The 228,643-nt window shown below is 65.4% G+C and carries 204 protein-coding genes and 2 tRNA genes (2 of these 206 running past the window's edge); 127 read left to right on the forward strand and 79 right to left on the reverse strand.

Annotation, left to right across the window (positions count from 1 at the left end):
* The 4 genes from AC1PPK_RS21115 to AC1PPK_RS21130 all read left to right on the forward strand — a co-directional run.
* Positions 1-12 carry the 3' end of a hypothetical protein gene (locus AC1PPK_RS21115; protein ID WP_481114963.1) on the forward strand. Its footprint begins 165 nt before the window's first position, so 12 of the gene's 177 nt are visible here — the last part of the coding sequence; its start codon lies off the left edge, out of view; it ends in the stop codon at positions 10-12.
* Positions 12-1,430: a circularly permuted type 2 ATP-grasp protein gene (locus AC1PPK_RS21120; protein WP_481114964.1), complete on the forward strand. Its 1,419-nt coding sequence runs from the start codon at positions 12-14 to the stop codon at positions 1,428-1,430. The genes AC1PPK_RS21115 and AC1PPK_RS21120 overlap by 1 nt, the downstream gene beginning before the upstream one ends.
* Positions 1,431-1,432: 2 nt before the next feature.
* Complete coding sequence (locus AC1PPK_RS21125) at positions 1,433-2,383, forward strand: alpha-E domain-containing protein (protein ID WP_481114965.1); 951 nt, start codon at positions 1,433-1,435, stop codon at positions 2,381-2,383.
* 54 nt (positions 2,384-2,437) lie between these two features.
* Positions 2,438-2,514, forward strand: a tRNA-Pro gene (locus AC1PPK_RS21130).
* A gap of 80 nt (positions 2,515-2,594) precedes the next feature.
* Here AC1PPK_RS21130 and AC1PPK_RS21135 read toward each other — a convergent pair.
* Complete coding sequence (locus tag AC1PPK_RS21135; RefSeq protein WP_481114966.1) at positions 2,595-3,743, reverse strand: TIGR03088 family PEP-CTERM/XrtA system glycosyltransferase; 1,149 nt, start codon at positions 3,741-3,743, stop codon at positions 2,595-2,597.
* Between the two features lie 143 nt (positions 3,744-3,886).
* Between AC1PPK_RS21135 and AC1PPK_RS21140 the strand changes: the two genes are divergently transcribed.
* Positions 3,887-4,483, forward strand: coding sequence for a DUF938 domain-containing protein (locus tag AC1PPK_RS21140; RefSeq protein WP_481114967.1), 597 nt, complete (start codon positions 3,887-3,889; stop codon positions 4,481-4,483).
* A 3-nt stretch (positions 4,484-4,486) separates the two neighbouring features.
* On the opposite strand, the gene AC1PPK_RS21145 is transcribed toward AC1PPK_RS21140, so the two are convergent.
* From AC1PPK_RS21145 to pyrF, 3 genes are all read right to left on the reverse strand, one after another.
* Positions 4,487-5,014, reverse strand: a complete 528-nt coding sequence (locus AC1PPK_RS21145; protein ID WP_481114968.1) for a hypothetical protein — start codon at positions 5,012-5,014, stop codon at positions 4,487-4,489.
* Positions 5,015-5,056: 42 nt separating this feature from the next.
* Entirely contained in the window at positions 5,057-5,962 is a 906-nt protein-coding gene (locus tag AC1PPK_RS21150) for a transglutaminase-like domain-containing protein (RefSeq protein ID WP_481114969.1), read from the reverse strand.
* Positions 5,963-6,132: 170 nt separating this feature from the next.
* Positions 6,133-6,951: an orotidine-5'-phosphate decarboxylase gene (pyrF, locus tag AC1PPK_RS21155; protein WP_481114970.1), complete on the reverse strand. Its 819-nt coding sequence runs from the start codon at positions 6,949-6,951 to the stop codon at positions 6,133-6,135.
* 445 nt (positions 6,952-7,396) lie between these two features.
* On the opposite strand from pyrF, the gene AC1PPK_RS21160 reads away from it, so the two are divergent.
* Entirely contained in the window at positions 7,397-8,620 is a 1,224-nt protein-coding gene (locus tag AC1PPK_RS21160; protein ID WP_481114971.1) for a porin, read from the forward strand.
* Positions 8,621-8,745: 125 nt separating this feature from the next.
* Here the strand turns inward: AC1PPK_RS21160 and AC1PPK_RS21165 are convergent, their stop codons facing one another.
* Positions 8,746-9,240 (reverse strand): hypothetical protein, encoded by a 495-nt coding sequence (locus AC1PPK_RS21165; RefSeq protein ID WP_481114972.1) that lies wholly within the window; start codon positions 9,238-9,240, stop codon positions 8,746-8,748.
* A gap of 301 nt (positions 9,241-9,541) precedes the next feature.
* Here AC1PPK_RS21165 and AC1PPK_RS21170 point away from each other — a divergent pair, with 301 nt between their 5' ends.
* On the forward strand, positions 9,542-11,644 hold the full coding sequence (locus AC1PPK_RS21170) for a TonB-dependent receptor family protein (protein WP_481114973.1): 2,103 nt from the start codon (positions 9,542-9,544) through the stop codon (positions 11,642-11,644).
* A gap of 101 nt (positions 11,645-11,745) precedes the next feature.
* On the opposite strand, the gene thrC is transcribed toward AC1PPK_RS21170, so the two are convergent.
* Both thrC and AC1PPK_RS21180 read right to left on the reverse strand, forming a co-directional pair.
* Positions 11,746-13,185, reverse strand: a complete 1,440-nt coding sequence (gene thrC / locus AC1PPK_RS21175; RefSeq protein ID WP_481114974.1) for a threonine synthase — start codon at positions 13,183-13,185, stop codon at positions 11,746-11,748.
* A gap of 56 nt (positions 13,186-13,241) precedes the next feature.
* The gene (locus AC1PPK_RS21180; RefSeq protein WP_481114975.1) at positions 13,242-14,351 is read right to left on the reverse strand and encodes a hypothetical protein; all 1,110 of its coding nucleotides are present in this window, start codon (positions 14,349-14,351) and stop codon (positions 13,242-13,244) included.
* Positions 14,352-14,451: 100 nt separating this feature from the next.
* Between AC1PPK_RS21180 and AC1PPK_RS21185 the strand changes: the two genes are divergently transcribed.
* Entirely contained in the window at positions 14,452-15,636 is a 1,185-nt protein-coding gene (locus tag AC1PPK_RS21185) for an HPP family protein (RefSeq protein WP_481114976.1), read from the forward strand.
* 6 nt (positions 15,637-15,642) lie between these two features.
* Here the strand turns inward: AC1PPK_RS21185 and AC1PPK_RS21190 are convergent, their stop codons facing one another.
* The 3 genes from AC1PPK_RS21190 to AC1PPK_RS21200 all read right to left on the reverse strand — a co-directional run bounded on the left by AC1PPK_RS21190 (position 15,643) and on the right by AC1PPK_RS21200 (position 17,591).
* Positions 15,643-15,909: a DUF2249 domain-containing protein gene (locus AC1PPK_RS21190; protein ID WP_481114977.1), complete on the reverse strand. Its 267-nt coding sequence runs from the start codon at positions 15,907-15,909 to the stop codon at positions 15,643-15,645.
* Between the two features lie 232 nt (positions 15,910-16,141).
* Entirely contained in the window at positions 16,142-16,552 is a 411-nt protein-coding gene (locus AC1PPK_RS21195; RefSeq protein WP_481114978.1) for a c-type cytochrome, read from the reverse strand.
* A 139-nt stretch (positions 16,553-16,691) separates the two neighbouring features.
* Positions 16,692-17,591 (reverse strand): alpha/beta fold hydrolase, encoded by a 900-nt coding sequence (locus AC1PPK_RS21200; protein WP_481114979.1) that lies wholly within the window; start codon positions 17,589-17,591, stop codon positions 16,692-16,694.
* A gap of 119 nt (positions 17,592-17,710) precedes the next feature.
* Between AC1PPK_RS21200 and pqqA the strand changes: the two genes are divergently transcribed.
* From pqqA to AC1PPK_RS21245, 9 genes are all read left to right on the forward strand, one after another.
* Positions 17,711-17,785, forward strand: coding sequence for a pyrroloquinoline quinone precursor peptide PqqA (pqqA, locus tag AC1PPK_RS21205; RefSeq protein ID WP_139379539.1), 75 nt, complete (start codon positions 17,711-17,713; stop codon positions 17,783-17,785).
* A 120-nt stretch (positions 17,786-17,905) separates the two neighbouring features.
* On the forward strand, positions 17,906-18,823 hold the full coding sequence (gene pqqB, locus AC1PPK_RS21210; RefSeq protein ID WP_481114980.1) for a pyrroloquinoline quinone biosynthesis protein PqqB: 918 nt from the start codon (positions 17,906-17,908) through the stop codon (positions 18,821-18,823).
* Positions 18,820-19,536: a pyrroloquinoline-quinone synthase PqqC gene (gene pqqC, locus AC1PPK_RS21215; RefSeq protein WP_481114981.1), complete on the forward strand. Its 717-nt coding sequence runs from the start codon at positions 18,820-18,822 to the stop codon at positions 19,534-19,536. Before pqqB ends, pqqC begins: the two co-directional genes overlap by 4 nt.
* Positions 19,537-19,636: 100 nt before the next feature.
* Positions 19,637-19,912, forward strand: coding sequence for a pyrroloquinoline quinone biosynthesis peptide chaperone PqqD (gene pqqD, locus AC1PPK_RS21220; protein WP_481114982.1), 276 nt, complete (start codon positions 19,637-19,639; stop codon positions 19,910-19,912).
* Positions 19,909-21,039, forward strand: a complete 1,131-nt coding sequence (gene pqqE, locus AC1PPK_RS21225) for a pyrroloquinoline quinone biosynthesis protein PqqE (protein ID WP_481114983.1) — start codon at positions 19,909-19,911, stop codon at positions 21,037-21,039. The genes pqqD and pqqE overlap by 4 nt, the downstream gene beginning before the upstream one ends.
* A 147-nt stretch (positions 21,040-21,186) precedes the next feature.
* Complete coding sequence (locus AC1PPK_RS21230; protein WP_481114984.1) at positions 21,187-21,666, forward strand: hypothetical protein; 480 nt, start codon at positions 21,187-21,189, stop codon at positions 21,664-21,666.
* 64 nt (positions 21,667-21,730) lie between these two features.
* The gene (locus tag AC1PPK_RS21235) at positions 21,731-22,237 is read left to right on the forward strand and encodes a GNAT family N-acetyltransferase (protein WP_481114985.1); all 507 of its coding nucleotides are present in this window, start codon (positions 21,731-21,733) and stop codon (positions 22,235-22,237) included.
* Between the two features lie 127 nt (positions 22,238-22,364).
* Positions 22,365-27,920, forward strand: coding sequence for a CHAT domain-containing protein (locus AC1PPK_RS21240; protein ID WP_481114986.1), 5,556 nt, complete (start codon positions 22,365-22,367; stop codon positions 27,918-27,920).
* Between the two features lie 84 nt (positions 27,921-28,004).
* On the forward strand, positions 28,005-29,576 hold the full coding sequence (locus AC1PPK_RS21245) for a peptide chain release factor 3 (protein ID WP_481114987.1): 1,572 nt from the start codon (positions 28,005-28,007) through the stop codon (positions 29,574-29,576).
* A 164-nt stretch (positions 29,577-29,740) separates the two neighbouring features.
* Here AC1PPK_RS21245 and AC1PPK_RS21250 read toward each other — a convergent pair whose 3' ends face one another.
* Positions 29,741-30,253, reverse strand: coding sequence for a phage integrase N-terminal SAM-like domain-containing protein (locus AC1PPK_RS21250; protein ID WP_481114988.1), 513 nt, complete (start codon positions 30,251-30,253; stop codon positions 29,741-29,743).
* A gap of 122 nt (positions 30,254-30,375) precedes the next feature.
* On the opposite strand from AC1PPK_RS21250, the gene AC1PPK_RS21255 reads away from it, so the two are divergent.
* From AC1PPK_RS21255 to AC1PPK_RS21305, 11 genes are all read left to right on the forward strand, one after another.
* Positions 30,376-30,747, forward strand: coding sequence for a hypothetical protein (locus tag AC1PPK_RS21255; protein ID WP_481114989.1), 372 nt, complete (start codon positions 30,376-30,378; stop codon positions 30,745-30,747).
* Positions 30,748-30,843: 96 nt separating this feature from the next.
* On the forward strand, positions 30,844-31,302 hold the full coding sequence (locus AC1PPK_RS21260) for a hypothetical protein (RefSeq protein ID WP_481114990.1): 459 nt from the start codon (positions 30,844-30,846) through the stop codon (positions 31,300-31,302).
* Between the two features lie 513 nt (positions 31,303-31,815).
* Positions 31,816-32,799: an IS5 family transposase gene (locus AC1PPK_RS21265; RefSeq protein ID WP_481114283.1), complete on the forward strand. Its 984-nt coding sequence runs from the start codon at positions 31,816-31,818 to the stop codon at positions 32,797-32,799.
* Positions 32,800-32,953: 154 nt separating this feature from the next.
* A complete protein-coding gene (locus AC1PPK_RS21270) occupies positions 32,954-33,463 on the forward strand; it encodes a hypothetical protein (protein ID WP_481114991.1) in 510 nt (169 codons plus the stop codon).
* Between the two features lie 115 nt (positions 33,464-33,578).
* Complete coding sequence (locus AC1PPK_RS21275; RefSeq protein ID WP_481114992.1) at positions 33,579-34,028, forward strand: hypothetical protein; 450 nt, start codon at positions 33,579-33,581, stop codon at positions 34,026-34,028.
* Positions 34,029-34,120: 92 nt separating this feature from the next.
* Positions 34,121-34,540, forward strand: a complete 420-nt coding sequence (locus tag AC1PPK_RS21280; RefSeq protein WP_481114993.1) for a hypothetical protein — start codon at positions 34,121-34,123, stop codon at positions 34,538-34,540.
* The gene (locus AC1PPK_RS21285; protein ID WP_481114994.1) at positions 34,518-35,105 is read left to right on the forward strand and encodes a hypothetical protein; all 588 of its coding nucleotides are present in this window, start codon (positions 34,518-34,520) and stop codon (positions 35,103-35,105) included. The genes AC1PPK_RS21280 and AC1PPK_RS21285 overlap by 23 nt, the downstream gene beginning before the upstream one ends.
* Before the next feature lie 89 nt (positions 35,106-35,194).
* Positions 35,195-35,611 carry a GFA family protein gene (locus tag AC1PPK_RS21290; protein WP_481114995.1) on the forward strand — a complete coding sequence of 139 codons (417 nt, stop codon included), beginning with the start codon at positions 35,195-35,197 and terminating at the stop codon, positions 35,609-35,611.
* Positions 35,612-35,682: 71 nt separating this feature from the next.
* Entirely contained in the window at positions 35,683-36,213 is a 531-nt protein-coding gene (locus AC1PPK_RS21295; RefSeq protein ID WP_481114996.1) for a hypothetical protein, read from the forward strand.
* A 570-nt stretch (positions 36,214-36,783) separates the two neighbouring features.
* Complete coding sequence (locus AC1PPK_RS21300) at positions 36,784-37,083, forward strand: DUF7684 family protein (RefSeq protein ID WP_481114997.1); 300 nt, start codon at positions 36,784-36,786, stop codon at positions 37,081-37,083.
* A gap of 98 nt (positions 37,084-37,181) precedes the next feature.
* On the forward strand, positions 37,182-37,571 hold the full coding sequence (locus AC1PPK_RS21305) for a hypothetical protein (RefSeq protein WP_481114998.1): 390 nt from the start codon (positions 37,182-37,184) through the stop codon (positions 37,569-37,571).
* 766 nt (positions 37,572-38,337) lie between these two features.
* On the opposite strand, the gene AC1PPK_RS21310 is transcribed toward AC1PPK_RS21305, so the two are convergent.
* Complete coding sequence (locus AC1PPK_RS21310; protein WP_481114999.1) at positions 38,338-39,393, reverse strand: IS110 family RNA-guided transposase; 1,056 nt, start codon at positions 39,391-39,393, stop codon at positions 38,338-38,340.
* A 190-nt stretch (positions 39,394-39,583) separates the two neighbouring features.
* Here AC1PPK_RS21310 and AC1PPK_RS21315 point away from each other — a divergent pair, with 190 nt between their 5' ends.
* From AC1PPK_RS21315 to AC1PPK_RS21360, 10 genes are all read left to right on the forward strand, one after another.
* Entirely contained in the window at positions 39,584-39,994 is a 411-nt protein-coding gene (locus AC1PPK_RS21315; protein WP_481115000.1) for a hypothetical protein, read from the forward strand.
* 761 nt (positions 39,995-40,755) lie between these two features.
* Complete coding sequence (gene ltrA, locus AC1PPK_RS21320) at positions 40,756-42,222, forward strand: group II intron reverse transcriptase/maturase (RefSeq protein WP_481115001.1); 1,467 nt, start codon at positions 40,756-40,758, stop codon at positions 42,220-42,222.
* A 113-nt stretch (positions 42,223-42,335) separates the two neighbouring features.
* Positions 42,336-42,701, forward strand: a complete 366-nt coding sequence (locus AC1PPK_RS21325) for a hypothetical protein (protein WP_481115002.1) — start codon at positions 42,336-42,338, stop codon at positions 42,699-42,701.
* A gap of 743 nt (positions 42,702-43,444) precedes the next feature.
* Positions 43,445-43,972, forward strand: coding sequence for a DUF2059 domain-containing protein (locus AC1PPK_RS21330; protein WP_481115003.1), 528 nt, complete (start codon positions 43,445-43,447; stop codon positions 43,970-43,972).
* Between the two features lie 525 nt (positions 43,973-44,497).
* Positions 44,498-45,121, forward strand: coding sequence for a hypothetical protein (locus tag AC1PPK_RS21335; protein WP_481115004.1), 624 nt, complete (start codon positions 44,498-44,500; stop codon positions 45,119-45,121).
* A 500-nt stretch (positions 45,122-45,621) separates the two neighbouring features.
* Entirely contained in the window at positions 45,622-46,242 is a 621-nt protein-coding gene (locus AC1PPK_RS21340; RefSeq protein WP_481115005.1) for a transposase, read from the forward strand.
* Between the two features lie 301 nt (positions 46,243-46,543).
* Positions 46,544-47,038, forward strand: a complete 495-nt coding sequence (locus AC1PPK_RS21345) for a hypothetical protein (RefSeq protein WP_481115006.1) — start codon at positions 46,544-46,546, stop codon at positions 47,036-47,038.
* 407 nt (positions 47,039-47,445) lie between these two features.
* A complete protein-coding gene (locus AC1PPK_RS21350; protein ID WP_481115007.1) occupies positions 47,446-48,018 on the forward strand; it encodes a metal-dependent hydrolase in 573 nt (190 codons plus the stop codon).
* 216 nt (positions 48,019-48,234) lie between these two features.
* Entirely contained in the window at positions 48,235-48,876 is a 642-nt protein-coding gene (locus tag AC1PPK_RS21355) for a hypothetical protein (protein WP_481115008.1), read from the forward strand.
* Positions 48,877-49,567: 691 nt separating this feature from the next.
* Positions 49,568-50,584: a hypothetical protein gene (locus tag AC1PPK_RS21360; protein WP_481115009.1), complete on the forward strand. Its 1,017-nt coding sequence runs from the start codon at positions 49,568-49,570 to the stop codon at positions 50,582-50,584.
* A 245-nt stretch (positions 50,585-50,829) separates the two neighbouring features.
* On the opposite strand, the gene AC1PPK_RS21365 is transcribed toward AC1PPK_RS21360, so the two are convergent.
* A complete protein-coding gene (locus AC1PPK_RS21365; protein ID WP_481115010.1) occupies positions 50,830-51,096 on the reverse strand; it encodes a hypothetical protein in 267 nt (88 codons plus the stop codon).
* 53 nt (positions 51,097-51,149) lie between these two features.
* On the opposite strand from AC1PPK_RS21365, the gene AC1PPK_RS21370 reads away from it, so the two are divergent.
* The gene (locus tag AC1PPK_RS21370; protein WP_481115011.1) at positions 51,150-51,320 is read left to right on the forward strand and encodes a hypothetical protein; all 171 of its coding nucleotides are present in this window, start codon (positions 51,150-51,152) and stop codon (positions 51,318-51,320) included.
* A 36-nt stretch (positions 51,321-51,356) separates the two neighbouring features.
* Positions 51,357-51,884, forward strand: coding sequence for a metal-dependent hydrolase (locus tag AC1PPK_RS21375; RefSeq protein WP_481115012.1), 528 nt, complete (start codon positions 51,357-51,359; stop codon positions 51,882-51,884).
* Between the two features lie 170 nt (positions 51,885-52,054).
* Here the strand turns inward: AC1PPK_RS21375 and AC1PPK_RS21380 are convergent, their stop codons facing one another.
* Positions 52,055-52,225, reverse strand: a complete 171-nt coding sequence (locus AC1PPK_RS21380) for a hypothetical protein (RefSeq protein ID WP_481115013.1) — start codon at positions 52,223-52,225, stop codon at positions 52,055-52,057.
* Between the two features lie 867 nt (positions 52,226-53,092).
* Here AC1PPK_RS21380 and AC1PPK_RS21385 point away from each other — a divergent pair.
* Complete coding sequence (locus tag AC1PPK_RS21385; protein ID WP_481115014.1) at positions 53,093-53,692, forward strand: class I SAM-dependent methyltransferase; 600 nt, start codon at positions 53,093-53,095, stop codon at positions 53,690-53,692.
* A gap of 90 nt (positions 53,693-53,782) precedes the next feature.
* On the opposite strand, the gene AC1PPK_RS21390 is transcribed toward AC1PPK_RS21385, so the two are convergent.
* Complete coding sequence (locus AC1PPK_RS21390; protein ID WP_481115015.1) at positions 53,783-55,549, reverse strand: PQQ-dependent methanol/ethanol family dehydrogenase; 1,767 nt, start codon at positions 55,547-55,549, stop codon at positions 53,783-53,785.
* Between the two features lie 543 nt (positions 55,550-56,092).
* Here AC1PPK_RS21390 and AC1PPK_RS21395 point away from each other — a divergent pair.
* The 12 genes from AC1PPK_RS21395 (at position 56,093) to AC1PPK_RS21450 (ending at position 68,830) form a co-directional block, all read left to right on the forward strand.
* Entirely contained in the window at positions 56,093-56,878 is a 786-nt protein-coding gene (locus tag AC1PPK_RS21395) for a quinoprotein dehydrogenase-associated SoxYZ-like carrier (protein ID WP_481115016.1), read from the forward strand.
* The gene (locus AC1PPK_RS21400; protein WP_481115017.1) at positions 56,875-57,834 is read left to right on the forward strand and encodes a quinoprotein relay system zinc metallohydrolase 1; all 960 of its coding nucleotides are present in this window, start codon (positions 56,875-56,877) and stop codon (positions 57,832-57,834) included. Before AC1PPK_RS21395 ends, AC1PPK_RS21400 begins: the two co-directional genes overlap by 4 nt.
* The gene (locus tag AC1PPK_RS21405) at positions 57,831-58,643 is read left to right on the forward strand and encodes an energy transducer TonB (RefSeq protein WP_481115018.1); all 813 of its coding nucleotides are present in this window, start codon (positions 57,831-57,833) and stop codon (positions 58,641-58,643) included. The genes AC1PPK_RS21400 and AC1PPK_RS21405 overlap by 4 nt, the downstream gene beginning before the upstream one ends.
* Positions 58,640-60,097 (forward strand): HAMP domain-containing sensor histidine kinase, encoded by a 1,458-nt coding sequence (locus AC1PPK_RS21410; protein ID WP_481115019.1) that lies wholly within the window; start codon positions 58,640-58,642, stop codon positions 60,095-60,097. The genes AC1PPK_RS21405 and AC1PPK_RS21410 overlap by 4 nt, the downstream gene beginning before the upstream one ends.
* Positions 60,094-60,735, forward strand: coding sequence for a response regulator (locus tag AC1PPK_RS21415; RefSeq protein WP_481115020.1), 642 nt, complete (start codon positions 60,094-60,096; stop codon positions 60,733-60,735). The genes AC1PPK_RS21410 and AC1PPK_RS21415 overlap by 4 nt, the downstream gene beginning before the upstream one ends.
* Positions 60,736-60,787: 52 nt before the next feature.
* Positions 60,788-61,306, forward strand: a complete 519-nt coding sequence (locus tag AC1PPK_RS21420; protein WP_481115021.1) for an SRPBCC family protein — start codon at positions 60,788-60,790, stop codon at positions 61,304-61,306.
* A gap of 8 nt (positions 61,307-61,314) precedes the next feature.
* Positions 61,315-63,441: a 4Fe-4S binding protein gene (locus AC1PPK_RS21425; RefSeq protein WP_481115022.1), complete on the forward strand. Its 2,127-nt coding sequence runs from the start codon at positions 61,315-61,317 to the stop codon at positions 63,439-63,441.
* Positions 63,442-63,536: 95 nt separating this feature from the next.
* Positions 63,537-64,694 (forward strand): ABC transporter permease, encoded by a 1,158-nt coding sequence (locus AC1PPK_RS21430; protein WP_481115023.1) that lies wholly within the window; start codon positions 63,537-63,539, stop codon positions 64,692-64,694.
* The gene (locus AC1PPK_RS21435) at positions 64,691-65,413 is read left to right on the forward strand and encodes an ABC transporter ATP-binding protein (protein ID WP_481115024.1); all 723 of its coding nucleotides are present in this window, start codon (positions 64,691-64,693) and stop codon (positions 65,411-65,413) included. Before AC1PPK_RS21430 ends, AC1PPK_RS21435 begins: the two co-directional genes overlap by 4 nt.
* Positions 65,410-66,393 (forward strand): efflux RND transporter periplasmic adaptor subunit, encoded by a 984-nt coding sequence (locus tag AC1PPK_RS21440; RefSeq protein ID WP_481115025.1) that lies wholly within the window; start codon positions 65,410-65,412, stop codon positions 66,391-66,393. The genes AC1PPK_RS21435 and AC1PPK_RS21440 overlap by 4 nt, the downstream gene beginning before the upstream one ends.
* Positions 66,390-67,898 carry an efflux transporter outer membrane subunit gene (locus AC1PPK_RS21445; RefSeq protein WP_481115026.1) on the forward strand — a complete coding sequence of 503 codons (1,509 nt, stop codon included), beginning with the start codon at positions 66,390-66,392 and terminating at the stop codon, positions 67,896-67,898. The genes AC1PPK_RS21440 and AC1PPK_RS21445 overlap by 4 nt, the downstream gene beginning before the upstream one ends.
* 122 nt (positions 67,899-68,020) lie before the next feature.
* Positions 68,021-68,830: a peptidyl-prolyl cis-trans isomerase gene (locus tag AC1PPK_RS21450; RefSeq protein ID WP_481115027.1), complete on the forward strand. Its 810-nt coding sequence runs from the start codon at positions 68,021-68,023 to the stop codon at positions 68,828-68,830.
* A 136-nt stretch (positions 68,831-68,966) separates the two neighbouring features.
* Here the strand turns inward: AC1PPK_RS21450 and AC1PPK_RS21455 are convergent, their stop codons facing one another.
* Positions 68,967-69,332 (reverse strand): DMT family transporter, encoded by a 366-nt coding sequence (locus AC1PPK_RS21455; protein WP_481115028.1) that lies wholly within the window; start codon positions 69,330-69,332, stop codon positions 68,967-68,969.
* Entirely contained in the window at positions 69,329-70,771 is a 1,443-nt protein-coding gene (locus AC1PPK_RS21460; protein WP_481115029.1) for a UbiA family prenyltransferase, read from the reverse strand. Before AC1PPK_RS21460 ends, AC1PPK_RS21455 begins: the two co-directional genes overlap by 4 nt.
* A gap of 342 nt (positions 70,772-71,113) precedes the next feature.
* On the opposite strand from AC1PPK_RS21460, the gene AC1PPK_RS21465 reads away from it, so the two are divergent.
* Genes AC1PPK_RS21465 through nifM form a run of 9 tightly spaced genes read left to right on the forward strand, consistent with a single transcriptional unit; the run spans position 71,114 to position 77,879 of the window.
* On the forward strand, positions 71,114-71,437 hold the full coding sequence (locus AC1PPK_RS21465; protein WP_481115030.1) for a HesB/IscA family protein: 324 nt from the start codon (positions 71,114-71,116) through the stop codon (positions 71,435-71,437).
* Positions 71,438-71,452: 15 nt separating this feature from the next.
* Positions 71,453-72,367 carry a Fe-S cluster assembly protein NifU gene (nifU, locus tag AC1PPK_RS21470; protein ID WP_481115031.1) on the forward strand — a complete coding sequence of 305 codons (915 nt, stop codon included), beginning with the start codon at positions 71,453-71,455 and terminating at the stop codon, positions 72,365-72,367.
* A 5-nt stretch (positions 72,368-72,372) separates the two neighbouring features.
* Positions 72,373-73,590 (forward strand): cysteine desulfurase NifS, encoded by a 1,218-nt coding sequence (nifS, locus tag AC1PPK_RS21475; RefSeq protein WP_481115032.1) that lies wholly within the window; start codon positions 72,373-72,375, stop codon positions 73,588-73,590.
* Positions 73,583-74,776 carry a homocitrate synthase gene (gene nifV / locus AC1PPK_RS21480; protein WP_481115033.1) on the forward strand — a complete coding sequence of 398 codons (1,194 nt, stop codon included), beginning with the start codon at positions 73,583-73,585 and terminating at the stop codon, positions 74,774-74,776. The genes nifS and nifV overlap by 8 nt, the downstream gene beginning before the upstream one ends.
* 10 nt (positions 74,777-74,786) lie before the next feature.
* Positions 74,787-75,566 carry a serine O-acetyltransferase gene (gene cysE / locus AC1PPK_RS21485; protein ID WP_481115034.1) on the forward strand — a complete coding sequence of 260 codons (780 nt, stop codon included), beginning with the start codon at positions 74,787-74,789 and terminating at the stop codon, positions 75,564-75,566.
* A 7-nt stretch (positions 75,567-75,573) separates the two neighbouring features.
* Complete coding sequence (locus AC1PPK_RS21490) at positions 75,574-76,107, forward strand: hypothetical protein (RefSeq protein ID WP_481115035.1); 534 nt, start codon at positions 75,574-75,576, stop codon at positions 76,105-76,107.
* Between the two features lie 27 nt (positions 76,108-76,134).
* Positions 76,135-76,467 (forward strand): nitrogenase-stabilizing/protective protein NifW, encoded by a 333-nt coding sequence (gene nifW / locus AC1PPK_RS21495; protein ID WP_374480868.1) that lies wholly within the window; start codon positions 76,135-76,137, stop codon positions 76,465-76,467.
* 24 nt (positions 76,468-76,491) lie between these two features.
* A complete protein-coding gene (locus AC1PPK_RS21500; RefSeq protein WP_481115036.1) occupies positions 76,492-76,983 on the forward strand; it encodes a nitrogen fixation protein NifZ in 492 nt (163 codons plus the stop codon).
* On the forward strand, positions 76,980-77,879 hold the full coding sequence (gene nifM / locus AC1PPK_RS21505; protein WP_481115037.1) for a nitrogen fixation protein NifM: 900 nt from the start codon (positions 76,980-76,982) through the stop codon (positions 77,877-77,879). The genes AC1PPK_RS21500 and nifM overlap by 4 nt, the downstream gene beginning before the upstream one ends.
* Before the next feature lie 106 nt (positions 77,880-77,985).
* Here nifM and AC1PPK_RS21510 read toward each other — a convergent pair whose 3' ends face one another.
* Together AC1PPK_RS21510 and AC1PPK_RS21515 are read right to left on the reverse strand one after the other, a co-directional pair.
* Positions 77,986-78,669 (reverse strand): alpha/beta hydrolase, encoded by a 684-nt coding sequence (locus tag AC1PPK_RS21510; RefSeq protein ID WP_481115038.1) that lies wholly within the window; start codon positions 78,667-78,669, stop codon positions 77,986-77,988.
* A gap of 41 nt (positions 78,670-78,710) precedes the next feature.
* Positions 78,711-79,412 carry a pirin family protein gene (locus AC1PPK_RS21515; RefSeq protein WP_481115039.1) on the reverse strand — a complete coding sequence of 234 codons (702 nt, stop codon included), beginning with the start codon at positions 79,410-79,412 and terminating at the stop codon, positions 78,711-78,713.
* Positions 79,413-79,502: 90 nt separating this feature from the next.
* Between AC1PPK_RS21515 and AC1PPK_RS21520 the strand changes: the two genes are divergently transcribed.
* Positions 79,503-80,489, forward strand: a complete 987-nt coding sequence (locus AC1PPK_RS21520) for a LysR substrate-binding domain-containing protein (RefSeq protein WP_481115040.1) — start codon at positions 79,503-79,505, stop codon at positions 80,487-80,489.
* Between the two features lie 90 nt (positions 80,490-80,579).
* Here the strand turns inward: AC1PPK_RS21520 and AC1PPK_RS21525 are convergent, their stop codons facing one another.
* From AC1PPK_RS21525 to urtA, 16 genes are all read right to left on the reverse strand, one after another.
* Positions 80,580-81,026: a MaoC family dehydratase gene (locus AC1PPK_RS21525; RefSeq protein WP_481115041.1), complete on the reverse strand. Its 447-nt coding sequence runs from the start codon at positions 81,024-81,026 to the stop codon at positions 80,580-80,582.
* A gap of 155 nt (positions 81,027-81,181) precedes the next feature.
* Positions 81,182-81,796: an urease accessory protein UreG gene (ureG, locus tag AC1PPK_RS21530; protein ID WP_481115042.1), complete on the reverse strand. Its 615-nt coding sequence runs from the start codon at positions 81,794-81,796 to the stop codon at positions 81,182-81,184.
* A gap of 56 nt (positions 81,797-81,852) precedes the next feature.
* Positions 81,853-83,136 carry a patatin-like phospholipase family protein gene (locus tag AC1PPK_RS21535; RefSeq protein ID WP_481115043.1) on the reverse strand — a complete coding sequence of 428 codons (1,284 nt, stop codon included), beginning with the start codon at positions 83,134-83,136 and terminating at the stop codon, positions 81,853-81,855.
* A 12-nt stretch (positions 83,137-83,148) separates the two neighbouring features.
* Positions 83,149-83,817: an urease accessory protein UreF gene (locus tag AC1PPK_RS21540; protein WP_481118251.1), complete on the reverse strand. Its 669-nt coding sequence runs from the start codon at positions 83,815-83,817 to the stop codon at positions 83,149-83,151.
* Positions 83,818-83,860: 43 nt separating this feature from the next.
* Positions 83,861-84,229: a group I truncated hemoglobin gene (locus AC1PPK_RS21545; RefSeq protein WP_481115044.1), complete on the reverse strand. Its 369-nt coding sequence runs from the start codon at positions 84,227-84,229 to the stop codon at positions 83,861-83,863.
* A gap of 60 nt (positions 84,230-84,289) precedes the next feature.
* Positions 84,290-84,766, reverse strand: coding sequence for an urease accessory protein UreE (gene ureE, locus AC1PPK_RS21550; protein WP_481115045.1), 477 nt, complete (start codon positions 84,764-84,766; stop codon positions 84,290-84,292).
* 3 nt (positions 84,767-84,769) lie between these two features.
* Positions 84,770-86,470 (reverse strand): urease subunit alpha, encoded by a 1,701-nt coding sequence (gene ureC, locus AC1PPK_RS21555; protein ID WP_481115046.1) that lies wholly within the window; start codon positions 86,468-86,470, stop codon positions 84,770-84,772.
* Position 86,471: 1 nt separating this feature from the next.
* Positions 86,472-86,777 carry an urease subunit beta gene (locus AC1PPK_RS21560; RefSeq protein WP_481115047.1) on the reverse strand — a complete coding sequence of 102 codons (306 nt, stop codon included), beginning with the start codon at positions 86,775-86,777 and terminating at the stop codon, positions 86,472-86,474.
* A 9-nt stretch (positions 86,778-86,786) separates the two neighbouring features.
* Positions 86,787-87,089, reverse strand: a complete 303-nt coding sequence (gene ureA, locus AC1PPK_RS21565; RefSeq protein WP_079435773.1) for an urease subunit gamma — start codon at positions 87,087-87,089, stop codon at positions 86,787-86,789.
* Positions 87,090-87,186: 97 nt separating this feature from the next.
* Positions 87,187-88,071 (reverse strand): urease accessory protein UreD, encoded by an 885-nt coding sequence (locus AC1PPK_RS21570; RefSeq protein ID WP_481115048.1) that lies wholly within the window; start codon positions 88,069-88,071, stop codon positions 87,187-87,189.
* Positions 88,072-88,528: 457 nt separating this feature from the next.
* On the reverse strand, positions 88,529-89,134 hold the full coding sequence (locus tag AC1PPK_RS21575; RefSeq protein ID WP_481115049.1) for a hypothetical protein: 606 nt from the start codon (positions 89,132-89,134) through the stop codon (positions 88,529-88,531).
* Positions 89,135-89,299: 165 nt separating this feature from the next.
* Positions 89,300-89,992, reverse strand: coding sequence for an urea ABC transporter ATP-binding subunit UrtE (gene urtE, locus AC1PPK_RS21580; RefSeq protein WP_481115050.1), 693 nt, complete (start codon positions 89,990-89,992; stop codon positions 89,300-89,302).
* Positions 89,993-89,994: 2 nt separating this feature from the next.
* Complete coding sequence (gene urtD / locus AC1PPK_RS21585) at positions 89,995-90,846, reverse strand: urea ABC transporter ATP-binding protein UrtD (protein WP_481115051.1); 852 nt, start codon at positions 90,844-90,846, stop codon at positions 89,995-89,997.
* A gap of 2 nt (positions 90,847-90,848) precedes the next feature.
* Complete coding sequence (urtC, locus tag AC1PPK_RS21590; RefSeq protein WP_481115052.1) at positions 90,849-92,066, reverse strand: urea ABC transporter permease subunit UrtC; 1,218 nt, start codon at positions 92,064-92,066, stop codon at positions 90,849-90,851.
* 12 nt (positions 92,067-92,078) lie between these two features.
* Positions 92,079-93,680: an urea ABC transporter permease subunit UrtB gene (gene urtB / locus AC1PPK_RS21595; RefSeq protein ID WP_481115053.1), complete on the reverse strand. Its 1,602-nt coding sequence runs from the start codon at positions 93,678-93,680 to the stop codon at positions 92,079-92,081.
* A gap of 132 nt (positions 93,681-93,812) precedes the next feature.
* A complete protein-coding gene (urtA, locus tag AC1PPK_RS21600) occupies positions 93,813-95,072 on the reverse strand; it encodes an urea ABC transporter substrate-binding protein (protein ID WP_481115054.1) in 1,260 nt (419 codons plus the stop codon).
* A 210-nt stretch (positions 95,073-95,282) separates the two neighbouring features.
* Between urtA and AC1PPK_RS21605 the strand changes: the two genes are divergently transcribed.
* From AC1PPK_RS21605 to AC1PPK_RS21630, 6 genes are all read left to right on the forward strand, one after another.
* Positions 95,283-95,852 carry an NADPH-dependent FMN reductase gene (locus AC1PPK_RS21605; protein WP_481115055.1) on the forward strand — a complete coding sequence of 190 codons (570 nt, stop codon included), beginning with the start codon at positions 95,283-95,285 and terminating at the stop codon, positions 95,850-95,852.
* Positions 95,853-95,938: 86 nt separating this feature from the next.
* The gene (locus AC1PPK_RS21610; protein WP_481115056.1) at positions 95,939-97,438 is read left to right on the forward strand and encodes an NAD(P)H-hydrate dehydratase; all 1,500 of its coding nucleotides are present in this window, start codon (positions 95,939-95,941) and stop codon (positions 97,436-97,438) included.
* 115 nt (positions 97,439-97,553) lie between these two features.
* On the forward strand, positions 97,554-98,432 hold the full coding sequence (locus AC1PPK_RS21615) for a DMT family transporter (protein ID WP_481115057.1): 879 nt from the start codon (positions 97,554-97,556) through the stop codon (positions 98,430-98,432).
* A 167-nt stretch (positions 98,433-98,599) separates the two neighbouring features.
* Positions 98,600-98,674: transfer RNA gene (locus AC1PPK_RS21620), tRNA-Val, on the forward strand.
* 199 nt (positions 98,675-98,873) lie between these two features.
* Positions 98,874-99,080, forward strand: coding sequence for a type II toxin-antitoxin system VapB family antitoxin (locus tag AC1PPK_RS21625; RefSeq protein WP_481115058.1), 207 nt, complete (start codon positions 98,874-98,876; stop codon positions 99,078-99,080).
* Between the two features lie 255 nt (positions 99,081-99,335).
* Positions 99,336-102,908: a PAS domain S-box protein gene (locus tag AC1PPK_RS21630; protein WP_481115059.1), complete on the forward strand. Its 3,573-nt coding sequence runs from the start codon at positions 99,336-99,338 to the stop codon at positions 102,906-102,908.
* Positions 102,909-102,925: 17 nt separating this feature from the next.
* Here AC1PPK_RS21630 and recD read toward each other — a convergent pair whose 3' ends face one another.
* The 6 genes from recD to AC1PPK_RS21660 form a co-directional block, all read right to left on the reverse strand.
* The gene (recD, locus tag AC1PPK_RS21635) at positions 102,926-104,998 is read right to left on the reverse strand and encodes an exodeoxyribonuclease V subunit alpha (RefSeq protein WP_481115060.1); all 2,073 of its coding nucleotides are present in this window, start codon (positions 104,996-104,998) and stop codon (positions 102,926-102,928) included.
* Entirely contained in the window at positions 104,995-108,663 is a 3,669-nt protein-coding gene (gene recB / locus AC1PPK_RS21640; RefSeq protein WP_481115061.1) for an exodeoxyribonuclease V subunit beta, read from the reverse strand. Before recB ends, recD begins: the two co-directional genes overlap by 4 nt.
* On the reverse strand, positions 108,660-112,205 hold the full coding sequence (gene recC, locus AC1PPK_RS21645; RefSeq protein ID WP_481115062.1) for an exodeoxyribonuclease V subunit gamma: 3,546 nt from the start codon (positions 112,203-112,205) through the stop codon (positions 108,660-108,662). The genes recB and recC overlap by 4 nt, the downstream gene beginning before the upstream one ends.
* Positions 112,206-112,246: 41 nt before the next feature.
* Complete coding sequence (locus tag AC1PPK_RS21650) at positions 112,247-113,524, reverse strand: NAD(P)/FAD-dependent oxidoreductase (protein WP_481115063.1); 1,278 nt, start codon at positions 113,522-113,524, stop codon at positions 112,247-112,249.
* 10 nt (positions 113,525-113,534) lie between these two features.
* Positions 113,535-113,849 carry a c-type cytochrome gene (locus AC1PPK_RS21655; RefSeq protein ID WP_481115064.1) on the reverse strand — a complete coding sequence of 105 codons (315 nt, stop codon included), beginning with the start codon at positions 113,847-113,849 and terminating at the stop codon, positions 113,535-113,537.
* A 94-nt stretch (positions 113,850-113,943) separates the two neighbouring features.
* A complete protein-coding gene (locus AC1PPK_RS21660; RefSeq protein WP_481115065.1) occupies positions 113,944-114,957 on the reverse strand; it encodes a LysR family transcriptional regulator in 1,014 nt (337 codons plus the stop codon).
* A 156-nt stretch (positions 114,958-115,113) separates the two neighbouring features.
* Between AC1PPK_RS21660 and AC1PPK_RS21665 the strand changes: the two genes are divergently transcribed.
* From AC1PPK_RS21665 to AC1PPK_RS21695, 7 genes are all read left to right on the forward strand, one after another.
* Positions 115,114-115,986 carry an alpha/beta hydrolase fold domain-containing protein gene (locus tag AC1PPK_RS21665; protein WP_481115066.1) on the forward strand — a complete coding sequence of 291 codons (873 nt, stop codon included), beginning with the start codon at positions 115,114-115,116 and terminating at the stop codon, positions 115,984-115,986.
* Positions 115,983-117,203, forward strand: coding sequence for an efflux RND transporter periplasmic adaptor subunit (locus AC1PPK_RS21670; RefSeq protein WP_481115067.1), 1,221 nt, complete (start codon positions 115,983-115,985; stop codon positions 117,201-117,203). The genes AC1PPK_RS21665 and AC1PPK_RS21670 overlap by 4 nt, the downstream gene beginning before the upstream one ends.
* Before the next feature lie 20 nt (positions 117,204-117,223).
* Positions 117,224-120,424 (forward strand): efflux RND transporter permease subunit, encoded by a 3,201-nt coding sequence (locus tag AC1PPK_RS21675; protein ID WP_481115068.1) that lies wholly within the window; start codon positions 117,224-117,226, stop codon positions 120,422-120,424.
* Between the two features lie 4 nt (positions 120,425-120,428).
* Positions 120,429-121,889 carry an efflux transporter outer membrane subunit gene (locus AC1PPK_RS21680; protein ID WP_481115069.1) on the forward strand — a complete coding sequence of 487 codons (1,461 nt, stop codon included), beginning with the start codon at positions 120,429-120,431 and terminating at the stop codon, positions 121,887-121,889.
* 50 nt (positions 121,890-121,939) lie between these two features.
* Positions 121,940-123,034 carry an amino acid ABC transporter substrate-binding protein gene (locus tag AC1PPK_RS21685; RefSeq protein ID WP_481115070.1) on the forward strand — a complete coding sequence of 365 codons (1,095 nt, stop codon included), beginning with the start codon at positions 121,940-121,942 and terminating at the stop codon, positions 123,032-123,034.
* Positions 123,034-123,996: an ABC transporter permease subunit gene (locus AC1PPK_RS21690; RefSeq protein WP_481115071.1), complete on the forward strand. Its 963-nt coding sequence runs from the start codon at positions 123,034-123,036 to the stop codon at positions 123,994-123,996. Before AC1PPK_RS21685 ends, AC1PPK_RS21690 begins: the two co-directional genes overlap by 1 nt.
* Before the next feature lie 61 nt (positions 123,997-124,057).
* The gene (locus AC1PPK_RS21695) at positions 124,058-125,083 is read left to right on the forward strand and encodes an amino acid ABC transporter permease (RefSeq protein WP_481115072.1); all 1,026 of its coding nucleotides are present in this window, start codon (positions 124,058-124,060) and stop codon (positions 125,081-125,083) included.
* Between the two features lie 196 nt (positions 125,084-125,279).
* On the opposite strand, the gene AC1PPK_RS21700 is transcribed toward AC1PPK_RS21695, so the two are convergent.
* The 5 genes from AC1PPK_RS21700 to AC1PPK_RS21720 all read right to left on the reverse strand — a co-directional run bounded on the left by AC1PPK_RS21700 (position 125,280) and on the right by AC1PPK_RS21720 (position 131,284).
* Positions 125,280-126,593: a hypothetical protein gene (locus AC1PPK_RS21700; protein ID WP_481115073.1), complete on the reverse strand. Its 1,314-nt coding sequence runs from the start codon at positions 126,591-126,593 to the stop codon at positions 125,280-125,282.
* A 546-nt stretch (positions 126,594-127,139) separates the two neighbouring features.
* Positions 127,140-127,436: a hypothetical protein gene (locus AC1PPK_RS21705; protein ID WP_481115074.1), complete on the reverse strand. Its 297-nt coding sequence runs from the start codon at positions 127,434-127,436 to the stop codon at positions 127,140-127,142.
* A 53-nt stretch (positions 127,437-127,489) separates the two neighbouring features.
* Positions 127,490-127,753 carry a hypothetical protein gene (locus AC1PPK_RS21710; protein WP_481115075.1) on the reverse strand — a complete coding sequence of 88 codons (264 nt, stop codon included), beginning with the start codon at positions 127,751-127,753 and terminating at the stop codon, positions 127,490-127,492.
* A gap of 400 nt (positions 127,754-128,153) precedes the next feature.
* Entirely contained in the window at positions 128,154-129,980 is a 1,827-nt protein-coding gene (locus AC1PPK_RS21715) for an alpha/beta hydrolase family protein (RefSeq protein ID WP_481115076.1), read from the reverse strand.
* 383 nt (positions 129,981-130,363) lie between these two features.
* Positions 130,364-131,284 (reverse strand): LysR family transcriptional regulator, encoded by a 921-nt coding sequence (locus AC1PPK_RS21720; protein ID WP_481115077.1) that lies wholly within the window; start codon positions 131,282-131,284, stop codon positions 130,364-130,366.
* Positions 131,285-131,386: 102 nt separating this feature from the next.
* Here AC1PPK_RS21720 and AC1PPK_RS21725 point away from each other — a divergent pair, with 102 nt between their 5' ends.
* Both AC1PPK_RS21725 and AC1PPK_RS21730 read left to right on the forward strand, forming a co-directional pair.
* Positions 131,387-131,989 (forward strand): FMN-dependent NADH-azoreductase, encoded by a 603-nt coding sequence (locus tag AC1PPK_RS21725; protein ID WP_481115078.1) that lies wholly within the window; start codon positions 131,387-131,389, stop codon positions 131,987-131,989.
* Between the two features lie 86 nt (positions 131,990-132,075).
* Positions 132,076-132,933, forward strand: coding sequence for a pirin family protein (locus tag AC1PPK_RS21730; RefSeq protein WP_481115079.1), 858 nt, complete (start codon positions 132,076-132,078; stop codon positions 132,931-132,933).
* A gap of 37 nt (positions 132,934-132,970) precedes the next feature.
* On the opposite strand, the gene AC1PPK_RS21735 is transcribed toward AC1PPK_RS21730, so the two are convergent.
* Positions 132,971-134,242 carry an MFS transporter gene (locus AC1PPK_RS21735; RefSeq protein ID WP_481115080.1) on the reverse strand — a complete coding sequence of 424 codons (1,272 nt, stop codon included), beginning with the start codon at positions 134,240-134,242 and terminating at the stop codon, positions 132,971-132,973.
* A 75-nt stretch (positions 134,243-134,317) separates the two neighbouring features.
* Here AC1PPK_RS21735 and AC1PPK_RS21740 point away from each other — a divergent pair, with 75 nt between their 5' ends.
* Both AC1PPK_RS21740 and AC1PPK_RS21745 read left to right on the forward strand, forming a co-directional pair.
* Positions 134,318-135,202 carry a LysR substrate-binding domain-containing protein gene (locus AC1PPK_RS21740; protein WP_481115081.1) on the forward strand — a complete coding sequence of 295 codons (885 nt, stop codon included), beginning with the start codon at positions 134,318-134,320 and terminating at the stop codon, positions 135,200-135,202.
* 309 nt (positions 135,203-135,511) lie between these two features.
* Positions 135,512-136,741, forward strand: coding sequence for a hypothetical protein (locus AC1PPK_RS21745; protein WP_481115082.1), 1,230 nt, complete (start codon positions 135,512-135,514; stop codon positions 136,739-136,741).
* Between the two features lie 67 nt (positions 136,742-136,808).
* Here AC1PPK_RS21745 and AC1PPK_RS21750 read toward each other — a convergent pair whose 3' ends face one another.
* The 8 genes from AC1PPK_RS21750 to AC1PPK_RS21785 form a co-directional block, all read right to left on the reverse strand.
* Entirely contained in the window at positions 136,809-138,692 is a 1,884-nt protein-coding gene (locus AC1PPK_RS21750; protein WP_481115083.1) for a family 2A encapsulin nanocompartment cargo protein cysteine desulfurase, read from the reverse strand.
* Entirely contained in the window at positions 138,667-139,596 is a 930-nt protein-coding gene (locus AC1PPK_RS21755) for a family 2A encapsulin nanocompartment shell protein (protein WP_481115084.1), read from the reverse strand. Before AC1PPK_RS21755 ends, AC1PPK_RS21750 begins: the two co-directional genes overlap by 26 nt.
* A 163-nt stretch (positions 139,597-139,759) precedes the next feature.
* Positions 139,760-140,008, reverse strand: a complete 249-nt coding sequence (locus AC1PPK_RS21760) for a helix-turn-helix domain-containing protein (RefSeq protein ID WP_374480774.1) — start codon at positions 140,006-140,008, stop codon at positions 139,760-139,762.
* A gap of 118 nt (positions 140,009-140,126) precedes the next feature.
* The gene (locus AC1PPK_RS21765; RefSeq protein WP_481115085.1) at positions 140,127-140,639 is read right to left on the reverse strand and encodes a rhodanese-like domain-containing protein; all 513 of its coding nucleotides are present in this window, start codon (positions 140,637-140,639) and stop codon (positions 140,127-140,129) included.
* A 208-nt stretch (positions 140,640-140,847) separates the two neighbouring features.
* Positions 140,848-141,501 carry an energy transducer TonB gene (locus AC1PPK_RS21770; protein ID WP_481115086.1) on the reverse strand — a complete coding sequence of 218 codons (654 nt, stop codon included), beginning with the start codon at positions 141,499-141,501 and terminating at the stop codon, positions 140,848-140,850.
* Entirely contained in the window at positions 141,498-141,926 is a 429-nt protein-coding gene (locus AC1PPK_RS21775) for an ExbD/TolR family protein (RefSeq protein WP_481115087.1), read from the reverse strand. The genes AC1PPK_RS21770 and AC1PPK_RS21775 overlap by 4 nt, the downstream gene beginning before the upstream one ends.
* Before the next feature lie 14 nt (positions 141,927-141,940).
* On the reverse strand, positions 141,941-142,372 hold the full coding sequence (locus AC1PPK_RS21780; RefSeq protein ID WP_079436605.1) for an ExbD/TolR family protein: 432 nt from the start codon (positions 142,370-142,372) through the stop codon (positions 141,941-141,943).
* Between the two features lie 18 nt (positions 142,373-142,390).
* Positions 142,391-143,263 carry a MotA/TolQ/ExbB proton channel family protein gene (locus AC1PPK_RS21785; RefSeq protein WP_481115088.1) on the reverse strand — a complete coding sequence of 291 codons (873 nt, stop codon included), beginning with the start codon at positions 143,261-143,263 and terminating at the stop codon, positions 142,391-142,393.
* 373 nt (positions 143,264-143,636) lie between these two features.
* Between AC1PPK_RS21785 and AC1PPK_RS21790 the strand changes: the two genes are divergently transcribed.
* The 10 genes from AC1PPK_RS21790 to AC1PPK_RS21835 all read left to right on the forward strand — a co-directional run bounded on the left by AC1PPK_RS21790 (position 143,637) and on the right by AC1PPK_RS21835 (position 158,946).
* A complete protein-coding gene (locus AC1PPK_RS21790) occupies positions 143,637-144,692 on the forward strand; it encodes a sigma-54 interaction domain-containing protein (protein WP_481115089.1) in 1,056 nt (351 codons plus the stop codon).
* A gap of 4 nt (positions 144,693-144,696) precedes the next feature.
* Positions 144,697-145,251: a hypothetical protein gene (locus AC1PPK_RS21795; protein WP_481115090.1), complete on the forward strand. Its 555-nt coding sequence runs from the start codon at positions 144,697-144,699 to the stop codon at positions 145,249-145,251.
* A gap of 296 nt (positions 145,252-145,547) precedes the next feature.
* The gene (locus tag AC1PPK_RS21800; protein ID WP_481115091.1) at positions 145,548-146,843 is read left to right on the forward strand and encodes an MdtA/MuxA family multidrug efflux RND transporter periplasmic adaptor subunit; all 1,296 of its coding nucleotides are present in this window, start codon (positions 145,548-145,550) and stop codon (positions 146,841-146,843) included.
* The gene (locus AC1PPK_RS21805; RefSeq protein ID WP_481115092.1) at positions 146,840-149,929 is read left to right on the forward strand and encodes an MdtB/MuxB family multidrug efflux RND transporter permease subunit; all 3,090 of its coding nucleotides are present in this window, start codon (positions 146,840-146,842) and stop codon (positions 149,927-149,929) included. The genes AC1PPK_RS21800 and AC1PPK_RS21805 overlap by 4 nt, the downstream gene beginning before the upstream one ends.
* Positions 149,926-153,030 carry a multidrug efflux RND transporter permease subunit gene (locus tag AC1PPK_RS21810; protein ID WP_481115093.1) on the forward strand — a complete coding sequence of 1,035 codons (3,105 nt, stop codon included), beginning with the start codon at positions 149,926-149,928 and terminating at the stop codon, positions 153,028-153,030. Before AC1PPK_RS21805 ends, AC1PPK_RS21810 begins: the two co-directional genes overlap by 4 nt.
* Before the next feature lie 39 nt (positions 153,031-153,069).
* Complete coding sequence (locus AC1PPK_RS21815) at positions 153,070-154,464, forward strand: efflux transporter outer membrane subunit (RefSeq protein ID WP_481115094.1); 1,395 nt, start codon at positions 153,070-153,072, stop codon at positions 154,462-154,464.
* Between the two features lie 77 nt (positions 154,465-154,541).
* Positions 154,542-155,258: a cytochrome b/b6 domain-containing protein gene (locus tag AC1PPK_RS21820; protein ID WP_481115095.1), complete on the forward strand. Its 717-nt coding sequence runs from the start codon at positions 154,542-154,544 to the stop codon at positions 155,256-155,258.
* Positions 155,259-155,265: 7 nt separating this feature from the next.
* Positions 155,266-157,374, forward strand: a complete 2,109-nt coding sequence (locus AC1PPK_RS21825) for a carboxy terminal-processing peptidase (protein WP_481115096.1) — start codon at positions 155,266-155,268, stop codon at positions 157,372-157,374.
* A gap of 236 nt (positions 157,375-157,610) precedes the next feature.
* Positions 157,611-158,036 carry a membrane protein insertion efficiency factor YidD gene (gene yidD, locus AC1PPK_RS21830; RefSeq protein WP_481115097.1) on the forward strand — a complete coding sequence of 142 codons (426 nt, stop codon included), beginning with the start codon at positions 157,611-157,613 and terminating at the stop codon, positions 158,034-158,036.
* A gap of 253 nt (positions 158,037-158,289) precedes the next feature.
* A complete protein-coding gene (locus AC1PPK_RS21835) occupies positions 158,290-158,946 on the forward strand; it encodes a hypothetical protein (protein ID WP_481115098.1) in 657 nt (218 codons plus the stop codon).
* Positions 158,947-159,299: 353 nt separating this feature from the next.
* On the opposite strand, the gene AC1PPK_RS21840 is transcribed toward AC1PPK_RS21835, so the two are convergent.
* On the reverse strand, positions 159,300-159,866 hold the full coding sequence (locus tag AC1PPK_RS21840; RefSeq protein WP_481115099.1) for an N-acetyltransferase family protein: 567 nt from the start codon (positions 159,864-159,866) through the stop codon (positions 159,300-159,302).
* On the reverse strand, positions 159,847-160,332 hold the full coding sequence (locus tag AC1PPK_RS21845) for a nuclear transport factor 2 family protein (RefSeq protein ID WP_481115100.1): 486 nt from the start codon (positions 160,330-160,332) through the stop codon (positions 159,847-159,849). The genes AC1PPK_RS21840 and AC1PPK_RS21845 overlap by 20 nt, the downstream gene beginning before the upstream one ends.
* A gap of 389 nt (positions 160,333-160,721) precedes the next feature.
* On the opposite strand from AC1PPK_RS21845, the gene AC1PPK_RS21850 reads away from it, so the two are divergent.
* The 4 genes from AC1PPK_RS21850 to AC1PPK_RS21865 all read left to right on the forward strand — a co-directional run bounded on the left by AC1PPK_RS21850 (position 160,722) and on the right by AC1PPK_RS21865 (position 164,346).
* Positions 160,722-161,147: a DUF6152 family protein gene (locus tag AC1PPK_RS21850; protein WP_481115101.1), complete on the forward strand. Its 426-nt coding sequence runs from the start codon at positions 160,722-160,724 to the stop codon at positions 161,145-161,147.
* Positions 161,148-161,185: 38 nt separating this feature from the next.
* A complete protein-coding gene (locus tag AC1PPK_RS21855; RefSeq protein WP_481115102.1) occupies positions 161,186-161,437 on the forward strand; it encodes a hypothetical protein in 252 nt (83 codons plus the stop codon).
* 375 nt (positions 161,438-161,812) lie between these two features.
* The gene (locus AC1PPK_RS21860) at positions 161,813-162,289 is read left to right on the forward strand and encodes a rhodanese-like domain-containing protein (protein ID WP_481115103.1); all 477 of its coding nucleotides are present in this window, start codon (positions 161,813-161,815) and stop codon (positions 162,287-162,289) included.
* Positions 162,290-162,378: 89 nt separating this feature from the next.
* Positions 162,379-164,346, forward strand: coding sequence for a carboxy terminal-processing peptidase (locus AC1PPK_RS21865; protein ID WP_481115104.1), 1,968 nt, complete (start codon positions 162,379-162,381; stop codon positions 164,344-164,346).
* A 16-nt stretch (positions 164,347-164,362) separates the two neighbouring features.
* On the opposite strand, the gene AC1PPK_RS21870 is transcribed toward AC1PPK_RS21865, so the two are convergent.
* Positions 164,363-165,127 carry a MipA/OmpV family protein gene (locus AC1PPK_RS21870; protein ID WP_481115105.1) on the reverse strand — a complete coding sequence of 255 codons (765 nt, stop codon included), beginning with the start codon at positions 165,125-165,127 and terminating at the stop codon, positions 164,363-164,365.
* A gap of 87 nt (positions 165,128-165,214) precedes the next feature.
* On the opposite strand from AC1PPK_RS21870, the gene AC1PPK_RS21875 reads away from it, so the two are divergent.
* Entirely contained in the window at positions 165,215-166,219 is a 1,005-nt protein-coding gene (locus AC1PPK_RS21875; RefSeq protein WP_481115106.1) for an AI-2E family transporter, read from the forward strand.
* A 30-nt stretch (positions 166,220-166,249) separates the two neighbouring features.
* Here the strand turns inward: AC1PPK_RS21875 and AC1PPK_RS21880 are convergent, their stop codons facing one another.
* The 7 genes from AC1PPK_RS21880 to AC1PPK_RS21910 all read right to left on the reverse strand — a co-directional run bounded on the left by AC1PPK_RS21880 (position 166,250) and on the right by AC1PPK_RS21910 (position 178,417).
* Positions 166,250-167,461, reverse strand: a complete 1,212-nt coding sequence (locus AC1PPK_RS21880; RefSeq protein ID WP_481115107.1) for an aminotransferase class I/II-fold pyridoxal phosphate-dependent enzyme — start codon at positions 167,459-167,461, stop codon at positions 166,250-166,252.
* 77 nt (positions 167,462-167,538) lie between these two features.
* Entirely contained in the window at positions 167,539-170,886 is a 3,348-nt protein-coding gene (locus AC1PPK_RS21885) for a PAS domain S-box protein (protein WP_481115108.1), read from the reverse strand.
* Positions 170,887-171,130: 244 nt separating this feature from the next.
* Positions 171,131-171,607, reverse strand: coding sequence for a c-type cytochrome (locus AC1PPK_RS21890; protein WP_481115109.1), 477 nt, complete (start codon positions 171,605-171,607; stop codon positions 171,131-171,133).
* Between the two features lie 40 nt (positions 171,608-171,647).
* Entirely contained in the window at positions 171,648-172,538 is an 891-nt protein-coding gene (locus AC1PPK_RS21895) for a dienelactone hydrolase family protein (RefSeq protein WP_481115110.1), read from the reverse strand.
* A 30-nt stretch (positions 172,539-172,568) separates the two neighbouring features.
* Positions 172,569-173,543 (reverse strand): SMP-30/gluconolactonase/LRE family protein, encoded by a 975-nt coding sequence (locus tag AC1PPK_RS21900; protein ID WP_481115111.1) that lies wholly within the window; start codon positions 173,541-173,543, stop codon positions 172,569-172,571.
* A gap of 282 nt (positions 173,544-173,825) precedes the next feature.
* On the reverse strand, positions 173,826-176,006 hold the full coding sequence (locus AC1PPK_RS21905; protein ID WP_481115112.1) for a tetratricopeptide repeat protein: 2,181 nt from the start codon (positions 176,004-176,006) through the stop codon (positions 173,826-173,828).
* A 65-nt stretch (positions 176,007-176,071) separates the two neighbouring features.
* On the reverse strand, positions 176,072-178,417 hold the full coding sequence (locus tag AC1PPK_RS21910) for an arylsulfatase (RefSeq protein ID WP_481115113.1): 2,346 nt from the start codon (positions 178,415-178,417) through the stop codon (positions 176,072-176,074).
* A gap of 397 nt (positions 178,418-178,814) precedes the next feature.
* Here AC1PPK_RS21910 and AC1PPK_RS21915 point away from each other — a divergent pair, with 397 nt between their 5' ends.
* The 11 genes from AC1PPK_RS21915 to AC1PPK_RS21965 all read left to right on the forward strand — a co-directional run bounded on the left by AC1PPK_RS21915 (position 178,815) and on the right by AC1PPK_RS21965 (position 192,900).
* Positions 178,815-181,988, forward strand: coding sequence for an efflux RND transporter permease subunit (locus tag AC1PPK_RS21915; RefSeq protein WP_481115114.1), 3,174 nt, complete (start codon positions 178,815-178,817; stop codon positions 181,986-181,988).
* Between the two features lie 18 nt (positions 181,989-182,006).
* Positions 182,007-183,278 (forward strand): efflux RND transporter periplasmic adaptor subunit, encoded by a 1,272-nt coding sequence (locus AC1PPK_RS21920; RefSeq protein WP_481115115.1) that lies wholly within the window; start codon positions 182,007-182,009, stop codon positions 183,276-183,278.
* 18 nt (positions 183,279-183,296) lie between these two features.
* Entirely contained in the window at positions 183,297-183,659 is a 363-nt protein-coding gene (locus AC1PPK_RS21925) for a hypothetical protein (RefSeq protein WP_481115116.1), read from the forward strand.
* Between the two features lie 116 nt (positions 183,660-183,775).
* Positions 183,776-185,476, forward strand: a complete 1,701-nt coding sequence (locus AC1PPK_RS21930; RefSeq protein WP_481115117.1) for a DUF4214 domain-containing protein — start codon at positions 183,776-183,778, stop codon at positions 185,474-185,476.
* 170 nt (positions 185,477-185,646) lie between these two features.
* The gene (locus AC1PPK_RS21935) at positions 185,647-186,540 is read left to right on the forward strand and encodes a TauD/TfdA dioxygenase family protein (protein ID WP_481115118.1); all 894 of its coding nucleotides are present in this window, start codon (positions 185,647-185,649) and stop codon (positions 186,538-186,540) included.
* A 30-nt stretch (positions 186,541-186,570) separates the two neighbouring features.
* A complete protein-coding gene (locus AC1PPK_RS21940; RefSeq protein ID WP_481115119.1) occupies positions 186,571-187,581 on the forward strand; it encodes an ABC transporter substrate-binding protein in 1,011 nt (336 codons plus the stop codon).
* Between the two features lie 8 nt (positions 187,582-187,589).
* Complete coding sequence (locus tag AC1PPK_RS21945; RefSeq protein WP_481115120.1) at positions 187,590-188,444, forward strand: ABC transporter ATP-binding protein; 855 nt, start codon at positions 187,590-187,592, stop codon at positions 188,442-188,444.
* A complete protein-coding gene (locus tag AC1PPK_RS21950) occupies positions 188,441-189,310 on the forward strand; it encodes an ABC transporter permease (protein WP_481115121.1) in 870 nt (289 codons plus the stop codon). The genes AC1PPK_RS21945 and AC1PPK_RS21950 overlap by 4 nt, the downstream gene beginning before the upstream one ends.
* Before the next feature lie 26 nt (positions 189,311-189,336).
* Positions 189,337-190,485 carry an acyl-CoA dehydrogenase family protein gene (locus AC1PPK_RS21955; protein WP_481115122.1) on the forward strand — a complete coding sequence of 383 codons (1,149 nt, stop codon included), beginning with the start codon at positions 189,337-189,339 and terminating at the stop codon, positions 190,483-190,485.
* 56 nt (positions 190,486-190,541) lie between these two features.
* Positions 190,542-191,207: a signal peptidase I gene (gene lepB / locus AC1PPK_RS21960; RefSeq protein ID WP_481115123.1), complete on the forward strand. Its 666-nt coding sequence runs from the start codon at positions 190,542-190,544 to the stop codon at positions 191,205-191,207.
* 262 nt (positions 191,208-191,469) lie between these two features.
* Entirely contained in the window at positions 191,470-192,900 is a 1,431-nt protein-coding gene (locus AC1PPK_RS21965) for an MFS transporter (RefSeq protein ID WP_481115124.1), read from the forward strand.
* 534 nt (positions 192,901-193,434) lie between these two features.
* Here AC1PPK_RS21965 and AC1PPK_RS21970 read toward each other — a convergent pair.
* Complete coding sequence (locus tag AC1PPK_RS21970) at positions 193,435-193,584, reverse strand: hemerythrin domain-containing protein (protein ID WP_481115125.1); 150 nt, start codon at positions 193,582-193,584, stop codon at positions 193,435-193,437.
* A 148-nt stretch (positions 193,585-193,732) separates the two neighbouring features.
* Between AC1PPK_RS21970 and AC1PPK_RS21975 the strand changes: the two genes are divergently transcribed.
* Together AC1PPK_RS21975 and AC1PPK_RS21980 are read left to right on the forward strand one after the other, a co-directional pair.
* On the forward strand, positions 193,733-195,430 hold the full coding sequence (locus tag AC1PPK_RS21975) for an ABC1 kinase family protein (RefSeq protein WP_481115126.1): 1,698 nt from the start codon (positions 193,733-193,735) through the stop codon (positions 195,428-195,430).
* A 10-nt stretch (positions 195,431-195,440) separates the two neighbouring features.
* On the forward strand, positions 195,441-196,649 hold the full coding sequence (locus AC1PPK_RS21980) for an MFS transporter (RefSeq protein WP_481115127.1): 1,209 nt from the start codon (positions 195,441-195,443) through the stop codon (positions 196,647-196,649).
* Between the two features lie 4 nt (positions 196,650-196,653).
* Here the strand turns inward: AC1PPK_RS21980 and AC1PPK_RS21985 are convergent, their stop codons facing one another.
* Positions 196,654-197,811: an HD domain-containing phosphohydrolase gene (locus AC1PPK_RS21985; RefSeq protein ID WP_481115128.1), complete on the reverse strand. Its 1,158-nt coding sequence runs from the start codon at positions 197,809-197,811 to the stop codon at positions 196,654-196,656.
* 104 nt (positions 197,812-197,915) lie between these two features.
* On the opposite strand from AC1PPK_RS21985, the gene AC1PPK_RS21990 reads away from it, so the two are divergent.
* Complete coding sequence (locus AC1PPK_RS21990) at positions 197,916-198,446, forward strand: DNA-deoxyinosine glycosylase (RefSeq protein ID WP_481115129.1); 531 nt, start codon at positions 197,916-197,918, stop codon at positions 198,444-198,446.
* Here the strand turns inward: AC1PPK_RS21990 and AC1PPK_RS21995 are convergent.
* Positions 198,428-200,161 (reverse strand): PHA/PHB synthase family protein, encoded by a 1,734-nt coding sequence (locus tag AC1PPK_RS21995; RefSeq protein WP_481115130.1) that lies wholly within the window; start codon positions 200,159-200,161, stop codon positions 198,428-198,430. The genes AC1PPK_RS21990 and AC1PPK_RS21995 overlap by 19 nt on opposite strands.
* A gap of 181 nt (positions 200,162-200,342) precedes the next feature.
* On the opposite strand from AC1PPK_RS21995, the gene AC1PPK_RS22000 reads away from it, so the two are divergent.
* Entirely contained in the window at positions 200,343-200,786 is a 444-nt protein-coding gene (locus tag AC1PPK_RS22000) for a universal stress protein (protein ID WP_481115131.1), read from the forward strand.
* Between the two features lie 112 nt (positions 200,787-200,898).
* On the opposite strand, the gene AC1PPK_RS22005 is transcribed toward AC1PPK_RS22000, so the two are convergent.
* From AC1PPK_RS22005 to ccoN, 8 genes are all read right to left on the reverse strand, one after another.
* Positions 200,899-201,141 carry a hypothetical protein gene (locus tag AC1PPK_RS22005; protein WP_481115132.1) on the reverse strand — a complete coding sequence of 81 codons (243 nt, stop codon included), beginning with the start codon at positions 201,139-201,141 and terminating at the stop codon, positions 200,899-200,901.
* 50 nt (positions 201,142-201,191) lie between these two features.
* Positions 201,192-201,332 carry a DUF3149 domain-containing protein gene (locus AC1PPK_RS22010; protein WP_481115133.1) on the reverse strand — a complete coding sequence of 47 codons (141 nt, stop codon included), beginning with the start codon at positions 201,330-201,332 and terminating at the stop codon, positions 201,192-201,194.
* A gap of 13 nt (positions 201,333-201,345) precedes the next feature.
* Positions 201,346-201,882 (reverse strand): FixH family protein, encoded by a 537-nt coding sequence (locus tag AC1PPK_RS22015; RefSeq protein ID WP_481115134.1) that lies wholly within the window; start codon positions 201,880-201,882, stop codon positions 201,346-201,348.
* 12 nt (positions 201,883-201,894) lie between these two features.
* Positions 201,895-203,337 (reverse strand): cytochrome c oxidase accessory protein CcoG, encoded by a 1,443-nt coding sequence (gene ccoG, locus AC1PPK_RS22020; RefSeq protein WP_481115135.1) that lies wholly within the window; start codon positions 203,335-203,337, stop codon positions 201,895-201,897.
* A gap of 100 nt (positions 203,338-203,437) precedes the next feature.
* Positions 203,438-204,361 carry a cytochrome-c oxidase, cbb3-type subunit III gene (ccoP, locus tag AC1PPK_RS22025; protein WP_481115136.1) on the reverse strand — a complete coding sequence of 308 codons (924 nt, stop codon included), beginning with the start codon at positions 204,359-204,361 and terminating at the stop codon, positions 203,438-203,440.
* A complete protein-coding gene (locus AC1PPK_RS22030; RefSeq protein ID WP_481115137.1) occupies positions 204,354-204,545 on the reverse strand; it encodes a cbb3-type cytochrome oxidase subunit 3 in 192 nt (63 codons plus the stop codon). The genes ccoP and AC1PPK_RS22030 overlap by 8 nt, the downstream gene beginning before the upstream one ends.
* A gap of 28 nt (positions 204,546-204,573) precedes the next feature.
* Positions 204,574-205,272, reverse strand: coding sequence for a cytochrome-c oxidase, cbb3-type subunit II (gene ccoO / locus AC1PPK_RS22035; RefSeq protein WP_481115138.1), 699 nt, complete (start codon positions 205,270-205,272; stop codon positions 204,574-204,576).
* Positions 205,273-205,291: 19 nt separating this feature from the next.
* Positions 205,292-206,713: a cytochrome-c oxidase, cbb3-type subunit I gene (ccoN, locus tag AC1PPK_RS22040; protein WP_481115139.1), complete on the reverse strand. Its 1,422-nt coding sequence runs from the start codon at positions 206,711-206,713 to the stop codon at positions 205,292-205,294.
* A gap of 553 nt (positions 206,714-207,266) precedes the next feature.
* Here ccoN and AC1PPK_RS22045 point away from each other — a divergent pair.
* The 4 genes from AC1PPK_RS22045 to nifA all read left to right on the forward strand — a co-directional run bounded on the left by AC1PPK_RS22045 (position 207,267) and on the right by nifA (position 212,313).
* On the forward strand, positions 207,267-207,545 hold the full coding sequence (locus AC1PPK_RS22045) for an RnfH family protein (protein WP_481115140.1): 279 nt from the start codon (positions 207,267-207,269) through the stop codon (positions 207,543-207,545).
* A gap of 236 nt (positions 207,546-207,781) precedes the next feature.
* Positions 207,782-208,756 carry a hypothetical protein gene (locus AC1PPK_RS22050; protein WP_481115141.1) on the forward strand — a complete coding sequence of 325 codons (975 nt, stop codon included), beginning with the start codon at positions 207,782-207,784 and terminating at the stop codon, positions 208,754-208,756.
* A 296-nt stretch (positions 208,757-209,052) separates the two neighbouring features.
* Positions 209,053-210,714: a nitrogen fixation negative regulator NifL gene (nifL, locus tag AC1PPK_RS22055; protein WP_481115142.1), complete on the forward strand. Its 1,662-nt coding sequence runs from the start codon at positions 209,053-209,055 to the stop codon at positions 210,712-210,714.
* Between the two features lie 33 nt (positions 210,715-210,747).
* Positions 210,748-212,313 carry a nif-specific transcriptional activator NifA gene (nifA, locus tag AC1PPK_RS22060; protein ID WP_481115143.1) on the forward strand — a complete coding sequence of 522 codons (1,566 nt, stop codon included), beginning with the start codon at positions 210,748-210,750 and terminating at the stop codon, positions 212,311-212,313.
* A gap of 12 nt (positions 212,314-212,325) precedes the next feature.
* Here the strand turns inward: nifA and AC1PPK_RS22065 are convergent, their stop codons facing one another.
* Both AC1PPK_RS22065 and rpsD read right to left on the reverse strand, forming a co-directional pair.
* Positions 212,326-212,526, reverse strand: a complete 201-nt coding sequence (locus AC1PPK_RS22065) for a hypothetical protein (protein ID WP_481115144.1) — start codon at positions 212,524-212,526, stop codon at positions 212,326-212,328.
* Positions 212,527-212,621: 95 nt separating this feature from the next.
* Entirely contained in the window at positions 212,622-213,233 is a 612-nt protein-coding gene (gene rpsD / locus AC1PPK_RS22070; protein ID WP_481115145.1) for a 30S ribosomal protein S4, read from the reverse strand.
* A gap of 333 nt (positions 213,234-213,566) precedes the next feature.
* Here rpsD and AC1PPK_RS22075 point away from each other — a divergent pair, with 333 nt between their 5' ends.
* From AC1PPK_RS22075 to AC1PPK_RS22100, 6 genes are all read left to right on the forward strand, one after another.
* The gene (locus AC1PPK_RS22075) at positions 213,567-215,846 is read left to right on the forward strand and encodes a TonB-dependent hemoglobin/transferrin/lactoferrin family receptor (protein WP_481115146.1); all 2,280 of its coding nucleotides are present in this window, start codon (positions 213,567-213,569) and stop codon (positions 215,844-215,846) included.
* Positions 215,847-215,848: 2 nt separating this feature from the next.
* Entirely contained in the window at positions 215,849-219,808 is a 3,960-nt protein-coding gene (cobN, locus tag AC1PPK_RS22080; RefSeq protein ID WP_481115147.1) for a cobaltochelatase subunit CobN, read from the forward strand.
* A gap of 26 nt (positions 219,809-219,834) precedes the next feature.
* The gene (locus tag AC1PPK_RS22085; protein WP_481115148.1) at positions 219,835-220,314 is read left to right on the forward strand and encodes a MotA/TolQ/ExbB proton channel family protein; all 480 of its coding nucleotides are present in this window, start codon (positions 219,835-219,837) and stop codon (positions 220,312-220,314) included.
* 3 nt (positions 220,315-220,317) lie between these two features.
* Positions 220,318-220,656, forward strand: coding sequence for a DUF2149 domain-containing protein (locus AC1PPK_RS22090; protein ID WP_481115149.1), 339 nt, complete (start codon positions 220,318-220,320; stop codon positions 220,654-220,656).
* A 99-nt stretch (positions 220,657-220,755) separates the two neighbouring features.
* Entirely contained in the window at positions 220,756-221,619 is an 864-nt protein-coding gene (locus AC1PPK_RS22095) for a ChaN family lipoprotein (RefSeq protein ID WP_481115150.1), read from the forward strand.
* Between the two features lie 141 nt (positions 221,620-221,760).
* The gene (locus tag AC1PPK_RS22100; RefSeq protein WP_481115151.1) at positions 221,761-222,696 is read left to right on the forward strand and encodes a Tim44 domain-containing protein; all 936 of its coding nucleotides are present in this window, start codon (positions 221,761-221,763) and stop codon (positions 222,694-222,696) included.
* 80 nt (positions 222,697-222,776) lie between these two features.
* Here AC1PPK_RS22100 and nhaR read toward each other — a convergent pair whose 3' ends face one another.
* The gene (nhaR, locus tag AC1PPK_RS22105) at positions 222,777-223,706 is read right to left on the reverse strand and encodes a transcriptional activator NhaR (protein WP_481115152.1); all 930 of its coding nucleotides are present in this window, start codon (positions 223,704-223,706) and stop codon (positions 222,777-222,779) included.
* Positions 223,707-223,825: 119 nt separating this feature from the next.
* Here nhaR and AC1PPK_RS22110 point away from each other — a divergent pair, with 119 nt between their 5' ends.
* From AC1PPK_RS22110 to AC1PPK_RS22140, 7 genes are all read left to right on the forward strand, one after another.
* On the forward strand, positions 223,826-224,179 hold the full coding sequence (locus AC1PPK_RS22110; protein ID WP_481115153.1) for an HPF/RaiA family ribosome-associated protein: 354 nt from the start codon (positions 223,826-223,828) through the stop codon (positions 224,177-224,179).
* A 226-nt stretch (positions 224,180-224,405) separates the two neighbouring features.
* Positions 224,406-225,923, forward strand: coding sequence for a nitrogenase cofactor biosynthesis protein NifB (gene nifB / locus AC1PPK_RS22115; RefSeq protein ID WP_481115154.1), 1,518 nt, complete (start codon positions 224,406-224,408; stop codon positions 225,921-225,923).
* Positions 225,924-226,024: 101 nt separating this feature from the next.
* Positions 226,025-226,324, forward strand: a complete 300-nt coding sequence (locus tag AC1PPK_RS22120; protein ID WP_374484057.1) for a 4Fe-4S binding protein — start codon at positions 226,025-226,027, stop codon at positions 226,322-226,324.
* Between the two features lie 12 nt (positions 226,325-226,336).
* On the forward strand, positions 226,337-226,774 hold the full coding sequence (locus AC1PPK_RS22125; protein ID WP_481115155.1) for an ArsC/Spx/MgsR family protein: 438 nt from the start codon (positions 226,337-226,339) through the stop codon (positions 226,772-226,774).
* Positions 226,771-228,063, forward strand: a complete 1,293-nt coding sequence (locus AC1PPK_RS22130) for an FprA family A-type flavoprotein (protein WP_481115156.1) — start codon at positions 226,771-226,773, stop codon at positions 228,061-228,063. Before AC1PPK_RS22125 ends, AC1PPK_RS22130 begins: the two co-directional genes overlap by 4 nt.
* Positions 228,064-228,106: 43 nt before the next feature.
* Positions 228,107-228,394 (forward strand): 2Fe-2S iron-sulfur cluster-binding protein, encoded by a 288-nt coding sequence (locus AC1PPK_RS22135; RefSeq protein ID WP_481115157.1) that lies wholly within the window; start codon positions 228,107-228,109, stop codon positions 228,392-228,394.
* 103 nt (positions 228,395-228,497) lie between these two features.
* Positions 228,498-228,643, forward strand: the 5' end (the start) of a protein-coding gene (locus AC1PPK_RS22140) for a 2Fe-2S iron-sulfur cluster-binding protein (protein WP_481115158.1). It continues 214 nt past the right edge of the window; 146 of the gene's 360 nt are visible here — the first part of the coding sequence; its start codon is at positions 228,498-228,500; its stop codon lies off the right edge, out of view.

A 228,643-nucleotide genomic window follows, 5' to 3' on the forward strand; every position in this document is an offset into this window, starting at 1 on the left:
GGCGAGCGCTAATGGCCATCACAAAATTCTTCAATGAAATGGCTGCGGACGATGGGAGTGTCCGCAGTCATTACGCCGGCTACGCCAAGTGGCTGAACGAAACTCCGGCAGACCGCATTGAACGCAAGAGAGCGGAAGCGGACGCCCTCTTTCATCGTTACGGCATCACGTTTGCCGTGTACGGTGAGGAATCCGGTACGGAGCGCCTGATCCCGTTTGACATCATTCCTCGTATTATCCCAGCCAAGGAATGGAAAAGCCTGGAAGCAGGCCTGCGTCAACGTGTCAAAGCGCTGAACACCTTCATTCATGATATTTATCATGATCAGGAGATCCTGAAGGCCGGGCACATCCCCGCCGATCAGGTACTGAAGAATGCACAGTATCGCCCGGAGATGCAGGGTGTAAATGTCCCCTGCGACATCTATGCGCACATTGCGGGGGTCGATGTAGTCCGAGCCGGCGCAGGCGAATTTTACGTTCTCGAGGACAATCTACGTGTCCCCTCGGGTGTGTCGTACATGCTCGAAGACCGCCGCATGATGATGCGCCTCTTCCCTGAGCTCTTCGCCCGACATCGCGTAGCCCCGGTTGAGCATTATCCGGACATGCTGCTGCACACCTTGCGAAGCGTCGCGCCGGTCGGCGTTGCCGACCCGACGGTCGTCGTCATGACGCCCGGCGCATACAACAGTGCATATTTCGAACACGCCTTCCTCGCGCAGCAGATGGGCGTGGAATTGGTTGAAGGCCAGGATCTTTTCGTCGAAGACGATCAAGTCTTCATGCGTACAACGCAAGGCCCTCGCCGTGTTGACGTCATCTACCGTCGCGTCGACGACGACTTCCTCGACCCGCAGGCATTTCGCAAAGATTCGATGATTGGCGTCCCCGGGTTGCTGAAGGCCTACCGCGCCGGTCGCGTCACTCTGTCCAACGCCATCGGCACCGGCGTAGCGGACGATAAATCCATCTATCCGTACGTTCCAGAGATGATCCGCTTCTATCTCGGAGAAGAGCCCATCCTTAACAACGTACCTACATACATGTGCCGCAAGCCAGAAGACCTAGCCTACACCCTGGCCCACTTACCAGAGTTGGTAGTGAAAGAGGTTCACGGTGCGGGAGGCTACGGGATGCTCGTCGGCCCCGCATCCACCAAGGAGCAGATCGAGTCTTTCCGCAAGCATCTCGAAGCCAATCCTGACAAATACATCTCCCAGCCCACACTGGCCCTCTCGAATTGCCCAACCTTCGTGGAGAACGGCATCGCACCACGTCACCTGGACCTGCGCCCCTTCGTGCTCTCCGGCACGGAGATCCAAATGGTCCCCGGCGGCCTGACGCGGGTCGCGCTACGTGAAGGATCGCTAGTGGTGAACTCCTCGCAAGGCGGGGGCACCAAAGACACCTGGGTACTGGAGGCCTGAAAATGCTGAGCCGCACCGCTGACCACCTGTTCTGGATGGCGCGCTACATGGAGCGCGCCGAAAACACCGCCCGCATTCTGGACGTAACTTACCGGCTGTCACTGCTTCCCCAGAACGGGGAAGACGTAGAACCCATGTGGGCCGGCATGCTGAAAATCATGGAGCTTCAGGATACCTTCCTGGCCAAGCATCCGCGTCACACCACGGAGGCAGTGCTTGAATTCATGATCTTCGACAAGGACAACCCGGGCAGCATCTATCGCTGCCTGCGGGCAACCCGCGAAAATGCGCACGCAGTCCGCGGCACGCTGACCTCCGAGCTATGGGAAACATCCAACGCCACATGGCTGAAGATGCGCGACCTGACACCCACCAAGCTGTGGGAGAACGGCCCTGGCGCCTTCTTCGAATGGGTGAAGTATCGCTCCCATCTGTCACGTGGCGTCACCATTGGCACCATGCTGCAGGACGAAGCCCTACGATTCATACGTCTCGGAACCTTTCTCGAACGGGCGGACAATACTGCTCGCATCCTGGAGGTCAAGTACCTCAACCTGCTGCCCGGCACCGACGAGGACGCCACGCAGGCCAATGACTATTACCAGTGGAGCGCCCTACTCCAGTCCGTGTCGGCCTTCGAGGTGTATCGCAAGGTCTATCGCGATCAGATCACGCCGCTACGGGTTGCCGAGCTTCTGATCCTGCGCGCCGACATGCCTCGCTCTCTGGCGCGCAGCATGAAAGAGGTTTACTCGAATCTGACTCGCGTCTCGAATGCTCGCTCTGCAGAAACCGAAAGGCTGGCAGGAGAGTTGGAATCGCATCTGCGCTTTGGTCGTATCGAACGCATCTTCGAAGTAGGCTTCCGGAACTACCTTGAAGACTTCCGCGACCGTATCTTTGATCTCGGCTGCCGCATTTCCGAAGATTTTCTCATCCCTGCCCGCGCATGAAATGCAATTAGGGCTTGGCAAAGCCGGAATACATGTCTATAATGCGCAGCTTGTCGGGGCGTAGCGCAGCCTGGTAGCGCACTTGCATGGGGTGCAAGGGGTCGCGAGTTCGAATCCCGCCGCCCCGACCATTGATTCAACAAAAGGCCAATCCTTCAGGATTGGCTTTTTGCTTTCGGCGCCTTGCTCAAAGCGCCAAGCGTATCCTGGATCAAACAGACAGGCCGGGCTTCCCTTCATAAAGCGCCAAGTAGTTGCCCATCATCGCATCCATGCTGAAGTTGGCGAGGACGCGCTCCCGCCCGGCAGCCCCCATCGAACGCGCCCTCGCAGGATCATCAAAAAGCACAGCAAAAGCTGCCCCCATGGTTTGAGGATCGAGCGCAGGGACGAGTAGTCCCGTCTGCTGATTGACAACGAGTTCGGGATTGCCCCCCACTGCTGTAGCAACCACCGGCAAGCCCGACGCCATGGCCTCCAGCAAGGTGTTGGAGATCCCCTCCGCCTGGGACGGCAGCACGAACACATCGAGACCGCGCATGATTTCGGGAACGTCTGAACGCTCACCCGCCATCCATACCAGACCGTCGAGCCCCTCGCTTTGCACCAGTTCGGCAAGACTGCCGGCCAGCGGACCATCCCCGACGAGGATCAAGCGAGCACGCTTGGCCGCCTCCTCACTCATGCGCACGAACATCCCAAAGGCGCGGACCAACGTCGGCTGACCCTTCACGACCTGCTGACGCCCCACGGTTCCGAACACGACGAGATCTGGGTCATTGAAGGGCGAGCCAGAGATCTCTCGCCTCGTCGCGGCAGGCACGAAACGGTCTGCATTCACTCCATTGCAGATGCGCCTGATGCGGCCAGCCTCGATACCGACTCGCTCCACAAGGTAGGACTCGATTGTCCGCGACAAGGCGATGTAGCGGCTGACGAACGGAGAATAGAGCTTTCGCAGCAAGCGATACTTGCGATTCCGACCATCCGGATCGGAATTGTCCCAACCATGCTCCCCGTGCAGGCGTAGCGGGACACCGGCCAACCAGGCCGGCACCACCATCTCGAGGGCAGCCAGGTTACGTGTGTGGACCACAGCAGGCTTGAGCTGCCGAAGCATCCGGTAGATCTTCGGGTACAGCCGGAAGCCGTGACCTGCGCCTTTGTTGATCGACACGAATTCCACATCGCTGCGCTGGATGCGTTGGCAGAAGGATGGCGAACAATAGGCCAACGCGACAATCATGTGCCGAAAGCGCTCGACAGGCATCCGGTTGATCAGGTTTACGATACCGTTCTCAAGGCCACCTACATCGAAGCTGTAGACAATGTGAATTATCAGGGGGCGACTGTCGCTCATCTTTCCAGGCCAAGGAGACTTTCCGAATCAGTCGCGGACTATAGCAGGTCTCTCGATCGCCTATTCCGGACGGATTTCCTGAAAAGGCGCAATTTGCGCTCTTGGCTGTCGGTGGCCGCCCCCCTGACAACGACACCTCGACTATGATCAATGACAAGCCCTACGCCCCTTCATGCGACCGCAACCGCGACGCCATCCTCGACATACTTCAAGTACGCTTCGCCGGCTGCCGGCGAGTTCTGGAGGTTGGCTCGGGAACGGGGCAGCACGCGATTCACTTTGCCGCCGCGCAGCCTCAATGGATCTGGCAGACCAGCGACCGGGCCGAGAATCTGCCTGGTATCCAACAATGGCTAACAGAGGCGGATCTGCCCAACACACCGCCGCCGCTCGAGCTCGATGTGTGCGGCACATGGCCTAGCGCCAGCTTCGATGCTGTGTTCTCGGCCAACACCCTGCATATCATGAGCTGGAACAGCGTTCAGGCCTTCTTCCGAGCCCTACCCCAGGTGCTCACGCCGGATGCACGCCTAACCGTTTATGGCCCCTTCAACTACGGCGGACACTTCACCAGCATCAGCAATGCCGAATTCGACGCCAACCTGAAAGCCACACATCCCGAGCGGGGCATCCGGGACTTTGAGGCCGTCAATACCCTGGCGGCAGAAAGTGGCTTCGAACTGGTTGCCGACGAGACGATGCCCGCCAACAACCGCTGCCTGAGCTGGCAACGGCACTGAGACTCAAGTGCGATTCAGCCCCAGCAGCCCCATCGGCCCGTTCGACGTGTTCAGCACCACCGACGCGATCCCGCCGCCCTGCTGCTGCTGCACTCCGTAGATGGACAGATTTCCGGTATCAAAGGAAAACACGTCACCCGACAGCTTGACCAGCAACTTGCCCGCGCTCGGAAACCACGCGTACGCCATGTCATTCTGACTACCGGAACTCGCCGGCGAGCCCAACTCGGCAGGCCACCAGTTGGCCGACTGGGCGAAGCCCCAGTTACTGCCTGCCGGCACCGCTGCAGGCGGCGCCTCCCGATGCTGGGACAATTCACTGAGAAGAGATCCGACGCGCCACTTGAGCCCCTCATTGAACATATCGCCGATCATCATCATGCCGCCGCTCATCCACTGCCCCATTCCACCCAGTTCGGGGTGGCTGAACTGGGCCTGACTAAAGCCACCAGCCTGCAGGGCCGCATAGGCAGCACGGCCGGCATCTGCACTGAAACCGTGCCTAGCGGCAATCTCTTCGATGGTGCTCATGGAAATCTCCTTTTTGTAGAGTGTTCTGTACGTTCCTGCGACTCAGCTCAACGGCGCCAGGCGTGTACCGATCAGCACCGCGGAACCATCGTCGGTAGACAAGGCCTCAGGGCGCTTGCGTGGCAGCTCGAAGCCTCCCAGCGGGTCATGCACGGCCTCGATGGCAATCTTGGGCGACTCAGCCTGCACCGCCCCAAAGATCGTCGCAAAAGACACGTCAGCAGCATCGCGCCCGGTTCCGAAACGCATCAAGCCCATGGGGATCGCCGTGGCAGATGGGTCGAAGAGATACCAGCGGTCTCCCAGGTAGACTTCCACATAAGCATGGAAATCACTCGGCCCCAGCGCCGGATCAGCGCCGTAATCGATACCAGCCACAAAGCGTGCCGGAATATTCAGGGCCCGGCAAAGAGCGATCATCAGGTGGGCGAAATCCCGGCACACACCAACACGCTCTCCGAGCGTATCCAATGCGGACGTACTGGCATTGGTGGAGTTCGACTTGAAGGTCACATGCCGGCTGACCCATTCGCAGATCGCCCTCACCCGCCCGTAGCCCGGCGTCAGCATACCGAATTCACGCCCCGCCACATCGTACAGCCGGTCAGACTGGCAGTAGCGGCTGGGATAAAGATACGTCAGCACATCGGCAGGCAAGTGCGCCACCGGAATCTCAGGCACGTTCTCTGGCAAGGCGATGTGGTGCTGCAGGTCCACTGTAGCGCTATAGCGCAGGCGCAAACGCCCCGGTTCCGCCTTCAAACGCATGTAACGATTGCCGGTCGCTGCATCGGTATGGACCTGCGGCAGCAGGAACTGCCCAAGCTCCATCATCTCCGTCACAACCCGTTGGTAACGGGTATGAGCAGCGTGAATGTTGAAGATGAAATCACAGCTCGGCGGCGCGACCTCGTAATTCAGCTCGACAGAAAACTTGAGCCTGACCATAAGCGCCCTTGGAAACACAGCCTTGAACGCACAAACGCGGGTCATCCGGCGGGAGAAAAATGACCATCGCTGAGGGCACGACACGGCCACCAACGACAAGTCCGTATCCTACTCTGCGGCATCGCAACACGCCGGACTTTCTGCAGCACTGGAGCCGTGCCCCCAAGCACTCAGGAACGGTACAGATTCACCTCGTCCCGGGTCCCTAGTGCGATCTTACGGGCCTGTTCCTCATAATCTTCGCCACTCCCCGCGTACAGGATGGCCCGCGATGAGGAGATCATCAGTCCGGAGCCTGCAGCCGTCCGCCCAGCCTTGACGGTCGCCTCCACATCCCCCCCTTGCGCACCGATCCCCGGCACCAGCAGCGGCAGATCACCCACGATGCGCCGCACGTCAGCCAGTTCTTGCGGAAAAGTCGCCCCAACCACCAACGCGTTCTGGCCATGCAAGTTCCATTTGCCAGCCACCAGTTCGGCCACGTGCTGATAAAGTCTTGCACCACCTTCCACAGTCAGGTTCTGCAGATCCGATCCACCCGGATTCGATGTGCGGCACAGCACGATCAATCCGCGATCGGGATATTCGAGATAGGGCTCCACAGAATCGAAACCCATATACGGATTCACCGTCAGCGCATCCGCCTGATAACGCTCAAAAGCCTCCCGCGCATACTGCTGGGCCGTCGCACCGATATCGCCACGCTTCGCATCGAGCACCACCGGCACGGCCGGATGCTTCTCATGAATGTAAGCGATCAGATCCTGCAACTGATCCTCGGCACGGGCCGCGGCAAAGTACGCGATCTGCGGCTTGAACGCACAGGCCAGATCCGCCGTCGCATCGACAATCCCCTTGCAGAAGGCCAGCACAGCGTCAGAACGCCCTTGCAGATGGGCCGGAAAGCGCTTCACGTCCGGGTCGAGGCCGACACAAAGCAGGGAGTCGTGACGCTGCCAGGCGGCAGCCAGTTTGGAACGGAAATCCATGGGCGCGCGGGCTTGACAGCCCGAAAGAGTGAAATCTGAGACGCGATTTTACCAGCGCCACCCACTTTTGCCGCCAACCGCCCATATGCACCTCCGGACGCCCATGCTGCGCTACAGCATGCTCCACCCCTGTCACGAACTGCATCAGGGCTTCCGCAACGTCACAACAGTCTGTTCATTTATTGAACAGGACAGATGTCGCACTCCAAACCTGCCAGGCGTTCATTCGAAGAAAAAATACCGATAAACAACAATAACTTGAGAATTAAATCAGCTTATCTCAACCCATTGACGCCGGATCTGGCACAGCACTCGCACATGGATGGTTGCTCCGTCACGGCGTGTTTCCCCACGGAAACCCGACCTCGGGAGGAACGAAGTAGCGGCGCACCATAGCCCGCGCTTCGCTGGTGACATCAACGACAAAATTCCGGAGACAATCGTTATGAAGAAAACCCTTCTGGCCCAATCCGTCGCTCTCGCCTGCCTGGCCGCAGCCGCCGGCGGTGCCCAAGCCGTCAGCTTCACCCAGAATGACGTGACCGTCGATATCAACGGCACGATCAACGGCTTCTACGTGAATCGCGACTCGAAGACGGAAAACAAGGCCACGGGCGTCACCACCAAGAACCAGAACAGCGAGCTGACCAACGGTCTGCTGCCCGGCTGGATCAACTTCGTGGTCACCACCAAGGCCGGCGACCAGGACATCAAGGCCCACTTCAGCTTCGCCCCCGGTATCAACAACAACTCCACCGTCGTCGGCCTGCCGATCGGCAACAACGCGGGCGGCGCCGGCATCACCAATCCGTACAGCCAGATCGACACCCGGAACGTGTACTTCCAGTTCGGCAACAACGACTGGGGCACCCTCAAGTTCGGGCGTGACATTGGCCTGTTCGGCCAGAATATCATCCTGTCCGACATGACCCTGCTGGGCGTCGGCGGCACCTCCAATGCCGGTATCCCGTACAACACGACCTTCGGCATGATCGCCCACGGTTACATGTACACCGGCTTCCAGGCACAGATCACCTACAGCACGCCGAACTACAACGGCCTGCAAGCTTCTGCCGGCATCTTCCAGCCCAGCCGTTTTGCCGGCGACCAGACCAAGACCCCCGGCTTCCAGGCCAAGGTCGATTACGACTGGAAGGGCGCCGTACCGGGCAAGGTGTGGGGCGGCCTCGTCACCCAGAGCACCAGTTGCTCCAGCGGCGCCGTGTGCGACGGCGTAAGCAATCCCAAGAGCTTCACCGCCACCGGCTATGAAGCCGGTGTCAAGGCTAGCATCAACAACTTCGAAGCTGTGGCCTACGGCTTCAAGGGCAAGGGTCTCGGCCTGTCCACCATTGGCGCCCAGTTCCTTGGCGGCAGCGACGGCTTCGGCAACAAGACCGACTCCCAAGGCTACTTCCTGCAGGGCACCTATAAGCTGAACAAGACCAAGTTCGGCATCAACTGGGGCCAAAACAAGGACAAGGACGGTGCAACCACTGCCGTCTTCGGCGGTCCTGAGAACAAAAACAGCGCCTACACCCTGGGTGTCTACCACGGTCTGAACAAGTTCGTGACCCTGGTTGGCGAATTCAACCACGAGAAGATCACCAGCTCCGCCTTCGAGACCAAGAACAACACCATCTCCGCCGGCGCGATCCTGTTCTTCTAAGCCATTCCAGGCGACTCAGTTCCGGTGGGCACCGAAGAAGATGCCCACCAACCAACCTGTTGTGTTTCTCCCTCCTTCAGGCGCCCTTCGGGGCGCCATTTTTTTGCGGGAAAAACGCCGTAACCTCAGTCGTCGCGATCGCGGCCATGGCCTCGCCCATGACCGTTGCCACGCTCTCCGTCACCACGGTCCTGCCAACCACCACCGCGCTCGTCCCGCCGGTCCCAACGCTCCTCACGGTGCCCGTGGCGATCTTCATGATGTTCCCGCGGACGATACTCCGGCCCCGACCGGTAACGGGGTGCATAGACGTCGTTGTACCAACGGTCCTGCACAAAATAGACCGGATAACCACAGGCGTTGTAGCGCGCGCAGTGCTTGCTCCAGTTCTTCGCATGGCCGGGCGGCACACGCAGATACAGGGGCTCCCGCACCACGCCACGGGGGACCGGTTGGATCACCATCGGCTGCGCATACAGCAGGGCCGGACGCGGGTAGTTGCCGATGTCGAGGCGGCCATAGAAATTGGGATCGCCGATGCTGATGGATACACCCACATCGGCAGCCATCGCGCCTTGGGCCAATGCGCCCAACGCAGCTGCAACTAGAATTCGTTTCATTTGATGTCCTCCACCTCAACTTTATGGGAAACGCCGCACGCGGCCTGTAAGCGACTGTAAGCCAATACGACAAGACATCGTGCAGGAAAACCGCACGTTCGCAGCGCTTCGGCGTGTCCGACATGCATGGACGACACGGCACACACGGCAAGCCGCTGCTCCATAGGAGAACACGCTCTGCCCTCCCTGAATATCGCGACTGAATCATGATTTTCTTGAGGCGGCAGCCCCCTCAAACAGGTATCGTCGGCCAACTTCCGGCCACCTCCCGGACTCACAGAACATCGGAGACAAACAACAAATGCCCGCCCGCTTCTTCCCTCGTCCGCTTTACGCTGCCCTGATGTTAACCCTCGCCGCCGCCCATGCACCGGCCATGGCCGCCGATACCCCGGCCGTGATCCTCAACCCGGTCGTGGTCACCGGCAGCCGCGCCGAGGCCGCCAGTTTCGACCTGCCCGCCTCCATCGACGTACTGAACCGGCAGGAGATCACGTCGGGCCAGCCCCGCGTCAATGCATCCGAGGCCCTCGTCGCCGTCCCCGGCGTGGTCGCCAACAACCGCCAGAACTACGCCCAGGACCTGCAGATCTCGAGCCGTGGCTTCGGCGCCCGGGCCGCCTTCGGCGTGCGCGGCGTCAAGCTGATCGCCGACGGCATCCCCGCCAGCATGCCCGACGGACAAGGCCAGGCCGCCACCTTCAACCTGGATGTGGCCGAGCGCATGGAAGTGCTGCGCGGCCCCTTCTCGGCCATCTACGGCAACCACTCCGGCGGCGTGATCCAGCTGTTCACCATCGAGCCCCGCGACAATCCCAGCGTGGATGCCGGCTTTGCGGCCGGCAGCTACGGCACCCGGAAAGAGGACATCACCGCCCAGGGCAAGCTCGATGGCCTCGGCTACGTACTCAACACATCTCGCTTCAGCACCGACGGCTACCGTGACCACAGCGCCGCGACCCGCGAACAGGCCTTTGCAAAGATCACCGGCAAACCCGACGATGACAGCAAGCTGACCTTCACCATCAACGGCCTGTGGCAGCACAACACCCAGGATCCCCTTGGCCTCACCCTAGCCGAATACAAGAGCAATCCGCGGGGTGTCAACCCCGTCGCCACGCAGTACAACACCCGCAAGAGCATCGACCACCTGCAGGGCGGCGTTGCCTACGAACGCCGCTTCGGCACCGACCTGCTGCAGATCTCCGCCTACAGCGGCCAGCGCAGCGTAACCCAGTACCAGGCCATTCCGCCGTCCGCCCTCGCCGTCACCAAGGGCTCCGGCGGCGTGGTGGACTTCGACCGGACCTTCTACGGCTACGGTGCCCGCTGGATCGCCATCGGTCAGGCCCTTGGCGGCAAGGTCACCACCACCACCGGTTTCGAATACGACGTCAGCAAGGACATCCGGAGCGGCTTCGACAACCTCAACGGCACCAAGAGCACCCTGCGGCGCAAGGAAGCCGACAACGTCGAGAGCACCGGCGCCTACGTACAGAGCGAGTGGCAGCGCGGCCCGTGGAGCCTGACCGGCGGCCTGCGCTACAACACCGTCAAGTTCGACATCACCGACCAGTACCTGCTGAACGGCAACGACAGCGGCAGCCGCAACTACACCAAGACCACGCCGGTCCTGGGCGTGGTGTACAAGCTCAATCCGGCGATCAATCTCTACGCCAGCGCCGCCAAAGGTTTCGAAACGCCGACGCTCAACGAGATGTTCTATTCCAGCAATGGCGGCAGCTTCAATTTCGGCCTCAACCCGGCACGCAGCAATCACTATGAAGTCGGCGCCAAGGCCCTCATCGGCGAGAGCAGCCGCCTGAACGTCGCGTTGTTCCAGATCAGCACGGACGACGAACTGGTCGTCGACACCTCCACCGGGGGCCGGACCAGCTACAAGAGCGTCGGCAAGACCCTGCGCCAGGGCATCGAAGCCTCCTTCGATACCGCCTGGCGGCGTGACCTGAGCAGCCGCTTCGCGGTATCCCACATCCGGGCGATCTACGACGGCAGCTTCACCACCGGCACCGGCGCCAGTACGAAGACCATCAACGACGGCAACGCCATCCCCGGTATTCCGCGCAGCACCGTGTTCGGCGACCTGGCCTGGAAAGTCACGCCGGCCATCACCACGGCCGTCGAAGGCGTCTACCGCAGCAAGATCTACGTGGAGGACACCAACACCGCCACGCCGGCTTCCTCCTACGCCATCGCCAATCTACGGGTCACGGCAGAACAACGCCTGAACCACTGGCGCCTGAGCGAATTCGCCCGCCTGGACAACCTGTTCGACCGCAACTACGTCGGCTCGGTGATCGTCGGCGACACCAACAGCCGCTATTACGAGTCCGCCCCTGGCCGCAACTGGATGGCCGGCATCAACGCCCGCTACACTTGGTAAGGCACCTGCGGAGGCGAGTTCATCCTCCCCACGTAAATGCCAGCCCAGAATGAAAAATGGCCCCGGAATCCGGGGCCATTTTTCATGGAGCAGAACGCCTATCAGCCGGCTTCGACCGTCCGCGCGACCAGGGCCTTGATGGCCTCCGCATCCACATCCATCACCTCGACACGCTGCGGCAGCGCCTCGATGTTGTCCAGACCGGCCGGACGCGCGGGCTTGCGACCCAGGGCTTCTACGATGGTGTCCTCGAACTTGGCCGGCTGGGCGGTTTCCAGCACCAGGGTCGGCACGGACGGATCGCGCAGTTCGAGCGCGACCTTCAGGCCGTCGGCCGTGTGGGTGTCGATGACCGTACCGTAGTCCTTGTCGGCGCGGCGGATCGTCGCCAGGCGCTCGGCGTGGTTGCTGCTGCCGGAAGCGAAGGCGTACTGACCGATGGCGGCGAATTCAGGCGTACCGGACAGATCGAAGGCGCCGCCCGCATCCACCTTGCTCCACAGTTCGCGCACCGTGTCGCCGTTGCGACCGACCAGGTCGAAGACGAAGCGCTCGAAGTTGGAAGCCTTCGAGATGTCCATCGACGGGCTGGAGGTAGCGTGGGTCTCGGCGGTGCTGCGCGGGCGATAGACACCGGTGCGGAAGAACTCGTCGAGCACGTCGTTCTCGTTGGTGGCGAGGATCAGCTTGGCGACCGGCAAGCCCATCTGGCGGGCGATGTGGCCGGCACAGATGTTGCCGAAGTTGCCGGACGGCACCACGAAGGCGACCTGCTGGTCGTTGTTCTCGGTAGCCGCGAAGTAGCCCTTGAAGTAGTACACCACCTGCGCCGCGACGCGCGCCCAGTTGATCGAATTGACGGCGCCGATCTTGTACTTGGCCTTGTAGGCGTGATCGTTGGAGACCGCCTTCACCACGTCCTGGGCGTCGTCGAACATGCCGCGCACGGCGATGTTGTAGATGTTGTCGTCCTGCAGGGAATACATCTGGGCGCGCTGGAAAGCGCTCATGCGGCCGTGGGGCGACAGCATGAAGACGCGCACGCCATGCTTGCCGCGCATTGCGTATTCGGCAGCGGAGCCCGTGTCGCCGGAAGTGGCGCCGAGGATGTTGATCTGCTCGCCGCGCTTGTCGAGCACGTACTCGAACAGGTTGCCGAGCAGCTGCATGGCCATGTCCTTGAAGGCCAGGGTCGGGCCATTGGACAGTTCCAAGAGGCCCAGCTTGCCGGCCTCGAGCCAATGAACGGGAGTGATCTCGGCGGCCTTGGCGTCGTCACGCACGTAGCCATACACCTCGGCGGTATAGGTCTTGTCGCAGATCGCCTTCAGGTCGGCGGCAGGGATGTCATCGATGAAGCGCGACAGGATCGCAAAAGCCAGCTCGGCGTAGGACAGCTTGCGCCACGCATCCAGGTCGGCACGAGTCACCTGCGGGTAAGTCTCCGGCAGGTACAGGCCGCCGTCCGGCGCCAGGCCGCCAAGAAGAATGTCGCAGAAGGATTGGGGAGCAGACTGGCCGCGGGTGGAGATGTAGCGCATGGTTCTCGCCGAGTTGAAAACGAAAACCCAGGAAGATAGCACACCCACGGGTGCTTTCAGGTCCGCTGCACCAGGGCATGCACGAGGACACCTGCGAACAGCGCGATCCCCACCGCCAGCAGCACCGCCCCGGTTGCCACGCTGCCCAGCAACAGGCCACCACCGACCAGAAACAGCACGGCCCGCAAGCCGCCGAAGCGCACCAGTCGCCCCCGCATGGCCGTCCGCTTCGGGGTCAGCGGCCCAGGGTAGCGCCACACCGGCAACAGCTGGGACAGCGCCCCGGTCACCAACGGCAGCAGGAACAGCCCAAAGAAACCGACGATCGCCGGACGGGCAAGCATGCCGCCCATGCTGTGCAAGGCACCGGCACCGATGATCAGCAGCAGGCCGCAGGTCGCCCCGCTCAGCGCTACGGCTGCGCCATCACCGAGTAGCCGCGCCAGGCCATAGGTCCGCCACCATCCATACATTGTGTGGAGAAGTACGCCACCGATCACCAGCCCCCCTGCAACCGCCAGCAACGGGATGAACCCTGCGGCCGCACTGGCCGCCACACCGCCAAGCGCCCACGGCAGCTGGCGCCGCAGTCTCACCGCAGCCTGCGGGTCCGGTTGGCCGAGGGCGGTCGGCATCAGCACATGCAGGGTCCCGATGGCCGTCAGGCCGATGAAGCCCAGGGTGTTGAGGTGCAGGTGCGCCAGACGCAGCGCCGGATACGCCGCCGGCCACAGCAGGCCTACGAAGATCGCCACCAGTGCCACGGCGAGGCAACCCAGCGCCGCTTTGTACCAGGCCAGCCCCGGGTGCGGTCGCCCCAGCGCGGCCCGCCCGCGCCTCCACTGCCAGGCCATGAGGCCCAGGGCCGCCATGATGCCGATGCTCGCTGCCAGATGCAGGCTCCAGCCGGGCAACACACCGGCCAGGGCGGCCACCACCAGCGCGCCGGCCAGTTGCAGCGCCAGCGGCAGGAAATGAACGCTCTTTTCCGCAGCCCCGCTGCGCGTCAGCACGGGCACGAAATGCCCCATCGCGGCAAAGATCAGCGGCATTACCCCCAGCGCAAAGGCCGCGTGGGCGGCCGCGGCCGGAGAGGCCCCCGTCACCGCCAGCCCGATGGCCAGCCCGAACGCAACCACAACGCTCGCCCCCAGATAGATCAGCACTTTTTTCTCCAAACAATCACAGATCAAGGCCCATGCAAGAAGTCATCCCTAGGCTGCATGCCCACCGGCATGCCAGAACAAGAAAACAAGATTTACCCCCATGGAAACCATTCGTCTCGCCCTGATCCGTTTTTCCCGCCGTTATCTCTTCGCCGACGCAGCCCCTCTCTCCCGCACCGAACGCTGGCGTAGCGCTCTTGCTGCAATAGTTGGCGTTCTGATCTACGAAAGCGTGTTGTTTGTATTACCGGTGTCGGCCGATTCCAAGCGGCAGCTCGCGCCCCTCGGCGCCACATCGGTGATCCTGTTCACCTTACCCCACTCACCGCTGGCCCAGCCCTGGTCCGTAGCCGGTGGCCTGCTGCTGCCGGCACTGACCGGCCTCGCCTGCGGGCACTGGATCACCTCCCCATTTCTCGCCGGTGCGCTGGCGGTCGCGATCTCTGTATGGCTCATGGGTCAGCTGCGCTGCATCCACCCGCCCGGCGGTGCGATGGCGCTGGTAATGGTCGGCGCCGCTTCCCAGGGACTCGACGCGCTGACCAGCCTGGCTGCGGTCGGCTGGAACGTGATCGCCATGCTGCTGGCCACTACCACCGTCAATAACCTGATCCCTGGCCGGCGCTATCCGCTGTGCTCACCCGCGGTATCCACACCCAAGCAGCCGGAGCGCAGCCCCGCCGGCATCCGCCAGCCGGACCTGGCCGCGGCACTGGAAGAGATCGATGCCTACCTGGACATCAGCGAGGAAGACCTGACCCAAGTCTTCCAGCGGGCAGCCCGCCACGCATTCCACCGCCATGTATTGCTGACCTGCGGTGATGTGATGGGCCCGGCAACGCAGCGCGTGGATTTCGCCACCGAATTGAACGAGGCCTGGCGCCTGATGAGCAACCACGCCCTTTCAGTGCTGCCGGTGGTGGATCGGACCGAGCGGGTCATCGGCCTGCTGACGCTGAAGGACTTCCTGCTCCACGTGGAGCCGGACAACGGCCAGCGCATCGGTGACAACGTACGCCGCCTGCTGCGTCCGACGCCCGGCCCGCACACCGACAAGCCGGAGGTCGTCGGTCAGCTCATGCTGACGCCCCGCACCGGCCTGCGCACTGCCAGCCTTACCGACGGCATCGCCGTCGCCGCCGACATACTCGGCCAGCGTGGCCAAGGAGCGCTGCCGGTAGTGGACGCAGCGGGCAGGCTGGCCGGCCTGATCACCCCGACGACGATGACCGCCGTGCTGTTCCAGCACGAGGCCCTCGACTACGTGCGGGGCGACCAGACCTGAAGCCGCTCAACCGAGCTTGGCGAAGTCGATGACGATCGCGCCGGGCTCGCGCTGCTGGTAGGTGATGGACACCGTCTCGCCGTAGCGCTGCTGGAGCTGGCCAAGCAGCGGCAGCGGATCGTGGTCGTTGCAGAAGCGCATCGTCTCGCCCGGCACCAGCGCATCCAGTGCGCCAAAGATGGCCGCATGGCGGAAACGCTTGGCAATGCCGCGGGCGTCGAAGGGGTAGATGGCTTCGGGAGTGGTGTGGTTGCAGACGTGAATGGTTTGCATGCTGGCTCCAAGGTATCGATAAATCCGACTGAATCTGTCGGGTATCGTCAGTGTGCCGTCGCCCAAACCGGCTTTCCTTGATCTGCATCGGGTTTGCGCGCTCTGCTGCGAAGGCCGCACATTCAAGCGCCCGGGCGCCACCTCTGCAGGCAAAAAAAACCCGGCCGCAGATTGCCCGGCCGGGCTTTAGCGCGCGGGGGGTGCGCGCCGAGGTCAAAGGAGAATCGAACGCTTACTGACCCTTGCTGACGATGTAGTCGACAGCTGCCTTCATCTCTTCGTCGGACAGGGACGGATTGCCGCCCTTCGCCGGCATTGCACCCTTGTTTCCATTGAAGCCCTCGATGGCATGCTTGTACAGGACGTCTTTACCCTGCGCGATGCGCGGGCCCCAGTCAGCCTTGTCGCCCAGCTTGGGGGCACCGGCCACGCCGGTCTGGTGGCACATCACACAGGTCTTCTTGAACACATCGAGGCCCTTGCCGCCGTCGGCAGCCGCATCGGCAACCGGTGCCGGCGCGGCTGCCGGAGCAGTCGCGGCAGGCGCCTCAGCCTTCGGCGCCTCGGACTTGGGGGCTTCGGACTTGCCACAGGCTGCCAGCAGGGCAACGAGAAGCAGGGGGAGGAGTTTTGTTGTACGCATGACAGATCTCGGTAATCGGATGGGGATTGGGGGTTCCACGGAACACTCCAGGAACACGGCGCGATGCTAGCGCTCCGCCCCCGCCCGTCTCATTGACCCGCATCAATTGGCACCAGCCGATGCCAGCACCGGCTACTTTTCAGCCCTGTTCCCCCTCAAGCGCCGCTCGCCACGCCGCCGCCATGCCCGGATGAAACGGGTCGTGAGCACAAGCCTCGATCCACACCAGCCGGCTGCCGTCGATGCACGCGTGGATACGTTCAACATTGGACGGCGGACAAACCACGTCGTCACGGCCGTGGATCAGCCAGACCGGAAGGCCGGACAACCCCACGCAGGCGTCCAGGAAGTCCTCTTCATTTAGAAAGCAACCAGCCTTCAGATAATGGGCCTGAAGCCGGTACTTACCCATCAAACGGTCGAGCTCCTCCGTCGTCGGCGACGGAAGCTGCGTAGCCGGATCATTCACCGCCTGCTCATAACGAAGCCAGGCCAGCGCCGCCGCGCCGGCCGCCTCGCGGTCATCACCACCGAGACGCACCGCCAGTTCGGCCAGCAGATCCGACGCATCGCCCAGCGCCGCGGACAAGGCCCGCCAGGCCTCAAGCCGCAACGCTGCCAACCCCTCGAAGAACCAGCGCACATTGCCGTCGCCCGGCATGAAGGCGCTGCGCACCACCACGCCATCCACCACCTGCGGATGCGCCGCAGCGTAAGCCAGCGCCAGCGTCGCCCCCCAGGAGCCGCCGCTTACCCACCAGCGGGCAATGCCGAGATGGCGGCGCAGGCGCTCGATGTCGTCGATGAGATGCATCGTCGTGTTGGCGTGGATCTCGCCGAGCGGCAGCGAGCGCCCGCAGCCCCGCTGGTCGAAGAACACCGCGTGATGGCGCTGCGCATCGTAGAGCTCGCGCAGGCGCGGACTGCAGCCACTGCCCGGCCCGCCGTGGAGCACCACCACCGGCGCGCCGGCCGGGTTGCCCCAGGTCTCGTAATACAGCCGGTGGCCGTCGCCCACGTCGAGCAGTCCATTTGCCATCCCAACCTCGAAATCATGATTTTCGTGAGGCGCAAGTATGCCGCCCCCCGCAACAATGCTCTCCACGGATTCGCCTTCCGGCGGACCGTAACCATCAATCAAAAAATTGGAGACTCATCATGACCTGGACCACCCCCCAAGCTTGCGATCTGCGTTTCGGCTTCGAAATCACCATGTACATCGCCGCCAAGTGATGGCGCCCGGATAGACCCGTCAAAGGTCTGTCCTTCCATCTCGCGACAGCGAGTCGGCGTTGCGGCTCGGCCCCCCGGTTCCGCAACGCCCCACCCAGCCTCTGCGGTCACGTCCAAGCCATGAAAATCCGAGTTCTCGGCTCCGCCGCCGGCGGTGGCTTTCCCCAGTGGAACTGCAACTGTGCCAACTGCCGGGGTATACGTGCCGGCCAGGCTGGCCTGCAGCGCCGCACCCAATCGTCCATCGCAGTGAGCGCCGACGGCGCCAAGTGGACCCTCGTCAATGCCTCGCCGGACATCCTGCAGCAATTCCAGCAATTTGCCGGCACCTGGCCCAGCGAAGGCCTGCGCGGCTGCGGTATCGAATCGGTCGTCCTGGTGGACGCCCAGATCGACCACACCACCGGCCTCTACATGCTGCGCGAAAAGGGCAGCCCGTGGCCGATCTGGACCACCGACCCGGTGTTCGAGGATCTGACCCGCGGCAACCCCATCCTGCACCTGCTCGAACACTATTGCGGCGTGGACCGCCAGCCGGTTCCGCTCGACGGCCGCAGCTTCCACCCGCAGGGCTCCGCCAGCCTGGACTGGCGCGCCATGCCTCTGCTGTCTGCCGCGCCGCCCTACTCTCCGCACCGCGGCAACCCGGTGCCCGGCGACAACATCGGTCTCACCGTCATCGACCCGGCCAGCGGCAAGCGGGTGTTCTACGCGCCCGGCCTGGCCGAAGTGGACGACGCCGTCTTCGACGCGATGAGCAGCGCCGACTGCGTGATGGTGGACGGCACCTTCTGGACCGACGACGAGATGATCAGCCTGGGCCTGTCGAAAAAGCGCGCCCGCGACATCGGCCACCTGGCCCAGAGCGGCCCCGGCGGCATGATCGAACAGCTCGCCCGTCTGCCGCGCCACGTGCGCCGCGTCCTCATCCACATCAACAACACCAATCCGATCCTCGACGAAAGCTCGGCAGAACGCGCGGCCCTGACCGCCGCCGGCATCGAGGTGGCCTACGACGGCATGGAGATCGCACTGTGAGCCAAGACCCACTTCGCCCCTGGACGCCCGAAGAGTTCGAAGCGCAGCTGCGCGACAAGGGCGCCGCCTACCACATCCACCACCCCTTCAACGTCATGCTCAACACCGGCAAGGCCACGCGTGAGCAGATCCAGGGCTGGGTGGCCAACCGCTACTACTACCAGATCATCATCCCGCAGAAGGACGCCGCGGTGATGTCCAACTGTCCGGACCGGGACGTGCGCCGGGAGTGGATCCAGCGCATCCTCGACCACGACGGCCACGGCGACGACGCCGGCGGCATCGAAGCCTGGCTGCGCCTCGGCCAGGCGGTCGGCCTCAGCCGCGAGGAGATCGTGGACCAGCGCCACGTAATCCCCGCCGTGCGCTTCGCCTGCGACGCCTACCTCAACTTCTGCCGCCAGCGCCCGTGGCAGGAATCCGTGTGCTCCAGCCTCACCGAGCTGTTCGCCCCCACCATCCACAAGCAGCGCCTCGCCAACTGGCCCGAGCACTATCCGTGGATCGAATCCGACGGCCTGCAGTACTTCCGCAACCGGGTCACCCAGGCCCGCCGCGACGTGGAACAAGGCCTGGCAATCACCCTCGGCTACTTCGACACCCGCGCCGCCCAGCTCCGTGCGCTCGACATCCTCAAGTTCAAGCTCGACATCCTGTGGTCCATGAACGACGCGATGATGGTCAAGTACGGCCTGGAAGGCGGCCCCCGGTAACGCCAGACCGTGGGGTCGAATTCATTCGACCAGATCTCGTCGATGAGCCACCGCGGTCGAATGAATTCGACCCCACAGGACAGAAGAAGGCACACCTGCCATGACCACCGCTACCGCCCGCCCCGCCATCAACCGCCTGTTCCGCTTCCAGTGGGAGCCAGCCCAGCAGGCCCACGTACTGCTGTACCCGGAAGGGATGGTCAAGCTCAACCAGAGCGCCGGCGAGATCCTCAAACGCTGCGACGGCGAGCGCAGCGTGGCGGAGATCGTCGCCGACCTGGAAGCCGCGTTCAACGCCAGCAACCTGAGCGCCGACGTGGAAGCCTTCCTCAAGATGGCCGACGAACAGAACTGGATCACCTGGAAGGACGCATGATGGAACCCCTGCTCGTCCCCCGCCGCCCCGGCCCCCTGTGGCTGTTGGCCGAGGTCACCTACCGCTGCCCGCTGCACTGCGCCTTCTGCTACAACCCGGTGGACTTCGCGCAGACCGGGCCGGAGCTGGCGACGGAGGACTGGCTGAAGGTGATCCGCGAGGCGCGGGAGATGGGCGCCGCCCAGTTCGGCATCTCGGGCGGCGAACCGCTGCTCCGCGACGACATCGAGATCCTCGTCGGCGAAGCCCGCAAGCTGGGCTTCTACACCAACCTGATCACCTCCGGCGTGGGCCTCACCGAGGCGCGCCTGGCGGCCCTGAAGGAAGCCGGCCTGGACCACATCCAGCTGTCCTTCCAGGACGCCACCCGCGAAGCCAACGACCTCATCACCAACACCCGCACCTTCGAGCTGAAGCGCAAGGTGGCGGCGATGACCAAGGCCGCCGGCTACCCGACGGTGATCAACTGCGTGCTGCACCGGACCAACATCGATCACCTCGACCGCATCATCGAGATGGCTGTCGAGATCGGCGCCGAATACCTGGAACTGGCCAACACCCAGTATCACGGCTGGGCCTTCCTCAACCGGGAGGCGCTGATGCCCACCGCCGCCCAGCTGGCCGAAGCCGAGGCCGTCACCGAACGCTGGAAAGCGAAACTCGGCAAGAAGATGCGCATCCTCTTCGTGACGCCGGACTACCAGTCGAAGAAGCCCAAGAAATGCATGAACGGCTGGGGCGAAGTATTCCTGTCCGTCACCCCTGACGGCCTGGCCCTGCCCTGTCACACCGCCCGCATGCTGCCGGGCCTCGAGTTCCCCGACGTGCGCGAGCACGCGCTGGACTGGATCTGGCACGAGTCGCCGCTGTTCAACCGCTTCCGCGGCACCGCCTGGCTGCCGGAAACCTGCCAGAGCTGCGAAGACAAGGAGAAAGACCACGGCGGCTGCCGCTGCCAGGCCTTCATGCTGACTGGCAAGGCCGACGCCACCGACCCTGTGTGCCCCAAGTCACCGGACCACGCCCTCATCGACACCGTGCTGGCCAAGGCCGAGCAGGCCGCCACCGTCAAGCCGCTGATCTTCCGCGACCCGAAGAACTCCCGCACCCTCGATCGCGCGTTTTGATGCGTCCGGAAGCGGCTTTCCCGCGCGAGCACTGACAACCGTTTCCCAACGGCCCCGCCCCGGACTCATCCCGCGGGGCCGTGCCGCCGCCCCGGCCAAGCCGGGCCCCCATGTTAGAATCCCGCCGATTCCGGCCGCCGATTCATCATGCATTTCTCCCACCTTCGTCCTTCCCTGTTCGCCGTACTGGCTGCCTTCACCCTGGGCGCCTGCTCTACCCTGAAACCCGACGCACCGGCGGAAAAGAGTGCCCCGCCCAGGCACGAGGCAACGGAGGACGCCACCGGCAGCAAGCCGGCTCCGACTCCGGCACCGCGCCCGCGGCCACCGCGGAGCGACAAACCCAAGCAGGACAAGCCGGACCGGGCCGCCCCAAAGAGCGAAACCGCCGTGGAAGAAACCCCTGCACCGCCGGCCGCCGAAGCGCCCCTCAATGGCCCCCTGTGGCTGACCCTGTGCAAGCAGCGCCAGACCGAGGCCGGCATCATCCGCTGCGATGCAGACGAGCTGCTGGTTCGCCCGTCCGCTCAGGTCAAGATCTTCACGCGGGACCCGGCCGCCACCGGGCGTGGCATCCAGCTGCGCAAGGGCCTGCCCAGCAAGTACCGCTTCTTCGTCGTTCCATAGTCGTTTTCCGCCCCGGCGTCTCCCGCATCCGGCCGCAACACGCCTGCAACACGGCGCAGGTTGAATGGCGGCCACGGCGCCTCTCCGGCGCCGCCAATCGGGAGGATGCGCCACGGAACCGATCACCATCGACCTGCTGCAGCCCGACGACCATGCGGGCCGCGAAGCCACCGCCGCCGTACTGCTGGCGTCCTTCGACAATCCGCAGCGCTATGACCGGGCCCGCATCGCGGCCCAGCTGGTCTCCGCCGAAGCGCCGTTCTACCGCCACTTCTTCGTTGCCCGCCGCGGCGACGAGATCGTCGGCGCGGGCGGCATCAAAGCCGCCGACTGGGCCATCGACACCCACATCCTGTACATGTCGGCAGTAGCCGAGCACGTGCGCGGCCAGGGCATCGCCCGCGGGCTGATCGCGGCGCGCATCGCGTGGGTCATGGAGAACTTCCCCAGCGGGCGCCTGCTGGTATCCACCGCCCGCACGGGCCGCTTCAACCGGCTGGGCTTCCGCGTCGTCGGCAAACACGAATCCGACGGACGCCGCCTGATGATGATGGAGTTCAAACGCACCTGAGGTGGGTTCAAAAATGCATTTCGAATCTTGATTCCGGCCCCATGAGGGCTATTCTTCCCCGGAACAACCGCGTGCTCAGGCTCGACGGTCGCCGTCCGCAACGATAACAACCAGGGGGAGAAAAGCCATGCCAGGCACACTCAAACTGCGCGTCAACGGCAGGAGACAGGATAAGGAAGGCGAGGCGGGCCTGTGGCTGACCCGCCAGGGACGCACCGCCGATCTGTTCGCCGGCATCGAGGCCTCGGCCATCGAGATCGCCGGCAGCGCTCGTGGGGCCGGCGACGATCTCGTGCAGGAGATTCCCGACGGCGCACTGGTCGAAGTCGAACTGGAAGGCGGCCTGCGCTTCTGGACCTCCGCCGAAGACCTGCGCGCCCGCCTCGGCGATCCCCATGCCGGCGAAGCGCGCGGGCTCAATGACGACGAATCCTGGTCCCTGCCCACATCCCTCAGCCTGCCCGGCGCCCAGCGCGGCTTTGTCGGCCAGCTGGCGCTCAAGGCACTGCGCTGGCTCAACATCAAGCCCGACGATGCGCTGCGCAACACCATCGTCGACAAGGTCCAGAACCGGGCCATCCCGGTGGAAGGCGTGTTCCCGCTACGTGCCGACGGCACTCTCGGCCCGCGCCTCACCGCCCCCATCTCCGACGGCGGCCCGACCCTGCTGCTGCTGCACGGCACCGGGTCGAGCACAGCCGGCAGCTTCGGCCGCCTGTGGCAAGACCAGAAGGACCACTGGCAGGCCCTGCGCGAACACTACGGCGAGCGCATCTACGCCCTCGAACACTGGACGCTAACCCGCAGCCCCATCGAGAACGCCCTCGACGCCGCCCGCCTGCTGCCGAAGAAAGGCCGCATCAGCTTCCTGTCCCACTCCCGCGGCGGCCTGGTCGGCGAGCTGCTGTGCCTCGACCCGGACGGTTTCGATCTGGTCGAAGCCCAGCAGGCCCTCGGCCCGCGCGCTTCCGACGACGCCGATCAGCAGGCCGCGATCAAGTGCCACCGGGACGCCCTCGGCACGCTGATGGATGAACTGCGCAGCCGCCCGGAGCTCATCATCGAGCGCTTCGTGCGCGCCGCCTGCCCAGCCCGCGGCACCAGCCTGGCCGGCGACAAGCTGGACCAGTGGGGCTCGCTGATGGTGCTCGCCGCTATCGGCCTGGAGATGAAGGCCAGCGAGAGCCGGGGCTTCGGCGTGCCGGAACTGCTGCAGGCCGGTCTCGACATGGTCACCGAAACCGTCGCCTCGGTGCTGGCCAGCCGCCGCCGCGTGGATCAATTGCCCGGCCTGCAGGCCATGATGCCCGGCGCCCCGCTGCTCGGCGTCATCAACGCGGCGCCAGCCCGGGGCGAGCTCTACGTGATCGCCGGCGATGCCGCGCCGATGGAGGGCGACCGCCTCGCCGCGCTGCGCATCTGGCTTGCCGACCGCTTCTACGAGCGCGACCACGACCTAGTGGTGGACACCCGCTCGATGCTCGACGGTGCCATCCGCCCCACGCCGGCCAATGCCCCGCGCTGCCGCGTGCAGTTCCGCAGCGGCGGCGACGTCAATCACTTCCGCTATTTCCATAACGACGACAGCGCCGCCGCCGTGGTCGCCGCCCTCGTGCAGGCCCCCGATGCCGACAACCTGTTCCACGACTACCACGGGGAATGGCCGTTGCCCGACGTCACGGCCGAACAGGCCCGCGGCCTGTTCGGCCCCCGCGCGCAGCCCGACCCCGCCCAGCCCCGCGGCACCGTGGTGCTGGTGCCCGGCCTGTGCGGCAGCCAGCTGCTGGTGAACAAGAGCGAAGTGTGGGCCAGCATCCTGTCCCTGGCCGGCGGCGCCTTCCGCGACAAACTCGCCATCGACGGCGACGTGCAGCCCGGCCAACCCCTCGCCGACACCTACGTGCCCCTCGCCAACAGCCTGCGCCAGCGTGGCTACAAGGTGGACATGTACGGCTACGACTGGCGCAAGCCGCTAGCCACAGCGGTGGACGGACTGGCGCAGCGGATCGCGGACGCCATCGTGGCGACGGCGCCCGAACGCAAGCCCGTGCACATCGTCGTCCACTCCATGGGCGGCGTTCTGCTGCGCGCCACCTTCGCCGCCCATCCCGAGCTGTGGAACGCCTGGAACAACCACCCCGGCGATCCGCGGGCCCTGATGCTGGGCACGCCGAACCAAGGCTCCCATTCGATCACCCTGCTGCTCACCGGCCGCGACAGCTTCTTCCGCCAGCTGGCCTTGCTGGATTTCTGCCATTCCCAGGAGGAACTCCTCAAGACCGCCGGCCAGTTCCCCGGCGTCATGGAGTTGCTGCCCTGGGCCGCCAGCGGCGACGACCAACACATCCGTAACACCGACACCTGGAACGCCTTCAGGCAGGCCGACGCCAAAGCCAAGTGGCCGCTGCCGCCTGCCGACGTGCTGGGCCAGTCGGCGACGGTGTGGCAAACCCTCGACAAGTCCGACCCGCTGCTCTCCAGCCCGCGTCTGGTGTATGTGGCGGGCCTGGCCGACCAGACCCCCGAAAAGGCCGTCATCGACGCCGCCGGACTCTTCCAGATCCTCGCCACCCCCGAGGGCGACGGCCGCGTCCCCTGGTCCACCGGCATCCCCGACAGCTGCCGTAAGGGTGGCCGAGTGTATTACGTGCGCAGCGTGCACGGCGACATGCCGAAGGCCACGGAAGCATACGACGGCTACCTGGATCTGCTCGAAAAAGGCCGCAGCGACCGCCTGGCCACCCAGCCACCGGTCTCCCGCGGTATCGCGGCGCTGCAACCCTGGCGCACCGACGAAGCCGACGCGGTCCTCTACCCGAGCCGCGGCGAGCTGTTGGCCGCCGCCACTGGCGGCGCTATTCGCTCGGCCCGCAAGACGGCGCGGGGCGGCTACCGGACCGAAGTACGCACTCTCCACGGCGACCTGATGTACGCCGAGTCGGCCGTGCTGGTCGGCCACACCTGGGGAGCCAACGCCCTCGAATTCGCCGAAAAGCTGCTCGACCAGGCCCTCGGCGGACGCATGCAGAAGCGGCTCGACGCCGGTCTCCACGCCGGCGCCCTGGGCACCTTCTCGATCTATCGCAAACGCCCGGATGAACGCTTCGCCAAGGGTGCCATCGTCATCGGCATCGGGCGCATCGGCCAGCTGTCGGCCGGAGAACTCGCCCAATCGGTGGCCAAAGCGGTCGCCACCTACGCCACCGAAGAGCTGGAAGCCGAGGAGTTGAAGGCCCCCGCCGACAGGCAACAGCCCCTCAGCGTCGGCATCAGCGCCCTGCTGATCGGCGCCGGCATCGGTGAATTGAGCCTCGCCGACTCGGTGGCCGCCACGCTGCGCGGCCACCGGGACGCCCGCCTGCGCCTGGAACGGGCCGGCCTCGCCGGCAAACTGCGCCTGGACCGGCTGGACTTCGTCGAAGTCCTTGAAGACCGTGCCATCAACGCGCTACGCGCCGCCCAGGATTCGGTCAGCGTGGATCGCGCCCTGGCCCGCGCTTTCTTCGTGGATGCGGCAATCCTCCCCCACAAGGGCGGACTTCGGCGCGCCAGCAGCGCAGCGGACGAGGGCAGCTGGCAGCGCATTGCGATCAGCGCGGTGGGCAGCACCGACGACGGCGCGCCGCGCCTGATGTTCGACGTCTACGGCGAACTGGCCCGTGCAGAGCGCACCTACAACGCAGTGCCCTTCAAGGACATCGAACGCTTCACCCAGAGCCTGATCGGCACCACCACAGATCAGGAACAGGTCGGCCGGGCCCTGTTCGAACTCCTGATCCCGAACTGGTTGAAGGACCTGGCGCCCGACCGCCGGCGCGTCCAGCTCATCGTGGACAAGACTGCCGCCGCCTACCCGTGGGAACTGCTGCGCGACCGGGCCACCGAGCACGACAGCGACAGCGGTCAGCCCCTGTCGGTGCGCAGCGGCCTGATCCGCCAGCTGTCCACCGGCCAGTTCAGCCTCAACGTCCGGCGCAGCTGCGAGTTCAAGGCCCTGGTCGTCGGCAATCCGGAGCTCGGTGCCTGGCACCGTTTTCTGCCTTCGCTGACCGGGGCCGAGAAGGAAGCCCAGAGCGTGTGCGGCCTGTTCGACGACTCCGGCATCGAGACCAGCCTGCACATCCAGGACGAAGCCCGGCAGATCCTCCTCGACCTGTTCAGCAGCGAGTGGCGCATGCTGCACCTGTCGGGCCACGGCGTGTACCAGCAGGACATCCCCGCCACCGACGGACTCCCCGCCGTTGGCAAAGCCACCGGCATGGTGATCGGCGGCGGCGACCTGCTGACGCCCGCCCACATTGCGCAGATGCGCGCCGTTCCCGACTTCGTCTTCATCAACTGCTGCAGTCTCGGCCGCATCGAGGAGAGGGCGAGCGGCGCCCCGTCCTCCGCCCGCCCCGGCAGCCCCGGGCTGGCCGCCAACCTGGCCACCCAGCTCATCGAGATCGGCGTGCGCTGCGTCATCGCCGCCGGCTGGGAGGTACTGGACGACGCGGCCCAGCTGTTCGCCGAGACCTTCTACGAGCACTTCCTGGATGGCACCAACTTCGGCGATTCGGTGCTGGCCGCCCGCAGCGCCACCTTCGATGCCCACAGCAGCTCCAACACCTGGGGTGCCTATCAGTGCTACGGCGATCCAGGCTTCGTGCTGCCGCGCCCACAGCGCACCGCGGCCCCGAAAGCGAAGCCCGCCAACTATGACCACTACCTGGCCGCGTCCGAAGTCCTTTGCGAACTGGAGCGCCTCACACTACGCGCCAGCCACGCGCTGACCCTGGACAAGGATGCTGCAGCCTACGCCGAGCGCCATGCCAAGGCCCTGCAGGCCCTGTGCGAGCGCCAGGGCTGGATCAAGCAAGGCAAGGTCCTGGAGGCCTTCGGCGCTCTCAAAGGGGAATACAACCGCCACGACGAAGCCATCGACTTCTACCGGCGTGCCCTCGCAGCCACCGACGCCAGCACGTCGCGCAAAGCCGAGGAGCAACTCGCCAACATGCTGACCCGACGGGCGAGGGTCGTCGCCGAGGGGGGCAACACCGTCGATGCACTGGCCCTCCTCGACGAGGCGGCCGCCATCCTCGCGGTGGACAGCCGCTACCGTCCAGCCAGCGTCGAGCGCATCAACCTGCAGGGGGCTGTAGACAAACGGCGCATGGCCTGCCACCTGCAGACCGGCGATCAGAACGCGGCACTGAAGGCCCTCGGCAGCATGCTGGATGCCTACGGACGAGCCGCCATCCAGGCGCGTCAGGAAGGCGGCGACATCCGCTATCCGGCCCTCAACGCGGCCAATGCCTGCGCACTGCTCGGGCTGGCAGCCGGCTTTCCGGACGGCGAACCGACCGCCATGCGGGCTCTGCTCAAGTCGCTGCGCGATCAGGAAGCCCTGCCCACCAAGGACTTCTGGGACCGGGCTGGCCAGGCCGACCTGCAGCTGGCCGATGGCCTGCTCGAACTGGCCGCCGGCGGACGCAGCGGCGCCAAACGGCTCGGCGAGGCAAGGACACTCTATGCGGCGCTAGCCAGCAGCCATGCCACGCCGCGGGAGCGGGAGTCCGTCGCCTCCACCATCGACATCCTGCTGGAAGCACTGCAAAAACTGGATGCGGCAGCCGGACGGGAGCAGGCCAAGACCGACGCCATCACCGCGCTGGACGGCATCCGGACGGCTCTGGCCGCCTGAGGCTGAAATGGACAGGCGGCCGCCCCTGGGGTGGCCACCGGCTGCCTGTATAATCGCCGCCTTTCCGTCTTACCGCACCGCATCATGTCCGCCACCCAGGAAATCGCCCGCCGTCGCACCTTCGCGATCATTTCCCACCCCGACGCGGGTAAAACCACGCTGACCGAAAAGCTGCTCTGGTTCGGCGGCGCCATCCAGGTGGCCGGCGAAATCCGCGCCCGCAAGGCCGCGCGCCACGCCACCTCCGACTGGATGGAGCTGGAAAAGCAGCGCGGCATCTCGGTCACCTCGTCGGTAATGCAGTTCCCGTACCGCGAATGCGTCATCAACCTGCTCGACACCCCGGGCCACGAAGACTTCTCCGAAGACACCTACCGCACCCTCACCGCGGTGGACTCGGCGGTGATGGTCATCGACTCGGTGAACGGCGTCGAAGCCCAGACCATCAAGCTGCTCAACGTGTGCCGCCTGCGCGACACGCCCATCGTCACCTTCATCAACAAGCTCGACCGGGAAGGCCGCGAACCCATCGACCTGCTCGACGAGATCGAATCGGTGCTGGGCATGCAGTGCGCCCCGATGACCTGGCCGATCGGCATGGGCAAGCGCTTCCGCGGCGTGTATCACCTGTACAACGACACCATCCAGTTCTTCGACCCCAAGGCCGAAAAAGGCACCTCGGAAATCATCCAGGGCCTCGACAACCCGCGCCTCGACGAAGTGATCGGCGAGCAGGCCGACGAACTGCGCATGGACATCGAACTGGTGCGCGGCGCGTCGCACACCTTCGACCGCGAAGCCTACCTGGGCGGCAAGCAGTGCCCGGTGTTCTTCGGCTCGGCAGTGAACAACTTCGGCGTGCAGAGCCTGCTCGACGCCGTGGTGGATCTGTCCCCTGCCCCGCTGGCCCGCCCGGCCAAGACCCGCCAGGTGGCACCGGACGAGGAGAAGTTCTCCGGCTTCGTGTTCAAGATCCAGGCCAACATGGACCCGAAGCACCGCGACCGCATCGCCTTCATCCGCGTCTGCGCCGGCCGCTTCGAGCGCGGCGGCAAGCTCAAGCAGGTGTCCACCGGCAAGAGCCTGGCCATCAACAACGCCATCACCTTCATGGCGCAAGACCGCAACACCACCGACGAAGCCTGGGCCGGCGACATCATCGGCATTCCCAACCACGGCACCATCCACCTCGGCGACACCTTCACCGAAGGCGAAGACCTGCAGTTCACCGGCATCCCGAGCTTCGCGCCGGAATACTTCCGCCGCGCCCAGATCAAGAACCCGCTGAAGATGAAGCAACTGCAGAAGGGTCTCGAACAGCTCGCCCAGGAAGGCGCCACCCAGCTGTTCCGCCCGACCACCACCAACGAACTGATCCTCGGCGCCGTCGGCACCCTGCAGTTCGACGTGGTCGCCCACCGGCTGGAGTTCGAATACGGCGTGGACGTGATGTTCGAATCCTGCAGCTACGCCACCGCCCGCTGGCTGCGCGGCGCCGACGCCGACCTCAAGGCCCTCGCCGACAAATCTCCCGCCAACATGGCCCTGGACGGCAACGGCGACTACGTCTACCTCGCCCCCAACCGGGTCAACCTGCAAATGGCCCAGGAACGCTTCCCCAACATCAAGTTCCTGGAAACGCGGGAAATCTACTGATCGTCCCTCCGCCGCCGTCGGTCCAGACGGCGGCACACACCGCCAGCATCCCGTAGGGCCAGTTCATTCGCCCACACGCACATCCCACGACACACTCACAACGCCGCATCAAGCGGACTCACCACCCCGCGCCCGCCTTCTTGACCGCCCGCTGGACCCGCCGTTCATCCAGATGATGGCGGCGCACCGCCCCACTCCGGGGATCGCGCGAGAACCCCGCCACAGGAAATACGTACTGCCAGCCAGCGCCCTTGCAAAAGCCGTGCAGGAAGGATGACATCCGGGTCATCGATCGCACCAAGCAAGGCTGACGCTTCAGCGCGGGTCAACACCGACGGCAGGCGTCTGGGCTTCTTCGCACGCACCAGATCATCCAGCCAAGGCAACTCGATACCCAGCACCTCCCGATACAGAAAGAGCAAAGCCGACAACGCCTGGGTTTGCGTGGCGGCACTCACGTTGCGCTCCACGGCCAGTGCGCCCAGAAATGCCTCCACCTCTGCCTTGCCCATGTCCCGCGGGTGCCGCTTGTCATGAAAGAATATGTAGCGTTTAATCCATCCCAGATAAGCCTGCTCGGTTCTCAGGCTGTAGTGCTTGACCCGGATCCTCTCCCGAACCTGATCCAGCAAGCGGGGCGACGAGGGAGGCGCAGCAAGAAGGGTAGACGACATCATGGCGCAAAACTCCGCGAGCACTGTTTTTACATACAGCAACTTAGCACACCCCGGCGGCTTATGCGAGTGTCGTGTAAGACGCCAAGGACGTCAGATGTCGTCTACTTCACGTTAGGTGCCACATGAGTCTCGCTCCTACGAACCTTGTCCCCAGCAACACCAGAGCCCCATTCTTTGATGGGTGGCAAACCGATCAAGCAATCTATGCATGCTCGTGCACACATTGCAAAAAACCACTGAAAATTACGTTCAAAGAAATTCACGCTGGCGCATGGGGATGGAAAGAAAATTTCTCGAGTGAAGAAATTCAGGAAATTGAGAAGTTCTTTGATTTGTCCGAAAAATGCAAAGCACTAACCGGTGGTTGGCCTAGCGTCACAAAGGTCGTTTGCCCAGCTTGCGGCTCCAAGTTCATTTTCTATGCTGATTTTCACGAGTACAGAAATTCCGTGTTTCAAATCGTCGCCCAAGGTCTGGCAAAAAGTGGCACCTAACCATTCCGTCGAGAGGGACCGCCCACAAGCTGCGCTTGTGGGTTCCCTTCGCGGCTTCGCCGCTGCGGCGGCCCCTCACGTCAAACGTTGGGCGTCATGAATAACGTGCGCGAATTCCAAGTGTTTGCAGACTATCACCAGTTCTACCTTATGGACGCTGGCATCGCGCCGTTGATCCCAGAGAAAGTTACAGACCAAGACATGTTGCGGCGTCTGCGCACTGCGCCGCATATCGTCGTCTTTCATACCGAGTCTGCTGCTGAAATACCGGTAGAGATTGCATTTGTTGCCGAGCCTTTCGATGTGGAAGGAGAGTGGGAACATCAAGCCGAATTCAGTCTTTCGTTGCCTTCAGGAACGGCAGTTCTCTGTGGTTGCACGGAGTACGTGTCCGACTGTCCTCAGCTTTCTGTAGCGCCGTCCACCTACTCTGGGCGCGCCTATTTTTCTGGCTTGGCGGTCGGCAACGAGCATTGCCTCATCATGCTTTGGCCGTCTGCCGCCCAACCCGTCGCTCCAGGGGACGCGCCGACAAGCGGCACATCCCTGAGCTAGCACGTTGGGCGTCATGATGTCGCGATTGATCCACGGTAGCCCGCTAAACGCTTTCATTGGAACGCTTTTACTAGTGCTGGCCTATCACGTCCTTTTTATTGCAATTGCTTGGCTGTTTGTCCCCCCTCATGCACTTTGGTCATTTGGGGCACACATAGCATTCGTCTGGGTGCCTGTAGTCGTCGCTGGGCTATTTTTCTTTTGGTCCAGCCGCAGCTTTGTTCAGTCGCGCATCTGGCACACCGTTCAAATTGTCTTTGCATCTGTAATGGCTCCGGGAATATCAATTGCCATCCTTTCCTTCGTTTGGTTCGTTCTTCTTGGAAAACCCGAATGAGGTTTCCTCATCGCGTTACGCCCAACAATCCGCTCCACCGGACCGTCGGCCAGCTTCGCTGTCCGCCGTCCGGTGAGCTTCTACGTTAGGGAGCCACTGATTTATTCCCCGCCCCCCGGCACACGAGCACACGCGAGATAATCCCGCAGTGCCTTCCCTTTACGAGACCTTGATCGATGCAATCGAGCTTTTCTGACCTGGAGTACGCCGCGAAGAAGAAGCTGACGCGGCGCGATCGCTTTCTTGCCGGGATCAACACGGTGACGCCTTGGGCGGCGCTGGAGGCCGAGATCGAGCCGTTCTATCCGAAGGGTGAAGGCCGTGGGCGCCCTCCGATTGGCCAGGCGCGGATGCTGCGCATGTATGTGGCCCAGCAGTGCTTCGGGCTCTCCGACGAGGGGATGGAGGATGCGCTCTACGACAGCCAGGCGATCCGGGGCTTCGTGGGGATTGATCTGTCGCGGGAGTCGGCGCCGGACGCAACGACGCTGCTGAAGTTCAGACGGCTGCTCGAAACCCACGGGCTCACGCGCAAGATCTTCGAGGCCATCAATGCCCATCTGGCCGAACAAGGCCTGATCCTGCGTGAAGGAACGATTGTCGATGCCACGCTGATCGCGGCCCCGCCATCGACGAAGAACAAAGCGAAGGCGCGCGACCCGGAGATGCACCAGACAAAGAAGGGGAACAACTGGCACTTCGGCATGAAGGCTCACATCGGCGTCGATGCACAGTCGGGACTGGTGCATACGCTGGTCACGACAGCCGCCAACACCAGCGACATCAGCCAGGCCCATGCCCTGCTGCACGGCAAGGAGCACACCGTGTTCGGTGATGCGGGTTACCAAGGCGTCGAGAAACGCCCCGAGAACCAGGGCAAGACCGTTGAATGGCTGGTGGCGATGAAGCGCAGCGTGCGCAAGGCCCTGCCCGCCGATGCGTTGGGTCGGTTGCAGGAGCGCTTCGAGAAGCTCAAGGCGAGCATCCGGGCGAAGGTGGAGCATCCCTTCCACGTGATCAAGAACCTCTTCCGGCATCGCAAGACCCGCTACCGCGGGCTGGCGAAGAACGAGGCGCAACTCTTCTCGCTGTTTGGCTTCGCCAATCTGCTGCTCGCCCAAAGGCGCATGCCGGCGATGCATGCCCGAGGTGCGTCCTGAGCGGTGAAATCGGAGGCATGCTCCTCGAAAATCGGTCTTTTGATGCCTGGCGGTCAGCATGTTTGAATGGACTTGGCCGGAAACTCGCTCGGGAGAGGCTGGGCGGGGATTTGTTCAGCGTCTCCTTAGGCGTAAATACTCTCTTGGAACTGAAATGATCGTCCTTCGTCTTGTATATGGAATATTTCTCGGGATCATTGCTGCCACCCTAATGGGGATCGCCAATATGCTAGGCCTGTCGCAGGCGAGCCTACCGCGAGAAATCGCTATTCTTCTTGCGTGCCGGATGTACGCTCTCGGCAGTGGCATCGACGATGGCGCTGCGTCATTGATAAATGGCTGGGGCCCCTCGGCAATACACACTCTCCATCTAATGCGACAACAAGCCAGAATCCCTCGCCATCTGGCGCCCGCAGCATACGCTCTTGATTGTGAAGACAACACCATAGAAATCCTTCGAAACAAGTTCTCCCGCAGAGAAATAATTGAAGGGGTGGATTTCAATGCACATCAGGTTGTATTAATTATCGAGGGAGTAAAAGCGGGTACCACTGGGCGAATTGTGGGGCTCTACGACTTCCAAAGAGAGCCGTTATATCGGCTCGAAGTCAATGGGCAGGAAGAATACGCCTACCAATCCGAAATAAAAGCCGCGGATGCGTAGTTTAAATTTCGAAGTGCAACAAAACCATTGGCGCACTTCGCCTAACAATCCAGTCAACCGGACAGCCAAAAAGCTTCGCTTTTTGCCTGCCGGTTACTTAGTTCGTTAGGCACTCATGAACGCAGAGCGCCCAGACCGCGATTACTACCGCCGCCTTCGCAGAAGATCCGACAATTTCCGAGTCGATCTCGCGGCGAAGGTCTGGTGCGACTTGTGGCACACGCATTTTGATTGGAAGGGCTTCGGTGATCTTGGATGGGTGCATCGTCGGCGGCATCTCAACGCTTTGCTCAGAGCGCTCGCTCATGCTCGAACTGAATTGGCCGTCGCCTCTATTCCACATCAGCTATTTGCGCTTGTGCATCCTGGCAGTTCAGCTGATGACGCACTCTACGTTCACACGCCCAACCCTAATGGAACTGAGTTTCCTTGCGCCTTCTCCAGCGCCACGCCCATTTCTGAATTGCCGCCGTTGCTGGTCGGCCGCGTCGATCTGTCGAAGTATTCTGTTCTCCTACAACGGGACGGTGACGAACCATCCTATGTTATCCAACCCCGTGCCTAACCATCGCTTCGAGGGGACGGCCGAGAAGCTGCGCTTCTCGGTTCCCCGTCGCCTGCGGCGCCGGGCCGCCCCTCAAGCTGAACGTTAGCCGAATGGAAATCGAACACCTCCTCAAGCGCCGACAACTGAACGTCCAAGAGCAAAATCTCCTTGCCAAGCATTACATCAAGGAGACTGCCCTAGCTTTTCGTCGCAGCGAGAGTCGATTGCAATGGATAAAGGCAGTACTAAACCAACAAGGTTTAGATGCCACTGACGGCATCCTTGTTCAAGAGTCGTCCGTGCCGTGTGGCGGCAATGAACAAAGTTCTTACGCAAAGTGGGTTACGTCAAAAGGACAGTTCTTTGACATAGAAGCCACTACATCGATGGACACCTTCGCTCTCGTGTCAGTCGACGCACGTAAAGATGTAACTCAAAGGACCGTAGTGAGTGCCAATGAGCCTGGTACTGGCAAGAGTTTTGGCGCCATAGCTATTGAGGCTCTCAATGAGCTATCGTCACTCGGCTAACAATTCCGTCGAGAGGGACCGCCTGCAAGCTGAGCTTGCAGGTTCCCTTCGCGGCTTCGCCGCTACGGCGGCCCCTCACGTCAAACGTTGGGCGTCTCGCAAAATGACTTCTCATCCCAAATGGCATTCATTTCATAGCGACCTCTTTGTCATCGATCCGAAAGAGGACGAGGAAACCAATCCATTCTGTTACGGTAAATCATTAGCCGAGTGGATTCGCACGAAGTTTGAAGAACTGGGATATCAACCAGAGCCAGTCATAGCTGAAGACTGGGGGTGGTGTGTCATGCTATTGCGTCAGCCCTTCATGCTATGGGTCGGCTGCGGGTGTGACAGGTCAAAGTTCTATAGCAAAGTCACACCAGAGCAAAAGGAATCGTTCGTACCCGATGGAAGCAAAGTCACGTGGAGCTGCGTTGTCGGCAGCGATGCTCCAATTTGGACCTCATTTTTCTGGAAGAGGCTCATTGATCTAGCGGACACGAAATTGCAAGTGGATCTCGTCAATCTTCAGCTACAAGGAGTTCTCAGAAATGAACCCCGCATACAGTTCGCTTCAGAATAAGCCGCCCAACCCGGCGTTCCAGCGGACCGCCTTCGGTGTCCGCTGGAACGCCGGGTTGGGCGTCAGAGTAATCACGAGAGGAATACAAATTGAAAAATCTTGATTTGCAGTGTCGATGCGGTGAAGTCGGCCTTCGCGTTATTGGCGAGCCAGTAGTGCAACTTTATTGCCATTGCGATGACTGTCGTGCCGCGCATGGAGCAGCCTATGTTGCTTCAGTGATCTATCCAGCGGGGGCAGTTGAAATTACCAAGGGGACACCGACTCCCATCGTGGTGAAAACAACCAAGAGGTTTCGTTGCGTAGCCTGCGGCACACATTTGTTCTCCGAGATCGAGGCAGCCGGCCTCAGAAGCCTTAACGCTTTCTTGTTCCCAAAAGGCAAGTTTCAACCGCAGGCGCATGTCCAGTGTCAGCATGCGGTTCTGCCGGTGAAAGACGACCTGCCTCACTACAAGGGCTTTCCAGCAGCGGCCGGTGGTTCTGATGATTGCGTTGATTGGTAGTCTGACGCCCAACCCATCCATCGAGAGGGACCGCCTATCGGCGGCCCCTCATGTCAGACGTTGGGCTCACAATGCGCGCACGTAACATCGTCCTCGTCGGTCTCGCATTGGCTTTGGCCATTGGTATGTCATTCCGAGCCGCCTTTGTACATCACGATGCCCCATCCCTTGGCCCCCCAGTTCGTCTTGTTTCTGCCACGGGTTCTATCGATCCAACTGAAGGAATGAAGCCCTTCGTTCATACGTTTCTGCGCGACGACGAACTTCACTTAGTTGTTCGTTCTTGGTTTCACAACAATGGTTCCATTCCATCTCCCTACATCACGGTGGAGAAACGCGGGCAGGGAGTACTTCATATTGAGGTGGAGCAGCACTTTTCCATCTTTGCGTCAAAGTGCGAATTCTTTAGGCAGCTTGAAATCGTCATTCCGCCTGGGCGATGGAAACGGCTTGGGTCGCTTCAAGTGTTCAATGAAGACATTCACGAGAATGTCGGGGTGCTCCTCCCTCTTTCGGAGCCCAAGCTTCTTTCAGCGCTGCTTGACTCGTCGCGCAGGGAGGTTGCACTTGAGAGTCTGGCCGGCGTCAGCCGTGGCTGCTGAGCCCAACCACTCGATCCAGGGGACCACCCAACATCTGCGCTGTTGGGTTTCCTCCGCCCTGCGGGCTCCGGTGGCCCCTGATCTCAGACGTTGGGCCCCTCAGACATGAGCGCGTCGTTTCACTTCACGTACGAAAACGACTGGCGGACGGCACCGCTAGCATTCTGGGTGCATGTACCGGTCCCGGGAACCGCTGAAATGTGCGAGCCACCCGCTCCGAAACAGGTCCCCCACCATGGGTACCTCTTTCTTCATGTGGAGTTCGAAGAGTACTCACTTCTGTTCAGTGACCCGGCACAGCTTGACCACTTTATCGAAGTGCTCGCATCCAAACCACTCCCCACCTCGCGGCAGTTGTCCTCGCGTCGTGGTCTTCCTGTTGGCCCTAATGGCCATTGGCTAAGCCGCCTTCCGGCTAGGCTGAAGTCAACACGCAAGCGCGCCAAACTAGTCCACGCCTTGCAATCGGTCCGCGTAAAGCTTCCGAATCCATGGCCCAACAATTCGCTCCAGGGGACGCTGCGCGATGAAGCCGCGCAGCGTCCCTGAGCTTTGACGTTAGATTTCTCCATGGCAAAGTGCGTTGTGCTTCACTCAACTATCGAGTATTCGGAAGCTCACAAGCCGGTGCTGCGTGAAATTATTCGCCTTGAGCCAGACCTCTTTGCAGCGCTTGGCGTTGATTGCAGCGAATGGGAAGAGGCGATGGACTGGTTGTGTATCGAGCTAGGCACCTCTGGAGAAAAACCCGGCGCCTTCTGCAACACTACTTCCCATCCTGGTGAAACGCTTTCTGAGGTCATTGCCTTTGCGGAGCAATGGTGCGATCTGAGAGGTTGGAGCCTCGATGTCCTGGTCACTGAAATCTAACACTGAAGTCGAGCGGGACAGCCAAAAGCTGCTCTTTTGGTTCCCTCCGCTTCGCTCCGGCTGCCCCTCACTTCCACGTTAGCCATTCCCGAAAAAGTATGCCCGTTGTCCTTCTAAAACTCATTGCTACCATTTACGCAATTTTGGTATTAATTGGTGGGCTTCTCGCGGCCGACGACAGCTCGGTCCTTGGTTACCCTCAGTTGCTGGTCTTCGGAACTATCGTTGCCTCTATTGCGTTAGCACAGGGCATCCTCTCCCTGGCATACAGGTGGTATCCGACGTGGGTTCGAAACTATTGGAAACCAACGTTTGCCTTTTGCGTAATCGACTTTGTTGTCGGAACACTTATGGATGCCGCCATGCCGAGTGACTACAATCTGTCAACTCACGGTGTAGCTTGGCTGCTCAATACGGCTGTTGTAGTGCTTTTCTTAGCCCCTGCGTTCTACTTGAATTTCAAACTTGCATTTCACCGCCATGGCTAACACTGCGGTCAAGGCCGCTCCCTCCGGTCGCTGGACGCTGCGCGATAAAGCGCCGCGCAGCGCCCCTTACCTAAAACGTTAGAGCGCTATGTGGCCAACCATCAATCGTCTCGTCACGGACAAAAAGCTACTTTGTCCGTTTTGTCGGTCACCGCTTGTATTCCGCGACGGTGAGTTGTTCTGCGAGCCAGGTGATTGCGGGTTCTCTAAGCACGTCACAGGTCTAATCGAAGGCGGTCTTGCTTCGGCCCGCCCTGTCGCTATGTGTGAAGAACGCCTACCGGCTTTCAATTATGGCTGTCCGAACTGCGGAAACCCATTGTCTTTCCCTGAAGGGTGCGCCACTTGCGAGTGCTGCGGCTTCAAATCTCCACGTGGTCTACATTTCAATCTAACCGAAAGGCATTCCCACCGTGAGGCACTCTAACCCATCTCTAAGGACTTCCCCGTCAAGTACCATTTTCCAATGACCGGCCGCCAGGCCGGTTTTCCTTTCCTGCCTACCTGCTTTTGTTTCCTGACGCCTGCACATACGCAACGGATCGGACAGACAGACTGCCTCTCTCTAATCGGCCTTGATCGGGTCTCGCCCCGGGGCCATGCGACTAACCGCACCAGCAGGCCTCAATCATTCGTCGGCGGGATCAGGGAAACAGGGATCAGCCGTTTCTCTCATTGATCCGCCATCAGGTTAGTCAGGCTCTCTGCTGGTCGGTCTGACCTGTTCGTCTATCGCTGATGTGCAGTTGCCATTGCTCGGTTGTGCTCAGCCCCGTTGCCAGGCCTGTGGGTTGTAGGACTCGCCCTTGGCCAGCACTGCCCACAGTTGCCGGGCGTGCTTGTTGGCGATGGCGACCAAGGTCTTGTGATAGCCGATCCGCCCGTTGAGCACGACGATCCACTGCTGCAGACGCGTCAGCTTTTCAGGAGATTCCCGCCGCTGCTTTCGGAGCGTCGCCGCCAAGACGCTACGCGCACCTTGCACAAGCAGGGTGCGCAAGTAGTCGTCCCCTCGCCGCGTGATCCGACCAAGCTTCGTCTTGCCCCCGCTGCCCGACTGACTGGGCGTGAGACCGAGCCACGCCGCAAACTGGCGTCCGTTCCTGAACATCGATGCGTCGCCCACGCTGGCGGTCACGGCGTCAGCCGTGATGAGTCCGACGCCGGGTAGATCCCGCGCCCGCTTCGCCAGCGGGTCGCTCGCCTGTTGGGTCGTGATCTGCCGGTCGCACTCGCCGATCCGGGCATCCAGCGCGTCGAGTTGGTCGCGCACGCTCTGGATCAATCCGCGCAGGGCTGGTGACAAGGTGGTGTCGAACTCCCGCCCTGCCAGAAGCGCACGCAAGTGCTTTGGGCCAGGATCGACGATCAACCCGAACTCGGCGAGCAACCCTCGGACACGGTTAAGGAGCGCGGTACGTTCTTCCACCCACCCCACGCGCAGACTGTGCCAGGCCAGGCGCTGCTGCTGGACCTCGGTTTTGACCGGGATGAAGCGCATGCCGGGCGACAGAAGGGCAACGAGGATGGCCTCAGCATCAGCCCTGTCGTTCTTGACCGACTGGCGCTTGCGATAGGGGCGGACGAACTCGGCAGCCATCAGGCGCGGTGCCAGGCCCAGACGCTGCGCCGTGCAGCCCCAATGGTGGGCGCTGCCACACGCTTCCATACCGATCACTGTGCCCGTCGGCAGCGTGCTGAGCCACGTCAGAAAGCCCGCCCGGTTGAACTCCCGCCGCTCCACGATCCGACCGGCGCAGTCTGCCACGCAGGCTACGAAGACGTTCTTTGCCAGATCCACACCAACCGTCGTAGTATCCATTTTGACTTCCCTCCTCGCCGTTTCAGATTGAGCTTAAGCAATTCAATCTTGGTACTTGGATGCCGGGTGGCAAGCCCACCGGGCGGGTGGGGGAAGTCCTTTTGTAGTCAGTCGAGCGGGACAGCCACAAGTTGCGCTTGTGGTTCCCTGCGCTTCGCTCCGGCTGCCCCTCACTTCCACGTTGGGCCTTATGAAAACCGCGCTCGCAACTCTGCTTTGTCTGTTCGTTTCAATTGCTCACGGACAGCAATCTCCCGCCATGTTTCCTACCGCTGCAAGTGCGTTCCTCGCACAAGAGTTGCCGAAAATGGAGGTTGCGGTTGCAGAAAAGGATCGCAGCTACTTTTTGGCGGCGAATCAACGCATGGAGGGCTTCCTTAATCAATGGGGGCTACAGTCACCCAGACCAGTTGCCCTTGAACAATTTCCTGCCTGCACTGACGCTGTGACTGATTTTCTTATTGCGGGCCTTTGCCGTATCTCGCCGCCCGGCTCTCTCTGTGAGCCCAGCACTTTTCTCCCACGAGTTGAAGCCAATATTGCCAAGTGCAACGAACTGGCAAGGCCCAACCCATCCATCAACCCGGACGCTGCACGATGAAGCCGCGCAGCGCCGGTTATGTCAAACGTTGGGCGTCGCTATAGCCATGAGTTGTGCATGCTCCAGTCTTCCTGATCTGTTCAAACTTGAGGCTTGCCCCGGCTTCGAGGAAACCACTGTCCGGCTCGCTACGGGGAACTGGGTTTGCCTCCATAAGTGCTCAACATGTGAGCAGCTTTGGCGCATTGACGAATGGGACAAGTACCAAGTCCAGTTTGTGGTTCGCATTCCGGCAGGTGCGGACTGGGAGCAGTTCGATGTTTCGGCCCTGCAAAAGAACTTCCTAGTTCAATCGCGGGGTGGGCTTACTGAAGAGCAGTGTATTTGGCATGGGTGCCAAGGAAAACGCGTCAAGGGTGTCGTGTATTGCATCGAGCATATCTATCAAACCGGGGCGAGAGAATGATGCCACGTCGCCCAACCCATCATTCCACCGGACCTGCGCGAAAAGCCGCGCAGGCCTGTGAATTCAAACGTGTGCGCCGGGCATGGCGCGTTACTTCGTCGGTGTAAGTCCGATGGCCAGGTTTTCGCAGAGCCGAAGGCAAGGAGAAGGGCAAGGGCGTCGTCGCGAGGCGGGGTCTGAAGGAAGCTCAATCCGAAACTGTGGGGCGATGAACAAAAACCGGATATGAGGCGTGATGTACCTGGGGCGAGCGGGCACGTGACCGCGAAGCCCTCCATCTGCGGTTGGGGTACATTTTGTAAATCCGGCGTCTATGCAGTGAAGGTAACGTGTCTTACCCCGGGAGACCTCCCCGGTGCTTCAGAAGATCGAAGCTGGGCGGCTGGTAACGGCCGCTGAATACCGTGGAGGAGTCAGCAGAGGGCATAGTAGGCGGGCTGCCCCTGCCGAAGGCCCGAACGATGAGAGAGAAAGGACCACGGTGAAGAGTGACGGGATTGCATCTGACCACCTGCCTCGGCAGGCTGCGGCGCTGCCGCAGGATGAACTCGTCGCTGGATTACCGGGACGCCCGGACTCGATTCCATCCCAAGCGTTGCTGGCCCAAGTGTTGGAGCGGGCCAACCTGCAACGCGCTTTGAAGCAAGTGCGCCAGAATAAGGGCGCGCCGGGCATCGACGGCATGACTGTTGATGAACTGCCGGAGTACCTGAAACAGCACTGGCTGGAAACTCGAGTGCAACTGGAGGCGGGGCAGTATCGACCGCAACCGGTCAAGCGCGTGGAAATCCCCAAGCCGGACGGGAAGATGCGCAAACTGGGCATCCCTACCGTGCTGGACCGTTTCATACAGCAAGCCATTGCCCAAGTGATCTCGGCGCAATGGGAACCGCACTTCCACCCCAACAGCTACGGCTTCCGACCGGGGCGCTCAGCCCATGAGGCAGTACGTCATGTGCAGGCGTGCATCCGGGCGGGCTATGGCTGGGTGGTGGATATGGACCTGGAAGCCTTCTTTGACCGGGTCAATCAGGATCGGCTCATGGTGCGGCTGAAAAGCCGTTGCCCGGACGCCGATCTGCTACGCCTGATCAACCGCTTCCTCAAGGCCGGCGTGAGTGTGGAGGGCAAACTCGAACCCACTCATACGGGCGTGCCGCAAGGCGGTCCTCTGTCGCCGGTCTTGGCCAACGTGGTGCTGGATGAACTGGATTGGGAGCTGGACCGACGCGGCCACTGGTTTGCCCGATATGCTGACGATGCCAATATTCTGGTGAAGAGTCAGCGGTCGGGAGAGCGGGTGATGGCGAGCGTGGCACGCTATGTCAGTGACTCACTGCGGCTCACAGTGAATCCGCTGAAAAGCGCGGTGGATCGGCCCATAAACCGCAAGTTTTTGGGCTTCACGGTCAGCCGCAACGGTGCCAAGCTGAAGGTGGCGGACAAGCCGCTAGAGAAGCTCAAGGACCGGGTGCGGGAACTGACCCGCCGTACAAGAGGCACCAGTTTGAAAGTGATCGTGGCAGAGCTGAGAGAAACCCTGCTTGGCTGGAAAGCATACTTCGGCATCGCCGAGGTGTTGAGCCCTCTACGCGACGTGGACAAATGGGTACGGCGCAAGTTGCGCTGCTACATCTGGAAGCAATGGGGATCGGCCGGCTACCGGGAACTACGCAAGCGCGGGGTCTCCGTGCGCGAAGCGTGGAACACCAGCAAGTCGGCCCATGGCCCGTGGCGGTTATCGAAGACACCGGCATTGACCGTTGCACTGCCACTGCGCTTCTTCGAATCACTGGGACTACCGAGCCTTGCGCCCCGGTAGGAATTCAACTCATCGAACCGCCGGATACGTGATCCGTACGTCCGGTGGTGTGGGAGGGAGGAGCCGCGAGGCTTCTTCCTATCCCGATTAGACCTCTCATCCGCAGACCATCGATGTTCGCCAAATCTCTTTACGTCCAGATCCGAGAAGATCACATCCAAGTGCGGAATATCGATGACCCGCGCTCCCTTCAAAAGAATGCGAGTTCTGCTTTCTCGCATCCACGAATGCTTGTCGGTAACTTCACTGCCGCACAGGAGTGTTTGAAGAAAGCGGTTTCAGAGGCACGCGGCTCTGGGTTTGCTTTAACGACTGCAGTCGTAATTCATCCTCTCGAAAGAATCGATGGCGGGCTAACCCAGATTGAAGAGCGCGTGTTTCACGAGCTGGCCATCGGTGCCGGTGCATCAAAGGTTGTCGTGTGGGTCGGTGCTCCGCTAAGTGACGCGGAAGTCGCTTCTAAACTCCGGGGCAAATAAAATGCTGGCATCTTTCTGTCCGAGGTCTAACCCTGCGGTCAAGCAGACCTGCCGAACACCCGCCTTGGCTCTTCCTCGGGCGCCCGTCGCGGCAGTCCGCTTACCTCCACGTTAGCCATGAGCAATCGCCGCCTTCACAACTTGCCGCCAAGGCGACAAATCGAACTATCGCGCCAATTTTCATGGCTTAGGGCAGTGCATGAAGACATACGTAGACCGGATGTGAAAGTCCTATCAATCACAGTATTCGACCATTGGCTTTCCCGCGAAGATGCCTGCAGGCTTCTGGAGAATGTTCCTCCACCTGAGCAGGCACGTCGCGAGGCACTGCATGCCAAGTTCTGCGAGCTTCTTGTAACGGGTACCTCTGTACTCTCGTTTGCTTTTCGTGGACGAGCGAGAGATCGTCTGGTGTTTCGTGAGTTCACCTCTCAAGCAGCTCTATCCAAATACTGCACGCCAAATGGTGGACGGACATTCGGGCATCGACACTTTCATGTTGCGCTACCCGATTTGAATTGCGTTTTCTACGAGGGATGGGACGACACACATCACTTCTTCTTTACTGATCCAACCGCTATGAGTCCTCTTCACAGGTGGGCGGAAGACAGTGAGCTGTACCTCCTTCCACATGCCTAACATCGCGGTCAACCTCGCTCCCTTCGGTCGCTGGACGCTGCGCGATAAATCCGCGCAGCGCCGGTCACCTCTACGTTAGCCCTCTACACCCCATGGCCTCTGCTATGAGATATTTTCTTACCCTGTTGATCGCAATCATTCCCCATGCCTACGCTTCAGATTGCCCGCAATCTGATTCCAGATGCAAGAAGGCTTCGCAACTTGTAGCGATTCTTGGCTACGAGGAAGCCATTAAAGCGTTCCGAGACTCTTGCCTCGACCAATCAAAGGCGCTCAGCCCGGATGTCATATCCAAGAGTGACAAGACTCTCTTCTATGGCGTCACCCCGGAATCTCCGAAATGGTCAAAGGTTCTGAGATCCTACGAAAATTACAGGGCTGAGTATTGTGGAGATGCAATCCGCCCTCTACTGCTGGATGCCTATCGTGATGCCTGGGCCACAAATCTCAACGACCAAGAGCTTTCTTCCGCCATCACCTACATGCGCTCGCCCGAGGGCCGTAGCTTTGCACGAGCCTTGCCGAACATATACAAATCTGTCACTCACCAAGCCTTACCGACCTTCAATGAAATGGGGCGGCAAGCCTACTTGCGCTATGCAAAACGTTTGCGTGCAATTGCCGATGAGTAGAGGGCTACCCCATCCTTCCACCGGACCTGCACAGAAAGCCGCGCAGGCCTGTGAATTCAGACGTTATACATAGTTCGCCATGCAGAACCGCCCATATATCCGACCCACCAAGTATTCCGTGTATTTCGCGCTCATCGCGTCCGTGCTCTGCTTCATCGCGGACTGCAAAATTGGGGGGGCCGAGCTAAATTTATTTTCAAGATCTGGGGCGCTAATCGCATTGGCCGGCGCCGTTCTTGAGTATCAGGTTGGTATCGGTTCGTATCTGAGAAACGTGTATGTACCTGGCAGCCAGATTTCAATGGGGCAGCTGGCGGAAGCATTCAACCTCTCTGACATAGAGAGAAATACACGTGCTTTCGCTCACGCGGTAGTTGCGGTGGGCACACTGATTTGGGGCTTTGGAGATTTGGCTTTCAAAGTGGTTTGCGTATGCCATGTATAACTATTCACTCCACCGGACCTGCGCGAAAAGCCGCGCAGTCCGGTGAATTCAAACGTTAGCCAGCACGAGGAGCATCAGCGGTGGCCGAATTTTCATTCAGAGGCGGGTCAAGAATCGGGTGGGTCAATGCCTCCTGGCCTTTGGCGAAGCTTTCTCTATCTCCTAACTGTCTTACCATTTCGGGTCTGGGGAACGTTGAGTTTGCACCGTCGCAGGTTGTTTCCTTCGAGCGCTATGGCTCCATTCCCTTGCTGGCCAGTGGCATCCGCATAAAACACAACCGTGCGGATTGTCCAGAAACAATAGTCTTCTGGTGCATGGGGAACCGAGAGAGGGTGTTTTCGGCAATCACGCAGAGTGGTTTTCATCCCACGGGAGAGGCAAGACCTCGCGTAGAGGGTTTTCCAATCCGCTGGAGTGTTGTCATCGCGTTCGTTGCCCTCTGGAACGTACTGTTCTTAGTTGATCAACCATTCGGGGCAAATCAACCTCACGCGCCTGGCCCGTATTCTCTAGTTGCATTGCTGTTGGTATTTGGGTTTGTCACCGCGCTACAGAAGTCAGTTCGCCTCCAGCAGGTCGTAATGCGAAGCGGCCACCAAGTTGGTGAAATCAAGTCGTTCTTGTTGCTTCTTCAGGTGGTCAGCGGTTTCCTGTCCTTGGGTTTCGGGGGCAGCTTGCTGCTACACGGCTATGCTGGCTAACCCATCATTCCACCGGACCTGTCGCGGCAAGCCGCGCCAAGCCGGTGAATTCAGACGTTAGACATATGCCCACCTACCGCTGGTCATGTCCCGCTTGTGGCACTTCGAACAATCCCGAAAACTCTCAGTGCTCGGCTTGTCAGTGTCCGACGCCATTCTCCGCAACAGATGTTGTTGAGCATCGCCGCAAGTTTATGGCTGGAGGATGCTCAATTGGCCCCGCTGCCGCAACAACCCTAGATGAAAAAGACGTCGCGGTGCTTAAGGCTTTGCTTTCTGTTCCATTGTTGCTGTTAGGTTGGTGGCCGTTTGGCCGTCAAAAAACGAGGGGGCGCCAATCAAATGAAAATGTCTAACCTTTCGGCCAAGAGGGACTGCCTTCCGGTAGGCTGCGCCTGCCTCCAGCCAGCCCCTTACCTAATGAAATGGACTCCCCCACCCCGTAGCGTGACACTGAGGCCCAAGTAGCCATGGGGCTGAGATCACCAGGAGGAAGTGCCATGAAACAGATTGTCCGCATCGGTCTCGACATTGCCAAATCCGTCTTCCAGCTCCACGGTGTAGATAGCCACGGCAAACCGGTCTGCAAAAAGACCTTATCCCGCGGCGAAGTCCTGACCTTCTTCATCAGCCTGCCGTCGTGTCTGATCGGAATCGAAGCTTGCGCCGGATCCCGCTACTGGGCTCGGGAACTGATCAAACTGGGGCACGATGCGCGGCTCATGGCGGCGCAATTCGTCAGCCCCTACCGCAAGAGCGGCAAGAACGACGCCAACGATGCCGAAGCGATCTGCAAAGCCGTGGGCCGGCCCAACATGCAGAACGGGCGGCAGTTTGCCGCCTGGTTGGGGCTCACGCCCCGGCAAAGCTCCAGCGGCGGCAAGACCCGGCTTGGCGCCATCAGCAAGCGAGGGGATGTGGTGCTGCGGACCTTGCTGGTTCACGGCACGAGATCGACCTTGCGCCTGACGGCCGGCAAGGAGGACAGGAAAAGCCGCTGGGCCGAGGTCCTGAAATCGAGAGCATGCAACAATGTGGCTGCTGTTGCCTTGGCGGCCAGGAATGCCCGGATCATCTGGGCGATGCTGGCTCGGGGAACCGAGTACCGAGTGGCCGCCTGAACCATACAGGCTGTCGATCTTCAACCGCAGTAGCAGTAATTTCCCACCGTAGGTTTGCGAGCGAAAGTGTTGATGGGATGACGGATCAAACCGACACGGAGAGAGCCTGATAACGTTGTTGGCCGCGCCAGGCCGTTTAATTAATGAGGCTTCCGTGGTGCGTATGTCATCAGGGCCGGCGCCGACGGGTGCCATAGTAGGCCGAATGGATTCCTGCAGGCTTGTCCATCAAACCAACAGCACATTCATCTTGCAAAATCGGGGGAGTCCATAGATCAAACGTTAGGCTTCACGAGACGCCATGACCTTTCATGAAACAATATTGGCGAGCGCCTTCGACAAGGGGTTTCTTGCACTGATCATCCTGATCACCGGATTCTTCCTAAATCGGATGCTCGAGTCTCACAAGATCAAGTTGGCTCGAGAATCCGAGTTCGTCAAGCTTCGTGTTCAGGCGATGAATGAATCATGGGCAGCAATCTATAGTTGGATGAACACCTGCGACGCGCGCGTCCAAGCCTTGCCTCCGATTGTGAACGACAGTGATGTATCGAGTCTTCGCACCGCGGCTATCGCTGAGACTGAGTTGCTTGTCTCAAAACTCACGTCCACGCGATTTCTTTGTGGTGAGCAGTTCACCCAGCACGCCATGGCGTTTTGCAACGCCCGTCTCCACTGGTACGTTCACTTCGACCCCAGACTTGCGAACGGCTCGACTCCACCGATACCTCCTTGGGAAGATATCAACCTGGTGCAGAAGAAGTACTTCGAAAGGCGGTCCGGGGGTGAAGCCTGACCCTTTCTAAGGACTTCCCCGTCAAGCACCATCCAATGACCGGCCGCCAGGCCGGTTTTCCTTTCCTGCCGACCTGCTTTTGTTCCCTGACGCCTGCACACACGACAGACCGCTTGTCATGAAACAAGACATGGCGTTTAATGCGCAGCGCATACATCGACACCATTTCCCCACACCATCCGATCGAGCAGGACATTCACACGGGCTTCATCGCAGCCCCATCCGCAGCGCCCTTCCGATCCCACCAATCCGAGAGGAAAGGCATGCCGTTCATTGGACTCGGGCTTCACATCCTCGCCCCCTTGTTCTTCAACGTTTCCGTCCTGCTCGCGCTGCTCGGGTCCGCCTACGCCCTGTCGCGTCTGCTGTGATTGCCCCCCCAAAACCCATCCTCCGTACCGACCTGCATGCCAACCATCATTTCCCATGCCGCCGTTCCGCTTGCCATCGGCTTCGGGCTCGGTCGGCACAGGATTCCGCCTCGCCTCCTTCTCGCCGGCGTACTGGCCGCGATCGCCCCGGATCTGGACGTCGTCGCCTTCAGGCTCGGCATTGCCTATGCCGATGCATTCGGGCATCGCGGAGCAAGCCACTCCTTGATGTTCGCGCTCCTGCTGGCCGCAGGCGCCTCCACTGCTGCGCCGCTACTGCGCACATCGAAACTCACGTCCTTTCTTTTCATCCTGACCGCCGCCGCATCGCATCCGCTCCTGGACATGCTCACCAACGGCGGCCTCGGCGTGGCGCTGTTCTGGCCCGTGTCGGATCATCGCTACTTCGCACCGTGGCAGGTCATCGAGGTCTCGCCCCTTTCCTTACGGCGCGTGTTCAGCACACAAGGGCTGGCGGTCATGCGCTCGGAGCTTGCCTGGGTATGGGTGCCCTGTGCGGTAGCGGCGGCGATCGGAATGCAGATCCGTCGTGGCGATCCGCCTGCCGCTCCGGGGGAGTCTTCCCTGAACGATAGGCGGCGGCGCTGAGGCCATTCAACATCGTGGGCATTCGAAACGGAGAGCTGGGAAACCTGTGGCCGCTCGCAATGCCGGCGTTTGCTGCGATGGCCTTGCCTGCCGTACTCGCAGCATGGCTTGCATCGCGCCGGAGCACTCTGTAAGGGAATTCCCCGCAAACCCTGCCGATTCGCCATTGGCATGCTCATTGCACTGGCTTCGAGCATCTGAAACCGGAGGCGCATCATGATCGTCCAATCCACCTCACGCCTTGGCTATGCGGCAGAAATGCTCCGGACGGCGTCGATCCGGCAGCCCCCGGTCGCCGCTTCGGCAAATCCTGCCGATACCGTCCGCATTTCCCAGGCGGCGCGGGATGCGCTTGCCGCCTCGGCTTCTTCTACCGCCAGCCATGACGATGAGGGCGTCGCAGCCCGGCTGGCGGAGATCAGGGCCCGGGGCCCGATCAACCGATCGCAGGAAGATCAGGAATACCTGTTCACCAACGACAAGCGGCTTGCCGCCATCGCCGCCCAGGGCAAATCGCCCGACGAGCTGTCCGCCGACGACCTCGATTACATGCAAAAAGCCACCGGGCTCGTCAATACGATGGCGAATCTCAGTCCGGCGGAAAAGGCGCTGTACGACAAGGCCGTTGCCAGCGGCAACAAGGCAGCCGCTGCAGGCATCGGCCAGATCGCCTTGACCCGGATGATGGGGCACACGGCGGGCGGCACCAGCGGCACGACCTACGATCCGCTCGACACGGCCATCACGGCGGCCAACATCGAGAAGTACTTCAGCCACAGCATCGTCGATCCAAGCGGCAAGGCCGCCTCGAATTTCCAGGCCTTGATCCAGTTCCTGCAGGTCAGTCCATCGGCATGACGCAAGAGCGTTGCGACGGCGATGCCCAGCCCATCGCCGAGCCGCTCCGCACACGCCATCCGCCCCTCCAGATCCCCCCGGAAGCCGATCCGACCCCCTCCGAACCCGTCCCGACCCTCCAAAAGCGCCTCGCGAGGAGCCCGGCGAGTGTGCTGCCCTATCCGCGAGTCCCTCGCGAGTACCTCCGGGACAGACCGCCCCTATCCCGCCGATACTCCCACCCTGTCCGAAAGCGCCTCGCGAGGAGCTCAAAGCTGCTCGCGAGGCCCGGCGGGATAGGGACCGACTGTCCGGGCGCTCCTCGCGAGGAGCCCGGAGACAGACCCACCCTATCCCTCGCACCCAATCGAGGGCTTCCGATACAGGACGGACCACCTCGGCGGGGGTCGCGAGTCCCTCCGGGATAGTCGCGAGTACCCCCGGGAGGGTCGCGAGTACCTCGGCGGGGGTCGCGAGCCCGTGCGACGGGGAGGCGATCAGCTCAAGGGCTCTGACTGGCGCCAGCTCCGGCATCGTCAGCAGCGACCAAGGAAACGCATCCGCATACCTAAAAAACGCCAACATCATGCTTGCCACATTGTGTGGCGCGCAGTAGATTCGGACGAGATCCGGCACTGAGCATCACGCCGACAATGACCAGCCTTCTGCTGCCACACGCTCAGTGAAACCTCAATCACATTGGGAAACTCTGATGTCGATCCTCAACATGTTGGGAATCAGGCCCTATTCAAAGTCAAACAACAAACAGGCTGAACTTTTCTCGATTAATTTCCGCAAGAAACTGGATAGAGGCGACTACTTTGAGGCTGAAATGATGCTCATGAAGGCATCTGATCAGAATCGGGAACGCATGATCTATGGCTTTGCCGCGTCGGAGAGTTCAGTGCAAATCTCCGCAGCATGGGCCACGAAACATCCCAACTCAGCATTTGCAAATATCGTGGTCGGCGCGAGCCTCATTGTGAGTGGATGGAAAATCAGGGGGGACAACTACGCCGAAGACGTGGACGATAATGCATGGGCCCCTTTCCTGAAAAAGCTGAGCAGCGCCGAAGAGCCTTTGCTGCGGGCGGCAAGACTTGACGCAAGCATTGCTGAACCCTACGCCTGGCTGATCCACTTCGGTCTTGGACAAGGCGCATCCAAGGAGGACCAATACCGGCTTTTCGTCGAAGCCACGTCCAGAGTGCCATTGCACTGGCCGGCGCATTATAAGTATTTCAATGTGGTCACCGAAAAATGGGGCGGGAGCCATGACGAAATGTTTGATTTCGTGCGCAGCAGCACAAGAAAAGCCCCTCGGGGAAATATGCTGCATTGCCTGATTCCCTCAGCCTACAACGATTTCGCCCTTTCCATCGTCTCGGAGCGTGGCGTCGACACGGCCCATCAGACATTACGGAAACCGCAATTCGCGGAAGAGGTGGCTGCAGCGCTTTATGCATGGCTGGATGCAACACCCGAAAACCTGCCGAGCAAACTCGAGAACGCCAGTGGCGGCTTTTCGAGCTATGGTTTGAATCAATTCGGCGTTGCGTTATATGTTTGTGGCGCCAGGAGAGAAGCGAAAACCGTCCTCGACGCCTTGCATGGCGAAATCGAATCCGTGCCATGGGCATGGATTGCAGACGGGGTGAAGGAGCGCCTCAATCCCGCCTTTGTCTATGATCGTGCAAGCAGGGAACTTGGAGCTGATCCCAGCCGATGAATACCAGCATGAACGGGGGCATATTCCCGGATCCGCACCTGACTAACCGGCGACCATGACGACACTCCTCCGGTTGCTGGTTGTCCTCACCTGCTACGCATGGTCCGGCTTCGGGATCTTCGGCGTGCTGTTTCTCATCAGGTCCAACGCGCCGTCGGCATTACTGCTTGTCTACGCCTGGGTAGCACATCTCGCGCTGTGTGGCCTCTGGGTGTTCCAGAAGCCGATCAATTGGCCGTTAGCCATCACAGGTACGCTGGCTGGCTGTGCCTGCTGCAGGCATAGCCCCTGCCGGCCTTCTCTTCGTATTTCCCTGCGTGCTGCTCGCCGCATACATCATGCTCTTCCATAAGATGCAGAGCACACCGCGGCAGGGCTGACCCGTGCAAAGACGGAAGCCGCTCCCCGAAGCCATCAGCCTGCCCGACCGTCTGCTCGCGGCGCTCCTCGCGCCCCTGTTCTTTAATGTTTCCGTCCTGGTCGTCATGCTCGTCGTCTTCCGGCTCAGCCACAGACTGCCCAAGCTCCTTCTCGCCGGAGCAGACATTCCGCGAGCCTCCTGATCATGATTCCGGCGCCAGCGCTGGCGGGCTTTCTGACGGGAACGGACAAGATGGTCAAGCTGCTGGGCCACTGCTTCTACACGCACCTCGAGAACGAACGGAACATCGTCGCCACCCTCTTCATCTGGCTGGTGCTGTTCGGGTCGGCCTACACCCTGTCGCGTCTGTTCTGATTGCCCAAGCCACCCGCATCCCCTCTCCCGACCTTCATGCCGACCATCATTTCTCACGCCGCCGTTCCGCTCGCCATCCGTATCGGGCTCGGTCGGCACAGGATTCCGCCCCGGCTCCTTCTCGCCGGCATAGTGGCCGCAATCGCCCCGGATCTGGACGTCGTCGCCTTCAGGCTCGGCATTGCCTATGCCGATGCGTTCGGGCATCGCGGTGCAAGCCATTCGTTGATGTTCGCGCTCCTTCTGGCGGCAGGTGCCTCAGTTGCTGCGCCGCTACTGCGCACATCGAGACTCATGTCCTTTCTTTTCGTCCTGGCCGCTGGCGCATCCCATCCACTTCTGGACATGCTCACCAACGGCGGCCTCGGCGTGGCGCTTTTCTGGCCGGTTTCGGATCTTCGGTACTTCGCACCATGGCAGGTCATCGAGGTTTCGCCCCTTTCCCTGCGACGCGTGTTCAGCGAACGCGGGCTGGCGCTCATGCACTCGGAACTCACCTGGGTGTGGCTGCCGTGTGCCGTGGCGGCAGTTGTCGGGATGCGGATCCGTCGTAGCGGTCCTTGAGATATGCGAAGGACTCGTGCCCACTCTAGTTGCTGTAGCCGCCTCGCACCAATGTGATGGGGGCTGCTTCCTCTGGTGCACTTTTTCGGTGATCGCGGCAGCAGGTCTCAATCGTCCGTCTGCAGGGCGGGAAGTCGTGCCTCCCGCCCCAAGCGAATGAAAACGGAAGCCTATGGCTTCGAGCCATCCTCTTCTGGCGACTTCATTCCATGTCGTCTTGCCTGGATCAGTTCCGTCAGTTCCCGCGCTTCATCCGCAATCATCCCGCAAGCCCACAGGTAGTGCTCCTGGTATTCCGCATTCATGCGCCGGAACGTTTCGCCGGCATTGCCGCGCGTCATGGCGAGCAAGGCCTGCAGTTATGCCAGCCGTGCGCTCTGTTGGTCGATGAGGGCCAGCGTGTCCGCGCTGCTCGCGATGACGTAGAGACTGCCTGCGGGGGCAGGGAAATTCATCGGTGTGCTCATGCCGTGGCCCTCCTGGCGAAGGTCAGGCAGAAAACCAACGCGGCCCCGGTCAAAAGACACAGGGCGGGATGCCGGTTTAGGGTATGGGTACGTGATGCCGGCGCGTGCAGACGTCTGCACGCCAAAGCGGGGGTTGCCATGGTGCGATGCTCCTTAGTTGCGGTTGTGCATCCGCTCCCAGCCGCCAAGCTGGGGGCGGAACCGTGCAGGTTGGCGGACCGGTACTAAGGAACCGGCAGGGTTTCCCCTCCCGCACGGCCCGCCCATAAGGGCGCAACCATGCTGCGGACAAAAAAACCGCTCAGGGCGGTTGTCCGCCTTAGTAATCCAGGCCGCCAAGCCTGTGTCACCACTGTTTAGGTGACGGCGCCGAGTATTGACCCGGCATCGTGGATGCGTCAAGCCTCTTGATCGGCAGAGAGAGGGCACTGTTCTGGCGCCAGCCCGCAGGCTCCCGGCCGGTGCGGACAGGATGGCCATGCGACTTGGGGAATGCCTCTACACGCCCCACACAGCACTTCCCATGTTGACCAACGCCGACCGCCTCTCTCCTTCGGTATAGTCCGATGTCGTGGGCAGCACCGCACCGGATACGTCGCCCCCAACGGATCGGCAGGGCGCGCCATCGATGCAGGTCGGCGCATGGCCTGCAACACCCGCCGATGAAAGGCCACGTCCTTGCGCGACGCGCGCCCCCGGACACCCGTCGTCAACATTGCCCGCATCGCCAGCAGAACGGACATGAGCCCCGAACAGACCGCCGCCGTCTTCGACCGCATCGCCCAGCACTGGGATTGCCCCGAGTTCAACCGCCGTAACGGCATCCGGCAACACGAGCGGGCGCTGCAGTTCGCGGCCCCCGGGGCTGCGGCCCTCGACATCGGTTGCGGCAGCAGCGGGCGCATCGTCGAACTGCTGCTTGCCCGTGGCCTAGCGGTCGAGGGCCTGGATTATTCGCAGGAGATGCTGCGGCGCGCACGGCTGCACCATCCCCGGGTGGTGTTCCACCACGCGGACATCTGCGAATGGGCGTTTCCGCGGCGCTACGACTTCATCTCGGCGTGGGACAGCATCTGGCACGTCCCACTGTCCCGGCAGCTCGACCTGCTGCGCAAGATCTGCCGCGGCCTGGCGCCGGGCGGCGTGCTGATCTTCACGACGGGCGGCATCGAGGAGGCGGGCGAAGTCACCAACCCGTGCTTCGGCCAGCCGCTCTACCACGCGGCGCCGGGAATCCCGGCGGTGCTGCGCACCCTGATGGAAGAGAACTGCAGGTGCCGGCATCTGGAATACGACGGCTACCCCGAGAATCACGTCTATCTCATCGCCCAGCGGGGCTGACGGAAAAAGAAAAACGGCACGGAGCCCCCAAGCACCCGTGCCGTTTTTCCATCCGTGGTGCCGCTTGCGCAGCGCCTCGGACTTCAACAATTACTTGTTGTTGTGCAGCTTGAAGACCCACACGGAACCGCCCTGTTCGAGGAAGTTCACGCGGCGGGCCACGTCGCCGCCCCACAGGGGAACCGCACCGCCCCAGCCGGAGACGACGGCCACGTACTGCTCGCCGCCTTCTTCCCAGGTGATCGGGGGGGCCACCACGCCGGAGCCGGTCTGGAAGGACCAGACTTCCTTACCGGTCTTGGCATCCAGCGCCTTCAGGTAGCCTTCCGGCGTACCGTAGAAGCTCAGGTTGCCGGCGGTGGTCAGCACGCCGCCCCACAGGGGAGCGAAGTTCTTGTTCTCCCAAACGATCTTGCCGGCGACCGGATCGACAGCGCGCAGCGCGCCGATGTAGTCGTCATGCAGGGCCTTGATGGTGAAGCCGGCGCCCAGGTAGGCCGCGCCACGCTTGTAGGAGACGGGCTCGTTCCAGATGTCCATGCCCCACTCGTTGGCCGGCACGTAGAACAGACCGGTCTTCGGGTTGTAGGCCATCTGCATCTGGTTCTTGCCGCCCAGGAAGGACGGGGCCGCGAACACGGTCTTGCCCTTCTTGCCGTCTTCGCTGGCGGCCGGGTTGCCCGGACGGTTGTCGTCGTTGTAGATCGGACGGCCGGTGGCCAGGTCGATGCCCTTGGCCCAGGTGATGTCATGCACGAACGGGAAGGCGTTGATCAGCTTGCCGTTGGTACGGTCGATGACGAAGAAGAAGCCGTTACGGTCGGCCTTGCCGCCGGCCTTGATGATCTTGCCGGTCTTCGGATCCTTGTAGTCGAAGGACACGAATTCGTTCACGCCGTCAAAGTCCCAGCCGTCATGCGGGGTGGTCTGGTAGTGCCAGACGATCTTGCCGGTATCCGGGTTGATGGCCACGGTGGCGGACGAGAACAGGTTGTCGCCGGGGCGCAGGTGGCTGTTCCACGGGGACGGGTTGCCGGTGCCCACGAAGATCAGGTTGGTGTCGGGGTCGTAGGTGGCACCGTTCCAGGTGGCGGCGCCGCCGGTCTTCCACAGGTCGCCGGTCCAGGTGGCGTTGAGGGTGCCGGAGATGCCGTTGTCGGTCTTCTCGCCATTCACCCACTTGTAGCCCATGTGGCCTTCGACGGTCGGGCGGGTCCAGATCAGCTTGCCGGTCTTGGCATCGCGAGCTTCCAGACGGCCTTCGACGCCGAATTCGCCACCGGACACGCCGGTCACGACCATGCCCTTGACGATCAGCGGCGCGGCGGAAGCGGAGTAGCCGGCGGCGTAGTCGTCGATCTTCTCCTTCCACACGACCTTGCCGGTGTCCTTGTTCAGGGCCACGAGCTGGGCGTCGAGGGTCGCGAAGATGACCAGGTTGTCGTACAGCGCGGCGCCGCGGTTGATCACGTCACAGCAGGGCATGATGCCTTCGGGCAGGCGGTGCTCGTACTTCCACAGCTTCTTGCCGGTCTTGGCGTCCAGCGCAAAGATACGGCTGTAGGAAGCGGTCACGTACATCTTGCCGTCGAAGACGAGGGGCTGGGATTCCTGGCCGCGCTGCTTCTCACCACCAAAGGAGAAGGACCAAACGGGCACCAGGTTCTTGACGGTCTTGGTGTTGATCTTGTCCAGGGTGCTGTAGCGCTGGCCTTGCTGACCGAGGCCGAAGTGGACGACGTCGCCGGTGGTCTTGGCATCGTTGGAGATGTCAGCATCGGTGACTTCCTTGGCCTGGACGGAACCTGCAACCATCAGTGCTGCCGCGATGAGGGACAGCGCAAACGGTTTTTTCATTGTTTTGCTCCTTTGGATCATTGAGTGTCTCCTTTGAGAAGGTGCTGAAGCACGATCCGGGACGGCCACCTCCCGGCCCAACCGAAACGTGCTGCAGGGCTAAAACCGCAAGACCTGTGCCATCCAGACCCGCCGTGTGCGCCGTTTTTTGCAGCCGGGAAAAATTCCCGATACAAAACGGGTAGTTGGCGCTGGGGAAAACCCACCGTCAAAACGCGACATCTGTCGCGCTGTCTCAGCTCACCGATACATCTGCTTCATTCCACACCAAGTGCTCCAAGTTGGGACAACCCGAAGCAGAACATGCTGCAGCGCATGAAAAGCAGCCCGATTCACGCTGGCGCACACGGAAATCTGTCCAGTCACCCACCGGGGTCATGCAGCTGGCCTGAAATGCAGCAGATCATCCCCACGGAATGAGGATAGGAGGCTGGACGCCCGCGCGAAACCCCGGATTTTGCTGGCACAGCTCTTGCAGCCCTCTCTCTACATATAGAGCGCGCCGACCCGAGTCAGGCCGCCGACAAGGAGACAGATTTGAGAATGCATCGCGTACATGGCGCAGCCGCCCTTCTACTGCTCGCCTGTAGCCTCACTTTTGGTACTGCCCACGCCGCTGGCGACCGGCAAACCGATCCCCTCGACTCGCCGCGCTGGGGCGACATGCGCAAGGAGTTCTTCCCGGCCAAGGCACGGGTAGTCTTCGACGGCCGCGTGAAGGTCAGCGCACCGCTGACCGCTGAAAACGCCCTCAACGTGCCGGTCAGTGTGGATGCCGGCGCCCTGCCCGACGCCACCGAGATCCTGGTCTTCGCCGACTTCAATCCGATCACCCGCATCGTCCGCTTCCGTCCGGAAGGCGCACACCCGGGCCTCGGCTTCCGCATCAAGCTGCAACAATCCACACCGGTCCGTGCGGCGGTCAAGACCCGCGACGGCGTGTGGCACGTGGGCGGCACCTGGGTGAACACCACCGGCGGCGGCTGCACCCTGCCCTCCGCGGGCAGCGGTTCGCCGGAATGGCAGAAGCGCCTCGGCGAAGTCAGCAGCCGCGTGTGGGACCGCAAGGAAGGCGGCGAACGGATCCGCCTGCGCATCATCCACCCCGAAGACACCGGCCTTGCCGCCGGCGTGCCGGCCTTCTACATCCAGGAACTGAAGCTCACCGACGAACAGGGCGCGCCCCTGCTGCAGATCGAGGGCTTCGAGCCGCTGGCCGAGAACCCCGTGTTCTCGGTGGACATCCCCGCCGCCCGGACCGCCGCCGGCTACCGCGTCAGCGGCCGTGACAACAACGGCAACGCCATCTCGGCCGTGATCGAAAAATGAGCATCCTGAGCCGCGCCTCCCGTTCCGCCATCGCCCTGTTCACCCTCGGCTGGGCCCTGCTGCTCGCCGCCGCCGACATGGACTACGGCCTGCAGCCGGTGTCCATCGCCGACGGCACCTGGGTCCTGGTCGGGCGCAGCGAGGACTTCAGTACCGCCAACGGCGGCAACATCGTCAATACCGGCTTCATCGTCACGCCGGCCGGCGTGCTGGTCATCGACAGCGGCCCGTCGCGGGCCTACGGTGAGCAACTCAAGCGCGCCATCGCCCGCATCACCGACAAGCCGGTGACGATGGTCGTCAACACCCACCACCACCCCGACCACTTCCTCGGCAACCAGGCCTTTGCGCCGGAAACCCTGGCCGCTCTGCCCGGCACCATCAATGGCATCCACATGGAAGGCGGCACCTTCAACGAGAACATGTACCGCCTCGCCGGCGACTGGATGGCCGGTACGGAGCCGGTCGCCCCAGCCAGGCAACTGACTGCCGGCCCCCTCGAACTGGGCGGCCATCACCTCGAACTGATCGCCCTCGACGGGCACACCGGCGCCGACCTGGCGATCTTCGACCGAAGCACCGGCGTGCTGTTCGCCGGCGATCTGGTCTTCAACGACCGTGCGCCCACCACGCCGCACGCCAACCTGGTGGCCTGGCAGAAAGCCCTCGACCGCCTGGAGAGCCTCGGCTTCAAGCAGATCGTCCCCGGCCACGGCCCGGTGGCCCAGGACGCCGCACCGATCCGCCAGACCCGCGCCTGGCTCGGCTGGCTGGACGGCAATCTGCGCCAGGCCGCCGAGGATGGCCTCGACATGACCGAAGTGCTGGCTCTCCCGCTGCCTGCTGAATTCCGTCGGCTGGCGGTGGTCGAAGCGGAGTACCGCCGCTCCGTGGGCCAGCTCTACCCGGCCTACGAGCAGCATGCCCTGGCTCGTTCCGGGAGAAACGCCCGATGAGCACGCTGCCTTTAGTGCCCGAAACCCCGTGGCCACGCCCAGCAGCACTGCCACGCCCGCTCAAGCTGGCCATCGGCCTGTCGGTCGGCCTGCATCTGGTGCTCCTGGCCCAACGGGGCTGGACGCCTGAACAGACTGCCGCCCTGCCGCGCCCGCTGCAGGTGATCCTGCGCGCGCCGCAGCCCGTACCGGAAGCCCCGCCGCCACCGCGGCCCGCCGTGGTCGTGCCTGTCGAGGCGCTCCCGGTACATCGGGCGCCCCCTTCGATCGCCGTCCAGGCGCCCAAGCCAACACCGATCCTGACCCGCCCGGCGCGCCCCGATGCACCGCCGGCGCCGGTGGTCCGCGCAACGGAGCCCGTCGCCCAGGCCAGCATGCCTGCACCGGCTGCGCCCCCGGTCGTCGCCGACAGCACGCCACGCACGCCCGCGCCTGCCACCTCGCCAGCGCCAGTGGCCGCCCGCGTGGATGCCGCACCCGCAATTGCTGCCGACGAGCCGCCCGATCCGGCGCTCCTCGAACGCTACGGGCGCAGCCTGTCGTCCCTGTTCGCCCGCCACCAGCAGTACCCTCGCCTGGCCGCCATGCGCGGCTGGGAGGGTGAGGTCCAGGTGCGTATCACCATTGCCCGCAAAGGCAACATCGTCGCCACCCAAGTCGTGCGCTCCAGCGGCTTCGAGGTGCTCGACCAGAACGCCGTGCAGCTGGTCACCACTGCCGGCACGCTGCCGCGCCCGCCGGAAGCGTTGCAGAACAAGGAAATCCAGATCGTCGTTCCGGTCCTGTTCAAGCTGGACAAGCCCACATGAACGCGCCTGCCTGTGCCCTGGCGTCCGAAGGGACCACCGACGCGACGCCCGCCAGCCCGCCCCGCCGCCTGTCCCTGCGCCTGCGCGTCAGTCTGGTGCTCACCGCGCTGGCCACGGCTTTCGTACTGACCGGCGCCGCCCTGTGGATCCGCGACGCCCGCGTCGCCATCGCCGAGGAGATCACCGCCGCCAACCGCGTCGCCAGCCAGTGGCTGACGGTTTCCGCGCAAGGCACCGCCGCCGGCGACCCGGCCTGGACCGAAGCCCGCCTGATCGCCCACCTCAACGCGGTCGGGCGCATCCGCGCCCATCAGCTGGAGGTCCGCGACGTCAGCGGCAAGCTGCTGTACCAGTCCCCCCCGTCCGCCTACAAGGCCGGCCGCGATGCGCCGGACTGGTTTTTCGACTGGCTGAAGCCCGAACTGCCGGCCCTCAAACTGCAGGCCGGCACGCTGACCCTGAGCCTGCAGCCGGACGCCTCCCGCTCGGTGCTCGACTTGTGGGACGACCTCACCGCCGCCGCCACCCGCGCACTGCTGGCTCTGGCCGGCCTGTTCGTCGGCTGCTGGTTCGCCATCGACCGCGCCCTCAAACCCCTCGGTACCGTGATGGCGGCCCTCGACCGGGCTGGGGACGGCAATTTCGACACGCGTCTGCCAGTGGACGCTCCGATCGAGCTGGCCCACCTGGCAGAAGCCTTCAACTCCATGGCCTTGCGCCTGGACCGGGCCGTGGCCGAGAACGTGCACCTGCATCACGAACAGGCCCTGGCACGGACCGTCACCGAAAGACTTGAGGCCGATCGCAAGGCCATCGCCCGTGAGCTCCACGACGAACTCGGCCAGAGCATCACCGCAGTGGCCGCGCTGGCTGGCGCCATCGTCCAGCGCAGTGACAACACGCCGGCCATCCGCCAGAGCGCCGAGGTGATCCGCGACGTCACCTCGCGCATGCAGGGCGACGTACGCGCCCTCCTCACCCGCCTGCGCCCACCGCGCAGCGGCCCGGAAGAGACCCTCGACGATGCGGTGCGTAGCTACCTCACCGCCTGGAGCCAGCGCCACAATGATGTCGAGCTCAGCACCGAGTTGTTCGCCGGCCCCAGCCCATTGCCCGACGAAGTAACACTGACCGCCCTGCGGATCGTGCAGGAATCGTGCACCAACATCATCCGCCACGCCCAGGCCAGCAAAGCCCGCATCCGCCTGTTGCGGGAGGGCGACGCGCTGACCGTCGAGGTCAGCGACAACGGGCGCGGCATCATGCCGGCCTCCGGCCAGGCCGGCTTCGGCCTCGCCGGCATGCGCGAGCGCGTCGCCGAGCTCGGCGGCAGCCTCGACATCTCCAGCCCGTCCGCAGGCGGCACGCGCATCCGCGCCCGTCTGCCGATCGGTCTGCCGGCAGACCGATCCGACAACCTTACCTCCTCCAGCCCGGAGCCCGACGCATCATGAACACCCAGCTCGATCGCCTCCGCATCATCCTCGCCGACGACCACGCCATCGTGCGCATGGGCTTCCGCCTGCTTCTCGAAGGCGCCGGCGCCCAGGTCATCGCCGAAGCCGACAGCGGCGAGGCCGCCCAGCAGCTGATGGCGAGCGAGGATCCGGACGTGCTGGTGATGGACCTGTCGATGCCGGGCTGCGGCGGCCTCGCCGCGCTGGAGCGGATCATGGCCAGAAAGCCCCAGGCCCGGGTGCTGATCGCCTCCGCCCATGCCGACGCGATCACTGCCGAGCGGGCCCTCAAGCTCGGCGCCGCCGGCTACCTGTGCAAGCGCAGCCCACCGGACGAGCTGCTGCGCGCGGTCGGCCTGATCGCCGCCGGCCAGCGCTACATCGACCCGGAGATCGCCAGCGCGCTGCGCCGTGCCGATCGCCCGGAACACCCGGCCGAGGCCCTCACCGACAAGGAATTCAATGTCTTCCTGCAGCTCGCCCAAGGCCGCTCGGTGGCCGAAGTGGCCAGCGACTTCCATCTCAGCCCCAACACCGTCGGCACCCACCTGTACCACATCAAGCAGAAGCTCGGCGTGCAGAACATGGCCGAACTGGCGATGGCCGCCGTGCGCTCCGGCCTGATCCAGGTATAGGCCCTTCCCTTTTTTCTTCCTCTTTCCTTTTCCCTCAACCAGCGAGACCTCCATGACCTACCGCAGCAAGCTCCTCGTCGCAGCCCTTGCCGTCGCCGCCGCCGCGCCGGCCCTCGCCGCCCGCCCCGAACTGAAGGTGAAGGAACAGATCGACATCGCCGCGCCGCCGGCCAAGGTCTGGGAAGTGATCAGCAACTTCGACAACCTGGGCTGGCACCCGGCCGTCGGCAGCACCAGCCTCGACAAGGGCAAGAACAACACCAAGGGCGCGGTGCGCACCGTCACCACCAAGGACGGCGCCAAGCTCGTCGAGGAGCTGGTCGCCTACAAGGCCGCCGCCCACAGCTACACCTACCGCATCATCGACTCCCCGCTGCCGGTCAGCGGCTACGTGTCAACGCTCACCATCAAGCCGGCCAAGGGCGGCAGCCACGTGGAGTGGTCGTCCACCTTCCGCCGCAAGGACGAGAAGCCGGCCGAAGGCGCCGACGACGCCGGCGCGCGCAAGGCCGTGAGCGGCATCTACACCAGCGGCCTCGACGCGCTCAAGAAGCAACTCGAAGCCCACTGAGCGCCGCCATGCCCACGGGGATCGCGCGCCACCTGTTCCGCCGCATCCTCGCGGGCCTGTTCACCCTCCTGCTCGCCGGGCTGGCCTTCCAGGTCGAAGCCGGCGAGTTGAACCAAGCCGACATTGCCCGCCGCTTTCCGCCACCGCTGCACGTGGGCGAGAGGCTGCGCGACATTCCAGCCTGGCCGATCACCTCGGAGCTGGAACCCGAGGCCGGCCCGGTGGCCTACGCCTTCGAATCCATCGACCTGGCGCCGATTCCCGGCTTCGAGGGCACGCCGCTGAACCTGCTGGTCAGCCTCGACCGCAAGGGCGGCTTCATGGACGTGGAGCTGATCCGCCAGCACGAACCGGTCTTCCTGTCCGGCCTCGGCGAAGGCCCCCTGCGCGACTTCCTGCTCCAGTACCGCAACAAGAGCCTCAAGCAGGAGATCACCGTCTCCAGCCTGTACGGCAACACCCGCAGCGGCGCCGGCAGCAAGCGCGTGGTGCTGGACGGGGTCAGCAAGGCCACCGCCTCGGTACGCATCGTCAACCAGACCGTGCTTACTGCCGGATTGGCCGTGGCCCGCGCCCGCCTGGGCTTTGCCGCGCCGGCCGCCGACAAAGGGCCCGTCGCCGAAGTGCGCACGGACGTTTATGAACACCGCAGCTTTGCCGAACTGGTGAAATCCGGAGCCATCGGCCGCCTGCACCTCAGCAACGCCGACGTGGAAAAGCAGTTTGCCGGCAGCGACGGCGCCGGCGTGGATGCCGACGCCCTGGCCCGCCCGAACGACACCTTCACCGAGCTCTACGTCGCCTACCTCAACGCACCGACCATCGGCCGGGCGATCCTCGGCGACGCCGGCCACGCCGACCTGCTGCGCCGCCTGGAACCCGGCCAGCAGGCCTACTGGGTGGCCAGCGCCGGGCGCGACGCCTTCATCGACGACGGCTTCACCCGCGGCACCGTGCCGGCCCGGCTGGCCTTCAGCCAGGCCGGCGGCCCAGTGGAGCTGCGCGACCTGGACATTTCACCGCGCCCGCCGGCTGGCGCGCCGCCCCTCAACGCCGCGCTGGTGCTGCGCGTCCCGCCCATGTCCGGCATCGATCCGGCGGCGCCGGTGCGCTTCGAGCTGACCATCACCCGCGCCAAGGGCTCGATGCTGCCGATCCTCACCCAGCGCAGCGTAAATCTCGACTATCAGGCGCCGGAGGAACTGTTCTCCCGCCCGCCGGCGCCGCTGCCCGACTGGCTGATCGCCTGGAAGGATCGGGCGGTGGAGCTGGCCGTCATCGCCGCGGCGCTGATCCTGCTGTCCATCGTGCTCGCCCGGCCGCGCTGGATCTCTGTGTCGGCACGCCGGCTGAAGGTCTTCCGGCTGGCCTTCCTGGCCTTCACCCTCGGCTACATCGGCTGGTACGCCCAGGGCCAGCTGTCCATCGTGCAGATCACCGGGGCGATCAAGTCGGTGGCGGCTGGCGCCGGCCTCAAGAGCTTCCTGTACGACCCGGTGAGCCTGCTGCTGATCGCCTTCACCGCGATCAGCTTCGTGGTGTGGGGCCGCGGCACCTTCTGCGGCTGGCTGTGCCCCTTCGGCGCGCTGCAGGAGTTCGCCGCGCTGCTGGCCCGCGCGCTGCGGCTGCCCCGCCTGCGCCTGCCGGCCACCGTCGCCCGCGTCCTCGACCGCGGGCGCTACGCGATCCTCGCCGCGCTGGTGGCGGCAGCAGCCTTCGCCCCGCGGCTGGCCGAGACCGGCGTAGAAGTGGAACCCTTCAAGACCGCCATCACCGTCGGCTTCGACCGCTCCTGGCCCTTCGTCGCCTACGCGGTGCTGCTGCTCGTCCTCGGCGGGCTGTACTACAAGTTCTTCTGCCGCTACCTGTGCCCCCTCGGCGCGGCGATGACCCTCGGCGGCAAGCTGCGCCTGCTCGACTGGCTGCCGCGCCGCCGGGAATGCGGCCAGCCCTGCCAGACCTGCCGCCACCGCTGCGCCTACGACGCCATCGAGAAATCCGGCGCGATCCGCTACGACGACTGCTTCCAGTGCCTCGACTGCGTCGGTATCTACCACGACGAGAACCGCTGCGCGCCGATCATGCTTTACCGCAAGAAAGGCCTGTCGCCTTCCGGCGACGCACAACGCCGTTGAACACCCCGCGCGATGCGTTCCTTTGATCTAGGACGCATCGCCGCCGCCCCAGGAGCGCACAATGGCGACTCTGCTCCTGTCATGACGGTGCCCGGATGTTCCGCATAGCGCTGAAGATGCTCCTTGGTGATCGTGGCAAGTATTTCGGCATCATCACCGGCATCGCCCTCGCCTCCCTGCTGATGATTCAGCAGCCGGGCATCCTGATCTCGATTTTTTCCCGCACCTACAGTTTCATCTCCGACGTCGCGTTACCGGACATCTGGGTAATGGACCCGATGGTCAAGTACGTGGACGATTCCCAGCCCATGCTCGACACCCAGCTGTACCGGGTGCGAGGCGTCAAGGGTGTGGAATGGGCGGTGCCCCTCTACAAGGGCAATCAACGGGTCCGGCTGGGCGACGGCCAGCTCGTCAGTTCGAACCTGATCGGCCTGGATGACGCCACCCTCATTGGCGGACCGGCGGTCATGCTGAAGGGCCGGCTGGCCGACCTGCACCTGCCCGACGCGGTGATCGTCGACGAGGCCGGCGCCACCGGCCGTCTCGCCAAACCCGCCAGCCCCGGTAAAAAGGCTGAGCCCCTGCAGGTCGGCGACATCCTCGAGATCAACGACAAACGGGCGCGAGTCGTCGGCATCGCCCGCGCCGGTGCCACTTTCCAGTCCCAGCCGATCATCTACACGACCTACACGCGGGCCACCACCTATGCCCTGTCGGAGCGCAAGCTGCTCTCCTACATTCTCGTCAAGGCCAAGGCCGACGAACCGGTGGCAAACGTGACGGCGCGCATCCGCCACGACACAGGCATGGCTGCCCGCAGCGCCGACGAGTTCAAGGACATGACCTTCCAGTACATCCTCAACAACACGTCCATCCTCACCAACTTCGGCTTCGTGGTCGTCGTCGGCTTCATCGTCGGCGCTGCGGTGACCGGCCAGATCTTCTACAACTTCACTCTCGACAACCTGCGCTATTTCGCCGTCTTCAAGGCGATGGGCGCCACGGACCGCATACTGCGCCGGATGATCCTGCTGCAGGCGCTGCTGGTCGGTTTCGTCGGATTCGGGTTGGGGGCCGGCGCCACAGCCGTGTTTGCCGCCATCACCCGCGAACGCCCGGGACTGTCGATGACGCTGAACTGGCAACTTCTTCTCGGCAGCAGCATTGCCGTAGCGGTCATCGTGCTGTTCGCGGCACTCATCAGCGTGCGCAAGGTGCTCAAGCTGGAACCCGCGGTGGTATTCAAATGAACGGGCCTGCATCTGCCGTGCAATGCAAGGGTGTCGTCAAACGCTATGGCAGCGGGGAGGCCGAAGTGCTGGCCCTGCGCGGCATCGATCTGGAAGTACGGATGGGCGAGTTGTTGATGCTGGTCGGCCCGTCCGGCTGCGGCAAGACGACGCTGATCTCGGTCATCGCCGGCATCCTCGACCAGGACGACGGCGAATGCCTGCTGTTCGGCCAGGACATCACGCGCCTGCCGGCCAATGAGCGGACCCGCTACCGGGGCCAAAGGATCGGCTTCGTATTCCAGTCCTTCAACCTGATCCCCACCCTGACCGCCGCCGAGAACGTGGCGATCCCCTTGCTCATCAATGGTGTGCCCTTCGACAACGCCGTCGCGGAAGCCCGCTCCCGCCTGCGCGACGTGCAGCTGGAAGGACGGGAAGATGCGTTACCGACCCAGCTGTCGGGCGGCCAACAGCAGCGGGTAGCCATCGCCCGCGCCATCATCCATCGGCCACGCCTGGTGGTCTGCGACGAGCCCACCAGCGCGCTCGACGGAGAAACCGGACACAAGGTGATGCAGGTTCTCAAGAACGTGGCCGTCGGCAGCGACCGCGCGCTGGTGATCGTCACTCACGATGCACGCATTTACGAATTCGCCGACCGCATCGCACGCATGGAAGACGGCCGTATCGTCAGCGTCGAGCAGACAGACAGCGGCGCCACGGAGAATGCCCCATGAAACTCAAGAACCGTATCCTGCCCGGTCTGGCCGCCCTGGGCCTGATCGTCGCCATCATCGTGGCCGTCCAGGCCGAACGCAGGCCCCCGCCTGCCCAACCGGTCGCCCAACCGGCCCAGGCGCCGTTCAAGTCCTACATCGGCGGCGCCGGGCTCGTGGAAGCGAGCAGCAACAACATCGACATCGGCACCGGCGTAGCCGGCATCGTCCAACGAGTACTCGTCAAGGTCGGTGACCACGTGGCGGTCGGCACGCCGCTGTTCCAGATCGATGACCGGGATTTCCGGGCTGGGTTGCTCGTCAAGCAGGCCAACATCGTCAAGGCCCGGGCGGCGGTCGAAGAGGCCAAAGCGACCCTTGAGGATGCCCGCTCCCAGTACGCGCTGGTGAGCAGCGTCGGCGACCAGCGCGCGGTGAGCCTTGACGACGTGCAGAAACGCCGCAATGCCGAACTGCTGGCCAAGGCAAGGCTCGAAAGCGCACATGCGGCGGTCACGGCCGCCGAAGCGGATGCCAAATCCACTCAGATTGAAATTGAGCGCCTGACGGTGCGCGCGCCCATCGACGGGGAGATCATGCAGGTGAACATCCGCCCCGGCGAATTCGCACAGGCGGGTGTCCTCACCACCCCGCTCATCAAAATGGGCAATCTCGATCAGCTCTATGTCCGCGTCAATATCGACGAGAACGACGCCTGGCGCTTCAAGCCTCAGACCGCTGCAGCGGCCTCCCTGCGCGGCAATCGCGAACTGAAGACGCCGCTGAGCTTCGTTCGGGTCGAACCCTATGTGACGCCGAAGCAGTCGCTCACTGGCGCCAGCACTGAAAGGGTCGATACCCGGGTGCTGCAGGTCCTTTACAGCTTCCCGCGCAATGCGCTGCCGGCCTTCGTGGGCCAGCAGATGGACGTGTTCATCGAGACGCCGGAGATCCCCCCCGTAGCCCCCGCGGCGACGCAGGCCAGCGGAGTTACACGATGAGCTCCTATCGACACCGACGCCGGGGCATCGCCACGCCGCTGGTGCTTCTGCTTGCGGCGAGCCTGTGCGGCTGCAGCGCCGTCGGACCGGATTATGTGCAGCCTGATCTGGGCGCACCACAGCAATGGTCCGCTGCGCAGGAGCCTCCATCCCCAGCCCCCGGTTTGGCGCAGAACCGCTGGTGGCAAGCCTTCGGTGATCCCCTGCTGGATCGCCTGATCGACGAGGCCGACCGTGGCAGCCTTGATCTCGCTCAGGCCCAGGCCCGCGTACGACAGGCGCGGGCGGCCTGGCTGACGGCTGACGCCGCACGCCTTCCGAACGTCAATGCCAGTGCCTCGGTCAACCGCAGCGACAGCAGCAACAACACTGCGGCCGCGGCCCTCGCGTCCAACAAAGGACCGACCAGCGTGTATCTGGCGGGCTTCGATGCCAGTTGGGAAATCGACGTCTTCGGCGGACTCCGCCGGGCCGAGGAAAGCGCCCGGGCGAGCCTCGAAGCAAGTACTGCCAACCTGGATGCGACCCGTCTCAGCCTGCGCGGCGAGCTCGCCCGCAACTACATCGAGCTCCGGGCCAACCAAGCCCAGCTCGACATCGTCCGTGCCAACACCGAGAGCCAACGGCAAACCGTCGACGTCACCCGCGAACGCTATCGACTCGGCCTCACCAGCTATCTAGATGTCAGCCAGGCCGAGGCCCAACGCGCCGCCACCGAGGCCAACATCCCCGTACTGACCGCCGCTATTGCCCAGTCCATCCATCGCCTGGGAATCCTGGTCGGCCGGGAGCCGGCGGCACTGAAGGCCGAACTGAGCACCTCGGCCCCCCTGCCCACCGATACGGGCCTCAGCGCCGTGGGCCTGCCCGCCGAACTGCTGGCCCGTCGCCCCGACCTGCGGGCAGCGGAACGCAACCTGGCGGCCGCGTCGGCGGACATCGGCGTAGCCACCGCCAATCTGTACCCGAAATTCGATCTGACCCTGGGCCTCGGCCTGCAAAGCAACCAGGCGTCCCGCTTCGCCGAACAATCGAGCCGCTATTGGTCCATCGTGCCCGGCCTGGCGCTGCCGGTCTTCAACGGGGGGCGGACGCAAGCTCAGATCGCCAGCCGGCAAGCCATTTTCGACGAAGCCCTGGCCCGCTACCGGGCCGCGTACCACAGCGCGCTCGAAGACGTGGAGAACGCGCTGACCAACTACTATGCAGAAAGATTACGGCAAGTCACCCTCGCCGAAGCAGTCAACGCCAACCTGCAGGCCGTCAGTCTGGCCAGGGATCGCTATCGGCGCGGCCTCACGACCTTCCTTGATGTCCTCACGGCGGAAGGCACGTTGTTCAATGCACAACGCAACCTGAGCCAATCCCAGGCGAATCTGCTTACCGATCTGGTCGCACTGCACAAGGCTTTGGGCGGCGGATGGCGATCGGCGGCGGACCCGCAGGCCGACAATACCGGGCCGGGCAGCCTTGCATCCGGCTTGCAGGCGTATCCAGCACGTTGACGAGACTGCATGCCCTTCGGAATACTGCGTGGCTCAACACAAAACCGTTGTCTCTTGCGCTCGGACAGCACGACTCGCCTTGCCGCCCAGCCACACCAGCAGCCCATCAACAAGGAATCCCCATGAAGTTTTCCCGCACCCTCCTCCCCCTCACCCTGATCGCCGGCCTGCTGGCCCAGGCCCCCGCCTTCGCCGCCGAACCGGCCAAGGGAGCCGCCGGCAAGAACGTGGCCACGGTCAATGGCGTGGGCATTCCCCAGGGCGCCTACGACCTGCTGGCAGATCGTGCCAAATCCCAGGGCGCCACCGACGGCCCGCAACTCACCAACGAGATCCGCGGCCGCCTGATCCAGACCGAACTGCTCAACCAGGCCGCCAAGAAGAAGGGCCTCGACCGCAAGCCCGAGATCGCCCTGCAGCTGGAGCTGGCCCGCCACCAGATCATCGCCAACGCCTACGTGGCCGACTACATGCAGAGCCACCCGGTCACCGACGCCGCCGCCAAGGCCGAGTACGACCGCCTCGTGGCCCAGACCGGCAACAAGGAATTCAAGTCCCGCCACATCCTCGTGAAGGAAGAGAAGGAAGCCAAGGACATCATCGAGCGCCTCAAGATGGGTGAGAAGTTCGACAAGCTGGCCAGCCTGTCCACCGATCCGGGCACCAAGGACAAGGGCGGCGACCTCGGCTGGACCGTGCCGAGCAGCTTCGTCGAGCCGTTTGCCAAGGCTCTCGCCGGCCTGACCCCAGGCACCTACACCCAGACGCCGGTGCAGACCCCTTTCGGCTACCACGTGATCCAGCTCGACGAAATCCGTGATCTCAAGCTGCCCAGCTTCGAGGAAGCCAAGCCGCAGATCACCCAGCGCCTGCAGGCCCAGACGGTGGAACAGCACCTCCAGGAGCTGGCCAAGGCTGCCAAGATCAACTGATCAACCCATAGCCTTGTCAGCACAAAAACAAGGGGAGCCGTCTGGCTCCCCTTGTTTTTCCGGTAACACCGGCAATCAGCGCGAACCGGATCGCCCACAGGATCCCCACACGAAACGCAGCCTCAGCATCCCGACATCAACTCCGTCCCACCAGGAAGACACCCGCACAGATCAAGGCAACGCCGATCATGCGCAGCCCTCCCACCTGCTCCCCAAGCAGAATGCCTACCGCGGCGGTCCCGGCAAACCCCAGCCCGACGAGGGGATAAGCCTTGCTGACATCCCATTTCGACAACACCCCCAGCCAGACGATGGCCCCTAGCCCGTAGCACAGAAAGCCAGCCAGCACATAGCTGTTTGTGAAGATGGACGACAGGGCACGCAGCGTGTAGGGCTGCCCCATGGCTTCGCGAACACCTTCGCTGGACATGCCGGCCTTCAAGGAAAACTGGGCCGCAACCGAAAGCCCGATACTGACAATCGCAAGAATGAGCGTGTTCATGACAGGAAATCCAGAGGCATGAAACGGGCAAGTAACGTTACGGCAACCATGTACACCACGGCAATGCGGCTGCCGATGTCTTTCACGGCATAGATCACCGGATCTTCGTGCATCTCCCCTCGCGAAGTCTTGATCCACAAGCGGGCCAGCCAATAGATCAGGCCCATCGCGACCATCCACAGCATCTGCGGGGCTGCGTAATGCGACACGGTCTCCGGCGCACTTATGAAGAGCCCGAACACAACCACCGACGACAACGCAGCCCCCACTCCCAGCGGCCACAACACGCCGAGGTCACTCACCCGGTAATCGCGCCCTCGCACGACCTCCCCTCCCCGTTGTGCCAGCGATACCAGTTCGGCACAGCGCTTTATCAGGGCAAGGCTCAAAAACATGAACGCAGAGAAGGCCAGCAACCAGGAACTCGTCACCACACCGATGGCAACCGACCCTGCCAGGATGCGCAAGGTGTAAAGGATGGACAGCATCAGCACATCGACCAGTACATAGGCTTTCAACACCCAGCTATAGGCGCTGGTCAGCACGAGGTACAGAAGCAGCATCAGGAAGAACCCTCTCGACACCGCCAGCGCCATCATGCAGGCCATCACCAGGGCCAGGCCCGCCACCGTCACGCCGCGCAGGATCGGCAACGTGGCACTGGCAAAAGGGCGCTTGCACTTACGGGGATGTGCCCGGTCGTTATCCAGATCCCATAGGTCATTCACCATGTAAGTGGCCGAAGCTGCAAACGAGAACGACAGGAAGGCCAAGCCAATCGCCACCAGCTTGGAGACATCGAGAAACGAAAAGGCGGTCAGCAGGGGTACCAACAGCAGCAGGTTCTTGGTCCATTGGTGGACGCGCAACGCACGCAGCCAGATGGCGAGGCTCACCCGCTCCGCCGGGAATTCCCGCTCGATCGGGGTATCGCCCCTGACCTCGGCAGCCGTTTCTGGCGCCACTCCGACCAGGATGGCCGCTTCGGCGGATCTCCAGATGGGCAGGTCGGCCCGGCTGTCGCCGGCATAGACGAATGTCTCGCCGACGTTATCCCGGATTGCCTTCAGCTTGGCGCTGCCCTTCAGGTTGTGATCGCTGCGGCTCGCCAGTACCTGGTCGAACAAACCCAGATGCCTGGAAACCCCTTCGGCGATCGACTGATGCGCCGCCGTGGCCAGCACCAACGGACGCCCTTTCTCCTTCTCCTCGCGCAGATAGTCCAGCAAGGGTCCACGGTAGGGCAGGCTTTCCGGCGGGATGCTGACATGCATGGCAACCGCCTCCTTGAAGCCTGCCCTGCCCTTCAAAAGCCAGAAAGGCAAGCGCAGCAGATTGAGAGGCGATGTTCTAATCAGCCTGACGACGGACTCCACCAGTGTATCTGTCGGCGTCAGCGTGCCATCCAGATCCACTACCAGAGGGATACCTCTTGTCATTATTCATTCGCTCCATGGATATTCCATTCATCAAGTACTGCTAGGCAGTAGCGTCCGGCGAATTATACCGGCCCGGCCATGAAGGACTTCGTTACAAGCATGGAGTGCGCTCAGAGACCCATCGCCCCGCACGCCTTCATCCCCCACGCCAATCGCCGCGCCCTTCATGTGTAACGAACACGACAATCCCCTTGTCGCGTCGCCTATCCCACACCGTAACGTACGCCACAACACACAAAACAATCCTTAAATTTCAACACATTGCGAGATTGATCAGGCCTGGCACACGGGTTGCAACACTGAGTTGCGCTCACAACCCAATCACCCCCCCAGGAGAAAACCATGATCACCCTCACCCCCAATGCGTGTAAGGCTGTTTCCCGCTTCATTTCGACGGCTGCCGATCCGGTGGCGGGACTGCGCATCGTGGTGTCGGGCGGCGGTTGCGCCGGCCTGCAATACAACATGAAGCTGGAAAGCGAAAAGCAGGACGACGACAACGTGCTCGTCATCGATGGCCTCACCGTTCTGATCGACCCGTACTCCGCACCGCTGATCGAAGGCACCACCATCGACTTCGTCGATTCCCTGTCCGGCAGCGGCTTCAAGTTCGAAAACCCCAAGGCGGCCAAGTCCTGCGAATGCGGCCAGTCCTTCGCAGCCTGATCGAAGGAGACTGTCATGTGGGATTACACCGAAAAAGTCAAAGAGCACTTCTACAACCCGCGTAACACGGGTCCGCTGGAAGGTGCCAACGCCACCGGCGATGTCGGCTCCATCTCCTGCGGCGACGCGCTGCGCCTGATGCTCAAGGTCAACCCAGTCACCGAGATCATCCAGGACGCGCACTTCCAGACCTTCGGCTGCGGCTCCGCCATCGCCTCCTCCTCGGCGCTGACCGAGATGGTCAAGGGCAAGACCCTCGACGAAGCGAAGCAGATCAGCAACCAGGACATCGCCGACTTCCTCGACGGCCTGCCGCCGGAAAAGATGCACTGCTCCGTGATGGGCCGCGAAGCCCTGCACGCCGCCATCGCCAACTACCGTGGCGAAGAGTGGAGCGACGACCACGAGGAAGGCGCGCTGGTCTGCAAGTGCTTCGCCGTCGATAGCCAGATGATCGAAGACACCATCCGCGCCAACAAGCTCTCCACGGTGGAAGAAGTCACCAATTACACCAAGGCCGGCGGCGGCTGCTCTACCTGCCACGAGCCGATCGAGGAAATCCTCACCAAGGTGATGGCTGAACGGGGCGAGACCTTCGTGCCCGCCGGTGCCAAGAAGGCCAAGCCGGCCGTCGCCGAAGCAGCCCCCGCCAAGCTCGGTACCCTGGCCCGCATCCGCAAGATCGAGGAAGTCATCGCCGCCGTGCGCCCGACCCTGCTGGCCGACCGGGGCGACATCGAGCTGGTGGACATCGAAGGCAAGAACATCCTGGTGAACCTCGTCGGCGCCTGCTCCGGCTGCCAGATGGAAGCCGCCACGCTGGCCGGCATCCAGACCAAGATGATCGAAGCCCTCGGCGAGTTCGTCCGCGTCGTACCCGCCGCCAAGGCCCAGGCCCACGCCTGCGCGTCCCACGCTCACGGAGGCTAAGCAAAATGAGCACCCCCACCCCGATCTATCTCGACAACAACGCCACGACGGCCTGCGACCCGAAGGTCGTGGAAGCGATGCTGCCCTATTTCACGGAGCAGTTCGGCAACGCATCCAGCATGCACAGTTTCGGTAACAAGGTCGGTGTGGCGCTCAAGGCTGCCCGTACCAAGGTGCAGAAGCTGCTGGGCGCCGAATTCGATTCCGAGATCGTATTCACGTCCTGCGGCACCGAATCCGACAGCACGGCCATCCTGTCCGCCCTCAAGGCCCAGCCGGACCGCAAGGAAATCATCACCACCGTGGTGGAACACCCGGCCGTCCTCAGCCTGTGCGAGCAGCTGGAGAAGGAGGGCTACACCATCCACCGCCTGAAGGTGGACAACAAGGGCCGCCTGAACCTCGACGACTACGCCAAGGTGCTCAGCGACAAGGTCGCCGTGGTGTCGGTGATGTGGGCCAACAACGAGACCGGCACCTACTTCCCGGTGGTCGAGATGGCCGAGATGGCCAACGCGGCCGGCGTACTGTTCCACACCGACGCCGTGCAGGCGGTCGGCAAGATCGACATCAACCTGGCCGCCACCAAGATCGACATGCTGTCGGTGTCCGGCCACAAGCTGCACGCCCCCAAGGGCATCGGCGTGCTCTACGTGCGCCGCGCCGTGCGCTTCCGCCCGCTGCTGCGCGGCGGCCACCAGGAGCGCGGCCGTCGGGCCGGCACCGAGAACGCGCCGAGCATCATCGGCCTGGGCGTTGCCGCCGAGCTGGCGATGGAAGCCATGGAGCACGAACGCACCCACGTGAAGGCCCTGCGCGACAAGCTCGAGGCCGGCATCCTGGCCGTAGTGCCCCACGCCTTCGTCACCGGCAACCCGGAGAACCGACTGCCCAACACCGCCAACATCGCCTTCGAATACATCGAGGGCGAGGCGATCCTGATGCTGCTCAACAAGCAGGGCATCGCCGCCTCCAGCGGCTCGGCCTGCACCTCCGGCAGCCTGGAGCCGTCCCACGTGATGCGGGCGATGGGCATCCCCTACACCGCAGCCCACGGCACGGTGCGTTTCTCCCTCAGCCGCTACACGACCGAGGAAGAAATCGAGCGGGTCATCGCCGCGGTACCGCCGATCGTCGCCCAGCTGCGCAAGCTGTCGCCCTACTGGGGCGAGAACGGCCCGGTCGCTGATCCGGCAAAAGCCTTCGACCCCGCATATGCTTGATTTCATCCAGCCCTCCGCTCCCGCTGGCGCGCCGCGTGTCGTGATCAACGACACCACGCTGCGCGACGGCGAGCAATCCGCCGGGGTGGCTTTCACCCTGGCCGAGAAGCTCGCCATTGCCCGCGGCCTCAGCGACATCGGTGTGCCCGAACTCGAAATCGGCATCCCGGCGATGGGCGCCGTCGAGCGGGAGAGCATCCAGGCCTGCGCCCGCGCCGGCCTCGCCTCCCGTCTGGTGGTGTGGTGCCGGATGCGGCTGGATGATCTGGCAGCCTGCAGCGGCCTCGACGCCTGGATGGTGGATCTGTCCATCTCCGCTTCCGACCAGCAGATCCGCCACAAGCTGCGGCGCGACCGGGAGTGGGTGCTGGAGCAGATCGCCAGCCTGGTGCCGCGGGCCCGCGACATGGGCTTCGAAGTGCTGGTCGGCTGCGAGGATGCGTCCCGCGCCGACCCCGCATTCCTGCTGCAGATCGCCGAGGCCGCCCAACAGGCCGGCGCACGACGCCTGCGCTTTGCCGACACCCTCGGCGTAATGGAGCCCTTCGGCACCTTCGAACGCTTTGCAGACCTGCGCGCCAACTGCGACCTGGAGCTGGAGATGCACGCCCACGACGACCTGGGCCTGGCCACCGCCAACACCCTGGCCGCCGTGCGTGCCGGCGCCACGCATGTGAATACCACCGTCAATGGTCTCGGCGAGCGCGCCGGCAACGCCGCGCTGGAAGAGGTCGCCCTCAGTCTGGTCAAGCTCTACGGCTTCTCCACCGGGCTCGATCTGGCCGGCATCCAGGCCCTGTCCCACCAGGTCGCCCGCGCCGCCGGCAGGCCGGTGGGCTGGCAGAAGAGCGTGGTCGGCGAAGGGGTGTTCACCCATGAAGCCGGCATCCACGTGGATGGCCTGCTGAAGGACCCGGCCAACTACCAGGCCATCGACCCGGCCGAAGTCGGCCGCGAGCACCGCATGGTGCTCGGCAAGCACTCCGGCAGCGCTGGCGTGATCTCCGCCTACGCCCGCATGGGCGTGCCGATCCGCGACGACGAGGCCGCCGAGCTGCTGCCGCGCATCCGCGGCTTCGTCGAACGCACCAAGCGCACGCCCGGCCCGGCCGACCTGCGCCGCTTCATCGCCGAACTGCACTCCCTGTCGTCCGACCGTCCGCACCATGTCCGCACCCCTTCGTAAGGATCCGAACATGCCCCCCGCCGCCAACGTCTCCCTGCCCGCCGCTCCGGTCGCCAGCGAAGCGCCCCAGGGTCTTTTCTCGCTGCTGAAGGAAGACATCGACTCGGTGATGAGCCGCGACCCGGCTGCCCGCAGCCGCTGGGAAGTGCTGACCACCTACCCCGGCGTGCACGCCATCATGGCCTACCGTGTCGGCCACGCCCTGTGGAGCCGCGGCCTGCGTTATCCGGCCCGGGTCCTCCAGTTCTTTTCCCGGATGCTGACCAATGTGGATATCCACCCGGCCGCTTCAATCGGCCGCCGCCTCTTCATCGACCACGGCGCCGGGGTCGTCATCGGCGAAACAGCCGAAATCGGCCACGACGTCACGCTTTACCACGGGGTCACCCTCGGCGGCACCTCCTGGCGCAAAGGCAAACGTCACCCAACCCTCTCGAGCGGTGTCGTGGTTGGAGCCGGCGCCAAGATCCTCGGCCCGATCACCATCGGAGAACGGGTCCGCGTCGGCGCCAATTCAGTGGTTGTGAAGGATGTGCCGGCCGACCGCACGGTGGTCGGCATCCCCGGCCGCATCGTGCGCAGCGAAGGCCGCCGCGGCCCCGACGGGCTGGACCTGGACCACCACCTGGTGCCCGACCCCGTCGGCAAGGCACTGGCCTGTCTGCTCGACCGGGTCAAGGTGCTCGAATCGCGCATGGCCGCTGCCGGACTCGACCCGGAAGAGTGCGGCGAATGCTCCGACAACTGCGACTGCAGCTCGATGATCCAGTCCGCCAAGGAAGAACACTGAGGCCATCATGGATCTGCTCGACTTCGACGCCGGCCCGCTGTACTTCGACGACCCGATCGCCCCGGAGGTGACGGCGCTGATCAACGAGGCCTCCAACCTGTACCCGGAGCCGGAAACTGAGGCGCTGCTGCTGCGCGCCGAGGAACTGGCGCCGCGCCACCTGGAAGTCATCGTCGCGCTGTACCGCTACTACTTCTACCAGAACCGCCTGGACGCCGCCGACGTCATCGCCGACAAGGCGCTGGCGATCTCCGGCGAAGGCATCGGCTACCCCGCGGACTGGCGCGAACTGACCGTCGAGCAGGTCAAGAGCGGCCTCGAGAGTGCGGCCACCGCCGCCCGCTTCTGGTTGCTGTCCCTCAAGGCCAAGGCCGTGCTGGCCCTGCGCCAGCAGCGCATCGCCGACGCCCTGGCAATGCTCGGCAAGCTCGCCGACGTGGATGAGCGCGACCGCCTCGGCGTCCGCCCCCTCATCGAGGTCGCCCAGATCCGCGCCAGCGGCAACATCGTGGCCGTCGATTTCACGGCCCATTCAATCTGAATCCCAACCGTAGCCTAGGAGCCCATCATGAGTGACGTCGATCTCACCCTGGAAGAAGCCCTCGAAGACCTTTCGTCGGCCGAAGAGTTTCTCGACTACTTCGGCGTGGAGTACGACGCCAAGACGGTCCATGTGAACCGCCTGCACATCCTCCAGCGCTACCACAACTACATCAAGGCCCAGGGCCCCGCCCCTGCCGACGAAGCGCCGGCGCGTGAGTTCTACACCAAGTGGTTGACCCAGGCCTACCTGGACTTCGTGCAGTCCGACGCGCTGACCGAGCGTGTCTTCGTGGTTCTGCAGAAAGCTGCCGGCACCTCCTTCGTACCGCTGGAAAGCCTGACCAGTCCCAAGGTCTGACGCCATCCGTCCAGGAGAATAATCATGCTTCCCCGCTTCGAGTACGGCCAGACCGTCCGCGTCACGCGCAACGTGCGCAACGACGGCACTTTTCCGGGCAAGGACGTCGGCGACTTCCTGATCCGCCGCGGCTCGATGGGCATTGTCCGCGACGTGGGCAGCTATCTGCAGGACCAGCTCATCTACTCGGTGTACTTCCTGCAGGAAGACATGATCGTCGGCTGCCGGGAGGAAGAGCTCCTCGGCGAGGACGAACACTGGGTCGAGAGCAAGTTCGAAGTCCGCGAGAAGGTGCGCTGTGCGGTCACCCTCGCGGTCGGCGGCGAGATCCGCGCCGAACCCGGCACCAAGGGCGAGATCATGCGCGTGCTGCGCGACCTTCCCGGCGGCGTCCAGTACCACCTGCACGTGCCCGGCTGGGTGCTGCAGGTGCCGGAGAGTGCCCTCGAAACCCTGCCCCTTGAAGAGCAGGGCGGCGAGATCGACGCGGCAGAGGACGAGGAGGACGTGTCATGACCACGCTCGCCGCAGCCCCCGACTCCACCCTGCCCTACCTGGTCTTCAAGACTGCCCACGGCATCTATGAAAAGATGCCCGGCGAACTGTCCGAGCGGGAACTGCGCCATGTGCGCCAGGTGGCCAGGAAGCAGCTCGACATCGAGACCCTGGTGCTCACCGCACCGGAAGCCCAGGGTGTCGTCGTGCCCCAGCGCACGCTGGACGACGCGTTCCAGGAGATCCGCGGGCGCTACGAATCCGAGCAGGACTTTACCGACGCACTCGTGGCCCAGCAGCTCGACGAAGCCTTGCTGACCTCCGCGCTGCAACGGGAGCTGAAAGTGGAAGCGGTGCTCGACCGCGTCTCGGCCAAGTCCGCCAACGTGGCCGAGCTGGACGTGCAGATCTTCTACCACATGCACCGCGAGCAGTTCATGCGCACCGAGAGGCGCGGCGCCTCGCACATCCTCGTCACGATCAACCCGGACCTGCCGGAGAACGCCCCGGCGCTGGCCCTGAAGAAGATCGGCGAGATCCGCAAGCGCCTGCTGAAGGACCCGAAGCGCTTCGCCGAGCAGGCCCTGAAGCACTCGGAATGCCCGACCGCGATGAACGGCGGCACGATCGGCGACGTGGAGCGCGGCAAGCTCTACCCGGCACTGGACGCGGCGCTGTTCGCCGCCAAGGCGGTGGGAGAACTGTCGGAAGTCGTTGAATCCGAGCTGGGCTACCACATCGTCCGCTGCGACAGCATCCGCGCCGAGGGTGTGGCGCCCTACGCCGAAGTGGCGCCGCGCATCCGCCTGGTCATGGAACAGAACCGCCGCAAGCTGTGCCAGCACGGCTGGTTGAAGGAATTGCAGGAAGCTGCCGCAGCGAAAGCCAGGGAGGCCGAAGCCCTGCAGGAGCACTGAAAAGATTGTAGGAATCGGAGGGGATGAGTGGCGGCATTCATCTTCTCCAGGCTTGGAGCGCACTTTTGGGGACCCTCGGGTCCCCACTTTTTTTGTGGTGTTCCGCTCAGGCGGCTGGCAGCACGCGCACCACCCAGCCGACGAAGTCCCGTGCCATGTCCGGTGTGATCTCGTGTCCGGCCGGGTAGCGGTGGGATTCGAGTTGCACGCCGAGCTCGCCGAGCCACTGGTCGCTGCGTTCGGCCCAGGCCACCGGCAGCGTGTTGTCGACGCTGCCATGGGTGACCAGCGCCTGCAGGCCGGCCAGTTCGGTGGCCGGCGCCAGCAGTGGGGCAATCTCCGGCAGGATGCGCCCGGACAGGATGCCGAAGCCGGCGACGCTGTCCGGATGGGTCAACGCCAGGCTCGCCGACATGATGCCGCCCTGGCTGAAGCCGGCCACCACAGTACGGTCGGCCGGAATGCCGAGACGCGCCTGCAGGTCGGCGACGAAGACCGCCAGCTTGCCGCGGCTCACCTCCGCCGCCTCCGCGTCGATCATCGGGCCATTTGCGGTGAAGCTGACCTGGAAGGCGCAGAAGGCCGACGGGCCGAGGGCTATCGGCGAGCGGACCAGGGCTACCGCCAGCGATGGCGGCAGCACCGCCGCCAGGCCGGCCATGGAGACCTCGTTGCTGCCGACGCCGTGCAGCAGGAGCACCAGGCCCTGCGCCGGGCCGTCGGCCGGGCGCAGGCGGTAGGACAGGCTCAGGTCGTCGATCAGCGGCGGAAGGGTGAGAGCTGCGTTCATGCGTGTCGTTCCTGTTTGATGTTGTTGAGGGTTGTCTGCCGTTACGGCGCCAGATCGAAGACCAGCACTTCGGCATCGCGGCCGGCCGTCAGCACCACTTCAGCCTCATTGGCGAGCAATGCCGCATCGCCGGCCTCAAGACGCTGGCCATTGACGTTCAGCGCGCCGCGGATGAGGAACACGTAGGCCTTGCGGGCCGGGTCCAGCGTCAGCGCCGCCGCTTCGGCCCCGTCCAGCAGGCCGGCGTACAGCCGCGCGTCGGCATGGATCAGCACCGAGCCCTCGGCACCGTCGGGCGAAGCCACCAGGCGCAGGCGGCCGCGCTTCTCGGCGTCCGCAAAGGTCTTCTGCTCGTAGCCCGGCGCGATGCCCAGCTGGTTCGGCTCGATCCAGATCTGCAGGAAATGGGTCACCGAGTCCGTCGCGTGGTTGAACTCGCTGTGGCGCACGCCGCTGCCGGCGCTCATCCGCTGCACGTCGCCCGGCGGGATCACCGTGCCGTTGCCCATGCTGTCCTTGTGGGCCAGGGAGCCGGACATCACATAGCTGACGATCTCCATGTTCTGGTGGCCGTGGGTACCAAAGCCGGTGCCCGGCGCGATGCGGTCCTCGTTGATGACCAGCAGGTTGCCCCAGCCCACGTGGGCGGGGTCGTAGTAGCCGGCGAAGGAGAAGGAATGCTGGCTCTTCAGCCAGCCATGGTCGGCATGGCCACGATCTTGGGATTTGCGCAGGGTAAGCATGGAACACCTCCTTGGTTGATGGCTCCACTTTAGTCCCCTGCAAGCCTGTAACGACTCATGCCGTTTGATGTCATCATTCAAACCGTTTGAATGATGAGCCGAGTCACGCCCCAAAGCCGCCCGACGCCCCGGGACCTCCTGACCCCCGACGCGCTGGCCATGCTGCAAGCCATCGCCGATGCCGGCAGCTTCGCCGCGGCTGCCCGTGCCTGCGGCCTTGTACCGAGCGCCCTCACCTACCGAGTGCGACGCATTGAGGATGCGCTGGACGTGCTGCTGTTCGACCGCAGTTCGCGCCAAGCCAGGCTCACCGAGGCTGGAGCCGAACTGCTGCGCGAGGGCGGCCGGCTGCTGGCCGAAATCGACGCCATCGCCAACCGGGTGCGCCGCGTCGCCACCGGCTGGGAAGCCAGCTTCACGATCGCCGTCGACAGCATCATCAACCGCACGACGCTGTTCGAGCTGTGCCAGGACTTCCTCGCCCTCGATCCACCGACCCGCCTGCGCCTGCGCGACGAGACCCTGTCGGGCACGCTGGAGGCCCTCAGTTCAGGCCAGGCCGACCTGGCCCTCGGCGTGGTCACCGAGTCGCCAGTGGGGCCAGGCTTCCAGAGCCAACCGCTGGGCAACCAGCGCTTCATCTTCGTGGCGGCGCCCCATCATCCGCTGGCCCGCGAAACCGCCCCCCTCAGCGACGCGACGATCCATCGTCACCGGGCCGTGGCCGTCGCCGACTCCGCGCGCCACGGCGAAGGGCTGACCGTTGGCCTGCTCGGCGGCCAGGACGTGTTCACCGTGGCCAGCATGCCGGCCAAGCTGGAAGCCCAGCTACGCGGCCTCGGCGTCGGCTTCCTGCCCGAGTGCCTGGCCCGCCCTTATGTGGAAACCGGCCGCCTGGTGGCCCTGCGGGTGGAGCGGGACGAGCGCCGCATCCACGTGAACTACGCCTGGCGCAAGACTGCCGCCAACCGCATGGGCAAGGCCCTCGCCTGGTGGCTGGAACGCCTCGGCCAACCGCTGACCCGCCAGGCGCTGCTCGACGGTCCAGCCGCATCCCGTGCCGGAATCGCCAACTGAACGGCCCGGCAAAGGCCATACGACGGGCACCCAAAACAAAACGGGCCGGCCCATGGCCAGCCCGCTTGCTCAAGTCAGCTCAGCTTCCGCTCAGCGGGCCGGCACCATGATGTCCGCCTCACCTTCGAGAACGACCTTGCCGCGCACGGTGCACACCGTATCGAACTTGGCCTTGCGTTTCTCCGGAGTTAATTCCTTGATCGTGCAACGCACCGTGACGGTGTCGCCGATCTTCACCGGCGCCTTGAACTTCAGGCTCTGGGACAGGTAAATGCAGCCCGGCCCCGGCAGCTTCATGCCGAACACCGTGGAGATGAAACCGGCCGACAGCATGCCGTGGGCGATGCGGCCGCCGAACATGGTGGACGCAGCCAGTTCCTCATTCACGTGTACAGGGTTGAAGTCGCCGGTCACGCCCGCAAAGGCCAGGATGTCGGCCTCGGTGACAGTACGTGCATACACGGCACTCTGCCCGACGGACAGTTCCTCGTACTTGTAGCCGTAGTATTCCTCGAAGTTCTGCTTTTCTTCGCTCATCGACTGTTCCCTTCTGCGTGTTTTGATCTTGATTGTTGGGTTGAGAACCGTTGGAAAACCGCCGGCAGCCTGACTCCTCCTCAAGCCGCCCACGTGCCTCCAGCATACTCCAATCATGTTACGGAATCCGCACGCGATAAGGGCTGCCGACGACGTCAGGCGTCCTTCAGCAAGCCCTGACGCTCGATGAAGGCAATGACGTCGGCGAGGCCCTGGCCGGTCTTCAGATTGCTGAAGATGAAGGGGCGCTCGCCGCGCATCTTCCTGGCATCCCGGTCCATGACTTCCAGCGACGCACCGACCAGCGGCGCCAGGTCGATCTTGTTGATGACCAGCAGGTCGCTCTTGGTGATGCCCGGCCCGCCCTTGCGCGGGATCTTGTCGCCAGCGGACACGTCGATCACGTAGATCGTCAGGTCGGACAACTCCGGCGAAAAGGTCGCCGCCAGATTGTCGCCGCCGGACTCGACGAAGATCAGCTCCACATCGGGGAACAGGCGGATCAGGCGATCCACCGCCTCCAGGTTGATCGAGGCGTCCTCGCGGATCGCCGTATGCGGGCAACCGCCGGTTTCCACACCGATGATGCGCTCCGGCACCAAGGCCTCGTTGCGCACCAGGAACTGGGCGTCCTCGGCGGTGTAGATGTCGTTGGTCACCACGCACAGGTCGTACTTGTCGCGCAGGGCCTGGCACAGGGCCAGGGTCAGGGCGGTCTTGCCGGAGCCGACGGGGCCGCCGATACCGACGCGGAGGGGTTGGCCTTTCATGGAGCGTTTTCCTTCTTGTTCAGGTTCTGGATGTTCGATTCGGATTGCAGCCGGACTCACGCTGCGGCAGCCAGCGCCGCCCACTGGCGGGCCAGGGCCGGATCGTCGGCCAGGAGGACCGCCAGGTCGCGGGGGTCGGGCCAGTCCGGGTTGGAGAAATCGTGGCGGCAATGGTGCCGGCTCAGGCTCGGATGGGGCTGCAGCAGGTGCCCTCCGCTGGCGGCTTCGGCCGCCGCCGCAATGCCTTCGGCAATCAGCGCATCGATGAAATCGGGATCACGGTTGAGCTTGGACGCGTAGCCCAGGCGCACGCCGGCAAAGTCCTTGCGGGGTTGTTCGCCGAGACCGACGACGCTGACGGTGACCCGCTTGTAGTCGGCCAGATCCGATGGCAGCTTGCGCAAGCCGGAAAGCTGGGTGGCGATCTTGTTCACCACGTCGATGGAACGCAACTCCTGGCCGAGGGACAGGTTGCCGGACAGCTCGTTGCGCCGGTCAATCTGCTCGGAAGGCGTCACCGGACCGCAGGCACTCCCCTCGTACTGGTTGGGGTTGATCTGCACCACCCACAGCAGGTCGGGCTTGGCGTCCCGCGGGCGATTGACGAAAAAATCGCTGATCGGCGGGTTCTGCGAATACAGGCCGTCCCAGAAGAAGCGCGGCTCGCGGCCCGCCGGCTGGTCACAGCTGTCCACCTCCAGCGGCCCGGCGACGAAGAGTTCGGGAATGCAGGCACTGGCCAGCAGTTCATCGAGGCGGATGCCGGCACCCGGCCGCTCCGGAAAGGTCCGGAAGGCGCTCTGGGGATCATTCGGATAGCCGAGCACATCCACCGCACCGACGAAGAGATCCAGCCCCTGCCGTCCAAAGAAGCGCTCGGCGTCGGCCGGCAGCCCGACGGTGGCGCGCAGGTCGTCCTTCATGCGCGCCTGCACCAGCGCCGACAGGAAGGGCGACGGCGGCACGTTCACGTCCGGCAGCCAGTCCTGCAAGGACAGCGCGAACTGCACAGCCTTGTTGGTGAAGTACTCGCCCCACCACCAGGGCATCTTGCCAGTCGGATCGAGGCTGGCCTTGTTGAGGTTCCAGTAATGCAGCACCCGGCGCGCACCGTCGGCCCAGCTGTCGGCCTTGCTCCACGCCAGCGCCGCGGTGAGCGCTCCGCCCGAGGTGCCGGACAGGCCCAGCAGGCGGAACCAGCGGTTCTCCTGCCCTTCCTGACGGAAATGCTCAAAGGACAGGAACAGGTAGGCCAGCACGCCGGCCGTGAAGGCGGTGTGGGCACCGCCGCCCTGACAGGCGATGGCAAGACGGGGCACGTCGTCGGCGCGGGCAGTCACGATGCGGAGCTTTCAGGAACGGAACAGACGGGAATACTGCGTCTCGTGGCGGCAACTGGCAATCGCCAATCCCGGCTGGAAGTTGGACCAGGCCTCCGGCGGCCGCTGCAGCGCGTCGGCCACCCGCTCCGGCACCTGCGCCGCCAGGGACGACAACAGGCGCTGACCGGCGGCCTGGCCGAGGGGCACGGCCTTCACCGCCGCCATCACCATGTTCTCCAGCCAGGCCCAGGCATAGCCGCCCAGCGCATCGGCCGGCGGAACCTGCCAGGCCACCGCGACGGCGGCCCAGGCGGTCGGGAAAGCCGGTTCGTCCACCGCCTTCAGCCGCGCCACCCAGCCGGGCAGCTCGACGAAAGCCGGCAAATCGACCAGCAGGCGGACCAGCGAGTAGCCCATCTGCACAGTCTCGGCGCGCAGCTCGGAGGTCTCGCGGCTCGCCAGGCAGCGGGCGTTGAGCGCCGCCACCTGGCTGTCGTCGCCGGCCCACCAGGCGTCCAGCAGGCGGGCCAGCAGCGGCAGCTCGTAGCCGCCGAAGGCGCCGGCCAGCGCGTCGCCGATCCACTCGCCGACCTGGGCCTCGCTCTTCACCGCACCGCAATCGACGACCCATTCCAGGCCCTGCGAGTAGGTGTAGGCACCCACCGGCAGGGCCGGGCTGACCAGCTGCAGCAGGCGCATCAGCGGCAGGCTCACCGGTGGCCTCCGGCGTACGGGAAAACGCTCAGCGGCACAGCACGTCGTCCTTGATCGACGCGGCAACCGCAGCCACCTCGCCGATCAGCGCGTCGGACACGCCGAGGCCGGCCAACGTCGCTGCCAGGCTCTCGACCACCGCGTCGAAGTGGCTTTCGTTGAGGCCCAGCTTGTCCACCAGACCCTGGTGAGCGGCGCGCATGCCCTTGCCGTTGTAGGCCGGGCCGCCGCCGAAAGCGTAGGTCAGGAAGGCCTTCTGGTGAGACCGCTGGCGGGCCATGTCGGTGTTGCTGAAGAAATGGCTGATGCGCGCATCGGCCAGCACCTTGTCGTAGAAGATGTCGACAGCCGCATCGATCGCAGCCGCGCCGCCGAGGCGTTCGTAAAGCGTGGTCATCGGAAAAGACTCCTATCGTGGTTGAAGGATGCTTGGAGCGGCTCCCAACTCTGGGTCTTGTTATTTGTACTGGTGAATCTTCGCTTCCGTCGCCCCGCGCTCGGCGTGGTGATGGCCGTGGGCGTAGGCGCCGGCTTCGGGCTCGAAGGGCGCGGACAGGCTGCTCACCTCCGCACCGAGGCCGACCAGCATGGTCTTCAGCACGTGGTCGGTCTGGATGCGCAGCCAGCCGTCGCCGACCTGCACCGCCACGTGGCGGTTGCCCAGGTGGTAGGCCACACGGGCCAGCGCGGAGGCATCGGCGCAGTGGGCTTCAATGAGGTCTTCCGGTGCCGACACCACCTCGACGATGCGCCCGTCCTGGGCCTGCAGGCGGTCGCCGCCGCGCAGGATGGTGCCGCGGGGCAGGAACAGGCCGACCTCCTCGCCGTCCGCCAGGCGGGTGCGCAGGCGGCTCTTGGTGCGGGCGTCGAAGTCGAGTTGCAGGCGCGCCGTCGGGGCGGCGTCACCGGTGTAGAGGGTTTCGATCAGCAGCATGGTTCAGAACAGGAAGTAACGTTGGGCCATCGGCAGCACCGAGGCCGGTTCGCAGGTGAGCAGTTCGCCGGCGGCGCGGACCTCGTAGGTTTCCGGATCGACGGTGATGTCGCCCTGCCAGTTGTTATGGATCATCGACGCCTTGGTGACGCTGCGGATGCCGCGCACCGCCTCCAGCGGCTTGGCGAGGCCGAGGCCGTCGAGCGCGCCGTTGGCGAGGGACGCCTGGGACACGAAGGTCAGCGCCGTCTTGAGGCCGCCGCCGAAGGCGCCGAACATCGGGCGGTAATGCACCGGCTGCGGCGTCGGGATGGACGCGTTGGCGTCGCCCATGGCCGCCGCGGCGATCATGCCGCCCTTCAGGATCAGGCTCGGCTTGACGCCGAAGAAGGCCGGCTTCCAGATCACCAGGTCGGCCAGCTTGCCCGGCTCGATGGAGCCGACCACGTGGCCGATGCCGTGGGTGATGGCCGGGTTGATGGTGTATTTGGCGATGTAGCGCTTGGCGCGGAAGTTGTCGCTACGTGCCGTGTCCTCGGCCAGCGCGCCGCGCTGGACCTTCATCTTGTGCGCCGTCTGCCAGGTGCGGATGATCACCTCGCCAACCCGGCCCATGGCCTGGGAGTCGGACGAGAACATGGACAGCGCGCCGATGTCGTGCAGGATGTCCTCGGCGGCGATGGTCTCGCGGCGGATGCGGCTCTCGGCGAAGGCCACGTCCTCGGCAATCGCCGGGTCCAGGTGGTGGCACACCATCAGCATATCCAGATGCTCGTCGATGGTGTTGACGGTGTAGGGCCGGGTCGGGTTGGTGGAACTGGGCAGCACGTTGGACAGCCCGGCCAGCTTGACGATGTCCGGCGCATGGCCGCCGCCCGCCCCCTCGGTGTGGAAGGTGTGGATGCTGCGGCCCTTGAAAGCCGCTGCGGTGGTCTCGACGAAGCCGGATTCATTCAGCGTGTCGGTGTGGATCGCCACCTGGATATCCATTTCCTCGGCGACCGACAGGCAGTTGTCGATGGCCGCCGGCGTGGTGCCCCAGTCCTCGTGCAGTTTGAGGCCGATGACGCCGGCCTCCACCTGCTCGCGCAGCGGGTCGGGCAGGCTGACGTTGCCCTTACCGAGAAAACCGAGGTTCATCGGGAAGGCATCCGCCGCCTGCAGCATGCGCGCGATGTGCCACGGCCCCGGCGTGCAGGTGGTGGCATAGGTGCCGGTGGCCGGCCCGGTGCCGCCGCCGATCATCGTGGTGACGCCGCTCATCAGCGCCTCCTCGATCTGCTGCGGGCAGATGAAGTGGATGTGGGTGTCGATGCCGCCAGCGGTGACGATCATCCCCTCGCCGGCGATCACCTCGGTGGCGGCACCGACGGCGATCGTCACGCCGGGCTGGATGTCCGGGTTGCCGGCCTTGCCGATGGCGCTGATGCGCCCGTTCTTGAGGCCGATGTCGGCCTTGACGATGCCCCAGTGGTCGAGGATCAGCGCGTTGGTGATGACGGTGTCGGCCACTTCGGCGGCCAGGCGCTGGCCCTGGCCCATGCCGTCGCGGATCACCTTGCCGCCGCCGAACTTCACTTCCTCGCCGTAGATCGTGTAGTCCTTCTCCACCTCGATCCACAGCTCGGTGTCGGCCAGGCGCACCCGGTCGCCCACCGTCGGGCCGAACATTTCCGCGTAGGCGCGGCGCGAGATCTTTGCCATCTCAGAGCCCTCCCATGACTTGTGCGTTGAAGCCGAAGACCTTGCGGTCGCCAGCCAGCGCCACCAGCTCGACGGTACGCGTCTGGCCCGGCTCGAAGCGCACCGCGGTGCCGGCCGCAATATTGAGGCGGAAGCCCCGCGCGGCAGCGCGGTCGAAGTCCAGCGCCGCGTTGGTCTCTGCGAAGTGGTAGTGGGAGCCGACCTGGATCGGGCGGTCGCCGGTATTGGCGACCACGAGGCTCAGCGTGGCGCGGCCGACGTTGAGCTCCAGCTCGCCGGCTAGGGTGTCGATTTCACCGGGGATCATGCTCGCTCCTCAAACAATCGGCTGATGGACGGTGACCAGCTTGGTGCCGTCGGGAAAGGTGGCTTCCACCTGGATCTCGGGGATCAGCTCCGGCACGCCCTCCATCACGTCGGCGCGGGTGAGCAGCGTGGTGCCATAGTTCATCAGCTCGGCCACCGTGCGCCCGTCGCGGGCGCCTTCGAGGAGGGCGGCGCTGATATAGGCCACCGCCTCCGGGTAGTTGAGCTTGAGGCCGCGGGCCTTGCGCCGCTCGGCCAGCAGGCCGGCAGTGAAGATCAGCAGCTTGTCTTTTTCGCGGGGGGTCAGTTCCATCAAAGAGCCCTTTCTTGTTCGGTCGGCGCGGCCCGCTGGCCGGCGCCGGAAATGATAGTTGCAAGGCCTCTATCGCGGCCATTGCCGGAAACCGATATCAGGTATGCCAGATCCGCGGCACCTCTGCCTTGCGACCGACCAGCGCCGGGCGCAGCGCCGCCCACAGGGCCACGAACCAGGCCCGCGCCGGCTCGGCGGCCGGCCCCAGGTAACGCGCCACCAGCAGGCCCGGCAGGCGCGTCACGCCGCCCTCGCCCACCGTCGGCAGCACCGCCCGGCAGGCCTCCAGCAGCGCCGCGTCGATGCCCTCCGCCGCCACCAGCAGCGTGCCGGCGACCGGCTGGCCACGCAGGCCGACCGGCGAATCGAGCAGGCGCGAACCGCCTTCGATGACGCCCTGCTCGCTCCAGATCAGCCGCCCGTCCCGCTCGATGCGCGAGGCCAGGCGCAGGCTGCCGGCGGTCAGCCGCTCGCCGGACGCAGTGCGGCCGAGGCACAGCAGGTCCAGCCCGACGAACACCGCGTCGCCCTGCAGGCGGACCGTGGTCTCGGTGAAGCCGCGCACCCGGTCGAAAACGATGCTCTCCTGCGGCAGCCATTCCAGCACGCCGCCCGCCGCCACCGAAAAATCCAGTCGCTGGGTGGCCAGCGGCCCCTGGCTGCGATACCACTTGCCGGCGCCGGGCGTGGTGACCAGCGCATGGGCGCCCTCGCCCACCTTCACCTGCACCGTCAGCGCGTCGCCCCCGGCAATGCCGGCCGGCGGATGCAGCAGCAGCGCATGGCACACCGCCGGCCCTTCCGGGTAGAGCGCCTTCTGCACCCGCAACGGGCCTTCGTGCAGGCGGTGGGCCAGGACCGTGCGACCGTCGGGCGTGGCGTCGAAGCCCAGTTCAAGGCGCGCGCGCCAGCTCAGGTGGTGGCCGGCGTCGGGGCGCGATGGCGCTTTCGATTCGGCGGGAGGACAGGGAGCGAGCGACATGGGCGTCAGATTAGCAAACGGTATGCCGGAGAAGCGCATGAATACAGGGTTTCGGGGCGAATGCCGGGTTTATGGCGCGAAACCCGGCGCTTGCGGGGCGCGGACTATGCACCAAAATGGTTGGCGTGTGGGGTCGCAGGCTTAGTCTATGGGGCTCGATGTCCGTATGCGCACCAAACAGGGGCATTTGTGGTGCTTTGCTGTATGGGTTTGAAGGTTTTCTGGGCGGATTTCCGTTGTTTTGCTTTACGTTGGCCGGGTCTCGCCCCGGCGGGCGACATCCTTTCTTGTCACACGACAAGAAAGGATGCAAAGAAACGTGCCCCGCTGCCGCGCCCCCTGCGGGGGTGCCCGAGCTCCGGGCGTGCCGGGCGGGGTCTGTGCCACCCAAAGTGGCTATGGCAGGCAGCCCCCTTCAGGAAAGGCGCGGCGAACTGCCGTGCCGGAGGAAACTGGTTCAGTACAAAGTAAGCAAGCCTCCCTCGGACTTGAACCAGCTCAACTCCCGGCCGAACTCTTTCAGCGCCGAGGGCAGTGGTCTCACCGCCGGAGGAAGCTGGCTCATCTCGGACGGGAGCTGACCCAGTACAAAGGTAAGCGAGCCTCCCTCGGACTTGAACCAGCTCAGCCCCCAGCCGAACTCTTTCAGCGCAGAGGGCAGTGGTCTCACCACCGGAGGGAGCGGGTTCATCTCGGACGGGAGCTGGCTCAGTACAAAGGTAAGCAAGCCTCCCTTGGACTTGAACCAGCTCAGCTCCCAGCCGAACTCTTTCAGCTCCGAGGGCAGTGCTCTCACCGCCGGAGGAAGCGGGTTCATCTCGGACGGGAGCTCGCCCAGTACAAAGGCAAGTAAGCCTCCCTCGGACTTGAACCAGCTAAGCCCCAGCCTCAGCAAACGCTCGGAGCCTCCCCACAGCCCGTCCTGAACCGCCGAGCAGCACAGCGGCAGGCGGGGTAGTCCGGCGCGGCTGTCTGAGGAGGCGAAGCCGACGAGTTCCGCGCCGGCCGCCTGCTGCGAGCAGCGCAGGGAAGTCGGCCGCAACGCGGACGACCGGTGAAGCACGGGTCGCCTTCTTTGCCTTCTTTCTTGGCGACGCAAGAAAGAAGGTCGCCCGCCGGGGCGAGTCCCGGCCAATCCAAGGCTCAGCCACGGAAAGCCTCCCGGCAAGGGCAAATGGCTCCACCCGTGCTGGGCGAATGAATTCGCCCCCACAGAGGTGCGGCGTCGTCAAACCGACAACATCTCCCTCACCTTGTGAGCCTCCATTTCATCCCCCCGCCCCGCACTGATAATCTCCCCCCGCTCCATCAACAGATAGTGATCCGCCAACGACCGCGCGAAGTCGTAGTACTGCTCCACCAGCAGGATCGCCATCTCCCCCGTCCCGGCCAGCGCGCGGATCGCCCGTTCGATGTCCTTGATGATCGACGGCTGGATGCCCTCGGTGGGTTCGTCGAGGATCAGCAGCTTGGGCCCCGGAGCCAGCGCGCGGCCGATGGCGAGCTGTTGCTGCTGGCCGCCGGAAAGGTCGCCGCCGCGCCGCCGCATCATCTGCTTGAGCACCGGGAACATCTCGAAGATGCGGGTCGGCACCTCGGCGCTGGCGGGCCGGGTGGCGAGGCCCATCATGAGGTTCTCCTCCACCGTCAGGCGCGGGAAGATCTCGCGGCCCTGGGGCACGTAGCCGATGCCGGCGCGCACCCGGCCGTAGCTGGGCGCCTTGGTGATGTCGGCGCCGTCGAGGGCGATGCTGCCGGTGGCGGCGGGCACCAGGCCCATCAGGGTCTTGAGCAGCGTGGTCTTGCCCACCCCGTTGCGCCCGAGCAGGGTGGTGACCTTGCCCATCGGCACCTCGAAGCTGAGGTTGCGCAGGATGTGGGAGCCGCCGTAGTACTGGTTCAAGTTGGTGACGGTTAGCATGTTCAGCGCCCCAGATAGACTTCGATGACGCGGGGATCGGCCTGGACGGTGGCGAGGTCGCCCTCCGCCAGCACCGAGCCTTCGCACAGTACGGTGACCTTGCCGCCGAGGGCTTCGACGAAGGCCATGTCGTGTTCGACGACCACCAGCGAGTGCTTGCCCTTGAGGCTGACGAACAGCTCGGCGGTGCGCTCGGTCTCGTCGTCGGTCATGCCGGCGACGGGCTCGTCGAGGAGCAGCAGCTTGGGCTCCTGCACCAGCAGCATGCCGATCTCCAGCCACTGCTTCTGGCCGTGGGACAGCAGCCCGGCCATGCGGTCGGCCTGATCGATGAGGCGGATCAGGCGCAGGGTGTCGGCAATCTTGTCGAGGTCGTCGCCGAACAGGCGCGCGAAGAGGCTCTTCTTGACCCGCTTGTCGGTCTTGAGGGCCAGCTCCAGGTTCTCGAACACGGTGTGGTGCTCGAAGATGGTCGGCTTCTGGAACTTGCGGCCGATGCCGGCGTGGGCGATCTGCGGTTCGGTCAGACGGGTCAGGTCGATGGTCTGGCCGAAGAAGGCCTTGCCGGAATCGGGCCGGGTCTTGCCGGTGATGACGTCCATCATCGTGGTCTTGCCTGCCCCGTTGGGGCCGATGATGCAGCGCAGCTCGCCGGCGTCGATCTGCAGGGACAGCTGGTTGAGGGCGCGGAAGCCGTCGAAGCTGACCGTGATGTCGTCCAGGTAGAGCATGACCTTGTGGGACAGATCGAGCTCGCCGGGGGTCAGCACGTGGCTGGTGCTGGCTCCGCCGTCCCAGCCTTCCTTCTGGCCGTCGGCGGGGGCGTTGCGGGAGATGGAGGATTCGACACGCATCGTCAGGCTCCTTTAGCGGCGGTGCCGTTGGGGATCTTGGTTTCGGTGGCGGCCGGGCTGCGCGGGGCGGCAGATACCGCCGCAGCTTCGACGCGGGCCGCCGCCAGGGCGGCCTTTTCGGCACGGCGGGCCTTGATCTTGGCCCACAGGCCGGCCACGCCCTCGGGCAGGTAGAGGGTCACCAGGATGAACAGCAGGCCCAGGAAGAACAGCCAGTATTCGGGGAAGCTGGTGGTGAACCAGGTCTTCGACAGATTGACGATGCCGGCCCCGAAGATCGGCCCGACCAGCGTGCCGCGCCCGCCTACCGCGACCCAGATGGCGATCTCGATGGAGTTGGCGACGGACATTTCCGACGGGTTGATGATGCCCACCTGCGGCACGTAGAGCGCCCCGGCCAGGCCGCACAGCATGGCCGACACGGTCCAGATGAAGAGCTTGTAGTGCAGCGGGTTGTAGCCGATGAACATGACCCGGTTCTCGGCGTCGCGGATGGCGGTGAGGACGCGGCCGAACTTGGAGGCGATCAGCGCCTTGCCGATGATCAGCGTGCCGAGCAGCAGCGTCACCGACAGGCCGAACAGCACTACGCGGGTCTCCGGGGCGGTGATCGAATAGCCGAGGATGCGCTTGAAGTCGGTGAAGCCGTTGTTGCCGCCGAAGCCGGTCTCGTTGCGGAAGAAGAACAGCATCGCCGCGTAGGTCATGGCCTGGGTGATGATCGAGAAATACACCCCCTTGATGCGCGAGCGGAACGCGAAGTAGCCGAAGATCCAGGCGATCACGCCGGGCACCACCACCGCCAGCAGCAGGCACCACAGGAAGCTGTCGGTGCCCGACCAGTACCAGGGCAGTTCCTTCCAGTCGAGGAACACCATGAAGTCCGGGATGTCGGCGCCGTAGCTGCCGTCGCGGCCGATCTGGCGCATCAGGTACATGCCGAAGCTGTAGCCGCCCAGCGCGAAGAACAGCCCGTGGCCGAGGGACAGGATGCCGCCGAAGCCCCAGATCAGGTCCATCGCCACCGCCACCACGGCGTAACACAGGATCTTGCCGATCAGGGTGATGGCATAGGTGGAGATGTGCAGCGGATGGCCCTCGGGCAGCATCAGGTGGGCCAGGGGCACCAGCACCCAGGCCGCCACAAAGACCGCCGCTACTGCCAGCCAGCCCCGCGGACCGAGGCCGGCAACAAGTTTCACGCTAACAGGTGTGCGCATGGCTGTCCCCGCTCAGTCGACGAACCGGCCCTTGAGGGCAAACAGCCCCTGGGGTCGCTTCTGGATGAAGATGATGATGAAGACCAGCACCAGGATCTTGGCGATGACCGCCCCGGCCCAGCCTTCGAGGAACTTGGTGACCACGCCGAGGCCCAGCGCCGCCCACACCGCGCCGGCCAGCTGGCCGACGCCGCCGAGCACAACGACCATGAAGGAATCGACGATGTAGCCCTGGCCCATGTCCGGCCCGACGTTGGCGATCTGCGACAGGGCGACGCCGCCGAGGCCGGCGATGCCCGAGCCGATGCCGAAGGCCAGGGTGTCGATGCGCGCCGTCGGCACGCCGACGCAGCCGGCCATCGGACGGTTCTGCGTGACGGCGCGGACGAACATGCCCAGGCGGGTCTTGTTCATCAGCAGCCACACCACCAGCAGCACGAAGCCCGAGAAGGCCACGATGACCAGGCGGTTCCACGGCAGGGACAGGTTCTCGGCCAGCTGCACGCCGCCGGACATCCACGCCGGGTTGGCCACTTCCACGTTCTGCGCGCCGAACAGCAGGCGCGCCGCCTGGATCAGCACCAGGGACAGGCCCCAGGTGGCCAGCAGGGTTTCCAGCGGGCGGCCGTAGAGGTGACGGATCACCGTGCGCTCCATCAGCATGCCCACCGCCGCGGCGACGAAGAAGGCCACCGGCACCGCGGCGACCACGTAGTAATCGACGAAATCGGGAAAATGGCTGCGGAACAGGGCCTGCATGGCATAGGCGGAATAGGCGCCGACCATCAGCAGCTCGCCGTGGGCCATGTTGATGACGCCCATCACCCCGTAGGTGATGGCCAGACCCAGCGCCGCCAGCAGCAGGATGGAGCCGAGGGAGATGCCGGTGAAAATCTGCCCGGCGGTGTCGCTCCACACCAGGCGGCCGTCGATGGCCTTGATCGCGGTCTGGGCGGCCAGGCGGACCTTCTCGTCCGGCTCGGCGTAGCTGTCGCCCTGTTTCTCGATCAGCGGCAGCAGCAGCGCCTTCACCGCCGGGCTGGCCGACTGGCCGAGGGTCTGCACGGCCTGCAGGCGGGCCGCGGCGTCAGGGCTGCTGAGGCTGGCCTGGGCCTGCAGTTGCACCAGGATGGTCTTGATCTCGCCGTCCTGCTCCTGCTTCAGGGCCTTGTCGAACAAGGGCAGCAGCGCCGCACCGTCGCCCATGTCGGCCAGCAGGGCCTTGGCGGCGGCCAGGCGTTCGGTCTTGTCGGCGGACAGCAGGCGCAGCGCCGCGAGGGCGCCATCCACCTGCTGGCGCAGGCTGTTGTTGAGGCTGATGGAGTCCGGACTGGCGGCCGGCTTCAGCGACTTGCCGTTGGCGGCGTCCAGCACCTGGTCGCCGGCGACGATCACCAGCGTGTCGCCGGCCACCGCCACCGCGTCGTCGGACAAGGCCTTGAGCAGGCGCGCCGCGTCGGCATCGCCGACAGACGCCAGCGCCGCCACGGCGCCCTGTTTGGCGTCGAAGTCTTCCGACGCGAGGCCCTTCAGCACCTCGGGGGCCACGTCGGCGCGCACCGCGCCGGCGCCCAGGCCGAGGGCCAGGCTCAGGATGAATATCAGTCGTTTCATGCTTGCTCCCGAAATCGGAGTGCGAAATCGATGGGCCTAGGCCCGCCCCCGCGAGGGCGAAAAAATGGCCGGCTCCGGGCCCGGAGCCCACCGCCGGCCAACAACTACCCTCTTGAGAAGGTTGGAGATTTCTTACAGCTTCTGTTTGCTCTCATTGCCGGGGATGTACGGGCTCCACGGCTGGGCGCGGATCGGGCCCTTGGTCTTCCACACCACGTTGAACTGGCCGTCGGCCTTGATCTCGCCGATGAAGACCGGCTTATGCAGGTGATGGTTGGTCTCGTCCATCTTCAGCGTGAAGCCGGACGGGGCCTTGAAGGTCTGACCCGCCATCGCCGCGATGACCTTGTCGGTGTCGGTGGACTTGGCCTTCTCGACGGCCTGGGCCCACATGTGGATGCCGACGTAGGTGGCTTCCATCGGATCGTTGGTGACGACGGTGTCGGCCTTCGGCAGCTTGGCCTTCTTGGCCCAGTCGCGGTACATCTTGATGAACTTGTCGTTGTCGGGGTTCTTCACCGACATGAAGTAGTTCCACGCGGCCAGGTGGCCGACCAGCGGCTTGGCATCGACGCCGCGCAGTTCTTCCTCACCCACCGAGAAGGCCACCACCGGCACGTCCTTGGCCTTCAGGCCGGCGTTGCCCAGTTCCTTGTAGAAGGGCACGTTGGAGTCGCCGTTGATCGTCGAGATCACCGCGGTCTTCTTGCCCTCGCCGGCGAACTTCTTGATCTTGGCGATGATGGTCTGGTAGTCGGAATGGCCGAAGGGGGTGTACTCCTCCATGATGTCCGCATCTGCAACGCCCTTGCTGTGCAGGAAGGCGCGCAGGATCTTGTTGGTGGTGCGCGGATAGACGTAGTCGGTGCCGAGCAGCACGAAGCGCTTGGCGGAGCCGCCTTCCTTGCTCATCAGGTATTCCACCGCCGGAATGGCCTGCTGGTTGGGCGCCGCACCGGTGTAGAAGACATTCTTCTCGAGCTCTTCGCCCTCGTACTGGACCGGGTAGAACAGCAGGCCGTTGAGTTCCTTGTAAACCGGCAGCACCGACTTGCGGGACACCGAGGTCCAACAGCCGAAGGTCACCGCGACCTTGTCCTGGGACAGCAGCTGGCGGGCCTTCTCGGCGAACTTCGGCCAGTCGGAAGCCGGATCGACGACCACCGGCTCGAGCTTCTTGCCGAGCACGCCGCCCTTGGCGTTGATTTCCTCGATGGTCATCAGCGCGGTTTCCTTGAGGGCGGTCTCGGAGATTGCCATCGTGCCGGACAGGGAATGCAGGATGCCGACCTTGATGGTGTCGGCCGCGTAGGCGCTGGAAGCGATGCCGCCCATCGCGGCGATGGAGGCGGAGATGACGGCAGCCTTGAGGAAGGAACGACGGTTTTGCATCGATGACTCCTTGGTATCGGTTGGGTTTGGCTAATGCGGTGCAGCAATGGAACGCAGATTACGGAGCCCGTCCCATCCCCGGAATACGTCAGATTGCGTAGGTCCTGCGTAGTCCTCCGCCAAACTTGCAGAGGCGCACCGTTGCTGGCGCTGCAGCGAACGCCCTCCTATAACGGATGCATGGCCCCGACCAATCTCAAGGAGTCCTTCATGCCGCGCATCCTCGTCTTCTCCGGCAGCAGCCGCCGGGAATCCCTCAATCGCAAGCTGGCCAAGGTGGCCGCGCAAGCCCTGACCGACCTGGGTGGAGACGTCACACTGATCGAACTGGCCGACTACCCGCTGCCGATTTACAACGGCGACCTGGAAGCGGCCGAGGGCATCCCGCCCGCCGCGCGCAAGCTGAAGGCCTTGTTCAAGGAACACCACGCGCTGGTGATCGCCTCGCCGGAGAACAACTCATCGATGAGTTCCCTGCTCAAGAACACCCTCGACTGGATCTCCCGCGCCGATGGCGACGAGAGCGGCCTCGTGCCCTACCGGGACAAGATCGCCCTGCTGCTCGCCGCCTCCCCGGGCGCGCTGGGCGGCATGCGGGGACTGAAGCACCTGCGCGATTCGCTGGAAGGCCTCGGCGTGCTGGTGCTGCCGCAAACCCTGGCAGTCAGCCACGCCGACCAGGCCTTCGACGCCGACGGGCAACTGGACGAAGCCCGCAGCAAGACCCTCCGCAATCTGGCTGGCAAGCTGCTGATCGTCAGCGGCGCGCTGGAAGGCTGACGGCGGGCCCGCCCGGCTCGGCTAGAATCGGGGCAAGTCATTTCGCGTTGCCCTGCGCCGCACTGGCGCGGGCACACCATCACGCCATGTTCGCTCCGTCCCGCCCGATCTATCCCGTCGCAGCTATCCGCGCCATCGAGGCGCTGGCCATCCCCGGCGCCGAACCCCCGCTGATGGAGCGCGCCGGCGCGGCCGCCGCCATGCTGGCCGCGCGCCTCGCCACCGGCGCCGGGCCGGTGCTGGTCGCCTGCGGACCGGGCAACAACGGCGGTGACGGTTTCGTGATGGCCCGCGTGCTGCAGGGCGTCGGACGTCGAGTCGACGTCGCCTTCGCCGGCGACCCGGCCCACCTGCCCGCCGATGCCGCCGCCGCCCACGCCGCATGGCTGGCCGTCGGCGGCACAACCTGCGCCGAGCTGCCGCCGGCCCCGCCGGAAGGCTGGGCGCTGGTGGTGGACGCGCTGTTCGGCATCGGCTTGCAGCGCCCTCTCGCAGGCCGCTACGCCGACTGGATCGACACCCTCAACGCCCAAGCCTGCCCGCGCCTGGCGGTGGACATCCCGAGCGGGCTGGACGGCGACACCGGGCGCCGCCTGGGCCCCTGCTTTGCAGCCACCCATACGATCACCTTCATCGCCCTCAAGCCCGGCCTGCTGACGCTGGACGGCCCGGACCAGTGCGGCGAACTCTACCTCGCCACCATCGACGTGGACGCCGAAACCCTGGCCCCGGCGCCCGGCCGCGAGATCACGCCGGCATTGTTCGCAGCCCGCCTGCAGCCGCGCCTGAGCAACAGCCACAAGGGCAGCTACGGCGACGCGGCGCTCGTCGGCGGCGCGCCGGGCATGGTCGGCGCCGCCGTGCTGGCCGGGCGGGCCGCCGCCCACCTGGGCGCCGGCCGGGTGCTGCTCGGCCTGCTCGACCCGGCCGCGCTGGCGGTGGACATCCTGCGCCCGGAACTGATGTTCCGCGCCGCCGCCGAGCTGCTGGCCGATCCTGCCATCGGCGCCTTCGCGGTCGGCCCCGGCCTCGGCCAGTCGGATGCGGCCCGCGCCCTCGTGCACGACGCGGTGCTGCGCACCACGCCGCTGGTCCTCGATGCCGACGCCCTCAACCTGGTGGCCTGCGACAGCGAACTGCAACAGGCCGTCGCCCACCGCCGCGCGCCGACGCTGCTGACGCCCCACCCCGCCGAAGCCGCCCGCCTGCTGGCATGTACGACACCCGACGTGCAGGCCGACCGACTCGCCGCCACGGTCAGGCTGGCCGCGCAGCTCAATGCGTGGGTCGTGCTGAAAGGCTGCGGCAGCGTGGTCGCCAGCCCCGACTGCGCCTGGTGGATCAACACCACCGGCAACCCGGCGATGGCCACCGCCGGCATGGGCGACGTACTGAGCGGCATCCTCGCCGCGCTGCTGGCCCGCGGCTGGGACGCCCGCGACGCACTGCTGGCCGGCGTCCATCTGCACGGTCTGGCGGGCGATGCGTGCTGCGCCGAGCTGGGCCTCGACAGTGGCCTGCTGGCCGACGAAGTCGCGCCCGCCGCACGGCGCTGCTTCAACCGCTGGGTCCGCGGCGAAGCCTGAGGCACCATATCTTCACGCCCGCGCGAACACGCAGTTCTACATTCCGGCGGAACCTCGGCGCGGCGGCGTACACCAAAGCCGTTCGATCCATTTCCGCCAATCCACGCCCTAAGCCGTGACTCACCCTCCCCAACGCCCTCTGCTGGGCATTGTCCTGGCCCTGCTGGCCGTCGTGCTGTTCTCGACGCTCGACGTGTCCACCAAATACCTCAGCCAGCGTTTCCCGGTGCCGCTGCTGGTGTGGGCCCGCTACACCGTACACCTGCTGCTGATGGTGGTCTTCCTCGGCCCCCGGCTGCGCAGCCGCCTATTCGTCACCCGCCATCCGATGCAGCACGCGCTGCGCTCGGTGCTGCTGCTGATCACCAGCCTGGGCGGCGTCGCCGCCTTTCAACGCATGCCCTTGGCCGAAACCACGGCGATCATCTTCGCGTCGCCGGTGATCGTCGTACTGCTGGCCCGCCCGCTCCTCGGCGAGCGGATCGGTGCGCTGCGCTGGCTGGCCGTGCTGCTCGGCTTCGGCGGCGTGCTGATGGTCGCCCGGCCGGGCAGCGGCCTGGTGATGGACGGCGTGATCTACGCGCTGGTGTCGGCGGTTGCATATGCGCTGTATCAGTTGCTGACCCGCCGCATGGCCGCCACCGAGAGCCCGGTGACGCTGCTGTTCTACACGGCGCTGGTCGGCTGCGGCGCCATGAGCCTCGCCATCCCGTGGCTGGACCACGGCCCCGTACCGTCCTCCACCGATTACACCCTGATGGCGCTGGTGGGCCTGCTCGCCGGCAGCGGTCACTTCCTGCTCACCCGCGCCTTCCGCGAAGCCCCCGCCTCCCTGCTGTCGCCGATGCTGTACGGCCAGCTGCTATGGTCCATGCTGTTCGGCTGGTTGGTCTTCCAGCATCTGCCCGACGCCGTCGCGCTGGCCGGCATGCTGGTCATCGGCGCAGCCGGCGTGCTGATCGCCGTCGATAGCCAGCGCCAGCGTGGCACCTAGGCTTGTCCGAGCGGGAAACGTTTTCGTCTCCATCTGCTCTTGTATTGCGGTCGCTTCATTGCGCTCGAAGCAGGCAAGAACCCGGACATCCAGGTTTTTGCGAAGAAAATACAGAAAGTGCTTGACGACCCCAGGTGGCCTTCCTATAATGCGCTCCTCAACTCACCGGGCGGTTAACTCAGCGGTAGAGTGCCACCTTCACACGGTGGAAGCCACTGGTTCGATCCCAGTACCGCCCACCAGATTCAGTAAATCAGGCGCCTCCGGGCGCCTGATTTCGTTTACGCCTTCTGCGTGCCCGGCAAGCCGGAACCCCCGTCTCCAGCGCAGGGAATCGCCCCTCTCTTCCAGCACCATCACGCAGCGCACCGCGGCACTGATCTTGTGAAGATTCAGTTGGCGATGCACACTTGCATCACATCCGGAGCAAAGGACGGCGCCATGCGAACCACCGTCACCATCGACGACGAGCTGTACGAAAAAGCCCTGTCCGTGGCCGACCCCGACATGGACAAGGCCGATCTGTTTCGTGAAGCCATGAAGACCTTCGTGCGGGTCCAGGCCGCCAAGCGCCTGGCAGCACTGGGTGGGACGATGCCGGAGATGCAGGAAATCGCCCGCCGGCGCACCGACGCCGCCGATCGATGAGCGTCCTGATCGACACATCCGTCTGGGTCGACCACTTCCGCAACGGCAATGCAGCGCTGGCGGAGCGCTTCGGGATCTCTCACCGGCCGGATCTGCACTGACCGGGCACCACGGGTTCGATCCCAGTAACACCCACCGGACGCTGAAAATCGATCACCACCGGGTTACGGTGATCGGCGCACGAGCGCCAATATCCTCACAACGGGCAGGGACAAATCCGGCTCAAGGAGCGGGAAAGGTCGGATACTCCGGGCCATGCCCTGCCTCTTTTCTTCGCCTCCCCGGCGGACATCGCCTGCAGCCCGATTCGTCACCTGCATCCTGGGTCTGCTGGCCTTATGCCTGCTCCTTCACTGTCCGCCGAGCCTGGCTGACAGCGGGCGTACGCGCATCCAGTTCGGCACGGACCTACCCTATGGGGTCTTCGTGGACGAGGGGGGCAAGCGAAGCATCGAAGACATCGCCCAGATGCCCGACAGCATGTTCACACCGACACATGACGGGTTGGCCCTCAGCTATACACGCAACGCGGTGTGGTTGCGTTTCGAACGCCCGCCTGGAGATCAGGCCTGGTGGCTGGAGCTCCAACCCGCCGTGCTCGACTCCGTGCAACTCTACGAAAAGCACGCCGACGGCTGGCGGATGCGCGAGGCCGGCGACCGCCTGCCCTACCGGGAACGGGAACTCGCCCACCGTCTGTTCGCCTTCCGGCTCACGCCGGGCTCCGCACCTCACGCCCCGGTTTTCCTGCGCATCCAGACGACCAGCTCCCTGTATCTGATCGCCCATCTGCGCACACCCGAAGCCTTTATAGAGGATGCCGAAAGCGGCGGACTGTACTGGGGCCTGTACTTCGGTGCGCTGGTCATCGCACTGCTGTTCATGCTGGCGATGGTGGCCATCAACCGCAGCCGGCCCTACCTGGCACTGAGCGTCGCACTGCTGGTGAATGGCGTCTACGTGGCCAATTCCCAGGGCTTCCTGGCGGGCTCCCTGTGGCGGGAGCATCCCCAATGGGGCGACGCCAGCATCGGCATGATCGCGCCGCTGGCCATCGCCAGCATGCTATGGACGCTGCGTGAATTCGTGATCCGCATCAGCGCCCCGCGCTGGCTGGATCGCCTCTACATGCTGGCCACAGCCTATTGCGTACTGATCCCGCTGAGCCTGCTGATCGACCGCTACGGTCCGCTGGTCCGCCTGGCGCTGTTCCTCAACCTGGTAGCCGGTGTCGCGGCGCTGGCCCTGCAACTGCATCGCGTCCTGACCTCCCGCGGGCGCGCCGACGGCGTGCTGGCGCTGGCCCTGCTCCTCTACCTGGGCGCACTGCTGAGTGGCGTACTTCCACTCCTCGGCCTGCTGCCCGCCTCTTCGCTGCAGTTGCTGCTGCGCAACGGCCTGTTCATCCTGTTCGCGCTTCTGGCCGGCGCAGCCCTGCTGCAGGAGGTCCGCCACACCTACGGGAGCCTGCTGGCCGAGAAGACCCGCGCCCTCGAAACCGCCAGCCAGACCGAGAGGCAGCTCGAATCCTGCGTGGCCGAACGCACCCAGGCCCTCGCCGTGGCCAACGGCAAGCTCGCCGACCGACAGGCCTTGCTGCAACAGATCCTCGACACCTCCTTCGTAGCGATCTTCCTGGTGGACCGCCACGGACACATCGCGCTGGCCAACCGGCGCATGGCCGAGATGTTCCGGCGGCCGATGGAGAGCCTGGTGGGCAGCGACTACGCCGACCTGGTGCTGCCCGCCGAACGGGAGCCCGCCCGCCAGCGGGTCCGGGCCCTGCTCGCCAACGAGATCCCGGCGGTGGATGCCGACCGCCAGTACCAGCGCGCCGATGGCAGCGTGTTCTGGGGGCACCTCACCTGCCGCCCCTTCGACAGGGCCGCCGACGCCGGCGTGATCGGCGTCATCGCGGATATCAGCCAGCGCAAGGAAACCGAGGACCACGAACGGCTGCGCGGCCAGATCCTCGAGATGCTGGCCGGCGGCGCGGTGCTGCAGCAGATTCTGACCGTCATGGTCACCGGCGTCGAACGGCTGCACCCGGGCGTGCGCTGCGGCATCCAGTTGCTCGACGGCGAGGGCCGGCGCTTCCACAAAGGCATAGGCCCCAGTCTGCCGGACTTCTTCAACGCATCCTGCGACGGCCTGGAGATCGGCATTGGCGTCGGCTCCTGCGGTACCTCCGCCTTCACCGGCGAACGCGTCATCGTCGAAGACATAAGCTGCCATCCCTACTGGGCACCCTACCTGGACCTGGCGGCGCAGGCCGGACTGGGGGCCTGCTGGTCCCAGCCGATCCGCTCCTCGAACCACCGCATCCTCGGCACGCTGGCCATCTACCACCGCACGGCCCACTCCCCGAGCGGTGCCGACATCGCGCTGATCGAGCAGATGGCCCGCCTGGCCAGCATCGCCATCGAGAAGAGCCAGGCCGAGGCCCGCCTGCGGGAGAGCGAGGAGCGCTACCGCCTGCTCATCGACGCCAGCGCCGAAGGCATCTGCGTGGTGCAGGACGGCTTCATCCGCTTCTGCAATCCAGCCCTGTCCCGGCAACTGGGCTACAGCGAAAAGGAACTCCAGACCCGCCCCTTCGGGGACTTCGCCGTCACCGCCGACGAAGCCCGCATCTTCCGCCTCGACACCGGAGACAGCCCCGGCGACACGCCCGACGAGCGCCACTCGATCCGCATTCTTACCCGCCACCGGGGCGCGCGCTGGTTCGACGTGGGCCGGGCCGGCATCCACTGGAACGAGCAGGCCGCCACCCTCCATTTCTTCATCGACATCACCGAGCGCAAGGAGGCCGAGGACGCGCTGCGCGGGAGCCGGGTGTTCATGCAGGACATCCTCGACTCGGTCCCCAACGAGATCGCCGTGCTCGACCACGCCGGCATCATCGTGATGGTCAATGAAGCCTGGCGCAAGTTCTCCACGCAGAACAGCCGCCAGGGCGACCGCTGCGAACCCAACACCGGTGTCGGTACCAGCTACCTGGACGTGTGCAAGTGCGGCTCCGGGCCCTCCGCCGACCCTACCGCCGACATGGCCCACAACGGCATCCGTAGCGTACTCGACGGACGCCTGCCGACCTTCAGCCTGGAATACCCCTGCGACGGGCCCCAGCAGGAACGCTGGTTCACGATGACCGTCACGCCTCTCGGTGGCGGCCGCCGCGGCGCAGTCGTTGTGCATAGCGACATCTCGGAGCGCAAGCGCATCGAGGAGCAGATCCGCAAGCTCGCCTACTACGACAGCCTGACCCAGCTCGCCAACCGGCGTCTGCTCCACGACCGCCTGGCTCTCGCCCAGGCCACCAGCAAGCGCAACGGCGAATACGGCGCGCTGCTCCTCCTCGACCTGGACAATTTCAAGCCTCTCAACGACGAGTATGGGCACGCCGTCGGCGACCTGCTGCTGGTCGAGGTGGCACGCCGCCTAAGCCACAGCGTACGGGCCGTGGACACCGTGGCCCGCCTGGGCGGCGACGAGTTTGTCGTCGTCCTCGGCGGACTGGATGCCGACCAGGACGTGTCCCGTCTCGAAGCCCTGGCCATCGCCGAGAAGATCCGCCAGTCCCTGGCTCGCCCCTACCGGCTGGCGCTGCAGGACGGCGACGGCGCGGGCACCGTCGAACACCGCTGCTCGTCGAGCATCGGCGTGGCGCTGTTCCACGGCCTGAGCGTCAGCCAGAACGAGATCCTCAAGTCCGCCGACATCGCGATGTATCGCGCCAAGGTCTCAGGACGCAACACGGTCCACCTGTACGAATCCATTCCGCTGCCGGCCGAACGGCCGTCCGGCGGACCGGGCCAGACCGACTGAGGGCCCGGCCGGGCCGCTCAGCTCATCCCGTCCAGCAGCCCCGACACGCGCAGTACGCGCCGCTCCACGGCCCGCTCCAGCACCTTCGAGGCCGGCGCGTCGGCCAGCGTGAACCAGCGCCTGGCGCGGGTGATGCCGGTGTAGACCAGCTCGCGGGTCAGGATCGGGTTGAGCCCGTCCGGCAGCACCAGCGCCGCGTGGGTGAATTCCGAGCCCTGGGACTTGTGCACCGTCAGCGCATACACCGTCTCGACGGCCTGCAGGCGGCTCGGCAGCACCCACTTGACGCCCTGGTTGCCGTCGCCGCTGGGGAAGGCCACGCGCAACTGGCTGCCGCCGCCCTCCAGCGGCAATTCCAGCGTGATCCCGATGTCGCCGTTCATCAGGCCCAAACCGTAATCGTTGCGCGTCACCAGCACTGGCCGGCCGCCGTACCAGCCCTCCTCGGCCGGGATCAGTCCGGCCTCGTGCAACCAGCCGGCAATGCGCCGGTTGAGGCCCTCGACGCCCCACTGGCCGCGGCGCAGCGCGCACAAGAGCTGGAACTGGCCGTGGGCCGCGAGCACCTGCAGCGCCCAGGCATCCAGCACCGCCTGTGATGCGCCGGCAGGCGGACGCTGCTCCGCCATCTGGCGCAGGAAGTGCCGGTAGCCCCGGGGCCTCTCGCCATCGGCGGCGGCCGGCGCGCCGTTGTCACCGTCCGCCACCAGCCGGCGCAGCGCGACCTCGCCTTCGCCGCCGAGCGCGATGCGCGCCAGATCGGCGTAGCCCTGCGCGAACACGCCGGCGACGCGCTCCACCGCGCCGTCGTTCACCGCCGCCGCCAGCTGGCCGATACCGCTGTCGCCGCTGAAGCGGTGGCTGTGGCGCAGCATTGCCACGGCCTGGTCCAGCGGCGTGCCGGCAACGTCGATCAGTTCCGCGCCCATCGACTCGCCGGTGGCGGCTTCCAGCCAGGCGCGGCTGTCCGGCGTGTAATGCCCTTCGCGGGCGCGCCGGCACAGCTCGCCGAGCACCGCACCGGCCTCCACCGACGCCAGCTGGTCCTTGTCGCCGAGCAGGACCAGTCGCGCCGACGGCGGCAGCGCGGCGAGCACGGCGGCCATCATCTCCAGGTCCACCATCGACGCCTCATCCACCACCAGCACCTCGAGGGGCAGCGGATTGCCGGCGTGGTGGCGGAAATGGCGAGTGTCCGGCCGGCTGCCGAGCAGGCGGTGCAAGGTCGTCACCGCCACCGGGATCGCCGCCCGCACCTGCTCGCCGGCCGGCAGACCATCGAGCTTGAGCTTGGCCACCGCGCCGGCGATGGATTCGTTGAGGCGCGCCGCGGCCTTGCCGGTCGGCGCCGCCAGGCGGATGCGCAGCGGGTGCTCGGGCCGCTCGGCCAGCGCCAGCGCCTGCAGCACCGCCAGCAGGCGCACCACCGTCGTCGTCTTGCCGGTACCGGGGCCGCCGGTGACGATCGCGAAGGCGCTGCGCGCCGCCAGCGCGCAGGCCAGCTTCTGCCAGTCCGGCCCGGCCACGCCCGGCGCCGGCGGGAACAACACGTCCAGCGCCCCGCGCAGGGCATCCAGCGGCAAGTGCTGCTGACGCTCCGTCATGTCGGTCAGGCGCTGGCGGATGCCGTCCTGCACGTCCTGCTCGTACTGCCAGTAGCGGCGCAGATAGACGCGCTGGCCGACGCGCACGAGCGGCGTATTGCCGTCGCTCTCACCGCCGGGCCCGCCGCCAACCAGCAGCGGATACTCCAGCGCCGCCAGCCACTGCGCCACAGTCAGGCCGTCGAGCACGTCTGCGGGCAGCGGCGGCAGCTCCGCCCCGTCCGCCTCGCCGGCGCCTTCGGGCGGCAGGGACAGCGCGAAGCCCGGATCGTGCAGCGTGTCCCCCAGATCCAGGCAGGCGTGGCCGCGGCCGAGCTGGTGGCTGGCCAGCGCGGCCGCGAGGATCAACAGCGACGGCGCGGCCGGCGCTTCGCGCTGCAGGAAGTCGGCGAAGGCCGCGTCCAGCGTCCGCAGCCAGCCCTGCTCGGCCCAGCGGGAGAGCAGCGCCTTCATCGCGGCCGGATCGTCGTAGGTACGGAAAGTCATGCGGCCTCCTGGCGGCGGGCGCCGGCGAACAGCGCGTCGAGGGTTTCGATCAACTCCCGCGGCGGGCGCTCGGCGTGGATGCCCCGGCTGGCGGCGCGGCTACCGCGCAGGAACAGGTAGAGGGCGCCGCCCACATGGCGGTCGTAGTCGTAGTCCGGCAGGCGCAGCTTGAGCAGGCGATGCAGGGCCAGCAGGTAGAGCACGTACTGCAGCTCGTAGCGCTCGGCCAGCACCGCGTCGCGCATGGCCTCCGTCGTGTAGGCCGCGTCGTCGTCGCCGAGGCGGTTGGATTTGTAGTCCACCACGTAGTAGCGGCCGTCGTGCTCCACCAGCAGGTCGATGAAGCCCTTCAGCATGCCGTTGAGCTGGCCCTTGTCGAGCACCGGCCGCGCTGCGCCGCCGAGGGTGTGACTGCGCACCAGGGCGTCCAGCGCCGGCAGATCCACGTCATGCACGGCGATCCAGAACTCCATCTCGGCAACGCAATTGGCAAGGCCGGCCAGGGTCAGCGGCGGCGTAGCACCGTCGCCATCGACCAGCGGCAACTGCAGGTAAGCCAGCATCCACTCGGTGAGCGGATCGATCCAGCGTTCCCAGCCGCGCGCCACACAGCGACGGGCAACGGCGTCGCGCAACAGGGCCGGCGCCGCAGCGACGCGGGCGAAGCCCTGCTTGGCGGCCCATTCGAACAGATCGTGCAGGAAGGTGCCGACCGCCGCACCGCGCGGGAAATCGTGCAGTCCGCCCCCCGCGGTCTTGCCGGCCGCCGGCACCGGCGTATCGGCGCGGGCCGTGGCGGCCTCGTGGAAGACGTCTTCCGCCGGCGTATCCGGCCCCTGCCCGGCGCTGCTGTGCAGAGCCGAGTAGCTGGCGATCCACCAGCGCTCGCGCACCGCCCGCAGCGGCTGGCGGGCGGCGCCTTCGACGAGTGCCGTGTCGCGGGCTTGATAGCGCGCCTCGCTGGCTTCCGGCTCGTCGAGCAAGCGGATGCCGTCGGCGGCAGCCAGCTCGGCGAGGCCGCCCTCCAGATCGCCGTCGAGCAGATAGCCAAGGGCGCTGCGCTCCAGCCCGTCCAGCGCCGCGGTGCCGACCCAGGTGGCGTAGCGGGCGCGGGTCAGCGCCACGTAGAGCTTGCGCAGGTCTTCGCCAAGGCGCTCCCGGTCGGCCAGCGCCAGCTGCGCCGGATCATCGCCCTGCAGGGCCAAGTGCAGGTGGCCGGCGGCGTCGTGCCACTTGAGCGGCAGATCGGTGGACTTGGTGGCACGGAAGCTGCACGCGAAGGGCAGGAAGACCAACGGATATTCGAGGCCCTTGGACTTGTGGATGGTCACCACCTTCACCAGATCAGCGTCGCTTTCCAGGCGCACCTGGCGGGTGTCGCCGCCGACCTTGTCCTCGCGGCGCTGTTCGGCCAGGTGGCGGATCAGCGCATGCTCGCCGTCGAGCAACAGGCTGGCCTGCTGCAGGAGTTCGGCCAGGTGCAGCAGGTCGGTGAGGCTGCGCTCCCCCGCCCCGCCGCCGGCCAGCAGGCGGGCCGGCACACGGAAATCGTTGAGCAGGCGGCGCAGCATCGGCAGCACGCCCTGGCGCCGCCAGCATTCCCGGTAGGCGCGGAACTGGTCAATGCGTTCGTCCCAGGCGGTCTCGTCCCGGTTGAGGCCGTCCAGCTCGGTCCAGTCCAGGCCCAGCGTCGGCGTGGCCAGCGCGGCACGCAGCAGGCGGCCGTCGTCCGGCTCGGCGCAGGCGGACAGCCACAGCTGCAGCTCCACCGCCTCCGGGCGCCGGAACACCGACTCCTTCTCAGACAGGTACACGCTGCGTACGCCGCGCACGGCCAGCGCGTCGCGGATCGCCGTGGCCTCGCTGCCGCTGCTGACCAGCACCGCCATGTCGGCCGGGCGCAATCCACGCGCCTCGCCTTTGCCGAAGAAACCGGCCTGCCCCTGCTGGCCGAGCTTGAGCAGACGCACCATCTCGCTGGCGCAGACATCCGCCATCGCAGCCACGTAATCGGTCTTCGACAGCGCCTTGCCGTCCGCCTTCGGCGGCAGCCGCCACAGGTTCAAGGCTGGCAGTTCGGCACCTTCCGCCTGCAGCACGTCGTCGCGGCCATTGGCCTCGGCAGGCAGGAAGGGCACCGGGTTGCCGGCGTCGCTGCGGAACAGGAAGGCGCCGGCCCCGCCGTCGCGCTCTTCGGCCAGCACGAAGCAGCGGTTGGCGGCGGCCACCATCGCGTGGGTCGAGCGGAAGTTGCGCCGCAGCGTGTAATGCCGGCCGGCGGTGGCGGCGCGGGCCGCCAGATAGGTGTAGATGTCGGCGCCGCGGAAGGCATAGATGGCCTGCTTGGGGTCGCCGATGAGGATCAGCGCGGTGCTCTCGTCGTTGGCCGCGACGCGATAAACCGCGTCGAAGATGCGGTACTGCACCGCGTCGGTGTCCTGGAACTCGTCGATCAGCGCCACCGGGAACTGCTCGCGGATCACCTGGGCCAGGCGCGGACCGTTGGGGCCAATCAGCGCCGCGTCGAGGCGGGTCAGCAGGTCGTTGAAGCCCATCTTGGCGTGGCGGGCCTGTTCGGCGGCGAAGCGCTGGGCGACCCAGCCGGCGGCGTGGCGCAGCACGTCGTCGCGGGCGTCGGGCAGCGCGGCGAGCTGAGCCTGGAGGCTGGCGATGGCAGCCAACGCCGCATGCTCGGGCAGCGGCGCCTTGTCGACCTTCCATACCTCCGCCATGCCGTCGGGCGTCAGGCGCGTCCAGCCGGTGTTGAGCACCGGGCTGAGCTGGGCCGGATCGTCCCGCCAGGCGGCCAGCGCATCCAGCCAGGTGTCGTAGTTGTTCTTCTTGAGCTTCGTTCCGTTGATGTGCTTGGCGTCGCGGGCAGCGTCGAGCAACGCACGCAGCTCCTCCACCCAGTCGCTCCACGGCGCTTTCAGTAGTGCCAACTGGCGCTGCTTCTCCGCCTCGGCAACCGCCACGGACGCTGCAGGCGCCGCCGCTTCGCCCAGCAGGTCGGCGTGCAGCAGAAGCTGCTTCACTTCGCCCTGCAGCGCTTCGGGTGCCCCCCACCAGCCATTCACCGCGCGGGCCGCTTCCACGTCCAGCGGGTACATGAAGCTGCGCCAGTAGTCGCGCACCACCTCGGCCAGCAGCTCGTCCTGGTTGGTTTCGAGGGTCTGGGTGAACAGGCTGTCGCTGTCGAAGGCGTGCTCGCGCAGCATGCGGTTGCACCAGCCGTGGATGGTGGACACCGCCGCCTCGTCCATCCACTCGGCGGCCAGCTGCAGCTTGCGTGCGCAGCCGGGCCAGGCTTCCGGCGGATAGTCGGCGCGCAGGTCGTGGAGCAGATCCTTGCCGGGTTCAATGTCCGATACCACCTTGGCCGGATCGGCGAGGAAGTAGCCGGCTGCCTCGGCCAGGCGGGCGCGGATGCGGTCGCGCAGTTCCTTGGTGGCCGCATCGGTGAAGGTGACGACGAGGATCTCCGGCGGCGTCAACGGGCGCCCGAAGGCGGTGCCGTCGGCGCCGTGGCCGAGCACCAGGCGCACATACAGCGCGGCGATCGTGAAGGTCTTGCCGGTGCCGGCGCTGGCCTCGATGAGGCGGCTGCCGGACAGCGGAAAGCGCAGCGGCGCGAGGTCCGCGGGGGTCGAGGAAATCGGGCTCATGCTTGCTCTCCGTCGGCGGCGGCCTTGTCTTTCTTCTTCGCAAAGGTAGCGAGATAGAGCGGACGCAGCAGGCTGGTTGCCAGCCGCGCAAAGTCGCCGTCCTCCGCCAGTGCCGCAAAGCTGGGCCAGGCCCGTTGCAGGTAGGCGCTGGAACCCAGCTCGCCGTCGCTCTGGTAGCCGTCGCCCTCGTAGGCCGTGATCGCGTCCTTGCGGGCCTTGCCCATCGCTTCCGCATCCTCGCAGGGGGCGTGCTTCAACCACGCGAAAGCGGTCTTCACCGCCAGCGGCAGCGGGCGACTCTGTCCGTCCAGCCACGCCGCCAGCAGGTTCTCCAGGTGATGGGCGACGTCCTTCGGGTCCAGCGGCTCGAGCTCCACGCTGCCAGCCTTGCTGACCACCAGCGTGGTCAGCGGCCCGCCGGCCACATGGGCTGCCAGGTGGGCCACCCAGTGGCGGACCAGGTGGTGGCGCTGGTACTGGCCCTTCTTCACCACGTCGCTGCTCTCCAGCACCACGCGGCCGCGATTGCCGGCGGCATCGGTGCGGATGCCGGGCAGCCAATCCTCCATGCGCAGGCCGGTGGCCTTGCTCTCGTACCGCAGCTCCTCATCTTCGCCCGGCTCGTCCGGCCAGCGGTCCAATCCCTCTTCGTAGCGCTGGAACAAGTCGTCCATCGGCTTGGCCAAGTCGGCGGCCATCAACTCGGCAAAGGCCGCGGCGGGCAGTTCGCCGCGCCGGCGCAGGCGGGCCAGGCCGTCCTCCAGCGCTTGCGCCCGGTCCTCGTCGGCGTGCACGGCGGCGGCCTGCAGGCCGATCAGCTCGTTCCAAAGGCTCCAGCGCTGCAGGCCGTCCAGGTCGAAGGGCTCCTGGTCGTCGCTGGCCGGGTCGTCCATGTCGAAATCCACGTGCAGGCGCAGGCGAAAGAACTGCTTCACCGGATCGCGCAAGAAGCCGCCCAGGTCGGCCAGGCGCAGTGGCTCGTCGCGCTGCAGCGGCGGTAGTTCGCCGCCGGTCGCCGGCCGATCGTCGGCGATGCGCCATTCGTCGGCGTAGGTGAACAGCGGCCCGTGCTGCGGATCGGCCGGGAAGTAGTCCGGGCTGAAGGGCTGCAGGCGATGCTCGACGGTCAGCGCCTTGAGCAGCGCGTCCTTGTCGTCCGGCCCTGCCCCGGCCAGCTTCCAGCCGGCGGCCAGATGGTCGCGCAGCTGGCCGACCAGCACCGACGGCGGGCGCACGGTGTTGTCGTTGATGCTGCGCCCGACCCACGAGATCAGCAGGCGCTCCCGCGCCGACAGCAGGGCTTCGAGGAACAGGTAGCGGTCGTCCTCGCGGCGGGAGCGGTCGCCGGGGCGGTAGTCGCGCCCCATCAGGTCGAAGTCCATCGGCACGCGGGTGCGCGGGTAGTCGCCGTCGTTGAGGCCGAGCAGGCAGACCTGGCGGAAAGGGATCGCGCGCATCGGCATCAGCGTCGCGAAGGTCACCGAACCGGCGAAAAAGCGCTGCGACAGGCTGCCGTCGTCGAGTTGAGCCAGCCAGTGCTCGCCAACCACCGCCAGCGGCAGCGGATCGTCCAGGCGGGCCTGCTCGCAGGCCTGCTGCCAGGCCTCCAACGCGGCGTCGAGCTGCTGCAGCGTATAGGCATCGCCACTGTCCTCGGCGTCGAAGAAGTCGGCCAGCAGCTGGCGCAGGCGCTGGCACCAGTCGGGCACGGTGGCCGGGCTGGCGAGCACGCGCCAGCTCGCCTCCAGCCGGTCGAGCAGCGTGGCCAGCGGCCCCAGCAGCGCCGCGTCGAGGCCGCCGATCTCGTCGTAGGGCTCGATGTCCTGCCACGCGCCGCCGGTGCTGCCCACCGCGTAGCCGAGGAGCATGCGGCGCAGGCCGAACAGCCAGCTGTTGCCTTCCAGGGCGACCGGCAGTTCGAGGCTCTGGCGGTGCTCGGCGTGCAGCCCCCAGCGCACGCGGGCGCCGTGGATCCAGCGGTGCAACAGCGGCAGCTCGTCCTCGGCGATGCCGAAGCGGCGGCGCAGGGCTGGCACTTCCAGCAGGTCCAGCACGTCGCTGACTGCCACCCGCGAGGTGGGCAGCCCCAGCAGCTTGTCGATGGCATTGACCAGTGGGTCGTGCCGGCGCCGCCCCTGGTCGGCGATGCTGAACGGGATGAAGCGCGGGTCGCTGGCGTCCATCAGCCCGAACACCGCCTGGATGTGCGGCGCGTAGGCGTCGATGTCCGGCACCATCACGATCACGTCGCGCGGGCGCAGCGTGGCGTCGGCGTTGAAGGCGGCGAGCAGCTGGTCGTGGAGGATCTCCACCTCCCGCTGCGGACTGTGGGCGATGTGGAAACGGATCGAGTCGTCGTCCGGCGCCACCGCCGGCCAGCGGGTCTGCGTTTCGGCCAGCGGGCGCAGGTCGCGGACGTCGTCCTGCAGCTGGTTGAGCAGGCAGTCCTGCCCATGGGGCGCGAACAGGTCGATGCGCTGGCGGATGTCCACGAAGTGCTGCAGGTAGCCTTCGCGGGCACTGTCGCTGTCGTGCTCGTCGAGCAGGCCGATGAAGTCGCGCCCCTGCTTGCCCCACGCCGCCAGCAGCGGATGGGCGTGCAGGTGCAGGTTCTCCTCCGACACCTCGGCCGGCATACCGGCGCGGCGGCGCTGGCGCTGATGGGTGGCGCGCAGCAGGTCCTTGTCGGCGACGATGTCGGCCCAGAAGTGCTCGCAGGGGTTGTGCACGCACATCAGCACCTGGGTCCACCGGGCCAGTGCGGCCAGCACTTCGAGGGACTGACGCGGCATCGCCGAGATGCCGAAGATCATCACCCGGCGCGGCAGCCCGGCCGGCCGATCGGCCTCATCCGGCCAGGCCTCGACGCGGCGCAGGAAGGCCTCGTGCACCGCCGCCCGCCCCTGCCCGGCCAGCGCCCCGCCGTCACCAGCGGCCGCCACGTCATCGAGCAGCGCGCGCCACAGGCTGGCCTGCCAGCGCTGCTCGTCGGGCAGCGGCGGACGCTCGCCGTTAGCGCGGATCAGCACGTCCTCGCCGTCCGCCCAGGCGGCCAGCCAGTCGGCGCGGTACACCTGGTACTGGTCGAACAGGTCGGCCAGGCGCTCGGCGAGCTGGAAGCGCTTGCGCAGGTCGGCGTCGGAAGCCAGGAAGCGGCGCAGCGGCGCGTAGTCCGGCGCCGCCATCACGCCCGGCAGCAGGCGCATCAGGCGCCACACCAGCAGCGGCTTGTCGAAGGGCGAACTCTCCGGCACCGCATCGAAGCCCAGCACCGCCCGGTAGGCCTGCCACAGGAAGCGCGACGGCAGCGACATGTCCAGCGCCGCGGCGATGCCGCAACCGCCGCCGAACTCCCCGTCCGCGTCCTCGGCCAGCGCCAGGCGCAACCACTGGGCGATGCCGTTGCTATGCACCAGCAGGGTCTCGGTCTCCAGCGGCGCCAACGGGTAGCGCCGGCTCCACGTGACCAGCAGGTCGCGCAGAGCTTCGGGGTGATTGCCATGGACCAGCATCAGGCCGGTGGGCAGCGGATTGGCGGTCAAGTCAGTCTCCGGGGCAATGCAGGGATGGGCGCCGGCCGGCCTCAGGCCAGCATGTCGGCCCAGATGTTGTGGGCCCAGGCCAGCGCGTAGCGGCCTTCCTGCTCGCTGGCCTCGGCAGATACGCCGCCGGCGCCGGCCACCGGCAGCACGGTACGCTGGGCCGCGTCGTACTGGTGCACCGAGCTGACGTGGATCACGTGGCTCGCATCGACGAAGCTGTAGCAGGTGTTCATCACCACTGGCGTCGGGTTGGGCGCTTCGCCGGCGAGCAGGCGGAGGATCGCCGCCGCCGCCACCTTGGCGTGCTGGTTGGCCATGTGGCCGGACTTGGGCATCGTCGGCGCCGGGAAGATCGCGTCGCCGAGCACATGCACGCCGGGCGTGTTCACCGACTCGAAGGTCAGCCAGTCGATATCCACCCAGCGGCCGTTGATCAGCTTGAGGCCGGCCTGGGTGGCGATGGCGCCGGCGCGCTGCGGCGGCACCACGTTGAGCACGTCGGCCTGCACGTTCTCGAAGTCCAGCACCGCCCTGCGGCTGGCTGCGTCCACCTCGCGCAGCGCGCTGTTGGGGCGGTATTCGAGAATGCCCTGGTAGCGGGCGAAGGCCTGGGTGAACAGCGCCTTCTTGGAGATGATCTCGGCGTTGGCGTCGAGCACCAGCACCTTGGACTTCGGCTTGGCGCGGCGGAAGTAGTCGGCCACCACGCAGGCCCGCTCGTAAGGCCCCGGCGGGCAGCGATACGGCGCCAGCGGGATGGTCAGCGCATACACGCCGCCATCGGGCATGGTCTCCAGCTGCTGGCGCAGCGCGACGGTCTGGGCGCCGGCCTTCCAGGCGTGCAGGATGTGTTCGCGGGCGGTCTCGCTATCTAGCCCCGGCACCTGGTCGAACTGGAAGTCCACGCCCGGCGACAGCACCAGCCGGTCCCACGACAGCGTGCCACCGGTGGCCAGGCGCAACGTCCGCGCCGCCGGGTCGATGGCGGTCACTTCGTCCTTCATCACCTTCACGCCCCAGGTGTCGCGCAGGCCTTCGTAGCCTAGCGTGATGTCGGCCAGGGTTTTCACGCCGCCGAGCACCAGGTTGGAGAGCGGGCAGGAAATGAACTGTGGATCGCGCTCCACCAGCGTCACGTCCACCGACCCGCCGCTCCACATGCGCAAATACTTGGCGGCGGTCGCGCCGCCGTAACCACCACCGACGACCACCACGTGGGCGCGGGGCCCGGCCGCCAGCGCGCGGCCAGACAGGCCCTGCAGCAGCAACGCACTGCCGGCCAGCCCGGCAGACTTGAGGAAATCGCGTCGATTCAGCATGTCCGCCCCCTCACTTGCGGGCGGCGAAATACGCCGCGATCAGTTCGAGCTGGGCCTCGCTGTAACCCTTGGCGATCTGCGGCATGATCGTCGCCCGCTGCGTGCCGCTGCGGAACTCCTGCAGCTTCTGCATCAGCTGGGCTGCCGGCACGCCGGCCAGCACGGGCATCGTCGCGTCGGGCCGGGCGTGGCCGTCGGTGCCGTGGCAGCCGGTGCAGGTGGCGGCCAGATTGCGGGCCAGGTCGGGATCGGGGTTCGCGGCCTGCGCCGTGGCGGCCAGACCGAACAGCAGGCCGAGAACGGCGCAGCGGGGGAACAGCGTCATCGCTTCTCCTTGTCGAGGCGGCCGACGCTCGATGCGATCGGCAAGCCCGCCATTGTTCCCCGCCGGAGCGTCCCGCCGCAAGCCGCGGCGGGCTTCAGCCGGCCAGCGTCGCGTTGTCGTCCACCAGCATGTCGCGCACGGTGTAGTTCGGCCGGCGGTCCGGGTAGCGGCACTCGCCGGCCGGAATGCCGTCGCCGTTGCAGCCGCTCAACAGCGGACAGCGGGCGAACAGCTCCGCCGCCCAGTCGGCAAAGGCGCGCACCTTGGGCGACAGGTGGCGGTTCTGCGGATAGAGCACCGACATCGGCACCGGCGATGGCTTCCACTGGGGCAGGATCTCCTTCAGCGCGCCGCTCTCCAGGTGCGGCCAGGCCATGAAGCGGGCCGGCTGGATCAGCCCGAAATTCTTCAGCCCGCAGGTGATATAGGCGTCGGCGTCATTTACCGCGATGCGGCCTTCCAGGCGCAGCGGCACGCTGACCCCATCCACCAGGAAGTCCCAGTCGAAGTTGCGCCCACTGACGCTCGAAAAGTAATGCACCACCCGGTGTTGCTGCAGCTCCTCCAGGGTCGTCGGCTCGCCGTAACGTTCCAGGTATTCCGGCGAGCCGCAGGTGACGAAACTCAGGCTGCCAATACGGCGGGCCACCAGCGTGGAATCCACCAGCTCGCCGGCACGGATCACGCAATCGACGGCCTCCTGCACCAGGTCCACCGGACGGTCGCCCATGCCGATCACCAAGTCCACGTCCGGATAGAGGGAGTGGAACTCGCACAGGTTGGGAATCAGGATGTCCCGCCCGACGGGCCCCGCTACATCCACCCGCAGCCGCCCCTGGGGCCGCCGGGCGGCGTCCTGGAAGGCGGCCTCGGTCTCCTCCAGCTCGGCGAGGATGCGCGCGCAGCGCTCGTAGTAGGCCGCACCGTCGGCCGTGAGGCTGACGCTGCGGGTGGTGCGGTTGAGCAGGCGCACCTTCAGATGGTTCTCCAGCCCCTGGATGGTGTTGGTGACGGTGGCCCGCGGCAGGCTCAGGTTGTCCGCCGCACGCGTGAAGCTGTTGGCCTCGACAACCCCCATGAAGACCTTCATGGCCTGAAATCTGTCCATTTTCCCACTCCGGCTGGTGGCTCCGCGAAAGCAAGCCTCCAACAATTATTAGCCAACGTCGAACAGTGAAGTCAACTTTCGAGTATTTATCCAACACCTATCAACAACCACAATTCAGCCATCGCCCCTGTCCGTCCATTCCGGATCACTAAGTACATGATGGCTCGTTACGACATCGTTCTTCCCCCCGCCGCCGACGCCCTGCAGGTCGCCGATCTGCGCCTGCCGGGCTTTGCCGGACAGATCGACGCCCGCCTGTACCGGCCGGCCGATGTGGAGGGAAACCTGCCCGCCGTGCTGTATTTCCACGGCGGCGGCTTCGTCGCCGGCAATCTGGACGAAGCCGACCCCATCGCCCGCCGCCTGGCCGCGACGATCCCCGCCGCGGTGCTGTCGGTGGCCTACTCCCTGGCGCCGGCCCTGCCCTTCCCGGCCGCGCCGGAAGACGCCCACGCAGCCGCCCTGTGGCTGCACGCCCAGGCCGCCACCTTCGGCATCGATGCCACCCGCCTGGCCTGCGCCGGCCACGACGCCGGTGCCACGCTGGCCGCCGCCCTCACGCTGATGGCCCGCGACCGCCTCGGCCCCCCCCTCGTCGCCCAGGCCCTGGTCGGCCCGATGCTCGACCCCAGCCTGACCCGCCTGGACCATCGCGCCGGCTCCGCCGAGCCGCAGCCCAACACCTGCGCCCGCTGCTACAGCCAGTACCTGCCTCGGGTCGCCGAACGCCTCCACCCCTACGCCACGCCCCTCGAATCGCGCCGTCTGGCCGGCCTGCCGCCGGCCCTGATCGCCACCGGCGCCCACGACCGCCTGCGCTGCGAAGCCGAGCACTACGGCGCCGCGCTGATCAACGCCGGCGTACCGACCCAGGTCACCCGCTACGCCGCCGGCCATGCCGAACTGCCGGCCCACCCGGCGCTACTCGCCGATCTGGCGGCCTTCCTGCGCCACCACCTGTGGCCCGCCGCGAGTTTCAACCCCGATTTCCCGTCATTCCAATCCCTGAAAACAGAGAGGACATCATGAACGCGACCGCTCCCTCCCGTTCCCTTCCCCGCCGGCGTCTCGTCATCGCCGCCGCCCTCGCCGGCTTCGCGCTGGCAGGCGGCGGCATGGCCATCTATTCCGCGCACGCCGACTCCCCCGCACCGGCCGCCGCGCCACAGGCCGCCCAGGTGGACACCGCCCAGGTGGTCAACAAGGCCATCATCGACTGGCAGGACTTCTCCGGCCGGCTGGAGGCCGTGGACCGGGTCGAGATCCGCCCGCAGGTGTCGGGCATCCTGACCCAGGTGCATTTCCGCGACGGCAGCCTGGTTCGCAAGGGCGACGTGCTGTTCACCATCGACCCGCGCCCCTTCGCCGCCGAGGTGGAACGGGCGGAGGCCCAACTCGCCGCGGCCGAATCGAAGGTCGGCTACACCGCCTCCGATCTGGCCCGCGCGGAGCGCCTGATCGCCGACAACGCGGTGTCGCGCCGCGACCTGGAAGAAAAGCAGAACGCCGCCCGCGATGCCGGCGCCGGCGTGCAGGCCGCCCGCGCGGCGCTGCGCATCGCCCGCCTGAACCTGGAATACACGTCCATCAAGGCGCCCATCGACGGCCGCATGTCCCGCGCCGAGGTCACTGTCGGCAACCTGGTCAGCACCAACGGCAGCCCGGCCCTCACCACGCTGGTGTCGTCCACCCGCATCTACGCCGCCTTCGACGTGGACGAGCAGACCTTCCTGAAGTCGGTCAATCCGGCCCGCGACGCCAAGGGCACGGCACTGCCGGTGCACCTCGGCCTCGCCGACCAGGACGGCCACCCTTTCGAGGGGCGCATCCACTCGGTGGATAACCGCCTCGACACCACCTCCGGCACGATCCGCGTGCGAGCCATCTTCGACAACCCGGACGGCCGCCTGGTGCCGGGCCTCTACGCGCGCATCCGCCTCGGCGCCGGCACCCCGCGGGAGGCCGTGCTGATCGACGACCGCGCCATCGGCACCGACCAGGACAAGCGTTTCGTGCTGGTCGTGGACGCCACCAACAAGACCGCCTACCGGGAAGTGCGCCTCGGCAACCTGCACGACGGCCTGCGTATCGTCGAGGACGGCCTCAAGCCCGGCGAGCGCATCGTGGTGAACGGCCTGCAGCGGGTCCGCCCCGGCGACCCGGTGACGCCCCACCCGGTCGCCATGGAAGGCAGCGCGCCGCTGGCCGCCGCCACCATGCCCCACGCGACGAAGACGCGGATCTGAGCGATCCGCGGGAGACACCCATGAACATATCCAAGTTCTTCATCGACCGCCCGATCTTTGCCGGCGTGCTGTCGATCCTGATCCTGCTGGCCGGCGTGTTGGCGGCCTTCAAGCTGCCCATCGCCGAGTATCCCGAGGTGGTGCCGCCGTCGGTGGTGGTGCGCGCCCAGTTCCCGGGCGCCAACCCCAAGGTGATCGCCGAGACGGTGGCCGCCCCGCTGGAGGAGAGCATCAACGGCGTGGAAAACATGCTGTACATGCAGAGCCAGGCCAATAGCGACGGCAACCTGACCCTCACCGTCAACTTCCAGCTCGGCGTCGATCCGGACAAGGCCCAGCAGCTGGTGCAGAACCGCGTCTCGCAAGCCCTGCCGCGCCTGCCGGAGGACGTGCAGCGCCTCGGCGTGACCACCGCCAAGAGCACCCCGACGATCACCATGGTGGTGCACCTGACCTCGCCGGACGACCGCTACGACATGACCTACCTGCGCAACTACGCGGTCCTCAACGTAAAGGACCGCCTGGCGCGCATCCAGGGCGTGGGTGAAGTGGGCCTGTTCGGCTCCGGCAACTACGCCATGCGGGTGTGGCTCGACCCCGGCAAGGTGGCCGAGCGCGGCCTCACCGCCGCCGAGGTGGTGAAGGCCATCCGCGAGCAGAACGTGCAGGTGGCCGCCGGCGTCATCGGCGCGCCGCCCAACGACCGCCGCACGCCGCTTCAGCTCAACGTGAATGCCCAGGGCCGCCTGAAGGACGAGGCGGAGTTCGCGCAGATCATCCTCAAGACTGCCCCCGACGGCGGCGTCACCCGCCTCGGCGACGTGGCCCGCATCGAGCTGGCCGCCTCGGAATACGGCCTGCGCGCACTGCTCGACAACAAGCCGGCGGTGGCCATCCCGATCTTCCAGACGCCCGGCGCCAACGCCCTCGAGATCTCGTCCAAGGTGCGCGAGACGATGGCCGAACTGGCCAAGGACTTCCCGCCGTCGGTGCAGTACAGCATCGTCTATGACCCGACCCAGTTCGTGCGGGCCAGCATCAAGGCAGTGGTCACCACGCTGCTGGAGGCCATCGCGCTGGTGGTGCTGGTGGTGATCGTGTTCCTGCAGACCTGGCGCGCGTCGATCATCCCGCTGCTGGCGGTGCCGGTGTCCATCATCGGCACCTTCTCGCTGATGCTCGGCTTCGGCTACTCCATCAACGCCCTGTCCCTGTTCGGCATGGTGCTGGCCATCGGCATCGTGGTGGATGACGCCATCGTCGTGGTGGAGAACGTCGAGCGCAACATCGAGGCCGGCCTGACGCCGCGCGAGGCCACCTACCGGGCAATGCGCGAAGTGTCGGGGCCGATCATCGCCATCGCGCTGACCCTGGTCGCGGTGTTCGTGCCGCTGGCCTTCATGACCGGCCTCACCGGCCAGTTCTACAAGCAGTTCGCGATGACCATCGCGATCTCCACGGTGATCTCCGCCTTCAACTCCCTGACCCTGTCGCCGGCCCTAGCCGCGCTGCTGCTGAAGGGCCACGACGCCAAACCCGACTGGCTGACGGTGCAGATGCAGCGCTGGCTGGGCGGCTTCTTCGCCCGCTTCAACCGCGTCTTCCAGCGCGGCAGCGAGCGCTACGGCAACGGCGTGCGCGGCGTCATCGGCCACAAGGCCTCGGCAATGGGCGTCTATGGGCTGCTGCTGGCCCTAACGGTGGGCATCTCCTACATCGTGCCCGGCGGCTTCGTGCCGGCCCAGGACAAGCAATATCTGGTGGCCTTCGCACAGCTGCCGGCCGGCGCCTCCCTCGACCGCAGCGAGGCGGTGATCCGCCGCATGGGTGACATCGCCCTCAAGCAGCCCGGCGTGGAGAGCGCGGTGTCCTTCCCCGGCCTGTCCATCAACGGCTTCACCAACAGCGCCAGCGCCGGCATCGTCTTCGTGACCCTCAAGCCCTTCGCCGAGCGCAAGGGGGCGGAGCTGTCGGCAGGCGCCATCGCCGGCGCCCTCAACCAGCAGTTCGCGTCCATCCAGGAAGCCTTCACGGCCGTCTTCCCGCCCCCGCCGGTGATGGGCCTGGGCACCCTCGGCGGCTTCAAGATGCAGATCGAGGACCGCGGCAGCGTCGGCTACGCCGAACTGGACAAGGCCGCCAAGGCCTTCATGGCGGCGGCCAGCAAGGCGCCGGAGCTGGGCCCGATGTTCTCCAGCTACCAGATCAACGTGCCGCAGCTCGACGTGGACCTGGACCGCACCAAGGCCAAGCAGCAGGGCGTGGCGGTCACCGACGTGTTCGACACCCTGCAGATCTACCTGGGCTCCCTGTACGTGAACGACTTCAACCGCTTCGGCCGCGTGTACCAGGTGCGGGCCCAGGCGGACGCGGACTTCCGCGCCCAGCCGGAGGACATCGGCCGCCTGAAGACCCGCAATGCCAGCGGCGAGATGGTGCCCCTGGCCTCCCTGCTGCGGGTCACCCCCAGCTACGGGCCGGAGATGGTGGTGCGCTACAACGGCTTCACCGCCGCCGACATCAACGGCGGGCCGGCGCCCGGCTACTCCTCGGCCCAGGCCGAAGCGGCCGCCGAGCGCATCGCCGCCGAAACCCTGCCCCGCGGCGTGAAGTTCGAATGGACCGACCTCACCTACCAGAAGATCCTGGCCGGCAACGCCGGCATCTGGGTCTTCCCGATCAGCGTGCTGCTGGTCTTCCTGGTGCTGGCCGCCCAGTACGAGAGCCTGACCCTGCCGCTGGCGGTGATCCTGATCGTGCCGATGAGCATCCTCGCGGCCCTCACCGGCGTGTATCTGACCGGCGGCGACAACAACATCTTCACCCAGATCGGGCTGATGGTGCTGGTCGGGCTGGCCTGCAAGAACGCCATCCTGATCGTCGAGTTCGCCCGCGAACTGGAGCTGCAGGGCCACACCCCGCTGCAGGCCGCCATCGATGCCAGCCGCCTGCGTCTGCGGCCGATCCTGATGACCTCCATCGCCTTCATCATGGGCGTGGTGCCGCTGGTCACCTCCAGCGGTGCGGGTTCGGAAATGCGCCACGCGATGGGCATCGCGGTGTTCTTCGGCATGCTCGGCGTGACGCTGTTCGGGCTGTTCCTGACGCCGGTGTTCTACGTGCTGCTGCGCACCCTCGACAAGCGCCATCCCCTCCACTCGGCGGCCCATCACGAAGCGCTGCTGGTGCAACCGGCCGCCGCCCATGCCGGCCAGGAGTAAGACGATGAACCTGCACGCCCTTCCCCTGCCCCGCCGCGCCTTCGGCCTGCTCGCCAGCCTGCTGGTGCTGGCCGGCTGCTCGGTGGCACCGACCTACGACAAGCCGGCGCTGAACCTGCCCGCCGCCTACAAGGAGGCGCCCGCCGCCGATCCCAACTGGAAACCCGCCGAGCCGGCCGACACCGCCGCCCGCGGCGAGTGGTGGACGGTCTTCGGCGACGCCACGCTGGACCGCCTGGAGCGCGACGCGGTGGCCGCCAACCCGGACCTGGTGGCCGCCGCCGCCCGTCTGGGCCAGGCCCGCGCGCTGGAGCAGGCCGCCCACGCGGCGCGCCTGCCCCAGGTCGGCATCGGCTTCGGTCCGACCCGCCAGCGCCCGTCGCCGGCCTCCCAGGGCCTCGCCGCCGACGCCGACACGCGCACCAGCACCCTGTGGCGCGGCCAGGCCACCGTCGCCTACGAGGTGGACCTGTTCGGCCGCCTGTCCGGCGCCGAGGACGCCGCCCGCCTCGACGCCGAGCGCAGCGGCGCGCTGTTCAGCGCAACCCTGCTGGCCCTGCAGGCCGACGTGGCCCAGGCCTACTTCCTGATCCGCGAGCTGGACGCCGCGCAGGCCTTGTACGTGGATACCGTCAAGCTGCGCGCCGACACCGTACAGCTGCTGCAGCGCCGCTTCGACGAGGGCGATATCGCCGAGCTGGACCTGGCGCGGGCCCGCAGCGAACTCGCCGCGGCCCGCTCCGAATCCCTCGGCCTGGCCCGCCAGCGGGCGGTGGCCGAGCACGCGCTGGCGATCCTCCTCGGTAAGTCGCCCGCGGAGTTCAGCCTGCAGGCCATGCCGCTGCGCCGCCTCGCCATCGGCGTACCGGCCGGCCTGCCGTCGGCGCTGCTCGAACGGCGGCCGGACATCGCCGCCGCCGAACGGGCGATGGCCGCCGCCAACGCGCGCATCGGCGTCGCCAAGTCGGCCTGGTTCCCGCGCCTGCCCCTCACCGGCGCGGCCGGTTACGAGGCCGGTGGCGTCGGCGACCTGTTCAAGTACGCCAGCCGGACCTTCGTGCTCGGCCCCTTGGTCGGCACCGCACTGAGCCTGCCGATCTTCGACGGCGGCGCCCGCGAGGCCGGCGTCAAGCAGGCCGAATCGGCCTACGTGGAAGACGCCGCCCGCTACCGCCAGACGGTGCTGCAGGCCTTCCGCGAGGTGGAGGACAACCTGGCCCAGCTGCGCCTGCTTGGCGACCAGCACCGGGAGCAGGACGACGCCGTCGGCGCCGCCGCCCGGGCCGCCCGCCTGGCCCGCCTGCAATACCGGGAAGGGGCGGTGAGCTACCTCAACGTGATCGACGCGGAACGCAGCGTGCTGCAGCAGCAGCGCCTCGCCGTCGGGCTGGACGGGGAACGGGCGCGGGCCACCGTCAACCTGATCCGCGCCCTCGGCGGCGGCTGGACGCCCACGCCCGGTTGATCGAAAAATTGCAGCGTGCCTTGCCGCTGCTGCTTTGCACCAGGAGGCCGATGCCCTTTAAGCTACGGGGCATCGGCCTTCTCTCCCTCCCCGCCATGTCCCGACTTTCCGCGTTTCGCGGGCGCCTGACCGGCGTCCTGGCCCTCTCCATCCTGTCCGCCCTCGGCGGCTTCGCCACGCCGGCCTTTGCCGGCAAGACCCTCGACGCCATCAAGGCCAAGGGCCAGCTCGCCTGCGGCGTCAGCACCGGCGTCATCGGCTTCTCGGCGGCCGACAGCCAGGGCCAGTGGAAGGGCCTCGACGTGGACGTCTGCAAGGCCCTCGCCGCCGCCGTGCTTGGCGACGCCCGCAAGGTGCGTTGGGTGCCCCTCAGCTCCCAGCAGCGCTTCACCGCGCTGCAGTCCGGCGAGGTGGATATCCTGTCCCGCAACACCACCTGGAGCCTGACCCGCGACGCCGGCCAGGGCCTGCACTTCGCGGGGGTCACCTACTACGACGGCCAGGGCTTCCTGGTCGCCAAAAAGACCAAGGTGACCAGCGCCAAGCAGCTGAAGAACGCCGAAGTCTGCGTGCAGTCCGGCACCACCACCGAGAAGAACCTGGCCGACTACGCCCGCGCCCAGGGCATCAAAGTCAAGCCGGTCGTCTTCGACAAGTTCGAGCCGTCCATCAAGGCCTTCTTCAGCGGCCGCTGCCAGGCCTACACCACCGATGCCTCGGCGCTGGCCTTCATCCGCGCCAAGGAAGCCCCCAACCCGGACGACTACCTGATCCTGCCGGAGATCATCTCCAAGGAGCCCCTCGGCCCGGCGGTGCGGCGCGGCGACGACGAGTGGTTCGCCGTCGTCAAATGGACCGTCAATGCGCTGATCGAGGCGGAGGAGCTGGGCATCACCCAGGCCAAGGTGGATAGCCTGAAGAGCTCCCCCGACCCGGCCGTGCAGCGCTTCCTCGGCGTCGGCGAAGACCTCGGCAAAAACCTTGGCCTCGACCGGGACTGGGCGGCGCGGGCGGTGAAGGCGGTCGGCAACTACGGCGAGATCTTCAACCGCAACGTCGGCCCGGATTCGCCCCTCAAGCTGCCCCGTGGCCTCAACGCCCAGTGGAACAAGGGCGGCATCCTGTACGCGCTGCCGCTGCGCTGATGGCCCAACGGCAGTCCGCCTCCCGCGCCGTGCAGGCGCTGCTGATCGTCGCGCTGCTGGCCCTGCTCGGCCTGCTGGTGGCGACGACCCGCGCCCACCTGGAGGAGCGCGGCATCCGCAGCGGCTTCGATTTCCTGTTCGAGCCGGCCGGCTTCTCCCTCGGCGAGAGCGTGCTGCCCTTCGAAGCCGGCGACACCACGCTGCGGGCCTTCGTCGCCGGCCTGCTCAACACCCTGCGCGTGGCCCTGCCCGGTGCCGCGCTGGCCCTGGGCCTGGGCATCCTGCTCGGCTTCGGGCGGCTGGCCGACAACCCGCTGGTGCGTGGCCTGGCCGGCGCCGCCGTCAACGCCATCCGCAACGTGCCGCTGCTGCTGCACCTGCTGGCCTGGTACTTCATCCTCACCGATCTTTTGCCGGCCGCCGACGCCCCGCTGCAGCTGGCGCCCGGCGTGTTCCTCAGCAAGTCCGGGCTGGCCCTGCCCTGGTGGGGCGAGAACGGCTTCGAGATCCCCGAGCTGGCCGGCTTCGGCATCGACGGCGGCGCCAGCCTGACCCCGGAATACCTGGCCCTGCTGTTCGGCCTGACCATCTACGGCGCCGCCTACATCGCCGAAACCCTGCGCGGCGCCGTACTCGCCCTGCCCGAGGGCCAGCGCAGCGCCGCCCTGGCCCTCGGCATGACGCCGCGCCAGGCCTTCCTGCTGGTGCTGCTGCCGCAAGCCTGGCGCGCCGCGCTGCCACCCACCACCAGCCAGCTCCTCAACCTGTTCAAGAACTCCTCGCTGGCGGTGGCCATCGGCTACCCGGACCTGATGGCGGTGGCCGGCACCAGCCTCAACCAGAGCGGCCGCGCCATCGAATGCCTGAGCATCGTGATCGCCGTCTACCTGCTGCTGTCCCTCCTCGGCGCCGCCGTCAGCCACCGGCTCGAACAGCGCAGCCTGCGCGGGGGGCCGGCGTGAACGCCCTCAGCACTCGCCCTCCCACCGGAAGGATGTCGCGCAACGACAGGAGGGCCATCCCATGAACTTCACCGCCCTGCGCCGCCGCTTCTTCGGCGATCCCCTCAACGCACTATTGAGCCTCGCCGTGCTGGCTGCCGCGCTGTTGTGGCTGCCGCCGCTGCTGCGCTGGGCCGTGACCAACGCCCGCCTCGCCCCGGACGCCGCCGCGTGCACCGCGCTGGAACACGGCGGCGCCTGCTGGGGCGTGGTCGTCGAGAAAGCCCGCTTCATCCTCCTCGGCCGCTACCCGGATGAAGAAGCCTGGCGCCCCATCCTCGCCGCCGGCCTGATCGGCACCGGCTGGCTGCTGACCGCCTTCCGCCCCCTGCCCGGCCGTACGCTGGCGGCCCTGCTGCTGGCCCCGCCGCTCGTCGCCTTGCCGCTCCTCGGCGGCGGCATGGCCGGCCTGACGCCGGTACCCACCGAACTGTGGGGTGGCCTGCCGCTGACCCTGCTGCTGACCGGCGCCGGCATGGCCGGCGCGCTGCCGCTGGGCATCGCCGTCGCCTACGGCCGCCGCTCACAGCTGCCGGTGCTGCGCGCCGTGCTCACCGCCTACGTCGAACTGGCCCGCGGCATCCCGCTGGTCGCCGCCCTCTTCGCCGCGTCCTTCCTGCTGCCGCTGTTCTTCCCCGAAGGCCTGGCGCTGGACATGCTATGGCGGGTGCTGATCGCCATCGTGCTGTTCGCGGCCGCCTATCTGTCCGAGATCATCCGCGGCGGCCTGCAGGCCATCCGCCCCGGCCAGCTCGACGCCGCCGCCGCCCTCGGCTTCGGCTACTGGCAGACCCAGCGCTGGATCGTCCTGCCGCAAGTCCTGCGCGCCGTCGCCCCGTCCATCGCCAACAGCGCCATCGCCCTGTTCAAGGACACCACACTGGTCACCGTGGTCAGCCTCTACGAACTCACCGGCTCCCTCAGCCTCGCCCTCTCCGGCGACCCGGAATGGCGGCCGTTCTACCTGGAGGCGTGGTTGTTCATTGCGGGGGTTTATTGGGTGGGGTGTTGGGTATTGGGGCGGGTTAGCCGGAGGCTGGGGGGCTGACACGGCGTTTCGGGCTTTTGGTGCCTTTACAAGGCGGCTTTCCGTTTTATTGGCTTGAATTGGCCGGGTCTCGCCCCGGCGGGCGACCTTCTTTCTTGTTCACCTTTCCCACCAACCCAAACGGGAAGGCGGCTTTTTGATGCAAATCTGACTGAACTTTCGGCACTAGGGCTACACACTCAGAAATAGCTTCAATCTAGATAGCACTCGACAGTCTAGTCGTTTCAGCAATTACATAAAGCTCATCTTCCTTAGTGACGAATCTGGAATGCATAGTAGCTAATCGAATAGGGTAAAGCCGCTGAAACGACTCACGTACGCTCTCGGTCCGCTTAAACCGTGACTGGAAGACCTCTTGCCAATGCTTTTTTTTGCAGATGATCTTTTCGTAATCGGTAAAGTCAGCGACTTCAATAAAGAGGCCTAAGATGACTCCGTTTGCCTCTGCTTTGGATCTCTTAAACTCCCACGCGTCAAGCAAGTCGGGCGGTAGCTGTTTCCTCGGCCAGTCCGAACCGTACTGGGCAGTCATGGCCTCATCGATAAACAAACGGAGCTTTCGTTCAAGTCGCTGCAAGAAATTATGGCAACGATTCGTGCGTTGATATGCAGCCTCCTCAACAGGGTCGTCCGAGGCAGCGGCTTCCACCCAGTCGATTCCATCAAATGGAATTTCACCGTGTAGTCCGACTAGATCGAGACTCTGCGAAAATGCCGCTTCAGGAAAATCCGTTAACGACTTATTGAATCCACGATCAATATAAAACTCAACTCGAGTGCTAGCGTCAACAGATACACTCTCGGGAAAGGTTATCTTATCCCGCCAATCGCCAAAGTCCGAACGCAATGCTACCGTCAAGCCAGGGTCGAACCCGGAAAAGGACTTTAACGCGGCGCCAATACTATAAAGCTCACGAAAACCCGTTACAGACTGAACCTCATGGAAATTACGTATCAATGGAATGTCTGTGACCTTGCTTAGGACTTGCAGCGCAAACAGGTCCCTCTCCTGCCGTTTTAAAAAGCTGCCAACGGCCCCAAGATTGGAGCAATCTTCAACCAGTAAGCGCGTTGCCTCACTTAGCTTCGGCAATCTGAACGTGTCGACTTGAAGTCGATCCACCTCCCTAAAAGCCGAAAATTGTCTTTCCCACTCATCGGAAATATGGGAGAGCTTAAGAAAAGAACTGCTTTCCGACATCAGCGCCGTGTGCCGTGCAACAGACTCCAACGCACCTGGCAATGAGGAGATTTTTTCAACCAATTGCCTCAACTTGGCGGTTGGCTCCAATAAACCGGCAAGCTCAATACTCTTCTGAGAAGCGGCCATTGCGCTCTCAATCGAGCTCAACTCCCAATATTTCTCTGCATCGGCGAGCGCTCCACTACGTTCCCTTTGGATGGCCGAGATCATGTTCTCTTGAACAGGAATCCCTCCAACGCGAGCGAGTTCGGCCATTGTTGGGTTGCTAACCTTAGTAATAGATGCCGCCCTCTCGATGCTCTGCATCAACTTTCTCTTTTCTTCTGACATTACCTTCCTTACAACCGTTTTGTCGCCAGTTCCTACGCCTCTCACTTTCGCAGATGACTCTGAGCGATTGTTTAGCAAAGTATATCTTCCAAACAATGCGTGCTGTGTGGAGGGCTGTGCTAGGGGGGTACTAGATCAATAAATTGTGTGCACACAATAAGCTATCAGCCCAATCCCGAAGCATGGAAAGAACGTGAAACTCTTGCCTCCCCTGCTCCTGCTGCTAACTCTCCTGGCAACCAAGTCCTATGCCGAAGCCCCCTTCCTGACCAAAGGCCAATCACTCAAATCCGCCAGAGCCGCAATCATCGCGAAAGGCTGAAAACCGGTACGTAACGCCCGCGAAAGGCTTACTACGGAAGAACAGCTCTACCGTGCCGGGTATCAGGAGGTTGTCGGCTGCGCGATGGATATCGGCCAATGCATCTTGCTGTACCAAGACGGGAAACGGCGGAGCTTGTCGCTATACGTTTCCGGAAAGGACATGAAGCGCATGACGGTAGCCGGCTGGGACAAGCGTTGTCAGTGACCGAGCAACAGACCTTTCCACCGTAGGGACAGGCCCACCGTGCGGTCGATCCCGGAACTGCGAAATCGGAAGGCAACTTTCCAGCTTTCGGTCTCCGAATCCGAAGATTCGGACTCAAGCACCGAAGCTTCGATCTCCATCACCGAAACTTCGACCCCAACCACCGAAGTTTCGGACTCGGAGATCGAAACTTCGGATGATTTCGTCGAAACTTCGGTCTCCGAGTCCGAACATCGCACCTCGCAATCCGAACTTTCGATGGCTGCATCCGAAAAACGGAAAGCAATCATCCAACATCGGACAATTGCTTTCCATTTTCGTGCAGCGAGCCGGTGCCCTCGCGCTACGCCACCCCGCGCGCCTGCAAGGCCTCGCCGAGCTCGCGCAGTTCCTCCGCCAGCATGGAGCAGGCCCACAGGTAGTTGTCCTGGTAGGACGGACTCAGGCGCCGGAAGGCGTCGGCCTGGGCGCCGCAGGTCATGGCCAGCAAGGCCTGCAGCTGGGCCTGCCGGGCCGACATCTGATCGATCAGCGTCAGCACGCTGACGTCGTCGGCCAGCCGATAGAGCGGCGAGGAAGAAGCGGGAAAGTGCATCTGCGTCGTCATGCGCAAGCCCTCCCGCCGGAAGTACGCGTGGAGAAACACAGGGATCGACGGGTATGCCGCCAAAGCGGAAAAGCGGACGGGTGCGGCCGCGCGCACGCCGGGGCGTGAATTGCCATGGAATGGAACTCCTTCGTTAATGGACTGTTCCACCCCTCGCTGTCAAACGGGGGGCGGGCCAAAGCAGGGTTGACAGACCGGAACGAAGGGACCGGCAGGCCGAAGCCTCCCCACCCGGCCCGCCATTGATCAAGGCGCACCACGGGCGTGACGGACAAAAAAAGCCGCGGCGCGGCTATCGGTCCGCCTTCGTTATCCGGGCTGTCAAACCCGGTCGCTGTTGTTTCAGCGACGCGGCGGAGTATCGGCCGGGCATCGGGGGAGCGTCAAGTTTCGGTCTGCGCTACAAGCGCTTCCCCAGGAATCCCTCCAGTGCCTTCAGCGTCGTCAGGCGGTCTTCGGCGTGGCTGAGATAGTGGTCGCCCTCGGGCAGGTAGATCACCTCATGGGCCTTTCCGGCTTTTTCCAGCGCACTGGCCATGCGTTCGGTCTGGCGGACGGGAACCGTGTAGTCCTTGCGGCCATGGATCAACAGTACCGGGACCTGGATGCGGCTGACGTTGCTGGCCGGGGAGGTCCGCTCCAGCTGATCGCTGTCAGAGCCGATGCGCGGCAGGTTCACGTCGCTGAACAGGAACTGCCAGTTGCTTTCGACCCAGTCCACCAGATCCGTCACCGGAGCTATGGCCACCGACGCCTTGTAGAGCCCCGGCTCCTTCACGGCCCCCATCAGGGCCGCATAGCCGCCGTAGCTGGCGCCGACGATGGCGATGCGCGCCGGATCGGCGAGCTTCTGCTCGACGAGCCACCGGGTGCCGTCGGTCACGTCATCCTGCATCGCCAATCCCCACTGCTGGAAGCCGGCTCTTTCAAAGGCCGGACCATAACCGCTGGAGCCCCGGAACTGGGGCTGTAGTACGCCATACCCGCGGCTCACCAGGAACTGGACCAGATAGTCGAAGCCCTCGCTGTCGTGGGCGGTCGGGCCGCCATGAGGCAGAACCACGAAGGGAATCGGCGGGTTGCCGACCTGATGGCCCGGTGGGAAGGTCAGGATGGCTGGAATCTCCAACCCGTCCCGCGCCTTGTAGTGAGTCACGCGGCTGCGGCCGAGTTGCTCGGGCGCCAGATCCGGGTAACTGTCGATAACGGGGATCAGTTCAGGCTGGGCGCCGGAGCGATCCAGCAGCCAGATATTTGCCGGCTCGTTGCCTTCGGCGATCCGGCACAGGGTGCGCTTGCCGTCGACGCTGCGGTCCAGGATGCGCAGGCGACTGCCGGGCATGGCCCGGCCGATCACCGCCGCATCCTTCGCGAAGTCCGGGTCCAGATAAACCGGCGTGCCATCCTGTCCGAGCTGGTAGCCGATGAAGCGGCCGTTATGGCTCAGCGGTTGCACCGCATTCGAACCGCTACCGGCGACCTTCCGGGAAAATGCTCCGGTCTCCGCATCGAGCACGTACAGGAAATCCGGCCCGCCCTCGTGGTTGGAAAGCACGTGGAGTTCATTGGCCTTGCCGGGCACGAAGCCGAGCACGCGGAATGTACGCCCGCCGTTCACCTCGTAGCTCTGGATCTGACGCCAGCTGCCGTCGGCGAGGCGGACCTGGTGTTCGGTCTGCTTGCCGCGCAGCCCGTGGGCGATGCGCACCTCCCCATCCTCGTCGGCCTGCCAGTCGATGACCGTGCCCCGTTGCCGGGCGATGGTTTTCAGGCGGCCGGTGTTGATGTCCACCTGCACGACTTCTGGATACTTGACCTGATTTTCCAGGCTGCCCACCTGCACCATACTTGTGGTCTGCCCCGGCTGGATCCCCGAGCGATCGATGGCGGGCAACGCCAGCAGGATGTGATCCGGGTCTTTGGGCAGAAAGCCGACGATACGGTCCTGCGTCTGGGGAATGAAGGTTCTGAACTGGGCCGCATCGACCAGATTGAGTCCGTTGCGTCCATCCGCGTCGATTGCGACCAGGCGGGTATCGCGCACCGGGCGACGCGCGTCACGCAGCGAGAACAGGCTCAGGCCCGCCAGCAGGCGGTGGTCGTTCTTCCAGACGAACCAGTCCGGTTCGAAATCATTGGTCGGCAGGACGCGGGTATTACCCTTGTGTTCCAGATCCCAAATGACCAGCGCATTGTGGCCCTTGTAGGGAGCGATCAGCGCCAGCAACTTGCCATCCGGTGAAAGACGGGCAGAACGGGCCCCGGGCAGGGCCGCATAGACATCGACGGCCGCCGGTTTGGGCGGGGAAGCAGACGTTTCCGCAGCGTGGACATGGGCCCCAAAAGGGATCGCGAGAAGTACCGTGGCCAGCACAAGGCGGCACATTTTGACTGGAGGCATAGGCCGGATCGAAGAAAAGGTAATCCACGCCGGGGCAGGCCCGATGCGGGAGTCCAGGTGGAACGACAGGGAGCACCATTTTTTCACACGTCATACTCGATCCCAACCGCTCGATAACGATTTGCTTATTCCAATGTGCTCGATCGGAAACGCCGGCCCGTCCCTGGGCCTGTCTGTTACCTGCAGCCGCCGATGCCCCCTCTGCTCGACTAGACAGCCGACCCAGCAACAGCCTCCCCCAATATCTCCGCCAACCTCCTAACCCCCGGCCCCGCGAAATCCGGATTCGCCACCACCAGATACATCTCCAGACACCGCACCTCCGCGCCCCCCAGCGGCAGGATCTTCAGTCGCCCATCAGCCAGCTCGGCAGCAATCCGAGGCTCCGGAAACCACGCGAAACCATGCCCGGCGCAGGCGGCGGCAATGGAGGTGGCGATGCTGCTGAAGGTCCAGCGCTGCTCCACTTCCAGGATCAGGCTGCGCTTGTCGCGGGTGGAACTGGTTTCGCGCACGTTGAGGCGGCGGTGGCCGCGCAGGTCCTGTTCGCCGAGGGGCCGCCCGAGTTGGTGCAGCGGGTGGTCGGGGTGCGCCGCGGCGACGATGCGCATGCGCATCAGCGGCCGCCCGAGGAAGCCCGGCGGCACGTGGGGGGTGATGGCGATGTCGGCCTGGCCGGTGAGCAGCGCTTCGCCGGTGCCGCCGAGCACCGACTCGATGACCTCGATGCGCGTGCGCGGGGCTTCCGCGCCGAAGCGGGCGAGGCAGTCGAGCAGCACGTCGGGCGGGAAGACGATCTCCACCGCCAGCCCGATTTCCGCCTCCCAGCCGGCCGACAGCTTGCGCGCCGCCTGTTCCAGGTCGCTGGCCTGCTCCACCAGGGCCAGCGCGCGCCGGTACAGCATCTGCCCGACCGGCGTCAGCACGGCCTTGCGCCCCTGGATCTCGAAGGCGCGCACGCCGAGCTGGGATTCGATCTTCTGCACCGCATAGGTGACCGCCGACTGGCTCTTGAACAGCACCTCGGCGGCCTGGGCGTAGCCGCCAGCCTCGACGACGGCGATCAGGGCCCGCCATTGATCCAGGGCGATGTGCGGTACGGGCGAGGACGGCGGAGTGGACGCAGCCATATCAATCAGCTCATTCGATAGATTTAAACGAAATCTTCGTCTTTTTTATCTTCTCGGTAAATCATTAAATACACACACCAACACATCACCCGGAGAGACCAAATGAGCACCCTTCTGAAGATCAACGCCAGCCTGTTCGCCGACCAAGGCCAGTCCAGCCAGCTTACCGAGCGCTTCGTGGCCGCCCGCGTCGCCGCCCACCCCGACACCCAGGTGGTGAGCCGCGACCTGGCCGCCAACCCGGTGCCCCACCTGGACGGAGCCCGTTTCAGCGCCTTCCTGGCCAAGCCGGAAGAACGCACGGCCGAGCAGCAGGCGGTGGTGGACTTCTCGGATGCGCTGGTCGCCGAACTGAAGGCCGCCGACGAGATCGTCATTGGCCTGCCGATGTACAACCTGGGCACGCCCTCGACGCTGAAGGCCTACTTCGACCACATCGCCCGCGCCGGCGTCACCTTCCGCTACACCGCCAACGGCCCGGAAGGTCTGGTCACCGGCAAGAAGGCCTACATCGTCGCGACCCGCGGCGGCCGCTACGCCGGCACCCCGTACGACGCCCAGACCGACTACATCAAGATCTTCCTGGGCTTCATCGGCATCACCGACGTGGAATTTGTCTACGCTGAAGGCCTGAACATGGGCGAAGAGAGCAAGGCCGAAGCCCTGGCCAGCGCCCACAAGGCGCTCGAAGCCCTGGCCGCCTGATAGCCCCAAACAGACGAGGGGCGGGCACGCCGCCCGGCGGCCGCCCGCACCCTCGCACGGCATCCCCAACCCCAACGGAGACCATCATGACCATCCGCAGCCTCGACAGGATCATTCCCTCCATCCCCGTCTCCGACGGGGCCGGCGTGAAGCTCCGGCGCAGCCTGGGCCAGAGCCCCTTCCTGCGCCTGGACCCGTTCCTGATGCTCGACGAGTTCGCGTCGGACAATCCGGACGACTACATCGCCGGCTTCCCGCCCCATCCGCACCGGGGCTTCGAGACGGTCACCTACATGCTGGCGGGGGATTTCGAGCACCAGGACCACCTGGGCCACAAGGGCCACCTGCGCGCCGGCGGCGCCCAGTGGATGACCGCCGGGCGCGGCATCATCCACTCGGAAATGCCGCTGCAGGAACAGGGCCGCCTGCACGGCTTCCAGTTCTGGATCAACCTGCCGGCCAAGGAAAAGATGAAGCCGGCCGCCTACCGGGACATTCAGCCGGAAGAGATTCCGACCGTGTCGGTGCCGGGCGGTGAAGTGAAGGTGGTGGCCGGTGCGCTGGATGGCGCCGACGGCGGCAGCATCGCCGGGCCGATCCAGGGGATCAGCACTGCGCCCTTGTTCCTCGACGTGCGCCTCAGTGCCGGCGAGCGCTTTGCCCAGGGTGTGGCGGACGGCCACACGGCCTTCCTCTACCCCTACGCCGGCAGCCTGTCGGTGGGTTCGGACGGTGCCGGCAAGGTCTTGCAGGCCCGCCAGGCCGGCGTGCTGTCGGCCGGCGAGCGTATCGAAGTCACTGCAGGGCCGGACGGCGCCAGCTTCCTGCTGCTGGCCGCCAAGCCCCTCGGCGAGCCGGTGGTGCAGTACGGCCCCTTCGTGATGAACACCCGCGAAGAGATCGAACAGGCCCTCGCCGACTACCAGGCCGGCGAGCTGGCCTGAGTATTTCCGGAAAGATCTGAGCCCGGCCGCCCGCTCGTCAAACAGCGACGCGGCCGAGGCGCCAGCCGATCACCGCCGCCACCAGCAGGCCGCCGCCCAGGCAGCCCGCCACACCGATCCAGCCGTCGAACTGCCAGGCCAGGCCGGACACCGTGCCGATCAGGCTGGCCCCGATGTAGTAGCAGCACAGGTAGAGCGCCGCCGCCAGGGCCCGCGCCGGCGCCGGACGGCGCCCGACCCAGCTGGCCGCCACCGAGTGGCCGGCGAAGAAGCCGAAGGTGAAGATCCCCACGCCGACCACCAGCACCGACAGCTGCGGCGCCACGCTCATCGCCAACCCGGCCAGCATCAGCGCCACCATCGCCCGCAAAGTCACCGCCCGCCCGAATCGATCCACCAGCCGCGCCCCCAGGTTGGACGCCACGATGCCCACCAGGTAGAGCAGGAAGACCATGCCGATCTGCGCCGGGCTCAGGGAGAACGGCGGCGCGACCAGGCGGAAGCCCAGATAGTTGTAGAGGCTGGTGAAGCAGCCCATCAGCAGGAAACCCATCGCGAACAGCAGGCGCAGGCCGCCGTCGGCGAAGGTCTTGCGCGCATTGCCGAGCACATCGGCGACGGCCACCTGGATCGGCTGGAAATGGCGGGACGGCGGCAGCAGGCGCCAGAACAGCAGCGTGGTCAGCACCGAAGATGCCGCCAGGCAGGCCAGCGCCACCCGCCAGTCCGCATGCTCGGCGATCAGCGCAGCGAGGAAGCGCCCGCACAGGCCGCCCAGCGCGTTGCCGGAGATATACAAGCCCATCGCCCGCGCCAGCGAGGTCGGCGCGAACTCTTCACTGAGGTAGGCCATCGCCACCGCCGGCAGGCCGGCCAACGTCATGCCCAGCAGCGCCCGCGACACCAGCAGGCTGTGGAAGTCGCCGGCAAAGGCGCCGACCAGCGTGAACACCGTGGACAGGGACAGCGCGCCGACCATCACCGGTTTGCGCCCGATGCGGTCGGCGAGTATCGCCGCCGGGATCAGCGCCGCCGCCAGCGCGATGGTCGCCGCCGACACCGCGCCGCTGGCCGCTGCGGGGCTCAGGCCGAAGCCGTGGGCCAGCAGCGGCATCAGCGGCTGCAGGTTGTAAAGCAGCGAGAAAGTGGCAAAGCCGCCGAGGAACAGGGCCAGGCAAGCGCGCCGGTATTCGGCGGTGCCGGCGTGCAGCTTGTCGGCGGCAACACTGCGTTCGGAGGTGGATTCCGCGCGGGGGCGGGACGGAATTTGCTGGGCGGGTAGCTCGCAGCAGGAGGCATCGGTTTGCATGAGGCCATGCTAGTCCCGCGCAAAACCACCAGTCCAATATATATTACCGACCTAACTAATACTTCCTGGATATATATGGAGCTGCGCCATCTGCGTTACTTCGTCGCCGTTGCCGAGGAGCTCAACTTCACCCGCGCTGCGGAACGCCTGCACATAGGCCAGCCGCCGCTGAGCCAGCAGATCCAGGCATTGGAAGAGATGCTCGGCGTGCAGCTCTTCGAGCGCACCAAGCGCCGCGTGGCGCTGACGCCGCCCGGCCAGCGCTTTCTGGAGCACGCCCGCCGCGTGCTGGAGCAAGCCGGGCGCGCGGTGGACGACGTGCGCCGGGTGGCCCGTGGCGAGGTGGGCGAGCTGAAGATCGGCTTCACCTCGTCCCTGCCCTTCACCGCCGTGTTGCCCAACCTGGTCCGCCGCTACCGGGAGCAGCGCCCGGACGTGACGCTCAACCTGCGCGAAATGTTCACCCCCGACCAGTACACGGCCATCGAGGCCGGCGAACTGGACCTGGGCTTCGTGCGCTACACCGGGCTGGAAACGCCGACCGGCCTCGACGTGCGGGAGATCCACCACGACCCCCTGCGCCTCGTCATCAACGCCGCCCATCCGCTGGCCAGCCGCCCGGTGCTGAGCCTCGCCGACCTGCACGCCGAGGGCTTCATCACCTACCCGATCACCGTCGGCACCGGCCTCACCATCCTGCTCCGCGAGCTGTGCCAGAAGGCCGGCTTCGAGCCGCGCATCGTGCAGATCGCCGGCGAGGCCACCACGCAGATCGGCCTCGTCGCCGCCGGCCTCGGCGTGGCGCTGCTGCCGGCCCCGCTGGAATGCGTGCGCATCGAGGGCGTGCGCTACCTCCCGGTCAGCGATGCCGGCGCCTACCTGTCGCTGGGTGTGGCAACGCGGAAAGGCGACCGCAATCCGCTGGTGGAACAATTCCTGTCCAACCTGTATTCGGACTGAAAAGTCGACAAATTTGACAGTGACTGCAAGCGGGCGCCCGAGGCAACCGCCTCCCCCACAATAACGCGACAAAAACAGCAAAAACTACAGACACATACAGAATTCAAGGTGATTTTGGCACGTATATGGCTTTATTCTGAACGCAAGAATCTCGTCACACGCATTACCTGCACGACAAATCCGAGTGGTCCAGTCGTCACGGATCCACCCAACGAGAGAGTCCCGAAACCATCCAGTGCCGGAGTCGCCGGAGGCGGCTGATGGGCCAATGGGCCAAATGCGACGATGGCATGAACAGGAGGACTCACCATGTCTCGTTGGCGTTCCGTCGCATTCATCCTTGCGGTTTTCAGCCATATGCCCGCCTGGGCTTATGTCGTGGCCAGCTTCGATACCGCGGGCATCACCGCAGTCTCCGGCCCCGTCCTACCCACGCAGGTCTACACCTTCGACTTCACCCTCAACTCGCTGGCATCCGCCGCGACCACGCCGCTCGTTACCGGCCCAAGCAGCTTTGGATACCTCAATGTCGTAAACGGCGACCAGTGGGTCATCCGTAACGAGCCCATTCCGCTCGTGCAATCATTGACCGAAGAATCGCAGCATTTCTGGTTCACCCAGAGCGGCACGGCATTCTCCAGCGTCAAGGCGATTTTCAACAGCGATCCCTTTGTGCCCCTCCTGCCCTCCTCGCTGCCCAGCGTCGACAGCCAGTGGTCGAACGTAGGACTGCTGCCTGCCAATACCACATACGGGAGTAACGACCTGCACGGCGAGGTCGGCGGTGGCACTCCAGTCGTCAGCCCGCCGCCCGCGGCCGTCCCCATCATCGAAGGCTACCTGCGCGGCGGGGTACCTGACATCAAGCAGCTCAATGAAGAGTGCGGCCCGACCTCCACGCTCAACTCCCTGCTGTGGCTGGCCAAGAAATACGGGTTTTCGGTCGACAAGCTGCCCAAGCTGGCGGACGGCTCCCTCGACCAGCAAACCCTCCTGAAGCAGATCGCCGCCGCAATGCAGAAACACAACACGGACGGGAGCACCGGCCTGCCCAATAACTGGAACCCGGAAACCCCGATCACCAACGGCGACCGGGGTTATCCCGGCTTGGATCGCGGCTCCTTCGAGGCCGGCCTGAACGACATCATCAAGGCCACCTTGCTGCCCGTGGTGGAGGAAGGCGGCGTCAATGATCCCAAGGCACAAGGCGCCTCAACCTTTGATTTCGTGAAGCAGGAACTGAAAAGAGGACAGGACGTGGAATTCCTGATCACCTGGCCCAGCGGTAATTCCCACTGGGTGACCGTCACGGGCTACGTCGATGCGGGAACGGACAACAAGACGCTCATCGTGCACGACCCCGGCGTGGCCAATGGTAATAACTACTGGAAGATCAAGGACGATGGTTCATTGACAGCTCCGGTCGGCACAGCCAACCGCGCCGTCGCCGAATCCGTAATCCCCGAACCTCCGATGCTCGCCCTGCTTTGCACGGCGCTGTGCGCCCTCTTCGGACTCCACGGACGTCAGCGGGCCTGAAGGATGAAGAATGCCCCGGAAAGCCGACGGCCTTCCGGGGCATCTGCTCTGTGGCACGAACGCAGGCTCAGCGCCCGATGCGTCCCTTGCCACGGGCCAGCCGGTGCAGCACCGCGACGAGGGCATCGACCTCTTCGCAGGTGTTGTAGAAGGCCAACGACGGCCGCACCGTGGCTTCCTGCCCGAAGCGGCGCAGGATGGGCTGGGCGCAGTGGTGGCCGGAGCGCACCGCGATGCCTTCCTCGTTGAGCGCGCGGCCGACCTCTTCGGGCCGGTAGCCGTCGAGCACCAGGGACAGCACCGAAGCCTTGTCCCGGGCGGTGCCGATCAGCTTGAGGCCGGGCACGGTGAGCACGCCGCGCGTCGCATAGACCAACAGGTCATGCTCGTAGCGGGCGATGTTGTCCATGCCGATCCGCTCCACGTAGTCGAGCGCCGCGCCGAGCCCCACCGCGTCGGCGATGTTGCCGGTGCCGGCCTCGAAGCGGGTCGGCGGCGCGTGGTAGATCGTCTTCTCGAAGGTCACGTCGGCAATCATGTTGCCGCCGCCCTGCCACGGGGGCATGTCTTCAAGGACGGCGCGCTTGCCATACACCGCGCCGATGCCGGTCGGCCCGAAGACCTTGTGGCCGGAGAACACGAAGAAGTCCGCGTCGATGTCCTGCACGTTGACCCGCATGTGCGACACCGACTGGGCGCCGTCCACCACCGCCACCGCGCCAGCACTGTGGGCGATCGCGACGATCTCCTTGACCGGCACGACGGTACCGAGGGCGTTGGAGACCTGGGTCACCGAGACGATCTTGGTACGGCTGGTGAGCAGCTTGCGGAACTCGTCGAGCAGCACCTGGCCCGTGTCATCCACCGGGATCACCTTCAGCTTCGCGCCCTTGGCGGCGGCGAGCTGCTGCCAGGGCACGATGTTGGCGTGGTGCTCCAGGTGGGAGACGATGATCTCGTCACCTTCGCCGACGTTCTTCCAGCCCCAGGTCTTGGCGATCAGGTTGATGCCTTCGGTCGCCCCGCGCACAAAGATGACCTCCTCCGTGGACGCCGCGCCGAGGAAGCGCGCCACCTTGCTGCGCGCACCTTCGTAGGCGTCCGTCGCCCGTGCCGCCAATTCATGCGCAGCCCGGTGGATGTTGGAGTTCTCGTGCTGGTAGAAGTAGGCCAGCCGGTCGATCACCGCTTGCGGCTTGTGGGTCGTAGCGGCGTTGTCGAACCAGATCAGCTGCTTGCCGTTCACCCGCTCCTGCAGGATCGGGAAATCGCGGCGCACCGCCTGCACGTCGAAGGCCGGATGGGCCGACGGCTGGGGCTTGGGCGCTTCCGCCTGGCGGCTGGGTTCCAGCCCCGTATCCAGGAAGTAGAAATGCCCGGGCGCGGTGGCCGTCGGCGCAGCGGCGGTACGCCGGTCGCCGGCGATCTCCGCCAGGATGGAATGCAGCTCGGCCTCGCCCGGCAGCCCGAAGGACTGGGGCACGACGCGATTCTCGGCGACCGGCAGCGCGCCCTGCGGTACCGATTGCACGGCGCTCGCCTCGCCCAGGAAGTAATAGGGCGTGGACGGCGCGAGCGGCGGCGGCGAAGCCGGCGGGCTGAAGGTCGGCAGCGCGGCCACGTAGGCTTCCGGTACGCCGAGGACGGGATTGCCGGCCTTGCCGGCGGCCGCGCCATGGTCCAGCGGCACCGACTCGGCGGCGACCGGCGCCACCGGCGCGGCGGCCGTCAGCTGCGGGCCGACATCGCCGAGGCGGATCTCCGGCGGCACCTCGGGCTGCGGCGCTCCGGCACCGAAGCCGCCGAGGCTGTTCGGCCCCGGCAGCCCGTTGGGCAGCGCGGCGAAGAACTCACCGGCCAGCCGGGCCAGCACGCTCTCGTCGGGCACGCCCGCCGGAGCGCTGCCGCCCAGGGCCGCCAGCCCCTCACTTGTAGGTGTCGGGATAGTCATGGTACTTGCCGATCTCCACGTCATCGAGGACAGCCAGTGCGTCGTCGGTCAGCACGGCCAGCGAGCAGTACAGCGAAATCAGGTAGGACGCGATGGCGTTGCGGTTGATGCCCATGAAGCGCACGGACAGGCCCGGGCTCTGTTCGCCGGCCAGGCCGGGCTGGAACAGGCCGACCACGCCCTGGCGCTTTTCGCCGGTGCGCAGCAGCAGGATCTTGGTCTTGCCGTCCTCGACCGGCACCTTGTCCGACGGCACCAGCGGGATGCCGCGCCAGGTCAGGAACTGGGAGCCGAACAGGCTGACGGTCGGGGGCGGCACGCCGCGGCGGGTGCATTCGCGGCCGAAGGCGGCGATGGCCAGCGGGTGGGCCAGGAAGAAGCCGGGCTCCTTCCACACCTTGGTGATCAGGTCGTCCAGGTCGTCCGGGGTCGGCGCGCCGGTCAGCGTGGAGATGCGCTGCTCGTCGGTGACGTTGGCCAGCAGGCCGTAGTCCGGGTTGTTGATCAGTTCGCTTTCCTGGCGTTCCTTGATGGTCTCGACGGTCAGGCGCAGCTGTTCCTTGATCTGGTCGTGGGGGCTGCTGTACAGGTCGGAGACGCGGGTGTGCACGTCGAGGATGGTGGTGACCGCGTTCAGGAAGTACTCGCGGGGCGCCTCGTCGTAATCCACGAAGGTCTGCGGCAGCTCGGACTCGTCGCGCTGGGAGCACGCCACGCGCACGTCACGGGGGTTCTTGACCTTGTTCAGGCGGTAGATACCGGCCTCAACCGGCAGCCACTGCAGCAGGTGCACCAGCCAGCGCGGGGAGATCGTGGACAGCTGAGGAACGGTTTTGGTGGCATTCGCCAACTGCCGGGCGGCGTTATCGCCAAGAGCAGTCGGGACATCGGTATGGTCGGCCATGGGAGCTCCTTATGAATTAAAAGTGGAATCGTTATGAAATATGGAGATAAGCGAGTGTCCTTTCCGGACTTCTTCGCTTCAACCGGCTATAGACGGCAAAGGCCCGGGCGGCGGGCCTTGGCGAGAGGCTCCAGGCATGCAACCGGCCAGAGAAGGCTCGGCCCTACTCCGCTGCCAAGCCCTCGAAACGGGCGATCAGCGCCGACGCGGGCAGACCGAGGGCATAGGCCAGCTTGCCGACGGTGAGCAGGGACGGCATGGCCTTGCCCCGCTCCAGGTCGCCGACGTAGGTACGGTTGAGATCGGCATATTCGGCGAGCTGCTCCTGGGACCAGTCGCGCTCCTCGCGCAGGCGGCGCACCAGGGCGCCAAAACGGTTGGCCAGGCCGGAAAGGCCGATGGATGTGAGCATGGGATGGGTCCTTGTATGAGTCGGTGCGGGCTCAGGGCTCCGGGGACGGCTCCCCTGTGGGTCGGACTTCACGGCGGATTCCACCGGCAGCCCGCCCCGCAGGAGAGCGGAGGCGGCTTCAGTCCTGGATCCACGGCAGACCACGCAGGCGCCAGCCGCCGAGCGTGCCGCGGCGCTGCTCGCCGTCCAGGTCGCCCTCGAAACCCTCGAGAATGTTGAAGGCATTGACGAAACCGGCCTTGGCGGCCGCTTCGGCGGCGGAGACGGAACGCTTGCCGCTGCGACAGAGGAAGACCACCAGCGCGTCCTTCTTGACCTTGGCTTCGAGCTCCTTCACGAAGCGCGGATTGCGGTTCATCGACGTGCCGGTCGCCCAGGCCACGTGGATGCCGGCCGGCACATGGCCGACGAACTTGCGTTCTTCGGCGGTGCGCACGTCCACCAGCACGGCGCGGCCGTCGGCGACGAGCTTCCAGGCATCGGTCGGCGTGAGGCCACCGGCATAGGTCAGGCCGTCCGCCAGGGCCTGCTGGCGGGCGTTTTCGAGAAGGGTTTCGGCGATGTCGGCACTGCCGCCGGAGGGTGCTGTCGCACTGTCCGCAGAAGCCGAATCGATGGAGGCATCGAGCATGAGCGTTCTCCCGCAAGTGAATGGCCGGCACCCAATGTGGCCGGCTGACGGGAGAACATTAACGATCCGCTCCGGCGGAACGAACCAAGAAGATTTCAGAAGCCTTGCAGCTTGCGCCTCATATGCACTGCACGAAATCTGATAAGCAAACCGCCCGCGACGGGCGCGGGCGGTTTGGTCTTGCTAGCTTGTCGAACTGCGTTGGGGCTTATTCGGCCTCGAAGACGAACTGCTGGGTCGCCACAATCTCACCTTCGCTGGCCACGCATTTGTACTGCAGCATGGCGTTGCGCACCGCACCGTGGAGGATCTTCGGCCCGGACAGGATCGTCACCTCCTTCACCGCCCCACCGCGGATGACCGCCTGGGCCTTGACCACGCCGGTCACGCCTTCGGCGCCGCGGGGCACCTCGGGTCGCACCTGGGTCGGGCAGCTGGCGGCCATCTCGGCACGCACCGGCTTGGGTGCGGCCACCGGAGCCGGCGGCGCGGGCTGGGCCGGCGGCGCGATGACCGGCGGTTCGGCCGGCGGCGTCGGCGTCGCCGCGGCGATCACCGGTGCGGCGACCGGCGGTGCCACATCGGGCGGCGGCACATAGGCCGGCGGCGGCGGCGTGTTCGGCTTGACCGTCGGCTCCACCTTCACCACCTTGGGCGGCGGGGGCGGCGGAGGCAGCGTCACCTCCTGGATCACCGCCGCCTCCAGCGGCTTCTTGATGACCTTGACGACTTCCCGGGCCAGGCCCGACACCAGCGCATAGCCGAGAACGACGTGCAGGCCGACGACGATGATCAGCCCGGTTGCCTTGCGCTCCGGCGCCTTGGGCTGAAAACTGTAGTTGTTTGCGGTGATCGCGTTCATTCTATGAATTGCTCGCTGCCAATGACACCAATCTTGCTCAAACCGACCCGCTTGGTCGCCGCCAGGATGCCCGCCACCACTTCGTAGCGGGCATGCCGGTCCGGCCGCAGATGGACTTCAGGCTGGGTCGCCAGCGCGGCGACGTCCTTCATCTTCCGCTCCAGGTCGGCACCGTCGACCACCGGCACGCCCTGCCAATGCACGACGCTTTTCGCGTCCACATCGATCTTCACAACCTCCGGTTTCACGTCGCTGGGCGGCGGCGTACCGACCGGCAGGTTCAGATTGACCGCGTGCAGCTGGATCGGGATCGTGATGATCAGCATGATCAGGAGCACCAGCATCACGTCGATGAGCGGCGTGGTGTTGATGTCCACCATCACGTCGGCGTCGCTGCTGCTGCTCGAACCTACGTTCATACCCATGATTTCGCTCCCTTTCAGCCGCCGCGGGCCGGCGGTTCGGTGATGAAGGCCACCTTGGCGATACCGGCCCGCTGGCACGCGTACAGGATCTTGCCGACGCCTTCGTACTGGGCCGTCAGGTCGCCGCGGATCTGCACTTCGGGCTGCGGGCGAAGCGCGGAGACCTTCTTCAGATGTTCCACCAGCGCCCCGGTACTGGCGACCCTCGAATCCTGGATGTAGATGGCGTTGCTCTTGTCCACCGAGATGACCAGATTCTCGGGCTTGGACTCCCGGACCTCGACAGTTTCCTTTGGCAATTCGACCGCCACCGACGTGGTGGCGACCGGGATGGTGATGAGGAAGATGATCAACAGCACGAGCATCACGTCCACCAGCGGCGTGGTGTTGATCGCGGCGATCACGGCGTCGTCATCCCCCTCGGCGGGTGCTGCACTGATGGCCATGGCGTTGCGCTCCGGCGCTCAGGCCTTGCTGGCGGAAGCCAGGATGACCGAGTGCAGGTCGCTGCCGAAGGCGCGGACGTCGTCGAGCACGCTCTTGTTGCGGCGAACCAGCCAGTTGTAGCCGAGCACCGCCGGCACCGCGACCGCCAGGCCGATGGCGGTCATGATCAGCGCCTCGCCCACCGGGCCGGCCACCTTGTCGATGGACGCCTGGCCAGCCACGCCGATGGCGGTCAGCGCGTGGTAGATGCCCCACACCGTACCGAACAGACCGACGAACGGCGCGGTGGACCCGACCGTCGCCAGGAAGGCCAGGCCACCCTGCAGACGGCTCTGGATGCGTTCGATGGCGCGCTGGATGCTGAGCGTCACCCACTCGTTGAAGCCCACGTGCTGCAGCAGGCCGTCGTGCTTCTTGGTCGCCTCGATACCGGCCTCGGCGATGAAGCGGAACGGGCTGGAACCTTCCAGGTTCTCGGCGCCCTGCTGCACGGAACCGGCGCTCCAGAAATTGTCGGTGGTCTTCTTGGCCTGACGACCGATCTTGGCCTGCTCCAGCAGCTTGACGACGATGATGTACCAACTGCCGATACTCATGGACAGCAGGATCAGCAACACGGTCTTGGTAATCGCGTCGCTGCCTTTCCACAGGGCTTCGAGGCCGTAGGGGTTGTCGACGGACTCGGTGGCCGCCGGCTTGCCGGCGTGCAGGTCGGTGCCCACGGCTGCGGACGATGCGGCGGCGGGTGCCGCGGATTCGGCCGGGGCCACCGCGGCGCTCGGCTGGGCCAGCACCGAAGCGGAGAAGGAGGCACCCGAAGCGGCGATCATGACCGAAGCGATGACGGCCGAAATGCGGGAACGTCCCTTGGTTATCTCAAAATTGAACATACTAATTCTCCAAACTGATAAACAGGATCGGCAAGGCACCGAAATATCGATGAAAGAGGCAAAAAGGCCGCGGAACGGAATAAGCTAATTCGTCAATCGAATAATGGATTGCCGCCAGCGGAATCGAAAAAATGCCCTCGACGCTCATCTCGCACGCTCCATGCCAGAATTAAAAACACTTAAAAAACAAAACAATGCCAAACACGCCAAAAAGCCCGTCAATTCACTTGCTGATCGATCAGCACACTCACTGGTGCACAGCCAACAGTTGTGCTGACAAAGGCGCAGATATGTATTTCATAAATTCTTTGTTACTAATGGGGGAACTCCGTACCTACAATGAGCGCCAATAAAACCCCGGTCTTGACGAAAAATGAACCACGCCCCGCACATCATTACGTTTCCTGACCCGCGCTCGGTTTCCATGTCCATCCGCGCCAGCGCCGTCGTATTTGCCGACCCGCGCTCGCTGCAACTGCTGTCCCTGATCGACCGGGTGGCGCCGAGCAACGCCAATATCCTGATCATCGGGGAAACCGGCACCGGCAAGGAGTTGGTGGCGCGCCAGGTTCATCTTTCCAGCCTGCGGGCGGGGCAGCCTTTTCTGGCCATCAATTGCGGGGCCTTTTCGGAAACCCTTTTCGAAAGCGAATTGTTTGGCTTCGAAAAGGGCGCATTCACCGGGGCGATGACCTCCAAGGCCGGCTGGTTCGAAGCGGCCAATGGCGGCACGCTATTCCTCGACGAAATCGGCGATCTGCCGCTGCCGATGCAGGTCAAGCTGCTGCGCGTACTGCAGGAAGGCGAAGTGGTGCGCATCGGCGCGCGCAAGCCGGTCAAAGTGGATGTGCGCCTGATTGCGGCAACCAACGTGGACCTGGAAAAAGCGGTCGCTGAAGGCCGCTTTCGGGAGGACCTTTATTACCGCCTGAAAGTCGTTTCCCTCGACTTGCCAATTCTGCGCGAGCGCCCGCGCGACATTCTTCCGCTGGCCCGCCATTTCATCCACAAATACGCCACGCGCCTGGACATCACCGAACCGGGCATTTCCCCCCAGGCGGAACGGGCACTGCTCGAATACCAGTGGCCGGGCAATATCCGCGAACTGGAAAACGTCATCCACCGGGCGCTGCTGGTCTTCCATGGCCGCCAGATCGAGGTGGACGATCTGCACCTGCTCGGCCCGCAGATCGACCGCACGCCGCGTGATCAGCCAGCCACGCCGGCCGACCTCGAGGATTCGTTCACGCGCTATCTGAAGAATCTGTTCGAGGAAGGCAAGGAGGGCTTGTTCGACCATATCGTCGACCACACCATCAATACCGCCTACGAATGGGAACACCTCAACCAGGTCCGCACCGCGCGCTTGCTCGGCATATCCCGCAATGTGCTGCGCACCCATCTGAAGCGCATGCAATTGATCGATTGAAACGATGGCCGGCAAATCCTACGTTGACGCAAATTACCGTTTCATCGCCGCCTACCAGGAAATAAACGCCCGTATCGCCCAGCGCCAGCAGGCGCTGGCGCTTTACGTGACGCTGGTCGTCAGCATGCTGGCGGCCCTCGTCGCATTGAAGCCCGGCGTAATTGCCGGACATGTGCCGGTCGAATGGCTGATCCTCGGCTTCCCAGTAGCCTCCACCTGCCTGGCCTTTCTCAATTTCAAGGCCGAGCGGGCCATCACCAATCTGCGCCGATTCGTGTCGTCGCTGGAGCGGCTGGAGCGCGAGAATCACGGCCTGCCCAGCTACAACACCGATCCCCAATGGGCCGCCGGTGCCAACAAGGCGCGGCGCTTCCACGATTTCGCGGCCGCCGTGCTGGTGGCGGGCGGCAATGGCATCGGCCTGGCGGCGGGCCTCAGCATCTATCCGGAACGCCTCCGCGACAACACCCTGCTGCTCGGCTCGGCGCTCCTGATCAGCCTGCTGTCCCTGGTCGCCCTGCTGCTCAGCCCAAAATGGAGTTTCCGGCCGGACGAATAGGCCCGCGCCTGCTGGGCAGCCAACAGCCCCACAACAGCCATGCTGGCAAATCAACCCATTCCGGCCGGCCGGCCGGCCACCGCCATTTCCTGCCGCCTCAGCAGAATTCAGACAAAAACGCCGCCCGCCCCGGGATTTAAGGTGTTTGGCCGATCGAATCGAATGGGAAATAGTTTTTCTCGAATAGAGAAATAACAAAGGCACGAAACCTGCGATACCGCCAGCAAACGAATTGTCCTCCGGCCCTGCGAATTCCCCCGGTGCGATCGATTACGCACCGACATCCGATACCCGCCATGAAAAAGAAAGTCATCTGGACCTCGATCGCCGTCCTGCTCGCCGCCACGGCGGGCACGGCCACCTATTACCGTTCCGGTGAAGCCGCCGAAACCAAGAAAGCCGAGGCCGGCTCGCGCAGCGATGGCCCCCGTGGCGAAGGGCCGCGCGGCAAGGGCGGACGTAACCGGGATTTCGGCAACCGTCCGGTACCGGTGCAGACCGCCGCATCCCGCACCGGCGACATCGATGTCAATGTGAACGCCATCGGCACCGTCACCGCCCTCAACACCGTGACGATCAAGCCCCGCGTGGATGGCCAGTTGCAGAAGATCGCCTTCGGCGACGGCCAACAGGTCAAGGCCGGCGATCTGCTGGCGGAGATCGACCCACGCCCCTTCAAGGCCGCCCTCGACCAGGCCACCGGCCAGTTGCAGCGCGACGAAGCCCTGCTCGCCAACGCCCGGCTCGATCTGGAGCGCTACCGCGGCCTGCTCGCCAAGGACTCTATTGCCCGCCAACAGGTCGATGCCCAGGAAGCCCAGGTGCGTCAGCTGGAAGGCACCGTGTTGACCGACCGCGCGCTGGTGGACACCGCCCGCCTCAACCTCGGCTTCACCAAAGTCACCGCACCGGTGGCCGGCACCCTCGGCCTGCGCCAGGTGGATGCCGGCAACATGGTGCGGGCGGCCGACAGCGGCGGCGTGGTCATCCTGACCCAGACCCAGCCGATCACCGTGCTGTTCTCCATCCCCGCCGCCAATCTGCCGGCCGTGCAGGATCAGCTCAGGAAAGGCAGAAGCCTCGCGGTAGAGGCCTGGGACCGGGACGGCCGCAGCAAGCTGGCCGGCGGCCGCCTGGTCAGCACTGACAACCTGATCGACACCAGCACCGGCACCGTCAAGCTGAAAGCCCAGTTCGACAACAAGGACGGCGCCCTCTTCCCCAACCAGTTCGTCAGCGCCCGCCTGCGCGTGGACACCCGCCGCGACGCCGTGCTGGTGCCCTCGGCGGCCATCCTGAAGGGCAACCAGGGCAACTTCGTCTATGTGATCAACGAGCAGGACAAGACCGCCAGCATGCGCCCGGTGGTCACCGGCCCGGCCACCGCCGACACGGTGGCCATCGAGTCGGGCCTGACGGCCGGCGAGAAGATCGTCGTGGACGGGGTGGACCGCCTGCGCGACGGCGCCCCGGTGGAGCTGCCGTCCGCCGAAGCCCGCCAGGGCGGCGGACGCCATCGCGGCGAAGGCCGGAACGGTGACGATCACGGCGGCGACGGCGAGCGTCGCGGCGAACGCAAGAAGCCGGCATGAACCCGTCCCGCAGCTTCATCCTCCGCCCGGTCGCCACCTCGCTGCTGATGGTGGCGATCCTGCTGGTCGGCCTGATCGCCTACAAGATCCTGCCGGTGTCGGCGCTGCCCGAGGTGGAATACCCGACGATCCAGATCGTCACCCGCTATCCAGGCGCCAGCCCGGAGGTCACCACCTCGGCGATCACCGCCCCGCTGGAGCGTCAGTTCGGCCAGATGCCGGGCCTAAAGCGCATGTCGTCCACCAGCGGCGAGGGCATCTCGGTCATCACGCTGCAGTTCGACCTGTCCCTGGCGATGGACGTCGCCGAGCAACAGGTGCAGGCGTCCATCGCCAACGCGGACAACTTCCTGCCGCAGGACCTGCCGATGCCGCCGGTGTACAGCAAGGTCAATCCGGCCGACGCACCGATCCTGACCCTCGCGGTGAGCTCATCGAGCCTGCCGCTGGCCAAGCTGGCGGACCTGGTGGATACCCGCGTGGCGATGAAGATCTCCCAGCTGCCGGGTATCGGCCTCGTCACCATCGGCGGCGGACTGCGGCCGGCGGTGCGTGTGCAGGTCAATCCCCAGGCGCTGGCCTCGGCCGGCTTGAGCCTCGAAGACGTGCGCAGCGCCATCGCCAACGCCAACGTGAACATGGCCAAGGGCAGCTTCGACGGCCCGGTGCGCGCCACCACGCTGGACTCCAACGACCAGCTCAAGTCCGCCGACGACTACCGCAAGCTGACCATCGCCTGGAAGAACGGCGCACCGATCCGCCTGTCCGACGTGGCTGAGGCCATCGAGGGCGCCGAGAACACCCGCCTCGCCGCCTGGGCCGACCGCAGCCCGGCGGTCATCATCAACATCCAGCGCCAGCCCGGCGCCAACGTGATCGAGACCGCCGAGCGCGTGCGCGCGCTGCTGCCACAACTGGAGGCCGATCTGCCCACGTCGGTGGACCTGCGCCTGCTCACCGACCGCACCACGTCGATCCGCGCCTCGGTGCACGACGTGCAGTTCGAACTGGCCCTCGCAGTGGCACTGGTGGTTGGCGTGATCTACCTGTTCCTGCGCAGCCTGCCGGCCACCGTGATCCCGGCCGTCGCCGTGCCCCTGTCGCTGGTCGGCACCTTCGCGGTGATGTACGTCGCCGGCTTCAGCATCAACAACCTGACGCTGATGGCACTGACCATCGCCACCGGCTTCGTCGTGGACGACGCCATCGTGATGATCGAGAACATCAGCCGCCACGTGGAGGAAGGCGAAACGCCGCTGGAGGCGGCGCTGAAGGGGGCAAAGCAGATCGGCTTCACGATCATCTCGCTGACCGTCTCGCTGATCGCCGTGCTGATCCCGCTGATCTTCATGGCCGACGTGGTCGGCCGCCTGTTCCGCGAGTTCGCGATCACGCTGGCGGTGTCGATCCTGATCTCGGCGGTGGTATCGCTGACCCTCACACCGATGATGTCGGCGCGCCTGCTCAAGCCCGTCGGCCACCGCCACGACGACAACGGCGCCTTCTTCCAGGCCATCGTGGACCGCTACGCGCGCATGCTGCGCTGGGTGCTGGACCGCCAGGGCCTGACCCTGCTGGTGGCCTTCGGCACCCTCACGCTGACGGTGCTGCTGTACATCTTCATCCCCAAGGGCTTCTTCCCGGCCCAGGACACCGGGCTGATCCAGGCCATCTCCGACGCGCCGCAGGACATCTCCTTCTCCGCGATGGCCGAGCGCCAGCACGCGCTGGCGGACATCGTGCTGGAAGACCCGGCAGTGGACAACCTGTCGTCCTTCATCGGCGTGGATGGCACCAACACCACCCTCAACAGCGGGCGCATGCTGATCAAGCTGAAGCCCAAGGATGAGCGCAACGCCGATGTCGGCGAGGTGATCCGCCGCCTGCAGGAACGCCTGCAGGTACGCCGCCTCGATACCAGACTCTTTATGCAGCCTGTGCAGGACCTCTCCATCGAGGACCGTCTGTCGCGCACCCAGTACCAGTTCAGTCTGGAAAGCACCAACGAGGTCCAGCTCGCCCAGTGGTCCGAACGCCTGCTCGACACGCTGCGTGGCCTGCCCGAACTGGCCGACGTGGCCAGCGACCTGCAGAACCAGGGCACCCAGGCCTTCGTGGACATCGACCGGGACAGCGCCGGCCGCCTCGGCATCACCCCGGCGGCCATCGACAATGCGCTGTACAGCGCCTTCGGCCAGCGTCAGGTGTCCAACATCTTCACCCAGTCCGCCCTTTACCGGGTGGTGCTGGAGGTAGCGCCGGACTTCCAGCGCAGCCCGGCGGCGCTTGAGCACATCTACGTGCCGGCCGCCAACGGACGCACCGTGCCGCTGTCGTCGGTGGCGCGGATCAGCGAGCGCAAGACAGTGCTGGCAGTGAATCACGTCGGCCAGTTCCCGGCGGTGACCCTGTCCTTCAACCTGACGCCGGGCGTGGCGCTGGGCGACGCGGTCAAGGCGATCCACGCCGCCGAGACGGAACTGGGCCTGCCGCGCAACATCCGCAGCAGCTTCCAGGGCGCCGCGCTGGCCTTCCAGGCCTCGTTGGACAACACCCTGCTGCTGATCCTCGCTGCGGTGGTGACCATGTACATCGTGCTCGGCGTGCTCTATGAGAGCTACATCCACCCGGTCACCATCCTGTCCACGCTGCCGTCGGCCGGCGTCGGCGCGCTGCTGGCCCTGCTGGTGTCCGGCCACGAGCTGGGGATGATCGGCATCATCGGGATCATCCTGCTGATCGGCATCGTCAAGAAAAACGCCATCATGATGATCGACTTCGCGCTGGAGGCCGAGCGGGAGCGCGGCCTGGCGCCGCGGGAGGCGATCTACGAGGCCTGCCTGCTGCGCTTCCGGCCGATCCTGATGACCACCCTCGCCGCCCTGCTCGGCGCGCTGCCGCTGATGCTCGGCAACGGCGTCGGTTCAGAACTGCGCCAGCCGCTGGGCATCACGATGGTCGGCGGCTTGCTCGTCAGCCAGGTGCTGACGATCTTCACCACGCCGGTGATCTACCTGGCCTTCGACCGCCTGGCCCGGCGCGTCCGGGGCGCCAGTGAGCCGGCCGCGGCGGACCGTGCGGCATGAACATCGCGTCGATCTTCATCCGGCGCCCGGTCGCCACCTCCCTGCTCGGCCTGGCCATCGCGCTGGTCGGGCTGGTGGCCTACAAGCTGCTGCCGGTAGCCGCCCTGCCGCAGGTGGATTACCCGACCATCTCGGTGTCCGCCAGCCTGCCCGGCGCCAGCCCGGAGACCATGGCGGCCACCGTGGCGACGCCGCTGGAGCGGGCCTTCGGCACCATCGCCGGGGTCACCGAGCTGACCTCCAGCAGCACCCTCGGCAGCACCCGCATCACCGTCCAGATGGACCTGGACCAGGACGTGGAGAGCGCCGCCAAGAGCGTGCAGGCGGCCATCAACGCGACCCGCCCGCAACTGCCCAGCGGCATGGCCGGCAACCCCAGCTACCGCAAGATCAACCCGGCCGACGCGCCGGTGCTGATCCTGGCGATGACTTCCGATACCGTATCGCGGGCCGCAATGTACGACTTTGCCTCCACCGTGCTGGCCCAGCGGCTGGCCCAGGTGAAGGGCGTCGGTCAGGTCAACCTGGGCGGCGGCTCCCTGCCGGCGGTGCGCGTGGAGGTTGATCCGGCCACCCTCGCCTCCGCCGGCATCGGCGTGGAGAGCGTGCGCCAGGCCATCGACAACGCCAACGTCAATCGCCCCAAGGGCAGCCTCGAAAGCAACCAGCGCCACTGGCAGCTGGGTGCCAGCGACCAGGCCGTGAAGGCCGCCGACTACGTACCGACCATCGTGTCGTGGAAGAACGGCGCGGCGGTGCGCCTGCAGGACGTAGCCCGCGTGACGGACTCCGAGCAGGACACCCGCAACGCCGGCATCGCCGACGGCAAGCCGGCGGTGATCCTGCTCATCAACCGCCAGCCGGACGCCAACGTGATCGAGACCGTCGAGCGGGCGATGGACGTGCTGCCGATGCTGCGCGAGGAGCTGCCCCCCGGCGTGAAGCTCGACGTGGTGGCCGACCGCACCGTCACCATCCGCGCCTCCCTGCGCGAGGTGCAGCACACCCTGCTGCTGTCGGTGGCGCTGGTGATCATGGTGGTCTTCCTGTTCCTGCGTAACGTGCGCGCGGCCATCATCCCCAGCGTCGCGGTGCCGGTGTCCCTGCTCGGAACCTTCGCGGTGATGTACCTGGCCGGCTTCTCCCTCAACAACATCTCACTGATGGCGCTGGTGATCGTCACCGGCTTTGTCGTCGATGACGCAGTGGTGGTGCTGGAGAACGTCAGCCGCCACATCGAGGCCGGCATGCAGCCCTTCGACGCGGCCCTCAAGGGCGCCCGCGAGGTGGGCTTCACGGTGCTGTCCATGAGCCTGTCGCTGATCGCCGTGTTCCTGCCGATCCTGCTGATGGGCGGCATCGTCGGGCGCTTCTTCCGGGAGTTCGCGGTCACCTTGTCGGCGGCCATCCTGGTATCGCTGGTGGTGTCCCTGACCCTCACGCCGATGATGTGCGCACGCCTGCTACGTGCCCATCCCAAGCCCGCTCCCGACGCGCGCCCCGGCTTCGGCACGCGCCTGATGGACGGCGTGATCCGCGGCTACGGGCGCAGCCTGCGGGTGGTCCTCGACCACCCGTGGCTCACCCTCGGCGTGCTCGTCGGCACCGTGGTCTTCAACGTGTATCTGTACGGCGTGGTGCCGAAAGGCTTCTTCCCGCAGCAGGACACCGGCCGCATCATGGGCTTCATCGACGCCGATCAGCGCACCTCCTTCCAGTCCATGCACGGCAAGCTGGAGCACTTTGCCGACATCGTCGGGCGCGATCCGGCCGTCGCCAACGTGATCGGCTACGCCGGCGGCAGCGGCGGCCCGCGCGGTGGCGGCGGCATGATGTTCGTCACCCTCAAACCGCTGGCCGAACGCAAGGACAGCGCCGACGAGGTGATCGCCCGCCTGCGCGGCAAGCTCGCCCACGTACCCGGCGCCAGCCTGTTCCTCGTCGCCGCGCAGGACATCCGAATGGGTGGGCGGATGTCCAACGCCCAGTACGAATTCACGCTGCAGGCCGACTCCCTGCAGGAGCTGAAGACCTGGGAACCACGCATCCGCGACGCGATGCGCAAGCTGCCTCAGCTGGAAGACGTCAACTCCGACCGCCAGGACAAGGGCGAACAGACCTTCCTGAGCATCGACCGCGACGCCCTGGCCCGCCTCGGCCTCAACCAGCGCCTCGTCAATGCGACCCTCAACGACCTGTTCGGCCAGCGCCTGGTGTCCACCATCTACGGCCCGCTCAACCAGTACCGGGTGGTGCTGGAAGCGCCACCGGCCTACCTGCAGGGGCCGGCGGTGCTCAACGACCTGTTCTTCGTCAATCCGAACGGCGACCGCGTGCCACTGGCCGCCTTCGCCCGTTGGGAAGCCGGCCCCACCCCGCTGGCGGTCAACCACCAGGGCGCCAGCGTGGCGACGACGATCTCCTTCAACCTGCCCCTCGGCACCTCGCTATCCGAAGCCACCGATGCGGTGCGCCAGGAGATGGCCCGCATCGGTGTGCCGACCTCGGTGCACGGCAGCTTCCAGGGCAATGCCAAGGCCTTCCAGGCCTCGCTGCAGAGCCAGCCGCTGCTGATCCTGGCGGCCATCGTGGCGGTGTACCTGATCCTCGGCATCCTCTACGAGAGCCTGATCCATCCACTCACCATCCTGTCCACGCTACCGTCGGCCGGCGTCGGGGCGATCCTGGCGCTGCTGGCGTTCAAGACCGAGTTCGGCATCATCGCGCTGATCGGTGTGATCCTGCTGATCGGCATCGTCAAGAAGAACGCCATCATGATGGTGGACTTCGCCATCGACGCCGAACGCAGCCGCGGCCTGTCGCCGCGGGAGGCGATCTTCGAAGCCTGCCAGCTGCGCTTCCGGCCGATCATGATGACCACCCTGGCCGCCCTGTTCGGCGCGCTGCCGCTGGCCTTCGGCGTCGGCGACGGCGACGGCGCCGAGATGCGCCAGCCGCTGGGCATCACCATCGTCGGCGGGCTGATCCTCAGCCAGTTGCTGACCCTGTACACCACTCCCGTCGTGTTCCTGCAGCTCGACCGCCTGCGCCGCGCCGCCGGCCGCTGGCGCTCGGCCCGCCTGGCCACCGCCCGGCCCTGAGCGTCCCCTCTGCCTCCCATTCCAGCCATGCCTTTCTCCATGAAGCACAGCCTCCTCGTCCCCCTCAACCTGCTCGCCCTCGCCGGCTGCGCCGTCGGCCCCGACCACCACCGCCCGGAGGCCGCCGTGCCGGCCCAGTTCCGGGAGGCCGCCGGCTGGAAGCTGGCCGAACCCGACGCCGGCCAGCAGGCCGGCGAATGGTGGAAGCGCTTCGGCGACGCCCAGCTGGACACGCTGGTGGACGAAGCCGGCCGCGCCAACCAGAACATCCGCATCGCCGAGGCGCGCTATCGCCAGGCCACCGCCCTACTGGGTGCGGCCCAGGCCCAGTACTTTCCGACCCTCAACAGCGGCCTCGGCGTGACCCGCAGCCAGGGCGCCAGCGCGGCCAGCACCGGCGCCGTCAGCACGCCGGCCCGCAACACCAGCCGGTTGTCCCTCACGGCCAATTGGGAGGCCGACCTGTGGGGCCGCATCGCGCGGATCAACGAGGCCGGCGCCGCCACCGCCGCCGCCGCCGCCGCCGACCTGACCGGTGCGCAGCTCAGCGCCCAGGCCGCCGTCGTGCAGGCCTACCTGCAACTGCGCATCAACGACGCCCAGCACGCGCTGCTGGTGCGCACCGTCGAGGCCTACAAGCGCTCCGCCGAGATCACCCGCAACCGCTTCGACGCCGGCGTCGCCGCCCGCGCCGACGTGACCCAGGCCCAAGCCCAGCTGAAGACCGCCGAAGCCCAGCTGATCGACCTGAATGTGCAGCGCCGGCAGCTCGAACATGCCATCTCCGTCCTGGCCGGCCGGGCACCCGGCGAGCTGGTCCTGGCTCCGGCCAGCACCACGCCGACGCTGCCCGCCGTACCGGGCGTGCTGCCGTCCACGTTGCTCGAACGGCGCCCGGACATCGCTGCCGCTGAACGCCGCGTCGCCGCCGCCAATGCGCAGATCGGCGTCGCCCAGGCAGCCTTCTTCCCGACCCTGACTCTCGGTGCCAGCGGCGGCACCCAGAGCAGCGCACTGGAACGGGTGTTCTCGCTGCCCAACCATTTCTGGTCCCTCGGCCCCAACCTGGCCCTGACCCTGTTCGACGCCGGCGCCCGCGACGCCAGGAAGGCCCAGGCCGTCGCTGCGTGGGATGAGACCGTCGCCAATTACCGCCTGACCGTGCAGACCGCCTTCCAGGAGGTCGAGGACAACCTGGCCGCGCTGCAGACCCTCCAGGTCGAGGCCGCCGCCCAGGCCGAGGCCCTCGCCGCCGCCCGCGAAGCCCTCGAACTGGTCACCAACCAGTACCTGGCCGGCACCGTCAGCTACCTCAACGTCACCAGCGCCCAGACCGTCGCCCTCAACGCGGAACAGTCGCTGCTGTCCACGCAGGTCCGCCGCCTGACCGGTAGCGTGGCCCTCTTCAAGGCCGTCGGCGGAGGGCAACTATGATCCGCCCCCACCCCTGTACCCCGGGCCACGGCCCGACTTGAAAAACCGGATTCCTTCCCCCACATCCAGGAGCAAACATGAACCGACAACGCATCTGGGACCTTCCCATCCGTCTCTTCCACTGGTCGCTGGTGGCCAGCGTCGCCTTCGCCTACGTGTCCGGCAAGATCGGCGGCAACCTCATCGAATGGCACGGCCGTGCCGGCTACCTGATCGTCGGCCTGGTGATCTTCCGCATCGTGTGGGGCTTCGTCGGCTCCGCCACGGCACGCTTCGCCAGCTTCGTACGCGGCCCCGGCGCGATCCGCGCCTATCTGCGTGGCGATTGGCACGGCATCGGCCACAACCCGATCGGCGCCCTGTCGGTGCTCGGCCTGCTGGCCCTGGTCGGCGCCCAGGCAGCCACCGGACTGTTCACCAACGACGACATCGCCTTCCAGGGCCCCTTGGCCGACCTGGTCGGCAAGGACGCCTCCGACAGCTTCCATTCCTGGCACGCCTGGCTGCAGAACGGCCTCCTGGCGCTGATCGTGCTGCACGTGGGTGCCATCGCCTTCTACCTGCGGGTCAAGGGCGAAAACCTCGTCAAGCCGATGATCACCGGCTGGCAGGAGGTCGATGCGCACACCCCGGTCCCCAGCACTCACGCCAAGCGCGGCGGCGGTCTGGTAGCCTTCATCCTGTCGCTGCTGATCGCCGGTGGCGCCACCTACGCGGTAGCCGGCGGCCTTCTGCCGACTCCCGAACCGGCCCCGGCCCAACCTGCTGCCACATCAACCACTCCCGCCTGGTAATCGCCCCATGAAAATGCGCCTGATCGGAACCCTGCTGGCCCTGGCCTTCTGCGGAACGGCACTCGCCGACGCCCCTCAGCCGAGCCTCGCACCAACCTCCGAGCAGGCGCAGGCGGCCTACATCAGCTCGATGTTCCTGAGCCGCTACCACTACGCAGCCAAGCCCCTCGACGATGCGCTGTCGGAGAAAATCTTCGACGCCTATCTGAAGTCCCTCGACCCGGAGCGCGTGTTCTTCACCCAGGCCGACATCGACGGCTTCTCCGATCTGCGTACCCAGCTCGACGACGCGATCCTGCAGGGCGATCTGGAAGGCCCGTTCACGATCTTCCGCCGCTACCAGGAACGCTCTGCAGAGCGCCTCGCCTACGCCCGCGCACAGCTCGCCGGCGGCTTCGACTTCAACGTGGCCGAGAGCTACCCCTTCGACCGCAGCAAGGCGCCCTGGCCGAAGGACGACGCCGAGGCCCAGGACCTGTGGCGCAAGCGCGTCAAGAACGACTGGCTGCGCCTGCGCCTGGCCGGCAAGGAAGACAAGGCCATCCGCGAGACCCTCGAGAAACGCTACGACGGCTTCATCGCCCGCAGCAGCAAGAACAAGAGCGACGACGTCTTCCAGATCTTCATGAACGCCTACGCGGGTGCCATCGAGCCGCATACCAGCTACCTCGGCCGTGGCTCGGCGGACTCCTTCGACATCGCCATGCGCCTGTCGCTGGTGGGCATCGGTGCTGTGCTGCAGGAGCGCGACGACTACATCACGATCCGCGAACTCACCCCCGGCGGCCCGGCCGCCCGCTCGGGCAAGCTGACGGTCGGCGACCGCATCGTCGGCGTGGCCCAGGGCGAAGGCGCGCCGATGGCCGACCTGGTCGGCGCCCGCGTGGACGAAGCCGTCAAGCTGATCCGCGGCACCAAGGACACCCACGTGGTCCTCGACATCCTGCCCGCCAACAGCGGCCCGGACGGCCGCCACAAGACCATCGTGCTGGTCCGGGACAAGATCAAGCTCGAAGAGCAGGCCGCCAAGAAATCCATCTCCCGCGTGGACCTGAACGGCAGAAGCCTGCGCGTCGGTGTCATCACGCTGCCGGCCTTCTACGAGGACTTCGAAGGCCGCCGCCGCGGCGACAAGGACTATCGCAGCGCCAGCCGCGACGTGGCCCGCCTGATCGGCGAACTCAAAAAAGAGCACGTGGACGGCCTGATCCTCGACCTGCGCGACAACGGCGGCGGCTCCCTGCGCGAAGCCGTCGAGCTGACCGGCCTGTTCATCGACACCGGCCCGGTCGTGCAGCAGCGCAATTCGGAAGGCCAGATCGAGGTGGAAAGCGACGAGCGCGCCGGCGCCGCCTGGGATGGCCCGCTGGCGGTGATGATCAACCGCGGCTCCGCGTCGGCCTCGGAGATCCTCGCCGCAGCGCTGCAGGACTACGGCCGGGCACTCCTGATCGGCGAACCGAGTTTTGGCAAGGGCACCGTGCAGACCCTCATCGACCTGGACGAAGTCGCCAAGAGCAAGCAGCCCCAGCTGGGCGAGCTGAAGATGACCATCGCCCAGTTCTTCCGCATCAACGGGGGCACCACCCAGCTTAACGGCGTGACACCCGACATTCGCTTCCCATCGGCCTTCGAGGCCAAGGAGTTCGGCGAGACCGGCTTCGACAACGCGCTGCCTGCAATCCAGATCCCGCCCGCCAGCTACAAGCCGGCCTCCAATCTGCAGGCCATCCTGCCCGAACTGCAACAGCGCCACGACGCCCGCGCCAGCAAGGACAAGGATCTTCGCGAGCTGGCCGAGGACGTGGCCGAAGCCGTCAAGCTGCGCGACAAGCAGGAACTATCCCTGCAGGAAGCAGAACGCAAGCGCGAGAAGGAAACCAGCGAGGCCCGCCTGCGCCAGCGCGCCGGCGCCGAAGCCGCCGCCCACCTGGGCGACGACGGCCTGCAGGGAGACGAGCGCAGCCTGCGCGCCGAACTCGACTCCGAAAAAGCCCTCAAGGGCCGCAAGGATGTGCTGCTGCAGGAGGCCACCCGCATCGTCGGCGACGAGATCGAGCTCCTGGCCCCTCGCCGCCGTGTGGCCCAAGGCAGCGAAGCCCCCGCGCGACGCTGACACCTCGCGCCACGACAGGAACAGCTCTCCCGGCGACGATCGCGCGGAGAGCTGCCACTCCCGCGCGCTCCTCTACCGGTAGCAGATCCGAGAACGGCCCATGCCACACAGCAGCGCCATGGCCGAACGCCGACTTATTCAATCAGGGTAATCGTATAATGTGACGCCCTGTCACATCCCCTTCATGTACAACACGGTGAGCGCCCTACCGCCCGTGCATGACGGCAACACAAACGATGCGCCGACTTTTCCTCGCTGCCATACGTACCTACCAGCGTTACCTGTCTCCGTACAAAGGCTTCAGCTGTGCATACCGGGTGCTTACTGGACGCCGGAGCTGCTCGGAACTGGGGTTTCGCGCGATCCGGCGCCATGGGATTCGTGCCGGCCTGGCCATCCTGCGGCAACGCACCCATCTATGCGGCGTGGTGCACCGGCGGCAACCTCCCTTTCATGCATCGGCCTTCCATTCCCAGCGAGGCTTCTGCGATCCCGGCTGCGACCTGCCCTGCGAACTCCCCACCCTGGACTCATGCACATCCCATTGCGATGGCATCTCCTGCTGCGACTTCGCCAGTTGCGACTGGCCCACTCGCCGGCGCAAGGCGCGTGACAAAGAGCAATACGTGTACATCCCGCCATCGCGCACACTGCGTCACTAAACAAAGGCGCTGGCCGGAGCGCTTCTGCACCTTCCCGACGCGCTCATCCCAAAATGGGCAAATCACTCAGCCAAAGAATCAATTTATTACATTATCATCAACATCAATTTAAAAAATTCATCTGGCATATATCGCGAGACGGCCGCACTTAGCTGAACTGCCGACTTGGAGCCTGCCCTGGCCCCATCGAGCCCGGTGGATTGACAGCATTCGCCCCGCTCGACCGGGCCATCGACTGGAGCCACTCCGGAACATGAATCGCGTCTCCGCACTGCTCGCCCTCAAACTCTGCCTGACCGTTCCGGTCGCCCTGGGTTTGGGCTTGCCCTTCATCTCGCCGACCACCAGTGGCGGCGTCTTGCGGGAACTCGCGACCTTCGGCATTCCGGGCAGCGTCGCCATCGGCCTGCTGTTCCTGTCGCTGGTTTTCCTGTACTGCCAGGATCTCCACACCACCCTGTCTCTGATCCATCCACGCGCCCGCGCAGCCTCGCCACGCAGCGTGTGGCTGATGTTCCTCGTTCCCTACAGCTTCATCGAGGATTTCTTCATCGTCCTCAACGTAACCCGCTCCCTGCAACGCGAATCGAGCCAGAATGCGGTCTTCGGCCAATTCCGGAACTTCGGCATGTGGAGCGGCATCGGCTGGTGTTCCGCACAGCTCGTATCCCTGCTGCCCAACAACGTCGGCCTGATCGCAGGCCTCATTGCACTCCCCCTGTGGATCCTGCACTGGCGACGCATCCGCCAGGCCAACTCGCTCTTGAGCACCCATCGGGGTTTCCGACGCAGCGTTCGGGCTTCGTCCCCCCCTGCAGCGGTCTGCCCCCGTCACGGGCAATTCGTCGGCACCGCCAGCGCCTCGACCGGGCCGTCGCGGACGAAATCGGCTGGAGGCTTGAGACAATAGACGCGGCCAGATTCGGTGGTGATCCGCAGGATGCCGCGGCCGAGCCGCTCTTCACCGGCGGAGCGCTTGCGCAAGGTGCGCTCGAGTTCCGGCAGTGCGGCCCGCTCTGGCGCCGCTAGCGCGCCGCGTCCGGCGGAAGCCGTGGAACTGCCGATCACTCCGTCCTGGCGCCCCGCCAGCTCAGTCGCAACGGCGGCGGCGGCTCCCGCGTCCCGACGGCGTTGGGCAAGCTCAGCCCCAGGACAGCAAGGCCGTGCAGGAACGCTGCTAACAGAATGCACGGGGCCAGGCCCCTCACCGCGCTGGTGTCAGCGCCACAAGATGGCAAGGCGTTCCCAACCACGGTCACCCGCTCAGCTGGCGATGCGCGTACCACCGCCAACACCCGGCGGATCGAGCACGTAGGAAACCTGCGGGTAGCGCCGGTTGCCCAGGTCGAGCCAACCGGCGGAGCGTGGCCGGCCGCCGACGCGTTCGTAGAAGGCGCGGGCGTCGTCGTTACCAGCCAAGACCCACACGCCCAGTTCCTCCATCGCCTGCACGCCGAGGTCGCGCCACAGGGCTTCGAGCAGGCGCCGGCCGATGCCCCGCCCCTGCAGGCGTGGCGCTACATAGAGGGCGTACAGCTCGTGGCGCCAGCAGTCGGCCGGATCGCGGGCCGGGCCACCGCAGGCAAAGCCCAGCACCGTGCTGCCTTCGACGGCGACTCGCTGGCAGGCGCCGGGCCGGCTCATCAGGCGCAGCTGGCGCGCCGCCTGCTCGTCGGAACTGAGGCGGTCGAGGAAGCCGTCGGACACCAGGCCGCGGTAGTTGGTGCGCCAGGTACGCACCAGCAGGCGGGCCACGGCGTCCATGTCCGAGGCCCGTCCCTGGCGCACATGCACACCGGCGGTCATGAAGTTACTGGCGTGTGGCTGCATCCCAGTGCTCCAAGATGCGCCCATCCCTGACCCGGAACAGGTCGAACCAGGTGGACGTGTAGGTTTTGCCCGCCTCGCGGGGGTCCGGGTATTCACGCACGAAGCTCAGCAGAACCAGTTCCCCCTCGGCGACGATGCTGACGATGGGCGTGCGCACACGGGCTTCGATCGGCTTCGGCTTGGCGACCTTGCCGAAGAACTCGACAAAGCCGGCCCGCCCGGTCGGCACCCGCGGATTATGTTGGATGTAGGACTCGGCCAGATACTTGTCGGCCAGCTCCAAGTGTCCGCCCTCGAACACCTCGCGCCAGAAATCGTAGACCAGCCGCTTGTTGGCGGCCTTGCGCGGGTCGGCGCTGGCCAGCAGCGCGTCATGGTCGGGGTTGCCGGTGACTGGCTCCGACGCGGCCGCCTGGCCTACGCTGAGCAGGCCCATCAGGGCCAGGGCAATAAGATTGTTTTTCATTTAATCGTCATTTTACGGAATAACACCAGCTGCCTCACCACCCTAATTGCATCAGGATGCGGCGGCGGCCATGTGCGGCACCAGGAAAACGCAGCAACTTCCGCGCCTGCCTTCTCCGGCCCTGTCGGGCTGCATCTGCAGCAATGCCTTGCCAGCAACTGTTGAAATCCACGAAACCCCGTTGCCCGGCTGCTCCGCAAGCAGCACCCGACGGACACCACAAGGGCCGCGCCGCCTTCCCGCCGGGTTTTCACAGCACCGCCGGGGATAGGCGGCGCGCTTTTGTTTCACAAGGCATTTATCGCCGCCCGGCCGCCACACGTCGGCAACAGCACCCGCGGTGGCCCCGGAATTGCTGGATGTGCACAACAGCGAACAAGAGAACATCCGTGTCCCATTTCCCCCACCGCGCCCGCCGGTTGCCGGCTCCGGCCCTCGTCGCCCGGCTTGCCGGCGGCAGCCTGCCGGCCCACGCTCACCACGCCTTCGCCGCCGAATTCGATGCCGACCAGGCGCTCGAACTGAAGGGCATCGTCACCAAGACCAAGTGGGTCAATCCGCACAGCTGGCTGTACTTCGACGTCAAGAACCCCGATAGCACCGTGACCGACTGGGGTGTCGAGTTCGGTGCGCCCTTCACATTGGCCCAGAAGGGGCTCACCAAGGCCGAGTTGCCCCCCGGCACCGAAGTCCGCGTCAAAGGCTACAAGGCCAAGAACGGCGGGCCCTTCGGCTACTCGGTGTCCGTCGCGCTGGCCGACGGCCACAGCCTCCAGACCGGCGGCGCCCAGGACGTCCCCACCGCTCCCCGCTGAGGGCCACCTACCAGGGCCCGTCACCACCCCGATCACTCATGCCTTTGCCCCGTGGCGCCTTCCCCCGCATCGGCAGCCGGAACCTGATTGCGCTGGCCCTCGCCACCCTGCTCGGGGCTGGCACCCTGTCCGTCGCGTCGACGGTTGGCGCGTTCCTGCTCGACTGGACGCGCGGCCTGGACCCGGACACCGGCAGCCTGCTGCGGCCAGCGCTGATCGTGCTGGCCGGCGTCTTCCTGAGCCTCGGCGTGCTGCTGCGCCGACGCCGGACAGGCCGCCACAAACGCTGAAGGCGACCGCCCCTCGCCGCCCCCCGCTCCCCAACGCACCGTCTCCGAGCAGATGACCACAACCACCACCCGAGGGACTTCCTGGCTCGCCCTCTCGTGCGCCACGCTGGCCACGGCGCTGCTGCCCGCGCAGCAACAGCGCTGACCGCCCAGCTGGTGCGCCGCCAGCAGCCGGGCCACACTCCGACCCCCGCCGCAAATGTCCCACCGGCCGCTGGCGGAACACAAAAGCACCAACTTTCAGGGGCTTGGCTGCATCGGCCACAAGCGCCCGACACCCGTCGCATGCCCATCGCGAGCCGGCGCGATTGTTGCAGAACCAGGGCAGGACACCGCCCCGTGCGGATTCGACCCATACAGCCAACACCAAGGACCATGATGAAAGCCAAGCTCCTGCTCGCCGCGCTGATCGCCGCCGGCTCCCCCCTCGCCATCGCCCAGCAGGCCGCCCCTACCGCGGGCGCCCAGCAGCCCTATGTGGCCCCGCCCTGGACCTACAAGACCAAGCAGCTCAACCGCGCCGAGATCGACGCACTGCTGGCCAAGCCCGGCCAAGTGCTGGTCCTCGACGTGCGCCGCCCGGACGAACTGATCTCCAAGGGCAGCTTCCCGGTCTTCCTCAACATCCAGACCGCCGACGTCGAGAAGTACGCCGACTACATCCCCAAGGACCGCAGCATCATCACCGTCTCCAACCGCGCCCACCGGGCCGGCGACGTGGGCGACAAGCTGACCGCCCGCGGTTTCAAGATCGCCGGCGCGGCCGGCACGCTGGACTATGAAGACCAGGGCGGCAAGGTGGCCCACATCACCCCGCCGGCGCCCCGCCCCGCCACCACCGCGGCCAAGTAAGACCAGCCGATGAAGCCTGCCCCGCTTGCCGCCGTCCATTGCGGACGTTCTGGCGGCAAGCGGGGTCTGCCCGCGCACCCGGAGACCCCATGAAACCGCTCCACTGGTGCCTGACGGGCATCGTCGCCACCGCTGCCCACGCCGCGCCGCCGGAGCTCAGCCCGCAGCCCTGGCAGGGACAGGCCGCCAACCTTGCCTCCCAGCTGATCGGCCACTACCACTACACGCCGGTCGCCCTCGACGACATCCAGTCGGAGCGCATCTTCGCCCGCTACCTCAAGGCCCTCGACCCGGACCGGCTGTACATCCTGCAGGCCGACATCGACGGCTGGCAGGCCGTCCGCCTCCAGTTCGACGACGCCATCCTAGGCAAGGACCTGCGCGTCCCCTTCGCCATCTACAACCGCTACGCCCGGCGCGCCGACGAACGACTTGCCCACGCCCGCAAACTGCTGGCGGCCGGCTTCGACTTCAGCGCCGACGAGACCTACCCGCTGCACCGGGACAAAGCCGACTGGGCCCGCTCCACCAGCGAGCTGGACGAACTGTGGCGCAAGCGCGTCAAGAACGACTGGCTGCAGCTGCGCCTCGCCGGCCAGGACGACGACACCATTCGCCGCACGCTGGAGCGCCGCTACACGGGCTTCCAGCGCCGCCTCGAAAAGGCTCGCAGCGAAGACGCCTTCCAGCTCTTCATGGGCGCCTACACCGCCAGCGTCGATCCGCACACGGCCTACCTGGGCGCCCGCGCGGCCGACGACCTGGACATCTCAATGCGCCTGTCCCTGGTCGGCATCGGCGCGGTGCTGGAGGAAAAGGACGACTACGCGACGATCCGCGAACTCACCCCCGGCGGTCCTGCCGCCACCTCCGGCCGCCTGCACGTGGGCGACCGCATCGTCGGTGTCGGCGAAGGCGACCAGGGCCAGGTGGAGGACGTGCTGAGCTGGCACCTCGACGATATTGCCGCCCGGGTGCGCGGCAAAGCCGACACCGTAGTGCGCCTCGACATCCTGCCCGGCGGCGGCCAGGGCGGCCCGCTGCAGTCCGTCGCGCTGGTGCGCAAGAAGATCAGCCTCGACGACCAGGCCGCCAGCAAGACCATCGTCGACACCACCGAGGGCGGCCAGCCGCGGCGCATCGGCGTCATCACGCTGCCCGCCTTCTACCAGGATTTCGAAGCCCGCAACCGCGGCGAAGTGGGCTTCCGCAGTGCCACCCACGACGTCTCCCGCCTGCTCGCCGAGCTGCGCCGCGAGCAGGTGGACGGCCTGGTCATCGACCTGCGCGACAACGGCGGCGGCTCCCTCGACGAGGCCGTCGAACTCACCGGCCTGTTCATCGAGACTGGCCCGGTCGTGCAACAGCGCGATGCCCGCGGGCGCAACCAGGTCAGCGGCGACAACAACCCGGCCGTGGCCTGGAGTGGCCCCCTGGCGGTGCTGATCGATCGCAACTCGGCTTCCGCATCGGAGATCTTCGCCGCCGCGATCCAGGACTACCGGCGCGGCGTCATCGTCGGCGAGACCAGCTACGGCAAGGGCTCTGTGCAAACCCTGGTGACCCTCGACCGCATGGCCAGCGGTAGCCCCAACGGCGCCAGCGGCCTCGGCGAACTCAAATTCACCATCCAGCAGTTCTACCGCATCAACGGCAGCACCACCCAGCTGCGCGGCGTGAAACCCGACGTCGTACTGCCGGTGCTGCCCGCCCACGCCCAGCCCGGCGAGGCCAGCTTCGACAACGCGCTGCCCTTCCAGCGCATCCGTGCCGCCAACTACGACACCCTCGCCCCTCTCGACGACAGCCCCGCCGTACTGCAGCAGCGCCATGCCGCACGCGTCGCCGCCAGCCCCGAACTGCAGGCACAGCAGGCTGCGCTGAACGCTTTCGAAGCCCGCCAGGCGCGCACCGAAATCTCCCTGAAGGAAAGCACCCGCCGCGCCGAACTGGCCACCGAAGCGGCACCTCCCGCCCGTCCGGCCGGCCCCGACCTGTTGCAGGTGGAGGCGGCGCGGGTGCTGGCCGACCGCATCGAGCTGGCCCTCCGCCCCTGACGCACCCTGGCCAGGCTCACTTGAAGCGCCGCCAAAGGGTCAGCGACAGCAGGTTCTGGGTTGCCGACTCGGTCACCGGCGAGCGGGCCGCATCGCCCTGCAGGCGGGCCCGGATCCATTGACCGCTCAAGCGCCAGTCCGCATCGAGATGGTATTCGCCACTGATCGCCAGACTGGTGTCCTGCAGACCGGACTGCATCTGCCAGGGGCTGCGGTTGCTGCGCTGGGCAGCCCCTTCGTCAAGGCCGAAGTAACTCTGCCGGTAAGCCTGGTTGGCCCAGGTGCTGCCGAGGGTCAGGGCCAGCGTGCCGTCTGCGCCGAGCGGCGCCCCGACGGTAAGGCCCACTTCGCCCAGCAGACCGTCGCCTCTCACCCCCGAACCGTAACGGACGCTGCTCTGCACGAGCAGGAACTCATAGGGCGCGTAATTGAGAAAGGCGCCCTTCTCCAGGCGCGCACCGATATCCGCGGTGCCAGCCAGCCGCGGGCTGGCGCTGGCCTTGCGCTTCAGCTGAGCCCACAGGCGCGGCCCGAACTGCAGGTCGTCGCGCCTCGACAGATTCCAGCCGATGCCATTGTCGGTGGACACGAAGACGCCATTCGCAAAATACAAGTCCACACCGGGCAGCAGCACCGTATCGGTCTTCTTGCCACCCGGATACGCCTGAAACATCCACAGGGAAGGCCCTGCCGACAGGGTGTAGTCCTGCTCCGGCGGCCGGTCGATGAAGATCGTCCCACCGGCGGCAAGGCCCGCAGTACTCGCCAACGACGTCAGCACCAGGACCAGCGCCCGGCGGAGACGGGGAAAGCTCGCCGGCGGGGGCGTAGAATGGCGCCCGGATCTGGCCGGCAAACGGAATAGAGAATGGAAATACGTCAAAATTGGGTACAAGGGAGTTCCTACATTCTGGCCGCCGGCGGCATCCTGGCGGTCTTGAGTCTGCACCTGCTGCAAGCCCTGTTTGCCGGCATGCTGGTGTTCCTGCTGGTGCAGCTGACCCAGCCTCTGGTCGGCCGGGTGGTCGCCGGGTCGCGCGGCAAGCTGGTGGCGACCGCGGTACTGGCGATGCTGATTATCGCCGGCATGGTCGGGCTGGGCCTGTGGATCGCCTCGATGCTGCACGGCGGTGGCGGCCTCGACGCGATCTGGACCAAGATGGCCGAGGCCGTCGACAGCGCCAATGACGTGCTGCCGCCGTGGCTGCTCGGCAGTCTCCCCAGCAGCGGCCCCGAGTTGAAGGCCGAAGCGGCACACTGGCTGCGCGAGCATGCGCCGGAGCTCCGCCTGCTCGGCAAGGAAGCCGGCGTCGCCGCCGCGCACATCCTGATCGGCATGATCATCGGCGCGATGGTGGCGGTGCATGAGATCTCGGCACGCAACGAGCGTCGCCCCCTCGCCGCCGCCATGCACGAGCGTGTCGGCACCTTCTACAAGTCCTTTCGCCGGGTCTTCGTGGCCCAGGGCAAGATCGCCGCCATCAACGCCTTCTTCACCGGCCTCTACCTGCTGGCCATCCTGCCGGCGCTGGGCATCCACCTGCCCTTCGGCAAGACGATGGTGCTGATCACCGCCATCGTCGGCTTGCTGCCGGTGGTCGGCAACCTGATCTCCAACTCCATCATCGTGATGATCAGCTTCTCGGTGTCGCCCTATGCAGCGCTGCTGTCGCTGCTGTTCCTGGTCGTGCTGCACAAGGCGGAATACTTCCTCAACGCCCGCATCGTCGGCGGCGAGATCGACGCCCGGGCCTGGGAGATCCTGGTCGCGATGGTATTCATGGAGGCCTTGTTCGGCTTCGGCGGCGTGGCGCTGGCGCCGGTGGTGTACGCCTACATCAAGGCCGAGCTCACGGCCGCCCGGCTGATCTGAGGCGCGACGCCCGGGCGGCCACCGTAGCCTTCAAGCCGCCTTCAGCAACACCGACTGCTGATCGCGCAGCACGGAAACCAGCAGGTCGATCTGCTTGCGGGTATGGCCGGCATTCAGGATGACCCGCAAGCGCCCCTGGTTCTTCGGCACCGCCGGGAACTTGACGCTGTCCACATGCAGCCCGACGCTGCGCAGCAACTGGGACAGGTTGTCGGTCAACACCTCGTCGCCGATCAGCACCGGCACGATCGGCGTGGTCGTGGATACCAGCGTGTACGGCAAGCCCTGCATCGACTCGACGAAATAGCGCTTGTTGTCCCACAGGCGCTGACGGCGCTCCGGTTCGTCCTGGACGATGTCGATCGCCTCGCTGACCGCGAAAACCTGGTCCGGCGGCAGCGTGGACGTAAAGCCGTAAGCCGAGCAGGTCAGGCGCAACAGCTCCCCGATGTATTTGTCGGTAGCAATGAAGCCACCGATCGCGCCATAGGCCTTGCTGAGGGTACCCATGCAGATCAGGCGCGGATCGTTGATGCCGAAGTGTTCGGTGATGCCGCCGCCGTTGGCGCCGAGCACACCGGTGCCGTGGGCATCGTCCACGTACACCATCGCGTCGTAGCGGTCGGCAATGGACAGCAGCTCGGGCAGCGGCGCAATGTCGCCGTCCTGGCTGAAGACGCCGTCGGTGACGATGATCTTGGTCGTCGCCTCCGACGCCTTCAGCAAGGACTCCAGATGCTCCAGGTCGAGGTGCCGGAAGGTCAGGCGATCGGCCCCGGACAGACGGATACCCTCGCGGATGCTGACGTGGTTGTACTCGTCCGAGAAGAACGCGTAGCTGTGGCGGCCGCGGGTACGGAAACCATACATGCGCGCGAACTGCGCCGTCTTGACCAGTGAGGACAACACGCCGAGGTTGGTCAGGTAGCCAGTGGCGAACAGCAGGGCCGTATCCTTGCCCTTCATGTCGGCGAGCTTCTGCTCCAGCTGGTCGTAGATTTCGAGGTCGCCGCCGAGCAGACGCGATTCGCAGTTGCCGACACCGTAACGCTCCAGCCCTTCCCGGGCCTTGGCGATCATGCGCGGATGGGACGCCAGCCCGAGGTAGTTGTTGGTGCTGAAGGACACATGCTCGCTGCCGTCCATGCGGAAGGCCGGCGACGGCAGCGACTCGACGCGGGGAATGAGATGCACGGTGCCGCGCTGCTCAAGCCAGCGGGCGATATCCTGGAATTCTTTCATGAGTTCGGACCTGCACGGTGAAGACGGAGCGTCAGAACCCCAAAGGCTAGCGATTCAGACTGGCGCGAGTCTGGCAGTTAGCTGTCGACAGACTTGCGTCCATCCTCGGCCTGCTTGAGCCACTGCAACAGGCTTTCGAGCAGGCGGGCCGGCTCCACCGGCTTGGTAATGAAATCGTCCATGCCTGCCGCCAGACAGGCGCGGCGGTCATCCTCGAAGGCGTTGGCGGTCAGGGCGATGATGGGCGTCGCCGCATAGCCGGCCAGCGTCCGCATGTGTTCGGCGGCCTCGATACCGTTCATCACCGGCATCTGCATGTCCATCAGGATCAGGGCGTACGGCTGCCGCTGCGCCATGACGAGCGCCTCCGCGCCGTTGCCGGCCACATCGACAGCCAGCCCGGCTTCCTCGATGAGGGCCTTCACGACCTCCTGGTTGACCAGATCGTCCTCCGCCAGCAGCACCCGCGCACCTGCAAAACACTCGCGCAGACGGGCACCCGCCTCCGCCGTGACCCGGCCCCTGGGCCGGATGGCACGCTCATCCCCCTTCGGCAGGCGTACGGTGAACCAGAAGGTACTGCCCACGTCGATCTCGCTCATCACCCCCATGTCGCCGCCCATCATCCGGGCCAGCTGCCGGCTGATCGCCAGCCCCAGGCCCGAGCCGCCGTACTTGCGGGTCATCGAGCCGTCCACCTGCTCGAAGGTGGCGAACAGGCGCAGCTGATCCTCGGCGGCGATACCGATGCCGGAATCCCTCACCTCGAAGCGCAACAGCACGTCGGCGGCAGACTCGGCTGCCACCTGCGCGCTCACGCCGATCCGCCCGCCCGGCGTGAACTTGAGCGCATTGCCGACCAGGTTGACCAGGATCTGCCCCAGGCGCAGCGGATCGCCGCGCAGCGGCATCCGGGCCAGTTGCGGCGCCACATCGATGACCAGGGCCAGCCCCTTCTGCTCCGCCGCCCCTTCCATCAGCGTGCGCAGATTGTCGAGCACGCCCTGCAAGCGGAAATCGATGCGGTCGAGGCTCAGGCGATCGGCCTCGATCCGCGAAATGTCGAGGATGTCGTTGATCAGCGCCAGCAGGTGCTGCGACGCCTGCCGGGCCTTGCTGAGCTGCTCGATCTGGCGCGGATCAGTGGCCCGATGCAAGGCCATCGCCGTCATGCCCATAATGGCGTTCATCGGCGTACGCAGTTCGTGGCTCATCGTCGTCAGGAAGGTACTCTTGGCCCGGTTGGCCGCCTCGGCTGCTTCCTTGGCGACGGACAACGCCGCCGTGCGCTCCTCGACGAGCGACTCCAGGTGGTCGCGATACCGCTCCAGCTCATCCTCGATACGCCGCCTCTCGGTGACGTCCTCCTTGATCGCCAGATAATGGGTGATCTGCCCATCCTGCTCGCGGATCGGCACGATTGTCGTGTTCTCGATATAGACATCACCACTCTTGCGCCGGTTGATGAACTCGCCGCGCCACGGCCGGCCGGCATCCAGCGTCGCCCACAGTGCATCGTAGGTCGCCCGCGGGGTCTGGCCGGACTTCAGCAGCGCCGGGGTCTGACCAAGCACCTCTTCACGGCGGTAGCCGGAACTGCGCACAAAGGCCTCGTTCACGTACTCTATGCGGGTGTCCAGGTCGGTGATGACGACGCTCTCGATGCTCTGCTCGACCGCCATCGACAGCTGGCGGATCTGCTTCTCTGCCGCCTTGCGCGCCGAGATGTCGATGATCTCCCCGAGCACCCGCCCATCGGGCAGCAGCACGCCGTTGATCTCCACATCGATCAGGCGACCGTTCTTGTGCCGGACGACCGCTTCGAAGAACTCGTGGCTACCTTCCGCATTGCGGCGGAAGCGGATCATCACGCGCTCTACCTCGAAGGGCGGAAAGAGCTCCGCCACGTCCATCGACAGCCATTCCTGCTGGCTGTAGCCGAAGCACAGCTCGGCCGCCCGGCTGGCGAAAATGAAACGGGCCTGCTGGTTCGCCATCACGATCGCGTTGGGCGAGAAGGTCAGTGCAATGCGCAAGCTCTCCTCGCTCTCCCGCCGGGCGGCCTCGGCAGTGCGCCGCTCGGTAATGTCAATTCCCATCTTGAGGACCAGCGGCGTGCCGTCCGGCCCGACAATGGGGCGGTTATGGATCGCGTAAATGCGTTGATCGGGGCCGACCCACTCCCATTCCCCCCCCTCCTCTCTCACGTGGGGAACCTCACCGCGACCGAACAGCGCAGCACAGTTGTCCTCATGTCTCTCGCCAAAACGCTGCCGGTAGATGGCGTTGGCGAACACAACCTTGAAATCCGGAGTCCGCAGCACGACGAAGGCCGGCAGGGTTTCCAGAATGTCGTAGAGCCGCTGGCGCTCGCCACGGACGACGCCATCCGCCTTGTTGCGGGCCTGCAGCATGCGCTCGAACTGAACGGACAGATGGTGGATCTCTGCCGGCCCCTCCGGCTGCACGATCCTCCCCGTGCCCCCGTCGGCGGCGGCGTCCACCGCGGCCACCAGGCCCCGCAAGGCCGTCTGCAATTGCCCGCCGAAGCGCCGGGCCAGCAGCAGACTGGCGACCGTCATGGCCGCCACGATCAGCGCGCTCAAGGCCAGGTTCCTGAGCAGTTCCCGCTGCAGGATGCCAACAGGTACGGCGACGGCCACCGAATAGCCGGTCAGGGCCGAACGGCTGTATGCGCCGAAGACCTCCGTCCTCTCCAGGCTCATGCCGCGGACACGCCCCTCCGTCGGCCCCTGCAGGCGCTCCATCAGCGGGGGCGAAACCGGCTGGCCTGCGACATTCAAGCCACCACTGCTACGCGCCGCCATGTGACCGGTGGCGTCGTAGATCGACGCCAGCCAGCCCTCCGGCAACTGCTGGGCGTTGAGGATGCGTCCGAGACGCTCAGGGAAGAGGACCAGATTCAGGTCGAACAACACCTGCCCGTCGCGGATCACCGGCACGTCAAGAGTGATCAGGTGGCGCTTCGCCACCGTGCCGACGACCACGTCGGAAATGTAGGGGCTGCGGGTCCCGTAGATCCGGTGCACACGGACCATGTTCTTCGTCGTCGGCAACGGCTGCCCCTCGGGGATCAGGGTATTGAGGTACTGCTTGCCGCTCTCATCGGTGACCACCAGAGCATCCGCGAAGTCCGTCTCTGCCAGCAGCAGCATGGCCTGCTGGCGCAGCGCCGCGTAATCACGCCGGTCGAAGGCACTGCCCATCGCGAAGCCCTGCAGCACCTTCTGCTTGCCAAGGATCTGCTCATCCACCACCTGGCGCAGCGCCCGCGCCGTCTGCAGCGCGTTCTCCTGCAGATTGGCCTCCTCGCGCAGGTAGGAATCCACCATCAGCGCGACCAGCGCGACGATGCCCGGCAACAGGACAGCGAGAAACAGCCAGTGCAGCTTGACGGAGCGCATGGTTGCGGGGACGGCGGACCGTAGCGTGGATCTGCAGTGAAAGTTACCTCGATATGATCGCCCCGCCCAACACTTTTGCCGCGGTGCTGCACAAATTAGTGATCAGCGACAGATGGCGAAGCTCTTGCGCCTTCCTGGGCACACAAAGAAAAACGGGGCGGCCGCAGCCGCCCCGCCAGGGAATGTCCGGACCACTGCCGCCGGTCGGGCAAAAAAGGCCGGCCCGGACACCGCAGCAGAAGGTTCAGTCCTTCTTGCGGAAGTCGTCGTGGCAGCCCTTGCAGGTCTGGCCGAGCTTGCCGAAGGCCACCTTGACCGCGCCAGCGTCGCCGGTGGCGGCGACCTTGGCCAGTTCGTTGGCTTCGGTGATGAACTTCCTGGCGGCTTCGCCAGCCTTCGCCTGCTCGGTGAACAGTTCGGGCTTGACGGTGGTCTCGCGCCAGCCCTTGCCGGTTTCGGTGCCGGCCGGGTACAGGGCGCCGAGGCCAGAGTTGGCAATGGCGGCAATGGCGTTGGCGGCGCGGATCACCTCGTCCTTGTTGTAGGTGCCGTCGACGCTGGCCTTGATGCGGCCGTTGTTCCAGGCCAGCACCTGATACACGGACTGGCGCCACTTGATGACCTGCTCGGGCTTGGGCGCCTGCTGGGCGAAGGCCATGGAGGCCGCCGCGGTGGTGGTGACGATCAGGGCGGCAAGCAAGGGTTTGACGAACTTCTTCATTGTTTCTCCGTACGATCTCGGTGATGAGTGAGGTGATGGATCAGGCCTTCAGGTGCTGCTTGAAGAAGGCCACGGTGCGCGCCCACGCCAGCTTGGACGCGTTGGCGTCGAAGCGCGGCGTGGTGTTGTTGTTGAAGCCGTGCTGGGTGCCCGGGTAGATGTAGGCCTCGTACTTCACGCCGGCCGCCTTCAGGGCCGCCTCGTACTTGGGCCAGCCGGCATTGATGCGCTCGTCGTTCTCGGCGTAGTGGATCAGCAGCGGGGCCTTGATCCTGGCGGCCTCCTCGGGCGTCGGCTGGTTGCCGTAGAAAGGCACCGCGGCGGCCAGATCGGGGATGCGGGTGGCGAGAAAGTTGGCGATACCGCCGCCGTAGCAGAAGCCGGTCACACCGACCTTGCCGTTGCCCTGGGGCAGCTTCTTGAGGATCGCCGCGGCGGCCACGAAGTCTTCGCGGGTCTTGCTCTGGTCGAGCTTGGTGAACAGCTCGCGGGCCTTGTCCTCGTCGCCGGGGTAGCCGCCGAGGGGGAACAGCGCATCCGGCGCGAAGGCGATGAAGCCGTCGAGGGCCAGGCGGCGGGTAACGTCCTCGATGTGAGGGTTGAGGCCGCGGTTCTCGTGCACCACCAGCACTGTCGGCAGCTTGCCGCTGGCGTTGGCCGGCTGCACCAGGTAGCCGCGCAGCGTGCCATAGCCGGCCGGCGACGGGTATTCGACGTACTGGGCCTTGATGCGCGGATCGTTGCCCTGCACTTCCTGGGCCTCGGCGAACTTCGGGCTGAGGGCTTCGAGCAGGCCTTCGGCGGTCACGCCGGCCACCGCGAACTTGGCGGCGTTTTTCAGGAACTCCCGACGCGGGATGATGCCATGCACGTACTTATCGAACAGTTTGAGCACTTCGGGCTCGAAATCGGCAGCGGTCTTGCGGGTCATGGAAAGCTCCTTCAATCGGTAAAAGCGGGCTTACTTGGCGCGCCCGGCATAGCCGGCGGTCTGCACCGGAATACGGTACACCGCGCCACGGCCGACCACGTACAGCTGCTGCTTGCCGGGCCCGGCAAAGGCCAGGTTCTGCGGCGCCTTCGGCAACGCGATGATGCCGAGGGGCTCGCCCTTGTTGCTGAACACCTGCACGCCGGCGCTGCTGGCCACGTAGAGGCGCCCGTCCTTGTCCACCGCCAGGCCGTCGGCACCGCTGGACGGACCGTTGTCGGTCTGGCGGAAGCCTTCGAGCCTGGCGAACTGGCGCTTCGGGCCGAGCTTGCCGTTGGCGCCGATATCGTAGGCAAACACGTACTCGCCGGCGGTGTTGGCGACGTACAGCACCTTCTCGTCGGGGCTCAGCTGGATGCCGTTGGGGCGCTCGATGTCCTTGGCCAGGCGTTCGATGGCGAACTCGGGGCTGATGCGGTACACCGCCGGCGGCGAGATCTTGGACAAATCCGGCTTGGGATTGGCATTGGCGTTGGCGCCGGAATCGGTGAAATACACGTTGCCGGCCTTGTCCACCACCAGGTCGTTGGGGCGGCCGAAGGACAGGCCGCCGTCCACCTTCTCGGCCAGCGTACGGGCGTTGCCGGCGGGCAGGATCACGCCGACCTTGGGCTGCAGCGTCTGCACCGCCACCAGATCGCCATTGGCGGCGAAGGCCAGTGCATTGACGCCGTTGGTGTTGTCGAGGAAGACCGAGGTGGAACCATCCGGCGCGATGCGGATCACGCGGGCGTTCTGGTTCTCGGTGAACAGCACGCTGCCATCCGGCGCGGCGATCGGGCCTTCGGTGCCCTTGAAGCCGTCCTTGATGAGTTCGATCCGGGTGCCGGCGGCGACCACGCCGGAGATGGCCCGCGTCACGGCTTCCTGAGCGTGGGCGCCGGACAGGCTCAGCAGCGCACCGCCAAGGGCGGCCAGGGCGCGGAGGGAGGCTTTGATTTTCATGGCGGTCGGTATCGGGATGACTGGCGTTGAGGTGAGCGGCCTCGGCCGCGGGGGGGCAGGCCCTTCTCCTGCACGGGCCGTGCCAACCATGCCCTCCGACCACTGCAGGCGGCATCCATACAATTGATTTGTCGAAACAAATCGGATTTTCAGCAGGCAGCTGGCGGCGCTACCGGAAGCATCGACCGCGGGGCCCGCTGTTGCGCTGCACACAGATCACGCCACCGTCTGCTGCCAGCCTGCTGATTTCCCAACCTCCGCAGGCCACCTGCACCCGCCTTGTCAGGGCGCGGCGAGGCTCCGTTCGAGGCGCAACAGTTCCGCCTGATGCGCCGCCGCTTCAGGTCGGCCGAGGCGGCGCTCGATCTGCAGCTGGGTGCGCAGCAACGCCACGTCCTCCGGCAGACGCGCGCGGGCTGCCGCCAGCGTCGCCAGCGCCGCGTCGCCCTGCCCGGCTTCCAGCTGCGCGACCGCCAGCACCAGCGCGTAGCGACCGTTGTCCGGCGCCTGCGCCACGGCCCGTGCCAGTTCCGGCAACGCGGCGTCGCGGCGGCCCTGGCGGATCAAGGCGAGGCCGAGGGCATGGGCGGGTTCGGCGGCGGCCGGGGCGAGTTTGACGGCCTGGCGCAGCGTCGCCTCACCGTCCGCCTCGCGGCCGGTGGCGCGGTACAGGTCGGCCAGGTTCACCAGCGCGGGGACGAAGGCTCCATCCAGCCGCAGGGCCGTACGCAGGGCCTGCTCGGCCGACTGCGGCTGGCCTCGGGCGGCGTGAATCCGGGCCAGGTTGACGTGGCTCTCGGGGCGATCCGCCGCCAGTTCCTCGCTGGCGACCAGCTCTGCCAGCACGGCGCCCAGGCGTTCCCGGCGGGCCGGTGGCAGGCGTTCGGCCGGTACGCCGGCCAGCGTCCGCGCGGCCTCGGTACGCACCGCCCGCAGCGGATCATCGAGCAGCGCATCGCCGATGCGCCAGGCCTCGGGCAGCGTGAGCCCGGCCAGCGCCCGTGCCGCACCGAGGCGCAGCAGGCCTTCGTCGGCGCGGGCCGCACGGGCCACCACGTCCGCCGCCGCAGGGCTACCCACCAGACGCAGCAGCGCGCCGGCTTGCTGGATCGCCGGGTAATCGGCGGACAGCAACCCGGCCAGCGGCACGCCCGAACGGCGCCCCGCCAGCACGGCGACCGGCGGCGTGTCGGCGGCTTCCGGCCGGCCGCTCCAGCGCTCGACCGCGGCGGCGGCCCACGCCGGTTTCTGGTCCGTGTGGCAGGCGGTGCACGCGTCCGGCGTACCGAGGCGGGCGCTCTGGGCCGGGCGCGGCACCGCCAGGCGGTGGTCGCGGCGGACATGCACGCCCATGTAGGTCTTGGTCGGCATGTGGCAGTTCACGCACTGGGCGCCGGCCGAGCCTTCGCCGTGGCGGTGGTGGGCCGGCTGGTCGTAGCTGGACGGCAGGTGGCACTGCCCGCACGGGGCGTTGCCGTCGGCGCGCAGCTTGAGGCTGTGGCTGTCGTGGCAATGGCTGCAGGTCACGCCGGCCCGGTGCATGCGGCTCTGCACGAAGGAGCCGTATTCGAAGACCTCGTCGTCGATCTGCCCGTCCGGGTGGTAGAGGCCGGGCTCGACCAGCACCGGCCGGTAGTCGTCGAGGAAGGCCGCGCCGGGCTGGGGTTCCGCCGTCAGCTGCTGGCGCCGGGAATGGCAGCCGAAGCAGGCTTCGCCGGCCCGCTGGCCGGCCTTCGGGTCGCCATCGCTGCGAGCGATGGGGTGGGCGCCGTTGTAGCGGAAGACCAGCCGGCGCAGCTGCCGGGTCGACACCGTCAGGCCTGCATCGGCCACCACCGCCAGCTTGCCGCCGCGCGCCCAGGCCAGGTGCCCGGCGCCCGGCCCATGGCAGGCCTCGCAGCCGACAGCCATCTCGGCCCAACGCGTGCGATAGCTGTCGGATTTGAGATCGTAGTTTTTCACCAGCCCGGTGGAATGGCAGGATGCGCACATGAAGTTCCAGTTCTGCTCGCGGCCGCTCCAATGCACCGGTTCGCCGGGCTTGGGCGGCGCGTCCGGGTAGAGGTGATACCAGCGCTGGCCGCCCTCCTCCCGGCACCGTGCGTCCCACGCCACGCCGAGGGCCTGCAGGCGTCCGCCGGGCAGTGCGACGAGGTACTGCTGCAGCGGATGCACACCAAAGGTGTGGGTGACCTGGAAGTCCGCCTCGCGCCCGTCCGGCCCGGCGGTGCGCACGTAGAAGGCTTCGCCCCGGCGGAAGAAACGGGTGGTCTGGCCGCGGAGGGTGACGCTCAGGTCGCGGAAGTCACCGAGCACCGTGGCCGGGCTGGCGATCTGCATCGATTGGGCGTGATGGGACGCCTGCCAGCGCCGGGCCTCGTCGGCATGACAGCCGGCGCAGGCTGCGCTGCCCACATAGCGGACCGGCTCGCCGGCCGGGGCGAAGACTGGCAGGGCGAACACGCACAACAGGAAGACGATGCGCCACCACCCGCCGCAGGGCGTGCGATGGCGGCTGACGGGAGCTTTCAGCGCAATTCCACCTCGAGCTTGCCGAGGATGCCGGTGAAGGAGAACGGCACCTTATAGTCCGGACTCACCGGCGAGCCAAGATCGGCGCCGATGTCCAGGGATTCGTAGGGGCCGTAGACGATCTTGGCGATGCGCCCTTCGCCGACCTGCTCACCGTTCACGAACAAGCGCCCGACGCCAGGCACCGCCGCCGGCGGCTGGCCCTGTACCACGCTGGCCGGCGGCGGCGTCGCGCTGTCCGGCGTGAAGCTGAAGGCGACCTGCAGCTTGCCCTTCGGCAACGGGCGAGACGACACAATGTGGCCGCTGCGATGGCCGTGGGCGTTAGCCTCATAGACCAGCCGACCGTCCTTCACGAACAGGCTGAAGCCGCCCCAGCGGCCACCATCGGCAATCAGCACGCCGTCACCGCCGCGAGCCGGCAGCTCGATGTCCGCGGTGATGCGGTGGGCGCGCCGCGTCACGTCCGGCCCGACCCGCGACGGGATGCGGGTCACGTCGGCCCGATAGGTGAACAGGGTGCGGCCGGCGGCCGGGCTCGGACGGCCGACGCCGACCTCGGGCGTCAGCGGATAGACATCATTGCGCCAGGCCTCCTTGTCGAAGGTGGCCACCAGTTCGGCCAGCTTGTCCGGGTTACCGGCGGCCACATCGTGGGCCTGGCTGTAGTCCGCGTTCAGGTTGTAGAGCTGCCACTGACGCTGGCCGAAGGGCGCCTGGTTGAGCACCGCGTTGCCCCGCGGCGCCACGTTGCGACTGCCGGCCCACCAACCGTCCTTGTAGATGCCGCGGGAGCCGCCCATCTCGAAATACTGCAGCGTGCGTGGCGATTCGGCCTTGGCGTTGTCGAAGCTGTACACCAGGCTGCGCCCTTCCAGCGGCAGCTGCTGGATGCCCTCGACCTTGTCCGGAAACCTGATGCCGGCCAGCTCGTAGATCGTCGGCGCGATGTCGGTGACGTGGCTGAACTGGCCGCGCACCACGCCCTTCTCGCGCAGGCCCTTGGGCCACGACACCACCAGCGGGTTGCGGGTGCCGCCCAGGTAGGACGGGATGCCCTTGCCGTACTGGAAGGGCGTGTTGTCGGCCCAGCCCCAGGCGGAACCGTAGAGGTTGTCGAAGCGTGCCGTGCCCAGCGCGTCGATGTCCTTCAGACGCTCGGCGAGAGGTGCCGGCTGCCCGTCGGGCCCGGTGGCGTCGCGGCCGAGCAGCGGCGAGCTGACCTCGGCGCCGTTGTCGCCGACGATGTAGAACACCACCGTGTTGTCGGCCTTGCCCTGCTCGCGGATCTCGGCCAGCAGCCGGCCGACCTGAAAGTCGGTGAACGCCAGGTAGGCGGCGGAGATTTCGGCCTCCCGCGCCAGCAGGCGGCGCTGCTCGGCGGGCAGGGAATCCCAGGCCGGCAGCTCTGGCGGGCGCGGCGTCAGCTCGGCATTGGCGGGGATCACGCCGAGCGTCTTCTGGCGGGCGAAGGTCTCCTCGCGCAGCTTGTCCCAGCCCTGATCGAACCTGCCCTTGTACTTGGCGATCCAGTCCTGCGGCACGTGGTGGGGCCAATGGGTGCCGCCGGGGGCGAACCACACGAAGAAGGGCTTGTCCGGATACACCGCATCATGGGTACGCAGCCAGCGGGTGGCCTCGTCGGCCAGGTCGGCGGTGAGGTGATAGCCCTGCTCCGGCGTGGCCTTCGGCTCCACCGGCGTGGTGTTGCGGTAAAGGCGCGGCTCCCATTGATTGTCGGCGCCGCCCATGAAACCGTAGAAGAACTCGAAGCCGAGGCTGGTCGGCCAGTGGTCGAAGGGACCGGCCGGCGTGATCTCCCACTGGGGCGTGTTGTGCCACTTGCCGAAGGCCGAGGTACTGTAGCCGTTCTGACGCAGCACTTCAGCCACCGACACCGTGTCCTTGGCCCACACCGAGTTGTAGCCGGGGAAGCCGGACGAGCTGTCGGCTACGGTGCCGAAGCCGACCTCGTGGTGGTTGCGCCCGGTGAGGAGCGCCGCACGGGTCGGCGAGCACAGGCTGGTGACATGGAACTGGTTGTAGCTGAGGCCGTTGCGGGCCAGGTCCTGCAGCGCCGGCGTGTCGGCAACACCGCCGAAGGTGGACGCCGCGCTGAAGCCCACGTCGTCGAGCAGCACGACCACCACGTTGGGCGCGCCCTTCGGCGCCTGCGCCTGCTTCGGCCAGGCCGGCACCGACTTGTCGCGGGAGGGGTCGATCTTGCCGGCGAAGGGCTCGGGCGGACGGGGCAGGACTTCCTGGGCGCCAGCACCGGTCGCTGCCAGGCCGAGGGCCAGCGCCGCCGAACGGCCCAGCCAGATGTAGATGCGTTTCTTCATTGTTGTTCCTGTGCGGTCTGCTTCTGTAGATGGCTGTCGGGTGGCGGATTCCGAGGGGTACCCCGCGAACACGCCAGCCGGACGCAAACCGCGATCGGGTGCACGGCCCGTGCCAGCGCGCCCGCAACGGAGCCCCAGCCACGCCACGCAGGGGCCGCGCGGCCATCAGTCACCACGCCCACCGCGCTCCCGCCCCCCCATGCTGCTGAAAACCCAACTTTCCGGTTGGCGGACTGCTGGCTTCTGCGCAAGCCCCACACCCCAGATCGGGCAGTCCCCCGCACGGACACAGGGTTTTTGCCCATGGCCCGGAATTTGCCCGATACAGAGGTTTGTTCCAGCCCGGCCCCGGCGCGCCTCCGCAACCCTGCCACGCGCAGCCGACCCCGAATTCCCGATGTGGATCGTCAATATCGCCCTGCGGCGCCCCTACACCTTCCTGGTCATGGCGCTGCTCATCCTGCTGTCCATGCCCTATGTGCTGAAGAAGATGTCCGTGGACATCTTCCCGGCCATCGACATCCCTGTCGTGGCCATGCTGTACAGCTACAACGGCCTGCCCGCGCCGGAGATCTATAGCCGCATCAGCCGCAACGCCGAGCGGGCCATGACCCAATCGGTGGACAACGTCGAGCACACCGAATCCCTGTCGGTGGCCGGCGCGTCGATCATCAAGGTTTTCTTCCAGCCCGGCACCGACATCGGCACCGCGCTGGCCCAGGTCCAGTCGGCGGCCAACTCGGCCTACCGCTCAATGCCGGTCGGCATCGCACCGCCGCAGGTGGTGCAGTACTCGGCCACCGATCTGCCGCTGCTGCAGGTCGGCGTGTCCAGCGCCACGGTGCCGGAGACCGAGGTGGGCGAGCTGACCAACGACGTGGTGCGCAACACCCTGCGCACCAAGAAGGGCGTCGAGCTGACCGCCCCCTTCGGCGCCCGCAACCGCCAGATCTCGGTGGACATCGACACCAATGCGCTGCTGGCCCGCGGGCTCACGCCGGCGGATGTCAGCGACGCGATCGGCAACCAGACCCTCACCTTGCCCACCGGCACCATCAAGATCGGCGAGCGGGAATACGACGTGGCCCTCAACGGCTCGGTGGCGACCCTCGCCAAGATCGGCGACATCCCGGTCAGGACCGTCGCCGGCAAGACCATCCACGTGCGCGACGTGGCCAGCGTGCGCGACGGCGCCGGCCCATTGCAGACCATCGTGCGCCACAACGGCGAGCGCGGCATCCTGACCTCGGTGTTCAAGGTCGGCGGCGTGTCCACGCTGGAGGTGGTGGACCAAGTGCGCGCGGAGATCCCGCGCATCCTCGACAAGCTGCCCGAAGACATGAAGCTGACGCTGATGTTCGACCAGTCCCTGTTCGTGCGGGCGGCCATCGGCAACGTGCTGCACGAGGCGCTGATCGCCGCCTCGCTGACCGCCGCGATGATCCTGCTGTTCCTCGGCAACTGGCGCAGCACCTGCATCATCGCGGTGTCCATCCCGCTGTCGATCTGCTGCTCGCTGATCGTCCTCTACCTGCTCGGCGAGAGCCTCAACCTGATGACCCTCGGCGGCCTGGCGCTAGCGGTAGGCATCCTGGTGGACGACGCCACCGTCGAGATCGAGAACATCGAGCGCCAGATGGGCCTCGGCAAGAACCCGCAGCAGGCCATCCTCGACGGCGCCCAGGAGATCGCCGTGCCGGCCTTCGTATCCACCCTGTGCATCTGCATCGTCTTCGTGCCGATGTTCTTCCTCACCGGCGTGGCCCGCTCGCTGTTCGTGCCACTGGCCGAGGCGGTGGTCTTCGCGATGCTGGCCTCCTACCTGCTGTCGCGGACCCTGGTGCCGACGCTGGTGATGTACATGATGGCCAGCCAGCACGGCGTCCATCGCCCGGCGCCGGCCGCCGGCTTCGCCGCGCAGTGCCACCGCCTCCACGTCGGCTTCGAGCGCGGCTTCAGCCGCCTGCGCGAGCACTACACGGTGCTGCTGGCCGCCCTGCTGCGCCAGCGCCGCCGCTTCGGCAGCGCCTTCGCCGGCCTTTGCCTGCTGTCCCTGGGCCTGGTGCCGCTGCTCGGCCAGGATCTCTTCCCAGCGGTGGACGCCGGTCAGCTGCGCCTGCACGTGCGCGCCCCGTCCGGCCTCCGCCTGGAGGAGATGCCCCATCTGGTGGACAAAATCGAAGCGACGATCCGCGAGACCATCCCGGCCGACGAGCTGGGCGACATCCTCGACATCGTCGGCGGCCCCTACTCGACGCGCAACACCTTGTTCGGCAACTCCGGCACCACCGAAACCGCCGATACCGAGATCATGGTGTCCCTCAAACCGGGCCACGCCCCGAGCAGCGACTACGCGACCCGCCTGCGGGCGCTGCTGCCCGAGCGTTTCCCCGGCGTGGAGTTCTTCTTCCAGCCCGCTGACCAGGTCAGCCAGACCCTCAACTTTGGCACGCCAGCCCCTATCGACATCCAGTTCATCGGCGGCAAGCCGGCCGACGTAATCCCACTGGCGGTGGAACTCAACAATCGCCTGCGCGCCATCCCTGGCATCGTCGATGCCCACGTCTATCAGCGCTGGAGCAAGCCGGCGCTGGCCCTGGACATGGACCGCGTGCGCCTGCAGCAGCTCGGCCTCGCCGCCAAGGACGTGGCCCAGAACGTGATGGTGTCCCTGTCCGGCAGCATGCAGGCGGCCCCCGCCTACTGGCTCAACCCGAGCAACAACAACCTGTACACCATCGGCGTGCGCACGCCGGAAACCGCCCTCGACAGCCTCGACAGCCTGCTGCGCACGCCGGTCGGTGCTGGTGAAGACGGCGCCCAGCTGCTCGGCAACGTGGTCGGCCTGTCCCGCCAGGCGCTGGCACCGATGCTCACCAGCTACAACACCAACCCGATTTTCAACGTGTATGCCAATGTGGAAGGGCGCGACCTGGGCAGCGTCAGCCGCGACATCGCGGTAGTCCTCGACGACATCCGCGCCAAGCTGCCGCGCGGCGTGGACCTAGTCATGCGCGGCCAGGTGGAGACCCTGCACGATTCCTTTATCGGCCTGGCCACCGGCCTGACGGTAGCCATCGTGCTGGTCTACCTGCTGCTGGTGGTGAACTTTCAGTCGTGGATCGACCCACTGATCATCGTCAGCGCGCTGCCGGCGGCGCTGGCCGGCATTGCCTGGCTGCTGTTCCTGTCCGGCACCACCCTCAGCGTGCCGGCGCTGACCGGCACCATCATGACTATGGGGGTCGCCACCGCCAACTCGATCCTGCTGGTGTCCTTCGCCCGCACGCGCCTCGCCGAAGGCGTGCCGCCGGTCAGCGCGGCACTGGAGGCCGCCTCCACCCGCCTGCGCCCGGTACTGATGACGGCCTTCGCGATGATCGTCGGCATGCTGCCGATGGCCCTCGGCCTCGGCGAAGGCGCCGAGCAAAACGCCCCGCTGGGCCGCGCGGTGATCGGCGGGCTGGCCTTCGCCACCGCCTCCACGCTGCTCTTCGTTCCCCTCGTCTTCGCCGCCGTCCATCTGCGGCTGGAGCGCCGCGGGCCCCGCCACCAGCTGGCCCCCGCCTGACCGAACCGGAATCGCCCCATGTCAGACCTCACCCCGCCCCCGCCCCTCGCCGCCCACACCGGCGGCAAGACCCTGCGCTATGCGCGCCGCACCGGCCTCTGCCTGATCGGCCTGCTGCTTGCCGGCGGCGCCCTGCGCTTCGCCTTCGAGCATCAGCAGGCCCGCGCCTTGGAGCAGCGCACCGCCGACAGCCTGCTGCGCACGGTGTCCACCATCGTCGCCCGCCCCGGCGACAGCCAGCGCAGCGTCGCGCTGCCGGCCACGCTGCAAGGCCGCAGCGAGATCAGCGTGATCGCCCGCAGCGGCGGCTACCTGGCGGCCTGGCACAAGACCATCGGCGAGCGCGTGAAGAAGGGCGAGCTACTCGCCACCATCGAGGCGCCGGAGCAGGACCAGGAACTGGAACAGGCCCGCGCCAGCCGCGAGCAGGTCAAGGCCCGCATGGATCTCACCCGCGATACGCTGAAACGCTGGGAACACCTGGCCAGCCTCGACAGCGTGGCCCGTCAGGACCTGGACGAGAAGCGCAGCGCCGCCGCCCAGGCCCGTGCCGACCTCGCCGCGGTGGAGGCCAACGTGCGCCGGCTCGAACAACTCAAGCAATTCCGCCGCATCGTCGCCCCCTTCGACGGCGTGGTGACGCGCCGCAGCGTGGAAGTCGGCGACCTGATCGCCGCCAATGGCAAGGAACTCTTCGCCCTCGCCCAGACCGACCCGCTGCGCCTGACCCTGTGGATCCCGCAGGTGTACGCCGGCGAGATAGCCCCCGGCCAGGAAGTGACGCTGCGCATCCCCGAGACGCCGGGCAGGAAATTCACCGCCAAAGTCGCCCACGCCGCCGGCGCCCTCGACCCGGTGACCCGCACGCGCCAGGTGGAACTCGAGCTGCCCAACCCCGACGGCAAGCTACTGCCCGGCACCTATGGCGAGGTGACCTTCAACCTGTCGAGCAGCGTCAAGGCGCTGCTGGTGCCCACCAACGTGCTGGTCACCGGTCAGGACGGCAACCGCGTGGTGACGGTCGGCCTGGACAACGCCGTCAGCTTCCGCAAGGTGAGCCTCGGTCGCGACCTCGGCAAGGAGATCGAGATCGTCGACGGCATCGAAGCCGGCGCGGTGCTGGTCAGCAGCCCGTCCGACCTACTCGCCGACGGCGAAACCGTACGCCCCAAGGCCCTGCCCGAAAAAGCCCGCAAGGGTAGCCCCGGCGACAAGCCGGCCACGCCGAAGACCGCCGCCACCACGCCCCCCGACTCCCACAAAACCACCCCGCCCGCCGCCAAGGGCTGATCCACACCGGAGAAAACCATGACCCGCAAGCTCGCCCTCGCCTTCACCACCACGGCCCTTGTCGCCACCCTGCCCGCCCACGCCGGCAAGATCGAGAATGGCAGCTGGACCCACGCCTGCGGCCCGCGCCCGGCCGAGGTCAGCCTCGACCTGAAGAACCCGGACGCCTTCAACAAGAGCGTCGGCGCGGTAAACACCTACCGCCAGACCCAGCGCGCCTGGCTCGACTGCCTGCAGAAGGAAGGCAACACCGACATCCAGGCCACCAGCCAGATCATCAGCCAGTTCATCAACGCCGAAGCCCAGGCTGCGAGGCAAATCAATGACAAGATCGCCACCGATGCCAAAGCGGCGGAGGCCAAGTTCGGGGATGGAAAGTAGGAAACGCCGCCCAAGGTGGTTAGACTCCCCGACCCAAGTGGACATATTGCACTGCGCGATCATTCCAACATCATCAATAATCGCGCCTTTGCAGGGAAAAACAGTGGGAGTGATTCATGATCGAAGTGAACTCGGCGACACGTAACACACAACCCTACGTCGACATCGGCACCATCGTCACCACCTGGGCCGACGGCAGCCAGACCCGCGGGACTTGCAGCATAGTCGGCAGCAACGACATCCTTACCGCTGGGCACTGCGTCTACAACCCCGACATGGGCGGCTACGCCAAGTCCTTCGATTTCTATTTCGGCGCCGACTACAACGCGGTCACCGGCGTCTACGAATCATGGATCGCCCACCCCAGCTATACCAAGTGGGAAGCCATCACCTGGCCTGACAACATCTATCAGGACGGCGACAACCAGACCATGCTGCAGAGCGAGTCCCAGTTCGACATCGCGCTGATCGGCATCGACCGCGCCATCGGCGACACGCTCGGCTGGCTGGGTCTCGACCCGAATCAGGACGGAACCGTCAACGCGTCGGCGATCGGCTATCCCGCCGGCTCGACGGGCATGATGCAGCAGGACGTCACCGTCACGAGCAACCCGTTCTACAGCGTCTACGATGCCCCGCAGGACGTCATGGGGGCCGGCAGCTCCGGCGGGCCGCTGCTGGTCGGCAAGTATGTGATCGGCGTCAAGAGCACCGCGAGATCGTGGGCGGACATCGGCAGCCCCATCTACGATCAACTCGTCGCCGCCATCTCGGACAACGATTATCTGTTCGGCCCGGCCGACACCACCGCACCGACCGTCAGCAACTTCAGCCCGGCGGATGCCAGCACCGGCGTGGCTATCAACAGCGACATCACGATCACCTTCAGCGAAACCGTCCAAGCCGGCTCCGGCGCCATCGCGCTGAAGACCGCAAGCGGCAGCATCGTGGAAACCTATGCGGTGGGCAGCAGTGGAAACCTGAGCTTCTCGGGCAGCACACTGACCATCAACCCCAGCACAGACCTGGCCTACGGCACACAGTACGTCCTGCAGATCGATGCAGGAGCCATCAAGGATCTGGCCGGCAACAGCTACGCCGGCACCAGCAGCTACGACTTCACGACCAAAGTAGGTAGTAGCACCATCAACGGCACACCCGGTAACGACTTCCTGCCCGGTAGCGCCAGCAATGATTCCCTGATGGGTGGCGATGGCAACGACCGGCTGGAAGGCATGGGCGGCAACGACACCCTCGATGGAGGTGCCGGCACCGACGCAGCGGTCTATGCATCTGTCCGCAGCAACTACACCATCACCAAGATCGGCACGACCTTCACGGTTCAGGACAAGACCGGTGCCGACGGCACCGACCTCCTCAGCAATATCGAGCGCATCCAGTTCTCCGACACGAGCGTTGCCCTGGACGCCGACGGCATCGGCGGCCAGGCTTACCGCATCTACAAGGCGGCATTCGCACGGACACCCGATGTGGCGGGCGTCGGCTACTGGATCGCACAGATGGACAAGGGTGTCCCTCTTGTGGAGGTCGCTACCGGCTTCATCAATTCGGCCGAATTCCACGGCATATACGGGACGAACCCATCGAATGCCGACTTCCTCACCCGGGTCTACACCAACGTGCTGGGACGGGCACCCGACCAGGCTGGGTACGACTGGTGGCTCAACCAGATGAACACTGTCCCGGCGGAGACTCAAGCCGTGGTGCTGGCACAGTTTTCCGAATCGAGTGAAAACGTGGATGCCGTCGTCCAGTTGATCGGCAACGGCTTCAACTACACGCCCTGGCTGAACTGAGCGGTTCTTCGAGGCCGCCCGGCAACCCGCTTAATCTCAAAAGCGCATAAGCTCAGGCGCCTTTCAGCTCATAAGCATCGGAAAATATAATGGTTCAGGCATAGCCCCGAGCTTCCTAAAGTACAGCTTTCCTTTATCGGACAGGCCGGTTCCGGCCGGCCCCACACATCATGGAAGCTGTACTGAACGCCCCCTCCGCCAGCGCACGCGCCCAAACCTTCGAGATCCGCCCCTTCGACGCGGCGGTCGGGGCCGAAGTCATCGGCCTCGACCTCACGCAGCCCGTCGGTGACGCGGACTTCCGCCGCATCCACCGCGCCCATCTTGAACACCATGTGCTGGTCTTCCGTGACCAGCACATCACGCCGGCCCAGCAGGTGGACTTCAGCCGCCGCTTCGGCCCGCTACAGATCCACGTGCTGCACCAGTTCGCGCTGCCCGACCACCCGGAAGTGCTGATCGTCTCCAACATCCGCGAGAACGGCCAGCCCATCGGCCTCGGCGACGCCGGCCATTTCTGGCACTCCGACATCTCCTACGTGGACAAGCCCAGCCTTGGCTCCTTCCTGCACGCCCAGGAACTGCCAGCCGAGGGCGGCGACACCCTGTTCGCCAACCAGCACAGCGCTTACGACGCGCTGCCCGCCGAGCTGCGCGAGGCCATCGCCCCGCTGCGCGCCGAGCACAGCTACCTGGCCAAGTACGAGGAGCTACGCAGCCGCAGCCCGTGGCGGCCCAAGCTGAGCCAGGAACAGATCGATCAGGTCAGGCCGGTGATCCATCCGGTGGTGCGCACCCACCCGGAAACCGGCCGCAAGGCACTGTTCGTCAGCGAGCACTTCACGACCCGCATCGTGGATGTCCCGGAGGACGAGAGCCGCCAGATCCTCGCCGAGCTGTTCGATCTCGGCACCCGCCCCGAGCACGTCTATCGCCACGCCTGGCAACCTCAGGACATGGTGTTCTGGGACAACCGCTCGGTGATGCACGTCGCCGCCGGTACGCCTGACCACCTGCGCCGCAAGCTGTACCGCACGACCATCGAAGGCGACGCGCCGTTCTGAACCCCGAAAAAACAGAGAGAGAGAGAGAACATGAAATCCCTGACCCGCAAGACCGCTGCCCTGCTCGGCGGCCTCGGCCTGCTGGCGGCCAGCTGGACCGCCCATGCCGAAGGACAGATCCGCGTCGCCCAGCAGTTCGGCATCTCCTACCTGATCCTCGACGTGGTCCATGACCAGAAGCTGATCGAGAAGCACGGCAAGGCCCTCGGCCTCGACATCAAGGTGGAATGGGCACAGATCTCCGGCGCCACCGCGATGAACGAAGCCCTGCTGTCCGGCAGCCTCGACATCGTGTCGGCCGGCCTGCCGCCGATGCTCGCCCTGTGGGACCGCAGCAAGGGCAAGCAGAACGTGAAGGCAGTGGCCGCCCTCGGCAGCCTGCCCAACTACCTGCTGAGCAGCAACCCGAACGTGAAGACCATCAAGGACTTCAGCGACAAGGACCGCATCGCCGTGCCCGCCGCCGGCACCAGCTTCCAGTCCCGCGTGCTGCAGATCGAGACTGCCAAGGTCTTCGGCAAGGACAACTTCAAGCGCTTCGACACCATCTCGGTGAGCCTGGCTCACCCGGACGCCACCGCCGCGCTGGTCGCCGGCGGCTCGGAGATCAACGCCCACTTCTCCAGCGCGCCGTTCTACTACCAGGCCCTGGAAGCCAACAAGAACGTGCACAAGGTGCTCAGCTCCTACGACGTGCTCGGCGGGCCGGCCACCTTCAACGTGCTGTACACCACGCAGAAGTTCCACGACGAGAACCCCAAGACCTACAAGGCCTTCTACGCCGCCCTCGACGAGGCCGCCAAGCTGGTCAAAGCCGACAAGGCCAAGGCCGCCGAGATCTTCATCCGCGTGCAGAAATCCAGGCTGGCGCCGGAGCTCGTGCGCAAGATCATCGACGATCCGGAGAACAGCTACACGATCCAGCCCCAGCGCAGCCTGGTGTATGCCGAGGAGCTCTACAAGCTGGGCGTCCTGAAGAACCGCGCCGCCTCCTGGAAGGACTACTTCTTCCCGGAAGCCTACGCGCAGCCGGGTAGCTGAGGTCCGCCATGTCCATCGTCACCCCCCTCAACGCCTTCCCGCCCGAGCCCCCCGCACCAGCGCTGCTGGCGGTGGACAAGCTCAGCCTGGAATACCGCACGCCGGGCCGCGTGGTCCGCGCCACCCACGAGGTCAGCTTCGACGTGCATGCCGGCGACCGCTTCGTGCTGCTCGGCGCCTCCGGCTGCGGCAAGTCCAGCCTGCTGAAGGCGGTGGCCGGCTTCCTGGCGCCCAGCGACGGCGAGATCCGCCTCGACGGACGCCCGATCAGCGGCCCCGGCCCGGACCGCATCGTCGTCTTCCAGGAATTCGACCAGCTGCCGCCGTGGAAGACCGTCAAGGACAACGTGATCTTCCCGCTGCGCGCCACCGGCACCCTGGGCCGCAAGGAGGCCGCCGAGCGAGCCCTGCACTACCTGGACAAGGTCGGCCTGGCGGCCTTCGCCGACGCCTACCCGCACACCCTGTCCGGCGGTATGAAGCAGCGCGTGGCCATCGCCCGCGCGCTGGCCATGCAGCCGCGGGTGCTGCTGATGGACGAGCCCTTCGCCGCCCTCGACGCGCTGACCCGCCGCAAGATGCAGGAAGAACTGCTGACCCTATGGGACGAAGTCCGCTTCACGTTGCTGTTCGTCACCCACTCCATCGAGGAGGCGCTGGTGGTCGGCAACCGCATCGGCCTGCTGTCGCCGCACCCCGGCCGCATGCGCGCCGAGATCAACAGCCACCACTACGGCCTGCACAGCCTCGGCGGCGCCGACTTCCAGGCCAGCGCCCAGCGCATCCACCGCCTGCTGTTCGACGAGGAGCCGACCGGCATCACCGCCGACGTGGCGCCCCACAACCTGAAGAGATTCGCATGACCGCCCTCCAAGCCCCGATCCGGCCGGAATACGAACGCCAGCTGGAACCCCTCACCCACGTCAGCCTGGAACGCCGGCTGCCGCTCGCCACGCGCCTGTGGGAACAGGCCTGGCTGCGCAAGAGCGTGCTCCTCGCGCTGCTGGCGCTGGCCTGGGAGATCGTCGCCCGGCAGCAGGACAATGAGCTGCTGCTGCCGACCTTTCTCGCTACCGCCAGCGCGCTGGTGGACGGCCTGATGTCCGGCGAACTGCTCGAACGCACCGCCCTGTCCCTCGAGGTGCTGCTGCAGGGCTACATCGGCGGCGTGCTGGCGGCCTTCGTGCTCACCGCGCTAGCGGTCAGCACGCGCCTCGGGCGCGACCTGCTGTCCACGCTGACGACCATGTTCAACCCGCTGCCGGCCATCGCGCTGCTGCCCATCGCGCTGCTATGGTTCGGCATCGGCCACGGCAGCCTGGTCTTCGTGCTGCTGCATTCGGTGCTGTGGCCGCTGGCCCTCAACACCTACGCCGGCTTCCAGGGCGTACCGCAGACCCTGCAGATGGCCGGCCGCAACTACGGCCTGCGCGGCGTCCGCTACGTGCTGCAGATCCTGGTACCGGCGGCGCTGCCGGCTATCCTGTCCGGCCTCAAGATCGGCTGGGCCTTTGCGTGGCGCACGCTGATCGCCGCCGAGCTGGTGTTCGGCGCCTCCTCCGGCAAGGGCGGCCTCGGCTGGTACATCTTCCAGAACCGCAACGAGCTGTTCACCGACCGGGTCTTCGCAGGGCTGGCGCTGGTGGTCATCATCGGCCTGATCGTCGAGAATCTCGGCTTCAACACCCTGGAACGGGTCACCGTGCGGCGCTGGGGCCTGCTACGCTAAAAGCGTCGCTCGTTTCCGGAATTCCCATGGCCAACGATCTCGCCCCCCTGCTGGCCGAACTCCGCCGCACCGCCGTCGAACGGGACAAGCGCGGCGGCCACGCCGCCGTAGAGAAGGCCCTGCTGCAAAATGCCGGCCTGCTGCGCCTGTCCATCCCGACCCAGCTGGGCGGAGACGAACGCCCGTGGCCGGAGATCTTCGCGCTGGTGCGCTGCATCGCCACGGTGGACAGCGCCCTCGCCCACCTGCTCGCCTTCCACCACCTGCAGATCGCCACGCTGCGCATCTACGGCAGCGCCGCCCAGCAGCGCCACTGGCTCGGCCGCACGCTTGCGGAAGACGGCTGGTGGGGCAACGCGGTGAATCCCCTCGACGCAGGCCTGACCGCCAGTGAGCACCCCGACGGCTATCTGCTCGACGGCCGCAAGGGCTTCTGCTCCGGTACCCGAGGCTCGCGTTTCATGACCCTCACCGCCCGCCATGCCGACGGCAGCAGCGTTCTGGGCGTCGTACAGACGGAGCAGCCTGGCATCGTCGTCCACGACGACTGGGACCCCATCGGCCAACGCCAGACCGACAGCGGCTCGGTGAGCTTCCGGCAAGTGCTGCTGCGGCACGCCGACGTGCTGCGCGCCCACGACGCAGTGCCGTCTGCCTTCCACACCCTGCGCAACAGCTTCGGCCAGTTGATCCTCGCCAACCTGTTCGTCGGCATCGCCATCGGCGCCCGCGATGAGGCACGGGACTTCGCCCGCACGCAGGCCCGCCCGTGGTTAGCCTCAGGCGTGCAGCACGCCACCGAAGATCCCTACACGCAGCAACGCTTCGGCGAGATCCACGTGCAGATCGCCGCCGCCGAGGCACTGGCCGACCGGGCCGCCGCCGCGATCCAGGCTGCCTTCGCGCGCGGCCCGGCACTGAGCGAACGCGAACGGGCCGAAACCGCTGTCGCCATCGCCGAAGCCAAGGTCATCGCCCACCGGGCCGGCCTGTTCGCCAGCCAGGAACTCTTCGAGGTGGTCGGCGCCCGCGGCACCCGCGCCAGCCTCGGCTATGACCGCTTCTGGCGCAACGTACGCACCCACACGCTGCACGACCCCATCGACTACAAGTTGGCGATGCTCGGCCGCTGGGCGCTCAACGGTGAATACCCGCCGCCGAATATGTACACTTGATGAACCAAGCCGCGACCGTCCGGTCCATAGGCGACATTACAACCCATGAGGACGGCATGAAAGATTTGCTCAAAAACAACCGCGGATTCCTGCTCTTCCTGATCTGCTTCGGCTTCTTCCGTACCGCCATCGCCGACTGGAACCCGATCCCGTCCGGCTCGATGCGCCCAACCCTGCTCGAAGGCGACGTGGTGCTGGTCAACCGCCTGGCCTACGACCTCAAGCTGCCCCTCACCGACATCCTGGTCGCCCACCTCGGCGACCCGGCCCGCGGCGACGTGGTGACCTTCAGCTCGCCCCGCGACGGCACGCGCCTGATCAAGCGCATCGTCGGCCTGCCCGGCGACACCGTGGCCATGCGCAACGGCGAACTGATCATCAACGGCGAGCCGCTGCGCTACGCCGTCGTCGGTGTCGCAGCCGAACCAGCGGGCAAGAACCACGAAATCGACGCCGTACGCGCCACCGAAACCCTTGCCGGCCGCGACCACGCCGTCCAGTTCCTGCCCAGCGTGCAGGCCCTGCGCGACTTCTCCCCGGTGACCGTGCCCGCCGACAGCTATCTGGTCCTCGGCGACAACCGGGACAACAGCGCCGACTCCCGCTTCATCGGCTTCATCCCCCGCCACCTGCTGATCGGCAAGGCCCACCACATCCTGGTGTCCGCCGACATCCTCGGCAACTGGATGCCACGCCTGGAGCGCATCGCGCAGGCACTGTAAGAGCGATTCCCCGCCGGGCAGTTGTTCAGTTGATCAGCAGCCCGGCTGATGAAACACCAGCAAGCCATCAGCATTTTCTGCGGAAATCCGGACACGCGCCGTCCTGGGCACCGGCAACCGGTGCCATGCAAACAGTGCCCGCTCCGGGCAGTTTTCTCCATACTCGTGGCCCCAGGTACGGTTGGCGCAGTCTTTGCCTGCATCCTCCCTCACCCCATCCAAACCCTCCAACGCATCCGCACGGCACAAGACAGGAGAAAGCGTGTTACGCAAATTCATCGGCGGCTTCCGCCGCGAATGGACGACGGTGCTGCTCGTCTATTTCTGCTACGGCGCCAGTTCCATCACCGGCATAGCCGAGCTCTTCTTCCAGAAGGAAGCCCTCAAGCTGTCCCCTGTCGAAGTCACCAGCATCGGCTTCTGGCTGATGCTGCCCTGGTCCATGAAGATGGTGGTCGGCGCAGCAGCCGACATCCACCCCTTCTTCGGCAGCCGCCGCACCCCCTGGCTGCTGGCCGGCTGCGTGGCCACCTTTGCCGGCTATGTGGCGCTGGCCACGGTAGTCGAGACCAAGAGCGGCTACCTGGCCGCGTCCCTGCTGACCGCCATCGGTTTCATGGTTCAGGACGTGATCGCCGACGCGCTGAGCGTTGAAGTGGTCGAGACCGAGGAAGAGCGCAACCAGATCCAGACCCTCGGCCGGGCGGCGCTGCTCGTCGGGGCGATCAGCGTCGGCTACCTGTCCGGCGTGCTGGCGGGGGCGATCGGCCCCCGCAAGGTCTATGCGCTGGCGTCCCTGCTGCCGCTGCTGGTGGTCGCCAGCCTGCCCTTCTCGCGCGTGCGCCGCGGCGCGGATGCTCCCGTCCTGGCGCGGCCGGCCCCAGTTCCCGACACCGACATCCTGGGCGGCGGCAATGCCCGGCTGGTGGTACTGATCGGGCTGGCCTACGCGGCCATCGGCGTCGGCCTGGAACTACTCGACGTGCCCTACGCCCAGGAAATCGTCCTGTTCGTCTCCCTGCTGCTGATCAGCATCGTGCTGTGGCGGGTCGGCATCTCCAGGGAAATCGCCATTGCCGCGGTCGTCATCTTCCTGTTCCGTGCCACGCCGGACGTGGGCCAGGGCTACAGCTACTGGGCCATCGACAAGCTCGGTTTCGACCAGCAATTCCTCGGCGCACTGGCCCAGGTCAGCTCCGTCCTGAGCCTCGTCGGCCTGCTCGCCTTCCGCAAGTACATCGTCAGCATGCCGGTCAGCTTCACGCTGGGCTGGGTGATGATCATCGGCACCGTCCTTTACCTGCCGAACATCGGGCTGTTCTACGGCGTCCATGAATGGCTGGGCCTGTCGGCCCGGACCTTCGCCTTCATCGACACCACCATCTCGGCACCGCTGGGCCAGCTGACCATGGTCCCGATGCTGATCCTCACCGCCCGCGCCGCGCCGAAGGGCGCCGAGGCCACCATGTTCGCAGTGATGGCGTCCCTGATGAACCTGGCCCTGTCGGCCAGCCAGTTGTTCACCGGCTACCTCAACGAGGCCTTCAAGATCACCCAGACAGACTTTTCCAATCTCGGCCTGCTGATGATCACGGTCACCGTGATCGGCCTTCTGCCGCTGCTTGCGCTCCCCCTTCTACGCGAGGTCGAGGGCGAGCCCCCTGACCTGGCACAAAAAATGCAAAGAGCATGATCCAACCATTCCCCACCAGACCGCCGCCAGTGCCGAACACGTCCTTCACCGGAGGGCCGATGCGCAAGTCAGGACCATGACTCGCAAGCGGCGGACAAAAAATCTGGCCAGAACCGAGAACCACGATGTCTTTCCTGCCGCGCCTTCTCATGCAGCTCCCGATCCTCATCGGGACACTCGTGGCCCAGCCTCCCGCAGCCACCGCCAAGGCATTCGGCTGGTATGTGGACCGGAACGGGGAGCTGGTCACCCTTCCCGCCGACAAACCGTCGCCATCGTCACCCACCACAGCCCCGCCCGAGCCCGCGACCGCCAGCACCGCGGCGGCCTCCCCGGCGCCGGCCGAGCCGGCAACGGAAACCACGCTGACGGCCGGCACGCTCGGGCTGATTGCCGGCATCCTGATCGGCGGCAGTGGCTACGCCTTCGGCCGATGCCGGCAACGCCGCTTCAAGCGGAGCCCATCGCCCCCCCATCCGGCTGACCCGGCGACCCGCGCCGCAGCACAGACGACCCGTCGCAGCCGCGGCAGCGTCAGACCTGCAGATACTGCGCAAACTTCTTGTCCTCGACGAGAATGTGGTCGATGAGCCAGTTGCGCAGATAGCGGGAAATCTCCTCTCCCAGACTCCGCGTGAAGTTGTTGCGCAGCTTGTTTCGCAGGGAGATGACCTCCTCCGCCATGCTGCGGCACTTTCGGTCTTTTTGCGCACTGCGCCTTGCCTCTTGCCGTCGGGCAGGGCAGCCTTGCCCCATCGACCATTTCCTTTTGCCAAATGCACATCCGCCGTTTCCCTGCAGGCACCCCAGCCAGATCAGAAAGGCGCCACTGATGTTGTGGCAAGCCATCGGCGCGGTGCGCGATCTGAAACGCGTGCATGACATCGCCAGCGTACTGATTCGCTACGGTTTCGGCGACATTGTCAGGCGCATCGGCATGGCGCACGCGCTGGAACGTGCCGGCAAGGCCTTGCGCTGGCGCGAGCCGGGGGAATTGGCCTACCTCGAACCCGCTTCGCGGGTCCGCCGAGCCCTGGAGGAACTGGGACCGACCTTCGTCAAACTTGGGCAGATCCTGGCGACGCGGGTGGATCTGTTCCCAGCCGACTGGATCACCGAGTTCAGCAAGCTTCAGGACTCCGCGCCTGCCCTGCCGTTCGCCGAACTACGGGCACAGTTGATGGAAGACCTGGGCGAGCCTCCCGAGGTGCTCTTTGCCGAACTGAACACCGAGCCGCTGGCCGCAGCCTCCCTGGCCCAGGTCCATCGGGCGCGCCTGAGCGACGGTACGGACGTGATCCTCAAAGTGCGACGTCCCGGCATCCGCCCGGTCATCGAGGCAGACTTGCACCTGCTGGAACGTCTAGCCGAGATCGTCGAAGCGGAAGCTGCAGACCTGCGCCGCTACCACCCTGGCGACATCGTCCGTCAGTTCACGCTGTCCTTGCGCCGCGAGCTGGATTTCGCCGCCGAATGTCGCAACGCGGAGCGGATTGCGGAGCAGTTCGCCGGACATCCGGAAATCGTCATTCCCCGCGTACACTGGCAATGGTGCGGGGAGCGACTGAACGTACAGGACTACGTGGATGGCATTTCCGGGCGGGATCTGGCCGCCACCGACGCGGCTGGGCTGGATCGCAAGCTGCTGGCCCGTCGCGGTGCGGAAGCGGTGCTCAAGATGCTGCTGGAAGACGGCTTCTTCCATGCCGACCCCCACCCCGGCAACGTGCTCTACCTGACCGGCAACCGCATCGCCTTCATCGACTTTGGCATGGTCGGGCGACTGACCGAAGAACGCCGCAGCCAGGTGGCGCGTCTGCTGCACGGGCTGGTCAGCCGCGACAGCGGCCTGGTCGCCGACGTGCTGCTCGACTGGAGCGACGATGACCGCTACGACCCGGAGTCCGATCTCCTCAATCTGCGCACCGAGATCGACACCTTCGTGGACCTTTACCACGGCGTACCGCTGCAACGCCTCGACATTGGCGCGATGCTGTCGGATCTGCTCGCCATCCTGCGCGAACACGGCCTGTCCCTGCCCGCCGATCTGGCCCTGATGATCAAGGCCTTCATCACCCTCGAAGGCATGGGCCGGCAACTCGATCCGAATTTCGACATCGCCGCCGAAGCCAGCCCCTTTCTGCGCCGAGTACTGCTGGCCCACGCGGCCCCAGCGGCTTTTGCCCGGCGCGGCTGGCGCGCCTTCGCGGATACGGTAGATCTGCTCGCCGGCCTGCCGCGGGATCTACGCCAGTTCCTTCGCGCCGCACGCCGGGGCAAACTCCAGGTCCAGGTCGAGGTGCTGCCGCTGCAACGCTTCGGCAGCCAGATCGACCGGGCTGCCAGCCGGCTCTCGCTGGCCATCGTGATCGCCGCGCTGATCGTCGGTTCGGCCATCGTGATGACCGTCGACAAGGCGCCCGCACTCCCCGGCCTGCCCTCCCTCGGCCTGCTCGGTTTCATTTCTGCCCTGATCGGCGGACTCTGGCTGTTACTCTCCATCTGGCGTAGCGGCGGTCCCCATCGATAACCCACTTTCCATGACAACAACAACGATAAGCTCACCCCAACTAACGCCGCGCCAGGACGCGTGGATCATCGCCCTGGTCGGCTTCGCCCACGGCGTCTCCCACTTCTTCCACCTGCTGCTGCCCCCATTATTTCCGTGGCTGATGCCGGAGTTCGGACTGGACTTCGTGCAGATCGGCAGCACGATGACGGTCTTTTTTGTCGTCTCCGGTGTTGGGCAGGCCCTGGCTGGCCTGGCGGTGGACCGTTTCGGCCCGCTGCGGGTGCTGTCGACCGGTATTGCGTGCTTCATCCTTGCCGGCTTCGGCCTGTCCCAGGCCCGCGGACTCGGAGATCTGATCGCCGTAGCCGCTCTGGCGGGGCTGGGCAACAGCGTGTTCCACCCCTGTGACTTCACGATCCTCAACCGCAACGTATCCTCCCAGCGCCTCGGGCACGCGTTTTCGATGCACGGCCTGTCGGGCAACCTGGGCTGGGCACTGGCGCCGGTCTTTCTGACCGGCATCGCGTCGGTAGCAGGCTGGCGCACCGCTGGCATGGGTGCCGGCCTGCTGGCGATTCCCGCACTCGCCCTGCTGCTGCTCGGGCGACATCATTTTGCAGTTGCTCCCCACGCGACAAGCGCGACCAGTCGCAAGGTAACCACGCTGGAGATCCTGAAAGTCGGCCCGGTGTGGCTGTGCTTCACCTTCTTCCTGCTGCTCACCACGGCCTTCGGCGCAATCCAGAACTTCGGTACGCCGCTGATGCAGGGAATGTACGGGATGCCGGTCAGCCAGGCAGCGGGGACCTTGTCGGCTTATCTGCTGGCTGGCGCAGCGGGCGTTCTGACAGGAGGCTTCCTGACCCGCCACGCTCGGCAAGGACAGATCATCACTGGCGCGCTCTGCACAGCCGCCCTGGCCGCTCTCCTGCTGGCCAGTGGCTGGCCGGGCGCCGCCATGGTCTTGCCCTTGATGGCGGCGATCGGCTTTCTGACCGGTCTGGCGGGGCCTTCACGGGATCTACTGGTGCGCAGTGCGGCGACGGCCCGTTTCGGCCAGGCTGCCTTCGGACGGGTGTACGGCTTCGTCTATTCAGGGCTGGACACAGGCTTGGCCCTGGCGCCACTGGTATTCGGGGGCTTCATGAACAAGGGCAATTTCGGGGCGGTCCTGATCGGTATCGCCATACTTCAGGCCGCGGCCGTGTTTACGGCCTTGAGCGTCGAGCGTCGCTAGCAACTCAAGTCAACGCCGCGTCCTCCTCCGATTCATCACTGAAGTTCCGGGCGATGGCGGCGAAATCCCCGGACACCCGGAGAAGAACATCTACGATGTCAGGATCGAAATGCTTGCCCCGCTCGAGCGCCATCATCTCGATCGCCCTCTCGTGGGGAAACGGCGGCTTATACACCCGCCGGGAGATCAAGGCATCGTAGACATCTGCAACCGCCATCAGGCGCGCCGATACCGGAATCGCGTCGCCGGCCAGCCCTTGCGGATAGCCACTGCCATCCCAGCGCTCGTGATGTCCATAGGCGATCTCAGCCGCATAGCGCAGGAAGGATGCGTCCGCGGTGCCCCCCAACGCCCGCTCGGCCTGCAGGATCGCATTGCGGCCGTATTCGCAGTGCTGCTTCATGACTTCCCATTCCTCGGGCGTCAGCTTGCCAGGCTTCAGCAGGATGGCGTCCGGCGTCGCCACCTTGCCCACATCGTGCAGCGGCGCCGATTTGAATAGTAGCTGGATCACCTCATCATCCAACTGGGTGCAGAAACGGGGGTGGTCCTGCAACTGCTCGGCAAGAATGCGGACGTAGTGCTGGGTGCGGCGGATATGGTTGCCGGTCTCGTTGTCCCGGGCTTCGGCGAGGGCACAGAAGGCGGTGATGGTCGCCGCCTGGGCGGCAATCACTTCCTGCTTGCTGGCGACGAGACGACTGCTTTGCTCGCTGATTTCAGCAGTACGCTCGGCAACCAGCAGTTCGAGATCCGCGTTGCGGCGCTGCAGCGCCTTGGTAGCCCGCGACAAGGCCAGATGGGTGCGGACCCGGGCCAGCACGACCGGCGGGGAAATTGGCTTGTGGATGAAGTCTTCCGCACCGAGGGAGAAACCCTGTTCCTCGTCTTCCGGACGGTCCAGGCCAGTCAGGAACATGACCGGGATGCCACGTGTAGACTCGGACGATTTGAGGCGGCGGCAGACCTCGAAACCATCCAGCCCGGGCATCATCACATCAAGCAGGATCAGATCGGCTCGCCCACCGGTCTCCAGATAGCCAAGCGCTTCACCGCCACTCGTGGCGGGATGAACGTCATAATGCGTCGACAGCACGTCCTCGAGAATCAACAGATTATCGGCCTGATCATCCACCACCAGCACGTGGGCACGCTGTTTCATTGCAAACTCCAGAACCATTTCGGACGACCTGTCTTCTTCCCCACGGATACAGGGGATTATTCCAGCATCTGTCGCCCACCGCTGCAAGCACCGCCTGAACCGTCATGGCCCTGATTTACAGTTTTCCACCAGTTGCCACCCCTCTGGCCCATACCTTGATCCTTGGCAGCATGCCTGGAGAGGCATCTCTTCGCGCCGGGCAATACTATGCACACCCTCGTAATCTATTCTGGCCCATCCTGGGCGAACTGGTAGGGGCCTATCCCGCCCTACCCTACGCCGCGCGACTGCGCCGCCTGGAATCTGCGGGCATTGCACTGTGGGATGTACTGCAGTGCTGTGAGCGGGAAGGCAGTCTCGACACGCGTATTGATGTCGGAACCATCGTCCCCAACGACTTCCCAGGGTTCCTGGCGGCGCATCCGCATATCACACGGATCTTCTTCAATGGTGCCATGGCGGAGACCAGCTTTCGACGCCACGTGTTGAAATCGCTGACGGCCCACCAACTGGCCTACGAACGCCTGCCGTCGACCAGTCCGGCCAACGCCGCATTCAGCTTCGCCAGGCGTCTGGAGGCCTGGCGAAGCGTGCTTGCTGCTTCTGAACCGCCGACTCAGTGCTCCAGCACGTAAGTCCCCGGGGCGTCGGCAAGTGCTGGATAGGCCTTGGTCTCCACGGGCCGTGCATCGACCAACTCGCCACACTGGGGCTTCAGCCAGGCCATCCAGTCTTCCCACCAACTACCGCTGCTCTCCTCGGCTTGTTCGTACCAACCTTCCGCCGTATCGGTACGCCGGGCCTGTCCAACCCAGAACTTGCGCTTGGGCGGCTTGACGGGTGGATTGACAATGCCGAGGATGTGCCCGGAGCTCGACAGGACAAAGCGCTTCACGCCGCCCACGTAATTCATCGCGCGGAAAGTCTGCTTCCACGGCGCAATATGGTCATCCTCCGCCGACACTGCATAGACGGGCTGGGTGATCGCCCCCAGATCAATGGGTTCTCCTGCAACCGTGAGGCTATCCTTGTCGATCAGGCGATTGTGCAGGTAGAGCTCCCGTAGATACCAGGCATGCATCGTGAAGGGCATGCGCGTGGTGTCCATGTTCCAGTACAGAACGTCGAAAGGCGGTGGCGTTTCACCATATAGCCAGCCATGCACGACGTAGTGCCAGATCAGGCTGTTGGAACGCAGCAAGCGGAATGCCGAAGCCATCTCGGCACCGTCCAGGTAGCCCTTGCGCTCCATGTTCTGGGTGATGAAGCGGATGCTGCCTTCGTCGATGAAGACTTCGATATCGCCCGGTTTGTGGAAATCGACCAATGTGGTAAGCAGCGTCCAGTGGGACACCGGCACATCTTCCGGCGCGAAATGGCGATTGGCCCAGGCCATGTAGGTACTCAATGCCGTACCGCCGATGCAGTAACCAACCGCATGTACCTTTGGCGCACCGGTCACCCCACGCGCCGTATCGATGAGGGCCTGCACACCTTCGAGCAGGTAATCGTCGAAGCTGACATCCCGCATCTCCGGCCCCGGATTCTTCCAACTGGTGATGAAAACATCGAAGCCCTGATCCAGCAGGTAGCGGACCATGCTTTTCCTGGGGTTCAGGTCCAGGATGTAGAACTTGTTGATCCACGGCGTAACGATCACGATGGGCGTCCTGTACACCTGCGCCTTTGTCGGCGTGTAATGCAGAACCTCCAGCAAGCGGTTGCGGAACACCACCTTGCCCGGCGTGGTCGCCAGGTTCTGGCCAACGGTAAAATCGCTGGGGTCGGTCATCCGGATGTTGCCGGCTTCCATGTCGTCGAGAAAGTTCCGGAAGCCCCGCGCCAGGCTCTCACCCTTGGTCTCCACGGCTAGCCGCATCGCCACCGGGTTCATCCAGAAGAAATTCGAGGGTGCCACGGCATTGAGCCATTTCCGCCACCAGAAGGCAGCCCGGCGGCGCTCCTTCTGCGACAGCCCCGGGGTGTCATACAGCATATCCTGGACATGGTGGGTCATGACCAGATACCACTCCTTCACCAGATCCCAGGTCGGGGATTCGGCCCAGACCGCGTCGGCGAAACGGTTGTCATCTTCATGGGGTCGGAGCGGATCTTCACTGGGCAGGCCAAGCAACTTGCGCCAGCTGTGCCATTGCAGGGCCCATAGGCTTCCTGAGACGCGAGTCACCGCCTCGGCCAGCTCCTGGGGATGGGCAAGCCACGCAAGCTGCGCATGCACCAAGGGAGCGGCCATGCCGAGCGGATCAATTGAAGACTCGACCGAATCATGCAGTCGCCTCAGCGACTTGCGCGCGAGATCAAGCGGTGGTGCGGGTTCACGGCGGGGCATGAGTCACAACTCCTTTCATGCGAAATCAATTGGATTCCGGCATCATGTACCGAATCGGCAAGTTCCTGTGCTGTTGAAATCGTGAGCCTGACTGGACAACGGACCGTTGATATTCGTCAAGCCGCCCCCGAACAGACTGCGCTTTATAATGGGACACCCAGTTCCCGACAGGATCGACACCATGTTCAAGAACATTCTGGTCCCAACCGATGGGTCCGAACTCTCCGACTCCACCGTGGCCAGGGCCATCAGCTTCGCCAAGGAAGCCGGGGCACGACTCACCTTCTTTTATGCACAGCCGGATTTTCCGATGCCTATCTATGGCGAAGGCGCCCTGATAGACCCGACCACCCCCGAACAGTTCAGTCGCGCCGCCGCTGCGGAAGCGGAAGCAATCCTGTCCCGCGCCCGCGCCCGCGCGGAAGATGCCGGCGTCGAATCGAGCGGCGACACCCTAGTCAGCGAGATTCCCTATGAAGCCATCATCGAAGCCACCGAGCGCAACGGGTGCGACCTTATATTCATGGCATCTCACGGCCGGCGCGGCCTGAGCGGCCTGCTGCTGGGCAGCGAAACCCAGAAGGTACTGACCCACAGCAAGGTCCCTGTGCTGGTTTATCGCTGAATTCCGAAGCACGGACAGCCGCAGCACGTATCAAAAGAAAGGGCCTCGCAGAAACCGCGAGGCCCTTTTACCTTGCAAGTACCAATAGTCCGGAGCACGGCAATCCGCCGAATCAGTCGGACTCCGTGTTGTTGATTTCCGCCGCCGTCTGCTGGAAAAACAGCGTACTGAGGCTGGATGCAGCACAAACGAGCCAAAAACCGAAGAAACCGATCGAGTATGTGGCGATAGCGGAAAAGTGCACCGGCTCACCCAACAGGTACAACTCCTGCGGATTGACCACGGTGAAGAAGATGATCTCGGCCACACCCGCAACCAAGAATGAGGGCCATAGAACCTGGATCAGTTTCAGCATGCTCAAGCTCCCAAAATAAATGCGGGCCCCAAGGGGCCCGCGTCAGTCAGCTAGGAATGAGAATGTCGTTCGTCTTCTGCGATGTGCCGCTGGGCAAAACGATACAGATACCCAGCCATCACAATGACGAACCCAATCGTGAACAAGCTCAGCAGACCGATGTCGCTACCGAACAATTCCTTCCAGGCCATGACTTCCTCCATGTCAATCAACAGGTTTCAGATCCGCTGAATCGATCCGGATCTCCGTCTCTGTGGGGAGGAATGCGGCCCCTGACAGCCTCCAGCTGCGGGACTCATCTTCTATCAACACCTTCCAGTGGGCGCTCACCAGTTCATTCTGGAGACGTCCGTGATAAGCACCGTCACTGCGTTCCATGACGAGCTGTTGGTCCAGACCACCACGGGTCGGATGGGCCAGCGTCACTATCAACTTGGCTGGCAACTCAACCCCCGGCTTGGCCTGGAGTGCCACCGACAGCCCATCCGCGGTGAATCGGACTTCGGCCTTCAAGCCCAGATTGGCCGCCGCATTCGCCCTTGCCAGCGTCTGATTGATCGCCAGACCTTGTTTATAGTAATCGTCTGCCACCATGCCGTCGAAGGACGTCACAGCCAGCCACATGGTTATGCTGCCACCGATGATTGCTGTCACCGGCATCAGCATCAACAACCAGGTCCAGTGCTCCTTGTACCAAGGAGTGGAAGAAACCTGATTCGGGGCCATTGCTCTTTGATTCATATCTCAACTTCTTTACTGCGGTATCAGGAACACCGACTTCTCCCGTACCGCCACAGTTTCATCGTCCAGCGCCTTCACCTCGATATACACGGTGTTGGAGCCGGGCTTGCCCGACTCGGGCGGCGCCGCCACTTCGATGGTGACCGACTTCAGCTCCGCCGCATCCAGCTCGATCGGCCCGGCCGGACTCAGCTTCACCCCGTCCAGACCGCTCGCCGACAGGGCAAAGCGCCGCGGCTTCTCGGTCATGTTCATCACCTGCAGATTGTACACGTTGGCAATCAGGCCGCCTTCGATCTCCCGGCTCAGCGTCGAGCGGTCCTTGATCACATCGACCCGCAGCGTCGAGCGCGTCGCCAGGCCCCACACGAAGGCCGTGCAGATCGCCACCAGCACCCCGGCGTAGATCAGGATCCGCGGGCGCATCACATGCCCGACGATCTCCTTCCTGCCCCAGTGCCGCTTCATCGCGTTCTCGGTGGTGTAGCGGATCAGCCCCTTGGGATAATTCATCTTGTCCATCACCTGATCGCAGGCGTCGATACACGCCGCGCAGCCGATGCACTCGTACTGCATGCCATTGCGGATGTCGATGCCGGTCGGGCAGACCTGCACGCAGATGCCGCAATCGACGCAGTCGCCCTTGCCCACCGTCTTCGGCTCGACACCCTTGCGCCGCGCGCCACGCGGTTCGCCCCGCTCGGGGTCGTAGGTGATCACCAGCGTGTCCGGGTCGAACATCACGCCCTGGAAGCGGGCATACGGGCACATGTACTTGCAGACCTGTTCGCGCATCACGCCGGCAAACAGGTAGGTGAAGCCGCCGTAGAAGAAGATCCAGAACAGCTCCCACGGGCCGAAGCTGAATGTCGCCGCCTCATTGAGCAGTTCGTGGATCGGCGTGAAGTAGCCGACCAGCGTGAAGCCCGTCCACAGCGCCAGCAGCCCCCAGGTGCCGAACTTGGCGCCCTTGATCGCCAGCTTGCGGGCGCTCAGCGGGGACTGGTCCAGCTTCATGCGTTGGGCGCGATTGCCTTCGATCTTCTCCTCGATCCACATGAAGATCTCGGTATAGACGGTCTGCGGGCACGAATAGCCGCACCACAGCCGCCCCGCCACCGCCGTGAAGAAGAACAGCGAATACGCGCTGATGATGAGCAGGATCGCCAGGAAGAACACGTCCTGCGGCCAGAAGATCCACCCAAAGATGTAGAACTTGCGCTGTACCACGTCCAGCAGCACGGCCTGCCGCTCGTTCCACGGCAGCCAGCACAGCCCATAGAACAGAATCTGCGTCGCCCACACCAGAATCCACCGCCAGGTGGCGAAACGGCCCGTCACCGCACGGGGGTAGACCTTCTGGCGGACCGCGTAGAGGGTGTCCTCGACTTCAGCGGCCTGCGGCGCGGTCGAAGGGCTGGTCTTCTTGGCAGTCTGGGGGTCTGGCTGGCTCATGATCGCAATATCAAAATATTCTTATATTTGAACACAAAAACACCCCGGGACCAGCCCGGGGAGTTCTTGATAGCGAGCAATGTCGCATCTCGCCAAAAGCTTATTTCTTCTCTTCGGCCGGAGCCGTGGCATTCTTGGAAAGGCTCAGCACATAGCCGGCGAGCAGATGCACCTTGTCCTCACCGAGGAAGTCCTTCCAGGCCGGCATGCGGTTGGTACGTCCATGGGTCACGGTCTCGATGATCGTGGCTTCGGACGAGCCATACAGCCAGGTCTTGTCGGTCAGGTTCGGAGCGCCGACTGCCGGGGTGCCCTTGCCTTCCGGACCATGACATGCGACGCAGTTCTGGGTGAAGATCTCCTTACCGCGCTGGGCGCGCAGGGAGTCATTGGCCAGACCGGACAGGGAACGCACGTAGTTGGCCACATCCTTGACACCGTCAGCACCAAGCGCCGGGCCGAACGGGGGCATCATGCCCTGACGGCCTTCCAGAATGGTGGTCTTGATGGTTTCCGGCTCACCGCCATACAGCCAGTCATTGTCGGTCAGGTTCGGGAAGCCCTTAGCACCCTTGGCATCAGCACCGTGACACTGGGCACAATAGGTCAGGAACATGCGATGGCCCATGGCGTTGGCTTCCTTGTCGGCAGCCACGGCATTGAGGTCCATGCCACGATACTTGGCGAAGATCGGGCCATACTTCTCGGCCGCAGCCTTCTGTTCCGCTTCCCACTGACCGGCCGAAGACCAACCCAGCTTGCCCTGATTGTTGCCGAAGCCCGGGTAGAGAGTCAGGTAGGTGATCGCGAAGATGATCGTGATCCAGAACATGTACATCCACCAACGCGGCAGCGGATTGTTGTACTCCTGCAAAGTCTCGTCCCACACGTGATCGTGCAGGCCGACCGGGCCCGAGGTCCGCTTGGTCGTGTTGGAAATCAGCACGAACACGCAGAACCCGATGCTCAGGAACACCAGCACCATCACCCAGGCGTTCCAGAAACCGCTAACGAAGTCAGCCATTTTTATTTCCTTCCTTGGTTTGCCGCCCCGAATCAGAGGGCGGCAAGTCGTCCTCGCCGAACGGCAGGAGCGCAGCCTCGTCGAATCCCTTTCGTGCACGACCGCTGTACGCCCACAGGCTGATACAGATGAAACATACAAAGCCCAAGACGGTTACGACCGTACGTGCGTCATTGATATCCACGATGTGCTCCTGCGTTCTCCGAATTGGATTACTGTTTTTCCGGAGCCGCGGGGGCCGGAGCGGCAACTGCCTCAGCCGGTGCAGGCGCAGCAGCCGCGACGGCCGGAGCAGCCGGCTTGCCGGCATTCAGCGCGGTGCCGAGACCTTGCAGGTAAGCAATCACGGCCTCCAACTCGGTCTTGCCTTCCAGCGCCTTGCGGGCACCCTGAATTTCCTCATCGGTGTAAGGAACGCCAACCTTGCGCAGCGCGTTCATCTTGGCCTCGATGTCATCGATCTTCGCCGGGCGGTCAAGCCACGGGAAGGCCGGCATGTTGGACTCGGGGACGACGTCGCGCGGGTTCAGCAGGTGGATGCGATGCCACTGATCGGAATAACGGCCACCAACGCGGTGCAGGTCGGGACCGGTACGCTTGGAGCCCCACTGGAAGGGGTGGTCGTACACATATTCACCGGCGACGGAGTAATGGCCATAACGCTCGGTTTCGGCACGGAACGGACGAATCATCTGCGAGTGGCAGTTGTAGCAGCCTTCGCGGATGTAGATGTCGCGGCCGACAAGGCGAACGGGGTCGTAGGGCTTGAGGCCTTCAACCGGCGTGGTGGTGGACTTCATGTGGAACAGCGGCACGATTTCCACGAGACCGCCGACACTGACTGTCAGCAGCGTGAAGACGATCAGCCAGCCAACCTTACGTTCGATAAAGTCGTGATTCGATTGAGCCATGATTATTCTTTCCTCCCGATCAGGCGTGAGCGCCGGCAGGTGCCAGCACCGGAGCTTCATAGGCCTTCTGACCGGCGATGGTCTTCACCATGTTGTAGAACATGATCAGCATGCCGGTCAGGAACAAGACACCGCCGAGAACGCGGATGGCCCAGAACGGGTAGCTGGCCTTCACAGCTTCAACGAAGGAATAAGTCAGGGTGCCGTCCGGGTTGGTGGCACGCCACATCAGGCCCTGCATGACACCGGAAATCCACATGGAGGCGATGTAAAGCACGATGCCGATAGTCGCGATCCAGAAGTGGGCGGTGATCAGCTTGGTGGAATACATTTCGGTCTTGCCGTACATGCGCGGGATCAGGTAGTACATGGCGCCGATGGACACCATCGCAACCCAGCCCAGTGCGCCGGAGTGCACGTGACCGACGGTCCAGTCGGTGTAGTGGGACAGGGCGTTGACCGTCTTGATCGACATCATCGGACCTTCAAAGGTAGACATACCGTAGAAGGACAGCGAGGTGATCAGGAACTTGAGGATCGGGTCGGTGCGCAGCTTATGCCAAGCGCCAGACAGGGTCATGATGCCGTTGATCATGCCGCCCCAGGACGGAGCCAGCAGAATCAGGGAGAAGACCATGCCGACGGACTGGGTCCAGTCGGGCAGCGCAGTGAAGTGCAGGTGGTGCGGGCCCGCCCACATGTAGGTGAAGATCAGTGCCCAGAAGTGCACCACCGACAGACGGTAGGAATACACAGGACGGCCAGCCTGCTTCGGCACGAAATAGTACATCATGCCCAGGAAGCCGGCGGTGAGGAAGAAGCCCACCGCGTTGTGACCATACCACCACTGGATCATCGCATCCTGAACACCGGCGTAGGCGGAGTAGGACTTGGTCAGGGTGACCGGGACTTCAGCGCTGTTGACCAGGTGCAGCAAGGCAACGGTCAGGATGAAGGCGCCATAGAACCAGTTCGCCACGTAGATATGCGTGGTCTTTCGAGTGGCGATGGTGCCGAAGAACACGACGGCGTAGGAAACCCACACGACCGTGATCAGGATGTCGATCGGCCACTCCAGTTCGGCATATTCCTTGCCGGAGGTGAAACCCAGCGGCAGCGAAATCGCTGCCAGCAGGATGACCAATTGCCAGCCCCAGAACGTAAAGGCTGCAAGGCCCGGGGCAAACAAGCGGGTGTGGCAAGTACGCTGCACACAGTAGTACGACGTTGCAAAGAGAGCACATCCACCAAACGCAAAGATCACCGCGTTGGTGTGGAGCGGGCGGAGCCGTCCAAAGTGCAGCCATTCGGCAACGTTCAATTCGGGCCACACGAGCTGTGCTGCGACGATAACGCCGACCAGCATGCCCACGATGCCCCATACCACCGTCATGATGGCGAACTGCCGCACGACTTTATAGTTGTAAGTCTGCGATTGCATGTGAGTCACCTCATCAAAAGAAAACAAAACCCCCCTGACTGCTCGACGGACGGACCGGCGGCAGGCTTCGCGGAAGGATACGCCGCGATAAGGGCGGCATTTTGACACAGATCAACTTTATTGCGCCGCAAGAAGACCTGGGCAAAGTGGCGGAGCAGGAATTCTTGGAAATAAGCCCCTACTCGTGAATCGGCTTTATGAAGAGATAAGGAAAGCCTTTAAGACCTTCACATCAATAGGGTTTTCTCTCGCGGATATTCCTGTCGGATTTACGACAATTGTAGGGATTCGCAACACAACCTCTCGCGACATATGGAAGAACCCCATTGTTTCATATGGAAAAAAACTGCAACTCAAGGTGGCACAAGATGTGCGCTTGCGTTCGCTGAACAGTAAGGCAGCGTTGCGGCAGTCCCTCCAGACTTCGGTGAGATCCGACTGACACGGCGCACTTCAAGTAAATAGCCGAGCCCTGGGCAGCCCTGCTTGCGGGAATCCGAATCCCGTAGGCACCCACCCGGCCAGGGCCCGAGCACATCAGGAGTTCCGAACCATGCAAGTCGGCGTTGCTTATTCCGAACCGTCCCAGCAGGTCTGGCTGACCATAGAAGTACCGGACGGCGCATCCGCCCGCGAAGCCATCGAAGCCTCCGGGATACTCAGGCAGTTCCCCCATATCGACCTCTCCAGCCAGAAAGTCGGCGTGTTCGGGAAGCTGGTCAAGCTGGAAGCCCCCCTGAAGGCGGGCGACCGGGTGGAGATTTACCGCGGGATCATCTGTGATCCTCAGACCGTGCCGCGTCGCCAGCTGGACGATGACGATGACGATTGAACACATTCACCGCCGCATGCCATGACAGGGCGCCGGGGCCATCGCTCCAGCATCCGTTCGCAGCACCGCCGGCCATCGGGCTATCAAGTGCCTCGGCACGCCCCCACAGGATTTGTCACCTCGCGCGCGCTCCTTCCACGCGCCCACTCCGGCTTGCTGCCTGCAGACCGGGGTTTCGAATGCGAGCCTTGTTCATATTCCCTCAAGCCACAGCCAGAAATAGAAGGAGCACGCCCATGAACGCGAACCCGAGCTGGACCGAGCGCACCAAGGCACTCGAAGCGTCCTTTGTCGAAGTCTGCACTCTTGTCCCAGTCTCAGCTGGCCCCGGAATCCTGGCCAAAGAGCTGGCCCGCCATATTCCGGAACTCCATTTCCGTCGAACCCTCTGCCGCGGCGGCTGGTATCGCCTCGGTGGCGTCCTTGCCGCAAACGGGGTACGCATCTCCGACGACCTAGAAAGCTGGGCGGAGATGACGCTCGCGGCCAGCGACGGAGATTTCGAAGCCCTGCGCGAGGAGTACGCGGGGAAGGAACTGATCGCGACCCGCCGCGTGGGACGCACGCACTACTTCGTCGCCGCCACTGGCGACAAGTCCACCGATTTCCTGCAGTTGGAGATCGAAGACCTGCAAGAGACCCAGGCCCATACACTGTTCGCACAGGTGCCCGCGCCGAGCGCCATCGATGAGCTTATCGATCCGGATCTCGGCCACCATAATGGGCAACCGGTCGGGCTCCCCTATTACACCTTCCGCCGGCTCACCCACATCGGCGATCTGCTGGCCCGACTGCGGCAGCAAACCCCCGACGCCCAGCCCATCCACCGCTTCAGCGACGACTGGAGTGAATCCAGCGCCGGCCACGCCACGGCCTTCAGCAACCAGTGGGTCATCGCGGTGCGCGAACATCTCGACCGCTTCCAGCAGAACGTCATCCGCGCCCAGCCGGTACCCGCCATCGACGGCGAGCCGCCGGTCTTCAGCGCACGGGAAGGCACCCGGGAACTGGCCCTTCACGACGCACTGGTATCCTTCGACCGGGCAGCCGGCTACCCCTTTGCCTGGTACTTCCACATGCTGACGACCAAGGCCGTGCCTCACTGGGTTGCACGCGTAGTGATGGAAGATGCCAACGCGGGCTTCGCGTACCTGCCCCGTCGCGACGAAGACGTCGTGCGCCGCTGGCTGCACTCGCCTTACGCACTGTAATAGGGCAAAGGGCTGGATACGGAATGGCATCAGCGGGAAACGCACCAGTATGGGGCAGGAGCCCTGTACAGAATCGGGCGGCACACCGGACAATGCACCGCACCAGCCCTCCACGACGCCTCCAGGCCATTGAATTTAAATAAGAAAAAAATCCGCACGAGATCGGACAGGGTGAGTACAGAAAACGAGGCCCACTCCTTGCTTAAGAGGCTCATCACCCACCATTAGTCCCAGTGCCAGGGACTACAAGTCAAATCCGCCCCTCACCGGGCGCTGTTCAGAGTCGAGGTTTCGCGATGTCAGAGGTCACCAACGGCCGCTCCCGTTCGGACGGGGATGCAAGCGGCCTGCCGCCGACAGCCGTGCGTGTAGAAGCACTCCGGGCGGCCCTCGCCAAGGCCCTCGAAAATGCGTCGAGCAATGATGACTTGGTCGGCGAGATCGCTGCCGCCCAAGCGTTTCCAAGCCGTATCTGGCTGTTCCTGGAGGCGGTCGAGCAAGCCCCGATCGCCATCTCGATCACAGACCCCCAGGCTCGCATCCTGTATGCCAATCCCGCCTTCGAAGGCGTTACCGGCTATGCCCCCAGTGAGGTATTGGGCCTCAACGAATCGATCCTGTCCTACAAGACCACCCCACGCTCCGTTTACGAAACGCTGTGGAAGTCCCTGCACGACAAGAAGACCTGGAACGGAACCCTCGTCAATCGGCGCAAGGATGGTTCCCGTTACATCGCGGAACTGACCATCACCCCCATCCTGGACTCCAAGGGGGAAACCGCCTACTGCCTCGGCATGCACCGGGACGTCACCGCGCTGCATGCCCTCAAGCAGAAGGTCCAGAACCAGAAAGCGCTGATCGAATCCGTCATCGACGTGGCACCGATCGCCATCGCACTGCTCGATGACCAGCAGCGGGTCGTACTGGACAACCACGAATACAAACAGCTGACCGATGATCTCGGCGTGACCGACCCCGCAAAGCAGGTCCTCGCGGAACTGCGCAATACGATCGGCCTGGCGTTCGAGCCGCCCAAGCTCGGCGGCCGCAACTTCGTTGACGAGGAAATCTGCGTACACCCGATCTCGGGCAAAGCCGCGCGCTGGTTCTCCTGCTCCGGCTCTTGGTTCGAACAACAGGATGCCAAGGCCGACTCCTTCTTCGATCCCCAGGCCCGCGCCTACCTGATGCTCCTCATCAAGGACATCACCGCCGCCAAGCGCCAGCGCGAGATGGAACGCATCGGCGCGATCCGCGCCACGATGGCCGAGGCTGAACTGGTACAGAGCCTGCGGGAGACCCTGTCCGGCGCCGTTTACCAACTGCGTGGCCCGCTGAACATGATCCGCGCCGCCGCCAACATGCTTGACCGCCGCGGCACACAAATCGACACGGCGATGCTGAAGAACGCCCTCAAGGAAGCGCTCACCGCCGGAGAGGCCGCGCTGGGCACCTTCGAAGCCTCGATGCCGGAAGCACCGCAGGAAGCCACTGCGCCGGTCAATCTCAACGACATCCTGCGCGATGTACTGATGCTGCTGACCGAGCGCCTGCTCGCCGCCGGCATCACTGTCGCGTGGCAGCCCACCTCACGGCTCAGCCACTTCCATGGCCGCGCCAACATGCTGCGCAGCATGTTCAAGGAGATCGTCGAGAACGCCATCGAGGCGATGAACGAGCGCGGCCGCAATGTCCGCGAACTCAAGGTCCGCACCGAAGAAAGGGACGGCCGGATCGTCGCCGTCATTGAAGACACCGGCCCCGGCATCTCGCAAGAGCTGCGGCACAAGGTGTACGAACCCTTTTTCACAACCAAACGCCCCCTCTCCCATTCCGTCGGAATGGGCCTGGCCATCGCCCAGGACGTGGTCACACGCCACGAAGGCACCATTGACATCGACCCGGACTACACCGGCGGATGCCGTTTCATCATCGGTTTCCCTCCATCGGGAAGCTGAGCCAATGCACGCCATTGAATGGACCCGACGCCCGTGAGCGAAAATCTGATCCAGGCCCCTGGCGCCCTCCTTGAGGCAGAGCTGGATACGCTATTCAGCGTCAGCCAGATCCTGTCCCGCTCCCTCGATTTGCAGGACACCCTCAAGGAAGTGCTCCAGGTCATCGGCGAAGGCTGCGGCCTGCGCCTGGGCCTCGTCGCCCTCCTCAGCGACGAAACCGGTAACGAACTCTTCATCAGCGCAGCCCACGGCCTCGACGTGGAAGCCGCCGGCCACATCCGCTATTCCCGCGGTGAAGGCATCCTCGGCTTGGTGCTGGAACGCGGTCGCAGCGTGATCCTCGACGAAGTCGCCCGCGAACGGCGCTTCCTCGACCGCCTCGGCGCCTACGCGCCCGACAAACCCTTCATCGCGGTACCAATCCGCATCGGCTCCGAACTTGTCGGCGTGCTGGCCAGCCAACCCGAGACCTCGGACGACGGCCTCCTCGACGAGCGCGCCCACTTCCAGGAGATGGTCGCCAACCTGATCGCCCAGAGCGTGCGACTGGCCCGCCAGGTCGCCAAGGAAAAGCGCGACCTGGTGGACGAGCGTGACGACCTGCGCCGGGCGGTACGCGGCCAGTACGGTTTCTCGTCCATCGTCGGGCGCTCCGAGCCAATGAAGCGGGTCTTCGACCAGCTCCGGCAGGTCGCCAAGTGGAACACCACGGTACTGATCCGCGGCGAGACCGGCACCGGTAAAGAGCTGATCGCCAGCGCCATCCACTACAACTCGCCACGCTCGGCCAGCCCCTTCGTCAAGCTCAACTGTGCGGCGCTGCCCGAAAACCTGCTTGAGTCCGAGCTCTTCGGTCACGAGAAAGGCGCCTTTACAGGTGCAGTTTCCCAGCGCAAGGGGCGTTTCGAGCAGGCCGACGGCGGCACCCTCTTCCTCGACGAAATCGGCGAAGTCTCGGCCGCCTTCCAGGCCAAGCTGTTGCGCATCCTGCAGGAAGGCGAACTCGAACGGGTCGGCGGCAGCCGCACGCTTAAAGTGGACGTCCGCGTCATCGCCGCTACTCACCGCGATCTGGAAATGGCCGTCGAGGAAGGCAAGTTCCGCGAAGACTTGTACTACCGCCTCAACGTGATGCCGATCTACGTGCCGCCGCTGCGCGACCGCATCGAGGACATTCCGGAGATCGCCAACTTCCTGGTCACCAAGATCGCCAAGCTGCAAGGCCGCGAACTGGGAATCACCGACAGCGCGCTACGCCTGCTGACCCAGCACATGTGGCCGGGCAACGTACGCGAACTGGAAAACTGTCTGGAGCGGGCCGCAGTCATGTGCGAAGGCTCGCACATCGACCGCGACCTCGTTCTGTTGTCCGGTATCGAGGAACGCCTGCAGCCGCCTCGTCCGCGCGCAGCCAGCGCCGCCGCCCCTGTTAGCAACGTGGATCTGGGCGACGAGAACATGGACGAGCGGGAGCGTGTCATCGCTGCGCTGGAGCAGGCTGGCTGGGTGCAGGCCAAGGCCGCGCGCCTGCTCGGCATGACCCCACGGCAAATCGCCTACCGCATCCAGACCCTCAACATCACGGTCAGGCAGATCTGACCACCACGCCGCTCAGTTGATGACCCGGGCCGACGGCACCAGCGGTTCGGGCCCAGGCTGGCTGAGCACGATCAGCGCCTCCCAGTTGTTCACCAACTGGGCAGCGCATCCCCTGAGAATGCCATCCAGGCGTTCGTCCGCGCTAACCACCCGCAGATGTGTGACGATTGACTGGGCCACCGCGGCACTGCGTTGAGCGGGGAAACTGCTCATCAGTGTGAGCAATGCGGCCAGAGCAAGGTCGGGGGACGTCTCATAAGCGGGCAAGCCGTCTTCCTCATTCTCGCCTTGGCAGTAGCACGGGATACTCATATCCGCACCGCGTAATATTCGACCACATGCTGGACTGCCACTGGGAAAGGCACCTCGCTGGCCTCCGGCAGACGGGTCACGACTGCCTGGAAAGCCTTGCCGTCGCTGCTCAGCCACTCGGGGTGCGTCAGGGCCGGCTGCTCGACGCACTCCAGCACCATCGGCATACGCCGTGCCTTGTCGGTGAGGACGATGGCGTCACCCGGCTTGATCCGGATCGACGGGATATTCACCGGCAGACCGTTGAGCAGCACATGCTTATGGCGCACCAGTTGGCGGGCCGCCACCAGCGTCGGCGCAAAGCCAGCGCGGAACACGAAGTTGTCCAGACGACGCTCCAGCAGTTCGAGCAGCTTGTTGCCGGTGGGCGCCTTGGCGCGCTTGGCCTCCCGGAATAACCGCTGCAACTGGGCTTCGGTCAGCCCGTAGTTCATGCGCAGTTTCTGCTTCTCGATCAGCTTGAGACCATAATCCGACTTGCGCCGCGGACGCGCACCATGCTGGCCGGGCGGGTAATCCCGCTCGCCGATGGACTTGTGGGACAGGCCGGGCAATTCGCACCCGAGGGCGCGCATGACCTTCAAACGGGGACCGGTATAACGAGACATCGACAGATATTCCTTGGAAGAAAACGGGAGGGGTTCAAGCACCGAAGATCACAACGGCCCTGCCACCAACACCCCCGACAGCAGCAGTGCCAGCAAGCAGACGTTGAACAGCATCGATCGCATTTCCTGACTCCTGTCGCGGGGGACCGGAATCCATCTTAGATGGGCAATGAATAAATGTAAACGATAATGATTTGCATTTATTCATCAAGCCGGGTAGATTCACCACTCCGGCAGCCTGCCTGCCCCCTCGCCCCCACCCGCGTCAAGCCAGCCAGCCCGGGCCTTCCGCACGCCAGCTAGCCAGATGTTCTCGATATCTGGAGATCCGCCGTGCCCGGTACCCGTCCCTCTTCCCGCTTCAGGAAGTCCCCCCTTGCCCTCCTCATCGGCGCAGCGCTTGCCGGAAACGCCTGCCTTGCCGCCGCTGGCGACGAAAGCGCCACGCTCGGCGCCGTGATCGTCTCGGCCAACCGCACCGAGACCACCGCCGACAGCGTCCCCACCACCGTCACTGCGATCGGCGCGGAGGACATCGCCCGGCGCCTGCCCCACGACGAAGCCTCCCTGTTCGAGAACGAGCCGGACGTCGCCGTCGCCCGCGACCTGCGGCGCTTCGGCGCAAGCTCGGTCAACATCCGCGGTATCGAAGGCAACCGGGTCCTGCAGCAGGTGGACGGCGTTCGCCTGCCCGATTACTACAACGGCGGTGGCCCCTCCAACGCAACGACGTCCAGCTCCGACAGCCCTGAGTTCGATTTCCTCAAGCGCGTGGAAGTCCTGCGCGGCCCCGCCTCCAGCCTCTATGGCTCCGATGCCCTCGGCGGCGTGGTCAGCTACCTCACCCTCGCCCCCCGCGATATCCTCGGCGACCGCGACGTCGGCGTCCGCTACAAAGTCACCTGGCGCGGCGCCGACAACAGCCTGCAGAACACCACCTACTTCGCCGGCGGCAACGACACCATCGAAGCACTGCTGGCCCTCACCCGGCGCACCGGCAGCGAACTGGACAACCGGGGCGAGACCGGCGGCAGCAGCGCCGGCCGCGAGTTGCCCAATCCCCAGGACAACCGCTCCCGCGGCACCCTCGCCCGGCTTGTCGTCAAGCCGGCCACCGACCACCGCTTGCGCTTCACTTACGAGGACCGCTACCAGCACACCGATAGCGAACTACTGCGCCTGTCCACCTCCCTGCCCCGCGTCAGCGCCGCGGATGGCAGCGAGGATGCGCGCCGGGAGCGCTTCTCCATCGATTGGGAATGGAAGCCCACGGCCGGCCTGGTGGACCGCCTGCTCCTCTCTTCCTATCACCAGAGCGCCGCCAACCAGACCTACACGCTGCAGAAACGCAGCGCCACCACGAGCGGCTGCTCCGGCACGAGCGGCGGCAGCAACACCTGCCTGGTGGACATGAACTTCGACTTCCGCCAGCAAACGACCGGCGTGGGCCTGCAACTGGAAATGGGCCTGAACACCGGTGCCCTCGATCACTTCATCGTCGTCGGCACCGACTGGCGCCGCCACGAACTGGCCGAGATCCGCGACTACACGATTACCAACCAGACCACCGGCAGCGTCGGCAAGACGCTGGCCGGCGACACCTACCCCCTGCGCGACTTCGCCCCCGGCCAATCTGACAGCCTGGGCATCTTCGCACAGGACGAGATCAGCATCGGCCGCCTGAGCCTGACCCCCGGCCTGCGCCTCGACAGCGTCAAGCTCCGCCCCGATGCCACCAGCAAGACCATCGGCGCACAGAGCTTCTCGGCCAGCAGCCAGGATCACTCCGCCGCCTCGCCCAAACTTGCCGCCGTGTGGCGCCACAGTCCGGCGACGTCGTTCTACGGGCAGGTCGTGCGCGGCTTCCGGGCGCCCAACTACGAAGAGGTCAACGGCCTGTTCTACAACGCTGCCCAGAACTACGCGAGCCTTCCCAACCCGAACCTGAAGCCCGAAACCAGCACCGGCATGGAAATGGGCACCCGCTTCAAGCTGGCGGGCGGCGATGTGCAACTGGCCTTGTACAACAACAAGTACAGCAACTTCATCAGCAACGAACTGGTCTGTTCCACCCCGAGCGGGGCTAGCGCACCAGCCTGCCTGGGCAACTCGGTGCGCTCGGTGTACCAGTCGGTCAATCTGACCAGCGTCCGCATCCGCGGCGCGGAACTGCGTGGCCAGTGGGCCCTACCCCACGGCTTCCGCACCGCCGGCGCCATCGCCTGGGCCGACGGCGACGTGACCTCGGCTGGCCAGCCGCTCAACACCGTCGACCCCGCCCGTCTTTACCTCAACCTCGGCTGGGACGGCCATGCCGCCAGCCGCCCCCTGGCCGTGGATGCGCGCCTGCGCGCCGCCCGCAAGAAGGACCAGGTGGACCGCAGCGAGGTCGATTACTTCCGGACACCTGGCTACGCAGTGCTCGACCTCTCCGCCAGCCTGCAGCTCCATCACAACGCTAAGCTCAACGTCGCCCTCAACAACCTCTTCGACAAGAAGTACTGGCTGTGGAGCGACATCCGCCAGGTTGCCCTGACCAGCACCGACGCCGGCCCGGCCTTCTACACCCAGCCCGGCCGCAACCTGAGCGCCTCTCTCCAGGTGGATTTCTGAGCATGCGCGTCACCCACCGGCTGTTCTTGCGGCTCGGCCGCCTGCTCGCGCCCGTGCTCTGCCTCATCCTGCTCAGCGGTAGCGGTGAAGTGTTCGCCGGGCGCATCCTCGTCATCAGCACCTCGCCGGTCCAGCCGGGCAAGTTCCTCAAGCTGGCCGAAACAGCTAAAGCACATGACCTGCAACTGGAAGCCCGCTTCGCCGAGAAGCTGCCCGCCGACAGCGGGCCGGCGCTGTTCCGCGGCTACGACCTGGTGCTCTTCGACACGCCCCGGGAACATCTGCAGGCCTTCGTCGAGACCCGCCTGGCCGGAGCCCTCCCCGGCCTCACACAGCCCGTCCTGTGGCTGCACGAAGGCAATCCCCGCTGGCAGGGCCTGCCGGACGGGCTGGCCCGGCGCCTGCACACCTATTATGTAAATGGTGGCGCCCTCAACTTCGACGCCTTCCTGGCCACCCTCGCCGCGCATCTGGACGGCAAGCCGACCGGCGGCATCCGCGAGCCCATCGTCTTCCCCAAGAGCGGCATCTATCACCCGGACCATCCCGGCTTGGTCTTTGCCGAGCCCGTCGCCTACCTGCGCTGGAAGACCGGCAGCGCCACGCCCACCGCGCCGGTGATCGCCATCGCGCTGCACCAGCAGTACATCGCCGCCGAGCAGACAGCCTTCATCGACGATCTGATCCGCCGCATCGAACGCAGCGGCGCCGTGCCCCTGCCCTTCTACAGCCCGGCCATGGACCCGGACGCCGTGCGGCGCATGCTGCGCGTCGACGGGCGCACTGTTGCCAACGTGCTGATCAACACCCAGATCATGCTCAACCCGGACGGGAGACGCACTGAGTTCGCCGACCTGGGCATCCCCGTTGTGCAGGCCATGCCCTACCGCAAGGGCGACGAAGCCGCCTGGGCCGCCGATCCGCAAGGCGTGGCGCTGATGGACGTGCCCTTCTACCTGGCCCAGGCCGAATACGCCGGCGTCACCGACGTCCAGATCGCCGCCGCCACCCGCAAGTCCGACGACCAGATCGCCCCCATCGCCGGGCAGGCCGCCGCCGTCGTCGCCAAGGCCTTGCGGCTGGCCCGCCTGCAGCACACCACAAATGCCGACAAGCACGTCACGATCTTCTTCTGGAACTACCCGCCGGGCGAAAAGAACCTCTCCGCCTCGTTCATGAACCTGCCCCGCAGCCTGGTCGGCACGCTGGCCGCCCTGCGGACGCGGGGCTACAGCACCGAGACGCCGGGCGAAACCGAACTCACCCTATCCCTGCAACGCCTGCTCGCCCCCTACTACCAACCCGCCGGCGATCAGCGGGAACTGGAATCCCTACTGCGCGACGGCCTCGCCGAGCGCCTGCCGCTGGCAACCTACCTGCACTGGCTGGCCAGCTTGCCCGAAGCCGTGCAGAAACAGATGAAGGCGCGCTGGGGCGAGCCCGAACGCTCGTCAATGCTCGTCCGCCAGGACGGCCAGGCCTGGTTCGTCATTCCCCGCCTGAAGCTCGGCCACATCAATCTGCTACCCCAGCCGCCGCGCGGAGAGCGTGGAGAGGACAAGGAGAAGGCGCTCTACCACTCGTCCAGCGCCGCCCCGTCCCACTTCTACATGGCCGCCTACCTGTGGGCCCGCGAACAGGCCAAGAGCGATGCCTTCATCCACTACGGCACCCACGGCAGCCAGGAGTGGCTGCCCGGCAAGGAGCGCGGACTGGCCGTCAGCGATTTTCCGATGCTCGCCGTCGGCGACGTGCCGGTGCTGTATCCCTACATCGTGGACAACATCGGCGAAGCCACCCAGGCCAAGCGGCGCGGCCGCGCCACCATCATCAGCCACCAGACGCCGCCCTTCGCCCCCGCCGGCCTGCACGCCACGCTGACCCGCATCCACGACCTGCTTCACAGCTGGCTGGCCCAGGACGACGGCGCCGTGAAAGACAAGCTGCGCGCCGAGTTCCTGGCCGGGGTGCGCAAGGAACACATCGAGCGCGACCTGGGCTGGTCCGACGCCCGCATCGAGGCGCAATTTCCGGCCTTCCTCAACGAAGTGCACGACCACCTCCATGAACTGGCCCGCACGGCCCAACCCCTCGGCCTGCACACCTTCGGCCAGGGCGCCGGCGAGGACGCACGGCTGGCCACGGTGCTGATGATGGCCGGCAAGGACTTCTGGGAAGGTGTCGCCGGCCCCGGCGAAGAGGCCGACGAAATGCTGGTCGGCGACTACACGCGCCTCAAGGAATCGACGCCTTACCGACGGCTGAAGGAGATCGTGGCCGGCCAAGTCAATCTCGCAGCCCTTCCCCCCAAGGCACACGCCGCCGCAGAACGAACCCGCCAATGGTATGCCGCGCTGGATGCAGCCCCCGAGATGGCCGCCCTGCTCGCCGGCCTGGAAGGCCGCTACATCCCGACCAGCTACGGCGGCGACCCGATCAAGAACCCCGACGCCCTGCCCACCGGACGCAACCTGTACGGCTTCGACCCTTCCCGGGTGCCGACGCAAGCGGCCTGGGAGGCTGGCCGCGACGCCTTCGAGCAACTCCTCGCCACCCACAAGGCCAAGAGCGGCAAGCTCCCGCAGAAGCTCACCTTCACGCTGTGGTCGGTGGAAACCATGCGCCACTTCGGCCTGCTCGAAGCCCAGGCCCTGTGGGCCATGGGAGTGGAACCGGTATGGGACGCCGGTGGACGGGTCGAGGACGTCAGGCTCGTTCCGCGGCAAACGCTCGGCCGCCCGCGGGTGGACGTGGTGCTGTCTGCCACCGGGCTCTACCGGGATCACTTCCCCAACGTGATGCGCCTGCTCGCCAAGGCAGCCCGGCTCGCCGCCGAGGCCAGCGACGAGGCAGACAACCCGGTGGCCGCCAACACCCACCGCATCCAGGCCGAGCTACGTGCACGCGGCTGGGGCAAAGCCCAGGCCCTCAACGCCGCCCAGACCCGCATCTTCTCCTCCGAGTCCGGCCGCTACGGCACCGGACTGGACGACGCCGCGCTGGCCACCGACACCTGGAAGGGCAAGGCCGAAGGCGACCGCAAGCTGGCCCGCCTGTACCTGTCGCGCATGCAGTTCGCCTACGGCCCGGACGAAGCGAGCTGGGGCCAGCCCGGCGCCGGCGGCGAGAACCTCTACGCCGCCCACCTGAAAGGCACCGAAGGGGCCGTGCTGTCGCGCAGCTCCAATCTCTACGGCATGCTCACCACCGACGATCCCTTCCAGTACCTGGGCGGCATCGCCCTCGCCGTCCGCCATCTGGATGGCAAGGCGCCGGAGCTCTACATCTCCAACCTGCGCGGCCAGGGCGGCGGCAAGGTGGAAGGGGCCGCCGGCTTCCTGGCCAAGGAGCTGACCACCCGTAACTTCCACCCCGGCTACATCCAGGGCCTGATGAAGGAAGGTTACGCCGGCACCCTGCAGGTGCTCGACGGCATCAACAACTTTTCCGGCTGGCAGGCCGTAGCGCGGGAGATCGTGCGCGACGACCAGTGGCAGGAGTTCGTGGACGTCTATGTGCGCGACAAGCACCGCCTCGGCCTGCGCAAATGGTTCGAGCGCCACAACCCTCACGCCCTCGCCCAGAGCATCGAGCGCATGCTGGAGGCCGCCCGCCAGGGCTACTGGCAGGCTGACAAGGCCACCGTCGACGAGCTCAAGGCTCGCTACCGGGAGCTGGCCGAACGGCACCAGGTCCGCAGTGACAACGCTACCCTGCTCAGCTTCGCCGGGTTCGGCATGGCCCAGGCCCGCCCCACTGCCACGCCAACGTCCGGCTCCACGCGCGCCACGCCGGACGTACCACCGACACCGGCCGCACCGCCCCCCATCCAAGGCCTGCGTCTCGACAAGGTCGCCCCACCGGCGCCGCCAACGCCCAGCCGTGCCGCTACGGGCCTGCTCCTCGTCGCCCTGGCCACGCTGGGCGGCGCCCTGCGGGGTCGCCTCGCCCCCTCTTCCTGACCGCCAACACACCGATACCACCGACCATGAATCATCAACTCGAAAACACCATGTACGACGTGGCCCAGCTCTTCCTGCTGCCCACGCTGGTCCTGATCGCCCTGCTATTCCTGTTCGCCTTCTGGACCCTCGGGGAATTCGCCCGGCTGGCCTGGCAACGGCGAGGCGATGGCGGCCGCCCGCTGCTGAGCGCCTTCCGCGGCAACCCGACCCTCACCGAGGACGAACTCGACCTGCTCGCCCACACCCTCCTCGAAGCACCGCGGATCGCCAGCCGCGTCACACCCATGCTGGGGCTGGTCGCCACCATGATTCCCATGGGGCCGGCCCTCAAATCCCTATCCGACGGTGATCTGGCCCAGGTCTCCCATAACCTGACGGTGGCCTTCTCGGCGGTCATCCTGGCCCTCATCGCCGCCTCCATCACCTTCTGGGTCACCAACGTGCGCCGCCGCTGGCTGGCCGAAGAGATCGTGCGCATCGCGCGCCTGCGCCAGGAGGCGTGAACTATGGGACTCAAACTCCTGCACGAACCGGAAACCGAAGATCCCATCCTGTCGGTGGTCAACCTCATCGACATATTCCTGGTGGTCATCGCCGCGCTGCTCATCACCATCGCCAAGAATCCGCTGATGAATCCCTTCAGCCGGCAGGACGTCACGGTGATCAGCGATCCCGGCAAGCCGACCATGGAAGTCGTCATCAAGAAAGGCGAGAAGGTCGAGCGCTACAAGGCCAGCGGCGCCATCGGCAGCGGCGATGGCGAAAAGGCCGGGGTCGCCTACCGCATGAAGGACGGCTCCATCGTCTATGTTCCGGAAGGCGGCGACGCCCCTGCGCAACGCTGAGCACGGATAGGCGCACCCAGCGCGCCGCGAACTCCCGACCGCCGACTGGCGTCCACAGGCAGCCCGCAGACTTCGACGGCACAACCGAGCCCCTGAACCATGAAACTACGCCTGATCGCCCTCCTCGCCGGCATCGTCCTGTGTTGCGCCGCCCAGGCCAATGCCCCCGCCGGCGAGCGCATCGTCGATACCCGAACAGGGCAGACGCTCACCCAGCCCGAACTGCTCGCCCGTCTCCGCCAGGCGGATTTCCTGCTCCTCGGCGAGATCCACGACAGCCCGCCGCACCACCGCCTACGCGCCGAGCTGATTGCCGCCCTCGGCGCACGGAACGTGGCGGCCGAACACCTCGACAGGGGGCGGCGTCTCCGCGCCGGCCCCGTCGAACACCTCCAGGCCGACCTGGAGGCCGCCGGCTTCGACACCAAGGCCTGGCAGTGGCCGGTGCACGAACCGCTGTTCGGCGGGCTGGCGCGGGCCGGCATCGACGTCATCGGCGCCAATCTTTCCCGCGAACAGGCGCGTAACGTGGTGCGCAATGGTATCGCTGCCCTGCCGTCCGACCTCGCCGCCACGCTGGCGGCCGGCCCGCTGTCCGACGCCGCCACGCGGGCGCTCGACGCCGACCTGCTGGACAGCCACTGCGGCCAGTTGCCGGCTAGCCGGGTGCCCGGCATGCGCCTCGCCCAGCGCGCCCGTGACGGCGCCATGGCCACCGAACTGACGCACCTCGCCGAGCGTCCGGCCATCCTGGTCGCCGGCAACGGCCATGTGCGCAGCGACTATGGCGTTCCACAGTTGCTGGCCCGCCTCCGGCCCGACGCCCACATCGTCAGCGTCGCCTTCGAGGAGACCGGCGACGGCCCGAACACGAGCAGCACGCCCCGCCCCTATTCCTACATCTGGTACACCGCCCCCACGCCGAGAACCGATCCGTGCGCCGGCTTCCGCTCCGAGCCTTGATGCAAGTGGTTCTTCAACTCCGGAGGCAAATCAAACTTCATTCAATTTTTTTCGAACAATAACTACAGGCAATTCTGATTTTATTTAACTCGGACAGCCGCTATCCTTCATTGGTCGCTACCCCAATCACAGGAGACACGCATGAAATCCTTTGCCCTGATGGGCGCCGCCCTGGCCCTGGGCCTGACCCTCGTAACCGGTGATGCAGACGCCGCCAAGCGCTTTGGTGGCGGCAAGTCCTCGGGCATGCAGCGCCAGGAACTCAGTCAGCCCAAGTCCGCCAACGCCACGCCGGCAACCCCGGCCCAGGCGCCGGGCGCGGCCGCCGCTCCCCACGCCCAGCCGGCCGCCGCCGGCGCCGCCGCAGCTGCGGCCACGCCCAAGCGCTCGTGGATGGGCCCGCTGGCCGGTCTGGCCGCCGGTATCGGCCTGGCCGCCCTGGCCTCCCACTTCGGTTTCGGTGAAGAACTCGCCTCGATGATGACGATGGCCCTGATCGCCTTTGCCGCCATCGCGCTGATCGGCCTCTTCATGCGCCGCCGTGCGGCCTCCCAGCAGCCGGCGCTGGCCGGTGCGGGTGCGAACCCGATGCGATATTCCGGCGCGCCCCAGTCCTATGGCAGCACCAGCAGCGCGACGCCCGCTTTCGGTGGCGGCAGCGCGGCGCCGGCAACGCCTCTGTCCGCGACGCGTGCCGGCAACATCCCGGCCGATTTCGATGCTGAAGGCTTCGTGCGCCACGCCAAGGTGAACTTCATCCGCCTGCAGGCCGCCAACGATGCGCGCAACCTGGACGACGTGCGGGAATACACCACGCCGGAGATGTTCGCAGAGATCAAGATGGACTGGATGTCCGAGCCGGCCTCGACGCAGAAGACCGACGTGGTCTCCCTCAACGCCGAAGTCATCGATGTCGCCGAGGAAGCCGAGCGTTACATCGTCACCGTGCGCTTCACCGGCCTGCTGCGCGAGGATCCGAACGCGGCACCGGAAGGCATTGACGAGTTGTGGCACCTCACCAAACCGCGCAGCGGCAACGGCGGCTGGCTGCTCGCCGGCATCCAGCAGAACGGCTGATCCTTCTTCAAGCAGCAGTAGTACCAACCGGCCACTACCCTCGCCCTGCCCGCGGCCTTCCGGCCCGAGCAGGGTTTTTTTCAATCTGGCTCCGCCTGGGCCACGACACCGCCGCGGCCCATCGCCTCCAGTCCCGCCTTGGCCGCATCGGAGATGGCCAGCACACAGGGGTGGGTCAGGCGCCGCTCGACCGAGATCGCGTAGTACTCGATCCGCACCTCCTCCGCCCGCCCCAGCACCAACAGGTCGCCGGTGCCGAGAATTTCCTGCTCGATCGCCGTAGGCACCACGAAGGCCCCGACGCCGGCACGACCAAAGGCTGTCATCAGTGCAGTGTCGTCAAACTCGCCGACGATGCGCGGCCGAAGCCGCTTGCGATCCAGCCAGTCCTCGAACTTGCGGCGGATCGCCGAATCTTCGCCCGGCAGCAGTGTCGGCAGACTCCCCATGCAGGCAGGAAACTCGGGAAGTTGCTCGCCGAGCAGCGAACGCGCGGCGATGAAACTCAGACCCGACTCGCCGAGGCGATGGTTGTAGGCCCGCACATCGACGCTGGGAGGGATCGGTGAATCGGCGATCACCAGATCGAGCTTGTGCACCGCCAGTTCAGTCAGCAAGCGATCCAGCCGCCATTCCCGGCAGATGATGCGCACCGGGTCGGTCGGATCTACCGCCGGCCGCAGCAGGCGATAGGCGATCGACTTGGGCACCGCATCCGACACGCCAACCCGGAATTCCACCGGCCGTCCCTTGGGATAATGGCGCAAGGCCTGCTCCAGTTCGGCGCTCAGCGAAAACATCTCGTCGGCGTACTCCATCGCCATGCGCCCAGCTGGCGTCAGTTCCAGGCTCCGCCCGTCGCGGGTGAACAATTGGGTGTCCAGGCTGTCTTCCAGCAGGCGGATCTGGCCGCTGATGGTCTGCGGCGTGACATGCAGCGCCTCGCCAGCCTTGACCACGCCGCCGCTGCGCGCGGTCTTCCAGAAATAGAACAGATGCTTGAGATTCACGGCCCGTCACAGCTTTTGTAAAGATTCGAATATATCGAAACAAAGCTTCGATTAATACGTCTTTACCTGATTCATTGATGCCAATACAGTGAACCTTCCAAAACGCAAAGGAGATAAGAATGGAAGTCCAGATCAAGGCCAAGGGCCTGCCTGCTGCCAAGACCCTGCGTACCCATGCTGCTCAGCGCATCCAGGGCGCCCTTGGTCGCTTCGGCCATGTCGTCCAGTCCGTCAGCGTGCGTCTGTCCGACATCAACGGCCCCCATGGTGGTGGTGCCGACAAACTGTGCCGCATCGTCATCCAGATGAAGAACCGCTCCCTCGTGATGGAAGAGCTCGGCGACGACATGCGCCGTGTCATCGACCGCATCACTGAACGCGTGCAGTACAACGTCAGCCGGCAGATCGAGAAGCTCGCCGCCATCAATCGCAAGCTGGTGCCGGAACCCGCGCTGGTACCGGTCCGCGCCTGATGCCGGATTGCCCGTCAGCGCGAAAATTCGCGGCCTCCCGGCCGCGGTTTCGTACGTAGCTGTCGCATTCCTCACGCTACGGGCCGATGAACCTGTGACATTCGCGACAGGCAGGCCCCACAGAAACACAACAAACATTTAATTTCAAATACTTAGACAACAACTCCGAGCTGGTACGCGGCTTGCAATTCCACTCCCACAAACGAACCGAGTGGGGACCCCAACCATGGAACTGCCAGTGATCAGCAATACCGCCGAATCCGGCGGCGGCGGGTGTAGTTCGCATTCCTGCGGCTCGACCGCGGACCAGCTCAATCAGATCCCGGACGAAATCCTGCAGAAGGTGTTCAACCACCCCTGCTATTCGGAAGACGCCCACCACCATTTCGCACGGATGCACGTGGCCGTCGCCCCGGCCTGCAACATCCAGTGCCACTACTGCAACCGCAAGTACGACTGCGCCAACGAATCCCGTCCTGGCGTGGTGTCGGAACTCCTCACGCCCGACCAGGCCGCCAAGAAGACATTGGTCGTCGCCTCTGAGATCCCGCAGATGAGCGTTCTGGGCATCGCGGGGCCGGGAGACCCCTTGGCCAACCCCGAGCGTACCTTCGCGACCTTCCAGATGCTCAGCGAACACGCTCCGGACATCAAGCTGTGCGTATCGACCAATGGTCTGATGCTGCCGCAGTCGGTGGACGAGATCGCCAAACACAACATTGACCACGTAACGATCACCATCAACTGCGTCGATCCCGACGTGGGCGCCAAGATCTACCCGTGGATTTTCTGGAACAACAAGCGCATCAAGGGCCGCGAAGGCGCCGCAATCCTCATCGAGCAGCAGCAGAAGGGCCTTGAGGCGTGTATCGCCAAGGGCATTCTGGTCAAGGTGAATTCGGTGATGATCCCCGGCGTCAATGACGAGCACCTGAAGGAAGTCAGCCGCGTCGTGAAGTCCAAGGGTGCCTTCCTGCACAACGTCATGCCGCTGATCGCCGAGGCCGAGCATGGCACCTTCTACGGCCTGACCGGCCAGCGCGGCCCGACCCAGGACGAACTGCAGGCCCTGCAGGACGCCTGTGCCGGTGACATGAACATGATGCGCCACTGCCGCCAGTGCCGTGCCGACGCCGTCGGCCTGCTCGGCGAAGACCGGGGTGCAGAGTTCACGCTCGACAAGATCGCCGAGTACGAGCTCGACCTGGAAGGCGCAGCCGCCCGCCGTGCCGAAGTCCGCGACCGCATCGCTGCCGAACTGGAAGAGAAGCGAAACGCCAAGGCTGCCGCACCGGCACCGAAGCTGGTCGCCCTCGACATGAGCGGCCTTGCCACCAAGGAGGCCCTGCGGCCGGTCAAGATGGCCGTGGCCACCAGCGGCGGCGGGCTGATCAACCAGCACTTCGGGCATGCCAAGGAGTTCCTGGTCTACGAGGCCTCCGAGAAGGGCGTGCGCTTCCTCGGCCACCGCAAGACCGACCTCTACTGCAGCGGTGGCGACACCTGCGGCGACGCGGACACCACGCTGCAGCAGACCGTCAAGACGCTGGAAGGCTGCGAAGTGGTGCTGTGCTCGAAGATCGGCTACGAGCCCTGGGGCCTGCTGGAAGAAGCCGGCATTGCACCGAACGGCGAGCATGCCATGGAGGGCATCGAGGACGCGGTGATGGCCGTGTATGCCGAGATGGCCGCCGCAGGCAAGCTGGTCGCCCCCGTCGAAGCACCTGCCCAGTCTGCCGCCTGAGTCTCCAGTCCTGACCCAGGCATGCAGACCGCTCCCGGAGCGCCGTCCGCCAGAGCGGCACCCCGGGAGCCCCACCCAAGCCCAAAACAAGGAGCGCTGCGATGGCACTCGAAATCAACGACCTGTGCGTGAACTGCTGGGCCTGTGAGCCCCTTTGCCCCAACAAGGCGATCTACTCCGCTTCCCCGCACTTCGAGATCGACCCCGACAAGTGCACCGAATGCGCCGGCGACTTCGCGGACGCCCAATGCGCGGCGATCTGCCCCATCGAAGGTGCCATCGTCGATGAGCTGGGTGATGCCCTCAACCCGCCGGGTTCCCTGACCGGCATCCCGCTGCAACTGCTGATGGAAGCCGCCGGTGCGCTGGAAGGCACGGCAGCCAAGGTGAGCAGCAGCTGACGGGAGCCCGCCATGACGACCATCGAGTTCTTCGAAAAGCCCGGCTGTTCGACGAACACGAAGCAGGTGGCCAGCCTGCGGGCTGCGGGGTGCGAGGTCGCCCCCCGCAGCCTGCTCGCTCACCCGTGGACTGCCGACAGCCTGCTCGCCTTCCTCGCCCCGCACCCCTCGGCATCCTGGTTCAACCGGGCCGCCCCCAGGGTCAAATCGGGCGAAATCGTTCCCGAAGCCCTGTCCCGCGATGAAGCCCTTGCCGCACTACTGGCCGAACCGCTGCTGATCCGCCGCCCGTTGATCCGCATCGGCGACACCCACCTGCTCGGCTTCGAGCCGGCCGCCATCGCCGCCGGCCTGGGCCGCTCGCCCGACGGCTTCCTCGGAACGCCGCCCGGCGAAGGCTGCAGCCACAAGCCCAACACGCCGCCCTGCGGCAACGGAGGCCCCGGATGATCGCCGCTCCGGTTCGCCTACGCCGGCCCGGCGGCGATTTTGATGCCGTTCCGGTGGCAGAGGACGTGCACTGGATCGGCGCCCTCGACCCGACCCTACGCAGCTTCGACATCATCCTCAAGACCGCCAACGGCACCACCTACAACAGCTACTGCGTGCGCGGCAGCGAGGGCGTGGCGATCATCGACACGGTGAAGGCCGAATTCGCCGATGAATTCTTCTCCCGGCTCGAACAGGTGGCCCGCTACGACGAGATCACCACCATCGTCCTCAACCACCTGGAGCCCGACCACACCGGCGCACTGCCCGAATTGCTGCGGCGGGCCCCTCAGGCGCGCCTGTACATTTCCCACCGCGCTCCACTGATGCTCAAGGGGCTGCTCAAGTACGACGGCGAATCGCTGGACTTCACCACCGTCACCCAGGGCGACACGGTATCGCTCGGCGACCGTAGCCTGCGCTTCCTGCACACGCCCTTCCTGCACTGGCCCGATACCCAGTGCACCTATCTAGTCGAGGACGGCATCCTGTTCTCAGGCGACATCTTCGGCTGTCACTTCTGCGACCCACGCCTGTTCAACGACCACGTCGGCGACTTCCGTTTCTCCTTCGAGTACTACTACCAGCACATCATGCGCCCCTTCCGGGAGCACGTGCTGGCCGCCCTGCCCCTCGTCGAAGACCTGGAGCTGAACCTCATCTGCCCGGCCCACGGCCCCATCCACCGGGACGCCCCACGCGGCTACGTGAAGCGCTACCGCCAGCTCGCCGAAAGCCAGCTCGCCAACGAAGCCAGCCAGCGCGACAAGACACTGGTGATCTTCTACATCTCCGCCTATGGCAACACCGCTGTGATGGCCCAGGCCGTCAAGGACGGCGCCGAGACCGTGGACGGTGTACGGGTGTCCGTCTACGACCTGCAGGGCGGCGAAGTCACGCCCTTCGTGGACCTCATCGAGGAAGCCGACGGCCTCGCCATCGGCTCGCCGACGATCAACGGCGACGCCGTCAAACCGGTTTGGGACCTGCTCTCCTGCCTCACCCAGGTGCCCCTCAAGGGCAAGCTCGGTGCAGCCTTCGGCTCCTACGGCTGGAGCGGCGAAGCGGTCGGCATGCTCGAAGACCGCCTGCGCGGGCTCAAGCTGCGGGTGCCCTGCCCGGGCATCAAGCTCAAGCTCATCCCCACCGGCGAGGAACTCGCCGACTGCCACGCCTTCGGCCGCAACCTGGCCCTCCAGCTCACCGGCCAGGCCGGCTTCCGCGTCGTGGACATAGCCGAACTCACCTGACCCCCATCGATTCCGAAACCCCCCATTTCCCGGAGGACATCCCATGCCCAAGGCACAAGTACTGTTTGAAGACATCGGCGTCGCCGTCACCGTGCCCGCCGGCACCCGCCTCATCGAGGTTTCCGAAAAGGTCGGCGCCGGCATCACCTACGGTTGTCGCGAAGGTGAATGCGGCACCTGCATGATGAAGATCGTCAAAGGCATGGAGAACCTGGCCAATCCCTCCCTGCTCGAGACCAAGGTGCTGCAGGAGCAGATGGCCGGCCGCCAGAACCGCCTGGCCTGCCAGGCCCAGGTGCTGCAGGGCGAGGTCGTCGTCCGCCCGGGCTGAGGCCCCCAAGGAGCATCCCCACCAGCGACAGAGAGAATCGTTGTGGAACCCGCGGCCTCCGCCATACCGGCTCCGGCCGCATCACTCACGTAGGAGGAAAACCATGGCTCTCATCACCTTCACCAGCCCGATGCACAAGGACAAGACGGTCTACGCCGTGGCTGGCAGCCACAAGAAGACCGTCCTTGAACTGGCCAAGGAGAACCACGTCCCGATCGACTTCGGCTGTCAGAACGGCGAATGCGGCAC

Source organism: Zoogloea sp. JDB1 (genome assembly GCF_056724025.1).

What these genes read in the sequence shown, in the direction of transcription:
- AC1PPK_RS21900 (WP_481115111.1), bottom strand. Translation starts at nt 173,543, where the DNA reads ATGAAAATCAAAGCCTCCCTCCGCGCCCTGGCCGCCCTTGGCGGTGCG.
- AC1PPK_RS21380 (WP_481115013.1), bottom strand. Translation starts at nt 52,225, where the DNA reads ATGACGCGCGGCAATGCCGGCGAAACGTTCCGGCGCATGAATGCGGAA.
- AC1PPK_RS21330 (WP_481115003.1), top strand. Translation starts at nt 43,445, where the DNA reads ATGAGATATTTTCTTACCCTGTTGATCGCAATCATTCCCCATGCCTAC.
- AC1PPK_RS21510 (WP_481115038.1), bottom strand. Translation starts at nt 78,669, where the DNA reads ATGAACGCAGCTCTCACCCTTCCGCCGCTGATCGACGACCTGAGCCTG.
- AC1PPK_RS21940 (WP_481115119.1), top strand. Translation starts at nt 186,571, where the DNA reads ATGAAATCCCTGACCCGCAAGACCGCTGCCCTGCTCGGCGGCCTCGGC.
- ureG (WP_481115042.1), bottom strand. Translation starts at nt 81,796, where the DNA reads ATGAAAGGCCAACCCCTCCGCGTCGGTATCGGCGGCCCCGTCGGCTCC.
- thrC (WP_481114974.1), bottom strand. Translation starts at nt 13,185, where the DNA reads ATGCGCTACATCTCCACCCGCGGCCAGTCTGCTCCCCAATCCTTCTGC.
- pqqB (WP_481114980.1), top strand. Translation starts at nt 17,906, where the DNA reads ATGAAAATCCGAGTTCTCGGCTCCGCCGCCGGCGGTGGCTTTCCCCAG.
- nifW (WP_374480868.1), top strand. Translation starts at nt 76,135, where the DNA reads ATGAGTGACGTCGATCTCACCCTGGAAGAAGCCCTCGAAGACCTTTCG.
- AC1PPK_RS22000 (WP_481115131.1), top strand. Translation starts at nt 200,343, where the DNA reads ATGTTCAAGAACATTCTGGTCCCAACCGATGGGTCCGAACTCTCCGAC.
- AC1PPK_RS21845 (WP_481115100.1), bottom strand. Translation starts at nt 160,332, where the DNA reads ATGAAAAACAATCTTATTGCCCTGGCCCTGATGGGCCTGCTCAGCGTA.
- AC1PPK_RS22120 (WP_374484057.1), top strand. Translation starts at nt 226,025, where the DNA reads ATGGCACTCGAAATCAACGACCTGTGCGTGAACTGCTGGGCCTGTGAG.
- ccoN (WP_481115139.1), bottom strand. Translation starts at nt 206,713, where the DNA reads ATGCAATCGCAGACTTACAACTATAAAGTCGTGCGGCAGTTCGCCATC.
- AC1PPK_RS21540 (WP_481118251.1), bottom strand. Translation starts at nt 83,817, where the DNA reads ATGCGCCTGCTGCAGCTGGTCAGCCCGGCCCTGCCGGTGGGTGCCTAC.
- AC1PPK_RS21125 (WP_481114965.1), top strand. Translation starts at nt 1,433, where the DNA reads ATGCTGAGCCGCACCGCTGACCACCTGTTCTGGATGGCGCGCTACATG.
- AC1PPK_RS21605 (WP_481115055.1), top strand. Translation starts at nt 95,283, where the DNA reads ATGCCGCGCATCCTCGTCTTCTCCGGCAGCAGCCGCCGGGAATCCCTC.
- AC1PPK_RS21980 (WP_481115127.1), top strand. Translation starts at nt 195,441, where the DNA reads ATGACAACAACAACGATAAGCTCACCCCAACTAACGCCGCGCCAGGAC.
- AC1PPK_RS21750 (WP_481115083.1), bottom strand. Translation starts at nt 138,692, where the DNA reads ATGACTATCCCGACACCTACAAGTGAGGGGCTGGCGGCCCTGGGCGGC.
- lepB (WP_481115123.1), top strand. Translation starts at nt 190,542, where the DNA reads ATGAAAGATTTGCTCAAAAACAACCGCGGATTCCTGCTCTTCCTGATC.
- nifS (WP_481115032.1), top strand. Translation starts at nt 72,373, where the DNA reads ATGAGCACCCCCACCCCGATCTATCTCGACAACAACGCCACGACGGCC.
- AC1PPK_RS22095 (WP_481115150.1), top strand. Translation starts at nt 220,756, where the DNA reads ATGAAACTACGCCTGATCGCCCTCCTCGCCGGCATCGTCCTGTGTTGC.
- AC1PPK_RS21545 (WP_481115044.1), bottom strand. Translation starts at nt 84,229, where the DNA reads ATGACCACGCTTTACGAACGCCTCGGCGGCGCGGCTGCGATCGATGCG.
- AC1PPK_RS21255 (WP_481114989.1), top strand. Translation starts at nt 30,376, where the DNA reads ATGAGTCTCGCTCCTACGAACCTTGTCCCCAGCAACACCAGAGCCCCA.
- AC1PPK_RS21250 (WP_481114988.1), bottom strand. Translation starts at nt 30,253, where the DNA reads ATGATGTCGTCTACCCTTCTTGCTGCGCCTCCCTCGTCGCCCCGCTTG.
- AC1PPK_RS21670 (WP_481115067.1), top strand. Translation starts at nt 115,983, where the DNA reads ATGAACGCGACCGCTCCCTCCCGTTCCCTTCCCCGCCGGCGTCTCGTC.
- AC1PPK_RS21400 (WP_481115017.1), top strand. Translation starts at nt 56,875, where the DNA reads ATGAGCATCCTGAGCCGCGCCTCCCGTTCCGCCATCGCCCTGTTCACC.
- AC1PPK_RS21310 (WP_481114999.1), bottom strand. Translation starts at nt 39,393, where the DNA reads ATGGATACTACGACGGTTGGTGTGGATCTGGCAAAGAACGTCTTCGTA.
- AC1PPK_RS21235 (WP_481114985.1), top strand. Translation starts at nt 21,731, where the DNA reads ATGGCGGCCACGGCGCCTCTCCGGCGCCGCCAATCGGGAGGATGCGCC.
- AC1PPK_RS21705 (WP_481115074.1), bottom strand. Translation starts at nt 127,436, where the DNA reads ATGATTGCTTTCCGTTTTTCGGATGCAGCCATCGAAAGTTCGGATTGC.
- AC1PPK_RS21165 (WP_481114972.1), bottom strand. Translation starts at nt 9,240, where the DNA reads ATGAAACGAATTCTAGTTGCAGCTGCGTTGGGCGCATTGGCCCAAGGC.
- AC1PPK_RS21570 (WP_481115048.1), bottom strand. Translation starts at nt 88,071, where the DNA reads ATGTCGCTCGCTCCCTGTCCTCCCGCCGAATCGAAAGCGCCATCGCGC.
- AC1PPK_RS21265 (WP_481114283.1), top strand. Translation starts at nt 31,816, where the DNA reads ATGCAATCGAGCTTTTCTGACCTGGAGTACGCCGCGAAGAAGAAGCTG.
- AC1PPK_RS21140 (WP_481114967.1), top strand. Translation starts at nt 3,887, where the DNA reads ATGATCAATGACAAGCCCTACGCCCCTTCATGCGACCGCAACCGCGAC.
- pqqD (WP_481114982.1), top strand. Translation starts at nt 19,637, where the DNA reads ATGACCACCGCTACCGCCCGCCCCGCCATCAACCGCCTGTTCCGCTTC.
- AC1PPK_RS21455 (WP_481115028.1), bottom strand. Translation starts at nt 69,332, where the DNA reads ATGAACACGCTCATTCTTGCGATTGTCAGTATCGGGCTTTCGGTTGCG.
- AC1PPK_RS21655 (WP_481115064.1), bottom strand. Translation starts at nt 113,849, where the DNA reads ATGACGCTGTTCCCCCGCTGCGCCGTTCTCGGCCTGCTGTTCGGTCTG.
- AC1PPK_RS21920 (WP_481115115.1), top strand. Translation starts at nt 182,007, where the DNA reads ATGTCAGACCTCACCCCGCCCCCGCCCCTCGCCGCCCACACCGGCGGC.
- AC1PPK_RS21840 (WP_481115099.1), bottom strand. Translation starts at nt 159,866, where the DNA reads ATGCAGCCACACGCCAGTAACTTCATGACCGCCGGTGTGCATGTGCGC.
- AC1PPK_RS21775 (WP_481115087.1), bottom strand. Translation starts at nt 141,926, where the DNA reads ATGGGTATGAACGTAGGTTCGAGCAGCAGCAGCGACGCCGACGTGATG.
- AC1PPK_RS21935 (WP_481115118.1), top strand. Translation starts at nt 185,647, where the DNA reads ATGGAAGCTGTACTGAACGCCCCCTCCGCCAGCGCACGCGCCCAAACC.
- AC1PPK_RS21930 (WP_481115117.1), top strand. Translation starts at nt 183,776, where the DNA reads ATGATCGAAGTGAACTCGGCGACACGTAACACACAACCCTACGTCGAC.
- AC1PPK_RS21360 (WP_481115009.1), top strand. Translation starts at nt 49,568, where the DNA reads ATGTCGATCCTCAACATGTTGGGAATCAGGCCCTATTCAAAGTCAAAC.
- AC1PPK_RS21630 (WP_481115059.1), top strand. Translation starts at nt 99,336, where the DNA reads ATGCCCTGCCTCTTTTCTTCGCCTCCCCGGCGGACATCGCCTGCAGCC.
- AC1PPK_RS21790 (WP_481115089.1), top strand. Translation starts at nt 143,637, where the DNA reads ATGAACCACGCCCCGCACATCATTACGTTTCCTGACCCGCGCTCGGTT.
- cysE (WP_481115034.1), top strand. Translation starts at nt 74,787, where the DNA reads ATGCCCCCCGCCGCCAACGTCTCCCTGCCCGCCGCTCCGGTCGCCAGC.
- pqqE (WP_481114983.1), top strand. Translation starts at nt 19,909, where the DNA reads ATGATGGAACCCCTGCTCGTCCCCCGCCGCCCCGGCCCCCTGTGGCTG.
- AC1PPK_RS21650 (WP_481115063.1), bottom strand. Translation starts at nt 113,524, where the DNA reads ATGCTGAATCGACGCGATTTCCTCAAGTCTGCCGGGCTGGCCGGCAGT.
- AC1PPK_RS21425 (WP_481115022.1), top strand. Translation starts at nt 61,315, where the DNA reads ATGCCCACGGGGATCGCGCGCCACCTGTTCCGCCGCATCCTCGCGGGC.
- AC1PPK_RS21680 (WP_481115069.1), top strand. Translation starts at nt 120,429, where the DNA reads ATGAACCTGCACGCCCTTCCCCTGCCCCGCCGCGCCTTCGGCCTGCTC.
- AC1PPK_RS21825 (WP_481115096.1), top strand. Translation starts at nt 155,266, where the DNA reads ATGAAAATGCGCCTGATCGGAACCCTGCTGGCCCTGGCCTTCTGCGGA.
- AC1PPK_RS21195 (WP_481114978.1), bottom strand. Translation starts at nt 16,552, where the DNA reads ATGCGTACAACAAAACTCCTCCCCCTGCTTCTCGTTGCCCTGCTGGCA.
- ureA (WP_079435773.1), bottom strand. Translation starts at nt 87,089, where the DNA reads ATGGAACTGACCCCCCGCGAAAAAGACAAGCTGCTGATCTTCACTGCC.
- recD (WP_481115060.1), bottom strand. Translation starts at nt 104,998, where the DNA reads ATGACTTTCCGTACCTACGACGATCCGGCCGCGATGAAGGCGCTGCTC.
- AC1PPK_RS21795 (WP_481115090.1), top strand. Translation starts at nt 144,697, where the DNA reads ATGGCCGGCAAATCCTACGTTGACGCAAATTACCGTTTCATCGCCGCC.
- AC1PPK_RS21990 (WP_481115129.1), top strand. Translation starts at nt 197,916, where the DNA reads ATGGCCCTGATTTACAGTTTTCCACCAGTTGCCACCCCTCTGGCCCAT.
- AC1PPK_RS21610 (WP_481115056.1), top strand. Translation starts at nt 95,939, where the DNA reads ATGTTCGCTCCGTCCCGCCCGATCTATCCCGTCGCAGCTATCCGCGCC.
- AC1PPK_RS21895 (WP_481115110.1), bottom strand. Translation starts at nt 172,538, where the DNA reads ATGACCCGCAAGACCGCTGCCGATTTCGAGCCCGAAGTGCTCAAACTG.
- AC1PPK_RS21120 (WP_481114964.1), top strand. Translation starts at nt 12, where the DNA reads ATGGCCATCACAAAATTCTTCAATGAAATGGCTGCGGACGATGGGAGT.
- AC1PPK_RS21415 (WP_481115020.1), top strand. Translation starts at nt 60,094, where the DNA reads ATGAACACCCAGCTCGATCGCCTCCGCATCATCCTCGCCGACGACCAC.
- AC1PPK_RS21135 (WP_481114966.1), bottom strand. Translation starts at nt 3,743, where the DNA reads ATGAGCGACAGTCGCCCCCTGATAATTCACATTGTCTACAGCTTCGAT.
- ccoG (WP_481115135.1), bottom strand. Translation starts at nt 203,337, where the DNA reads ATGAGCCAGCCAGACCCCCAGACTGCCAAGAAGACCAGCCCTTCGACC.
- AC1PPK_RS21765 (WP_481115085.1), bottom strand. Translation starts at nt 140,639, where the DNA reads ATGCTCGATGCCTCCATCGATTCGGCTTCTGCGGACAGTGCGACAGCA.
- AC1PPK_RS21910 (WP_481115113.1), bottom strand. Translation starts at nt 178,417, where the DNA reads ATGAAGAAACGCATCTACATCTGGCTGGGCCGTTCGGCGGCGCTGGCC.
- AC1PPK_RS21815 (WP_481115094.1), top strand. Translation starts at nt 153,070, where the DNA reads ATGAAGCACAGCCTCCTCGTCCCCCTCAACCTGCTCGCCCTCGCCGGC.
- AC1PPK_RS21730 (WP_481115079.1), top strand. Translation starts at nt 132,076, where the DNA reads ATGACCATCCGCAGCCTCGACAGGATCATTCCCTCCATCCCCGTCTCC.
- AC1PPK_RS21460 (WP_481115029.1), bottom strand. Translation starts at nt 70,771, where the DNA reads ATGACAAGAGGTATCCCTCTGGTAGTGGATCTGGATGGCACGCTGACG.
- AC1PPK_RS21385 (WP_481115014.1), top strand. Translation starts at nt 53,093, where the DNA reads ATGAGCCCCGAACAGACCGCCGCCGTCTTCGACCGCATCGCCCAGCAC.
- AC1PPK_RS21355 (WP_481115008.1), top strand. Translation starts at nt 48,235, where the DNA reads ATGATCGTCCAATCCACCTCACGCCTTGGCTATGCGGCAGAAATGCTC.
- AC1PPK_RS22100 (WP_481115151.1), top strand. Translation starts at nt 221,761, where the DNA reads ATGAAATCCTTTGCCCTGATGGGCGCCGCCCTGGCCCTGGGCCTGACC.
- AC1PPK_RS21305 (WP_481114998.1), top strand. Translation starts at nt 37,182, where the DNA reads ATGCCCGTTGTCCTTCTAAAACTCATTGCTACCATTTACGCAATTTTG.
- AC1PPK_RS21170 (WP_481114973.1), top strand. Translation starts at nt 9,542, where the DNA reads ATGCCCGCCCGCTTCTTCCCTCGTCCGCTTTACGCTGCCCTGATGTTA.
- AC1PPK_RS21395 (WP_481115016.1), top strand. Translation starts at nt 56,093, where the DNA reads ATGCATCGCGTACATGGCGCAGCCGCCCTTCTACTGCTCGCCTGTAGC.
- AC1PPK_RS22125 (WP_481115155.1), top strand. Translation starts at nt 226,337, where the DNA reads ATGACGACCATCGAGTTCTTCGAAAAGCCCGGCTGTTCGACGAACACG.
- AC1PPK_RS21755 (WP_481115084.1), bottom strand. Translation starts at nt 139,596, where the DNA reads ATGGCCGACCATACCGATGTCCCGACTGCTCTTGGCGATAACGCCGCC.
- AC1PPK_RS21245 (WP_481114987.1), top strand. Translation starts at nt 28,005, where the DNA reads ATGTCCGCCACCCAGGAAATCGCCCGCCGTCGCACCTTCGCGATCATT.
- AC1PPK_RS21445 (WP_481115026.1), top strand. Translation starts at nt 66,390, where the DNA reads ATGAGCTCCTATCGACACCGACGCCGGGGCATCGCCACGCCGCTGGTG.
- AC1PPK_RS21975 (WP_481115126.1), top strand. Translation starts at nt 193,733, where the DNA reads ATGTTGTGGCAAGCCATCGGCGCGGTGCGCGATCTGAAACGCGTGCAT.
- AC1PPK_RS22130 (WP_481115156.1), top strand. Translation starts at nt 226,771, where the DNA reads ATGATCGCCGCTCCGGTTCGCCTACGCCGGCCCGGCGGCGATTTTGAT.
- AC1PPK_RS21805 (WP_481115092.1), top strand. Translation starts at nt 146,840, where the DNA reads ATGAACCCGTCCCGCAGCTTCATCCTCCGCCCGGTCGCCACCTCGCTG.
- AC1PPK_RS21440 (WP_481115025.1), top strand. Translation starts at nt 65,410, where the DNA reads ATGAAACTCAAGAACCGTATCCTGCCCGGTCTGGCCGCCCTGGGCCTG.
- AC1PPK_RS21665 (WP_481115066.1), top strand. Translation starts at nt 115,114, where the DNA reads ATGATGGCTCGTTACGACATCGTTCTTCCCCCCGCCGCCGACGCCCTG.
- nifL (WP_481115142.1), top strand. Translation starts at nt 209,053, where the DNA reads ATGTCAGAGGTCACCAACGGCCGCTCCCGTTCGGACGGGGATGCAAGC.
- AC1PPK_RS21885 (WP_481115108.1), bottom strand. Translation starts at nt 170,886, where the DNA reads ATGCGCTCCGTCAAGCTGCACTGGCTGTTTCTCGCTGTCCTGTTGCCG.
- AC1PPK_RS21525 (WP_481115041.1), bottom strand. Translation starts at nt 81,026, where the DNA reads ATGAGCGAAGAAAAGCAGAACTTCGAGGAATACTACGGCTACAAGTAC.
- AC1PPK_RS21325 (WP_481115002.1), top strand. Translation starts at nt 42,336, where the DNA reads ATGTTCGCCAAATCTCTTTACGTCCAGATCCGAGAAGATCACATCCAA.
- nifB (WP_481115154.1), top strand. Translation starts at nt 224,406, where the DNA reads ATGGAACTGCCAGTGATCAGCAATACCGCCGAATCCGGCGGCGGCGGG.
- AC1PPK_RS21740 (WP_481115081.1), top strand. Translation starts at nt 134,318, where the DNA reads ATGGAGCTGCGCCATCTGCGTTACTTCGTCGCCGTTGCCGAGGAGCTC.
- AC1PPK_RS21190 (WP_481114977.1), bottom strand. Translation starts at nt 15,909, where the DNA reads ATGCAAACCATTCACGTCTGCAACCACACCACTCCCGAAGCCATCTAC.
- AC1PPK_RS22135 (WP_481115157.1), top strand. Translation starts at nt 228,107, where the DNA reads ATGCCCAAGGCACAAGTACTGTTTGAAGACATCGGCGTCGCCGTCACC.
- AC1PPK_RS22090 (WP_481115149.1), top strand. Translation starts at nt 220,318, where the DNA reads ATGGGACTCAAACTCCTGCACGAACCGGAAACCGAAGATCCCATCCTG.
- AC1PPK_RS21420 (WP_481115021.1), top strand. Translation starts at nt 60,788, where the DNA reads ATGACCTACCGCAGCAAGCTCCTCGTCGCAGCCCTTGCCGTCGCCGCC.
- AC1PPK_RS21345 (WP_481115006.1), top strand. Translation starts at nt 46,544, where the DNA reads ATGACCTTTCATGAAACAATATTGGCGAGCGCCTTCGACAAGGGGTTT.
- AC1PPK_RS21865 (WP_481115104.1), top strand. Translation starts at nt 162,379, where the DNA reads ATGAAACCGCTCCACTGGTGCCTGACGGGCATCGTCGCCACCGCTGCC.
- AC1PPK_RS21970 (WP_481115125.1), bottom strand. Translation starts at nt 193,584, where the DNA reads ATGGCGGAGGAGGTCATCTCCCTGCGAAACAAGCTGCGCAACAACTTC.
- AC1PPK_RS21625 (WP_481115058.1), top strand. Translation starts at nt 98,874, where the DNA reads ATGCGAACCACCGTCACCATCGACGACGAGCTGTACGAAAAAGCCCTG.
- AC1PPK_RS21405 (WP_481115018.1), top strand. Translation starts at nt 57,831, where the DNA reads ATGAGCACGCTGCCTTTAGTGCCCGAAACCCCGTGGCCACGCCCAGCA.
- ureC (WP_481115046.1), bottom strand. Translation starts at nt 86,470, where the DNA reads ATGGCAAAGATCTCGCGCCGCGCCTACGCGGAAATGTTCGGCCCGACG.
- nifM (WP_481115037.1), top strand. Translation starts at nt 76,980, where the DNA reads ATGACCACGCTCGCCGCAGCCCCCGACTCCACCCTGCCCTACCTGGTC.
- AC1PPK_RS21710 (WP_481115075.1), bottom strand. Translation starts at nt 127,753, where the DNA reads ATGACGACGCAGATGCACTTTCCCGCTTCTTCCTCGCCGCTCTATCGG.
- AC1PPK_RS21145 (WP_481114968.1), bottom strand. Translation starts at nt 5,014, where the DNA reads ATGAGCACCATCGAAGAGATTGCCGCTAGGCACGGTTTCAGTGCAGAT.
- AC1PPK_RS21720 (WP_481115077.1), bottom strand. Translation starts at nt 131,284, where the DNA reads ATGGCTGCGTCCACTCCGCCGTCCTCGCCCGTACCGCACATCGCCCTG.
- AC1PPK_RS21725 (WP_481115078.1), top strand. Translation starts at nt 131,387, where the DNA reads ATGAGCACCCTTCTGAAGATCAACGCCAGCCTGTTCGCCGACCAAGGC.
- nifU (WP_481115031.1), top strand. Translation starts at nt 71,453, where the DNA reads ATGTGGGATTACACCGAAAAAGTCAAAGAGCACTTCTACAACCCGCGT.
- AC1PPK_RS21515 (WP_481115039.1), bottom strand. Translation starts at nt 79,412, where the DNA reads ATGCTTACCCTGCGCAAATCCCAAGATCGTGGCCATGCCGACCATGGC.
- AC1PPK_RS21230 (WP_481114984.1), top strand. Translation starts at nt 21,187, where the DNA reads ATGCATTTCTCCCACCTTCGTCCTTCCCTGTTCGCCGTACTGGCTGCC.
- AC1PPK_RS21860 (WP_481115103.1), top strand. Translation starts at nt 161,813, where the DNA reads ATGATGAAAGCCAAGCTCCTGCTCGCCGCGCTGATCGCCGCCGGCTCC.
- AC1PPK_RS21295 (WP_481114996.1), top strand. Translation starts at nt 35,683, where the DNA reads ATGCGCGCACGTAACATCGTCCTCGTCGGTCTCGCATTGGCTTTGGCC.
- AC1PPK_RS21925 (WP_481115116.1), top strand. Translation starts at nt 183,297, where the DNA reads ATGACCCGCAAGCTCGCCCTCGCCTTCACCACCACGGCCCTTGTCGCC.
- AC1PPK_RS21855 (WP_481115102.1), top strand. Translation starts at nt 161,186, where the DNA reads ATGCCTTTGCCCCGTGGCGCCTTCCCCCGCATCGGCAGCCGGAACCTG.
- ureE (WP_481115045.1), bottom strand. Translation starts at nt 84,766, where the DNA reads ATGCTGCTGATCGAAACCCTCTACACCGGTGACGCCGCCCCGACGGCG.
- nifV (WP_481115033.1), top strand. Translation starts at nt 73,583, where the DNA reads ATGCTTGATTTCATCCAGCCCTCCGCTCCCGCTGGCGCGCCGCGTGTC.
- AC1PPK_RS21450 (WP_481115027.1), top strand. Translation starts at nt 68,021, where the DNA reads ATGAAGTTTTCCCGCACCCTCCTCCCCCTCACCCTGATCGCCGGCCTG.
- AC1PPK_RS21835 (WP_481115098.1), top strand. Translation starts at nt 158,290, where the DNA reads ATGAATCGCGTCTCCGCACTGCTCGCCCTCAAACTCTGCCTGACCGTT.
- AC1PPK_RS21820 (WP_481115095.1), top strand. Translation starts at nt 154,542, where the DNA reads ATGAACCGACAACGCATCTGGGACCTTCCCATCCGTCTCTTCCACTGG.
- AC1PPK_RS21200 (WP_481114979.1), bottom strand. Translation starts at nt 17,591, where the DNA reads ATGGCAAATGGACTGCTCGACGTGGGCGACGGCCACCGGCTGTATTAC.
- AC1PPK_RS21280 (WP_481114993.1), top strand. Translation starts at nt 34,121, where the DNA reads ATGGAAATCGAACACCTCCTCAAGCGCCGACAACTGAACGTCCAAGAG.
- AC1PPK_RS21275 (WP_481114992.1), top strand. Translation starts at nt 33,579, where the DNA reads ATGAACGCAGAGCGCCCAGACCGCGATTACTACCGCCGCCTTCGCAGA.
- AC1PPK_RS21945 (WP_481115120.1), top strand. Translation starts at nt 187,590, where the DNA reads ATGTCCATCGTCACCCCCCTCAACGCCTTCCCGCCCGAGCCCCCCGCA.
- AC1PPK_RS21240 (WP_481114986.1), top strand. Translation starts at nt 22,365, where the DNA reads ATGCCAGGCACACTCAAACTGCGCGTCAACGGCAGGAGACAGGATAAG.
- AC1PPK_RS21560 (WP_481115047.1), bottom strand. Translation starts at nt 86,777, where the DNA reads ATGATCCCCGGTGAAATCGACACCCTAGCCGGCGAGCTGGAGCTCAAC.
- AC1PPK_RS22085 (WP_481115148.1), top strand. Translation starts at nt 219,835, where the DNA reads ATGAATCATCAACTCGAAAACACCATGTACGACGTGGCCCAGCTCTTC.
- AC1PPK_RS21955 (WP_481115122.1), top strand. Translation starts at nt 189,337, where the DNA reads ATGGCCAACGATCTCGCCCCCCTGCTGGCCGAACTCCGCCGCACCGCC.
- AC1PPK_RS21800 (WP_481115091.1), top strand. Translation starts at nt 145,548, where the DNA reads ATGAAAAAGAAAGTCATCTGGACCTCGATCGCCGTCCTGCTCGCCGCC.
- AC1PPK_RS22050 (WP_481115141.1), top strand. Translation starts at nt 207,782, where the DNA reads ATGAACGCGAACCCGAGCTGGACCGAGCGCACCAAGGCACTCGAAGCG.
- AC1PPK_RS21880 (WP_481115107.1), bottom strand. Translation starts at nt 167,461, where the DNA reads ATGAAAGAATTCCAGGATATCGCCCGCTGGCTTGAGCAGCGCGGCACC.
- AC1PPK_RS21690 (WP_481115071.1), top strand. Translation starts at nt 123,034, where the DNA reads ATGGCCCAACGGCAGTCCGCCTCCCGCGCCGTGCAGGCGCTGCTGATC.
- AC1PPK_RS21490 (WP_481115035.1), top strand. Translation starts at nt 75,574, where the DNA reads ATGGATCTGCTCGACTTCGACGCCGGCCCGCTGTACTTCGACGACCCG.
- AC1PPK_RS21675 (WP_481115068.1), top strand. Translation starts at nt 117,224, where the DNA reads ATGAACATATCCAAGTTCTTCATCGACCGCCCGATCTTTGCCGGCGTG.
- urtE (WP_481115050.1), bottom strand. Translation starts at nt 89,992, where the DNA reads ATGCTAACCGTCACCAACTTGAACCAGTACTACGGCGGCTCCCACATC.
- AC1PPK_RS21150 (WP_481114969.1), bottom strand. Translation starts at nt 5,962, where the DNA reads ATGGTCAGGCTCAAGTTTTCTGTCGAGCTGAATTACGAGGTCGCGCCG.
- AC1PPK_RS21890 (WP_481115109.1), bottom strand. Translation starts at nt 171,607, where the DNA reads ATGAAGAAGTTCGTCAAACCCTTGCTTGCCGCCCTGATCGTCACCACC.
- AC1PPK_RS21350 (WP_481115007.1), top strand. Translation starts at nt 47,446, where the DNA reads ATGCCAACCATCATTTCCCATGCCGCCGTTCCGCTTGCCATCGGCTTC.
- AC1PPK_RS21735 (WP_481115080.1), bottom strand. Translation starts at nt 134,242, where the DNA reads ATGCAAACCGATGCCTCCTGCTGCGAGCTACCCGCCCAGCAAATTCCG.
- AC1PPK_RS22010 (WP_481115133.1), bottom strand. Translation starts at nt 201,332, where the DNA reads ATGGCCTGGAAGGAATTGTTCGGTAGCGACATCGGTCTGCTGAGCTTG.
- AC1PPK_RS21315 (WP_481115000.1), top strand. Translation starts at nt 39,584, where the DNA reads ATGAAAACCGCGCTCGCAACTCTGCTTTGTCTGTTCGTTTCAATTGCT.
- AC1PPK_RS21520 (WP_481115040.1), top strand. Translation starts at nt 79,503, where the DNA reads ATGATGAGCCGAGTCACGCCCCAAAGCCGCCCGACGCCCCGGGACCTC.
- AC1PPK_RS21270 (WP_481114991.1), top strand. Translation starts at nt 32,954, where the DNA reads ATGATCGTCCTTCGTCTTGTATATGGAATATTTCTCGGGATCATTGCT.
- AC1PPK_RS22065 (WP_481115144.1), bottom strand. Translation starts at nt 212,526, where the DNA reads ATGAGCAGTTTCCCCGCTCAACGCAGTGCCGCGGTGGCCCAGTCAATC.
- AC1PPK_RS21430 (WP_481115023.1), top strand. Translation starts at nt 63,537, where the DNA reads ATGTTCCGCATAGCGCTGAAGATGCTCCTTGGTGATCGTGGCAAGTAT.
- AC1PPK_RS21745 (WP_481115082.1), top strand. Translation starts at nt 135,512, where the DNA reads ATGTCTCGTTGGCGTTCCGTCGCATTCATCCTTGCGGTTTTCAGCCAT.
- AC1PPK_RS21780 (WP_079436605.1), bottom strand. Translation starts at nt 142,372, where the DNA reads ATGGCCATCAGTGCAGCACCCGCCGAGGGGGATGACGACGCCGTGATC.
- AC1PPK_RS21695 (WP_481115072.1), top strand. Translation starts at nt 124,058, where the DNA reads ATGAACTTCACCGCCCTGCGCCGCCGCTTCTTCGGCGATCCCCTCAAC.
- AC1PPK_RS21700 (WP_481115073.1), bottom strand. Translation starts at nt 126,593, where the DNA reads ATGCAGAGCATCGAGAGGGCGGCATCTATTACTAAGGTTAGCAACCCA.
- AC1PPK_RS21760 (WP_374480774.1), bottom strand. Translation starts at nt 140,008, where the DNA reads ATGCTCACATCCATCGGCCTTTCCGGCCTGGCCAACCGTTTTGGCGCC.
- AC1PPK_RS21160 (WP_481114971.1), top strand. Translation starts at nt 7,397, where the DNA reads ATGAAGAAAACCCTTCTGGCCCAATCCGTCGCTCTCGCCTGCCTGGCC.
- AC1PPK_RS21685 (WP_481115070.1), top strand. Translation starts at nt 121,940, where the DNA reads ATGCCCTTTAAGCTACGGGGCATCGGCCTTCTCTCCCTCCCCGCCATG.
- AC1PPK_RS22015 (WP_481115134.1), bottom strand. Translation starts at nt 201,882, where the DNA reads ATGAATCAAAGAGCAATGGCCCCGAATCAGGTTTCTTCCACTCCTTGG.
- ccoO (WP_481115138.1), bottom strand. Translation starts at nt 205,272, where the DNA reads ATGGCTCAATCGAATCACGACTTTATCGAACGTAAGGTTGGCTGGCTG.
- urtB (WP_481115053.1), bottom strand. Translation starts at nt 93,680, where the DNA reads ATGAAACGACTGATATTCATCCTGAGCCTGGCCCTCGGCCTGGGCGCC.
- urtC (WP_481115052.1), bottom strand. Translation starts at nt 92,066, where the DNA reads ATGCGCACACCTGTTAGCGTGAAACTTGTTGCCGGCCTCGGTCCGCGG.
- urtA (WP_481115054.1), bottom strand. Translation starts at nt 95,072, where the DNA reads ATGCAAAACCGTCGTTCCTTCCTCAAGGCTGCCGTCATCTCCGCCTCC.
- AC1PPK_RS22110 (WP_481115153.1), top strand. Translation starts at nt 223,826, where the DNA reads ATGGAAGTCCAGATCAAGGCCAAGGGCCTGCCTGCTGCCAAGACCCTG.
- yidD (WP_481115097.1), top strand. Translation starts at nt 157,611, where the DNA reads ATGCGCCGACTTTTCCTCGCTGCCATACGTACCTACCAGCGTTACCTG.
- cobN (WP_481115147.1), top strand. Translation starts at nt 215,849, where the DNA reads ATGCGCGTCACCCACCGGCTGTTCTTGCGGCTCGGCCGCCTGCTCGCG.
- recB (WP_481115061.1), bottom strand. Translation starts at nt 108,663, where the DNA reads ATGAGCCCGATTTCCTCGACCCCCGCGGACCTCGCGCCGCTGCGCTTT.
- pyrF (WP_481114970.1), bottom strand. Translation starts at nt 6,951, where the DNA reads ATGGATTTCCGTTCCAAACTGGCTGCCGCCTGGCAGCGTCACGACTCC.
- AC1PPK_RS21285 (WP_481114994.1), top strand. Translation starts at nt 34,518, where the DNA reads ATGAGCTATCGTCACTCGGCTAACAATTCCGTCGAGAGGGACCGCCTG.
- AC1PPK_RS21260 (WP_481114990.1), top strand. Translation starts at nt 30,844, where the DNA reads ATGAATAACGTGCGCGAATTCCAAGTGTTTGCAGACTATCACCAGTTC.
- AC1PPK_RS21340 (WP_481115005.1), top strand. Translation starts at nt 45,622, where the DNA reads ATGAAACAGATTGTCCGCATCGGTCTCGACATTGCCAAATCCGTCTTC.
- AC1PPK_RS21375 (WP_481115012.1), top strand. Translation starts at nt 51,357, where the DNA reads ATGCCGACCATCATTTCTCACGCCGCCGTTCCGCTCGCCATCCGTATC.
- AC1PPK_RS21810 (WP_481115093.1), top strand. Translation starts at nt 149,926, where the DNA reads ATGAACATCGCGTCGATCTTCATCCGGCGCCCGGTCGCCACCTCCCTG.
- AC1PPK_RS21785 (WP_481115088.1), bottom strand. Translation starts at nt 143,263, where the DNA reads ATGTTCAATTTTGAGATAACCAAGGGACGTTCCCGCATTTCGGCCGTC.
- AC1PPK_RS22005 (WP_481115132.1), bottom strand. Translation starts at nt 201,141, where the DNA reads ATGCTGAAACTGATCCAGGTTCTATGGCCCTCATTCTTGGTTGCGGGT.
- ccoP (WP_481115136.1), bottom strand. Translation starts at nt 204,361, where the DNA reads ATGGCTGACTTCGTTAGCGGTTTCTGGAACGCCTGGGTGATGGTGCTG.
- AC1PPK_RS21410 (WP_481115019.1), top strand. Translation starts at nt 58,640, where the DNA reads ATGAACGCGCCTGCCTGTGCCCTGGCGTCCGAAGGGACCACCGACGCG.
- AC1PPK_RS21950 (WP_481115121.1), top strand. Translation starts at nt 188,441, where the DNA reads ATGACCGCCCTCCAAGCCCCGATCCGGCCGGAATACGAACGCCAGCTG.
- AC1PPK_RS21465 (WP_481115030.1), top strand. Translation starts at nt 71,114, where the DNA reads ATGATCACCCTCACCCCCAATGCGTGTAAGGCTGTTTCCCGCTTCATT.
- AC1PPK_RS21185 (WP_481114976.1), top strand. Translation starts at nt 14,452, where the DNA reads ATGGAAACCATTCGTCTCGCCCTGATCCGTTTTTCCCGCCGTTATCTC.
- urtD (WP_481115051.1), bottom strand. Translation starts at nt 90,846, where the DNA reads ATGCGTGTCGAATCCTCCATCTCCCGCAACGCCCCCGCCGACGGCCAG.
- AC1PPK_RS21660 (WP_481115065.1), bottom strand. Translation starts at nt 114,957, where the DNA reads ATGGACAGATTTCAGGCCATGAAGGTCTTCATGGGGGTTGTCGAGGCC.
- AC1PPK_RS21370 (WP_481115011.1), top strand. Translation starts at nt 51,150, where the DNA reads ATGATTCCGGCGCCAGCGCTGGCGGGCTTTCTGACGGGAACGGACAAG.
- AC1PPK_RS21390 (WP_481115015.1), bottom strand. Translation starts at nt 55,549, where the DNA reads ATGAAAAAACCGTTTGCGCTGTCCCTCATCGCGGCAGCACTGATGGTT.
- AC1PPK_RS21300 (WP_481114997.1), top strand. Translation starts at nt 36,784, where the DNA reads ATGGCAAAGTGCGTTGTGCTTCACTCAACTATCGAGTATTCGGAAGCT.
- AC1PPK_RS21435 (WP_481115024.1), top strand. Translation starts at nt 64,691, where the DNA reads ATGAACGGGCCTGCATCTGCCGTGCAATGCAAGGGTGTCGTCAAACGC.
- AC1PPK_RS21995 (WP_481115130.1), bottom strand. Translation starts at nt 200,161, where the DNA reads ATGCCCCGCCGTGAACCCGCACCACCGCTTGATCTCGCGCGCAAGTCG.
- AC1PPK_RS22045 (WP_481115140.1), top strand. Translation starts at nt 207,267, where the DNA reads ATGCAAGTCGGCGTTGCTTATTCCGAACCGTCCCAGCAGGTCTGGCTG.
- AC1PPK_RS21500 (WP_481115036.1), top strand. Translation starts at nt 76,492, where the DNA reads ATGCTTCCCCGCTTCGAGTACGGCCAGACCGTCCGCGTCACGCGCAAC.
- AC1PPK_RS21875 (WP_481115106.1), top strand. Translation starts at nt 165,215, where the DNA reads ATGGAAATACGTCAAAATTGGGTACAAGGGAGTTCCTACATTCTGGCC.
- AC1PPK_RS21985 (WP_481115128.1), bottom strand. Translation starts at nt 197,811, where the DNA reads ATGAAACAGCGTGCCCACGTGCTGGTGGTGGATGATCAGGCCGATAAT.
- AC1PPK_RS21770 (WP_481115086.1), bottom strand. Translation starts at nt 141,501, where the DNA reads ATGAACGCGATCACCGCAAACAACTACAGTTTTCAGCCCAAGGCGCCG.
- AC1PPK_RS21915 (WP_481115114.1), top strand. Translation starts at nt 178,815, where the DNA reads ATGTGGATCGTCAATATCGCCCTGCGGCGCCCCTACACCTTCCTGGTC.
- rpsD (WP_481115145.1), bottom strand. Translation starts at nt 213,233, where the DNA reads ATGTCTCGTTATACCGGTCCCCGTTTGAAGGTCATGCGCGCCCTCGGG.